General features: G+C 71.3%; 215 protein-coding genes, 3 tRNA genes, 1 other RNA gene and 2 pseudogenes (2 of these 221 only partly in view). 100 read left to right on the top strand and 121 right to left on the bottom strand.

All coding sequences use genetic code 11. The features are described 5' to 3' along the window. Positions 1-358 carry the 5' portion of a cell division protein ZapE gene (gene zapE, locus BR70_RS0107005; RefSeq protein ID WP_035808265.1) on the bottom strand. It extends 665 nt beyond the left edge of the window, so 358 of the gene's 1023 nt are visible here — the first part of the coding sequence; the start codon lies at positions 356-358; the stop codon falls past the left edge of the window. Between the two features lie 140 nt (positions 359-498). On the opposite strand from zapE, the gene BR70_RS0107000 reads away from it, so the two are divergent. From BR70_RS0107000 to BR70_RS0106965, 8 genes are all read left to right on the top strand, one after another. Further along, on the top strand, positions 499-1410 hold the full coding sequence (locus tag BR70_RS0107000; protein ID WP_027465484.1) for a sulfurtransferase: 912 nt from the start codon (positions 499-501) through the stop codon (positions 1408-1410). Next, positions 1407-1865: a SufE family protein gene (locus BR70_RS0106995; RefSeq protein WP_027465483.1), complete on the top strand. Its 459-nt coding sequence runs from the start codon at positions 1407-1409 to the stop codon at positions 1863-1865. Before BR70_RS0107000 ends, BR70_RS0106995 begins: the two co-directional genes overlap by 4 nt. Before the next feature lie 147 nt (positions 1866-2012). Continuing rightward, positions 2013-7418, top strand: coding sequence for a DUF6531 domain-containing protein (locus BR70_RS0106990; protein ID WP_027465482.1), 5406 nt, complete (start codon positions 2013-2015; stop codon positions 7416-7418). Next, the gene (locus tag BR70_RS23180) at positions 7415-8119 is read left to right on the top strand and encodes a hypothetical protein (RefSeq protein ID WP_155896809.1); all 705 of its coding nucleotides are present in this window, start codon (positions 7415-7417) and stop codon (positions 8117-8119) included. Before BR70_RS0106990 ends, BR70_RS23180 begins: the two co-directional genes overlap by 4 nt. A gap of 236 nt (positions 8120-8355) precedes the next feature. Continuing rightward, on the top strand, positions 8356-8757 hold the full coding sequence (locus BR70_RS0106980; RefSeq protein WP_027465481.1) for a DUF6188 family protein: 402 nt from the start codon (positions 8356-8358) through the stop codon (positions 8755-8757). Between the two features lie 99 nt (positions 8758-8856). Next, positions 8857-9135 carry a hypothetical protein gene (locus BR70_RS23175; RefSeq protein ID WP_155896808.1) on the top strand — a complete coding sequence of 93 codons (279 nt, stop codon included), beginning with the start codon at positions 8857-8859 and terminating at the stop codon, positions 9133-9135. A gap of 86 nt (positions 9136-9221) precedes the next feature. Then, positions 9222-9968 carry a hypothetical protein gene (locus BR70_RS0106970; RefSeq protein WP_027465480.1) on the top strand — a complete coding sequence of 249 codons (747 nt, stop codon included), beginning with the start codon at positions 9222-9224 and terminating at the stop codon, positions 9966-9968. Next, on the top strand, positions 9958-10743 hold the full coding sequence (locus tag BR70_RS0106965) for a hypothetical protein (RefSeq protein WP_027465479.1): 786 nt from the start codon (positions 9958-9960) through the stop codon (positions 10741-10743). Before BR70_RS0106970 ends, BR70_RS0106965 begins: the two co-directional genes overlap by 11 nt. 198 nt (positions 10744-10941) lie before the next feature. Here the strand turns inward: BR70_RS0106965 and BR70_RS0106960 are convergent, their stop codons facing one another. After that, positions 10942-12165 carry an alpha/beta fold hydrolase gene (locus BR70_RS0106960; RefSeq protein WP_027465478.1) on the bottom strand — a complete coding sequence of 408 codons (1224 nt, stop codon included), beginning with the start codon at positions 12163-12165 and terminating at the stop codon, positions 10942-10944. Positions 12166-12188: 23 nt separating this feature from the next. On the opposite strand from BR70_RS0106960, the gene BR70_RS0106955 reads away from it, so the two are divergent. The 4 genes from BR70_RS0106955 to BR70_RS0106940 all read left to right on the top strand — a co-directional run bounded on the left by BR70_RS0106955 (position 12189) and on the right by BR70_RS0106940 (position 17597). Beyond that, a complete protein-coding gene (locus tag BR70_RS0106955; protein WP_027465477.1) occupies positions 12189-12770 on the top strand; it encodes a DUF3000 domain-containing protein in 582 nt (193 codons plus the stop codon). Next, complete coding sequence (locus BR70_RS0106950) at positions 12767-14110, top strand: HRDC domain-containing protein (RefSeq protein ID WP_442854632.1); 1344 nt, start codon at positions 12767-12769, stop codon at positions 14108-14110. The genes BR70_RS0106955 and BR70_RS0106950 overlap by 4 nt, the downstream gene beginning before the upstream one ends. A 128-nt stretch (positions 14111-14238) precedes the next feature. Further along, a complete protein-coding gene (locus tag BR70_RS0106945; protein ID WP_027465475.1) occupies positions 14239-15456 on the top strand; it encodes a thiolase family protein in 1218 nt (405 codons plus the stop codon). A 2-nt stretch (positions 15457-15458) separates the two neighbouring features. Further along, on the top strand, positions 15459-17597 hold the full coding sequence (locus tag BR70_RS0106940) for a 3-hydroxyacyl-CoA dehydrogenase NAD-binding domain-containing protein (RefSeq protein WP_027465474.1): 2139 nt from the start codon (positions 15459-15461) through the stop codon (positions 17595-17597). Between the two features lie 112 nt (positions 17598-17709). On the opposite strand, the gene dxs is transcribed toward BR70_RS0106940, so the two are convergent. The 5 genes from dxs to dut form a co-directional block, all read right to left on the bottom strand. Beyond that, on the bottom strand, positions 17710-19647 hold the full coding sequence (gene dxs, locus BR70_RS0106935) for a 1-deoxy-D-xylulose-5-phosphate synthase (RefSeq protein WP_027465473.1): 1938 nt from the start codon (positions 19645-19647) through the stop codon (positions 17710-17712). 151 nt (positions 19648-19798) lie between these two features. Continuing rightward, entirely contained in the window at positions 19799-22615 is a 2817-nt protein-coding gene (gene acnA, locus BR70_RS0106930; RefSeq protein ID WP_027465472.1) for an aconitate hydratase AcnA, read from the bottom strand. Positions 22616-22743: 128 nt separating this feature from the next. Beyond that, positions 22744-23523: a DUF3159 domain-containing protein gene (locus BR70_RS0106925; RefSeq protein WP_027465471.1), complete on the bottom strand. Its 780-nt coding sequence runs from the start codon at positions 23521-23523 to the stop codon at positions 22744-22746. Between the two features lie 32 nt (positions 23524-23555). Then, positions 23556-24278 carry a DUF3710 domain-containing protein gene (locus tag BR70_RS0106920; RefSeq protein ID WP_027465470.1) on the bottom strand — a complete coding sequence of 241 codons (723 nt, stop codon included), beginning with the start codon at positions 24276-24278 and terminating at the stop codon, positions 23556-23558. Further along, complete coding sequence (gene dut / locus BR70_RS0106915) at positions 24275-24766, bottom strand: dUTP diphosphatase (protein WP_027465469.1); 492 nt, start codon at positions 24764-24766, stop codon at positions 24275-24277. Before dut ends, BR70_RS0106920 begins: the two co-directional genes overlap by 4 nt. Positions 24767-24829: 63 nt before the next feature. Between dut and BR70_RS0106910 the strand changes: the two genes are divergently transcribed. Next, the gene (locus BR70_RS0106910; protein ID WP_027465468.1) at positions 24830-25261 is read left to right on the top strand and encodes a DUF3093 domain-containing protein; all 432 of its coding nucleotides are present in this window, start codon (positions 24830-24832) and stop codon (positions 25259-25261) included. A gap of 128 nt (positions 25262-25389) precedes the next feature. Here BR70_RS0106910 and BR70_RS0106905 read toward each other — a convergent pair whose 3' ends face one another. Beyond that, positions 25390-25689, bottom strand: a complete 300-nt coding sequence (locus tag BR70_RS0106905) for a DUF4193 domain-containing protein (protein ID WP_017886098.1) — start codon at positions 25687-25689, stop codon at positions 25390-25392. A gap of 298 nt (positions 25690-25987) precedes the next feature. Between BR70_RS0106905 and sepH the strand changes: the two genes are divergently transcribed. Next, entirely contained in the window at positions 25988-27016 is a 1029-nt protein-coding gene (gene sepH / locus BR70_RS0106900; RefSeq protein WP_173033640.1) for a septation protein SepH, read from the top strand. A 33-nt stretch (positions 27017-27049) separates the two neighbouring features. Here sepH and BR70_RS19955 read toward each other — a convergent pair whose 3' ends face one another. Then, positions 27050-28216 carry an alkaline phosphatase family protein gene (locus BR70_RS19955; protein ID WP_051596713.1) on the bottom strand — a complete coding sequence of 389 codons (1167 nt, stop codon included), beginning with the start codon at positions 28214-28216 and terminating at the stop codon, positions 27050-27052. Positions 28217-28259: 43 nt separating this feature from the next. Here BR70_RS19955 and BR70_RS0106890 point away from each other — a divergent pair, with 43 nt between their 5' ends. After that, on the top strand, positions 28260-30746 hold the full coding sequence (locus BR70_RS0106890) for a DNA gyrase/topoisomerase IV subunit A (protein WP_027465466.1): 2487 nt from the start codon (positions 28260-28262) through the stop codon (positions 30744-30746). A gap of 267 nt (positions 30747-31013) precedes the next feature. Here BR70_RS0106890 and BR70_RS0106885 read toward each other — a convergent pair whose 3' ends face one another. Beyond that, positions 31014-33140, bottom strand: a complete 2127-nt coding sequence (locus BR70_RS0106885; protein WP_027465465.1) for a DNA gyrase/topoisomerase IV subunit B — start codon at positions 33138-33140, stop codon at positions 31014-31016. Between the two features lie 167 nt (positions 33141-33307). Between BR70_RS0106885 and BR70_RS0106880 the strand changes: the two genes are divergently transcribed. Then, complete coding sequence (locus BR70_RS0106880) at positions 33308-33532, top strand: DUF7455 domain-containing protein (protein ID WP_017886093.1); 225 nt, start codon at positions 33308-33310, stop codon at positions 33530-33532. A gap of 71 nt (positions 33533-33603) precedes the next feature. Here BR70_RS0106880 and BR70_RS19950 read toward each other — a convergent pair whose 3' ends face one another. The 6 genes from BR70_RS19950 to BR70_RS0106850 form a co-directional block, all read right to left on the bottom strand. Continuing rightward, positions 33604-34059 (bottom strand): hypothetical protein, encoded by a 456-nt coding sequence (locus BR70_RS19950; protein WP_027465464.1) that lies wholly within the window; start codon positions 34057-34059, stop codon positions 33604-33606. 126 nt (positions 34060-34185) lie between these two features. Further along, complete coding sequence (locus BR70_RS19945; protein ID WP_051596712.1) at positions 34186-34959, bottom strand: type 1 glutamine amidotransferase; 774 nt, start codon at positions 34957-34959, stop codon at positions 34186-34188. Further along, entirely contained in the window at positions 34956-36215 is a 1260-nt protein-coding gene (locus BR70_RS0106865; RefSeq protein ID WP_027465463.1) for a MurT ligase domain-containing protein, read from the bottom strand. Before BR70_RS0106865 ends, BR70_RS19945 begins: the two co-directional genes overlap by 4 nt. Positions 36216-36221: 6 nt before the next feature. Next, positions 36222-37481 (bottom strand): RNA polymerase sigma factor, encoded by a 1260-nt coding sequence (locus BR70_RS0106860; RefSeq protein ID WP_027465462.1) that lies wholly within the window; start codon positions 37479-37481, stop codon positions 36222-36224. Between the two features lie 193 nt (positions 37482-37674). Next, positions 37675-38994 carry an MFS transporter gene (locus BR70_RS0106855; protein ID WP_027465461.1) on the bottom strand — a complete coding sequence of 440 codons (1320 nt, stop codon included), beginning with the start codon at positions 38992-38994 and terminating at the stop codon, positions 37675-37677. A 157-nt stretch (positions 38995-39151) separates the two neighbouring features. Then, a complete protein-coding gene (locus BR70_RS0106850) occupies positions 39152-40081 on the bottom strand; it encodes a proteasome assembly chaperone family protein (protein ID WP_027465460.1) in 930 nt (309 codons plus the stop codon). Positions 40082-40157: 76 nt separating this feature from the next. On the opposite strand from BR70_RS0106850, the gene BR70_RS0106845 reads away from it, so the two are divergent. The 3 genes from BR70_RS0106845 to sucB all read left to right on the top strand — a co-directional run bounded on the left by BR70_RS0106845 (position 40158) and on the right by sucB (position 44766). Continuing rightward, the gene (locus BR70_RS0106845; protein ID WP_027465459.1) at positions 40158-41648 is read left to right on the top strand and encodes a leucyl aminopeptidase; all 1491 of its coding nucleotides are present in this window, start codon (positions 40158-40160) and stop codon (positions 41646-41648) included. A 156-nt stretch (positions 41649-41804) separates the two neighbouring features. Next, entirely contained in the window at positions 41805-43178 is a 1374-nt protein-coding gene (gene lpdA, locus BR70_RS0106840) for a dihydrolipoyl dehydrogenase (RefSeq protein WP_027465458.1), read from the top strand. 73 nt (positions 43179-43251) lie between these two features. Then, positions 43252-44766, top strand: a complete 1515-nt coding sequence (gene sucB / locus BR70_RS0106835; protein ID WP_027465457.1) for a 2-oxoglutarate dehydrogenase, E2 component, dihydrolipoamide succinyltransferase — start codon at positions 43252-43254, stop codon at positions 44764-44766. A 76-nt stretch (positions 44767-44842) separates the two neighbouring features. On the opposite strand, the gene BR70_RS0106830 is transcribed toward sucB, so the two are convergent. Beyond that, positions 44843-45751, bottom strand: coding sequence for a hypothetical protein (locus tag BR70_RS0106830; protein ID WP_155896807.1), 909 nt, complete (start codon positions 45749-45751; stop codon positions 44843-44845). A gap of 128 nt (positions 45752-45879) precedes the next feature. Between BR70_RS0106830 and BR70_RS0106825 the strand changes: the two genes are divergently transcribed. After that, a complete protein-coding gene (locus BR70_RS0106825; protein WP_027465455.1) occupies positions 45880-46596 on the top strand; it encodes a DUF4191 domain-containing protein in 717 nt (238 codons plus the stop codon). A 169-nt stretch (positions 46597-46765) separates the two neighbouring features. Here the strand turns inward: BR70_RS0106825 and BR70_RS0106820 are convergent, their stop codons facing one another. Further along, positions 46766-47221 carry an RDD family protein gene (locus BR70_RS0106820; RefSeq protein WP_027465454.1) on the bottom strand — a complete coding sequence of 152 codons (456 nt, stop codon included), beginning with the start codon at positions 47219-47221 and terminating at the stop codon, positions 46766-46768. A 141-nt stretch (positions 47222-47362) separates the two neighbouring features. Here BR70_RS0106820 and glnA (BR70_RS0106815) point away from each other — a divergent pair, with 141 nt between their 5' ends. Continuing rightward, positions 47363-48787, top strand: coding sequence for a type I glutamate--ammonia ligase (gene glnA, locus BR70_RS0106815; protein WP_027465453.1), 1425 nt, complete (start codon positions 47363-47365; stop codon positions 48785-48787). Between the two features lie 397 nt (positions 48788-49184). Here the strand turns inward: glnA (BR70_RS0106815) and BR70_RS19940 are convergent, their stop codons facing one another. The 6 genes from BR70_RS19940 to BR70_RS0106785 all read right to left on the bottom strand — a co-directional run bounded on the left by BR70_RS19940 (position 49185) and on the right by BR70_RS0106785 (position 58997). After that, entirely contained in the window at positions 49185-50612 is a 1428-nt protein-coding gene (locus BR70_RS19940; RefSeq protein WP_051596711.1) for a UDP-glucose dehydrogenase family protein, read from the bottom strand. Next, positions 50609-52165 (bottom strand): glycosyl hydrolase, encoded by a 1557-nt coding sequence (locus BR70_RS0106805; RefSeq protein WP_027465452.1) that lies wholly within the window; start codon positions 52163-52165, stop codon positions 50609-50611. The genes BR70_RS19940 and BR70_RS0106805 overlap by 4 nt, the downstream gene beginning before the upstream one ends. After that, entirely contained in the window at positions 52158-53798 is a 1641-nt protein-coding gene (locus BR70_RS0106800; protein ID WP_027465451.1) for a glycosyltransferase family 2 protein, read from the bottom strand. Before BR70_RS0106800 ends, BR70_RS0106805 begins: the two co-directional genes overlap by 8 nt. 568 nt (positions 53799-54366) lie before the next feature. Further along, complete coding sequence (locus BR70_RS0106795; protein WP_027465450.1) at positions 54367-57318, bottom strand: bifunctional [glutamine synthetase] adenylyltransferase/[glutamine synthetase]-adenylyl-L-tyrosine phosphorylase; 2952 nt, start codon at positions 57316-57318, stop codon at positions 54367-54369. A 36-nt stretch (positions 57319-57354) separates the two neighbouring features. Beyond that, positions 57355-58692: a type I glutamate--ammonia ligase gene (gene glnA, locus BR70_RS0106790; RefSeq protein WP_027465449.1), complete on the bottom strand. Its 1338-nt coding sequence runs from the start codon at positions 58690-58692 to the stop codon at positions 57355-57357. A 125-nt stretch (positions 58693-58817) separates the two neighbouring features. Then, the gene (locus BR70_RS0106785) at positions 58818-58997 is read right to left on the bottom strand and encodes an SPOR domain-containing protein (RefSeq protein WP_027465448.1); all 180 of its coding nucleotides are present in this window, start codon (positions 58995-58997) and stop codon (positions 58818-58820) included. Between the two features lie 149 nt (positions 58998-59146). On the opposite strand from BR70_RS0106785, the gene map reads away from it, so the two are divergent. From map to rnpB, 3 genes are all read left to right on the top strand, one after another. Next, on the top strand, positions 59147-60010 hold the full coding sequence (gene map, locus BR70_RS0106780; protein WP_027465447.1) for a type I methionyl aminopeptidase: 864 nt from the start codon (positions 59147-59149) through the stop codon (positions 60008-60010). A 41-nt stretch (positions 60011-60051) separates the two neighbouring features. Beyond that, a complete protein-coding gene (ppgK, locus tag BR70_RS0106775; RefSeq protein ID WP_027465446.1) occupies positions 60052-60801 on the top strand; it encodes a polyphosphate--glucose phosphotransferase in 750 nt (249 codons plus the stop codon). A gap of 192 nt (positions 60802-60993) precedes the next feature. Beyond that, positions 60994-61354, top strand: an RNA gene (gene rnpB / locus BR70_RS22315) — RNase P RNA component class A. Positions 61355-61960: 606 nt separating this feature from the next. On the opposite strand, the gene BR70_RS0106770 is transcribed toward rnpB, so the two are convergent. The 10 genes from BR70_RS0106770 to BR70_RS0106720 form a co-directional block, all read right to left on the bottom strand. Further along, positions 61961-62695, bottom strand: a complete 735-nt coding sequence (locus BR70_RS0106770) for a zinc ribbon domain-containing protein (protein ID WP_027465445.1) — start codon at positions 62693-62695, stop codon at positions 61961-61963. A 2-nt stretch (positions 62696-62697) separates the two neighbouring features. Continuing rightward, positions 62698-63543: a Nif3-like dinuclear metal center hexameric protein gene (locus BR70_RS0106765; protein WP_027465444.1), complete on the bottom strand. Its 846-nt coding sequence runs from the start codon at positions 63541-63543 to the stop codon at positions 62698-62700. 119 nt (positions 63544-63662) lie between these two features. Further along, positions 63663-64730, bottom strand: a complete 1068-nt coding sequence (locus BR70_RS0106760) for a hypothetical protein (RefSeq protein ID WP_027465443.1) — start codon at positions 64728-64730, stop codon at positions 63663-63665. Between the two features lie 107 nt (positions 64731-64837). After that, on the bottom strand, positions 64838-65461 hold the full coding sequence (locus BR70_RS0106755; protein WP_027465442.1) for an RBBP9/YdeN family alpha/beta hydrolase: 624 nt from the start codon (positions 65459-65461) through the stop codon (positions 64838-64840). Between the two features lie 50 nt (positions 65462-65511). Next, the gene (locus tag BR70_RS19935; protein WP_051596709.1) at positions 65512-66495 is read right to left on the bottom strand and encodes a helix-turn-helix transcriptional regulator; all 984 of its coding nucleotides are present in this window, start codon (positions 66493-66495) and stop codon (positions 65512-65514) included. Positions 66496-66625: 130 nt separating this feature from the next. Next, the gene (locus BR70_RS0106745) at positions 66626-67039 is read right to left on the bottom strand and encodes an ATP-binding protein (RefSeq protein ID WP_035808261.1); all 414 of its coding nucleotides are present in this window, start codon (positions 67037-67039) and stop codon (positions 66626-66628) included. Continuing rightward, positions 67039-67374, bottom strand: coding sequence for an STAS domain-containing protein (locus tag BR70_RS0106740; RefSeq protein WP_017886068.1), 336 nt, complete (start codon positions 67372-67374; stop codon positions 67039-67041). The genes BR70_RS0106745 and BR70_RS0106740 overlap by 1 nt, the downstream gene beginning before the upstream one ends. A gap of 59 nt (positions 67375-67433) precedes the next feature. Continuing rightward, positions 67434-68642 (bottom strand): multidrug effflux MFS transporter, encoded by a 1209-nt coding sequence (locus BR70_RS0106735; protein WP_231495660.1) that lies wholly within the window; start codon positions 68640-68642, stop codon positions 67434-67436. Positions 68643-69493: 851 nt separating this feature from the next. Continuing rightward, a complete protein-coding gene (locus BR70_RS0106725; protein WP_027465438.1) occupies positions 69494-72151 on the bottom strand; it encodes a phosphoenolpyruvate carboxylase in 2658 nt (885 codons plus the stop codon). A gap of 172 nt (positions 72152-72323) precedes the next feature. Further along, on the bottom strand, positions 72324-73007 hold the full coding sequence (locus BR70_RS0106720; RefSeq protein WP_027465437.1) for a biliverdin-producing heme oxygenase: 684 nt from the start codon (positions 73005-73007) through the stop codon (positions 72324-72326). A gap of 85 nt (positions 73008-73092) precedes the next feature. Between BR70_RS0106720 and BR70_RS0106715 the strand changes: the two genes are divergently transcribed. Then, a complete protein-coding gene (locus BR70_RS0106715) occupies positions 73093-73938 on the top strand; it encodes a siderophore-interacting protein (protein ID WP_027465436.1) in 846 nt (281 codons plus the stop codon). 364 nt (positions 73939-74302) lie between these two features. Then, entirely contained in the window at positions 74303-74869 is a 567-nt protein-coding gene (locus tag BR70_RS0106710; protein ID WP_027465435.1) for a GIY-YIG nuclease family protein, read from the top strand. Between the two features lie 48 nt (positions 74870-74917). On the opposite strand, the gene BR70_RS0106705 is transcribed toward BR70_RS0106710, so the two are convergent. The 4 genes from BR70_RS0106705 to BR70_RS0106690 form a co-directional block, all read right to left on the bottom strand. Next, positions 74918-76468 carry a GMC family oxidoreductase gene (locus BR70_RS0106705; protein ID WP_027465434.1) on the bottom strand — a complete coding sequence of 517 codons (1551 nt, stop codon included), beginning with the start codon at positions 76466-76468 and terminating at the stop codon, positions 74918-74920. Further along, the gene (locus tag BR70_RS19930; protein ID WP_051596708.1) at positions 76465-77856 is read right to left on the bottom strand and encodes an alpha/beta fold hydrolase; all 1392 of its coding nucleotides are present in this window, start codon (positions 77854-77856) and stop codon (positions 76465-76467) included. Before BR70_RS19930 ends, BR70_RS0106705 begins: the two co-directional genes overlap by 4 nt. A gap of 82 nt (positions 77857-77938) precedes the next feature. Further along, positions 77939-78937 carry a hypothetical protein gene (locus BR70_RS0106695; RefSeq protein WP_027465433.1) on the bottom strand — a complete coding sequence of 333 codons (999 nt, stop codon included), beginning with the start codon at positions 78935-78937 and terminating at the stop codon, positions 77939-77941. A gap of 51 nt (positions 78938-78988) precedes the next feature. Continuing rightward, entirely contained in the window at positions 78989-79240 is a 252-nt protein-coding gene (locus BR70_RS0106690; protein WP_027465432.1) for a DUF4287 domain-containing protein, read from the bottom strand. A 155-nt stretch (positions 79241-79395) separates the two neighbouring features. On the opposite strand from BR70_RS0106690, the gene BR70_RS0106685 reads away from it, so the two are divergent. Genes BR70_RS0106685 through BR70_RS0106675 form a run of 3 tightly spaced genes read left to right on the top strand, consistent with a single transcriptional unit; the run spans position 79396 to position 82350 of the window. After that, entirely contained in the window at positions 79396-80508 is a 1113-nt protein-coding gene (locus BR70_RS0106685) for an amino acid ABC transporter permease (protein ID WP_027465431.1), read from the top strand. Next, positions 80508-81281 (top strand): amino acid ABC transporter ATP-binding protein, encoded by a 774-nt coding sequence (locus tag BR70_RS0106680; protein WP_027465430.1) that lies wholly within the window; start codon positions 80508-80510, stop codon positions 81279-81281. The genes BR70_RS0106685 and BR70_RS0106680 overlap by 1 nt, the downstream gene beginning before the upstream one ends. 52 nt (positions 81282-81333) lie before the next feature. Further along, the gene (locus BR70_RS0106675; RefSeq protein ID WP_027465429.1) at positions 81334-82350 is read left to right on the top strand and encodes a transporter substrate-binding domain-containing protein; all 1017 of its coding nucleotides are present in this window, start codon (positions 81334-81336) and stop codon (positions 82348-82350) included. A 437-nt stretch (positions 82351-82787) separates the two neighbouring features. Here the strand turns inward: BR70_RS0106675 and BR70_RS19925 are convergent, their stop codons facing one another. From BR70_RS19925 to BR70_RS0106660, 3 genes are read right to left on the bottom strand one after another with little or no spacing between them, the layout of a single operon-like run. Further along, entirely contained in the window at positions 82788-83930 is a 1143-nt protein-coding gene (locus BR70_RS19925; protein ID WP_035808259.1) for an LLM class flavin-dependent oxidoreductase, read from the bottom strand. Continuing rightward, entirely contained in the window at positions 83927-85312 is a 1386-nt protein-coding gene (locus tag BR70_RS0106665) for an NtaA/DmoA family FMN-dependent monooxygenase (RefSeq protein WP_027465428.1), read from the bottom strand. The genes BR70_RS19925 and BR70_RS0106665 overlap by 4 nt, the downstream gene beginning before the upstream one ends. Continuing rightward, positions 85309-86508, bottom strand: a complete 1200-nt coding sequence (locus BR70_RS0106660) for an LLM class flavin-dependent oxidoreductase (protein ID WP_027465427.1) — start codon at positions 86506-86508, stop codon at positions 85309-85311. The genes BR70_RS0106665 and BR70_RS0106660 overlap by 4 nt, the downstream gene beginning before the upstream one ends. A gap of 273 nt (positions 86509-86781) precedes the next feature. On the opposite strand from BR70_RS0106660, the gene BR70_RS19920 reads away from it, so the two are divergent. After that, positions 86782-87342, top strand: a complete 561-nt coding sequence (locus BR70_RS19920; protein WP_035808258.1) for a histidine phosphatase family protein — start codon at positions 86782-86784, stop codon at positions 87340-87342. A 69-nt stretch (positions 87343-87411) separates the two neighbouring features. Here the strand turns inward: BR70_RS19920 and BR70_RS0106650 are convergent, their stop codons facing one another. Next, positions 87412-88434, bottom strand: a complete 1023-nt coding sequence (locus BR70_RS0106650; RefSeq protein WP_027465426.1) for an SLAC1 family transporter — start codon at positions 88432-88434, stop codon at positions 87412-87414. A gap of 68 nt (positions 88435-88502) precedes the next feature. Next, positions 88503-89342, bottom strand: coding sequence for a DUF1684 domain-containing protein (locus BR70_RS0106645; protein WP_027465425.1), 840 nt, complete (start codon positions 89340-89342; stop codon positions 88503-88505). Positions 89343-89723: 381 nt separating this feature from the next. Between BR70_RS0106645 and BR70_RS0106640 the strand changes: the two genes are divergently transcribed. Continuing rightward, the gene (locus tag BR70_RS0106640; RefSeq protein WP_027465424.1) at positions 89724-90950 is read left to right on the top strand and encodes a cobalamin-independent methionine synthase II family protein; all 1227 of its coding nucleotides are present in this window, start codon (positions 89724-89726) and stop codon (positions 90948-90950) included. Between the two features lie 240 nt (positions 90951-91190). On the opposite strand, the gene BR70_RS0106635 is transcribed toward BR70_RS0106640, so the two are convergent. Further along, positions 91191-92156 carry an SDR family NAD(P)-dependent oxidoreductase gene (locus tag BR70_RS0106635; protein ID WP_027465423.1) on the bottom strand — a complete coding sequence of 322 codons (966 nt, stop codon included), beginning with the start codon at positions 92154-92156 and terminating at the stop codon, positions 91191-91193. A 75-nt stretch (positions 92157-92231) separates the two neighbouring features. Between BR70_RS0106635 and BR70_RS0106630 the strand changes: the two genes are divergently transcribed. Then, positions 92232-92492 (top strand): hypothetical protein, encoded by a 261-nt coding sequence (locus BR70_RS0106630; protein WP_027465422.1) that lies wholly within the window; start codon positions 92232-92234, stop codon positions 92490-92492. Between the two features lie 125 nt (positions 92493-92617). Then, positions 92618-93466, top strand: coding sequence for a glycoside hydrolase family 16 protein (locus BR70_RS0106625; protein ID WP_027465421.1), 849 nt, complete (start codon positions 92618-92620; stop codon positions 93464-93466). Between the two features lie 74 nt (positions 93467-93540). Here the strand turns inward: BR70_RS0106625 and BR70_RS0106620 are convergent, their stop codons facing one another. Together BR70_RS0106620 and BR70_RS0106615 are read right to left on the bottom strand one after the other, a co-directional pair. After that, positions 93541-93756, bottom strand: coding sequence for a hypothetical protein (locus BR70_RS0106620; RefSeq protein WP_138803199.1), 216 nt, complete (start codon positions 93754-93756; stop codon positions 93541-93543). 23 nt (positions 93757-93779) lie between these two features. After that, on the bottom strand, positions 93780-94118 hold the full coding sequence (locus tag BR70_RS0106615) for a DUF3140 domain-containing protein (RefSeq protein ID WP_027465419.1): 339 nt from the start codon (positions 94116-94118) through the stop codon (positions 93780-93782). A 123-nt stretch (positions 94119-94241) separates the two neighbouring features. On the opposite strand from BR70_RS0106615, the gene BR70_RS0106610 reads away from it, so the two are divergent. From BR70_RS0106610 to BR70_RS0106600, 3 genes are all read left to right on the top strand, one after another. Continuing rightward, positions 94242-95462: an alcohol dehydrogenase catalytic domain-containing protein gene (locus BR70_RS0106610; protein WP_027465418.1), complete on the top strand. Its 1221-nt coding sequence runs from the start codon at positions 94242-94244 to the stop codon at positions 95460-95462. 140 nt (positions 95463-95602) lie between these two features. Further along, the gene (locus tag BR70_RS23170; RefSeq protein WP_155896806.1) at positions 95603-95749 is read left to right on the top strand and encodes a hypothetical protein; all 147 of its coding nucleotides are present in this window, start codon (positions 95603-95605) and stop codon (positions 95747-95749) included. Positions 95750-95813: 64 nt separating this feature from the next. Then, on the top strand, positions 95814-96761 hold the full coding sequence (locus tag BR70_RS0106600) for a methyltransferase family protein (RefSeq protein WP_027465417.1): 948 nt from the start codon (positions 95814-95816) through the stop codon (positions 96759-96761). Here BR70_RS0106600 and BR70_RS0106595 read toward each other — a convergent pair. The 3 genes from BR70_RS0106595 to BR70_RS22215 form a co-directional block, all read right to left on the bottom strand. After that, a complete protein-coding gene (locus tag BR70_RS0106595) occupies positions 96742-97158 on the bottom strand; it encodes a VOC family protein (RefSeq protein WP_027465416.1) in 417 nt (138 codons plus the stop codon). The two genes, BR70_RS0106600 and BR70_RS0106595, sit on opposite strands and share 20 nt — an antisense overlap. 242 nt (positions 97159-97400) lie before the next feature. Next, on the bottom strand, positions 97401-98015 hold the full coding sequence (locus BR70_RS0106590) for a DapH/DapD/GlmU-related protein (RefSeq protein ID WP_051596707.1): 615 nt from the start codon (positions 98013-98015) through the stop codon (positions 97401-97403). Positions 98016-98134: 119 nt separating this feature from the next. Beyond that, positions 98135-99091 carry an AraC family transcriptional regulator gene (locus tag BR70_RS22215; protein WP_027465414.1) on the bottom strand — a complete coding sequence of 319 codons (957 nt, stop codon included), beginning with the start codon at positions 99089-99091 and terminating at the stop codon, positions 98135-98137. A gap of 106 nt (positions 99092-99197) precedes the next feature. Between BR70_RS22215 and BR70_RS19910 the strand changes: the two genes are divergently transcribed. Next, positions 99198-99527: a hypothetical protein gene (locus BR70_RS19910; protein WP_051596706.1), complete on the top strand. Its 330-nt coding sequence runs from the start codon at positions 99198-99200 to the stop codon at positions 99525-99527. Positions 99528-99537: 10 nt separating this feature from the next. On the opposite strand, the gene BR70_RS19905 is transcribed toward BR70_RS19910, so the two are convergent. After that, positions 99538-99852, bottom strand: coding sequence for a hypothetical protein (locus tag BR70_RS19905; RefSeq protein WP_035808256.1), 315 nt, complete (start codon positions 99850-99852; stop codon positions 99538-99540). 189 nt (positions 99853-100041) lie between these two features. On the opposite strand from BR70_RS19905, the gene BR70_RS0106570 reads away from it, so the two are divergent. Continuing rightward, a complete protein-coding gene (locus BR70_RS0106570; RefSeq protein WP_027465413.1) occupies positions 100042-100875 on the top strand; it encodes an SDR family oxidoreductase in 834 nt (277 codons plus the stop codon). A 137-nt stretch (positions 100876-101012) separates the two neighbouring features. After that, a complete protein-coding gene (locus BR70_RS0106565; protein ID WP_027465412.1) occupies positions 101013-101510 on the top strand; it encodes a hypothetical protein in 498 nt (165 codons plus the stop codon). A 25-nt stretch (positions 101511-101535) separates the two neighbouring features. On the opposite strand, the gene BR70_RS0106560 is transcribed toward BR70_RS0106565, so the two are convergent. The 4 genes and pseudogenes from BR70_RS0106560 to BR70_RS0106540 form a co-directional block, all read right to left on the bottom strand. Continuing rightward, complete coding sequence (locus tag BR70_RS0106560; RefSeq protein WP_027465411.1) at positions 101536-101733, bottom strand: hypothetical protein; 198 nt, start codon at positions 101731-101733, stop codon at positions 101536-101538. 375 nt (positions 101734-102108) lie between these two features. Continuing rightward, a pseudogene (locus tag BR70_RS19900) lies at positions 102109-103111 on the bottom strand (permease). Positions 103112-103203: 92 nt separating this feature from the next. After that, complete coding sequence (locus tag BR70_RS0106545) at positions 103204-103803, bottom strand: DUF305 domain-containing protein (protein ID WP_027465408.1); 600 nt, start codon at positions 103801-103803, stop codon at positions 103204-103206. Between the two features lie 107 nt (positions 103804-103910). Continuing rightward, positions 103911-104411 (bottom strand): hypothetical protein, encoded by a 501-nt coding sequence (locus tag BR70_RS0106540; RefSeq protein WP_027465407.1) that lies wholly within the window; start codon positions 104409-104411, stop codon positions 103911-103913. Positions 104412-104673: 262 nt separating this feature from the next. Between BR70_RS0106540 and BR70_RS0106535 the strand changes: the two genes are divergently transcribed. The 6 genes from BR70_RS0106535 to eno all read left to right on the top strand — a co-directional run bounded on the left by BR70_RS0106535 (position 104674) and on the right by eno (position 108786). Beyond that, positions 104674-105186, top strand: a complete 513-nt coding sequence (locus tag BR70_RS0106535) for a universal stress protein (RefSeq protein WP_027465406.1) — start codon at positions 104674-104676, stop codon at positions 105184-105186. Further along, positions 105183-105929, top strand: coding sequence for a 2,3-bisphosphoglycerate-dependent phosphoglycerate mutase (locus BR70_RS0106530; RefSeq protein ID WP_027465405.1), 747 nt, complete (start codon positions 105183-105185; stop codon positions 105927-105929). Before BR70_RS0106535 ends, BR70_RS0106530 begins: the two co-directional genes overlap by 4 nt. After that, positions 105926-106429: a fluoride efflux transporter FluC gene (locus BR70_RS0106525; RefSeq protein ID WP_197019623.1), complete on the top strand. Its 504-nt coding sequence runs from the start codon at positions 105926-105928 to the stop codon at positions 106427-106429. Before BR70_RS0106530 ends, BR70_RS0106525 begins: the two co-directional genes overlap by 4 nt. Continuing rightward, positions 106426-106797, top strand: a complete 372-nt coding sequence (locus BR70_RS0106520) for a fluoride efflux transporter FluC (RefSeq protein WP_027465403.1) — start codon at positions 106426-106428, stop codon at positions 106795-106797. Before BR70_RS0106525 ends, BR70_RS0106520 begins: the two co-directional genes overlap by 4 nt. Before the next feature lie 32 nt (positions 106798-106829). After that, the gene (locus BR70_RS0106515) at positions 106830-107315 is read left to right on the top strand and encodes an inorganic diphosphatase (RefSeq protein WP_027465402.1); all 486 of its coding nucleotides are present in this window, start codon (positions 106830-106832) and stop codon (positions 107313-107315) included. Positions 107316-107451: 136 nt separating this feature from the next. After that, positions 107452-108786: a phosphopyruvate hydratase gene (eno, locus tag BR70_RS0106510; RefSeq protein ID WP_081827284.1), complete on the top strand. Its 1335-nt coding sequence runs from the start codon at positions 107452-107454 to the stop codon at positions 108784-108786. Here the strand turns inward: eno and BR70_RS0106505 are convergent. After that, entirely contained in the window at positions 108771-109697 is a 927-nt protein-coding gene (locus tag BR70_RS0106505) for a LysR family transcriptional regulator (RefSeq protein ID WP_027465400.1), read from the bottom strand. The two genes, eno and BR70_RS0106505, sit on opposite strands and share 16 nt — an antisense overlap. Positions 109698-109767: 70 nt before the next feature. Between BR70_RS0106505 and BR70_RS0106500 the strand changes: the two genes are divergently transcribed. The 3 genes from BR70_RS0106500 (at position 109768) to BR70_RS0106490 (ending at position 113073) form a co-directional block, all read left to right on the top strand. Continuing rightward, positions 109768-110931 (top strand): TDT family transporter, encoded by a 1164-nt coding sequence (locus BR70_RS0106500; RefSeq protein WP_027465399.1) that lies wholly within the window; start codon positions 109768-109770, stop codon positions 110929-110931. Beyond that, positions 110928-111512, top strand: a complete 585-nt coding sequence (locus BR70_RS0106495; protein ID WP_027465398.1) for a uracil-DNA glycosylase family protein — start codon at positions 110928-110930, stop codon at positions 111510-111512. The genes BR70_RS0106500 and BR70_RS0106495 overlap by 4 nt, the downstream gene beginning before the upstream one ends. 403 nt (positions 111513-111915) lie before the next feature. Next, on the top strand, positions 111916-113073 hold the full coding sequence (locus tag BR70_RS0106490) for a glycosyltransferase family 4 protein (RefSeq protein ID WP_155896805.1): 1158 nt from the start codon (positions 111916-111918) through the stop codon (positions 113071-113073). 166 nt (positions 113074-113239) lie between these two features. Here BR70_RS0106490 and BR70_RS0106485 read toward each other — a convergent pair whose 3' ends face one another. After that, positions 113240-113908: an arsenate reductase/protein-tyrosine-phosphatase family protein gene (locus BR70_RS0106485; protein WP_027465396.1), complete on the bottom strand. Its 669-nt coding sequence runs from the start codon at positions 113906-113908 to the stop codon at positions 113240-113242. A 45-nt stretch (positions 113909-113953) separates the two neighbouring features. Here BR70_RS0106485 and chrA point away from each other — a divergent pair, with 45 nt between their 5' ends. Beyond that, the gene (gene chrA, locus BR70_RS0106480; protein WP_027465395.1) at positions 113954-115159 is read left to right on the top strand and encodes a chromate efflux transporter; all 1206 of its coding nucleotides are present in this window, start codon (positions 113954-113956) and stop codon (positions 115157-115159) included. Between the two features lie 14 nt (positions 115160-115173). Then, on the top strand, positions 115174-115566 hold the full coding sequence (locus BR70_RS0106475; RefSeq protein WP_027465394.1) for an arsenate reductase ArsC: 393 nt from the start codon (positions 115174-115176) through the stop codon (positions 115564-115566). Here BR70_RS0106475 and BR70_RS0106470 read toward each other — a convergent pair. Both BR70_RS0106470 and BR70_RS0106465 read right to left on the bottom strand, forming a co-directional pair. Then, positions 115544-116362, bottom strand: coding sequence for an alpha/beta hydrolase (locus tag BR70_RS0106470; RefSeq protein WP_027465393.1), 819 nt, complete (start codon positions 116360-116362; stop codon positions 115544-115546). The genes BR70_RS0106475 and BR70_RS0106470 overlap by 23 nt on opposite strands. 2 nt (positions 116363-116364) lie before the next feature. Then, complete coding sequence (locus BR70_RS0106465) at positions 116365-116892, bottom strand: phenolic acid decarboxylase (protein WP_017885669.1); 528 nt, start codon at positions 116890-116892, stop codon at positions 116365-116367. 63 nt (positions 116893-116955) lie between these two features. On the opposite strand from BR70_RS0106465, the gene BR70_RS0106460 reads away from it, so the two are divergent. Continuing rightward, complete coding sequence (locus BR70_RS0106460) at positions 116956-117426, top strand: MarR family winged helix-turn-helix transcriptional regulator (RefSeq protein WP_017885670.1); 471 nt, start codon at positions 116956-116958, stop codon at positions 117424-117426. A 240-nt stretch (positions 117427-117666) separates the two neighbouring features. Then, positions 117667-118620: a nuclear transport factor 2 family protein gene (locus tag BR70_RS0106455; RefSeq protein ID WP_027465392.1), complete on the top strand. Its 954-nt coding sequence runs from the start codon at positions 117667-117669 to the stop codon at positions 118618-118620. Positions 118621-118645: 25 nt separating this feature from the next. Here BR70_RS0106455 and BR70_RS0106450 read toward each other — a convergent pair whose 3' ends face one another. Further along, positions 118646-119224 carry a GrpB family protein gene (locus tag BR70_RS0106450; protein ID WP_027465391.1) on the bottom strand — a complete coding sequence of 193 codons (579 nt, stop codon included), beginning with the start codon at positions 119222-119224 and terminating at the stop codon, positions 118646-118648. Positions 119225-119294: 70 nt separating this feature from the next. Continuing rightward, complete coding sequence (locus BR70_RS0106445) at positions 119295-120494, bottom strand: MFS transporter (RefSeq protein ID WP_027465390.1); 1200 nt, start codon at positions 120492-120494, stop codon at positions 119295-119297. Positions 120495-120620: 126 nt separating this feature from the next. Between BR70_RS0106445 and BR70_RS22210 the strand changes: the two genes are divergently transcribed. The 6 genes from BR70_RS22210 (at position 120621) to arr (ending at position 124399) form a co-directional block, all read left to right on the top strand. Next, positions 120621-121184 carry a cyclophilin-like fold protein gene (locus BR70_RS22210; RefSeq protein WP_051596704.1) on the top strand — a complete coding sequence of 188 codons (564 nt, stop codon included), beginning with the start codon at positions 120621-120623 and terminating at the stop codon, positions 121182-121184. A gap of 53 nt (positions 121185-121237) precedes the next feature. Then, entirely contained in the window at positions 121238-122080 is an 843-nt protein-coding gene (locus BR70_RS0106435) for an SDR family NAD(P)-dependent oxidoreductase (RefSeq protein ID WP_027465389.1), read from the top strand. Between the two features lie 73 nt (positions 122081-122153). Then, positions 122154-123002 (top strand): alpha/beta fold hydrolase, encoded by an 849-nt coding sequence (locus BR70_RS0106430; RefSeq protein ID WP_027465388.1) that lies wholly within the window; start codon positions 122154-122156, stop codon positions 123000-123002. Continuing rightward, positions 122995-123567, top strand: coding sequence for a TetR/AcrR family transcriptional regulator (locus BR70_RS0106425; protein WP_027465387.1), 573 nt, complete (start codon positions 122995-122997; stop codon positions 123565-123567). Before BR70_RS0106430 ends, BR70_RS0106425 begins: the two co-directional genes overlap by 8 nt. Continuing rightward, entirely contained in the window at positions 123564-123956 is a 393-nt protein-coding gene (locus BR70_RS0106420; protein ID WP_027465386.1) for a hypothetical protein, read from the top strand. Before BR70_RS0106425 ends, BR70_RS0106420 begins: the two co-directional genes overlap by 4 nt. A 20-nt stretch (positions 123957-123976) precedes the next feature. Further along, positions 123977-124399, top strand: coding sequence for an NAD(+)--rifampin ADP-ribosyltransferase (gene arr / locus BR70_RS0106415; RefSeq protein WP_027465385.1), 423 nt, complete (start codon positions 123977-123979; stop codon positions 124397-124399). Positions 124400-124405: 6 nt separating this feature from the next. Here the strand turns inward: arr and BR70_RS0106410 are convergent, their stop codons facing one another. Further along, positions 124406-125710 carry a glutathionylspermidine synthase family protein gene (locus tag BR70_RS0106410; protein WP_027465384.1) on the bottom strand — a complete coding sequence of 435 codons (1305 nt, stop codon included), beginning with the start codon at positions 125708-125710 and terminating at the stop codon, positions 124406-124408. Further along, positions 125710-126081: a tRNA-dihydrouridine synthase gene (locus BR70_RS0106405; protein WP_152377983.1), complete on the bottom strand. Its 372-nt coding sequence runs from the start codon at positions 126079-126081 to the stop codon at positions 125710-125712. Before BR70_RS0106405 ends, BR70_RS0106410 begins: the two co-directional genes overlap by 1 nt. A gap of 133 nt (positions 126082-126214) precedes the next feature. Between BR70_RS0106405 and BR70_RS0106400 the strand changes: the two genes are divergently transcribed. Together BR70_RS0106400 and BR70_RS0106395 are read left to right on the top strand one after the other, a co-directional pair. Then, a complete protein-coding gene (locus BR70_RS0106400; RefSeq protein WP_027465382.1) occupies positions 126215-126721 on the top strand; it encodes a hypothetical protein in 507 nt (168 codons plus the stop codon). Between the two features lie 131 nt (positions 126722-126852). Then, positions 126853-127380: a COG4315 family predicted lipoprotein gene (locus BR70_RS0106395; protein WP_027465381.1), complete on the top strand. Its 528-nt coding sequence runs from the start codon at positions 126853-126855 to the stop codon at positions 127378-127380. A gap of 58 nt (positions 127381-127438) precedes the next feature. Here BR70_RS0106395 and BR70_RS19890 read toward each other — a convergent pair whose 3' ends face one another. Then, positions 127439-128092 carry a TetR family transcriptional regulator gene (locus BR70_RS19890; RefSeq protein ID WP_051596703.1) on the bottom strand — a complete coding sequence of 218 codons (654 nt, stop codon included), beginning with the start codon at positions 128090-128092 and terminating at the stop codon, positions 127439-127441. Between the two features lie 185 nt (positions 128093-128277). On the opposite strand from BR70_RS19890, the gene BR70_RS0106385 reads away from it, so the two are divergent. The 6 genes from BR70_RS0106385 to BR70_RS0106360 all read left to right on the top strand — a co-directional run bounded on the left by BR70_RS0106385 (position 128278) and on the right by BR70_RS0106360 (position 133856). Further along, positions 128278-128775, top strand: a complete 498-nt coding sequence (locus BR70_RS0106385) for a hypothetical protein (protein ID WP_027465380.1) — start codon at positions 128278-128280, stop codon at positions 128773-128775. A 3-nt stretch (positions 128776-128778) separates the two neighbouring features. Then, on the top strand, positions 128779-129600 hold the full coding sequence (locus BR70_RS19885; RefSeq protein WP_051596702.1) for a trypsin-like serine protease: 822 nt from the start codon (positions 128779-128781) through the stop codon (positions 129598-129600). A 169-nt stretch (positions 129601-129769) separates the two neighbouring features. Further along, on the top strand, positions 129770-130864 hold the full coding sequence (locus BR70_RS0106375) for a tyrosine-protein phosphatase (RefSeq protein WP_051596701.1): 1095 nt from the start codon (positions 129770-129772) through the stop codon (positions 130862-130864). A gap of 132 nt (positions 130865-130996) precedes the next feature. After that, a complete protein-coding gene (locus tag BR70_RS0106370; protein ID WP_027465378.1) occupies positions 130997-132016 on the top strand; it encodes a LacI family DNA-binding transcriptional regulator in 1020 nt (339 codons plus the stop codon). Positions 132017-132183: 167 nt separating this feature from the next. Next, positions 132184-132834: a heme utilization protein gene (locus BR70_RS0106365; RefSeq protein ID WP_027465377.1), complete on the top strand. Its 651-nt coding sequence runs from the start codon at positions 132184-132186 to the stop codon at positions 132832-132834. Between the two features lie 2 nt (positions 132835-132836). Continuing rightward, positions 132837-133856, top strand: coding sequence for a LacI family DNA-binding transcriptional regulator (locus BR70_RS0106360; protein ID WP_035808252.1), 1020 nt, complete (start codon positions 132837-132839; stop codon positions 133854-133856). Between the two features lie 76 nt (positions 133857-133932). On the opposite strand, the gene BR70_RS19880 is transcribed toward BR70_RS0106360, so the two are convergent. Next, positions 133933-134787, bottom strand: coding sequence for an inositol monophosphatase family protein (locus BR70_RS19880; RefSeq protein WP_051596700.1), 855 nt, complete (start codon positions 134785-134787; stop codon positions 133933-133935). Between the two features lie 382 nt (positions 134788-135169). Here BR70_RS19880 and BR70_RS0106350 point away from each other — a divergent pair, with 382 nt between their 5' ends. The 4 genes from BR70_RS0106350 (at position 135170) to BR70_RS19875 (ending at position 139632) form a co-directional block, all read left to right on the top strand. After that, on the top strand, positions 135170-136015 hold the full coding sequence (locus BR70_RS0106350) for a carbohydrate ABC transporter permease (protein WP_231495659.1): 846 nt from the start codon (positions 135170-135172) through the stop codon (positions 136013-136015). Further along, positions 136015-136845: a carbohydrate ABC transporter permease gene (locus BR70_RS0106345; RefSeq protein ID WP_027465374.1), complete on the top strand. Its 831-nt coding sequence runs from the start codon at positions 136015-136017 to the stop codon at positions 136843-136845. The genes BR70_RS0106350 and BR70_RS0106345 overlap by 1 nt, the downstream gene beginning before the upstream one ends. 56 nt (positions 136846-136901) lie before the next feature. Then, positions 136902-138239 carry an ABC transporter substrate-binding protein gene (locus tag BR70_RS0106340; protein ID WP_051596699.1) on the top strand — a complete coding sequence of 446 codons (1338 nt, stop codon included), beginning with the start codon at positions 136902-136904 and terminating at the stop codon, positions 138237-138239. Positions 138240-138360: 121 nt separating this feature from the next. Then, positions 138361-139632 (top strand): glycosyltransferase, encoded by a 1272-nt coding sequence (locus tag BR70_RS19875; protein ID WP_231495658.1) that lies wholly within the window; start codon positions 138361-138363, stop codon positions 139630-139632. A gap of 88 nt (positions 139633-139720) precedes the next feature. Here the strand turns inward: BR70_RS19875 and BR70_RS0106330 are convergent, their stop codons facing one another. The 3 genes from BR70_RS0106330 to BR70_RS0106320 all read right to left on the bottom strand — a co-directional run bounded on the left by BR70_RS0106330 (position 139721) and on the right by BR70_RS0106320 (position 142659). Further along, the gene (locus tag BR70_RS0106330; RefSeq protein WP_027465372.1) at positions 139721-140689 is read right to left on the bottom strand and encodes an amidohydrolase family protein; all 969 of its coding nucleotides are present in this window, start codon (positions 140687-140689) and stop codon (positions 139721-139723) included. A gap of 177 nt (positions 140690-140866) precedes the next feature. Then, on the bottom strand, positions 140867-141559 hold the full coding sequence (locus BR70_RS23935) for a FadR/GntR family transcriptional regulator (RefSeq protein WP_081827282.1): 693 nt from the start codon (positions 141557-141559) through the stop codon (positions 140867-140869). A 257-nt stretch (positions 141560-141816) separates the two neighbouring features. Next, positions 141817-142659 carry a hypothetical protein gene (locus BR70_RS0106320; protein ID WP_027465370.1) on the bottom strand — a complete coding sequence of 281 codons (843 nt, stop codon included), beginning with the start codon at positions 142657-142659 and terminating at the stop codon, positions 141817-141819. 133 nt (positions 142660-142792) lie between these two features. Between BR70_RS0106320 and BR70_RS0106315 the strand changes: the two genes are divergently transcribed. Then, complete coding sequence (locus tag BR70_RS0106315) at positions 142793-143305, top strand: hypothetical protein (RefSeq protein WP_155896804.1); 513 nt, start codon at positions 142793-142795, stop codon at positions 143303-143305. 26 nt (positions 143306-143331) lie between these two features. Here BR70_RS0106315 and BR70_RS0106310 read toward each other — a convergent pair whose 3' ends face one another. From BR70_RS0106310 to BR70_RS22200, 4 genes are all read right to left on the bottom strand, one after another. Continuing rightward, positions 143332-144690: a cation:dicarboxylate symporter family transporter gene (locus BR70_RS0106310; protein ID WP_027465368.1), complete on the bottom strand. Its 1359-nt coding sequence runs from the start codon at positions 144688-144690 to the stop codon at positions 143332-143334. Between the two features lie 183 nt (positions 144691-144873). After that, on the bottom strand, positions 144874-145875 hold the full coding sequence (locus BR70_RS22205; RefSeq protein ID WP_027465367.1) for an endonuclease/exonuclease/phosphatase family protein: 1002 nt from the start codon (positions 145873-145875) through the stop codon (positions 144874-144876). A gap of 409 nt (positions 145876-146284) precedes the next feature. Then, positions 146285-146944: a response regulator transcription factor gene (locus BR70_RS0106295; protein WP_231495656.1), complete on the bottom strand. Its 660-nt coding sequence runs from the start codon at positions 146942-146944 to the stop codon at positions 146285-146287. 5 nt (positions 146945-146949) lie between these two features. Then, positions 146950-148032, bottom strand: coding sequence for a sensor histidine kinase (locus BR70_RS22200; protein ID WP_051596697.1), 1083 nt, complete (start codon positions 148030-148032; stop codon positions 146950-146952). Between the two features lie 135 nt (positions 148033-148167). On the opposite strand from BR70_RS22200, the gene BR70_RS19860 reads away from it, so the two are divergent. The 5 genes from BR70_RS19860 (at position 148168) to BR70_RS0106265 (ending at position 152804) form a co-directional block, all read left to right on the top strand. Then, positions 148168-148962 carry a COG4705 family protein gene (locus BR70_RS19860; protein ID WP_035808250.1) on the top strand — a complete coding sequence of 265 codons (795 nt, stop codon included), beginning with the start codon at positions 148168-148170 and terminating at the stop codon, positions 148960-148962. 56 nt (positions 148963-149018) lie between these two features. Then, complete coding sequence (locus BR70_RS0106280) at positions 149019-149690, top strand: DedA family protein (protein ID WP_027465365.1); 672 nt, start codon at positions 149019-149021, stop codon at positions 149688-149690. Further along, entirely contained in the window at positions 149687-150451 is a 765-nt protein-coding gene (locus tag BR70_RS19855) for a COG4705 family protein (protein WP_035808247.1), read from the top strand. The genes BR70_RS0106280 and BR70_RS19855 overlap by 4 nt, the downstream gene beginning before the upstream one ends. 44 nt (positions 150452-150495) lie before the next feature. Continuing rightward, on the top strand, positions 150496-151248 hold the full coding sequence (locus BR70_RS0106270) for an ABC transporter permease (RefSeq protein WP_027465364.1): 753 nt from the start codon (positions 150496-150498) through the stop codon (positions 151246-151248). Between the two features lie 221 nt (positions 151249-151469). Further along, the gene (locus tag BR70_RS0106265; protein WP_027465363.1) at positions 151470-152804 is read left to right on the top strand and encodes a nucleotide disphospho-sugar-binding domain-containing protein; all 1335 of its coding nucleotides are present in this window, start codon (positions 151470-151472) and stop codon (positions 152802-152804) included. An 84-nt stretch (positions 152805-152888) separates the two neighbouring features. Here BR70_RS0106265 and BR70_RS19850 read toward each other — a convergent pair whose 3' ends face one another. Continuing rightward, positions 152889-153650 (bottom strand): GntR family transcriptional regulator, encoded by a 762-nt coding sequence (locus tag BR70_RS19850; RefSeq protein WP_051596696.1) that lies wholly within the window; start codon positions 153648-153650, stop codon positions 152889-152891. A 239-nt stretch (positions 153651-153889) separates the two neighbouring features. On the opposite strand from BR70_RS19850, the gene BR70_RS0106255 reads away from it, so the two are divergent. Further along, the gene (locus BR70_RS0106255) at positions 153890-156061 is read left to right on the top strand and encodes a phosphocholine-specific phospholipase C (RefSeq protein WP_027465362.1); all 2172 of its coding nucleotides are present in this window, start codon (positions 153890-153892) and stop codon (positions 156059-156061) included. Between the two features lie 131 nt (positions 156062-156192). Here BR70_RS0106255 and BR70_RS0106250 read toward each other — a convergent pair whose 3' ends face one another. From BR70_RS0106250 to BR70_RS0106230, 5 genes are all read right to left on the bottom strand, one after another. Then, positions 156193-156627 carry a hypothetical protein gene (locus BR70_RS0106250; protein ID WP_027465361.1) on the bottom strand — a complete coding sequence of 145 codons (435 nt, stop codon included), beginning with the start codon at positions 156625-156627 and terminating at the stop codon, positions 156193-156195. Positions 156628-156725: 98 nt separating this feature from the next. Continuing rightward, on the bottom strand, positions 156726-157391 hold the full coding sequence (locus BR70_RS0106245) for a hypothetical protein (RefSeq protein ID WP_027465360.1): 666 nt from the start codon (positions 157389-157391) through the stop codon (positions 156726-156728). A 194-nt stretch (positions 157392-157585) separates the two neighbouring features. After that, positions 157586-157828 (bottom strand): hypothetical protein, encoded by a 243-nt coding sequence (locus BR70_RS0106240; RefSeq protein WP_027465359.1) that lies wholly within the window; start codon positions 157826-157828, stop codon positions 157586-157588. A 10-nt stretch (positions 157829-157838) separates the two neighbouring features. Next, positions 157839-159002 (bottom strand): sensor histidine kinase, encoded by a 1164-nt coding sequence (locus BR70_RS19845; protein ID WP_051596695.1) that lies wholly within the window; start codon positions 159000-159002, stop codon positions 157839-157841. After that, on the bottom strand, positions 158999-159685 hold the full coding sequence (locus tag BR70_RS0106230) for a response regulator transcription factor (protein ID WP_027465358.1): 687 nt from the start codon (positions 159683-159685) through the stop codon (positions 158999-159001). The genes BR70_RS19845 and BR70_RS0106230 overlap by 4 nt, the downstream gene beginning before the upstream one ends. A gap of 117 nt (positions 159686-159802) precedes the next feature. Between BR70_RS0106230 and BR70_RS19840 the strand changes: the two genes are divergently transcribed. Then, the gene (locus BR70_RS19840) at positions 159803-160957 is read left to right on the top strand and encodes an acyltransferase family protein (protein ID WP_081827281.1); all 1155 of its coding nucleotides are present in this window, start codon (positions 159803-159805) and stop codon (positions 160955-160957) included. Positions 160958-161110: 153 nt separating this feature from the next. Further along, positions 161111-161395 carry a hypothetical protein gene (locus BR70_RS0106220; RefSeq protein WP_155896802.1) on the top strand — a complete coding sequence of 95 codons (285 nt, stop codon included), beginning with the start codon at positions 161111-161113 and terminating at the stop codon, positions 161393-161395. An 87-nt stretch (positions 161396-161482) separates the two neighbouring features. On the opposite strand, the pseudogene BR70_RS19835 reads toward BR70_RS0106220, so the two are convergent. Continuing rightward, positions 161483-162453, bottom strand: a pseudogene (locus BR70_RS19835) (SDR family NAD(P)-dependent oxidoreductase). A 100-nt stretch (positions 162454-162553) separates the two neighbouring features. On the opposite strand from BR70_RS19835, the gene BR70_RS0106210 reads away from it, so the two are divergent. Beyond that, positions 162554-163405: a helix-turn-helix transcriptional regulator gene (locus BR70_RS0106210; protein ID WP_197019622.1), complete on the top strand. Its 852-nt coding sequence runs from the start codon at positions 162554-162556 to the stop codon at positions 163403-163405. An 8-nt stretch (positions 163406-163413) separates the two neighbouring features. Here BR70_RS0106210 and BR70_RS0106205 read toward each other — a convergent pair whose 3' ends face one another. Then, positions 163414-164346, bottom strand: coding sequence for an AraC family transcriptional regulator (locus BR70_RS0106205; protein ID WP_027465355.1), 933 nt, complete (start codon positions 164344-164346; stop codon positions 163414-163416). Between the two features lie 172 nt (positions 164347-164518). On the opposite strand from BR70_RS0106205, the gene BR70_RS0106200 reads away from it, so the two are divergent. Further along, positions 164519-164875, top strand: a complete 357-nt coding sequence (locus tag BR70_RS0106200) for a putative quinol monooxygenase (protein WP_051596779.1) — start codon at positions 164519-164521, stop codon at positions 164873-164875. A 47-nt stretch (positions 164876-164922) separates the two neighbouring features. Here BR70_RS0106200 and BR70_RS0106195 read toward each other — a convergent pair. Beyond that, positions 164923-164995, bottom strand: a tRNA-Val gene (locus tag BR70_RS0106195). Between the two features lie 54 nt (positions 164996-165049). Continuing rightward, positions 165050-167221 carry a hypothetical protein gene (locus BR70_RS0106190; protein WP_155896801.1) on the bottom strand — a complete coding sequence of 724 codons (2172 nt, stop codon included), beginning with the start codon at positions 167219-167221 and terminating at the stop codon, positions 165050-165052. 248 nt (positions 167222-167469) lie between these two features. Between BR70_RS0106190 and BR70_RS0106185 the strand changes: the two genes are divergently transcribed. From BR70_RS0106185 to BR70_RS19825, 5 genes are all read left to right on the top strand, one after another. Further along, positions 167470-168114, top strand: coding sequence for a SatD family protein (locus BR70_RS0106185; protein ID WP_027465352.1), 645 nt, complete (start codon positions 167470-167472; stop codon positions 168112-168114). After that, positions 168114-168986: a hypothetical protein gene (locus tag BR70_RS22195; RefSeq protein ID WP_051596693.1), complete on the top strand. Its 873-nt coding sequence runs from the start codon at positions 168114-168116 to the stop codon at positions 168984-168986. The genes BR70_RS0106185 and BR70_RS22195 overlap by 1 nt, the downstream gene beginning before the upstream one ends. A 42-nt stretch (positions 168987-169028) precedes the next feature. Then, positions 169029-169562, top strand: a complete 534-nt coding sequence (locus BR70_RS0106175; RefSeq protein ID WP_027465351.1) for a hypothetical protein — start codon at positions 169029-169031, stop codon at positions 169560-169562. 77 nt (positions 169563-169639) lie between these two features. After that, positions 169640-170620: an aldo/keto reductase gene (locus BR70_RS0106170; RefSeq protein WP_027465350.1), complete on the top strand. Its 981-nt coding sequence runs from the start codon at positions 169640-169642 to the stop codon at positions 170618-170620. Next, a complete protein-coding gene (locus tag BR70_RS19825; protein WP_051596692.1) occupies positions 170617-171168 on the top strand; it encodes a hypothetical protein in 552 nt (183 codons plus the stop codon). The genes BR70_RS0106170 and BR70_RS19825 overlap by 4 nt, the downstream gene beginning before the upstream one ends. Before the next feature lie 18 nt (positions 171169-171186). Here the strand turns inward: BR70_RS19825 and BR70_RS0106155 are convergent, their stop codons facing one another. Together BR70_RS0106155 and BR70_RS0106150 are read right to left on the bottom strand one after the other, a co-directional pair. Continuing rightward, positions 171187-172761, bottom strand: a complete 1575-nt coding sequence (locus BR70_RS0106155; RefSeq protein ID WP_027465349.1) for a phenylacetate--CoA ligase family protein — start codon at positions 172759-172761, stop codon at positions 171187-171189. Then, positions 172758-173795 (bottom strand): nitroreductase family protein, encoded by a 1038-nt coding sequence (locus BR70_RS0106150; RefSeq protein ID WP_027465348.1) that lies wholly within the window; start codon positions 173793-173795, stop codon positions 172758-172760. The genes BR70_RS0106155 and BR70_RS0106150 overlap by 4 nt, the downstream gene beginning before the upstream one ends. Positions 173796-173901: 106 nt before the next feature. Between BR70_RS0106150 and BR70_RS0106145 the strand changes: the two genes are divergently transcribed. The 5 genes from BR70_RS0106145 to BR70_RS0106125 all read left to right on the top strand — a co-directional run bounded on the left by BR70_RS0106145 (position 173902) and on the right by BR70_RS0106125 (position 178368). Next, a complete protein-coding gene (locus BR70_RS0106145) occupies positions 173902-174276 on the top strand; it encodes a holo-ACP synthase (RefSeq protein ID WP_035808449.1) in 375 nt (124 codons plus the stop codon). An 81-nt stretch (positions 174277-174357) separates the two neighbouring features. Beyond that, entirely contained in the window at positions 174358-174645 is a 288-nt protein-coding gene (locus tag BR70_RS0106140) for an acyl carrier protein (RefSeq protein ID WP_051596691.1), read from the top strand. Continuing rightward, positions 174642-175817: an acyl-CoA dehydrogenase family protein gene (locus BR70_RS0106135; RefSeq protein ID WP_027465345.1), complete on the top strand. Its 1176-nt coding sequence runs from the start codon at positions 174642-174644 to the stop codon at positions 175815-175817. The genes BR70_RS0106140 and BR70_RS0106135 overlap by 4 nt, the downstream gene beginning before the upstream one ends. Beyond that, positions 175814-176785 carry an amino acid--[acyl-carrier-protein] ligase gene (locus tag BR70_RS0106130; RefSeq protein WP_081827279.1) on the top strand — a complete coding sequence of 324 codons (972 nt, stop codon included), beginning with the start codon at positions 175814-175816 and terminating at the stop codon, positions 176783-176785. The genes BR70_RS0106135 and BR70_RS0106130 overlap by 4 nt, the downstream gene beginning before the upstream one ends. Next, positions 176782-178368: an alpha/beta fold hydrolase gene (locus tag BR70_RS0106125; RefSeq protein WP_027465343.1), complete on the top strand. Its 1587-nt coding sequence runs from the start codon at positions 176782-176784 to the stop codon at positions 178366-178368. Before BR70_RS0106130 ends, BR70_RS0106125 begins: the two co-directional genes overlap by 4 nt. A 15-nt stretch (positions 178369-178383) precedes the next feature. Here BR70_RS0106125 and BR70_RS19820 read toward each other — a convergent pair whose 3' ends face one another. Together BR70_RS19820 and BR70_RS0106115 are read right to left on the bottom strand one after the other, a co-directional pair. Continuing rightward, positions 178384-179310, bottom strand: a complete 927-nt coding sequence (locus BR70_RS19820; RefSeq protein WP_051596690.1) for an alpha/beta fold hydrolase — start codon at positions 179308-179310, stop codon at positions 178384-178386. Positions 179311-179366: 56 nt separating this feature from the next. Continuing rightward, positions 179367-179855: a peroxiredoxin gene (locus tag BR70_RS0106115; protein WP_017886715.1), complete on the bottom strand. Its 489-nt coding sequence runs from the start codon at positions 179853-179855 to the stop codon at positions 179367-179369. Positions 179856-180096: 241 nt separating this feature from the next. Between BR70_RS0106115 and aceE the strand changes: the two genes are divergently transcribed. The 6 genes from aceE (at position 180097) to BR70_RS0106085 (ending at position 187847) form a co-directional block, all read left to right on the top strand. Next, a complete protein-coding gene (aceE, locus tag BR70_RS0106110) occupies positions 180097-182841 on the top strand; it encodes a pyruvate dehydrogenase (acetyl-transferring), homodimeric type (RefSeq protein ID WP_027465342.1) in 2745 nt (914 codons plus the stop codon). Positions 182842-182848: 7 nt separating this feature from the next. After that, the gene (locus tag BR70_RS0106105; protein WP_027465341.1) at positions 182849-184075 is read left to right on the top strand and encodes a PucR family transcriptional regulator; all 1227 of its coding nucleotides are present in this window, start codon (positions 182849-182851) and stop codon (positions 184073-184075) included. Between the two features lie 78 nt (positions 184076-184153). Further along, the gene (locus BR70_RS0106100; protein WP_027465340.1) at positions 184154-185095 is read left to right on the top strand and encodes an ACP S-malonyltransferase; all 942 of its coding nucleotides are present in this window, start codon (positions 184154-184156) and stop codon (positions 185093-185095) included. Then, positions 185092-186144 carry a beta-ketoacyl-ACP synthase III gene (locus BR70_RS0106095; protein ID WP_051596689.1) on the top strand — a complete coding sequence of 351 codons (1053 nt, stop codon included), beginning with the start codon at positions 185092-185094 and terminating at the stop codon, positions 186142-186144. The genes BR70_RS0106100 and BR70_RS0106095 overlap by 4 nt, the downstream gene beginning before the upstream one ends. A 122-nt stretch (positions 186145-186266) precedes the next feature. Beyond that, positions 186267-186515, top strand: coding sequence for an acyl carrier protein (locus BR70_RS0106090; protein WP_017886710.1), 249 nt, complete (start codon positions 186267-186269; stop codon positions 186513-186515). A gap of 87 nt (positions 186516-186602) precedes the next feature. Further along, entirely contained in the window at positions 186603-187847 is a 1245-nt protein-coding gene (locus BR70_RS0106085) for a beta-ketoacyl-[acyl-carrier-protein] synthase family protein (RefSeq protein ID WP_027465338.1), read from the top strand. A gap of 243 nt (positions 187848-188090) precedes the next feature. Here BR70_RS0106085 and BR70_RS0106080 read toward each other — a convergent pair whose 3' ends face one another. The 6 genes from BR70_RS0106080 to BR70_RS0106055 all read right to left on the bottom strand — a co-directional run bounded on the left by BR70_RS0106080 (position 188091) and on the right by BR70_RS0106055 (position 193069). Beyond that, the gene (locus BR70_RS0106080; protein WP_027465337.1) at positions 188091-188591 is read right to left on the bottom strand and encodes a DUF3145 domain-containing protein; all 501 of its coding nucleotides are present in this window, start codon (positions 188589-188591) and stop codon (positions 188091-188093) included. Between the two features lie 176 nt (positions 188592-188767). Beyond that, complete coding sequence (locus tag BR70_RS19815; RefSeq protein WP_051596688.1) at positions 188768-189613, bottom strand: DUF1684 domain-containing protein; 846 nt, start codon at positions 189611-189613, stop codon at positions 188768-188770. Continuing rightward, positions 189610-190734: an AI-2E family transporter gene (locus tag BR70_RS0106070; RefSeq protein WP_081827323.1), complete on the bottom strand. Its 1125-nt coding sequence runs from the start codon at positions 190732-190734 to the stop codon at positions 189610-189612. Before BR70_RS0106070 ends, BR70_RS19815 begins: the two co-directional genes overlap by 4 nt. A 7-nt stretch (positions 190735-190741) precedes the next feature. Beyond that, positions 190742-190816, bottom strand: a tRNA-Ile gene (locus tag BR70_RS0106065). Between the two features lie 13 nt (positions 190817-190829). After that, entirely contained in the window at positions 190830-192041 is a 1212-nt protein-coding gene (locus BR70_RS0106060) for a glycosyltransferase (RefSeq protein WP_027465335.1), read from the bottom strand. 113 nt (positions 192042-192154) lie between these two features. Then, positions 192155-193069: a DMT family transporter gene (locus tag BR70_RS0106055; RefSeq protein ID WP_027465334.1), complete on the bottom strand. Its 915-nt coding sequence runs from the start codon at positions 193067-193069 to the stop codon at positions 192155-192157. A 39-nt stretch (positions 193070-193108) separates the two neighbouring features. Here BR70_RS0106055 and def point away from each other — a divergent pair, with 39 nt between their 5' ends. Further along, positions 193109-193684: a peptide deformylase gene (gene def / locus BR70_RS0106050; protein WP_027465333.1), complete on the top strand. Its 576-nt coding sequence runs from the start codon at positions 193109-193111 to the stop codon at positions 193682-193684. A 58-nt stretch (positions 193685-193742) separates the two neighbouring features. Here the strand turns inward: def and BR70_RS0106045 are convergent, their stop codons facing one another. From BR70_RS0106045 to dusB, 11 genes are all read right to left on the bottom strand, one after another. Next, the gene (locus tag BR70_RS0106045; RefSeq protein WP_155896800.1) at positions 193743-194231 is read right to left on the bottom strand and encodes a hypothetical protein; all 489 of its coding nucleotides are present in this window, start codon (positions 194229-194231) and stop codon (positions 193743-193745) included. A 129-nt stretch (positions 194232-194360) separates the two neighbouring features. Beyond that, positions 194361-194433: transfer RNA gene (locus BR70_RS0106040), tRNA-Asn, on the bottom strand. A 115-nt stretch (positions 194434-194548) separates the two neighbouring features. Beyond that, entirely contained in the window at positions 194549-195607 is a 1059-nt protein-coding gene (locus BR70_RS0106035; protein ID WP_027465331.1) for a D-isomer specific 2-hydroxyacid dehydrogenase family protein, read from the bottom strand. Continuing rightward, positions 195604-196533 carry an ATP-binding cassette domain-containing protein gene (locus BR70_RS19810; protein WP_081827275.1) on the bottom strand — a complete coding sequence of 310 codons (930 nt, stop codon included), beginning with the start codon at positions 196531-196533 and terminating at the stop codon, positions 195604-195606. Before BR70_RS19810 ends, BR70_RS0106035 begins: the two co-directional genes overlap by 4 nt. 148 nt (positions 196534-196681) lie before the next feature. Then, entirely contained in the window at positions 196682-198379 is a 1698-nt protein-coding gene (locus tag BR70_RS0106025; RefSeq protein ID WP_051596687.1) for an ABC transporter ATP-binding protein, read from the bottom strand. Next, positions 198376-199455: an ABC transporter permease gene (locus BR70_RS19805; protein WP_035808245.1), complete on the bottom strand. Its 1080-nt coding sequence runs from the start codon at positions 199453-199455 to the stop codon at positions 198376-198378. Before BR70_RS19805 ends, BR70_RS0106025 begins: the two co-directional genes overlap by 4 nt. Before the next feature lie 2 nt (positions 199456-199457). Next, entirely contained in the window at positions 199458-200534 is a 1077-nt protein-coding gene (locus tag BR70_RS0106015; RefSeq protein ID WP_027465329.1) for an ABC transporter permease, read from the bottom strand. Between the two features lie 117 nt (positions 200535-200651). Beyond that, the gene (locus BR70_RS0106010) at positions 200652-202268 is read right to left on the bottom strand and encodes an ABC transporter substrate-binding protein (RefSeq protein ID WP_027465328.1); all 1617 of its coding nucleotides are present in this window, start codon (positions 202266-202268) and stop codon (positions 200652-200654) included. 1234 nt (positions 202269-203502) lie between these two features. Further along, positions 203503-205422, bottom strand: coding sequence for a DNA primase (dnaG, locus tag BR70_RS0106005; RefSeq protein ID WP_027465327.1), 1920 nt, complete (start codon positions 205420-205422; stop codon positions 203503-203505). A 40-nt stretch (positions 205423-205462) separates the two neighbouring features. Continuing rightward, positions 205463-206758, bottom strand: coding sequence for a deoxyguanosinetriphosphate triphosphohydrolase (locus BR70_RS19795; RefSeq protein ID WP_035808239.1), 1296 nt, complete (start codon positions 206756-206758; stop codon positions 205463-205465). Beyond that, positions 206755-207927 carry a tRNA dihydrouridine synthase DusB gene (dusB, locus tag BR70_RS0105995; protein WP_027465326.1) on the bottom strand — a complete coding sequence of 391 codons (1173 nt, stop codon included), beginning with the start codon at positions 207925-207927 and terminating at the stop codon, positions 206755-206757. Before dusB ends, BR70_RS19795 begins: the two co-directional genes overlap by 4 nt. A gap of 47 nt (positions 207928-207974) precedes the next feature. On the opposite strand from dusB, the gene BR70_RS0105990 reads away from it, so the two are divergent. Next, the gene (locus BR70_RS0105990) at positions 207975-208460 is read left to right on the top strand and encodes an aminoacyl-tRNA deacylase (protein WP_027465325.1); all 486 of its coding nucleotides are present in this window, start codon (positions 207975-207977) and stop codon (positions 208458-208460) included. Positions 208461-208468: 8 nt separating this feature from the next. Here the strand turns inward: BR70_RS0105990 and BR70_RS0105985 are convergent, their stop codons facing one another. The 4 genes from BR70_RS0105985 to BR70_RS0105970 all read right to left on the bottom strand — a co-directional run bounded on the left by BR70_RS0105985 (position 208469) and on the right by BR70_RS0105970 (position 212160). Beyond that, the gene (locus BR70_RS0105985; RefSeq protein WP_146247980.1) at positions 208469-208714 is read right to left on the bottom strand and encodes a hypothetical protein; all 246 of its coding nucleotides are present in this window, start codon (positions 208712-208714) and stop codon (positions 208469-208471) included. Positions 208715-208719: 5 nt separating this feature from the next. Then, positions 208720-209454 (bottom strand): DsbA family oxidoreductase, encoded by a 735-nt coding sequence (locus BR70_RS0105980; RefSeq protein WP_027465323.1) that lies wholly within the window; start codon positions 209452-209454, stop codon positions 208720-208722. Positions 209455-209611: 157 nt separating this feature from the next. Further along, positions 209612-210997, bottom strand: a complete 1386-nt coding sequence (locus BR70_RS0105975; protein WP_027465322.1) for a glycine--tRNA ligase — start codon at positions 210995-210997, stop codon at positions 209612-209614. Positions 210998-211104: 107 nt separating this feature from the next. Continuing rightward, positions 211105-212160: an aminotransferase class V-fold PLP-dependent enzyme gene (locus tag BR70_RS0105970; RefSeq protein ID WP_027465321.1), complete on the bottom strand. Its 1056-nt coding sequence runs from the start codon at positions 212158-212160 to the stop codon at positions 211105-211107. Between the two features lie 70 nt (positions 212161-212230). Between BR70_RS0105970 and BR70_RS0105965 the strand changes: the two genes are divergently transcribed. Next, positions 212231-213178, top strand: coding sequence for a LysR family transcriptional regulator (locus BR70_RS0105965; protein ID WP_027465320.1), 948 nt, complete (start codon positions 212231-212233; stop codon positions 213176-213178). A gap of 53 nt (positions 213179-213231) precedes the next feature. On the opposite strand, the gene BR70_RS0105960 is transcribed toward BR70_RS0105965, so the two are convergent. From BR70_RS0105960 to hrcA, 15 genes are all read right to left on the bottom strand, one after another. Further along, positions 213232-214029, bottom strand: a complete 798-nt coding sequence (locus tag BR70_RS0105960; RefSeq protein WP_027465319.1) for an isoprenyl transferase — start codon at positions 214027-214029, stop codon at positions 213232-213234. Further along, positions 214026-214880 carry a DNA repair protein RecO gene (gene recO / locus BR70_RS0105955; RefSeq protein WP_027465318.1) on the bottom strand — a complete coding sequence of 285 codons (855 nt, stop codon included), beginning with the start codon at positions 214878-214880 and terminating at the stop codon, positions 214026-214028. Before recO ends, BR70_RS0105960 begins: the two co-directional genes overlap by 4 nt. A gap of 210 nt (positions 214881-215090) precedes the next feature. Further along, positions 215091-216860 (bottom strand): 2-isopropylmalate synthase, encoded by a 1770-nt coding sequence (gene leuA, locus BR70_RS0105950; RefSeq protein ID WP_027465317.1) that lies wholly within the window; start codon positions 216858-216860, stop codon positions 215091-215093. 457 nt (positions 216861-217317) lie between these two features. Further along, the gene (locus tag BR70_RS0105945) at positions 217318-218718 is read right to left on the bottom strand and encodes an ABC transporter permease (RefSeq protein WP_027465316.1); all 1401 of its coding nucleotides are present in this window, start codon (positions 218716-218718) and stop codon (positions 217318-217320) included. Further along, positions 218715-219467 carry an ABC transporter ATP-binding protein gene (locus tag BR70_RS0105940; protein ID WP_027465315.1) on the bottom strand — a complete coding sequence of 251 codons (753 nt, stop codon included), beginning with the start codon at positions 219465-219467 and terminating at the stop codon, positions 218715-218717. Before BR70_RS0105940 ends, BR70_RS0105945 begins: the two co-directional genes overlap by 4 nt. Before the next feature lie 112 nt (positions 219468-219579). Beyond that, positions 219580-220269, bottom strand: coding sequence for a response regulator (locus BR70_RS0105935; protein WP_035808237.1), 690 nt, complete (start codon positions 220267-220269; stop codon positions 219580-219582). Then, positions 220266-221504, bottom strand: coding sequence for a sensor histidine kinase (locus BR70_RS19790; RefSeq protein ID WP_051596686.1), 1239 nt, complete (start codon positions 221502-221504; stop codon positions 220266-220268). The genes BR70_RS0105935 and BR70_RS19790 overlap by 4 nt, the downstream gene beginning before the upstream one ends. A 73-nt stretch (positions 221505-221577) precedes the next feature. Continuing rightward, a complete protein-coding gene (era, locus tag BR70_RS0105925) occupies positions 221578-222516 on the bottom strand; it encodes a GTPase Era (RefSeq protein ID WP_027465313.1) in 939 nt (312 codons plus the stop codon). Further along, entirely contained in the window at positions 222513-223835 is a 1323-nt protein-coding gene (locus tag BR70_RS0105920; protein ID WP_027465312.1) for a hemolysin family protein, read from the bottom strand. Before BR70_RS0105920 ends, era begins: the two co-directional genes overlap by 4 nt. A gap of 3 nt (positions 223836-223838) precedes the next feature. Then, positions 223839-224300, bottom strand: a complete 462-nt coding sequence (ybeY, locus tag BR70_RS0105915) for an rRNA maturation RNase YbeY (protein WP_017886675.1) — start codon at positions 224298-224300, stop codon at positions 223839-223841. Continuing rightward, positions 224297-225439 (bottom strand): PhoH family protein, encoded by a 1143-nt coding sequence (locus BR70_RS0105910; RefSeq protein ID WP_027465311.1) that lies wholly within the window; start codon positions 225437-225439, stop codon positions 224297-224299. The genes ybeY and BR70_RS0105910 overlap by 4 nt, the downstream gene beginning before the upstream one ends. Next, positions 225429-225782 carry a histidine triad nucleotide-binding protein gene (locus BR70_RS0105905; RefSeq protein WP_027465310.1) on the bottom strand — a complete coding sequence of 118 codons (354 nt, stop codon included), beginning with the start codon at positions 225780-225782 and terminating at the stop codon, positions 225429-225431. Before BR70_RS0105905 ends, BR70_RS0105910 begins: the two co-directional genes overlap by 11 nt. Positions 225783-225820: 38 nt before the next feature. Then, entirely contained in the window at positions 225821-226558 is a 738-nt protein-coding gene (locus BR70_RS0105900; protein ID WP_027465309.1) for a 16S rRNA (uracil(1498)-N(3))-methyltransferase, read from the bottom strand. Further along, positions 226558-227670: a molecular chaperone DnaJ gene (gene dnaJ / locus BR70_RS0105895; RefSeq protein WP_017886671.1), complete on the bottom strand. Its 1113-nt coding sequence runs from the start codon at positions 227668-227670 to the stop codon at positions 226558-226560. The genes BR70_RS0105900 and dnaJ overlap by 1 nt, the downstream gene beginning before the upstream one ends. A gap of 33 nt (positions 227671-227703) precedes the next feature. Beyond that, a protein-coding gene (hrcA, locus tag BR70_RS0105890; RefSeq protein ID WP_027465308.1) for a heat-inducible transcriptional repressor HrcA crosses the window boundary here: on the bottom strand, positions 227704-228667 show its 3' portion. The gene runs 56 nt beyond the window's last position; the window shows 964 of its 1020 coding nt (coding positions 57-1020); its start codon lies off the right edge, out of view — the gene reads right to left on this strand; the stop codon is at positions 227704-227706.

Raw genomic sequence — 228667 nt, 5'->3', positions numbered from 1 at the left:
TGCCGAACGTCTTCCGCCCGGTGGCCGCGTGGTAGGCGGCTGCGAGCAGGTGGGTCTTGCCCACGCCGAACCCGCCGTCCAGGTACACGCCGGACTTCGCCGCGGGTTCCGCCGACTGCTTCCGGCGCCCGAACAGCCCGCGCCGCGGGGCGTCCGCGGGACCGGCGGCCACGAACGCGGCGACGGCATCGCGGACCGAGGCCTGCGAGTCGTAGTCCGGGTCCGGCCGGTACGAGTCGAACGACGCGTCCGTGAACTGGGGCGGGGGCACGAGCGCCGCGGCCATCTGCTGCGGGGTCACCCGGGGATCACGGTCGACGAGGTGAGCGGGCAATCGGGGAACCCTTCCGGGAAGCATGTCGTGGGGTGTCACGTTGCGTCAGGGGCACGGTACGTCCGCGTACCGTTGCCCACAGGCACCGACGCCCGATCCTAGTCCGGCGCCAGCAGCACGCTCCCCAGCACCACGCTCCCCCGCACCCCCTGGAGGTACCCCCGATGACCGCACCGGTCGACCCGTCCGAGAAGTTCGCCGCCTACGCGCACCCGGAGCGCCTCGTCTCCACCGAGTGGCTGCAGGAGCAACTCGACGCCGGGGCCGGCGCGCCCGACCTGGTGGTCGTCGAGTCCGACGAGGACGTCCTGCTCTACGAGACGGGGCACATCCCGGGCGCCGTGAAGATCGACTGGCACACCGACCTCAACGACCCGGTGCAGCGCGACTACATCGACGGTGCCGCCTTCGCCGAGCTCCTCGGCGGCAAGGGCATCGGCCGCGACACCACGGTCGTGATCTACGGCGACAAGAACAACTGGTGGGCGGCCTACGCCCTCTGGGTGTTCACCCTGTTCGGCCACGAGGACGTCCGCCTGCTCGACGGTGGTCGTGGCAAGTGGATCGCCGAGGACCGCGCCCTGACCACCGACGAGACCCCGGTCACGCCCGTCGAGTACCCCGTCGTCGAGCGCCACGACGAGTCCGTCCGCGCCTTCAAGGACGACGTCCTCGCGCACCTCGGCAAGCCGCTCATCGACGTCCGCAGCGCCCCGGAGTACAGCGGGGAGCGCACGACGGCGCCCGACTACCCGGAAGAGGGCGCGCTGCGCGGCGGCCACGTCCCCACCGCCGTGAACATCCCCTGGGCGACGGCCGCAGCCCCCGACGGCACCTTCAAGTCACGCGACGAGCTCGACGCCGTCTACCGCGACGGCGCCGGCATCGGTGACGCCGATGAGGTCATCGCCTACTGCCGCATCGGTGAGCGCTCGAGCCACACCTGGTTCGTCCTGCAGCACCTGCTCGGCTACGACAACGTCCGCAACTACGACGGCTCGTGGACCGAGTGGGGCAGCGCCGTCCGCGTCCCCATCGTGCAGGGATCCGAGCCGGGTACTGTTCCGAACCGATGAACGCCAGCACCGACGCACCACTCCCCGCCACCCTCGCCGAGATCCGCGACGACTTCCTCGCCCTGGGCCAGAAGGACCGCCTGCAGCTCCTGCTCGAGTTCTCGAACGAGCTGCCTGCGCTGCCCGAACGCCTGCAGGGGCACGAGGACGAGCTCGAACGCGTCGAGGAGTGCCAGTCCCCCGTCTTCATCACCGTGACGGTGGGCGAGGACGGCGATGCCCCGGACGTGGTCCGGATGCACGCCACCGCCCCGCGCGAGGCGCCGACCACCCGCGGCTTCGCCTCGATCCTGGCGCAGGGACTGTCCGGCCTGACCGTCGAGCAGGTGCTCGCGGTGCCGACGGACTACCCGCTGACCATCGGTCTGTCCGAGGCGGTCAGCCCGCTGCGGATCCGCGGCATGGTGGGCATGCTCGGACGCGTCCAGCGTCAGGTGCAGGCGGCGGTCGCGTAGACGCGACCCGTTGACGGACAGGAGGCGCGGTGCCAGCTGGCACCGCGCCTCCTGTCCGTTGCTCGTTTCGGATGCATGCGGTCCTCTGGCATTTCAGTCGCCGGCCGTGACAGGATGGGCCGGTCAGCACCATGGGGGGAATTGACGATGGCGAAGATCCACGGGAACGATCCGACCGGCTACTCGTACAGCGCGGCGGACACGCTCAAATCGGCTTCGACGGCACTCGCGTCGTCGATCGGCGGCCAGTCCGGATCGCGGTCGTCGTCGGTGACGGCCGCGACTGCGGAGTTCCGGGGGTACTTCTCCGAGGTCTTCGCGGACAACGCCGACATCGGCGCACGCAGCGCGACGAAGCTCGTCGAGTCGTTGCAGAGCCTGTCGGGGTTCGTGCAGGAACTCCGCGACGCCGCGAAGGACGAGGACGACCGGCGGAAGCAGGCGAAGGCGTGGGACGCCCGCAAGCGTGAACGCGAGGAGAACTTCTTCGTCGGCGCCGGACACGAGATCTCGACGTGGTTCGGCGGCGGTGACGACCCGAAGCCCCCGGAGCCGGAACCGGAGCCGCGGCTGCAGGCGGACGAGGTCAGCGTCAAGGGGCGCGAGATCCCCGCGGGTGGTGGGACCAGCGGTGGGACGTCGTCGGCCGTCCCCGAAGACCTCCGCTCCTTCGAGGCGAACACCCGCACGCTCGACTCCGACCTGTCGGGTGCCGTCTCCACGTTCCGCAACGCCCTGAGCGACTACGAGGCCGAGTGCAACCCCTGCTGGGGCACGCTGAACGCCCAGTCGCTGCTGACCGCCGTCAACGACTGGCTCACCGCGAACGGGCAGGACGCCGACTGGGCGGGCACCGTCGCCGCGCAGTTCGAGGCCGCCGGTGGTGGTGCCGGGCCCGCGACGCTGTCGGACGCGGCGATCGCGGCGGCCCTGTCCGCGGCGGGCATCGACGCCGGACGTGACGACTTCACCATCGGACCGTTCTCGGCGATGGGGACGCCCCCGACGAACGGGTTCGCCGACGATCCCGTCAACACCGCCACGGGCAACTTCCTGGAGCCCGAGACCGACCTGTCGTTTGCCGGGCAGGCGGCGTCGCTCCGGCTCACCCGGATGTACAACTCGCTCGACGGCCGTGCCGGGGTGTTCGGGCTCGGGTGGTCCTCGATCCTCGACACCCGGCTGGAGATCACCGACGACGCCGCGTCGGTCGTGCTCGACGACGGCCGGCAGGTCGACTTCCCGCGGCAGGGCGTCGGCTGGGACCGGGCGGTCGGCGAAGACCTGTGGCTCCGGGCCGAGGGGAACGCCCTCGTCGTCCAGGACAACGCCGGCGGTCACTGGGCGTTCACGCCGTCCGGACTGTGGTTGCGAAGCGGCCGTGGAGCCGGCACCACCGTGACCGTTCGGCGTGACGAGCAGGACCGCATCACCCGCCTGTCGCACGTGTTCGGACGGTTCATCGACGTCGAGTACGCGGGCGACCGGGTGGCGTCGACGACCGCCTCCGACGGACGCCGCGTGGACTACCACTACGACGATGCTCGTCGACTCGTCCGTGCGACGGACGCCGTCGGCAGCCGTCAGTACCGCTGGAACGACGACGGGCTGATCGACCGCGTGACCGCTGCCACGGGTGTGGTCGAGTGCGAGAACACCTACGACGCCCGTGGCCGTGTCGTCGAGCAGCGCACGCCGTTCGGACGGCGCGTGCGGTTCGCGTACCTGCCGGGCCGCGTCACCTCGGTCTCCGACGTCGACGGCGACCACACCAACACGTGGATCGCCGACCGCAAGGGCCGGGTCGTCGGGATCATCGACACCGACGGGCGGCGTCAGTCGATGTCGTACGACCCGCACGGCAACCTCGTCTCGGTGACCGAGCGCGACGGGCAGGTGACCGTCCACGGGTACGACGAGCGGGGACGGCGCGTCCGGACCGTGACACCGGAGGGCGCCGACCTGACCTTCGGGTACGACGAGCAGGACCGCATGACCACGGTGGTCACCGCGAACGGCGGGGTCGTCGAGTACGAGTACGCGGGCGACGACCGGAACCCGTCGACCATCGTCGACCCCGTCGGCGGTCGCACCGTGCTCGAGTGGCGGGACGGCCTGTTGGTCCGGACCACCGATCCGACGGGCGTCGTCGTCGTCTTCCACCACGACGCCTCCGGCGAGGTCGTCGGCGTCGAGAACGCCGTCGGTGACACCGCACGTCTGATCCGCGACCCCGGTGGCCGGATCATCGAGGCGGTCACACCGCTCGGCAACCGGACCCGGTACCGCTACGACGCCGCCGGCCTGCTCACCGCGCGTGAGGACCCGGACGGCGGGCTGTGGCGGTTCGAGCACGGCGACGGCGGTCGGGTCACGGCGACGATCGATCCGACCGGTGCCCGCACCGAGGTCGCCTACGGCCAGCACGGCGAGATCGTGTCCACCACGGATCCCCTCGGTCGCGTCGTGACGAAGGACTTCGACGCCATCGGCAACGTCTCGTCGATGACCCTGCCCGACGGTGCCGAGTGGGCGTTCGTGCACGACGCGCTCTCCCGACTCGAAGCCGTGGTCGACCCGGCCGGCGGCACCTGGACACGCGAGCACGACGCGGTCGGAGCCCTCGGCGCGACGGTCGACCCCACCGGTGTCCGCACCGAGGTGGGGCGCTCGCGCGCTGACGGCGTCTCCACGGTCCGGGATGCCTTCGATGCCGTGTCCGTCACGACCGACGAGTTCGGGCGCCCGACCCGGCTCGAGCACACAGACGCCTCCGCCGAACTCACCACGTACGACGCCTGCGGCCGACCGGTCGAACTCGTCGACGCGGACGGTGGACTCACCAGGATCGAGCGTGACCTGGCCGGACGAGTCGTCGGTGTGACCACTCCGGCGGGCCGCACCACCCGGTACGAGTACGACGCGTGCGGCCGCCCGGTCAGCGCGATCGACCCCGCCGGCGCACGCACCACGCTGACCTACGACGCCGATTCACGGGTCGTCGCGCGCACCCTGCCGACCGGCGAGGTCGCCCGGACCGAGTACGACCGCCAGGGTCGGGTCGTCCACGCCGACGTGCCCGGGGTCGGCACCGCCCGGTACCGGTACGACCGCGTGGGTCGGGTCGTGTCGGCGCGCGACACCCGTTTCGGCCAGCGGGCCTTCCGCTACGACGCCGCCGGGCAACTCGTCGCCGCGGTGAACGGGCTCGGCGGCACCACCCGGTACGAGTACGACCAGCGTGGGCGCCTCGTCCGCACCGTCGATCCGCTGGGTGGGGTGACTCTCCGCACGTACACGCAGCTCGACAAGGTGGCCTCGTCCACCGATCAGCTCGGTCGCACGACGACGGCGACCTACGATGCGGCCGGGCGCCAGCTCACCCAGACCGACCCGCACGGGAGCGTCCTTCGGTGGGAGTACGACGCGGCCGGTCGTGAATCCGCGCAGTACGCCGGTGACCGGTTGATCGGCCGCATCGACCGCGAGGCGCGTGCTCGCACGGTGACGATCACCGACGAGACCCGTCCCGACTCCCCCGCCACCCACGTCCTCGAGTTCAGCCGACTGGGCCAGCTCGTCCGCCGTGCCACCGGCGCGCGCGAGACCCGGTGGACCCACGATGCCGACGGACTCCGCACCTCGGTGCAGTCCCCTGACGGGTTCACGACCCGGTACGAGCACGACGACACCGGACGGGTCGTCCGCGTCGACCACTCCGCATTCGGCGAGGTCCGGTACGAGCACGACGCGGCGGGGCGGCTCCTGCAGGCCCGCGGCGGCGATCAGCTGCAGACCTGGGAGTACGCGAACGGACAGGTGGTCCGGCACACGCGCATCGACGCGGACGGCACGCACGCCAGCACGATCGAACGCGACGCCGACGGGCGCATCACCCGGGTCGACGGACCCGGTGGGAGCACCACCTACGAGCACGACGATGCCGCGCAGCTGGTGGCGTCCGTCCAGGAAGCCCGTCGCACCGACTGGGTCTACGACGTCGCTGGTCGTCTGGCCGAGGAACGGACGGACTCCGGGGCCCGACGGTTCCGGCACGACGCCGCCGGTCAGCTGATCGGCGTCGACGCCGTGGACGGGTCGCCCGAGGTGGAGTACGCCTACGACGGCGCTGGTCGTCGGGTGCAGGCGCTCCGAGCCGACGGCGTGACGACCACGTACGGCTGGACCCCGCAGGGTCACCTCACCGGGGTGGCGGAGACCACCGCGGCAGGCAGCACCACGACCGACCTGCACGTCGACGCCCTCGGTGAACTCGCCGATGTCGACGGCGTCCAGATCGACTGGGACACCGCCGCGTTCGCGCCGACGCTCCTCGCTGTCGGCGACACACCGGTCGTCCGTGCTCCCGGTGGTCTCACCGGCGTGGACGACGGGTGGGCCACCAGCGGTCGACGCACGACCAGAGCAGCCGACGACGCCGACCCGTGGCAGACGCTCGTGGACCTCGGCGGCTCCGGCCTGCCCGGCGGCATCGCACTCGGCGCCGACGGTTCGCTGCAGGTCGCCGGCCTGGAGTGGATGGGCGCCCGCGCCTACGACCCGTCGTCGCGCGGCTTCCTGTCCGTCGACCCGGTCACCGCGCCCGCGGGAGCAGCCTGGGCGGGCAACCCGTACTCGTTCGCCGGCAACGATCCGCTGCACGCCATCGACCCGCTCGGACTCGCGCCGGTCACCGACGCCGAGCTCGAGGCCTACGCGGCGGCGCAGCAGGGGCCGCTCGCACGTGCCGCAGCCGCGACCGGTGACTGGTTCGCGGACAACTGGGAGTACGTCGCCGGTGGCGCGATGGTCGTCGCCGGCGGTGTGCTCGTCGCCACCGGCGTCGGCGGTCCGGTCGGCATGATGCTCATCAGCGCCGGTGCCGACACCATCATCCAGAAGGCCACGACCGGCGAGGTGAACTGGGGCCAGGTCGCCGTCAGCGGGGCATTCGGTGCGGTCGGCGGTGGTGCCGGTGCCCTGATCGGGAAGCAACTGGTCAAGAACGCAGCAGAAGGTGCGGCCGAGAACGTCGCGAACTACGCGGTGAGCGGCCAGCCGGTGACCCCGGGTGGTCTGCTCCGGAACGCGGCCGAAGGTGCCGCGACGTCGGCGGCGACCGGCGGCACGATGTCGAAGGTGCACCTGCCGACAGCGGTCTCGAAACTCGACGACTTCGCGCCGACTCCGCCTGTTCCAACAACGATCTATCGCGGCATCAACGCCGCGCATCACCGGTTCGAGGCAGCAAAGAACGGGGAAGCATTGCCCGGAGACTTACAGGGGCACCAAGATGGCGCCATGCACAACGGAGGAAACAGCCGAGAAAGCAAGCTCACCAGCTGGACCACCGACCGAACCGTCGCCGAGCGATTCGCGTCCGACCCATATGGAGACGGCGAACTCACACCTGGAGGCCGCGGCGTGATCCTCAGCACAGATCTCGAGCCGTACCGGAGCAGGGTAGTTCTCGGGCCTGACGAGTTCGGTGAGTCGGAAGTCCTCATCCGCGGAGTCGTCCGTGGCGCAAAGGTGGAGAGGTACGAGAGTTGAGCGAAGTCATGACTGTCGAGGTGCTCGAAGGGATGATCGAGCGCTCGGGATTGAACGTTCCAGCAGATGCGCTGACCCTGTTGACAGAACTGCCACCTGAACAGGAATTGTTTGTAGACCAGTTCGAGGCAGCCGAATTCGAGAGAATGGTGCGGGACAATTACCTGGTTCGATCTCCGAACTTAGTTGAACTTCTAGCGCCACTGCATGATCTTGGCAATGGACCGATCCTGTTTTGCCAGGCCGAGGCGGGCGAGCGGATCGCGTCCTTCGTCGTAGACGCCGAACACCAAGTTCCGCTCGCAGCGACATACCTCGATCGCGCACCGACGCAAAAAACAATCTCCGCAGGAGCACTTCGTCATCTCTTGAAGGAATTGACAACCCCGGCCGCTTTGAAGGCGTCCGCGGCGCTTCTGCCTCAACCCTGTGAAGAAGATCTCCGACTCAGCGTACAGGACGCCTCAAGCATCGCGCGGACACTTTGGACGAAGTACAACTTGGCCAGGGAGAAAGGTGTCGTAGTGATTGGGTTGGAAGAATTCACGACGAATCTCGCTCTCCTCGGTTCTACCGAGGTTCGCCTGTGTTTCGTGTGGCTTGAGGACTCCCTCGTGACTGTCGCACTCGAAAAGGAAAGGGACCAGGTGATGGGCGCGCTGTTCGTCACCAACTTCATCGGGAAACCAGGCGAACGTTGAGAACCAGTCTGGTCGCGGCCGATGACGACACCGCGTATCACCCGCGACGGCGGATCCAGTTGTGCGCATCGATTCTGTCGACAGCATCACGGTGACAGTCGTCTTCGACGAGGCAGTAGTCAACCCGACGGTGAGATTGGACGACTTCCTGGGGCGGTGTTCCGCAACCTTGACGAATCGATGTACGCTTTCCGGAGCGGTAAGTACGTCGTTTGGCCAAAAGAAACGGAGATGACATGCGCCTGTCCGTTGTGAGAGAAACCGTCAATTTCATCGGGATCGACCACATGGTCACGTTGCGCTTCTCCAACGGTGCGAGCACGGCTTTCGAATCCACATTCACGGTGGGTGAGCCGAGCGGAGCCATTTCCCAAGTTGCCCCGGACGGCGACAAGTCTTCGCTCGTTCCAGCTTTGCGTCTGCACACCCAGACGGTAATCGAGGCCCGGATCGACGAAAGCTCTCTGGAGCTGACCTTCTCCAGCGGAGTCGTGCTGAGAGCCGATCCTGACGCGCAGTACGAGTCTTGGCACTACACCGGCCCGGAGAGACCGCCGGTGCGGGTGATCGCTCTCGGGGGCGGAGATCTGTTCACCTCGATCCCAGACGACGAAGATGACCGGGCTGAACAACGCTGAGGACTGACGATGACCAGAACACAGCCAGACCTCTCGATCGCACACCTTCGAGCGGTCACCTGCAGGACGACCATCGAACCACCCGGCGGTATCGTCTCGATGATCGCCGCGATCCCGGCCGACGCTGAGGTGCACTGCGACGCTGTCCCCTCGGACTTCACCGGTGCAGTCCGACGGCACTCCACGAAGAAGGAAGACCCTCTCCGACCGTTCATCGGTCCACTCGACGCCTTCGCGGACGCGCTCGGTGACTACGCACCCTCGTCTCGCTCGGTCAGACCCCGATCGTCAGCGGGATCAATTAAACGCCTCACGAGAAGGCTGCGGATCATCGTCATGCCGAGCGAGGGGCCCGCGATCTGGCTCACCAACACCTGATGACCGGCCGACGAGAGGCCGCTCAGCGGTTCTGGTTCTTCCGGAGGGGCCCCTCACACGAGGGGCCGCTGCCTGGCTTCCGGGACGTGTTCGAATCGTTGAACCTCACGCCCCTGCACTGGCTCGTCACGGAGCTCGACATGGTCATGCAACCGAGCTCGACTGTCGACGTGCACGAGTGGGACCGGCGACTCATGGCAGCGTCGGGACCCGGGCTGTGGTTCTCGCACGACGAGATGCTGACGCTCGTCCAGGAGAACCACCAGATGATCGACTGCGAGTTCTTCGGCGTTCCGGTCGCCGCCGGACCCGATCCGGCGCAGGCAGTGCTCCGCATCGACTTCTTCGACAGCACTGAAGTCACCGTGTGCATCGACGGATCAGTCATCGAGATCTCGAACGCGATCGAGCGGGCTCTCGGACCCGCGGTGGCTTCGCACGTGGTCGGCAGTCGGGAGGGCGACACCACGGCACACCACATCGCGGCGATCCTGCGGACGTGCTTTGACGCGTCGCAGGACCCCAGGTCCGCCTTGCTGCGCGACCAGGTCGAGGCAGTGCGGACCGTCGACGAGTCGGTCCCGCGGATCTTCGACATCGTGCTCGCCGAGGCACCTCGGTCCGACTACGCCGACGGTCCTCTCCGATGGGCCGTGTACTACTGCTCCGACGAGGCCCCCCTCGCGGGCGAGGTACTCGTCTGGATGCTCGAGGGTCGCATCAACTTCGTCGAGTTCCCGTGGTTCACCACCGACATGCCGGCCGAGCTGCCTCGACCGGACCAGCTCATCCTCACATCCACCGACGAAGACGGAGTCCGCGATGTTCGGTAGACGGAGCAAGCCCGATCGGTCGACGCAGCAGTTTCACCAGGCCGACAGCGGCGCACAACTGTTCGCGCAGCTCCTGACCGAGACGCGCGCTGACCCCGAAACGTTGTTCACAATCGAAGTCGTCGACCACGGATGGCCGGGTCGGGACCTCGACGAGCGCGCACGCCAGCTCCGGCGCACCAGGGTGCCACGGACACCACTCGCGGCACCGGATCCAAGGGGACCCAGCACCCCCTCCGGGACAGCCAGTGTGTTCTACCCATGCAGCCGTGCGCCGTTCGCGGCCGCCGCTGGCGACGTCTTCCTCATATCGGACGGAGCGGGCGGTGTTTTGCTCGGGCACGTGATATCGGAACATTTCGATGCCGTCTACGTCGCCGTCTTCCAACGTCCCGAAGAAGTACCGCCGCCGGCGGATCCGCTCGTGGTGCTCGCGACGCAGCCCGTCATCGCCGGATTGACCCTGCCGGCGCGGTTCCAGCCAGGCATGTGGGAGGTCGTCGGCACCACGACGCCCGACTCTGACCGGCTCCTCCCCGCGTACTCCTGGGGCACCGCCACCGACGTCGAACACGTCACGGATTTCTCCGGCAAGAGGTCGCGGCCGGCGAGCGAGGTCGAGGCAGAGACCGTCCCCCATCGGATGGTCGTATCCCCGTTCTTCGTCGACATCGCCGTCCGTGCGGTGGTGGGCCTGGTCGACTGGCACCCGGACTTCGAACACCTGCGATACCGGGCTACGCCACGGTCAGTCGATCTCTTCCCACGGACCTGACGTGCGGGCGTGCGGCGCAAGCATCGCCGTCCTCCCAGCCTTCTTCCCACACCGTGCCGAGTGCCGGCCCATGTCCTTTCACCGTTCTGCGCGCTCGGCGGACCAGGGGCCACCGAAGTGGCGACGACGTGAGCAGGTGACGGACGGGAGGCGCGGTGCCAGCTGACACCGCGCCTCCCGTCCGCCCTTCGGTCGCGTCTACCGCGCGCTGGTCGCCCCGCGCCGCTGGACCACCTCGGTGAGCCACGCGAGGATGCGGGCGTCGAACCAGTCGGCGTCGTGGTTCCAGAGCTTGGTGTGCCGGGCCTTGGTCTGGATCTCGAGCCGGACCAGGTCGGGCCGTGCGCGGGCCAGGTCGTGCGAGGCCGAGGACGGCACGAACCCGTCGTCGTCGCTGTGCAGCAGCAGGATCGGCACCGTGAGCTCGTCGGAGCGCGTGACCATGTCGAGCTCGCGCAGGTCCACAGGGGCCTGGAGCCCGGCGAGCCGGTGCAGCACCGGCGTCCGGAGCAGGCGCTGCGCGACCTTGCGGACCGGACGCGGCAGGCGCAGGAGCTGGCTCTGCGACTTCAGGACGGCGTGCCAGTCGACCACCGGGGACTCGAGCACCACCCCGTCGACCAGGCCGGCGAAGCGCGAGCGGAGCAGGGTCTGCAGCACGACGGCGCCGCCCATCGACCAGCCCATCAGGACGACGCTCTGGGCGTCCTGCGCGGTGAGCCAGCGGAGGACGGAGTCGACGTCCTCCCACTCGGTGCTGCCGAGGCCGTAGCGGCCGTCGACGCTCGGCGGGGCGACGCCGTCGTTCCGCCACGAGGCGAGCACCACCGAGTACCCGGCGGCGCGGAAGACGGGGACGGCGCGGATCGTCTCGGCACGCGTGACGCCACGGCCGTGCACCAGGACGGCCCACGGCGCTGCCGGGTCGTCGGCGCGGACGACCCAGGCGGGGGCGGGGCCGTTCGGGGTGGGGATGTCGACGTCCTCGACGGGCACGTCGAGTTCGCCGGGGGTCAGGTAGAACCAGCCGCCCCAGCGACCGCGACGTGCGGCGGTCGGATCGCCGGCGTCGATCGCGATGATGCGGCGCGTCACGGTGGTGTCGGTCGTGCCGAGGACCTCGCCGACGCGCATGTGGCCGGTGCCGCCGCCGAACCAGAGCGAGTAGCGGCCCTGCAGCTCGGTGTCGGCCGTGCGCTCGATCGTGACGGTCTTCCGGACGGGGTCGACGGCGTGGATCGGGACGCGCTCGTTGCGCTTGCGGTCGGGGGTGACCACGGCGCGGGCGACGGCGGCGACGAAGCCACCGATGACGGCCGTCCCCACCGCGGCAGCTGCCAGACCGGCGCCGAGTGCGATGAACCCGGCCGATCGAGCGGTCTCCTGGACGACGTCCTCGGCGGGTCGCGCGGATCGGGACATGGCCCGGAGCCTAGTCTGCATGTGTGTCCGAAACCCGAGAGCCCGACGCCTTCGCGCGGCTCCGCGCGTTCGTGTCCGGCGGCAGCGGCCGTGCCGAGACCACCGTCACCGAGATCCCCTCGCCGACCCGGATCGCACCGTTCTCGATCGCCCTGACGGCGGACGTGTCCGGCACTGCGCACGGGGTCGATTCGGACTTGGGCACCGGCAGGTTCATCGCCCTGTACGACCCGGAAGAACCCGAGGACTGGGGCGGCGCGTTCCGTGTCGTCTCGTTCGCCCAGGCGCCGCTCGAGCCGGAGATCGGCGTCGACGAATTCGTCGCCGACGTGACCTGGAGCTGGCTCGTCGACGCGCTCGAGTCGCACGGTGCGACGTACGACCACGCCTCGGGCACGGCCACCAAGATCATCTCGCGCGGGTACGGTGACCTCGCCGCACAGGGCGACGGCGCCCAGCTGGAACTCCGCGCGTCGTGGACACCACGCGGCGACGACCTCACCGCACACGTCCGGGCCTGGCAGGACATCGTCGCCATGCTCGCCGGTCTGCCGCCCGCATCGGACGGCGTGACCCTGCTGGCCCCGAGGAGGCTCGCCAAGTGACCGACCCCGCTCCCCAGGACGCCGCTGGATCGACCGGCCCGGCTGCGTCCGCAGCCACGGCTGCCGGCTCGACTGCTCCGGCTGCCGCTGCTGGATCGGCCACTCCGGCCGCCGCCGCCAGCCCCGCCTTCGAGGCATCGCACGACGCCGTCAAGGTGATCGACACGCGCGAGGACTACCTCGAGGCGGTCGCCGCCATCGCCGCCGGCCACGGCCCCGTCGCGGTCGACGCCGAGCGCGCCAGCGGCTACCGCTACTCGCAGCGCGCGTACCTGATCCAGGTGTTCCGCCGTGGTGCCGGTGCGTTCCTGTTCGACCCGATCCCGATCGGCGACTTCTCGGAGCTGCAGGCCGCCATCGTCGACGAGGAGTGGCTGTTCCACGCCGCCTCGCAGGACCTGCCGTGCCTGCAGGAGGTCGGCCTCGTCCCGACCCGCATCTTCGACACCGAACTGGGCGCCCGGATCGCCGGGTTCCCCCGTGTCGGCCTCGGCGCCGTCGTCGAGCAGCTGCTCGGCATCACCCTGGCGAAGGCGCACTCGGCCGCCGACTGGTCGACCCGTCCCCTGCCGCAGTCGTGGCTCGTCTACGCGTCGCTCGACGTCGAGCTGCTGCCCGACCTCCGCGACGCCCTCGCCGAGAAGCTCGACGAGGCCGGCAAGACCCGGATCGCCCAGGAGGAGTTCGACGCGGTCCTGCACCGCGCGCCGAAGCCCGCCCGTGCCGAGCCCTGGCGTCGGCTGTCCGGCATGCACGCGCTCCGTGGTGCTCGGGCACTGGCGATCGCCCGGTCGCTCTGGCTCGCCCGCGACGAGTACGCCCGACAGGCGGACATCGCCCCCGGACGCACGATCCCCGACTCGGCGATCGTCGCCGCCGCGGCCGCCGCACCCGAGTCCCGCGCCGAACTCGGTGCGCTGAAGACCTTCACGGGCCGCGCCAGCCGTTCCGAGCTCGACCGCTGGTGGGCCGCCGTCGAGGAAGGCCGCACCACCGAGGACCTCCCCCGTCTCCGCGGTGCCGGCGAGGCCACTCTTCCCCCGCCCCGCGCCTGGGCGGACCGCAACCCGGCGGCCGACCGCCGGTACAAGGCCGCGCGCGCCGCGGTCACGAAGCGTGCCGAGGAGCTCGACATCCCGCTCGAGAACCTGCTCACCCCGGAGACGCTCCGGCTCGTGTCGTGGGCCCCGCCGTCGCCGCCGTCGACCGAGCTGGTCGGCGCCGCCCTCGCCGAGCACGATGCCCGCCCGTGGCAGGTCGAGGAACTCGCGTCGATCATCGCGTCGGCCTTTGTCGCTGCTGCACAGCGGCCCGCGGCGACGGACGACGACGAGTCGTAGGAACTGCCCAACCGGCATGCGGCCGCCCAGGCTGGGGGCATAGCGTCGGGAGGGTCGCCGGGCGAGGCCCGGCCAGGCCGGAGCGACCTGCGTTCCGGCCCGATCGATGAGGATCTGGGAGGCCCGGATTGCCAAAGGCATCAGACGTCGTGTTCGTGGACGGCGTTCGCACACCGTTCGGACGAGCCGGCGAGAAGGGGGTGTTCTGGAAGACCCGGTCCGACGACCTGGCGGTGCACGCGATGCGCGGACTGCTCGACCGGAACGCCTTCGACACCGCAGCCGTGGACGACGTCGCCGTCGCGGCGACCACGCAGCAGGGTGACCAGGGGCTGACGCTCGGCCGCACGGTCGGCATGCTCGCGGGTCTGCCGAAGTCGGTGCCCGGCTACGCGATCGACCGCATGTGCGCCGGCGCCATGACGAGCGTCACGACGCTCGCGGGTGCCATCGCCTTCGGCGCCGCCGACATCGCGATCGCCGGTGGTGTCGAGCACATGGGCCGGCACCCGATGGGCTTCAACGCCGACCCGAACCCCCGCTTCGTCGCGGAGCGCATGGTCTCGAGCGACGCCCTCGTCATGGGCGCCACCGCCGAGCGCCTGCACGACCGCTTCCCCGCGATCACGAAGGACCGCACGGACGCCTACGCCGTCCAGTCCCAGCAGCGCTACGCCGCAGCCTGGGCGAACGGCAAGCTCCAGCCGGACGTGATCCCGGTCGAGGTCAACAAGGGCGACGGCTGGGACGTCGTCAGCACCGACGAGCCGCCGCGGCCGGGGACGACCCTGGAGGCGCTGGCCGCGTTGAAGACGCCGTTCCGGCCCCACGGACGGGTCACCGCCGGCAACGCAGCCGGTCTGAACGACGGCGCCACCATGAGCCTGCTGGCGTCCGAGGACGGCGCGAAGCAGCACGGACTGTCGACGAAGATGCGCATGGTCTCGTTCGCCTTCGCCGGCGTCGAGCCCGAGGTCATGGGCGTCGGCCCGGTCCCCGCGACCGACAAGGCCCTGTCGAAGGCCGGCCTGTCGATCGACGACATCGGCCTGTTCGAGATCAACGAGGCGTTCGCCGTCCAGGTGCTCGCGTTCCTCGACAACTACGGCATCGCCCAGGACTCCCCGAACGTGAACGCCTGGGGCGGCGCGATCGCCGTGGGCCACCCGCTCGCGTCGAGTGGCGTCCGGCTGATGAACCAGCTCGCCGCGCAGTTCGCCGAGCGACCGGACGTCAAGTACGGCATCACCACGATGTGCATCGGGCTCGGCCAGGGCGGCACCGTCATCTGGGAGAACCCGAACCACAGCAAGTCGGCCGAGCGTTCGGCTCGGAAGGGGGCGTGACCATGACCATCGTCGACAACGACCGACTGGCCGAACTCAGCGAGGACGAGGTCGTCACGCACTCGTTCGTCAAGCACGTCACGATGCCCTCGGGTGGCACGCTGGCGCTCATCACGCTCGACAACGGCAAGGACTACAAGCGGCCGAACACCCTCGGGCCCCGCACGCTCCGTGAGCTCGCCGGCGTGCTCGACACCCTGAAGACCGAGGCCGCCGCCGGCACGATCAAGGGCGTCGCGATCACCGGCAAGGAGTACTGCTTCGCCGCCGGGGCCGACCTGTCCCAGGCAGCGGCGGTCCCGTCGCGCGAGGCCGCCCACGACCTGGCCGCCCTCGGGCACGCCACGCTCAAGAAGTTCGCCGACCTCGGGGTGCCGTCGTTCGCGTTCGTGAACACGCTGGCGCTCGGCGGTGGGCTCGAGATCGCCCTGCACTGCACCTACCGGGCGTTCTCGTCCGCGGCGCAGGGCATCGGCCTGCCCGAGGTGTTCCTCGGCATCATCCCCGGCTGGGGCGGCGCGACGCTGCTCCCCCGCCTGATCGGCCCGGAGCGCGCGCTCCGCGTCATCGTCGAGAACCCGCTCAAGAACAACCGCCTGATGGACGGCCCGGCCGCGGTCGAGATCGGCATCGGTGACGTGCTCGTCCCGTCCGTCACGTTCCTGCCCTCCGCCGTGGCGTGGGCGGACGGCGTCATCACCGGAACGACCAAGGTCGTTCGGAAGAACGAGCCGGGCATGCTCGAGAAGGCCGCATGGGGCACCGTCGTCAAGGTCGCCCGCGGACAGGTCGCTTCGAAGATCGGCACCGTGCCGAAGTCGCCGTTCCGGGCGCTCGACCTCGTCGCCGCCGCCAAGTCGGGTTCGCTCGACGAACGCTTCGCCGACGAGGACGAGGCCCTCGCCGACCTCATCTCGGGCGACCAGTTCGCCGCGTCGATGTACGCCTTCGACCTCGTGCAGAAGCGTGCGAAGAAGCCCGTCGGCGCTCCCGAGGGCGTCGACGCGAAGAAGATCACGAAGGTCGGCGTCCTCGGCGCCGGGCTGATGGCGTCGCAGTTCGCGCTGCTGTTCGCCCGACGCCTGGGCGTCCCCGTCGTCATCACCGACGTCGACCAGTCCCGTGTGGACGCCGGCGTCGAGCGGATCCGCGGCGAGGTCGCGAAGCTGCTCGACAAGGGCCGGATCTCCCCCGACGACGCGAACCGCATCACGGCACTCGTCAGCGGGTCGGTGTCCTACGACGCCTTCGCCGACGCCGACTGGGTGATCGAGGCGGTCTTCGAGGAGATGACCGTCAAGCAGGAGGTCCTCCGGAAGATCGAGCAGGTCATCGCGCCGGACGCCATCCTCGCCACGAACACGTCGTCGCTCTCCGTCGACGAGATGGCGTCGGTGCTCACCAACCCGGAGCGACTCGTCGGCTTCCACTTCTTCAACCCGGTCGCGGTCATGCCGCTGCTCGAGGTGGTTCGCGCGGCGAAGACCTCGGACGAGGCCCTCGTCACCGCACTCGCCGTCGCGAAGACCCTGAAGAAGACCGCGATCATCACCGCGGACCAGCCGGGCTTCGTCGTCAACCGGGTGCTCGCCCGGGTGCTCGGCGAGGCGATGCGCGGCGTGGAAGAGGGCACCTCGTTCGACACCGTCGCCCAGGGTGCCGCCCCACTCGGCCTGCCGATGTCACCGTTCGAGCTGCTCGAGCTCGTCGGGCTGCCGGTCGGTGCGCACGTGCTCGACTCGCACCACGCGGCCTGGCCCGAGCGCTTCTACCCCGGCGACGGCCTGAAGAAGATCGCCGAGCACGGGACGATCCTGACCCGCGACAAGAAGGGCAACGCGACCGGGTACGACCCCGCCGCCGTGAAGCTCGTCGCGCCGTCCAAGAAGGACGCGAAGCCCGTCGACGCCGCCGAGATGCAGCGCCGGTTCGAGGACGCCCTGGCCGACGAGCTGCACCGCATGCTCGAGGACCGGGTCGTCGAGCACGTCGAGGAGATCGACCTCGGGCTCATCCTCGGTGCGGGGTACCCGTTCCAGGCCGGTGGGATCAGCCCGTACCTCGACCGCTCCGGCGCGTCCGAGCGAGTCTTCGGCGGCACGTTCCACGAGCCGCGGATCGTCGGCCCCGCTTCCCGTTAGAGCCGACTCGGTCTCGAAGGCCGCACCGCCGCACAACCAAAGTCACCCCGAACCGCGGATCGCCGTGGTTCGGAGTGGCTTTGGTTGTGCGAGACGATCGCGAACCGCGCGGTCAGCGGTCGGACGCCGCGGACTCGCGGGACCGCGCGGGCTTCGCCTGCGGCAGCTTCGTCCCGACGACCTGGTCGATGACGTCGCGGGCGATGGCCTGCGCCGTCAGCCCCGCGTCGGCGAGGATCTGCGACCGGGTCGCGTGGTCGATGAACGCGTCGGGCAGCCCGAGCTCGTTCACCCCGGTGTCGACCCCGGCAGCGCGCAGGTCCTGCCGCAGCCGGGTCCCGACGCCGCCGACCCGCACGCCGTCCTCGATGGTGATCACGAGCCGGTGCGTCCGCGACAGCTCGATCAGCGACGTCGGGATCGGCACCACCCAGCGCGGGTCCACGACGGTGACGCCGATGCCCTGCGCCTCGAGCAGCGCCGCGGCCTCGAGTGCCACCGGCACCATCGACCCGACGGCGACGAAGAGCACGTCCTCGACGTCGTCCGCGGCGGCGTGCAGGACGTCCACACCATCGGAGAGACGACGGATCGCGGGGATGTCCGGTCCGACCTGCCCCTTCGACCACCGCAGCACGGTGGGGGCGTCGTCGACGGCGATCGCCTCGCGGAACTCCTCGCGCAGCGTCGGGGCATCGCGGGGCGCGGCGATCCGGATCCCCGGCACGACCTGCAGCAGCGCGAGGTCCCACATGCCGTGGTGCGAGGGGCCGTCCGGGCCGGTGATCCCGGCACGGTCGAGCACGAACGTCACGCCGGCCCTGTGCAGGGCGACGTCCATCAGCACCTGGTCGAACGCGCGGTTCAGGAACGTCGCGTAGAGCGCCACGACCGGGTGGAGACCGCCGTAGGCGAGGCCCGCGGCGGTCGTCACGGCGTGCTGCTCGGCGATGCCGACGTCGTACACCCGGTCGGGGTGCTGCTCCTGGAACAGGTGGAGCCCGGTCGGCCGGAGCATCGCCGCCGTGATGGCGACGATCCGAGGATCCGAGGCGCCGGCATCGGCGAGGGAAGACGCGAACACCGAGGTCCAGGACGGGCCCGATGCGGCGTCGAGCGACTCCCCGGTCTCCGGGTCGATGTGCCCGACGGCGTGGAACTGGTCGGCCTGGTCGCGCAGGGCGGGCTCGAAGCCGTGGCCCTTCTCGGTGATCGCGTGCACGATGACGGGAGCGCCGTACTCCTTGGCCTGCCGGAGCGCTGCCTCCATCGCCTGCTGGTCGTGGCCGTTCACCGGGCCGATGTACTTGATGTCGAGGTTGGAGTACAGCGCCTCGTTGTTCGTCAGCCGCGAGAGGAAGCCGTGCAGGCCCCCGCGCATGCCTCGGTACACCGCACGACCCGGAGCGCCGAAGCGGGCCGCCACGGCCTGCGTGCCCTCGTACAGGGCGCGGTACTCGCGGCGGGTGCGCACGGAGCTCAGGAACCGCGCCATGCCACCGATCGTCGGGGCGTACGAGCGGCCGTTGTCGTTGACGACGATGACCAGTCGACGGTCGTTGTCGTCGGAGATGTTGTTGAGCGCCTCCCACGTCATGCCGCCGGTGAGCGCGCCGTCCCCGACCACCGCGACGACGGTGCGGTCGGTCTGCCCGGTCTGCCCGAACGCGCGGGAGATGCCGTCGGCCCACGACAGCGACGACGACGCGTGCGAGGACTCGACGATGTCGTGCTCGGACTCGCTGCGCTGCGGGTAGCCGGCGATGCCGCCGCGTTCGCGCAGCTTCGAGAAGTCCTGACGGCCGGTCACGAGCTTGTGCACGTACGACTGGTGCCCGGTGTCGAAGACGAACGGGTCGTTCGGCGAGTCGAACACGCGGTGCATCGCGAGCGTCAGCTCCACGACGCCCAGGTTCGGCCCGAGGTGCCCACCGGTCTTCGCGACCTCGGCGACCAGGAAGCGCCGGATCTCGGCGGCGAGGTCGGTCATCTGCGCGTCGGAGAGACGCTTCAGGTCGCGCGGCGACGTGATGCTGGCGAGCAGGCTCACGGGCGCTCCTTTCGTGGGTACCAAGCCATCACCCTATTCCCGCTACCAGGTGACGGACTGGAGGCCCGTGGCGGTGTCGCCACGGGCCTCCGGTCCGATCTGTGGTCGCGTCAGCGACCCGTGCGTACGACGCTCCTGTCGTTCAGCGGACTCAGACGAGCGAGCGGAGCACGTACTGCAGGATGCCGCCGTTGCGGTAGTAGTCGGCCTCGCCGGGGGTGTCGATGCGGACGACCGCGTCGAACTCGATCGGCTGCTTGCCGGCCGGCGAGTGCTCGCTCGGCGTCGCGGTGACGTGCACCGTCTTCGGGGTGCGGCCCTCGTTCAGCTCGGTCAGCCCGGAGATCGACACGACCTCGGTGCCGTCGAGCCCGAGGGACTCGACCGTCTCGCCCGCCGGGAACTGCAGCGGGACGACGCCCATGCCGATGAGGTTCGAGCGGTGGATCCGCTCGAAGCTCTCGGTGATGACCGCGCGGACCCCGAGCAGGTTCGTGCCCTTGGCCGCCCAGTCACGGGACGACCCGGAGCCGTACTCCTTGCCACCGAAGATGACGAGCGGGATGCCCTGCTCCTGGTAGTGCTGCGAGGCGTCGTAGATGAACGACTGCGCACCGTCGGGCGTCGTGAAGTCACGGGTGTAGCCGCCCTCCACGCCGTCGAGCAGCTGGTTGCGCAGACGGATGTTCGCGAACGTGCCGCGGATCATGACCTCGTGGTTGCCGCGACGCGAGCCGTAGGAGTTGAAGTCCTTGCGGTCGACGCCGTGCTCGGCGAGGTACTGGCCGGCGGGGCTGTCGGCCTTGATCGAACCGGCCGGCGAGATGTGGTCGGTCGTGACCGAGTCGCCGAGCTTCGCGAGCACCCGGGCGCCGGAGATGTCCGACACCGCGTCGGGCTGCATCGTCATGCCCTCGAAGTACGGGGGCTTCCGGACGTAGGTCGACTCCTGGTCCCACTCGAAGGTGTCGCCGGTCGGGGTCGGCAGGTTCTTCCAGCGGTCGTCGCCCTCGAACACGGAGCCGTACTCGTGGGTGAACATCTCGGTGTCGATCGACTCGTCGATGACCTGCTGCACCTCGGCCGCGTCGGGCCAGATGTCGGTCAGGTAGACGTCGTTGCCGTCCTGGTCGGTGCCGAGGGCGTCCTTGTCGAAGTCGAAGTGCATCGACCCGGCGAGGGCGTAGGCGATGACCAGCGGCGGGGACGCCAGGTAGTTCATCTTGACGTCGGGGTTGATCCGGCCCTCGAAGTTGCGGTTGCCCGAGAGCACCGCGGTGACGGCGAGGTCGTTGTCCTGCACGGCCTGCGAGATCTCCTCGGGCAGCGGGCCCGAGTTGCCGATGCAGGTGGTGCAGCCGTAGCCGACCGTGTAGAAGCCGAGCTGCTCGAGGTAGGTGGTGAGACCGGCCTTCTCGTAGTAGTCGGTGACGACCTTCGACCCGGGCGCGAGGGTGGTCTTCACCCAGGGCTTCGCGGTGAGGCCCTTCTTCGCGGCGTTCCGGGCGAGGATGCCGGCGGCCATCATGACCGACGGGTTCGACGTGTTCGTGCACGAGGTGATCGCGGCGATCGCGACGGCACCGTGGTCGATCGTGAACGGGTCGGCCCCGTCCATCGCGACCTTCGTCGGCGCCGAGGCGGTCGACGGTGCGCTCGACACGTGCACGTGCTCGTGCAGCGCGGTGTCCTCGTTGGTCGAACCGGCCGCGATCGGGTCGGAGGCCGGGAACGTCTCCTCGACCGCATCGTCGAGGTCGGTCTGCTCGGACGGCGTCGTGTAGTTGTTCAGGTCGAGCTCGAACTGGCTCTTCGCGTTCGTGAGCTCGATGCGGTCCTGCGGACGCTTCGGGCCCGAGATGGACGGTACGACCGTGGAGAGGTCGAGCTCCATGTACTCGGAGTAGTTCGGCTCGACCGAGGCGTCGTGCCACAGCCCCTGTGCCTTGGAGTACGCCTCGACCAGGGCGATCTGTGCCTCGTCGCGACCGGTCAGCCGCAGGTAGTCCAGCGTGACGTCGTCGACCGGGAAGATCGCCGCCGTCGAACCGAACTCGGGCGACATGTTGCCGATGGTGGCGCGGTTGGCGAGCGGGACGGCGCCGACGCCCTCGCCGTAGAACTCGACGAACTTGCCGACGACGCCGTGCTTGCGGAGCTCCTGCGTGATGGTGAGCACCACGTCGGTCGCGGTCACGCCGGCCGGGATCTCACCGGAGAGCTTGAAGCCGACGACCTTCGGGATGAGCATCGACACGGGCTGGCCGAGCATCGCGGCCTCGGCCTCGATGCCGCCGACGCCCCAGCCGAGCACGCCGAGGCCGTTCACCATCGTGGTGTGCGAGTCGGTGCCGACCAGGGTGTCTGGGTACGCGTAGGTCTCGCCGTCGAAGTCACGCGTGTAGGTGACCTTCGCCAGGTACTCGATGTTCACCTGGTGGACGATGCCGGTGCCCGGCGGGACGACCTTGAAGTCCTCGAACGCGGTCTGGCCCCAGCGGAGGAACTGGTAGCGCTCACCGTTCCGCTCGTACTCGAGGTCCGTGTTGCGCTGCAGGGCGTCCGTGCTGCCGAACAGGTCGGCGATGACGGAGTGGTCGATGACCATCTCGGCCGGGGACAGCGGGTTGATCTTGTTCGGGTCGCCGCCGATGTCCGCCATGGCCTCGCGCATGGTGGCGAGGTCGACGATGCACGGCACACCCGTGAAGTCCTGCATGACGACGCGCGCCGGCGAGAACTGGATCTCGGTGTCGGGCTCCGCGTCGGGCCGCCAGGAGCCGAGTGCCCGGATCTGTCCCTCGGTGACGTTCTTGCCGTCCTCGGTGCGGAGGAGGTTCTCGAGCAGCACCTTCAGGCTGTAGGGCAACTTCTCGTGCCCGGGAACCGAGTCGATCCGGTGGATCGCGTAGTCGACACCCCCAACCGACAGTGTGTCCTTCGAGCCGAAGCTATTGACTGCAGCCACCGTGCCGCCTCCCTACTGATCGGTTTGCCCTCATCCTCGCGGGCCGTGGACCGTCCCACCAGCAAGGCAAACCTAATCCCGAGGACGCGTGCGCGCCCTGCGAGAACTATCTTGATGTCGAGAGAACTCTACACCGGGGCGACGTCGTCGCGTCGGACGAACACGGTGCGGACCAGCAGCCACGTCACCCAGAGCACCGCCGCGTACAGCGGCACGCCGAGGATGAGCTTCAGCCCGGCGAGCAGTTCGACCTGCGCCGTCAGGTACAGCGGGACCTCCACCGCGAGACGGACCGCGAACAGCCCGACCCAGATCCAGGTGGCGACCGTCAGCACCCGGCGCTTCACCGGGTCGGCGCGCCAGTCGACGTGCGAGCCGTCCTCGTTCGCCGGCAGCAGGAAGCCGACGACGAGCCCGATGAGCGGCCAGCGGATCGCCAGCGTGATCAGCAGCCCGACGAGCCAGACGGCGTTGATGACGATCCCGGGGATGAAGTTGCTCTCCGCACGGCCGGTGATGAGCGCGAGGCCGGCCGAGACCGCGACGCCGAGGATGCCCGCGAACGACATCGTCACCGACTGCCGCTGCAGCAGCCGGAGCACCACGAAGACCAGGCCGACCGCCACCGGGATCACGACGCTCGGCACGAGCTCCTTCGTGATCGCGTAGACGACCAGGAACGCGAACCCGGGCAGCACCGACTCGGCGAGGCCGCGCACCCCGCCGACCGCGCCGAGCAGCGCCCGGCCGGACGGCGCCTCACCGGGCGCGACGCGGGCGATGCCGGCGTTCTGCACGGCGTCGCGGAACTGCGCGGAGAAGGACGGTGCGACCGACGGCTCGGCTGCCCGTGCTGCGGGGTCGGAGCCAGCCGTCTCGGGTCGTGGGGTGTCGTCGTGGTCCGGCACCGTGCCTCCAGGCGGGGTTGGTCGTCAGTCGGTCAGATCGCGGTCTGCGTCGACTTGGGCATGTGCAGCGGGATGAGGTCGCGCGGCGGCATCGGCGTCGTGCCGCGCACGACGACGACGCTGCGGAACAGCTCCTCGATCTCGCTGGCGTCGTCGGGCTGCTCGGCGGCCTTGCCGGCGATCACGCCGCGCAGGAACCAGCGCGGGCCGTCGACGCCGACGAAGCGGGCCGGACGGGAGCCGGCGGTGCCGCCGTCGCCGTCCACGGCGACCGGGACGGACGCGCGGAGCTCGGGGCCGAACGGGCCGTCGACCTCGGTCACGACTCCGCCCTGGCGCTCGATCTGCTCGGCGATCTGGGCGCGGATCTCGTGCCACAGGCCGGTGGACCGCGGCGCCGCGAACGGCTGGACCTGCAGCGTGGACTCGTCGTAGTCGAGCCCGACCGCGACGACGCGCTGCGAGCCCTCCTCGACCTCGAGGCGCAGGTGCAGGCCCTCGCGCGGGAGCACCTTCACCCCGCCCAGGTCGACGTAGGGGCGGACCAGGTTCGCCTCGGTCTCGTCGTGGGGGCCGTTCTCGGCCCGGTCCTCCGGAGCGGACTTGTCCGTCGGGGCGACCGCGTCGACCTCGTCGAGGTCCGCGTCGGCATCCGTCGCGATGTCGACCTCGGGGGACGTGTCCGCGACCTCGATGTCGTCGGCGACGGCGTCCGCCACCTCGACCTCGTCCCGCTTGCGTCGGCCGAACTTCATGCGCGCGTTCCTTCCTGAGCGTCTGCGGCGGCACCGGTCACGGCGTCGCTCCGGTCACCGTAGCCCGACGAGCCGAACCCGCCCTGTCCGCGGACGCTGTCCGGCAGGTCGTCGACCCGGGTGTAGGTCACCTGCGGCACCGGCATCACGATCAACTGGGCGATGCGGTCGCCGACGTGCGCCTCGTACGGTTCCGTCTGGTCGGTGTTGAGCAGGGCGACCTTGATCTCCCCGCGGTAGCCGGAGTCGACGGTGCCTGGGCTGTTCACGATCGTGATGCCGTGCTTCGCCGCCAGGCCGCTCCGCGGGACCACGAACGCGGCGTAGCCCTCGGGCAGCGCGATGCGCAGACCCGTGGCGGCCAGGTGTCGTTCCCCCGGCTGCAGCACGAAGGCCTCGGTGGAGACGAGATCGGCACCCGCGTCGCCGGGGTGGGCGTGGCCGGGAGCGTGCTCCCCGGTCCAGAGGACGTCGACTGGTTCGGTCACGTGACGAGGGTAGTGCAGCCGTGACCGTTCCGTGACTTCGCTCGCTCGTGATCGAATGGACCCGTGACCCTGTACCGCGAACGACTCTGGGCCCCGCCCGCCCTCTACCTGGCGACGGCGCTCGTCATCCCCGCCACCCTGCTCGTCTTCCTCCCCATCAGCGTCCTGGCCGGCGTCCTCGTGGCGATCGGGATGGAGCTCGGGGTCCTGGTCCTCCTGTGGGCACTCGCACCCACCATCGAGGTCACCGACACCGAGTTCCGCGCGGGCAAGGCACACCTGCCCCGCACGCTCGTCGGCACGACCGAGGCGTTCGAGGGCGCAGCGGCCACCGAGCAGCGCGGGCCGGCACTCGACGCCCGCGCGTGGACGCTCTTCCGCGGCTACGTGCGCGGGGTCGTCAAGGTCGAGGTGCGCGACGACGCGGACCCGACGCCCTACTGGCTGGTGAGCGTCCGGCACCCGCGCAAGGTCGTCGAGGCGCTGCGGTCCTGACGGACCACGGTCCACGGCCTGGAGGCGCGGCTCGGCCCCGCCTCGCAGCACACGACGAAGGCCCCGCATCCCTGGAGGATGCGGGGCCTTCGCTGATCGTTGCGTCGAGGACGACGCGGCTGTGTTCGCTAGAGCGACGCGCACTCCGCGCAGACCGGTCCGAGCTTCGACTCGTGGTCGAGCTGGGAGCGGTGCTTCACGAGGAAGCACTCGACGCAGGTGAACTCGTCGACCTGCGGGGGCAGCACCACGACGTCGAGGTCGACGTCGCTGAGGTCCTGCCCGGCGAGTTCGAAACTGCCGGGGTTGTCGGAATCATCGTCGACGACCCCCGACATCTTGTCGGGAACGCGCTCCTTGAGGGCCTCGATCGACTCCGAGTCGGAGTTGTCGTCGGTCTTCCGGGGGGCGTCGTAATCGGTGGCCATGCCCATCCATTTCTCGTATCGAGAGGTCGTCGCCGGGTGATCGGCGGCGACAGTTTGCACCACGCCCCGCCAGAGCGCAAACCGAGTGCTGCGGCGGGTCGTGCTGGCGGTGCAACCCACGACCGGAACCGGACATTCCCGACACCCGTTGCCGGAGTGCCGCGTGCCCGGGATCGGCCGCGCGGATGTCCGCGGCACGCCCGTGCGCCTCCCCGGAAACCGCCCGTCGTCCCGGCATACTCACGGGGTACGACAGCAGGACCGTACGCGACGCTGGGAAGGCGGAACCATGCAAGACGTGAGAGTCATCGGAGTCGAGTCCGGCGCACTCCTCCTGGCGACCGACGGCGGCACCGAGTTCCGGTTGCCCGTCACGTCGTCGCTGGCAGGCCAGGTGCGCCAGGCGAACCCCGACGCCGGTCCGCAGAAGCGGGTCTCCCCCAAGGACGTCCAGGCACGCATCCGTGGCGGCGCCGACGCCGCCGACGTGGCCGCCGCGCTCGACGTCGACGTCGAGTACGTCCGTCGCTTCGAGGGGCCGGTCCTCGCCGAGCGCGCCTTCATCCTCGACGCCTCGCACCGCGTGCCGGTCACCCCGGTCGACGACGAGTCCCCCGACACCTTCGGCCCCGCGATCACCGCGAAGCTCGAGGCCGGCGAGGCCACCGCGATCACCTGGGGCTCGTGGAAGCACCCGGAGAGCGGGTGGCAGGTCCGCGTCCGCTACACCGCGGGCGAGGTCGAGCACGACGCCCAGTGGCACTTCGACCCGAAGACCTCGACCCTCGCGCCGGACAACGGTGACGCCCACCGTCTCTCGCACACCGACGACGAGGGCATCGCCCCGCGCCTGCGTGCGGTCGAGTTCGAGCAGCAGGACGACGACGGCACCCGTTTCGACTCGGGCGCCTTCCGCGTCGACGAGCCGGAGCAGCCAGCCGCCGAGCCCGAGCCGTCCCAGCACGCGCCGCTCCGTGCACCACTGCCCCGCATCGGTCAGGCCGCCGTGGAAGAACGTGCTCCCGGCAACGAGACCGCGGACCTGCTCGAGGCGCTCCGCCGTCGCCGCGGGGAGCGCGAAGCAGCGTCCTTCGGCGAACAGCGCGACGAGCCCGCCCGCGGGACCTCGATCAGCGTCGTCGACATCCCGCTGCAGGGCTTCGAGGACGGCGGCGCACACGACACCGCACCGCAGTCCTCCGACGTCCGTCCGGCCTCGGCGCCGGAGTCCGAGAGCCGTGGCGAACGCAAGAAGCGCAACCGTCGCTCGATGCCGAGCTGGGACGAGATCGTCTTCGGCACCCGTCCGGACGACGACCCCGCCTGATCGGCACGTGCACCGACCGTCGGCGCCGACGTCCTAGTGGGCGAACGCGCCGGCGAGTCGGAGCGGCACGATCGTCTCCTCGTCGGTCATCGCGCCGTGCTGGCCGATCATGCGCTTCGGTGTCTCGTCCTCGCGCAGGGCACGGTCGTCGTTGAACGCCCACGAGCCGCGCGCCACGAGGAGCACGTCGCCGATGCGCGGCACCACCTGGTCGGACACGTGCCCGAACCACCCGGCCTCGATCGCCTCGGCACGGCTGGCGATGTACGCCTTCTTGCCGTAGCGGGCCCGGAACGCGCCGACGAGGGCGCGCACGTCGGTGCCCGGTGCGACGGTGAGCTGGCGGCAGCGCGGGTCACCCGCGACGCCGACGACGTCGGTGAGCAGCAGCGGGTCGATGGCGATGTTCGCGTGGTCCGGCACGTCGAGCACGCCGTGGTCCGCCGTCACCAGGACCCCCACGTCGTCGGCGCTCCGGGCGTCGAGGCGGGCGAGTTCGCCGTCGAGCAGCTCGAGGGCGGCCGTCCACCGGTCGGACTGCCAGCCGTACTTGTGCCCGATCGAGTCGAGCTCCGGCACGTACAGGTAGACGAGCGAGCGGCCGCCGGTGGTCTCGGCCAGTGCGGCGTCGACGCGCTGGGCAATCGTGTCCGCCGACACGTACCGGGCGCCTCCGAGCACGTTCGCGGTCATCCCGGACGAGCGGTACCGGTCCGGCCCGACGACGACGGGATCGAGTCCGAGCTCCGCGGCCCGGGTGAACAGGGTCCGGGTCAGGAACCAGTCCGCAGGGACCTCGGTGTCCCAGCCGCCCAGCAGGTTCATCACGGCACCGGTGTCCGGGTTCCAGCCGCTGTAGCCGACGACGCCGTGGGTGCCGGGCGAGCGGCCGGTGGTCAGGGTGCTCAGGGCGGCCGCGGTCGTCGTCGGGAAGCCGCTCCGCAGCTTCTTCGCGGTGCCGGTGCCCTTCGCGCCGGTCAACCAGCGGGCGTGCCCGGCGCGCGCCGCCAGCGCGGCGGAACCGAGGCCGTCGACCAGCACGACGATCGCCGAGCGGGCGGGGCGGAGGGTGATCCGGGCCTCCAGGCCGTCGTTCCGCAACCACGCCTCGTCCGCAGCGCCGAGCGCCACGAGGCAACTCGGGAAGACGTCGGCGAGGTTCGCGACGGCGTCGGGGGCCGTCGGTACGCTTGTTCCCATCCCACGAGTCTCCCAGACGACTCCGGTTCTCCAGAAAGGTGCCATGGCACGCACGGACGTAGTCGGCCTGCCCGACGGTGAGCGCATCGAGGACGTCGACGTCTCCGAGGAGATGCAGGGCTCCTTCCTCGAGTACGCGTACTCCGTCATCTACTCGCGGGCGCTGCCCGACGCCCGCGACGGCCTGAAGCCGGTGCAGCGTCGCATCCTGTACCAGATGGCCGAGATGGGGCTGCGACCCGACCGCGGACACGTCAAGAGCGCCCGCGTCACGGGCGAGGTGATGGGCAAGCTGCACCCGCACGGCGACGGCGCGATCTACGACGCGCTGGTCCGCATGGCCCAGCCGTTCACGATGCGCGTGCCGCTCGTCGACGGCCACGGCAACTTCGGCTCCCTCGACGACGGCCCCGCTGCCGCCCGGTACACCGAGGCACGGCTCGCCGAACCGTCGATGGCGATGACCGAGGGCCTGGGCGAGGACGTCGTCGACTTCGTCCCGAACTACGACAACCAGATCATGCAGCCGGGCGTGCTGCCGGCGGCGTTCCCGAACCTGCTCGTCAACGGCGCCTCCGGCATCGCGGTCGGCATGGCGACGAACATGGCACCGCACAACCTCGGCGAGGTCGTCGAGGCCGCGAAGCACCTGCTCATGAACCCGCAGGCCACCCTCGAAGAACTCATGGAGTTCGTGCCCGGCCCCGACCTGCCGTCCGGCGGCACGATCGTCGGGCTCTCCGGGGTCCGCGACGCCTACGCCACCGGCCGTGGTTCGTTCCGCACCCGCGCGAAGGTGAGCGTCGAGAACCTCACCCCGCGCAAGGTCGGGCTCGTCGTCACCGAGCTGCCCTACCTGGTCGGCCCCGAGCGTGTGATCGAGAAGATCAAGGACGGCGTCCAGTCCAAGAAGCTCGTCGGCATCTCCGACGTCAACGACCTGACCGACCGCAACCACGGGCTCCGGCTCGTCATCGGCATCAAGAGCGGTTTCAACCCCACCGCCGTGCTCGAGCAGCTCTACAAGCACACCCCGCTCGAGGACGGCTTCGGCATCAACAACGTCGCGCTGGTCGGCGGGTCACCGCGCACCCTCGGGCTCCGCGAGCTGCTCGACGTCTACGTGCAGCACCGCCTCGACGTCGTCACCCGCCGGTCGCAGTACCGGCTGGCACGACGCAAGGAACGGCTGCACCTGGTCGAGGGCCTGCTCATCGCGATCCTCGACATCGACGAGGTCATCCAGGTCATCCGCACCTCCGACGACTCCGAGGCAGCGCGCAACCGCCTCCGCGACGTCTTCGACCTGTCCGAGGTGCAGGCCGAGTACATCCTCGAGCTGCGCCTGCGCCGCCTGACGAAGTTCTCGCGGATGGAGCTCGAGGCCGAGCGCGACCAGCTGCTCGCCGACATCGCCGCCCTCGAGGAACTGCTGGCGTCCGACGAACGGCTCCGCGCGCAGGTCGCCCTCGAGCTGTCCGAGGTGTCCGACAAGTTCGCGACCCCGCGCCGCACGCTGCTCACCGAGGCCGACGCCCCGGTGAAGGGCGGTCGGAAGGCCGCGGTCGACCCGGAGTCCCTGCAGATCGCCGACTCCCCCTGCCGCGTGCTGCTCTCGACCACCGGACGGCTCATCCGCGTCGACATCCCGACGTCGGAGCTCGGCATCGTCCGCGTGCCGAAGCGCTCGAAGCACGACGCCGTCCGCTCCGCCGTGGTGAGCACGGTGCGGGGGCAGATCGGCGCGATCACCTCGACCGGGCGGGTCCTCCGGCTCTCCCCCGTCGACGTCCCCGCCGTGCCGCCAGCCGCGGTCCGGCTCGACGCCGGCGTCCGGGTCACCGACTTCCTGGCGCTCACCAAGGGCGAGACCGTCGTGGCGATCGTCGACCTGTCCGGTGCGTCGTCGGACTCGCTGGCGATCGGCACCGCGCAGGGCGTCGTGAAGCGCGTCGTGGCGGGTGCGTGGCCCGACAAGCCGGAGTTCGTCGCGATCGGCCTGAAGCCCGGCGACCACGTGGTCGGTGCCGCGCAGGCGCCCGAGTCCGACGACCTGGTGTTCATCAGCTCGAACGCGCAGCTGCTGCGGTTCCCGGCGTCCGTCGTCCGGGCGCAGGGGCTGCCCGCCGGTGGTGTGGCCGGCATGGCCCTCGCCGACGGCGCCTCGGTGATCTGGTTCGGCTCGGTCGCACGCTCCGACGACGCCGTGGTCGCCACGGTGTCCACCACCTCGACAGCACTGCCCGGCACCGACGCCGGTCGCGCCAAGGTCTCCGCGCTGTCGGAGTTCCCGGCGAAGGGCCGTGCCACCCAGGGTGTCCGGGCGCACGCGTTCCTGAAGGGCGAGGACGGGCTCACGGTGGGATGGGCGGGCATCGCGCCGCCACACGCCGTCGGCACGGACGGCGCCGCACGGACCCTGCCCGACTGGCTGTCGAAGCGTGACGGGTCCGGCGCCCCGCTCGAGGCGGTCATCGGCTCGATCGGTGGCAGCGCGGCGACGCTCGACGGCACCGCCGGCGAGGCGTAGGCGGGCGCTGGCGTGCGCCACGTTTCGCGCCTGGCGACATCTCACGCTCTTCGGGCCCCGTGAGGTGTCGCCCAGCGCGTGAGAACGCAGGGCGCACGGCCTGGAGGCGCGGGGCGGCGCCGCCACGGGCCTCCCGTCCGCCGTCACCGTGTCGCGGACGCGGCGCGGTTTCGCGCTGAGCGACAGCTCACGGGCCGCAGGCCGCGTGAGGTGTCGCTCAGCGCGTGAGCACGCCAGGCCGCTGCGCGGCCCGGGCGTGAAGGCGCGCTACGCGTCGATGCGGTCGCGGTCCAGGCCCTCGCCGGCCAGGATGAACTCCTTGCGCGGCGCGACGTCGTTGCCCATGAGCAGCTCGAACACCTTCGCGGCACCCTCGGCATGGGTCACGTTCACCCGGCGCAGGGTGCGGTGCGCGCGGTCCATCGTGGTCTCCGCCAGCTGGTCGGCGTCCATCTCACCGAGGCCCTTGTACCGCTGGATCGGCTCCTGGTACTTCTTGCCCGTCTTCTCGAGCTTCTTCAGCACCGTCTGCAGCTCCTGTTCGGAGTACGTGTACAGCGTGTCGTTCGGCTTGCCGCGGTTCACCACGACGACCCGGTGCAGCGGCGGCACGGCGGCGAAGACCCGGCCCTGCTCGATCATCGGCCGCATGTACCGGAAGAACAGCGTCAGCAGCAGCGTGCGGATGTGGGCGCCGTCGACGTCGGCGTCCGACATGATGATGATCTTGCCGTAGCGGGCCTGGTCGATGTCGAACGTACGGCCCGAACCAGCGCCGATGACCTGGATGATCGACGCGCACTCGACGTTCGAGAGCATGTCCGACACGGACGCCTTCTGCACGTTGAGGATCTTGCCGCGGATCGGCAGCAGTGCCTGGTACTCGCTGTTGCGGGCGAGCTTCGCGGTGCCCAGCGCCGAGTCACCCTCGACGATGAAGAGCTCCGTGCCCTCGGTCTCCTGCGAGCGGCAGTCGGCGAGCTTCGTCGGCAGCGAGGAGTTCTCGAGCGCGTTCTTGCGGCGCTGCGTCTCCTTGTGCGCCCGCGCCGAGATGCGGGTCTTCATCTCGGACACGACCTTCTCGAGCAGAGCGGCCGACTGTGCCTTCTCGGTGCGCTGCGTCGAGGTGAGGATCTCGGTGATGCGCTTCGACACGACCTGGTCGACGATCTTCCGGACCGCCGGGGTGCCGAGGATCTCCTTCGTCTGCCCCTCGAACTGCGGCTCGGGCAACCGCACGGTCAGCACGGCGGTCATGCCGGCGAGGACGTCGTCCTTGTCGAGCTTGTCCTGCCCGACCTTGAGCTTGCGCGCGTTCGCCTCGACCTGGGCACGGACGGCCTTGACGACGCCCGACTCGAACCCGGCCTGGTGGGTGCCGCCCTTCGGCGTCGCGATGATGTTGACGAAGCTGCGGAACACGGTCTCGTAGCCACTGCCCCAGCGGAGCACCAGGTCGACCTCGCACTCGCGCTCGACCGAGGTGGAGACCATGTGGCCCTTGTCGTCGAGCATCGGCACGGTCTCGGTGAAGGTGCCGGTCCCCTGCACGCGCCAGACGTCGGTGAGGGGGCTGTCGACGGCGAGGTGCTCGACGAACTCGCCGATCCCGCCCTCGTACCGGAAGCGCTCGACCACCGGCCCGGCGGCCACGGTGGTACCCGTCGCCTCGGCCCGGGCGGCAGCGGCGTCGATCGACGCCGCGCGCTCGTCGGTGATGGTGATGCCGAGCCCGGGCACGAGGAACGCGGTCTGCCGTGCACGGGTGACCAGGTCGTCGGTGCTGAACCGGGCGTCGGCGGTGAAGATCTGGCGGTCCGCCCAGTAGCGGATCCGGGAGCCGGTGACACCCTTCTTGACCTTGCCCACCACACGCAGCTCGCTGCCCGAGGTGAAGGGCGCGAACGGAGCGTCCGGGCCGATGCCCTTGCTGTCGTCGAAGATGCCCGGCTCGCCGCGGTGGAACGACATGGCGTAGGTCTTGCCGCCGCGGTCGACCTCGACGTCGAGGCGCTCCGACAGCGCGTTCACGACCGAGGCGCCGACGCCGTGCAGGCCACCCGAGGCCGCGTACGACCCCGAGCCGAACTTGCCGCCGGCGTGCAGCTTGGTGAACACGACCTCGACCCCGGTGAGGCCGGTCTTCGGTTCGACGTCGACGGGGATGCCCCGGGCGGTGTCCCGGACCTCGACCGAGCCGTCGGCGTGCAGCACGACACCGATCTCGTCACCGTGCCCCGCGAGGGCTTCGTCGACCGAGTTGTCGATGATCTCCCACAGGCAGTGCATGAGGCCCCGGGAGTCCGTCGAGCCGATGTACATGCCCGGCCGCTTCCGGACCGCCTCGAGCCCTTCGAGGACGGAGAGATGGCGTGCGGAGTAGTCGGAGCTCACCGTCGGAGTTTACCGAGCGGCACCGACAGCACCGTGTGGACACTCGCACTGGGGCCAAGCGATCCGCGCTGAGCGAAACAGGGCCCGACAATGCGTCGCTCTCAGGCATCACGTGTTGAAATGGTGCAACCACCCGGCACCACCTGCGATCCGTGAGGAGCACAGCAATGACCCAGACCGTGCAGGACCCCTCCATCGACGAAGTCAGCAACCACCAGCTGACCGCCGCCGACCGTTGCGACAGCTGCGGGGCGCAGGCCTACATCCGAGCCACCATGTCGAGCGGCGAGCTCTACTTCTGCGCCCACCACGGCGCCGAGTTCAAGGACAAGCTCGCAGCGACCGCCATCGAGTGGCACGACGAGAGCAGCCGACTCTACGAGTCGAAGTAGTCGCGACCGACACACGGACAGGAGGCGCGGTGCCAGCTGGCACCGCGCCTCCTGTCTGTCTGCAGCCCGGTTCAGAACGAGCGGTTGAGCATCCAAGCGACGCCGCGGTAACTGTTCGGCCCCCACACTCCGTCGATCGGACCGCTGTACCGGCCGTGAGCGGCCGCCCAGTGCTGGAGCGCTGCGACCGTGTCTGGGCTCTCCCAGTTGGGGATGCTGTTCCCGTAGAAGTGGCCGCGCACGATGAGCTGAATCGCCACACTCTGCCACGAGTTCGGCCCCATCACGCCGTCGATGGGCCCCGCGTACCCGGACCCGGCCATGCTGCCGAAGCACTGGAGTCGCTTGTAGAAGATCGTGCCGGGTACCCCGTCCGACTCGGTCGTGGTCGTCGGCACCGAACTGCACGCGGAGCTGATCCGCGTCGTCGCGGCCTCCGCCGGAGCCGTCTGGGCGACCGTGCCGGCAGTGGTCAGGGTCACGATGAGTCCACCGACCAGGGCGAGGACGAGTTTGTTGTGGTGCATGGAGCCTCCTTTGTCGCCCTCCAACATGTCAGATGTTGAATCCGAGTGGACGCTCTTGGCAACTGTTGCCATTCTGCGCATGCAGAAGGCCGGGCCCCCTCGGGACCCGGCCTTCTGCTTCGTGCGTCAGGCGATGCGCTTGAACGCCTTGTCGACGTAGCGGTCGACCGTGGCGCGCGCTTCACGTGCGTAGCGGTCGATGGTCGCCGTCTGCTCCGCGTCCGGCGCGTACGCCCGGCCCAGCCGTGCGGTGGCCGCGGCGAGGACGCCGTCGGTCAGCTGCGGGTTGAGCGGCAGGATCGGGCCCTGCGTGTGCGTGCCGAACGACGTCCCGACGATCGCACCCTCGACCGGGGCTCCCGCCTGGTTGCCACCACCGGACACGACGTCGGCGAACGGGCTGACCCCGGGCGCGAGCTCGATCGTGGTGGCGTGGTCCTCGAAGCCGGCGAGACGCTTCGGTGCTCCGGGGAGCAGCGGGTACCGGGTCTCGAGGACGAAGTAGTTCACGCGCCGCTCGGCACCGCGGACGGCACGGGCGTCGAACACACCGAACCCGGCGACCGGCGCACCCTCGGTCGGCACGACCTCGTTCGTCGCCAGGTCGAACCCACCGCCGACCGCGATGACCGGCACACCATCGGTCGCGAACGCACGGAGCGCGCCGCCGATGCGGGTGACGTCGTCGCCCAGGGAACGCATCGCGCTGAGCGGTCCGTTGCCGATCACGACGACGTCCGCCGCGCTCGGGAGCTCGTCACCGGGCGCGTACTCGACGACCTGTGTCTCGATGCCCGCAGTGGCCGCACGGCAGACCAGGGCCGCGACGTTGCCACGGTCGCCCGAGACGCCCATCTGCCGGGGGTAGACGTGCAGGATGGTCAGCCGGTCGGCCGTCATGCGGTCTTCTCCATGTCCGGGTGGCCCAGGGCCTTGCGGGCGATCATCATGATCTCGTAGTTGACGATGAAGTTCTTCGTCCCGCGGGTCGTCGAGCCGAGCTGCTCCATGTGCTTGATGGCTGCTTCGACGTCGGGCTCGACCCGGCCGATGCGGACACCGGCGTGCTCGAGCGCGATCGCGATCTGCCACGCCTTGTCACCGGAGACGACGTCCACGTGGTCGAGCTTCGAGAAGTCGATGTCGTAGATCCAGGAGATGTCGGGCGTGCCCTCGTCGATCGCCATGAGGACCTGCTCGGGCTGGTCCGGCAGGGCGTCGAGGTTCAGCTGCAGGCTCGCGGCGTTCTTGAACATCGTGAACTCGGCCGACTCACCCGCGATCGGCAGACGCTCGCCGCGGCCGTACGCCGGCTTCATCGTGCCGAAGGCCTTGGTCACGGCGTCGGCACGGAACTGCGCACCGAGGGCCGCACTCGCCGTCGCGGTGGCCGCAGCGGCGTCGACCGCGTAGTGCAGGCCGCGGGCGGGCAGCCGGACGGGGATCTCGGCACCGTCGAAGCGGATCGTCGCGCCGTCGCCCGTGTGGGCCACGACCTCGGCGTCGGCGGTCTGCTGGGCACGGTCACCGGCGTCGAACGAGTCGGCGTTCTGCAGGCCGTTCGGTGCCGCGGCGATGACCTCGTCGCTCGCGCCGAACCGCAGGACGCGCTGCCCGGGGGCGCCGGAGTAGCCGTCGAGGAACTGGTCGTCGTGGTTCGTGATGACGTTCGCCGTCGACAGCGCGGCGGTGTCGAGCATCATCGTCGCCACGCGCTCGGTCTCGAAGAACCGGTACAGCTGGTCGACCTGCACGTTGAGCATGGTCACCGTCGAGGGCGACAGGATGCCGGCGAGCTCGACCGCGAAGGCCTCGTCGACCTCGAGGATGCCGATGTCGGCCTTGAGCCGGCCGGTCAGCGAGACCTCGGACAGCAGGGCCGACGCGATGCCCTGCGGCAGGTTCGCGCCGGACGGGTTCGTGAAGACCCGCAGTCCGTGCGCCCGGACGATGTCGGAGATCATGTGCGTCGTCGTCGACTTGCCGTTCGACCCGAGCACGAAGACGACGCCGTTCGGGAACTGCTTCGTCACGTGCTGCAGGAAGTCCGGCACGAGCTTCAGGACGATGTACCCGGGGTAGGCGGACCCGCCGCCCCTCGCACGGGCGAGGGCACGGAGGATCCGCCCGATCAGGATCGGGATGAAGAAGCGCATGCCGGCTTACTCGAGGTAGTCGCGCAGCGACTGCGACCGCGACGGGTGGCGGAGCTTCGCCATCGTCTTGGACTCGATCTGACGGATGCGCTCGCGCGTCACGCCGAACGTGTCACCGATCTGGTCGAGGGTCTTCGGCTGGCCGTCACCGAGGCCGAAGCGCATGCGGATGACGCCCGCCTCGCGCTCGGACAGGGAGTCGAGCAGGCTCTCGAGCTGCTTCTGCAGCATCGTGAAGCCCACCGCGTCGGCCGGCACGACCGCCTCGGTGTCCTCGATGAGGTCACCGAACTCCGAGTCGCCGTCCTCGCCCAGGGGCGTGTGCAGCGAGATCGGCTCGCGGCCGTACTTCTGGACCTCGACGACCTTCTCCGGGGTCATGTCGAGCTCGCGGGCGAGCTCTTCCGGAGTGGGTTCGCGACCGAGGTCCTGCAGCATCTGCCGCTGCACGCGGGCGAGCTTGTTGATGACCTCGACCATGTGCACCGGGATGCGGATCGTGCGGGCCTGGTCGGCCATGGCACGGGTGATGGCCTGACGGATCCACCACGTCGCGTAGGTCGAGAACTTGAAGCCCTTGGTGTAGTCGAACTTCTCGACCGCACGGATCAGGCCCAGGTTGCCCTCCTGGATGAGGTCCAGGAACTGCATGCCGCGACCGGTGTAGCGCTTCGCGAGCGAGACGACCAGGCGGAGGTTCGCGCCGAGCAGGTGCGACTTCGCACGCTGACCGTCACGGGCGACCCAGCGCAGTTCGCGCTCGGCGGGCTTCGAGAGCCCCGTCGCGTGCTGCAGCTTGTCCTCGGCGAACAGGCCGGCCTCGATGCGCATCGCGAGCTCGACCTCCTGCTCGGCGTTGAGCAGGGCGACCTTGCCGATCTGCTTCAGGTAGTCCTTCACCGGGTCGGCGGTGGCACCCGTGATGGTCGTCGAGTAGACCGGCGCCTCGTCGTCGTCGGTCTGCGAGATGACGAGCGCACCGGCGGCGACCGCGGCAGCGGCGTCCGGCTTGGCCGTCTTGTCGTCGGTGTCGTCGGCCTCGTCGGTCGGCTCCTCGACGGGCTCGTCGGAGGCGATCGCCTCGTCGACGGCGTCGGTCTTCTTCGCCTTGGGCGCCGCCTTCTTGGCGGGCGCCTTCTTGGCGGGGGCCTTCGTGGCGCGCTTCTTCGGCGCTGCGGTGCCCTCGGTGTCCGTGGCGTCCTCTGCCACAGCGCCCTCGGGCTCGGTGTCCTTCGTGGGATCGATCGTCGTGCTCCGGGCAGCCATGCGATCACCTCTCTCGTCGTGCCACGTTCGTGGGGTCGTGGCCTCCCTCGCCGCCCAGGTCCCGCGCCGCAGTCCCCCGCGTCGTACGAGTCCTACCGTTCCGGGCAGCACTAGGACCCATGTCAAGTCCCCCGAGTTCACCGGCGCACCGAAGTGCTCCGACAGACAGGGGTCCCGAACGGGTCCGTGATCATTATTGCACGTGCCGCTTCCGCAGGCGTGCAACGAGTGCAACCCAGAGTGGCCCGACCCGTATTCCCTCTTCCGAGTGCAGCACGCGGCGAGTCCGACGGCGGGAGTGCAGGAGCATCCCGACGCCGAAACCGACCACGACGTACTGCACCGTGAGGGCGATCCGGAAGTTCTCCCAGGCGAACACCGTGGTGCCGGTGGCCCGCGCCGCCGCGTCGAGGACGACGCCGATCAGGTACATCATCACGAAGGCCGCCAGGAAGCCGCCGACGTTCACCACGCCGTTCGCCGAGCCGAGCGAGCCGACCGGGTTGAAGGTCCGGGCGAAGTCGAAGCCGATCAGGGAACCGGGCCCACCGATCCCCATCGCGACGACGAGCAGCACGAGCAACCACGTCGGCGGGTGCCCGGGCCAGAGCAGGATCGCCGTCCAGAGCACCGCGAGCAGGACGACCACGCCGAGCACCAGGTTGGACCGGCGCATCGGGAACCGCGCGCAGAGCACGCCGAGCACCGGGCCGGCGACGAACCCGACGACCACGATGATCGTGAGGAACCCCGCCGCCTCACCCGGGGAGTACCCGAGCCCCCGGAGCATCGGGACACCCCACAGCAGCGAGAACACCGTGCCCGACGACTGCGTGACGTAGTGCGACCAGAACCCGAGCTGCGTGCCCGGGCGCCGGAGCGCGTGCCCGAAGGTGCTGAACGCGGCACCCCACGAGTGCGGCAGCGGGATCGTGTCCGTCCGCACCGGCACGGGACCGTTCCGCACGAAGACCGCGGCGAGCACGAGACCGACGGCACTGGCCGCGGCCGCGACGCCGAACGCCGGGGTCCAGCCCACCGTGTGCAGGAGCACCGCGAACGGGAACGCCGACAGGATCTGGCCGATCTGCCCGAGGTTGCCGGTCCACTGCGAGATCTGCGGCAGGATCCGGCCGCTGAACCACATCGGCACCAGGCGGATCACCGAGATGAAGGTCATCGCGTCACCGGCGCCGACGAGCACCCGCCCCGCGATGGCCGGTCCGATCGACGGGGACACGGCAACGATCGCCTGTCCGACGACCAGCAGCGCGGCGCCGAGGAGCACCAGCCGGCGGGGGCCGACGCGGTCGAGGGCGATCCCCACCGGGATCTGCAGCCCCGCGTAGACGGCGATCTGCACGACGGCGAGGGTGGACAGGACGGCGGCGGAGACGGCGAACCGGTCCTGCGCATCGACACCGGAGACCCCGAGCGAGGACCGCTGCACCACGGCGAGGACGTACGCGAGGACCGCGACGCCCCAGATCAGGAAGGCACGACGGGAGTTCACCGGACCAGGCTACCGACGCGTCCCCGCGTCGATACGCGACGAGCGTCGTCGAGGTGCGTCACGTCGTGCGGGCGACCGGAGGACGGCCTGGAGGCGCGGTGCGGGGCCGCCACGTGCCTCCAGACCGTCCTGTCGGGACGTCCGGATCCCGCGACGGTCAGTCGGTCGCGTCGCCCTGGGTGCGCCGGTCGGCCAGGAAGCGCTCGAGCTCGGCCGCGATCGCGTCCGCGGTCGGCACCTCGCCGTCGACGCCGGTCAGCGGCGATGCAACGGGGTTGCCCTCCATGTACGTGTCGTGCCGCTCCTCGAGCACGGAGACCAGGCGCTGGAGCTCGGGGTTGCCGGCCACCTGCTCCTCGACGCGGGTCAGGAACTCGCGACCCGACTCGCGCAGGGCGTCGGTCGGGAAGATGAGCCCGGTCGCGGCGGCGATGCCGGACAGCGCCGCGACGGCGGCGTCGGGGAACTCGGTGTCGGACAGGTAGTGGGGCACGAGCAGCACGAGCCCCGTGACCTGCGCGCCCGTCTCGGCGAGGCGGTGCTCGACCAGGTGCAGGACGTTCGCCGGCGCCTGGGTCTCGGGCTTCCAGACGCTCATCTGCTCGACGAGGTCGGCCCGGGTGCCGGAGACGGTGAGGCTGATCGGACGGGTGTGCGGGACCGGCATCGGGATGGACTGCACCCACGTGGTGTCGGCCACCTGCAGGTCGGCGGCGAGCCCGGTGACGGCCCGGACGAAGCGGTTCCACTGGAAGTCCGGCTCGTAGCCCGACAGGAACAGGAACGGCTGGCCGATCTCGTCGCGCACCAGGTGCAGGGCCAGACGGGGCGGCTCGACGGCGCTGATGTGGTCGTGCTCGAAGGTGATGACCGGCCGACGGGCCCGCCAGTCGAGCAGCACGTCGGGGTCGAACTCGGCGACGAGCTCGGTGTCGAGGTCCTCGAGGATCGAGTTCGTCACCTGCGCGACGGCCGATCCGGCATCGGCGAACCCGGTCAGTCCGGCGATCAGGTGCAACCCTGCTGGCACGGTCGGGGCGTCCGCGTCGAACGTGTAGAGCTCCTCGGGGTGGTTCACCGTCCCCATGCTAGGCGGGGCCTCCGACGTCCCCGGTGCGCGACGACCACGCCGACAGCGAACAGGCCCTCGGTAGGGTTGGAGCATGGTCCGACCGACGCTCTCCACCACCAGTTCACCCCCCGAGACCACCACCGCCGACGTGCTCGTCGTCGGGGTCCGCCCGGGCTCGTCCGGCGAGGCCGACAGCACCGCCGTGCTCGCTCCCACCGCCCTGGGCACGCTCGACGCCCTCGCCGGCCTCGACCTCGCCGCGATCGGGGTGACCGGCGCGAAGGACCAGCTCGTCCGCCTGCCCGCCGCCGGCGTCGGTGCGAAGTCGGTCGCGCTGATCGGACTCGGCTCCGCCACGGGTGCCGCGGCGATCCGCGCAGCGGCCGGCAGCGCCGTGCGACAGCTCCCCCGCGTCGACTCGATCACGCTCGCCCTGCCCACCGACTCGGCCGAGCTCGTCGACGCCGCCCTCGAGGGCGCGGCGCTCGGCGCGTACGCCTTCACCCGGCACAAGGGCACCGGCACCAAGGCCCCGGCCCGCGGTGACCAGCGCATCGAGGTCGTCGCGCCCGCCGACGTCGCAGCCGACGCCGGCGTGCGCCCCGCGATCGTCGCCGACGCCGCGTCGCTCGTGCGCGACCTCGTGAACACCGCCGCGGGCGACCTCGGGCCGCAGGACGTCGCCGACGTCGCGACCGGGTTCGCCTCGGACCTGCCGCTCACCGTCGAGGTCCTCGACGAGCAGGCGCTCGAGGAGCAGGGCTTCGGCGGCATCCTCGGTGTCGGCCGCGGTTCGGCGCGTCCCCCGCGCCTGGTCGTCGTCCGGTACGCGCCGGAGTCCGCCACGAAGCACCTCGCCCTCGTGGGCAAGGGCATCACCTTCGACTCGGGCGGCCTCTCGCTCAAGCCCGCGGCGTCCATGCTCGGCATGAAGACCGACATGACCGGTGCCGCCACGGTGCTCGCCGCGACCGTCGCCGCCGCCCGCCTGGGGCTGAACGTGCGCGTGACCGCGTGGCTCGCCCTCGCCGAGAACATGCCCTCCGGCACCGCGACCCGCCCGGGCGACGTCCTGACGCTGAAGAACGGCACCACGGTCGAGGTCACGAACACCGACGCCGAGGGCCGCCTGGTGCTGGGCGACGGGATGGCCGCCGCGTCGCTCGAACAGCCCGACGCGCTCGTCGACGTCGCCACGCTGACCGGCGCCCAGGTCGTCGCGCTCGGTGACCGCACCACCGGCCTGATGGGCAGCGACGACCTCGTCGCGAAGGTCCGTGCCGTCGCCGAGGGCGTCTCGGAGCCGATCTGGCCGATGCCGCTGCCCGAGGAGCTCGAGGCCCGGCTGTCCAGCGACGTCGCCGACATCGTCAACGCCACGGTCGGCAACCCGGCCGGCGGCATGCTGCTCGCGGGCAAGTTCCTCGAGCGCTTCGCCGGCGAGGGTGTCCCCTGGGCGCACCTCGACATCGCGGGTCCGTCGGAGAACAAGGGCGGCGGGTACGCCTGGTTGGGCAAGGGTGCGACGGGCGTGATGGTCCGGACGCTCATCGCTCTCGCAGAAGACCTCCAGTCCGAGTAGTAGGTTTGGTACCGGTGGGAACGGCGCACCGACGCGCCTCCCACCGGTACTGCACGGGACGGGACCGGAACCACGCGGTCCGACCGTCGGACGCCGCCCTCCGCGGTGTCCACGTAGGGCCCGATCGGCCCGACACGCACGAGGGAGTTGCACCAGGTGACGGAACAGACTTACGACGTCGTTGTCCTCGGTGGCGGGAGTGGTGGGTACGCCGCTGCGCTCCGGGCCGCCGAACTCGGCATGAGCGTCGCGCTCATCGAGGGCGACAAGCTCGGAGGGACGTGCCTGCACCGCGGCTGCATCCCGACCAAGGCGCTGCTGCACGCCGCCGAGATCGCCGACGGCACGCGTGACGCCGAGAAGTACGGCGTGATCGCGGAGTTCGCCGGTGTCGACGTGCCCAAGGTGATCGACTACCAGCAGGGCGTCATCAACTCCAAGTACAAGGGCCTGCAGGGCCTGATCAAGGCCCGCGGCATCACCGTGGTCGAGGGCTGGGGACGTCTGACCTCGCAGAACACCGTGCAGGTCGGCGACCAGACCGTCACCGGCAAGAACATCGTGCTCGCGACCGGCTCCTACTCGAAGTCCCTGCCCGGGCTCGAGATCGGCGGCCGCGTGATCACCTCCGAGACCGCACTCCGCATGGACTACGTCCCGAACAAGGTCGTCATCCTGGGCGGCGGCGTCATCGGTGTCGAGTTCGCCAGTGTCTGGAAGTCCTTCGGCGCCGAGGTCACCATCGTCGAGGGGCTGCCGCACCTGGTCCCCGCCGAGGACGAGTCGATGTCGAAGCAGCTCGAGCGTGCGTTCCGCAAGCGCGGCATCGAGTTCTCGCTCGGTGTCCGGTTCCAGGGCGTCGAGCAGCACGAGAACGGGGTCGTCGTCACGCTGGAGGACGGCAAGACCTTCGACGGTGACGTCCTGCTCGTCGCTGTCGGCCGAGGCCCGGTCACGCAGAACGTCGGCTACGACGAGGTCGGCGTGGCGATGGACCGCGGGTTCGTCACCACGAACGAGCGTCTCGCCACGAACATCCCGAACGTCTACGCCGTCGGCGACATCGTCCCCGGCCTGCAGCTCGCGCACCGCGGCTTCCAGCAGGGCATCTTCGTCGCCGAGGAGATCGCCGGTCTCAACCCGGTGGTCATCGAGGACAAGAACATCCCGAAGATCACCTACTCCGACCCCGAGGTCGCGTCGGTCGGGCTCTCGCAGGCAAAGGCCGAGGAGCAGTACGGCGCCGACAAGGTCGACTCGTACGAGTACAACCTGGCCGGCAACGGCAAGAGCCACATCATCGGGACCTCCGGCTCCGTCAAGGTCGTGCGCGTCGTGGACGGCCCCGTCGTCGGGGTCAGCATGATCGGTGCCCGCGTCGGCGAGCTCATCGGCGAAGCCCAGCTCGCCGTGAACTGGGAGGCCTACCCGGAGGACATCGCTCCCCTGGTGCACGGCCACCCGACCCAGAACGAAGCCCTCGGCGAGGCGTTCCTGCACCTCGCGGGCAAGCCGCTGCACGCGCTGTGACCGGCACCGGTCACCGCACTGTGACAATGACACCAACAACCACTGCAATCCCCCGCGAAGAGGAGTCCACCCGATGAGCGAATCCGTCAACCTCCCGGCGCTCGGCGAGAGCGTCACCGAGGGCACGGTGACCCGATGGCTGAAGAACGTCGGTGACCGGGTCGAGGTCGACGAGCCGCTGCTCGAGGTCTCGACCGACAAGGTCGACACCGAGATCCCGTCGCCGATCGCCGGCGTCGTCGAGGAGATCCTGGTGCAGGAGGACGAGACCGTCGAGGTCGGCACCGCCCTCGTGAAGATCGGTGACGGCTCCGGCTCGTCCGACGGCGGTTCGGACTCGTCCGACTCCGGCGCCGACGACGCGAACGCCGCCGCTGCCGACGCCGAGGAGCCCGAGGCCGCTCCGAGCACGGAGCAGGAGGCCGAGACCCCCGCCCCCGAGCCCACCGAGCCCGAGCCCGCCCCCGCCGGTCAGACGCAGCCCGCCGCCCCGCAGGCACCGTCCGCCCCGCCCGCGGCAGCGCCGGTCCCGGCCGCCGCTCCGGTCCCGCCGCCCGCAGCCGCACCGCCGGCAGCCGTGCCGGCCCAGGCCGCTCCGGCAGCCGCACCGGCTCCGGCGTCCGCGCCGAGTGCCACGGCCGCCGCCGCGGTGCCGAACCCCACGCAGGACGGCGCAGCCTCCGGCTACGTCACTCCGCTGGTGCGCAAGCTCGCGAACGAGCAGGGCGTCGACCTGTCCACGGTCACGGGCTCCGGTGTCGGGGGGCGCATCCGCAAGGAGGACGTCCTCGCCGCCGCCGCGAAGGCCCCGGCCGCCTCGGCTGCAGCAGCACCCGCCGCCGCTTCCGGCCCGTTCGTCGCCGAGGTCTCGCCGCTGCGTGGAACCCGCGAGAAGATGACCCGCCTGCGCAAGGTCGTCGCCGAGCGTGCCGTGCAGTCGATGACCTCGACCGCACAGCTCACGAGCGTCGTCGAGGTCGACGTCACGAAGGTGGCGCAGTTCCGCGACGCCCACAAGGCGGAGTTCCTCGAGAAGACCGGCTCGAAGCTCTCCTTCATGCCGTTCTTCGCCCTCGCGGCGTCCGAGGCGCTGAAGGCCCACCCGAAGATCAACTCCACGGTCGAGGGTGACGAGATCGTCTACCCGGAGTCCGAGAACGTCTCCATCGCGGTGGACACCGAGCGCGGCCTGCTGACCCCGGTCATCAAGGACGCGGCCTCGCTGGACCTGGCGCAGTTCTCGAAGTCCATCGCGGACCTCGCCGAGCGCACCCGGAACAACCAGCTCAAGCCCGACGAGCTGGCCGGCGGCACGTTCACGCTGACCAACACCGGTTCGCGTGGCGCGCTGTTCGACACCCCCGTGGTGTTCCTGCCGCAGTCGGCGATCCTCGGCACCGGCATCGTCACGAAGCGCCCGGCGGTCGTGAAGGTCGACGGCCAGGAAGCCATCGCCATCCGCTCGTTCGTCTACCTGGCGCTGTCGTACGACCACCGGATCATCGACGGTGCGGACGCCTCGCGGTACCTCGTCGCGGTGAAGAACCGTCTCGAAGAGGGCAACTTCGCCCCGAACCTCGGGTACTGATCACCAGCAGCACGGCCGACGGCCCCGGTTCCCCTCGTGGGAGCCGGGGCCGTTCCCGTTCCCGGCGGGTTCGGCGTCACCCGCCGCCGAGCAGGGTCAGCGCGGCGACCACCGACCCGACGGTGACGACGAGCCCCACGAGGACACGGCGGAGCGGGAGTCGTCGTCCGGCTCCGAGTGGGACGCCGTGCTCGACCGCGTCTCGCAGGCGATCGAGCAGTCCGTCCTGCCCGTCCGGTGTCGGCGGTTCAGCGAACACGAGGTCGCTCGGCACGGGGGTCCACCGGAACGGGCGGGGCGCGGCGGCGGCACGGACGACGTCGAGTGCTGCTCGTGCGCTCGGCCCGTCACCGTCGAGGGCATCCTGCAGCGCTCCGAGCACCGGGGCCTGGGCCGGGTCGGCCGGGTCGACGCGGTCCCACACGCTCCGCGCTGCGAGCACGAGGGTCCGGGTCGCATCCCCCGGGTGCGCGGTGTGCGTCGGGGTCGCCGCGTTGGTCGGGTTGATCGGGTTCGTCTCGTTGAGTGAGTTGGTCGGGTTCGTCGCGTTCGTCGGGCGGTCGCAGAGCACGACGGCACCGGAGTCGTCCACCAGCACGTCGTCGATGCCGGCGGCACCGAGCAGGACCGCGCCGTCGTGCACCGCCACCAGGAGCTCCAGGAGCGGGACCGTCAGGGTCACCGCGACGCCGGTGGTCGGGGTGCCGAGCCGGTCGAGCGCCGGCACGAGCGGCGTGCCCGTGGGCCGGTCGAGGTCGACGACGAGACGCCCCGTCGGCGTCCGACCGACCGCGGCCACCGGGACGAGGTGGCGCTCGGCGGCCGCGGAGCGGTCGGCGACCCACACGAGCACGTCGCGCTCGTCGTGCCCGTCGTGCCCGGCGTGCCCGTCGTGCCCGGCGTGCCCGTCGTGCTCCTCGTGCTCGTCGCGCTCGTTGCCGGTCGCGATCCAGCGATCCGGGTGGTGGTCGGTGCTCGTCTCCATGGTGACCAGCGTGGCGGTGGCGCGGCGGGCCTCCAGGCTCTCCCGCACCATCTGTGGACAAGACGTGTTCGCGCACAGCCGGACACGCGACGGTCTCCCCCGGCGCACGGAGGCCGTATCCTGTTCGCATGGCACGCAGCTCTTCCACAGACAAGAAGGCGAAGGAGCCGGGGCGTCTCAAGCAGATGTTCCAGGTCTTCCAGATGACCCGAAAGGCCGACCCGTCGTCGGTCTGGTGGTTCGCCCTCGCCTTCGTCGGCCCGGTCGTCCTCGGTGTCCTGCTGGCGCTGCTCCTGCCGGGGCAGAACTGGCTCGCGATCGTCCTCTGGATCGTCGCCGGTGTGCTGCTCGGTGTGCTGCTCTTCCTCATCGTGCTCGGTCGTCTTGCCGAACGCGCCGCGTACTCGCAGATCGAAGGCCAGCCCGGCGCCGTCGGTGCGGTGCTGTCGAACTCGCTCCGTCGCCAGTGGCGCTCGAGCGAGATGCCGGTCGCGGTGCACGGTCGCTCGCAGGCAGCGGTCTACCGCGCCGTGGGTCGCCCGGGTGTCGTCCTGATCACCGAGGGCCAGCGTGGCAACCTCAACCGCCAGGTCGACGAGGAGCGCCGCAAGGTCCAGCGCATCGTCCCGAACGTCGCCGTGCACGTGCTGCACGTGGGTGACGGCACCGGTGAGAGCCTGACGCTGCACAAGCTGCCCCGTGCCATGAACAAGCTCAAGAAGTCGCTCAACCGCAACGAGGTCCTGGCGGTCGCGAACCGTCTCGACTCGCTGACGCAGAGCCCTGCGGCCTCGATCCCGAAGGGCATGGACCCGATGCGGGCCCGCGCCGGACGGCCGCGCTGACCGAACCCCCACACACGAGAACGCCCCCGACCAGATGGTCGGGGGCGTTCTCGTGTGTGGGGGGTGCGTACCTCGCTCGAAGCCGGTCCTGCACGGTGCGAGGTTCCGTACTCGGTGCGGGAAGCGCAGGCGGGCACCGAGTACGGAACCTCGCACCACGCAGCCCGGCTCAGCGCCGGACGAGCACCGTCCCGGCGATACGGTCGTGCGCGCCCCGGCTGTCGCGGTCGATGATGAGCGCCGGGACCACCAGGCAGAGCAGCACCGTCCGGAGGATCGGCCGCCACACCCCCACGTAGCCCCCGCGCATCGGGACGACCCGCAGTCCGACGCAGATGTGACCGAACGACCCGGACAACAGGCAGATGAACAGGATCTGCAGCACGGCGAAGATGGCGATCTGCACCCACGAGTGCGCGATGTCGCCCGAACCGTTCACCGGCGACCACACGCCGGTGACGTAGGCGACCAGGTCGGCCAGCGCGCCGTCGATCAGCAGCGCCACGACCCGCCGGCCGATCCGCCCGACACTCCGGGGTCCGGACTCCGGCAGACCGAGGTCCTTGCCCGGCCACCCGTCCGGGTGCTCGGAGGGCGCGGACGGACTGGGAGTGCTGCGGGCCATGGTCCCCAGCGTAGGCGACGGCCCGGGCGTAACACGCCCGAAACAAACCAGTCATGTCCGGGAAACCCCGTGTCAATAGCCTCGTCGGAGGTGCCTTGACCGGTGCCTCCGACATCACCCAACCCATTGGAGATCGGCCCCATGTTCAGCGATTCCTCCGAGGTCCTGGCCTTCATCAAGGACACCGACGTCAAGTTCCTCGACATCCGCTTCACGGACCTGCCCGGTGTGCAGCAGCACTTCAACATCCCGGCATCCACCGTCGACGAGGACTTCTTCTCGGTCGGCCAGCTGTTCGACGGCTCCTCGATCCGTGGGTTCGCGTCGATCCACGAGTCCGACATGCAGCTGATCCCCGATGTGACCACGGCGTACGTCGACCAGTTCCGCGCCGAGCGCACGCTCATCATGATCTTCGACATCTACAACCCGCGGAACGGCGAGATCTACGGCCGTGACCCGCGCCAGGTGGCGAAGAAGGCTGAGAAGTACCTCGCGTCGACGGGCATCGCGGACACCGCGTTCTTCGCCCCCGAGGCCGAGTTCTACATCTTCGACGACGTCCGCTACTCGGTCACGCAGAACGAGTCCTTCTACGCGGTCGACTCCGAAGAGGGCGCCTGGAACACCGGTCGCGACGAAGAGGGCGGCAACCTCGCCAACAAGACCCCGTACAAGGGCGGCTACTTCCCCGTGTCGCCGGTCGACAAGACCGCCGACCTGCGCGACGACATCACCCTCAAGCTGATCGACGCCGGCTTCGAGCTCGAGCGCTCGCACCACGAGGTGGGCACGGGCGGCCAGCAGGAGATCAACTACAAGTTCGACACGATGGTCCACGCCGCGGACGACATCCTGAAGTTCAAGTACATCGTCAAGAACACCGCTGACCAGTGGGGCAAGGTCGCCACGTTCATGCCGAAGCCGCTCTTCGGCGACAACGGCTCGGGCATGCACACCCACCAGTCGCTCTGGTCAGACGGCAAGCCGCTCTTCTACGACGAGAACGGCTACGGCGGGCTGTCGGACCTCGCCCGCTGGTACATCGGCGGCATCCTGAAGCACGCCTCGGCGCTGCTCGCCTTCACCAACCCGTCGATCAACTCGTACCACCGACTGGTCAAGGGCTTCGAGGCGCCGGTCAACCTGGTCTACTCGGCCGGCAACCGCTCGGCGGCGATCCGCATCCCGATCACGGGCACCAACCCGAAGGCCAAGCGCATCGAGTTCCGCGCGCCCGACGCCTCCGGCAACCCGTACCTGGCCTTCGCCGCGCAGCTGATGGCGGGCCTCGACGGCATCCAGAACCGCATCGAGCCGCACGAGCCGGTCGACAAGGACCTCTACGAGCTCCCGCCGGAAGAGGCGAAGGGCATCCCCCAGGTCCCCGGCTCCCTCGACGAGGCGCTCGACGCGCTCGAGGCGGACCACGAGTTCCTCACGAAGGGCAACGTCTTCACCGAGGACCTCATCCAGACCTGGATCGACTACAAGCGCGAGAACGAGATCCTCCCGCTGGCCCAGCGCCCGCACCCGTTCGAGTACGAGCTGTACTTCGGCGTCTGAGTTCCGCTGGCACCACACGAAGGGCCCCGCACCGTCAGGTGCGGGGCCCTTCGCCGTACCGGCCACGTTTCGGGGTGGGCGACACCTCAAGGGCTGCGCCGCCCGTGAGGTGTCGCCCAGCGCGAGAGGCCGCGGCCACCGTCAGCGCGGGGTGCTGACGCGACCGCCTGGAGGCCCGGTGCCGGTCCGGCGGGCGGGCGCCGGGCCTCCAGGCGGTCGCGACGCACGTTCCTTCCCATCGCAGCTGGACTGGAAAGCGGAATCGGGCGTACCTGGTCAGAGCTTCCGACCAGGTACGCCCGATTCGACCAGGTACGCCCGGAACAACCCGACGCCCCCGGGCGCACGGGAACGGGGCCCGCGCCGCCCGGCACGGACCCCGTCTCGCGAACGGTGACTAGCGGCTCGTGGCCAACGCGTCGTTCGTCCCCGCTGCGACGCTCACGGGTGCACCCGTGACCGGCGTGGGACGTCCCAGGGAACGGACGGTCCACCCCGCTTTCACCCAGTCGGAGACCGGGAGGCAGTTGCGCGCATCGATGACGACGCGGCGCCCGACGAGGTCACCGAGGGCGACCGGGTCGGCGGTGATGATGTCGTCCCACTCGGTGAGCACGAGGACGACGTCGGCGCCCTCGATCGCGTCCGTCATCGAGGCGGCGTAGCTCAGCGTCGGGAACGAGCGCTTCGCGGGCTCCATCGCCTCGGGGTCCCAGAGCGTCACCTGCGCGCCGCGGAGGTGCAGCGCAGCGGCGACGTTGAGCGCCGGGGAGTCCCGGACGTCGTCGGTCAGCGGCTTGAACGCGGCACCGATGACGGCCACGCGGCGGTTGAGCACCGATCCCCCGGCCGAGTCGATCGCCATGTCGATGACCCGCTGGCGCTGCCCCATGTTGATCTCGTCGACCTGCTGCATGAGGCCGACGACCTGGCCCGCGCCGATCTCGTTCGCGCGGTACATGAGCGCCCGGATGTCCTTCGGCAGGCAGCCGCCGCCGAAGCCGAGTCCGGCGTTCAGGAACTTCCGGCCGATGCGGGCGTCGTGGCCGAGGGCGTCGGCGAGCGTGGAGACGTCGGCACCGGTGATCGCGCACATCTCCGAGATCGCGTTGATGAACGAGATCTTCGTGGCGAGGAACGCGTTGGCGCTCACCTTGACGAGCTCCGCGGTGGCGAGGTCGGTGGTGATGACCGGGGTGCCCTCGCTGATCGGTGCGGCGTAGACCTCGCGGATCACGGCGTCGGCGGCCTCGGAGGCTCCGCCCCAGACCAGACGGTCCGGGTGCAGCGTGTCCTCGACGGCCTTGCCCTCGCGCAGGAACTCGGGGTTCCAGATGAGCTCCGCGTCGATGCCGGCGGGGGTGAACTCGCGGACGATGCCACGGAGACGCGATGCCGTGCCCACCGGGACCGTCGACTTGCCGACGATGAGGCCCGGGTGGGTGAGGTTCTCGGCGACACCACGGGTGGCGCTCTCCACGTAGGCAAGGTTCGCGGCGTGCGACCCGGCCTTCTGCGGTGTGCCGACGCAGACGAAGTGGACGTCCGCAGCGGCCACGGCCGAGGCGATGTCGGAGGTGAAGCGGAGCTTGCCGCTGGCGACGTGCTTCGTGATGAGCTCGGGCAGCCCGGGCTCGAAGAACGGGACCTCACCGGCGGACAGCGCGGCGAGCTTCGACGGGTCGATGTCGACGCCGATGGTCTCGAAGCCCATCTCGGCCATGGCGGCCGCGTGGGTGGCACCGAGGTAGCCGGTGCCGATGACGCTGATGACGGGTGCGGGACGGGTGTCGGCCGATGCGGTCGACTTCTTGGACTCGCTCATTGCGTGACCTCCTGCAGGTCGTAGTCGATGTCGTTGCGCTTGATGCCCTCGGCGAAGGCCTTGAGGGAATCGGCGCGGGAGTTGAGACGCCAGTCGTTCGTGGTGCGCTTGCCGTCGATGATGGTGGTCGCGGTCTCGCTGAAGTACGCGAAGCCGACGATGTCCTTGTTGGCGGGGTCCGCCAGCGCATCGAAGAGCGAGTCGATCCACTGCGTCTTCTGCGGGTTCGCGACACTCGTGCCGGTCTCGGTCGCCCCGATCTCGTTGAGCATGATGCCCTTGCCCGGCGCGATCTGCCGGAGCTGCGCGAGCGTCGCTCCGAAGGTCGTGGCGAACGTCGGCTGCTCGGTGGCGTCGCGGTAGTAGCCGCTCATGCCGACCCAGTCCACGTAGTCCGCACCCGGGTAGTACTGCTGCATGTACTCGAGCGTCTGGTACTTCGTGTTGCCGAGCTTGTCGATGCGGCTCGGGGACCAGTCCCAGATGACGTACTTGTTCGCGCCGTTCGCCTGGAAGACGTCGTGCACGTGCTTCCACATCTTCTTGTAGGAGCCGACGGGGTTCTTCTGGGCGTCACCCTCGGACCAGTTGTACCAGGAGCCGTTCATCTCGTGGTCGAGACGGATGACCAGCGGCTGCCCGTTGGCCGCAAGCGCCTTGGCGTACTTCGTCAGGTAGGCGTCGAACGACCCACCGGAGATGTCGTCGTTGGTGTACCCGGGGACGTACTTCTGGTCGTTGCCGGTCTGCGCCGGCACCGTCTCCCACGTCATGAGGGGGACCCGACCGTTGGCCCAGGAGCGCTGCACCGCGGTGGCGTTGAACTCCTGGTCGAAGCCCTGGAAGAAGCCGGTCATGTTCGACGCGGTGCCGACCTGACGGGAGACCTCGTCGTACTCGGCCCAGTTGAACGGGGACTGCGCGGTGTACAGGCCGTACCAGCGCGACTGCTGGCCGAGGATCTCGGCCTTCGTCGGTGTGACGACCGGGGTGGCACCCGGGTCGGTCGAGGGGCCGGGGTTCGGCTTCGACCCACCGCCGTTGCCCGAACCCGAACCCGGACCGCTGCCCGACCCGTTGTCCGACGAACCCGAACCGGACCCGCCGGCGGAACCGGCACCGGCCCCGCCGGAACCCGAGCCACCGCTGCCGGAGCCCGCGGCGTTGACGTTGGACGAGCCTCCCGAGCTCTTCGCGGCACCGAGCTGGGACTGCAGCGACGCGATCTGCGCCTTGAGTTCCGAGATCTGGTCGCCGCGCGACCCGGCCTGGGCCGTACGGGAGTCGAGCTTGCCCTCGAGCGACCAGATGCGCTCCTGGGCGGCGTCGAGCTGCGTCTGCAGCTCGGCGGCGGACACCTTCTTGGCCTTCGGCGCCTCGACGCCGAGCGCCTGGTGCACGGCGGTCGAGACGGGGCCGGTGGGCGAGATCCACACCGACCAGGTGATGAGGCCGAGCGCCAGCACGATGGCCGTCGTGCCGATGGCCGTCCGGCGGGCGTGCTTGCTGGACTGCGCCCACCAAGCACTCGAGGAACGGATGATGTCAGACAATGAGGAACGCCTCCAGGGCGAAGATCGCGATGCCGATCACGTACGGGATCGCTGCGTACGGGTTGTACCGGCGGGCTCGGGCGGGGGCCGGCGCGGCTGCTCGCTGGGCCTCCTGCTGCGCGACCGCGGCTGCGGCCTCGCGGCGGGTGGCGAGGACGGTGGTGGTGGAGTTGGTCGCCGCGTCGGCGCCGAAGAGTTCGTCGAACGCGCGGTCGACGGCCACCTGGTCGACGGTGTCGAGCGGAGCGGACGAGCCCGAATCCGAGCCCGCCGAGCCTGCGTCCGCACCGGCCATCCGAGCACGTTCGGCGTCGATCGGGCTGACCGGGATCTGCGCCGTGGCGGACAGCGGCTGGACGGCGTCCGCCGGGTCCTCCTGCATCGGACCACCGGCGTAGGCGCCTGCTCGGGTCCCCCAGCCGGACGCGTGCGCCAGGCGGAAGAAGCCGATGAGCCGGATCGGCATCAGGAAGAACGTCGACACGATGATGAACATCGGCAGGCGGAAGAAGTCGCTCGGCTTCTCGGACAGGTGCCGCATCTGGCGGATCGCCATGCTCAGCACGCTCGAGATCACCATGAGCGCCGCGACGTAGACGAAGCCGGTCGAGAAGCCGTACTGCGACAGGATGCCCTGGTACAGGTTCTCGCCCTGGCCGGTGAAGGCGCGGTAGATCCAGCCGGCGATCACGCCGAAGAGCATGAACGGCAGGATGATGTCGGTGATGAAGAACGCCGCCAGGATCGGGGCGTGGCCGAGCATCCACGGCAGCATCCGCAGCGTGTTGTACTGCGAGCCGCGGGCCCAGCGGAGCTGCTGCTTGAACAGCTTCTTCACCTGCAGCGGGGCGTCCGTGTAGACCAGCGACGTGTACTGGTAGACGGTCCGGTACCCCTCCTTGAGCGTGAGGTTCGTCAGCGTCCGGTCGTCGGAGACCTCGAGGAACACGCCCATGAACTTCTCGTGCATGAACCGGTCCATCACCCGCATGAGGATGCTCCGGCGGAATGCGATGGTGCGCCCGGGCAGGCAGCCGATCTGCCCGAGGACACTCTGTGCCGGCATCGAGTAGAGCGCCCGCGAGTTCTCGAGCCAGTCGGCCCAGCGGGTGATCCAGCTGCGCTCCGGCTCGAGGATGCGCTGCCGGGTCGTGACGCCACCGACGGACTCGTCGGCGAACGGCCGGAGGAGTTCCTCGAGCGCGCCGGGGGTCCAGACGGTGTCGGAGTCGACCAGCACGGTGATGTCGCCGTTGGACATCTCGGTGCCGACCTTGACGGCGTTGCGCTTGCCCGGGATGGGCGTGTGGGTCCAGCGGACGAGCGGGGCGAACTCGTCGCAGACCTCTTCGAGCGCCTCGTTGCGAGCACCGTTGATGACGACGATGATCTCGCCGGGCTGCTGCTCGACCATGCGGCCGATGACGTCGCGGAACAGGTCGAGCGGTTCGTCCACGACGGGGACGACGACGCTGGTGGTACCGACGAAGGTGCCGGTGAAGGGGCGGTAGCGGGCGGAGATGACGACCTTGAGCAACCAGAGCAACCAGATCACCGCGGAGTACACGGCGAACAGGTAGAACTCGGGGTGCCCTTCGACCATCTGCCTGATCTGCAGAATGAAGGTGAACACTGATCCCTGCTTCAACGTTCGAGGTGGAGATTCCGCTTCATCGGGGAATCAGGGCCGGTTCGGGTGATGCCATTGATGCAGAACCTGAACGCGCGCGCAACGCGGCCCCCGTCCGGGGGCGTTACGAGCGCGTTACGGGGTACACACTGGTCCCCCTCTCGGCCGGTCGGAGCGGTCCCCTGTCGTGCTGACAGCACTCCTGCGGACCACCGACCGCGGAGGCTCACTTCGATGGGCGACAGGTGCGGCCTGGAGGCACGGGTCGGGGCAGGCGGAAAGCCCTGGTCAGCAGGTGGTCACGTGGCGTGTCGGGGGGCACCGGAAATGGTCCCCTGGCCGTCCGGTGGGAGTTCGGTCACGGCGCGGTAACGAGATGGACTCTGTTTCGAACAGGGGTACGAACGGGGTGCCATCGGGGGACGCCCCTCGACACGGGGAATTAACCTTCGACGGCTGCTCAGGTCGGGCCCGTCCGGAGACGTCCGGGCGTGTCGCAGGCGACGCAGCGTCCTGCCGCGGGCGACGCAGCGTCCTGTCGCGGGCGACGCAGCGTCCCGTCGCGGGCGGGTCAGGCGCCGTAGAACTCGCGTTCGAACACCTGTCGGGCGCGCCGCGTGACGCCGAGGTAGTCGTCCTCGAGGCGGCTCGCGGAGCCCGGCGGGTACTCCATCAGGCGGGCGACACCCTCGAGCTGGACGCGGTCGACGGGCAGGACGTCGGTGGTCTTCCCCGACCACAGCACGAGGGCGCTCCGGGTGCGCGATGCGAAGCGCCAGGCGGCCCCGAGCCGCTCGCCGTCCTCGGCGCCGACGAGTCCGGCGTCGACCGCGGCGTCGAGCGCCTCGAGCGTCGACGTGGTGCGGAGCGACGGGATCTCGAGCGCGTGCTGCAGCTGCAGGAGCTGCACGAACCACTCGACGTCGCTGAGCGATCCCCGGCCGAGCTTGAGGTGCCGGGCGGGGTCGGCGCCGCGGGGCAGCCGTTCCGACTCCACGCGGGCCTTGATTCGGCGGACCTCGCGCACCTGGTGGTCGTCGATCCGCTCGGGGTACCGGGTGCGGTCGGCGAGGTGCTCGAAGTCGCGCAGGAGTTGCGCGTCGCCGACGGCCCCGCGGGCGCGGAGGAGCGCCTGCGCCTCCCACGTGAGGGACCAGCGGGCGTAGTAGGCGCCGTAGGACTCGAGTGTCCGCACGACGGGACCGTTCTTGCCCTCGGGGCGCAGGTCGATGTCGAGGTCGAGCGGGTGGATCGTGTCCTCGGTGAGCCGGTTGAGCTCGCGCACGATGGTCTGGGCGGTGCGGGACGCGACCTCCGGAGCCAGGTCGGGTGCGCGGTAGACGTACAGCACGTCGGCGTCCGAGCCGAAGCCGAGTTCCCGCCCGCCGTACCGGCCCATCGCGATGATCCCGAACTCGAAGCCCTCGGGGGCGTCACGGCGGGCGAGCGCGAGGGCTCCGGCCAGGGTGGCCTCGGTGACGTCGCTCAGGGCCGGGCCGAGGCCGTCGACGTCGAGCGAGCCGAGCACGGCGGCCATGCCGAGCCGCAGGGTCTCCCGACGTCGGGCCGACCGGAGCAGGGCCGCGGAGCCGTCGACGTCGTTGCCGTGCCGGGCGGTGGTCGCGGTCATCTCGGCGAGCAGGGCGTCGATGGGCCGCGGACGCAGCAGGGCCTCGGGTTCGTCGAGCCAGGCGACCGCCTCGGGGAACCGTTCGAGCAGCCCGGACAGGAACGCCGACTCGGACAGCACGGTGGTGAGCGAGTGCGCGGCACCGGACGAGTCGCGCAGCATGCGGAGGAACCAGCTCGACTCCCCCAGGCCGTCGCTCAGCCGCCGGAAGGCCAGCAGCGCGCGGTCCGGTGCCGGCCCCTCGGCCATCCAGCGCAGGAGCACCGGGAGCAGGTTCCGCTGGATCGCCGCACGCCGGCTCGTGCCCTGCGTCAGGGCGCGGATGTGGCCGACGGCTCCGGCGGGGTCGACGAACCCGACGCCCGCGAGCCGGTCGACGACCTGGTCGTTGGTCAGGACGATCTCGTCCTCGGTCGAGGCCACGGCGGACAGCAGCGGCCGGTAGAACAGGCGCTCGTGCAGCCCGCGGACCTCGAGCTTCACGGCACGCCAGCGGGCCTCGAGCGCCGAGGCCGACGCGGCGACACCGCTCGACCGGGCGAGCACCCGTAGTTCCTCTTCGTCGGAGGGCATCAGGTGCGTCCGCTGCAGGCGCCGGAGCTGGATGCGGTGCTCGAGCACCCGGAGCAGGGCGTAGTCCGGCCCGAACCGAGCGGCCTCGGCACGGCCGACGTACCCGGCGTCGGTCAGGGCGTCCATCGCCTCGAGCGTCGACCGCACCCGCACGGACGGGTCGTCGCGGCCGTGCACGAGCTGCAGGAGCTGCACGGTGAACTCGACGTCCCGCAGGCCGCCGGGGCCGAGCTTGAGCTGCCGGTCGACGTCGGCGTCGGGGATGTGCTCGGTCACCCGCTCGCGCATCCGCTGCACCGACTCGACGAAGCCCGGCCGGGTGGAGGAGTTCCACACGAACGACGCGACGGCCTCGGCGTACCGGGCACCGAGGTCGGCGGACCCGGCGATCGGCCGGGCCTTGAGCAGCGCCTGGAACTCCCACCCCTTCGCCCAGCGCTCGTAGTACGCCACGTGCGAGTAGAGGGTGCGCACGAGCGCGCCGTCCTTGCCCTCGGGCCGGAGGTTCGCGTCGACCTCCCACAGGGCGGGCTCGGCGGCGAGGTCGGTGATCGCGTGCATGGCGGCGATCGCGATGCGGGTGGAGACCAGCACGGCACGGTCGGTGGGGACGTCGTCGGTGGGCTCGGTGACGAAGATGACGTCGACGTCGCTGACGTAGTTGAGCTCGCGCGCACCGGCCTTGCCCATCGCGATCACGGCGAGCGGGGTGGCCGCGACGTCGGCTGCGGGGAACGGCACCTCGCGCCGCGCGATGTCCACCGCGGCGTCGAGGGTGGCTCCCGCAAGGTCGGCGAGTCCGGCAGCCACGGCCGGGAACGCGTCCGTCGGCACGGGGTGCAGCACGTCGAACAGGGCGATCTGGGCCAGGTGCCGGCGGTAGCGCACGCGCAGGCGCATCCGTGCGTCCTCACCCGTGGCGCCGTCGACGGCCTCGGTCAGCGACGCCGTGAACCGCTCCTGCGACCACGGTTCGCCGACCGGTTCGAGCAGCAGCGCGAGCTCCGCCGGACGTCGGTGCAGGAACTCCCCGAGACCGATCGAGGCGCCGAGCAGGCGGACCAGGCGCTCGGTCGCCGCGTCGTCCGTCAGGACGGGGCGGAGCTCGTCCGGCGCCCGCTCGAGCAGCCGTTCGAGCATCCGCAGGGCGCCGTCCGGATCAGCGGTGCCGCCCCAGAGCGCGGCAGACCCGGCGACCGGCAGCGGCACGTCGGGGCCGAACCGGGCCTCCAGGTCGGCAGCCCGCTCGAGGCTCTCCGACAGTTCCGCGAACCCCAGACGGGCCAGCTCCGAACGTGACGTCGTCGTCCGACCGGTCATGTGGAACGTGCTCCCGAGGGGTCAGGGCGCTCGGCTCTAGAGCGCGCCGAGGTTGGTGTCGAGCTCGAACGGGGTGACCTGGTCGCGGTAGCGCTTCCACTCCTGCCGCTTGTTGAGCAGCACGAAGTTGAACACCTGCTCGCCGAGGGTCTCGGCCACCAGCTCGGAGTCCTCCATGAGGCTCAGAGCGTGGTCGAGGCTCGCGGGCAACTGGCTGTAGCCCAGGGCCCGGCGTTCGGAGTCGCTGAGGCTCCAGACGTTGTCCTCGGCCTCGGCGGGGAGCTCGTACTCTTCCTCGATGCCCTTGAGACCGGCGGCGAGCAGCAGTGAGTACGCCAGGTACGGGTTCGCCGCCGAGTCGATGCCGCGGTACTCGATCCGCGAGGACTGGCCCTTGTTCGGCTTGTAGAGCGGCACGCGCACCAGGGCCGAGCGGTTGTTGTGGCCCCAGGTCACGAAGGACGGGGCCTCGTCGCCGCCCCAGAGCCGCTTGTACGAGTTGACGAACTGGTTCGTCACCGCGGTGATCTCCGGTGCGTGCTTGAGCACCCCGGCGATGAAGTGCTTGGCCGTCTGCGACAGCTGGTACTGGCCACCGGCCTCGTAGAAGGCGTTCTGGTCGCCCTCGAACAGCGACACGTGGGTGTGCATGCCGGAACCGGGCTGGCCGGAGATCGGCTTCGGCATGAACGTCGCGTAGACGCCCTGCTCGATCGCCACTTCCTTCACCACGGTGCGGAAGGTCATGATGTTGTCCGCCATCGTCAGCGCGTCGGCGTAGCGGAGGTCGATCTCGTTCTGCCCGGGGCCGGCCTCGTGGTGCGAGAACTCGACCGAGATGCCGAGGTCCTCGAGCATCCGGACCGACCGGCGACGGAAGTCGTGCGCGCTGCCGCCGGGGACGTTGTCGAAGTAGCCGGCCTGGTCGACGGGCTGCGGGCCGCCGTCCTTCCATTCGCGGCTCTTCAGCAGGTAGAACTCGATCTCGGGGTGCGTGTAGAACGTGAACCCGCGGTCGCTCGCCCGCGCCAGGGTGCGCTTCAGCACGTTGCGGGGGTCGGCCACGGCGGGCTGCCCGTCCGGCGTCGTGATGTCGCAGAACATCCGCGCGGTGGGGTCGATCTCGCCGCGCCACGGCAGGATCTGGAAGGTCGAGGGGTCCGGGTGCGCCAGGACGTCGGCCTCGTAGGAACGGGTGAGGCCCTCGATCGCGGAGCCGTCGAACCCGATGCCCTCGGCGAACGCGCCCTCGACCTCGGCCGGGGCGATCGCCACCGACTTCAGCGTCCCGATGACGTCCGTGAACCAGAGTCGGATGAACTTGATGCCGCGCTCCTCGATGGTGCGGAGCACGAAGTCCGTCTGCTTGTCCATGCACGACCTTTCCGTGTATCGGGTGGCCGCTGGCGGGCCTCGTCCCAGGCTAGTGGTCCGGCGGTGTGCGCGGGGCCGTGCGACGCGCCGTCACCAGGGCGCCGGCGGGGTGCCGGCCGCGGTGCTCAGCGGTCCTCGGCGTCCCACTTCTCGTTGTTCGCGGCGATGCGGTCGAGCGCGTGCTGCGCCTCTTCTCGCGTCGCGAACGGACCGATCCGGTCACGCTGCGGGGACTGCGGGCCCTGCTCGACCTGGCCGGTCTTGTCGTTGAACCACCACTGGGACTCGATGCGGTCTTCGCTCATGCCGCCCACCGTACCCACGCAACCGTCTGGAGGCCCGGTGCCGGTCCGGCGGACCGGCACCGGGCCTCCAGGCAGTCACGTTCACCCCGTCGGGCCGCACCTCGTGGCGGTTGCGTTCGGCGCGTCGCGCCGCGGCTAGAGTGGTCCGCATGCCCCGGGACGAACACGGACACCTGACCGCCGGCCGCATCTCCCCGCACCGCGCCGTCCCGAAGGACATCGAGCGTCCGGAGTACGTCGGGAAGGTCGAGCCCCACGAGCACGGTCTCGGTGACACCTACACACCGGACGAGGTCGAGCGCATCCGCGTCGCCGGACGCATCGCGTCGCAGGCCATCGACGCCGTCGGTGAGGCCATCCGCCCCGGTGTGACCACCGACGAGCTGGACCGGATCGGGCACGAGTTCGTCGTCGCACACGGCGCCTACCCCTCCACGCTCGGGTACCGCGGCTACCCGAAGTCGCTCTGCTCGAGCCTCAACGAGGTCATCTGCCACGGCATCCCCGACGACACCGTCCTGCAGGAGGGCGACCTCGTCAACATCGACATCACCGCCTACAAGGACGGCATGCACGGTGACACGAACCGCACGTTCGTCGTCGGACAGGCAGCGCCCGAGGTGTCGGACCTGGTCACCCGCACCGAAGAGGCACTGCGTCGCGGCATCAGGGCCGTCGCCCCGGGCCGGCAGGTCAACGTGATCGGTCGTGCCATCGAGGCATACGCGAAGCGCTTCGGCTACGGCGTCGTCCGCGACTACACCGGACACGGCGTCGGTCGGGCGTTCCACTCCGGCCTGATCATCCCCCACTACGACGCACCGCAGTACGACACGGTGATCGAACCCGGCATGGTGTTCACCATCGAACCCATGCTCACGCTCGGCGGCATCGAGGCCGACATCTGGTCCGACGACTGGACGGTCTCGACCCGTGACAAGTCGTGGACCGCGCAGTTCGAGCACACCCTCGTCGTCACCGAACGCGGCGCGGAGCTCCTCACCGTCTCCTGACCGGACACCTCCGGCAGGCAACCGAAAGGCACGACAACCTCATGACCTCCCTCGCAGTCGGCGTCGACATCGGTGGTACGGGCATCAAGGGCGCGATCGTCGACGTCGCGTCCGGCGCCCTCACCACGGACCGCATCAAGAAGGCCACGCCCGAGGGCGGGAAGCCCCAGGACATCACGGCGGTGGTCAAGGAGATCATCGGCGAGCTCGCCCCCGGTGACGACGTCCCCGTCGGTGTCTGCTTCCCGGCGATCGTGCGGGACGGCAAGACGATGTCCGCCGCGAACGTGTCGAAGAAGTGGATCGGCTTCGAAGCCGAGGCACTGTTCGAGAAGGAACTCGGCCGCTCCATCCACTTCGTCAACGACGCCGACGCCGCCGGGTTCGCCGAGCAGCAGTTCGGCGCGGCCAAGGGCAAGGACGGCCTGGTCATCGTGACGACGCTCGGCACCGGCATCGGCACCGCGCTCATCAACGACGGCGTGCTCATCGTCAACTCGGAGCTCGGGCACCTGGAGATCGAGGGGCACGACGCCGAGTCGCGCGCCTCGTTCGCCGCCAAGGAGCGCGACGACCTGTCGTGGAAGCACTGGGCGAAGCGCCTGCAGAAGTACTACTCGACCCTCGAGGCCCTGCTCTCCCCCGAGCTCTTCGTCGTCGGCGGCGGGGTCTCGAAGCAGTACGAGGAGTTCCTCCCGCTGCTCGACCTGCAGGCCGACATCATCCCCGCGACGCTCCGCAACAACGCCGGCATCATCGGCGCCGCGACCCTGGCGGCGCGCAGCGTCTAGTCCTCGTTGCGGGCGTGCCTGGTCGCGGCTGTCCCTGGTCGCGGGAGTACCTGGTCGCGGGAGTACCTGGTCGAATCGGGCGTACCTGGTCGGAACTCCCGACCAGGTACGCCCGTTCTCATCAGGTACGCGTGTGGGTGCGGCTCCCCTCGCATCGGGCACCGCGGAGCCGGGTAGACTCGCTCCAGCGAATGGGTCGGTGAGACGGTCGCGTCGCTCCCCCGGGAGCGCCGAGGAACGTCCGGGCTCCACAGAGCAGGGCGGTGGGTAACACCCACCCGGAGCAATCCGCGAGACAGTGCCACAGAAAGCAGACCGCCGGCGGAGACGTCGGTAAGGGTGAAACGGTGGTGTAAGAGACCACCAGGGGTCCGGGTGACCGGATCCGCTCGGTAAACCTCGCCCGGAGCAAGGTCAGACAGAGGACGTTGAGGCTGCTCGCCGAGTCCTCGGGTAGACCGCTGGAGGCCGACGGCAACGTCGGTCCGAGAGAGATGGCCGTCACCGCCGCGCAAGTGGCGGGACAGAACCCGGCGTACGGCCGGCCCATTCGCCCCCTTCTCCGTGCCGCGTTGGCCCGTGTTGGCCCGTGCGCGCGGCGCGCGGCGCGCGGCGCGCGGCGCGCGCGGTCACGACTCCCCGCTCGGGTCCGCCGAGTGGTCACCAACCGTCGGCCGGCACGGCCGCAGCCGACAGTTCGTGACCCCTCGGCGGCACGCACCCGACGCGTTGCGACCAGCCCACGACGGGCCGGAGGCGCAGTGCTGCGCCGCCACGGGCCTCCCGTCAGACGGCGCGCGCGCCGCGCGCGGTCACGACTCCCCGCTCAGGTCCGCCGAGCGGTCACCAACCGTCGGCCGGCGGGACCGCAGCCGACGGTTCGTGACCACTCGGCGGCACGCCCCGACGCGTTGCGACCAGCCCACGACGGACAGGAGGCGCGGTGCCGCGCCGTCACGGGCCTCCCGTCAGGTGGCGCGCGCGGTCACGACTCCCCGCCCAGGTCCGCCGAGTGGTCACCAACTGTCGGTTGGCGCGGCCGCAGCCGACGGTTCGTGACCTCTCGGCGGCACGCACCCGACGCGTTGCGACCAGCCCACGACGGACAGGAGGCGCGGTGCCAGCCGGCACCGCGCCTCCTGTCCGTCGTCGCTCGCGATTACAGCCCGGACTCGGCCGTCCGTACCAGGATCGCGTCGCTGTCGGGGCACAGCACCACGTCGTCGGGCGCTGCCCGGCGGATGGTCTGCAGGTCGGAGTTGTTGAGTGCCACGCCCGAAGCCGTCGACACGCCACCCTGCAGCAGCGAGGCGCCGAAGCCGTAGCGCGCACGCTGCCGGTCGTACAGGGCGAGCAGCTCGGCCGGCACCTTGGCAGCGACGTCGGCGCGGGCCTGCTCGGCGGACTCGCGGTCGGCCGTGAGCCGGGCGATCTCCGCGTCGCGCTCGGCGACCAGACCACCGCGGGCGGCCTCGACGTCGGCGAGCTTCGCCTCGATGTCGCCGACCCGGGCGCGGAGCCCGTCGAGGTTCTCCATGATCTCGAGCTCGGCGGTCTCGAGGCCGCCGATGCGCCGCTGCAGCGAGTCGAGCTCGCTCTGCAGTCCGGCGGCGTCCTTCGCGTTCGCGACGTTCTGCAGCATCGTGGTGTCGCGTTCGACACGGGCCTGTGCCACAGCGGTGTCGGACTCCAGGCGGGCGAGGTCGCGCTCGGCGTCCTCGACCTCGCCGGTGGCGGCGACGAGTTCGCTCCGGAGCGCCGCGGCCTGCTTGCTCAGCTCGGTCAGCTGGTCGCCCTTCTGCAACGACGTGATGCGGTGCGCGATGCGGGTGACGTCGTTGTCGAGACGCTGGACGTCGAGGAGGATGACCTGGTCCTCGGGTGCTGCCTTCATGGTCAGGCTCCTTCTGTGGGGGTGGTGGGTTCGGCGGCCGGCAGGACGGCGAAGTCCCACGGGTCGGTGCGGAGGTCGCTCACTGTGACGCGGACCCCGGCCCGGGTGCGCAGCTGCTCGGCGGCGACGTCGAGCCAGAGCCACTCGGTGGCCCAGTGCGAGGTGTCGATGAGCGCCGGCCCGCCGCCGAGCAGCGCCTGCTCGCGGAACTCCGAGGCCGGGTGGTGCCGCAGGTCGCTCGTGATGTAGACGTCGGCGTCGAGCACGGCGGGGTGGCCGAGCAGCGAGTCGCCCGCACCCGCGCAGAGCGCCACGGTGCGGACGGGCTGGTCGAAGTCACCGGAGACGCGGACCCCGGTGGCCGTGGGCGGCAGCAGGTCGACGAGCTTCCGGGCGAGGGCGCCGAGGGTCGTCCCCGCGGGCAGCACCCCGACTCGGCCGATGCCCGTGTCGGGGTCGGCGCCGGCGTCGAGCGGTCGCTGCTCGGTGAGACCGAGTCGGTCGGCGAGGACGGCCGAGGTGCCGGTCGTCACGACGTCGGCGTTGGTGTGCGCCGCGAGCAGGGCGCTGCCGCCACGCACGAGGGTCGCGAGGACGCTGCCCTTGTAGGTCGACTCGGCGATCGTCGTCACCCCGCGGAGCAGCAGCGGGTGGTGCGTGAGCAGGAGCCCGGCACCGAGTTCGACGGCTTCACGGGCGGTGGCCGGCACCGCGTCGACGGCGAGGTGCACGTGCTCGACGGTGGCGGCGGGATCTCCCGCGACGAGCCCGACGGAGTCCCACGACTCGGCACCGGCGGCGGGCCACAGGTCCTCGATCACGGCCTGGAGTTCGCGGAGCGTCGGCATCCCGTCAGTGTACCGAGGCGACCGCCCCGCACGGGGCAGCCGGTCCGTGTGGGGTGATCCGGGCCTCCAGGCAGTGCAGCCGACGGCAGTGCAGCCGACGGCGTCGTGGCTGCGAGCCGTCAGCGACGACCGAGCAGGCCGAGCAGCCGGTCAACGAGTCGCGACCACCAGCCGGCCGGGGCCGGCGCTGCCGCCGTGGCGGTGTCGGCTTCCGCCGCCTGCGCGACGGGGGCCGGGACCACGGGTGCGGCGACGGCGTCCGGCAGGACGACCGGCGTGCTGGCGGTGACGCCCTGGTGCGCGGTGAGCGCGGCGGCGAAGGCCGCACGGTCGATGACCGTCGGCCCGGTGGCGGGCAGGACGAGCGGGGTGGGTCGTGTGGCCGCAGACACCGGGGACACGGCCGGGAGGCCCAGCACCGGTCGGACGGGTTCGTCGCGTTCCGGGGTGACGAGTTCCACCACCGGTGCGGCTTCCGGTGCGGGTGCCTGCTCCGCTGCGGGGACGGTCCGTACTGCGCGGGTCGGCACGGGGGCCGCCCGGGTGACGGGCGCCACGGGAGCGGTCGCTGCGCGGCGGGCTGCGGCGCGGTCGCGGCGGTCCGCCTCGGCGGCGGCATCGGTCAGCAGGTCGGCGAAGACGGTGTGGGCGAAGGCGCGGGCGGCCGTCACCTCGGGGTCCTCCGAGCCGGCGACGGTGGCCTCCCACGCGGCGAGGCGAGCGAGGTCCTCGTCACGGCGGCGGACCTCGTCCTCGAGCAGGACGATGCGCTCGATGCTGCTGCGGCCGGTGGACGACGAGACCTTGACCGCGAGGTCCTCGATGCGCAGGGCCAGACGCTCCGGCGGCTCCGGGAACGACGGGGCGCAGACCGCGGCGTGGCGGGCGCGGTCGCGGCGGAACGCGGGAGGTGCCGACGGGGTGGTCTCGTCCGCCGGGGTCGTCTCGTCAGCCGGGGCCGGGGTGGCGACGTGCGCCGGGGCGGTCGTCGGGTCGACGGTCGCTTCGTCGGCGGTCGAGGTGCTGATCGCGGCGTGTCCGGGGCGCTGCACGGGGCCGGTGACGGGCGGGACGACGAGGTCCGGCACGTACGGCGCGCGGGTCGCCGGTGCGTCGCGGAGCCACTCCTCGAGCTCGCGGCCGAACGGGTCCACGAGCGGGGTGCGTGCGCCGGACTGGGTCTCCATGCTCGAAGGATAAATATCGCGCGGGCCGAAATGCGGGACATCCGCGGAGTGTCGCTGCACCGCCTGCCATATCGGAGCGGAATTGAGCGGCGTGTCGCGCCCGGTGGTCACCGGGGTGGGCGGAGGCCGTCCTCGAACGCCCGCAGCAGTTCCCGTCCAGCCGACCAGGCACCGACACCACTGGCGACGTTCACGTGCCCGAGGGGACCGACACGGACGACGTCCGCGCCCATGACGTCGGCGAACACGACGCCCCGGTCGGCGCTGCAGTACGGGTCGTCGTCGCTCACGACGAGGCGCGTCGGGACCTGCTGGGCCGCGGGCACCGGGCGCGGTGTCACGAAGCCCGAGGCCTCGGCCGGGAACGCGGCGCCGAGCGGGTCGGGCGGGGCGACGAGGAAGGCACCGGCGACGAGCGCGGGAGCGTCCCCCGTGGTGGCGAGCCAGTCGGCGACGGCCAGGACGCCGAGGCTGTGGGCGATGAGGACCGGGGGTTCCGTGCACGAGGCCACGGCCGCGGAGATCGCGTCGCGCCAGTCGTCGGGCTCCGGGTCGCTCCACGAGGTGGGGGCGATGCGGACGGCGGCGCGCTGGGAGTGGTGGTCGTGGTGGTCGTGCTGGTCGTGCTGGTCGTGCTCGTCCTGCTGCTCCCGCTCCCAGACGGACTGCCAGTGGTCCGGGCCAGAGTTCCAGATGCCGGGGACGATCACCCACGGTCGCGGTCTGCTCACCCGGGCAGCGTAGCGAACCGGCGAGGCCCCGATCCGGAGTGTGACGCGCGTCAGGGCTGCAGGACAGCGCCCCGGGGCTGCTGCAGCGTGTCGCGCGGGTACTGCCCGAAGCGCGACGCGTACGCCGCCGAGAACCGGCCGAGGTGCGCGAAGCCCCAGCGCAACGCCACGCTCGCCACCGTCAGGTCGCCCGCCGACGCACGCCGGAGTTCCTCGTGCACGCGGTCCAGGCGGATCCCCCGCAGCAACGCGTTCGGGGCCGTTCCGACCTGCCGCTGGAACGCCTGCTGCAGCCCCCGGACGCTCAGGCCGACGTGCTGGGCGACGTCGGTGGTGGTCACGGGTGTGTGGGCGAAGGCGTGCATGAACTCCACGGCCTCGCGGACGCGACCCGTGGCTCCCTGTGGCAGCGCGACATCCGGGGCGATGGACTCGTGCGGGAACGTGTCGAGGAACGCCAGCGCGGTCTCACGAACGGTCTCGGCGAGGGCCAGCGCGGTGAGTGGTGCCGGGCCGAGCACGATCGCTGCGGCTCGTTGCACCCGGGCGTTCCAGGCGCGGAGGTCCTCCGGCCGGGGCGCCGCGGTGTGGTCGAACACCAGGGGGCCGGGCCGGGTGCCGTGCACCTCGGCGGCGACGCCCTCCAGGTACGTGCGGTCGAACTGCACGAGGCTCTGGCGGACTTCCTGCAGGTCGAACACGAAGGGGCGCCGCGTCGGGAACACCCGTGGCGTCCCCGGTGCGAAGTCGACCTCCTGGCGACCGACGTCGACTCGGCCACCGCCGTCCGAGGTCCACATCACGACGTACTCGTCTGGGACCTCGACCTCGCCCTGCATCCGACCGTCGAACCGGGTGGAGCGGAACGTCATCGATCCGTCGCCCACGACCTGGAACCGGTACGCGAACGGACGATCGGTCCGGGACGCCGAGAACCCCGTGCTCTCGTAGGCCTCTTCGTACAGTTGCACGGCCGCGTCGAGTCCGGCGCCGGACGTCTCGAACCGGATCCGGGGATCAGGCTCGACAGTCATCGCGCGAATCGTGACACGGTGTCCGGGAAACGCGACAATCGGCGATCCGTCATTGCGGTTTACGGCCCACGGAGTGCGCTGGGCGGACGACCGGTGCGGCTCCGTCGATGCGTGACGGCCGTGCTCCCGCTCAGTGCCGGGAGCGCAGCACCGTCCAGCGGTTCCGATCGGCCACGCGTTCGTACCGCAGGTCGTCGACGACCATCCGGACGAGGGCGAGCCCGCGACCACCCTCGGCGAAGTCGTCGGGCAGCACGGCGGCGTCGGGATCCACCGTCGCTGCGACCCCGTCGTCGGACAGCAGCGCCTGGAAGCGCTCGTCGCCGATCTCGAGCCGGAGCTCGCACGAGACGCCGTCCGGCCGGGCGCCGTGCTCGATGACGTTCGAGGTAAGTTCGACCAGGGCGAGCTCGAGGGCCATCCGGTCTTCGGCGGCGACGGACGGCTCGTGCTGCCACACGCCCGCGAGGAAGTCGTGCACGGCGGACACGTCGTCCGGAGGGCACGCCAGTGCGAGCATGTGCTCGGCGACGGGGGCGGTCATCACCAGTCGGTCACCGCGGCGTCCCCGTCGGGGTACGTCCGCAGGATCTTGTCGATGTTCGAGAGCTTGAGCACCATCTGGACCTGTTCCGACGGTGCCGCGATGCGGAGGTCGCCGCCGGCCTGCCGCGCGGTCTTGAGGCTGCCGACCAGGGCGCCGAGGCCGGAGGAGTCCATGAACTCGACCCCGGAGAGCTCGACCACGAGCCGCGAACGCCCGTTGCCGACGATCTGGGCGACGGTCTCGCGGAACGTGGGCGCGGAGACCATGTTGAGCCGGCCGCTGCACTCCAGGACGGCGGTGTCGGTCTCCGCCTCGTGTACGACGATGTCCATCTCGGTGGGTCTCCTCAGATCGGTGCGCCTTGCAACCAGCAACCTACCGGCTCAGACCGTCACTTGTGGGACCGGTTTCGCCGCGTCGCCGTCACCTGGACCACCACGGCCGCGGCCATCAGCGCTGCCATCACCCCGCCCATCGCCAGTGCCGTGCCGCCGAGCGCGCCGGCGAGCGGGGTGCCGAGACCGCCGATGCCGAAGGTCAGCCCGCCCTGCAGGGCGGCCGCGGTGCCCGGGTGTGCCGCGCCGACGTGCTGGGTGCGGGTCATCGCCGCCGGCAGGACGAACCCCCACGCGGCCGTCACGACCGCGAGGGCGCACCACACCGGCACGGGTCCGAGTCCGAGGAGCGCCGACACGAGCACGGCCGTGGCCCCGACCGTCCCGACGACCAGGCCCAGGGTCAGCAGGGCGTCTTCGGTGAACCGTCCGACGAGCCGACCGAACAGCAGCGTCGTGACGATCATCATCGACGCGTTCGTGGCGAAGACGAGCGTGTACAGCCCCTCGGAGAACCCGAACTCCGACTGGAACACGAACGAGCTCGTCGCGATGTACGCGAAGAACCCCACCGTCGACAGCACCCCGCTCAGCACGTAGGCCCGGAACCGCGGGATCGCCAGGAGCTCGCGGATGCGACGTCCGTTGGCCGCGAACCCGACGCCACCGCGACGCTCCGGCGGCAGGGTCTCGCGGAACCGCAGCACCACGGCCACGAAGAACACGGCACCGAGCACGGCCAGCACGACGAACATGAGCCGCCACGTGCCGACCGTGAGCACCGCTCCCCCGGCCAGCGGGGCCACCACGGGGCCGATCGCATTGATGGCCGCGAGTGTGCCGAAGACCTTCGCCATCCGGGTGCCGCTCGTCACGTCGGACACCATCGCCCGACCGGCCACGGCGCCCGCGGCACCGGCGAGTCCCTGGGCGACGCGGGCCACCACCAGCGTCACGACGTCGGGCGCGAGCGCGCAGCCGACCGACGCCAGGGCGAACAGGGCGGTCCCGACGACGAGCATCGGCCGACGACCGATCCCGTCACTCACCGGTCCGACGAGCAGCTGGCCGACCGCGAAGGCCACGAGGAACGCCGTGAGCGACAGCTGCACGGCGCCCGGCGTGGTGTCGAGGTCACGCGCGATGGCCGGGAGTGCGGGGATGTACATGTCCGTCGCGAACGGCGAGACCCCGACGATGAGCGCCAGCGGCACGATCGGGGGCAGCACGGTCGTCGTCGGTCCCAGGCTGCGCTCCGTCGTCACCTCGGACACGCTACGCGTCCCCGAATCGATTCGACAGGCACTTCGTGAGCAGCAACGGTCGGGTCGAGGTGCCGGACGCGACCGTTGCTGCTCACGAAGCGCCGGGCCTGCGACGTGCGTGCGGACGGACGGGAGGCCCGGTGCGGGCCGCCACGGGCCTCCCGTCCGGTGCCGCGAGCGGTCAGGACACCCCGCTCACGTCCGCCGAGTGGTCGCGTTCCGTCGCCCGGCGATGACGCAGCCGACGCTTCGTGACCACTCGGCCGGTGCCACCCGACGTGTCCTGACCACTCGGGCGGAGCGGCGGCGCGAAGCGCGCGCGGTCACGACACCCCGCTCACGTCCGCCGAGTGGTCGCGTTCGGTCGCCCGGCGATGGCGCAGCCGACGCTTCGTGACCGCTCGGCGGGCGCCACCCGACGTGTCCTGACCACTCGGGCGGAGCGGCGGCGCGAAGCGCGCGCGGTCACGACACCCCGCTCAGCTCCGCCGAGCGGTCGCGTTCCGTCGCCCGGCGACGGCGCAGCCGACGCTTCGTGACCACTCGGCCGGGGCAACCCGACGTGTCCTGACCTCTCGGGCCGACCGACCGCGCGAAGCGCGAGCGGTCACGACACCCCGCTCACGTCCGCCGAGCGGTCGCGTTCAGTCGCCCGGCGACGGCGCAGCCGACGCTTCGTGACCACTCGGCCGGGGCCACCCGACGAGTCCTGACCACTCGGGCCGACCGACGGCGCGAGGCGCAACCGACGCTTCGTGACCACTGGGCGGAGCGGCTCGGGACGTGCGCGCGGACGGACGGGAGGCCCGGTGCCAGCTGGCACCGGGCCTCCCGTCCGTCGGTCGGGGGCGTCAGCCCGTGTTCTGCAGGCCGGCCGCGATCCCGTTGACGGTGAGCAGCAGGAGCCGGTGGTCGGCGTCCGTCGGGTCCGTGCTGCCGGACGTGCGGATGGCGCGCAGCGCACGGAGCTGCAGGTGCGACAGCGCGTCGACGTACGGGCTGCGGAGGCGCACGGCGCGGGCCAGGACGGGCCGGTCCTCGAGCACGTCGCTGCCGCCGGAGACGCGGAGCACCCAGTCGCGGGTGCGGACCATCTCGTCGAGCACCTTCGCGGCGAGGTCGTCGCGGTCGGCGAGCTCGAGGTACCGGCGGGCGATGTGCTCGTCGGTCTTCGCGAGCGACATCTCGACGTTCTTGATCATCGCGGCGAAGAGCGGCCACTCGGCGTACGCGGCGCGGAGCACGTCGACGTCGCCGACGGCCTCGAGCGCGGAGCCGAGCCCGTACCAGCCGGCGAGGTTGATGCGCGCCTGCGTCCACGAGAACACCCACGGGATGGCGCGGAGGTCCTCCAGCGACTCCACCGACAGGCCACGACGGGCCGGGCGGGAGCCGAGGGGCAGCAGGCCGATCTCCTCCATCGGAGTGACCCGGGCGAACCAGGGCGCGAAGCCGTCGGCCTTGACCAGGTCGTAGAAGGCCACGCGCGAGACGTCGTCGAGCTGCTGGGCAAGGTCGGCGAACCGGGCGGCCGCGGCCGCGGTGCGCGCCTCGTTCGACGGCGACGACGCGAACAGCGTCGCCGAGGCCATCTGCTCGAGGTGGCGGGCGGCGATGTCCTGGTCGCCGTACTGGGCGAAGATGACCTCACCCTGCTCGGTGAGCTTCAGGCGACCGTCGATCGACCCCGGCGGCTGCGCGAGGACGGCCTCGTTGGCGGGACCGCCACCGCGGCCGAGCGAACCGCCCCGGCCGTGGAACAGGGTCAGCTCGATGTCGTTGTCGCGGGCCCAGTCGGCGATGCGGGCCTGGGCGTCGTACAGCGCCAGGTTCGCGGACACCGGGCCGACGTCCTTCGACGAGTCCGAGTAGCCGAGCATGACCTCGAGCCGACGGCCGGTCGCGGCGAGGCGTCGCTGGAACGCCTCGGTGCGGACGGCCTCGTCGAGGATGTCGACGCTGGCGTGCAGGTCGGCGAAGGTCTCGAACAGCGGGATGACGTCGATCACCGGCGCGGCCTCGGCGGACCCGAGCGCGGCGACCGCGAGTTCGTGCACGTTCGCCAGGTCCGCCGGGGACTGCGTGAAGGACACGATGTACCGGTTCGCCGCGCGGACGCCGTAGCGGGACTGCAGCCCGGCGATCGTGCGGAACACGGCGAGGACCTCTTCGGTGGTCTCGCTCAGTTCGCCACCGGCGCGGATCTCGGCCAGGGCGGTGCGGTGCACCTGCGAGTGCTGGCGGACCTCGAGCTCGGCCAGGTGGAACCCGAAGGTCTCGACCTGCCAGATCAGGTTCTGCAGCTCGCCGTTCGCCGGGCGGATCGCACCGGCGGCGACGAGCGACGCCTGGATGGTGCGGAGGTCCGCCAGCAGCGCCTCGGGGCCGTCGTAGGCCAGCGGCGTGGTGCCGGTCCGGGTGGCGTCGATGCGCGCGGCGACGAACAGGAGCGCACGACGGTGGGTCTCGTTCGGTGCGCGGACGCCGATGCGCTCGGCGATGCCCGGGTCGAGGGACTCCTGCGCGGCGACGAGGGCGGTGAGGCCGGCGTCGGCGGGGGTGTCGCTCGCGTCGAGGGTCAGGGCGCTGCCGATGCGGGTGGTCGCGCGGGCGAGGCCGAGCAGGATGTGCTCCGCCGCGATCTCGGCGGCCTGGCGGGTGACGTCGGCCGTCACGTGCGGGTTGCCGTCGCGGTCGCCGCCGATCCAGGTGCCGAACCGCACGAACGCGGGCGCGATCACGGGAGCGCGGCCGGCGTCGTCGCCCTGCAGCCGGTCGTCGAGCAGGCGGTAGACCTGCGGGACGATCTCGAACAAGGTCTGGTCGAACACGCTCATCGCGGTGCGGACCTCGTCGAGCGGGGTCGGCCGGGTGGTGCGGAGCGGGGAGGTGCGCAGGAGGGTCGTGATCTCCTCGAGCAGGCGGCGCTCGTTCTCGGCGCGAGCCGTCGCGTTGCGGGCGCGGTCGCGCTCGTCGATGAGGTCCGTGATGCGGCGGACACCCGTGGTGACCGCGCGGCGGCGGGCCTCGGTCGGGTGGGCCGTCAGCACCGGGTGGAACCGCAGGGTGCGGAGGCGCTCGGCGGCCTCGGCCTCGCCGACCTCGGCGACGAGCTCGGCGTAGGTGGCGGGGAACGAGTCGCCGGCCACGCCGCCGTCGTCACCACGCTGCCGGAGGACCCGCACGCGGTGGTGCTCCTCGGCCAGGTTGGTGAGGTGGAAGTAGGTGGTGAACGCCTGTGCCACGGCCTCGGCGCGTTCGGCCGACATGCCGGAGACGATCGCCTGGGCACGCGCTGCACCCTCGGCGTGGTCGCCCTCGTAGGCGTCGATCACGGCGGCGCGCAACGACTCCACGTCGTGGAGCAGTTCGTCGCCCCCGTTCTCCCGCAGCACCCGGCCGAGGAGGTTGCCGAGGTACCGCACGTCGGCGCGCAGGTCACTGTCGACCGCACCGCTGACGTCGTCCCGCGCGCGCTCGTGGCGTGCAGATCCGTCGATCGCCGTCATGGAGTCCTTTCCGGGTCGTCCGGGAGGCTGGTCCCGGGTCCCAGCAGCGTATCGGCACCCGGGGACGCATGACGTCGACCGTCCGGACGGACGCGGGGCCGGGCGGGAGTGCGAAGCCGCTGCGCGGGCAGGCGGGTTCGGGCGGGCTGGGCCTGGGTACTGCCGCCGCGGGTCAGGCGGGCACGGAGGCGCTACCCGGCTCCTGACGGAACGGCGCACGGCGGGCATCGAGGCCGGCGAGCAGCCCACGGTTCAGCTCGTAGGCGAGCTCGACCTCGGCGATCACCCGCTCCTGCTCGTCGGCCGTCCAGGGCGCGGCGTCGAGCTGGGCCCGGTAGGTGTGCTCGAAGTCGCTCGGGTCGGCGACCTGGTCGAAGATGTAGAAGAGGACACCGTTCGTGTCGAACCCGAACCGCTCGGCCAGCACCTGTCCGATCACGTGCCCGCCGGACACGTCGCCGAGGTACCGCGTGTAGTGGTGTGCCACGAAGCCGCCGGGCCACTCGGCCGCGACCTCGTTGAGGCGTCGCACGTACGCGGTCGTCGCGGGCAGCGGGCACACCAGCTCGGTCCAGTCCGGGCCGATCAGGTACTCGAGGTCGGCACGGATCGCCGGCATCCGGGTGAGCTGCGCGGTGACGAACGGCGCCGCCACGGGGTGGTCGGCCATGCGTTCCGCCGCCCGCTCGAGCGCGTCGTACACGAAGGCGTACTGTCCGAGCAGGTCCGCGTAGTCGGCGACGTCGCAGTCGCCGCCGAGCAGGTCCTGCATGAAGCCGCTCGTGGCCGAGGCACCGTGCGAGCGCCGCGTGCGACGCCGCAGCAGCTCGGAGAACGGGATTACGGTCGAGTCCATGAGGTAAGGCTAACCTTAGTGATGCGCGCGTCAAGCGGGGATCACCCAGGTGGCGCCGAACCCGCGAGAGGAAGCTCCCCCCACGATGAGCTCGAAACCCAAACGCCCCCAGCACGTCTTCGTCGTCGACCGCACCGAACGGCTCTCGCCCCACATGGTGCGCGTGCACCTGGGCGGCTCGGCCTTCGAGGACTTCGTCGCCCAGGCCGACCCCGACCGACTCGGCTCGACCGACAAGTACGTCAAGCTCCTGCTCGCCAAGCCGTCGCTCGGACTCGTGCCGCCGTACGACCTCGAGGCCCTGCGCGAGAACCTGCCGAAGCACGACCGCCCCGCCCGCCGCACGTACACGGTGCGTGCGGTCGACCACACCACGCGGACCATCGCGATCGACTTCGTCGTGCACGGCGACGAGGGCCTCGCCGGTCCCTGGGCAGCGTCCGCGCAGCCGGGCGATCGGCTCGCCCTGTCCGGGCCCGGTGGTGGCTACGCGCCCACCACGGACCCGGCGGTCACGCACGTGCTGCTCGGTGACGACAGCGCCCTGCCCGCGATCGGCGCAGCACTCGAGTCGATGCCCGACTCCGCCACCGGGGTCGCCTTGGTCGAGGTGGCCGGGCCCGCTGACGAGCAGGACCTCCGGCACCCGGCGGGGGTCGACCTGCGGTGGCTGCACCGGGACGCCACCGGCGCCCAGCCGGGCACGCTCCTGCTGGAGACGGCCCGCGGGCTGCCGCGTGCCTCCCGGCCGGTCCAGGTCTTCGCGCACGGCGAGCGGACCGCGATGAAGGCGATCCGTCGCTTGCTGCAGGACGACTGGGGGCTGGAGAAGCGCGAGATGTCGTTGTCGGCGTACTGGGCGCTCGGTCGCGGTGAGGACGAGTTCCAGGAGGAGAAGCGCGAGCCCGTCGGGGTGATCTTCACCGACTGACGGCGGCCTGCGTGCCCGTTCCTTCCCATGGCGGGCGCGATGGCTGGTGGGAACGGGCGTACCTGGTCGGAAGAACGGACCAGGTACGCCCGTTCTCGGGCGGCACGCTCGTTCTTGGGCGGTACGCCCGTTCTCGGTCGGTACGCCCGGCGGCCGGGGCGCGCGGTTCCCGCAGGTACGCCCGATCCTTCCCAGAACGGGCGCGATGGCTGGTGGGATCGGCCGTACCTGGTCCGAAGAACGCACCAGGTACGCCCGGTTCGACCGGGTACGCCCGGTTCGACCAGGTACGCCAGGCACGCCCAGTGCGCGCAGCGGCCGGGAGGCCCGGGGCGCGTCGGTGGGTCGGGCTAGCGTTCCGCGCATGGTCACCTCGTCGTGCTGCGTGCCGGGTTGCGCGGGCGTACTCACGGACGGTCTCGCGGGCGTCCCCCTGTGCGGTGCGCACGTCGCGTTCGTCGCCGACCTCGCGGCCGAACACCCCGGCATCGAGGACACGCTGCCCGGCCCGTGCCCGGCGTGCGGTTCGCGGATCGGGGTGCGCTACCCCTCGGGGATGGTGTGCGCCCGGTGCGAGTGGCGCTGGGGCGAGGTGCCGGACGGCGACCTCGCTCCCCCTCGGGTCGACGTCGTCTACTACCTGCGGATGCGCGACGACTTCGGCGACCGCATCAAGATCGGCACGACGATGAACCCCCGGCAACGGCTCGCGGCGATCCCGCACCAGGACCTGCTCGCGTTCGAGCGCGGTGACCGGACCCTCGAACGCCGACGGCACGCCACGTTCGCCGCCAGCCGGTACCCGGGTACCGAGTGGTTCCGGGTGACGCCGGAACTCCTGGCCCACGTGGACACCGTCGCCGCCGGGGTCGACGACCCGTGGGACCTGCACGCCCGGTGGACGAGCGAGGCGCTCGCGCTGCGGGGCTGACGCACGACCGAGCAGGCAGGGCGCCTGCTCAGCCGCCGGGGCGCCTGCTCAGGCGGCCTGCAGCATGCGGTCGGCTGTGCGGAGCGAGAGCGCCATGATCGTCAGCGCCGGGTTCGCGATGACCGCGCTCGGGAACACCGAGTTGTCGGCGATCCACAGGTTCGGGACGTCCCACGAGCGGCCGTCCTGGTCGACGACGGAGGTCTCGCGGTCCGTGCCCATCCGCGCGGTGCCGATGGTGTGCGCCGTGCGTTCGAGTACCCGGACGTCCTGGCCACCGGCTGCCTCGACGATGGTCGTCATCGTGCGGACCGCGTGGCGGCGGATCGCCTCTTCGTTCGAGCCCGGGGTGAAGGAGACCCGGGCACGCGGGACACCGTGCTCGTCGAGTTCGTCGGTCAGCTCGAGCCGGTTGTCGTCGTACGGCAGGCACTCGGCGTTGATGCCGACGCCGGCCGAGAACGGGTAGTCCTGCAGCGCCCGGACGAGCTCGGCACCGCGGAGTCCGCCACCCCGGACCAGCGAGGTCGCGAAGGTCTGCGGCTGCACGCCCAGGCTCTGGATGAGGTAGCCGCCCGCGAAGTCGGCGTCCGCCGGTCGGACGAAGTCCTCGGTGATGATCGACGACGGGTACCCGCGGTACGAGCGCATCGACTCGTCGAACCGCGCCCACACCTGGGTGGCTCCGTGCGCGGTGAAGTTCCGGCCGACCTGTCCGCTGCCGTTCGCGACACCGGTGTGCAGCAGCAGCCGCGGCGTCTCGACACCGCCCGCGGCGAGGACGAGGGTCCGGCAGCGCTGGCGGTGCTCACGCCCGTCGGCGGTGTACAGGACGGCCTCGACCCGTCCCGCCGCGTCGAGCTCGATGCCGTGCACGAAGGACTCCGGACGGATCTCGGCACCGAACGCCACGGCGGCCGGCAGGTAGGTGGTGTCCATCGAGACCTTCGAGCCGTTGCGGCAGCCCTGGTGGCAGGAGCCGCAGGACACGCAGGCCTGGCGCAGCCCGTGGTGCTCCTGGTGCCGGTCCTCGGTGGTCAGGCCTACCGGGGCATCGGTGGCGGTGATCCCGACCGCCGCGGTGCCGCGCATCATCATGTCCGACGAGGCGTTTCGGGCCGGCGGGCGCATCCGGTAGCGACGGGACGGGTCCCACGGGTAGTGCTCGGGGCCGGCGACACCGACGTCGTGCTCGACCTGCTCGATCCAGCCGGTGAGCTCGGCGTGGCTGATCGGCCAGTCCTGTCCCGCGCCGCTCTCGGTCCGCAGCCGCAGGTCGTGCTCGCTCGGCCGCGGGGTGAACGCGCCCCAGTGCAGCGTCGAGCCACCGACGCCCGTGCCGCTGTTGTTGGGGCCGAAGGCGGTGGGGGCTCCGCCGCCGCTCAGCCGCTCGTCCATCCAGTTGATGTCACCGGGGGCGGCGACCTCGTCCGGCACGTGGTCGCCCGGCTCGGTGTTGCGGCCGGCTTCGAGCGCGACGACCGTCAGGCCACGGCGGGCCAGCGAGGCGAGGAGCGGTGCTCCCCCGGCCCCGGTGCCGACCACGACAACGTCGACGACGTCGTCCGTGCCGTACGTGCGTTGTCCGTCGAGTCTCATCGTGCAGCTCCGGTCGTCGGTGCGGTGTCCATCGCGGTGGCGGTGGCGATTCCGGGGTCGGCGGGGGCCTCGGGTTCCCAGGCCTCGCGCTGGCCCGCCGCGAGCAGCTGGAAGCCCTGCTTGCGGACGCCGTCGCCACCGTTCGCGTAGCCGTCGAAGTCGATGGCGGCCATGGTGGCGGGGTGTGCGAGCCAGTGCTTCACGAGGTCGACGCTGGCGTCCTCGAACCACGCGCGCAGCTGCTCGGCGTCGAGATCGCCGTCGGCGCGGTACCGCCCGGCAGCCACGGACTCGAGGGCCTGGTCGAGCACACCGTCGCGGGCGGGCGCGGCGAGGACGTCGAGCGCTGCGCGGTAGGCCTCGGCGTCCACCGGCAGGCCGTCCGGCCGCCAGCCGTCGCCGAGCCCCGCGGCCAGCTGCGCGTCGACCCGCAGTGCCAGGTCGACCTGGTCGGTGCCGGGCTGCGGGACGACGATCCGCGCGACGGCACGCAGCGTGCCCAACTGCGTCGGCGTCAGCGCGTGGGGCGCGGCCGCCGGGTCGTCAGGCAGGGCGCGCTCGGCCAGCAGGCCTCGGGTCCGGGCGCTGACCCGCGGCGAGGCGATCACGCGGGCGTGCTCCACGGGGACGACCGGCGACCCCGCGACCCGGCGCTGCCAGAAGTCGCGGATGCGCTCGGCCACGGCCTCGGGCTGTTCCCAGGGCAGCAGGTGGGCGGCGCCGTCGACGACGTGGAGCTCGCTGTTCGGCCAGTGCGGCAGGGTCAGGCGACGCTGGGCGTCGGCATCCAGGTCGCCGTCCTCGGCACCGGCGAGCACCAGGGCGGGCACCGGGTTCGGTGCGGCGTCCGACCAGTCCTCGCGGCTGCCGCGGGACAGCCAGTCCATCCAGGCCGCGGGGTCGGTCCGCTCGACGTCCTGCACCGCCGCACTGTGCCGCGCGGGCGCCAGGGGTGCTGCGGTGTTGGCGGCGACGAACTCCTCGGCGTCCTCGGTGCCGATCGGGCCACCGGCAGCCCACGAGAGCATCGTCCAACGGCGGTCGTCGTCCATCGGCTCGGGAGCGAGGGGGGACGCGGCGAGGAGCACCACGGCCCGCAGCCCGAACAGGCCGTTCGCGCCGGAGATCGTGCGGTCGGCCACCACCGTGGCGACCTTGCCGCCCATCGAGTGCCCGAGGAGCATCCACTCCGTCGAGCCGCTCGCCCCGATCGCGCGCTCCACCAGGACGGCCATCTCCTCGACGGTGGTGCCGGACGACGCCGGGCTGCGACCGAAGCCGGGCAGGTCGATGCCGATCAGGTCGAGGTCGCCGAGGAGCTCGGCGCGCAGCAGCGCGAACTCCTCGGAACTCGCGCCGAGGGCGTGGAGACAGAAGACGGTGGTCACCCTGTATACCTACCCGTCGCTCGCGACCGCTCCCAGCCGGGCCGTACCCCGTGCCGCCGCGCCTGTACCCCGATCGGCGTCGTCACCGGGCGTACGCGTCGACGAACAGCGCGCCCCGGAGCTCGCGCAGGGTGTCCGCCAGCCGCTCGACGGTCCGGCCGGAGATGCCCGAGACCTGCAGGTCGTACGGGCCGAGCGCCGGCAGCCGACCGGTGCGGATGCGGACGACCTCCCACCCCACGGCACGGACGGCTCGGTCCTTCCTGCGGTCGGTGTCCTGCCGGGGTCCGACGTGCTCGAGCCCGTGCCGACCGGTGGAGTCGTACTCGATGGCGACGCGCAGCTCGGGCAGGATGATGTCCGGCCAGGCCTCGACGTGGTCGAAGAACGGGCGGTCGAGTCGGATGGCGGAGTGGTCGTAGGTGAACGCGAACCGCTCGGACAGCATGCCCCGGAGTTCGGCTTCGACCGCCGAGGCCGTCGCCGGGGCGCAGACGCTCGTGAACGACTCACCCGACGGCAGCCGCGGGGTCTTCGGGCAGATCGTGCGGGGAACGGACTGGGTGGTCCGACGGGGTGCACCACCGGCCGACCCGACCGACCCGACCGACCCGGCGACCGGCCGACGAGAGCGGGCACGGCTCGACGCGACGGCTCCAGCCGGGACCCCGCGCACCGGAGCCGCCGGCAGGGTCGGTCGTCCGGCGCTCCGGACGACCCGCTGCGGCACGGGCACCGTCTGGGGCCACTCCGACGGCAGCACCGGCCACCGCTGGGGCTGGGCCTGCACCGCGCACTCGGGGCACCACACGGAGCGGCGGCGCTCACGGCCCGGACGGGACCGCTGTTCGGACGGGGTCGCGACGAAGACGTGCCCGACGTCGCACTCCCAGGTGAGCAGGACCTCGGCCGCCGGGGGGACCTGGGTCAGGACGACGCCGTGGTTCCAGTCGGGGTGGTACTGCCGGATGAGCACCGGGTACGGCGCCCAGTCGGCGCGGAACTGTCCGACGGCGTACGGAACAGCTTCGCCGCGCGACCACTGTCGGCGGCGCCACCACGCATCGACGGGTTCGGCCACCCCACCACGCTAGGAACGACCACCGACACCCGCCGCACCAAGCACGTCGGCTCAGGAGGCCAGCGCGTGCTTCACGTAGGCGACCAGGGCGTTCGCGTGCCCGTGCCCGAGGCCGTGCTCGGACTTGAGCCACCCGACGACCTCCATGTGCTGGTGGCCGTCGAGCCGGTCCGCGACCAGGTCGAGCCACTCCTGCACCGGGTGCCCGTACGTCGTCTCGATGCTCGGGAAGTACGACGCCGGACCCTTCACCTTGGTGCCGTGCGCCGGGGGCACCGGGGCGGTCACACGATGCGCTGTCATGGCGCAACGGTAGCGCTCCGTCGGCCGTCACGGAACGTCACGCGGGGCAGGCGTTCTGTGACGCCGCGTTGCGCCGGATGGCCGGGTGTTGCGTCGCGTGGCGGGGTGTTGCGCGAGGCGTTGTCGGCGCCGCCCGGGCCTCCTACGGTCGCGACATGACCGACACCACCAGGGCCCCGCAGCGGGAGGCGACCAGCGTCGACGACGCGGGCCGGACGCCCGAGCCGAGCCGCGCCTCCAGGCCGGAGACCGCGACCATCGACGCGGCCGGACACGCCGCACTCGACCGCCCCGTCGTGCCGCTGCGCCACCCGCTGCGGTGGATCGCCGCGGCCCTCGTGCTCGTGGTGCTGCTGAACTTCGTCGAGACGCTGTTCACCAACGAGCAGTGGGGCTGGCCCGCCGTCGGCAAGTGGCTGTTCAGCCCCGCCGTCCTGACCGGACTGCAGCTCACGCTGACGGCGACGGCGCTGAGCGCGGTGATCAGCTTCGCCGGCGGTGTGGTCGTCGCGATCGCACGGCTGTCGCAGAACCCGGTGCTGTCCGGGCTCGCATGGGGGTACGTCTGGCTGTTCCGGTCGGTGCCGCTCATCCTGGTGCTCGTCTTCCTGTACAACCTCGGGTCGCTGTACCCGACCATCGGCATCGGGATCCCCTTCGGACCGCAGTTCCAGGTGCCGACCGCCAACGTCCTCGGAGACCTGGCGATCGGCGTGATCGGGCTGAGCCTCAGCGAGATCGCCTACGCGTCGGAGATCGTCCGGGCCGGCGTGCTCGCCGTCGACCACGGCCAGCACGAGGCCGCGCAGGCGCTCGGGCTCCCCCGTCGCCGGCAGTTCGTGCGGGTGATCCTGCCGCAGGCGCTGCGGTCGATCGTGCCGGCGTTCGTCAACCAGGTCGTCGGACTGCTGAAGGCCTCGTCGCTGCTGTTCTACGTCTCGCTGCTCGACCTGTTCGGCGTCGTGCAGAACCTGTCGAGCACCTACCCGACGGACATCATCCCGCTGCTCGTCGTCGCCACGATCTGGTACCTCGTGCTCACCAGCGCGGTGTCGATCGTGCAGTACTACGTCGAGCGGTGGACGGCCCGCGGTTCCGTCCGGGCGTTGCCGCCCACGCCGTTCCAGCGGGTGCGGGCCGCCGTGCGTCGCGGTTCCGGACATGGGTCGGGACGGCCTGGAGGCGCGGGTCGCCGCACACAGGCAGCCGCAGCCGAGCGCGCGGTCGCGTCCGGGGCTGCTTCCACCACCGACGAGAGGAGCATCTGATGAGCGCCGCCATCGCGATCCACGGGGCCGTCAAGGCGTTCGGCGACACGGTCGTCGTCGACGGCGTCGACCTGTCGCTGCCGTCCGGCAGCGTGACCGTCATCCTCGGCCCCTCCGGTTCCGGCAAGTCCACGCTGCTCCGGGCGATCAACCACCTCGAACCGCTCGACCGTGGGGTCGTCACCGTCGGCGGCGAGACGATCGGCGTCCGCCTGCGCACCGGGCGCGACGGGGTCCCCCGCTGGAAGGAGCTGCCCGAGCGGCACATCCTGCGGCAGCGGTCGCGGATCGGCTTCGTGTTCCAGCACTTCAACCTGTTCCCGCACCTGACCGCGCTCGAGAACGTCGCCGAGGGGCCGATCGCCGCCGGAGTCCCCCGTGCCGTGGCGCGCGACCGCGCGGCGGCCCTGCTCGAGCGTGTCGGACTCGGCGACCGTGGCGACACCCGGCCGCGGCAGCTCTCCGGCGGGCAGCAGCAGCGCGTGGCCATCGCGCGGGCGCTGGCGCTCGAGCCGTCGGTGGTCCTGCTCGACGAGCCGACCTCGGCGCTCGACCCGGAGCTCGTCGGCGAGGTGCTCGGGGTCATCCGGGGGTTGGCGGACACGGGCACCACGCTCGTCATCGTCACGCACGAGATCGCCTTCGCCCGCGAGGTCGCCGACCACGTCGTGTTCCTCGACCACGGGCGGGTCGTCGAGCAGGGGCCGCCGGCCCAGGTGCTCGACGACCCGCAGCACACCCGCACGCGCGACTTCCTGTCCCGCGTCCGCTGACCCCTGACCCCTGACCCGATCCCTGATCCCCGCACGCACCCCAAGGAGAACCATGTCCACGATCACCCCCGCCCGCTGGCGCAACCGCGCCGGCTTCCTCGTCCTCGCAGCCGGCGTCGTCGTCGCCCTCGCCGGGTGCTCGGCGGGCGCTTCCGCCGACACGAGCGGCGCACCCGACGGCTCCGTCACCATCGGCGCCGCCTCGAACGGTGCGGCGAAGGAGACGACCCTCGAGGTCACCGAGGACCCGAAGCTGCACGACGCGCTCCCCTCCGCCGTCCGGAAGTCCGGCAAGCTGACGATCGGCGTGGGTGCCCTGCCCGCCGGGTTCCCGCCGCTCGCCTTCACCGGTGACGACCAGAAGACGATCACCGGCTCGGAGCCCGACCTCGGACGGCTCGTCGCCGCGAAGCTCGGGCTGCGCGCTGACGTGCAGAACGCCACGTGGGACAACCTGTTCGTCGGCATCGACAGCGGCAAGTACGACGCCGGCTTCTCGAACGTCACGGTCACCGAGCAGCGCAAGGAGAAGTACGACTTCGCCGCGTACCGGCAGGACAACCTGGCGTTCCAGGTGCTGGCGTCGAGCTCGCTGCGCTTCGACGGCGACCCGTCCGTGCTCGCCGGGAAGACCCTGTCCGTCAGTTCCGGCACGAACCAGGAGAACATCCTGCTCGAGTGGCAGAAGGAGCTCCGGTCCGAGGGCAAGGACTTCACGATCAAGTACTACCCGGACGGCAACGCGGTGAGGCTCGCGCTCGACTCGGGCAAGATCGACGCCTACTTCGGTCCGAACCCGACGATCGCCTACCAGAACACGCAGAGCAAGAGCACCGCGAAGCCGACGAAGACCGCGGGCACGTACTCCGGCGCCGGCTCCTCGTTGCAGGGGCTCATCGCCGCGACGACGAAGCGGGACAGCGGCATCGCGAAGCCCGTCGCGGCGGCGATCAACGAGCTCATCGAGGACGGCACCTACGCGAAGTGGCTCGCGGCCTACAACCTGTCGAACGAGGCTGTGAAGACGTCCGAGGTGAACCCCGAGGGTCTGCCGCTCGACAACAGCTGAGCCCGCGCGCGCCCGGTTCGGCGCATCGGGGCCTAGTGCTGATGCCTGGTGCTCGTGCTTGGTGCTGATGCAGAGCGACACCGTCGAGGTCGTACGACCTCGGTGGTGTCGCTCGTTGCGTGCGCGGGCTTTCGCGGACGAGCAGGAACGACGATGTCGACGTCGTACGACTGCGACGATGTCGCTCGGGACGCACCACTCGAGCTGTGCTCGCCCCGGAACACGGGACGGGTCCGCGACGCCACCACGGTGCGGACGGGAGGCCCGTGGCGGCCTGGCACCGTGCCTCCAGGCCGTACCGTGCCCGGTTCCGCACCCCGTGCCCGGCCCGCACCCCGTGCCCGGTTCCGCACCCCGTGCCCGGCCCGCACCGTGCGCTGCGCGCACGAACGACTCCGTCGCTGTCGGACGACAGCGACGGAGTCGTTCCGCGTCGGTCAGCGCGCGGCGGCCGCCGGCTCCCGCAGGTCGGCGCGCGCCGCCCACTCCGCGGCGAGCAGCTCGTAGGAGCGCACCCGGGCGTCGTGGTCGTGCGCGATCGTCGTGACGAGCAACTCGTCCGCTCCCGTGACCCGTCGGAGCGTCTCGAGCCGTTCCGCGACGTGTGCCGGGTCGCCGACGAACCGGGTCGCGAGCCGGTCCGCCACCGACGCTGCGGCCTCGTCCGGCAGCCGCGCCGCTCGAGCCTGGTCCGGGGTGGGGTACTCGATCGCCCCGACGCCGGAGCGGATCGAGTGCACCCACTGGGCGTACCCGGTCCCGAGCTGGTCCGCCTCGGCCGCGGTCGGCGCCACGAGCACGTCGGCCGACACGATGACGTGCTGCGTGTCGAGCACGCCCGGGCAGAACGCGTCGCGGTAGGCCTGCACCGACGCCAGGACCGTGCCGGGCGACGTGTGGTAGTTCGCGCCGTACGGCAGGCCGAGCGCGCCGGCGATCCGGGCACTCTCGCCGCCGGTGGAGCCGTGGATCCACAGCTCGACGGCGGCACCCCCGGCCGGCGGGGCCTCGATCACCGCACCGTCCCGTGACCACGTTCGGGCGAACAGGCCGCGGATCAGGTCGAGTTCGCCCGCGAACCGGTCGACGTCGCCCGGCACCCGGCCGAGCAGCTCCCCCTGCAGGGCGAACCGGCTGCCCGGCGCGATGCGGAACTCGAACGGCGCGGGGACGAGCAGGCCGTCGACGACCTGGTCGGTCCGCGGGGCGAGCGACGGCGGCTTCGGGGCGCCGGGAGCCGGGGCGCCGGACCGGCCGAGCCCGAGGTCGATGCGCAGCCCGTACAGCGCGGCGAGCGTGCCGAAGGTCTCGGCGATCTGCAGCCCGCGGACGTTGCCGACCAGGGTCGCGGCGCTGCCGACCCGGATGGTCGAGGTGGCGGCGGCGACCGCACCGATCACGATCGTCGGTGCGCTGCCGGCGACCCCGGGGTTGAGGTGGTGCTCGGCCAACCAGTACCGGGCGTACCCGGCACGTTCGGCACGCTGCGCGAGGTCGACCGTGTTCGCCAGGGCCTCGGCGGGGGTCGACCCGCTGCTCACCGGCACGAGGTCCAGGACGGAGAGCGGGACCCGGCTCATGCGAGCACCCGCTGCCGGTCGAGGACCCGTCCGGGCAGGTCGAGCGTCTGCCGGAGCGTCGCGCCATCGTCGTACGACTGCCGGTACACGCCGCGCTCCTGCAGCAGCGGGACGACCCGGTCGACGAACTCGTCGAGTCCGTACGGGTTGGTGTGCGGCACGACGACGAACCCGTCGGTGGCGCGCTCCTGCACGTACCGGTCGATCTCGGCGGCGATGTGAGCGGGCGTGCCGACGAAGCCGCCACGGGTGGAGGCGCGGATGACCAGGTCACGGATCGACAGGTGTTCGGCCGCGGCCAGGTCACGCCAGGACTGCACCAGGGCGGGGACGTCGCGGGTGTGGCGGACGCGGCCACGGGTGATGTCGGCGCCCTCCAGGTCCGGCTCGATCGAGGGCAACGGCCCGTCGACGTCGTACGACGACAGGTCACGGTTCCACACCTGTTCGAGGAACGCGATCGCCGTCGCCGGGCTGACCTGGGCGCGGCGGATCGCCCGGGAACGTTCCTCGGCCTCGTCTGCCGTGTCGCCGAGCACGAAGGTCGCGCCGGGCAGGATCTGCAGCTCGTCCTTCGACCGTCCGACCCGTTCGAGTCGCTCGGTCACGTCGCGGTAGAACGACTGCGCGTCGTCGAACTCGGTGTGCAGCGAGAAGATCACCTCGGCGTGGGCGGCGGCGAGGTCGCGGCCTTCGTCCGAGTCACCCGCCTGCACGATCACCGGGTGCCGCTGCGGGCTGCGCGGGACCGGGAAGGTGCCGGACACCTCGAACTGCGGGCCGTGGTGGTCGACGTCGTGGATCCGGGACCGGTCGGCGAAGGCCCCGGCGGCCAGGGTCCCGGCGGCGCCCGACCCGTTCGCCACGATCGCGTCCGACTCCCACGAGTCCCAGAGCTCGCGCGACAGCTCCACGAACTCGGCGGCTCGCGTGTACCGGTCGGCGTGGTCGAGGAATCCCCCACGGCGGAAGTTCGCACCGTGGAACGCGTCCGAGCTCGTCACGACGTTCCAGCCGGCGCGGCCGTCGGTCAGGTGGTCGAGCGTGGCGAGCTGCTTCGCGAGTTCGACGGGCTCGTTGAAGGTCGTCTGCAGGGTGCCGACGAGCCCGATGTGGTCGGTGACCCCGGCCAGCGCGGCCAGGACCGCGAGCGTGTTCGGGCGCCCGACGACGTCGAGGTCGTGGATGCGTCCCTTCTGCTCGCGGAGCCGCAGGCCCTCGGCGAGGAACAGGAAGTCGAAGAACCCCCGCTCGGCGTTCCGGGCGAAGTGCTCGAACGACGAGAACGCGATCTGGCTCTCGGCTCGGTCGTCGCTCCAGACGGTGGTGTTGTTGACGCCCGGGAAGTGGGCGGCGAGGTGGACCTGACGCTTGGTGCTCATGCTGAGACCCCCAGGGAAGACGGACGGGCGTACCGGCTGACCGCCGGGGCGATGCCGAGCCGCGTGCGCAGGTCGGCGGTGGGACGGGACGCCACGTCGGCACGGAGCCCGGCGGTGACGAGGGCGGGGACGAGCTGCCGGGCGATCGCGGTCGAGTCGATCGGGATCCGCAGCGGGCGGAGGCGGACACCGGCGAAACCGAGGTCACGGAGCGCGCCGATCCGGTCGACCAGGTCGGCGACCGTGGTGGCGAGGACGGTCGTGTCCGAGCCGGAACCGAGCGCGTACGGCGCACCGGCCGCGGCGTCGAGCGCCGCGAGCTCGTCCGCGGCGGCAGCCGCGGAGGACCCGATGAGCACCGCGAGGTCCGCGAGGACCGGACGGCGGAGGTCGGACCCGGCCGCCTGCTCGGCGTCACGGACGAGTGCCAACGCGTCCTGCGCCTCCAGGCCGTCGAACCCGGGCGTGACCAGCGCGACGTCCGCGGCGTCGACGGCGAACGCCGCCGCGTCGGAGCGGTGCGCGAGCGAGAAGACCGGCGGCCGCCCCTGCGGCGACCGCGGCACGATCGACGCGCCGTGCACCGAGACGAACGAGCCGGAGAACGCCGCGTTGTGGATGCGGTCGCGGTCGATGAAGCGGCCGGTCGTGACGTCGCGGATGATCGCGTCGTCGTCCCAGCTGTCCCAGAGGCGGGAGACGACTTCGGCGACCTCGCGGGCCTCGTCGAACAGCGTGGCCGCGTCGTCGCCGCCGGGTCGGCGGCCGAACAGCGCGGCCTCGCGGGTCGTCGGGCTCACCTGGATCCGCCACCCGGCTCGCCCCAGTGAGACGTGGTCGAGGGTCTGGAGGCCCGTGGCGACGTGGAACGGTTCGGTGTGCGTCACCGAGACGGTCGGCACCAGACCGATCGCGCGGGTCGCGGGGGCGACCGCGTTCGCGACGAGGAGCGCGTCGAGGCGGCCGACGACGGTCGACGTGTCGAGGTCGCCGTCGGGGTCGGTGGGGCCGGCGGTGAAGGAGTCCTCGAGGGTGACGGCGTCGACTCCGAGCCGGTCCTGCTCGACGACGACGTCGCGCCAGTGCCGGAGGCTCGTGAGCCGGTGCGCTGCCGAGCCGGCGGCGCGCCAGGCGGCGGGATGCCAGCCGGCGCCCTGCAGCGCGGTGACGAGGGTGATGCGGTCGGGCACGGTCATGGGGCGACGCTAGGACGGTTCAGCCGGGTGGCGCAGCGGTGTTGCGGAACGTGACCGACGGTGTCGCCGTGTGACGCGCGGCGGGCGGGCGGCAGGGGCGTCGCTCGGTGCGAGGCGTCGCGGGCGGCGGCGCGTCGCGAGGCGTCGCGGGCGGCGGGGCGTCGCTCGGTGCGAGGTTGTCCACTCGGTGCGTCGGAACAGACCGGCCACGGAGTGGGCAACCTCGCACCAGACGGGGCCGGGGCGCACCTCGCACCGTGCGAGGATCGCCGGATGGTCTCGTCGTTCCTGACCCACGCTGAAGTGGTGGTCGACCCCGCGGTCCCGATCGAGTCGTGGGGGCTGTCGCCCGAGGGACGCGTCCGGGCCGCCGCCGCACACCGGCTCGCGTGGACACCGGGCTCCCGGCGGATCGTCTCGAGCACCGAGCGCAAGGCCGTCGAGACCGCCGACCTGCTCGCCAGCGCCGTCGGACTGCCGGTCGAGCACGACCCACTGCTGGGCGAGATCGACCGGAGCGCGACCGGCTACCTGCCGCCGTCCGAGTTCGAGGGCGTCGTCGACTCGTTCTTCGCCCGACCCGAGCAGTCAGTCCGCGGCTGGGAGCGGGCGATCGACGCCCAGGAGCGCATCGTCGCAGCCGTCCGCCGGCACTGCGCCACCGGCGACCTCACGATCGTGTCGCACGGTGCGGTCGGCGCGCTGCTCCTGGCCGACCTGCGCGGCGTCCCGATCACGCGCGCCCTCGACCAGCCCGGCATGGGCAGCGTCTTCCGCTTCGACGCGCCCGCCTGGCGGGCGACCAGCGGCTGGAGACGCGTCCCCGCGACCTGACGGGAGGCGCGGGGCGGGGCCGCCACGGGCCTCCCGTCCGCCGCCTGTGCAGCCCGACCGCCCCGCTCGTCAGACCACGCGGGTCGCGCCCGTCACCGGGCCGGGGGCGGCGTCCTCGTCGTCGGCGTCGTGCAGGGTCCGCTCGGCCTGCCCGAGCAGGTGGTGCACGGCGAGACCGATCGAGCGGGCACCGACGACCGCGACGAGCACGCTCAGCAGCGCCAGCAACGCGGCGGTGGGGATCCAGGCGGACGGCAGCGCGAGTGCCCGGAACCACTCCACTGCGGCGGTGGCGACCGCGGCGGCCGGGAACACGAAGGACCAGAACCCGAGCGAGAACGCCAGGCGGACGTACCGCGGCAGCAGGGCCAGCTGCACCAGGACCATCAGGACGCCGAGCCCCGCGATGGCCTGCACGGGCAGGGTGACCGCTCCGTCGGTGAGGGCGAACACCGACAGGGTTGCGACCGCCGGCGGCGCGACCAGGATCGCCATCGTCGGCACGAGCGGCCCCGGCAGCGCCGGTCGGAACGCCAGCCGGATGAGCAGCAGGCCGGTCATGACGCCCCAGAAGAACACGCCGACGCCGAGGGCCGGCCAGGAGAGCCAGCCGACGCCGACCTCGTGTGTGGCGACCGAGGCGACCAGCGCCGCGGCGACGGTCGGCAGCAGGTAGCCGCCGTGCACGGACTCCAGGGCGAGTCGGCCCTCGAACCAGGTGCTCAGCAGCCAGGCGGCGAAGCCGGCCGCGGTGGCCACGGCGGCGAGCACCACGACCTGCCCGGCGACGGGGGCGAACCGCGCGAGGTCGACGCCGAGCAGCATCGCGGTCGCGGGCACGAGCGCGGCGATCGGCCCCTGCGCCGGGTGGCGGAGCTGGTCGACGAGCCGTTCGCTGACGCGTGCGCCCCGGACGGCGTGCGCACCGAGCAGCCACACCCACGCGACGGCGGCGATCGCCCAGAACACCTGCGGCACCACGGTGGGCAGGTGCAGCACGGGGGCGGCGTACGACCACGTCTCGGCGAAGCCGGCGAGGCCGAACGGGACGGCGAGGGTGTTGAGCGGGATGCGGGAAGTGGGTCGTGGCATGGCTCCCCCATTCTCGTGGACGGGTCGGCTGCGTTGGTGCGCGCCCGGGGGCCGCGCGTGCTCCGCGGTCAGGCTGCGGGCAGCTGCTCGCCCGCCTCGATCGCCACGTCGAGCCGGTTCTCGGCGGGCGGCAGCGGACAGGTCGCGTGCGGGGTGTACGCGCACGGCAGGTTCGTCGACCGGTTGAAGTCGATGCGGGTTCCACCGTCGGCATCCGGTGCGGCGATGTCGAGACTCCGGTTCGCCGCGTACGTCGTGACCCCGCTCGTGCGGTCGGTGAACAGCACGTGCAGGCCGCCGGCGTGCCCGTTGAACGCCAGGAGCGACCGCGGCCCGTCGAGGTCGAACGTCAGGACGCCGGGGGCCTCGTACACGTGCAGCAGGCCGTCGACGACGCTGCCCACGGTGACCTCGCGCGGGGTGTCGAACGGCTCGAAGTGCGCGTCCACGACGAAGTGCTCAGCGGGGGCGTACGCCGGGGTGCCGTGGTAGCCGACGCGGGTGGGGTTCGACGGGTGCCGCGGGCGCAGCAGGTCGCTGCCGCCTCGCCGGGCGACCTCGATCACCACGGTCTCGTCGCCGTCGCGCCACACCACGTTCGTGCTCGAGCGCTCGGGCAGCGGGCCGAACCGGTGCGTCCCGGTGACCTGCTGCCCGTCGACCTCGATCGTCTCGTCCTCGGCCAGTGCGACCACCGGGCCGTCCTCGTCCGTCGACCAGCTGCCCGGTGCGTCCTCGAAGCGTTCCGGCGTGGCGGTGAGCCAACGGATGCTGGTGATCGCGAGGAACCCGTGCTCGCTCGCCCGGGCCTGCTCGTGGTCGTCGTGCCACGTCGTCCACGACTCGGCGAAGGTCGGTGCGGTCGTGGTGGTCGGGGTCGTGGCGTTCGCCGGGGTCGTCGTGCTCATGGGTCGACCGTACGACGCGTGGCCCGGCTACGCGACGATCGTGTCGCCGTGCGTCGGCGGGGGTCGCGCGCGTGCGGGCGGGCGGTGGCCGTTGGCTGCGCGGGGCGGGCGGTGGGCTGGTCGACGAGGAACGACACCGTCGACGTCGTACGACATCGATCCTGTCGATCGGACGCGCCTGCAACTGGCCGCGCACGCAACAGGCGACTGAGTCGGTGTCGTACGACAACGACCCTGTCGTTCGGCGTCCGCACGAAGCCGTGGTCGCGCAACGTAACGGGCCCGGCCCCTCGTGGCAGAGTGGCACTGCAGCGCACCGCGAAGCCTCGCGCGCGGCCCCCGACTCCCGACAGTCCGCACCCATCGAGAGGAAGGCAGCGCATGCCCTTCGAGAACACCGACCGCATCCAGGCCACCACCGCCGGATCGCTCCCCCGCACCCCGGAGCTCATCGCTGCGAACGCCGCACGGCCCGTGGCCGCCGACGGCTTCACACTCGAGACCACCGACGAGGTCCGGGCCCTGACGAGCTCGGCCGTCGACGACGTCGTCGCCCGGCAGACCGCGCTCGGCATCACGCAGCCCGGCGACGGCGAGTTCGGCAAGGCGATGTCGAACAGCGTCGACTACGGCGCCTGGTGGGGCTACTCGTTCCAGCGCGTCAGCGGCCTGAGCCTGACCGACGAGAACATCTTCTCGCAACAGCCGGTCCGGTCCACGCCGGGGAACATCCGGCTCACGAGCTTCCCGGACCGCCGCGACTGGACGATCTTCCACGACGCCTACACCGACCCCGAGTCGGGTATCGGCACCGGCAAGAACGCCACCGCGTTCCCGACCACCACCGGCCCGATCACCTACACCGGCCACGAGGCCGCGGCCACCGACGCCGCGAACCTCAAGCACGCAGTCGAGGCCGCCGGCGCGGACAACGGCTTCATCACGGCGCTCTCCCCCGGCTCCGCCGCCCGCATCGCGAACGAGTACTACGCGACGGAGGAAGAACACATCTGGGCGTGGGCCGACGCCCTGCGCGAGGAGTACACGACGATCCTCGACGCCGGCCTGGTGCTGCAGATCGACGACCCCTCGATCGCCGAGAACTGGGACCAGATCAACCCCGAGCCGAGCATCGAGGACTACCGCGCCTTCACCCGCATCCGTGTCGAGGCGCTCAACCACGCGCTGCGGGGCCTCGACACCAGCCGCGTGCGCTTCCACCTGTGCTGGGGTTCCTGGCACGGCCCGCACACCACCGACATCGAGCTCCGCCACATCGTCGACCTGATGCTCGACATCGACGCCGGCGCGTACTCGTTCGAGGCCGCGAACGCCCGCCACGAGCACGAGTGGACCGTCTGGCAGGACGTCACCCTGCCCGAGGGCAAGGTCATCGTCCCCGGTGTCGTCGGCCACGCCACGAACGTCGTCGAGCACCCCGACCTCGTCGCGCAGCGCATCGAGCGGTTCGCGTCGGTGGTCGGGCGTGAGCGCGTCATCGCCGGCACGGACTGCGGCCTCGGCGGCCGCGTGCACCCGCAGATCGCCGCGGCGAAGCTCGAGTCCCTCGGCGAGGGTGCCCGGCGCGCGAGCGCGAAGCTCTTCTAGCCGTCCGTTCCTTCCCAGAACGGCTGCGATACCTGGCGAGATCGGGCGTGCCTGCCACGAAGAACACGGCAGGTACGCCCGGTTCCGCTGGGCACGCCCGGTCCCGCCAGGTACGCCCGGTTCCGGCAGGTACGCCCGGTTCCGCAAGGTACGCCCGGTTCGGGGAGGTGCGCCCGGCTGTACACGCACGCACGGGCGGACGGGAGGCGCGGTGCGGGCTGGCACCGTGCCTCCAGGCCGTCAGCGGCGTCGGCGCAGGGCGACGGCCGCGACCGCGACCGCGACGAGCGCTCCGGCCCACAGCACGGGGCGCGTGACGCGCCGTCGCTTCGCGACCCAGCCGCCGTTCGTCGCGTTCGCGGCGTCGGCGGGGGCGTAGAGGTTCCCGTCGGTCGGGGCGCCCTTGCCACGGAGCGCGAACGTCTCCACCATCGGCTTCGTGATCTTGTGGAACAGGCCCGGGAACACGTACTGCAGCGGCACGAGCGAGGCCTGGATCCGTCCGACGAAGCGGTAGCGCTTGGGGTGCGTGGCTGCCTGCACGACGGCACGGCCGGCCCGCTCGACCGAGACGGTGGGCGGCAGCGGGTGCGAGGTCTTGCCGGTGTAGTTGGCACCGTTCTGGTAGATCGGGGTGTCGATCGTGGACGGCAGCAGTGCGGTGAACTCGATGCCGGTGCCCGCGAACTCGTCGCCGAGCACGTCGACCAGGCCGAGCGCAGCGTGCTTGCTCGTGACGTACGCCGACTGGTACGGCGCCGAGAGCAGCGACTGGATCGAGCCGACGAGCACGTAGGTGCCCTTCCCGCGCTGCTTCCAGTGCGGGAGCAGGTGCGTGACGGCGTTGAGGTGCCCGTACAGGTTCGTGTCGACGACGCGCTTGAACGCCTCGGTGGGGGTCTGCTCGAACAGGCCGTAGACGAACAGGGCCGCGTTGCCGACGAAGACGTCGATGCGACCGAAGCGGGTCGTCACCGTGCCGATGAGGTCCTTGACCTGGTGCTCGTCGGCGACGTCCGTCGGGATCGCGATCGCCTCGGCGCCGAGCTTCCGGCACTCGGCGGCTGCGGCCTCGAGCGAGTCGTGCCCGCGTGCGGCGAGCACGAGCGTGGCGCCCTGCCGGGCGAACTCGTGTGCGGCGGCCCTCCCGATGCCGCTCGATGCTCCGGTGATGACGACGATCTTCCCGCGGTACCGATGTCCCATGTGTCCTTGGTACCCGGCCGTGGTCCGTTCCCGCACAGCCGGGTCGTACCCCTGCACGCGGTGCGAAGATGGAGCATGCGCAAGGACGACCTGACCGTCGACGAAGCCGCGGTCATCGCCGAGCACGCCCGCTCCGGTGTCCTCGACGTCGACGACCCCGAGGTGCGGAAGGTCGTCGAGCAGGCGAACCGGGTGCTGGTCCGTGCACAGATGTGGGGCGAGGAGCGGAGCCCGAAGCTGCGGCGTCGCCGACGGCTCATCGCGGTCGGCGCCCTCGTGATGGTGCTCGTCTGGGTCGCGGGCCTGCTCGTGCCGCTGGCGATGCGCTTCGGCTGACGGGTCCGTCGGCGCCGGCTGCGGTGTGCGCGGGGCGGATCAACCACGGTGCGGCCCTGGCCTGACTCGTCCGGATGGTGCATGATCCGACGACCACACCACCATCGCGCTGCAGGGAGCACGACATGGACCAGCACATCGATCGACGGCGCTTCATGACGCTCGGACTCGCCGGAGCCGCGACGACGGCCCTCGGCGCGACGGCGATCGGCGCGGACGGGTCGGCGCAGGCAGCGACCACGTCGGCTGCCGCCCCTGTGCTGCTCGCCGCCGACGAGTTCGACGGCCCGGCCGGCAGCGCGCCGAACCCGGGGATCTGGCGGTACGACCTGGGTGCCGGCGGCTGGGGCAACGCCGAGCTGCAGACCTACACGGACTCGCGGCGGAACGCGGCGCTCGACGGTGCCGGCAACCTCGTGATCACCGCACACCGCGAGGCCGACGGCTCGTACTCGTCGGCCCGACTGAAGTCCGAGAGCACCTACACCGCGCAGTACGGCCGCATCGAGGCGCGGATCCGGATCCCCCGCGGTCAGGGCATCTGGCCGGCGTTCTGGATGCTCGGCGCCGACATCGGGCAGGTCGGGTGGCCGGCGTGCGGGGAGATCGACGTCATGGAGAACGTCGGGTACGAGCCGGGGATCGTGCACGGCACGGTGCACGGGCCCGGGTACTCCGGCGCTCAGGGCATCTCGGCGGCGTACACGGCTCCGTCCGGAGCAGCGTTCGCCGACGACTTCCACGTGTACGGGGTCGACTGGCGCCCCGGCTCGATCACCTGGACGGTCGACGGTGTCGCGTACCGGACGGTCACGCGGGCCGACGTCGGCTCGGCCCCGTGGGTGTTCGACAAGCCGTTCTTCGTGATCCTCAACGTCGCGGTCGGCGGGAACTGGCCGGGTTCACCGGACGCCTCGACGCGGTTCCCGCAGCAGATGACGATCGACTGGCTGCGGGTCCACCAGAACGCTTAGCCGGGTTGCCCGCGCCGGGAACGGGTTGCCGCGCCGTGACCGGGCTCCTCGCCGTCGGGCCGCGCTCAGCCGGGTCAGGGACGGCGGTTCGCCCGGGCGACGAGCCACAGGTAGGTGCTGTGCCCGACCAGGGCGAGTCCGAAGAAGACCGCGGCGACCGCGTACACCCGGTCGAGCTTGCCCTGCCCGATCACGAGCATCACGACGCAGAACGCGACGGCGATCGCGAGGACACCGACCTGCACGGTCGACCAGATCCGTCGGAAGCGCGGCATGCCCGTCTCGTTCACGCCACCCATTCTGCCCGATGCCGTCAGCGCTTCTCCGGGTCGTGGCCCCAGTTCATGAGCGAGTACCGCCAGGGGGTGTCGTGCACGTCGCCGTCGGGACGCTGTTCCGAGTGCCGGGCGACGTAGCCGACGACCTTCCGCATGTGCGCCAGGTCGTCGTCGGTGCGGTCGGCCTTGTGCTTCTCGAGGATGCGGATGATGTGCCGACCGCTCTCGTGGCCGGTCGACTCGCCGCCGCCGGACGGCTTCTGCCCGACGGACTTCGACTCGTCGGTGTCGAGCCACTTCCGCAGCTCGGTGGCGGTCATGTTCACCGCGTCGTCGAAGTCGGCTCGGGTCTGCTCGTCGTCGTGCTCGCTCATGCCGTCGAGACAACCCGACGGTGCTGGACGACTGCGCAGGGCGGATGCGCCTCCGACCGCGCCCAGCCCCTCGCGCGTTTCCTGACCCTGCGAACCCCGCACCCGAACAGGAAGAGGCATCACATGCGCGCAGTCGTGTGGCACGGCATCGGCGACATCCGGCTCGACGAGGTCCCGGAGCCGACGATCCAGGACCCGGAGGACGCGATCGTCCGGATCACCCGCAGTGCGATCTGCGGCACCGACCTGCACTTCGTCCGCGGCACGATGGCGCCGATGGTCGAGGGCACCATCCTCGGTCACGAGGCCGTCGGCGTCGTCACCGAGGTCGGGGACGCGGTGCGCGGCTTCAGCCCCGGCGACCGCGTCGTCATCAACTCCACGGTGTCCTGCGGTGCCTGCCGGTACTGCCGGATGGGCAAGACCGCCCAGTGCGACCGCTCGAACAGCAACGGACCGCAGGCGGGCACCGCGTTCTTCGGCGGCCCGGCCTCGACCGGACCGGTGGACGGCATGCAGGCCGAGTACGTCCGCGTCCCGTGGGCCCGCAACACCATGCACCCGCTCCCGGACACCGTCTCCGACGAGCAGGCGATCCTGCTGTCCGACATCTTCCCCACGGGGTGGTTCGGCGCGGAGCTCGCGGGCGTCACGCGCGGTGACGTCGTGGTGGTGTTCGGCGCCGGGATCGTCGGTCAGTTCGCGGCGGCCTCGGCGTACAAGCAGGGTGCGGCCCGCGTCATCGTCGTCGACGGCGAGGAGACCCGGCTCGCTGCCGCGCTCGCCCAGCACTGCGAGGTCGTCGACTACAACGCCGAGGACCCGGTCGAGACGATCATGTCGCTGACCGACGGCATCGGCGCGGACTGCGTGATCGACGCAGTCGGCGTGGACGCCGAACGCCCGAAGCGCGGCCCGGCGGCGGTCGACCAGGAACAGGCGGCGGCGTTCGACGCCGAGGTCGCCGCGGTCGCACCCGATGCCGCGACAGACGGCTTCGGCGCGCAGCAGCAGTGGAAGCCCGGTGACGGCCCCTCGCAGGTGGCTCGCTGGGCGGTGGCGAGCGTGGCAAAGTACGGCCGCATCGGGATCATCGGGGTGTACGGACCGACGGCCGAGCACTACCCGATCGGCGAGGCGATGCTCAAGAACCTGACCGTGCGGATGGGGAACTGCGACCACCACTCCGTCACCCCACCGCTGATCGACATGGTGGCCGCCGGACAGTTCGACCCGACGGCCCTGATCACCGAGCACGAGCCGATCACCGACGCGATCGCTGCCTACCAGGCGTTCGACCGACGCGAACCCGGCTGGATCAAGGTCGAGCTCGGCACCTCCTGAACCGAACGCGACGCACCGGAACGCGCTGCGCCGGACCGCGCTGCGCCGGAACGCGCTGCACCGGACCGCGACGACACCGGGTGGGAATGGAACGGCCCCGCCCGGTGTCGAACTCTCCACCGACCACGAAGGAGCCCACCATGAGCCTCGACCTCCACAAGAGCACCGGCACCGGAACCGTCACCGACGAGCGCACCTGCCTGCCGAAGCCCGTCCTGCCCAGCCTGCACGACGAGCGCACCCCGTCCTTCGGCCGCTGGCTCGGACAGATCAACCACACCGACTGACCCACCAGCGGGATCGAGGGCGCCCTCGGCCCGGGCCCTCGCCGCGCACTGCTACCGTGCACCCATGTCCTGGGGCCGGCGGTACTACGCGCTGCAAGCCGTCGGCGGAGCGGCCTGGTGGATCGCCGTCGCGACGCTGCCGTGGATCCGCACGGCGACGCTCGGCTCGCTCGACCCGGTGCTCGTCGCCGTGTTCGACGTCCCGCTGTTCGTCGTCGGCTCGGCGCTCGCCGCCGCCGGGGTCCGAGCCGCCGCGGTGGTCACGACGGTGTGGACCGCCCTGGTGCTCGTCGCCCTGAGCGTCTGGGCCACCGTGGCCGGCGAGGCCGGCTGGGGCGTGCTCGTCATGCTGGCCGCCACGGTCGGTTCGACGGTCGCCCTCGCCCTCGTCCTGCTCGGACGGGTCCCGACGGAGTGGGTGACGAGCGGTCCGCTGCGGATCCGGACCGCTGATGCCGCGGCCCCGCGCTCCCGGCACGTCACCGCGACCGTGCTGCAGATCGTCGTCTTCTGGGGCCTGTTCCTCGGGGTGTTCCCCCTGGCCATCGCGTTCGCCGAGCACCGCTGGGGCCTGCACCCGCAGCTGCCGACACCCTTCGTCACCGCCCTCACCGTCGTCGGTGTGGTCGTGCTCCTGCTGGCCAGCGCGCTCGGCATCGCGTCGGCGGCGGCGATGTCGACGAAGGGCGAGGGCACGCCGCTCCCCTCGGCCACCGCGAACCGCCTGGTGGTCGCCGGGCCGTACCGGTCGGTGCGCAACCCGATGGCACTGGCCGGCATCACCCAGGGCGTCGCCGTCGGCCTGCTGCTGTCGTCGTGGCTGGTCGTCGTCTACGCGATCGCCGGTTCCGTGGTCTGGAACTGCATCGTCCGCCCGCTCGAGGAATCGGACCTGGCGGAACGGTTCGGCGACGACTTCCGTCGCTACGCCGAGCAGGTCCGGTGCTGGGTGCCGCGGTGGCCGGTGCCGGCACGCGTGGGTTCGGTGCCGCTCAGCTCGTCGCGCCGCTGATGTTGACCAGCCACGACACCCCGTGGCGATCGGTCAGCATGCCGAATGTGTCGCCCCAGGGCGCGGTGGTGAGTGGTTCGACGATCGTGGCGCCCTGGGCGAGGCCGTTCCACCACCGTGTCAGCAGTTCGTGGTCGTCGCCGCTGAGCGAGAGCGAGATGCTGCTCTCCGCCGGTGTCGGCATGCCGGACGGCGCGTCCGAGGCCATCAGGAGCAGGCCCTGGTCGCCGTCGAGCTGCCCGTGCATCACCTTGTCGGCGTCGGCGGGGTCCTGGCTCATGCCGGCTTCACCGAACGTGCCGATGGTGAGCGTGCCACCGAAGACCGAGTGGTAGAACTCGAGCGCCTCGCGGGCGCCGCTCCGGAACCCGAGGTAGGGGTTGAGGCGAACGGTCATGACGGTCTCCCTCGTCCTGCGCGGGCGCCGTCGCCCGCGTCGTGATCATGCTGGCAGAGTGCGCGTCCCCGCGGAAGGAGACGCCGTCGTCTTCGTCCGGCGCCGCCAGGTCGTCGACACGCCTCCACATCCGGCGGCGTCTCGACGGCGGGGCGGCGTCACAGCAGCACGCCGGCGTCTTCGAAGCAGCACCAACGCCGGACGGGAGGCACGTGGCGGCGCCGCCACGCGCCTCCAGGCCGTCAGGCGGTGGGGTCCACAACCGGCGGCCGCGCGGACGGGGCGAGCTCACGGATCCGCTTGGCGGGGACGCCGGCGTAGACGCCGTGCGCCGCCAGGCGGCCGACGACCACGGCACCGGCGGCGACCACGACGTCGTGCTCGATGTGGGCGCCGGGCAGGATCGTGGCGCGGCCACCGATCCAGACGTGCTCCTCGACGACCACCGGGCGGCCGGTCGCGACGTCGCTCCAGCGGCCCTCGGCGTCGATCTCGTGGTGGCTCGTCATGATGAGCACCTGCATCCCGATCGCGGTGTTCGCGCCGATCGTCACGGGGGCCACGGCCTCGACCGTCACGTTCCGGTTGCAGAAGACGCCCCGGCCGATCGTGAGGTGCTTCGGGTCGCCCGTCAGCGAGAACCCGGTGCCCACACCGGACTCGGCGTGTGCACCGGCGGCACGGAGCAGCAGCCGACGGACGATCCGGGGCAGCAGCGGGGATCCGAGCAGTGCGGTGAAGACGAAGTGCTCACCGGCGTAGGAGGCGTCCTCGACGAGCCGGCGGCCGAACGTCGACGGATCGGTCGTCGGCGGGACGACCGCGGTCGGGACGGGTGGTGCTGCTGAGCCGGCCATGGGGTCTCCAGTCGTCGTGGCTGCGTGTCCGTGCAGCGCAAACGTAGGGCGACGATCGTCGGCGATCGGCCGGACCGCGGGCGGTTGCGGGATTCTTGCGGGCCCGCGCGGCAGCTCGTCTACGCGCGAGCGCCGTCGCGCGCGGTGGACGCCGTCTGCCGGGGCAGCTCGCCGAACTCCTCGCGGTAGCTCCCCGCGAACCGGCCGAGGTGGGCGAACCCGGTGGCCCGGGCGATCTCGGCGATGCTCCGCCCGTCGCCCGACTCGAGCTGTTCGCGGGCGAGCAGCAGCCGGATGCGTCGCAGGTACATGGTCGGGGTGATGCCGTGGTGCCGCTGGAACGCCGCCTGCACGCCGCGCACGCTCAGGCCGGCGGCCTCGGCGACGTCGTCGACGGTGATCGGCTCGGTGGCGTGCTCGAGCAGGAAGGTCTCGGCACGGGCGAACCGGGCGGTGGAGGCCATCGCCGGCTCGTGCTGCCCGACCGGCCAGTGCGGGATCGCGGTGAGCAGACCACCGGCGGCGAACCGGGCGAGCTCCCGCTCGCGTTCGATCGGGACGGCGTCCGGTCCGGCCAGCACCTCTTGTGCGACGGACCGCACCATGAGCCACCAGGCAGCGAGCGGGGCGCCCTCGGGGACGTGCCGCGGACGGAACTCGATCGGACCGGGTGCCCAGTCGCCGCGCTCGGCGGCGACCTGCTCGACGATCGAGCGGTCGATGCGCAGGACGTCCTTGTTGCAGGCGATCCAGCGGAAGCGCTGGGGACCCTGACGGAAGAGCGTCGGGCGGCCGGTCTTCACGGTGTTCTCGTCGAGCTGGGCGACCCCGGACTTCATCCAGAAGATCATCATCGCGTCGCCCGGCTCGATCGTGCCGCTCAGGACCCCGGTGCAGCGGGTCGACTCGAGCGACAGCAGTGCCGTCCCGCGCACGCGCTCCTCGAACACGAACTCGGCGTCCGTCGGTTCGACCGACAGCCCGTGGGTGATGTGTGTCCGGGCCATCGCCTCGGCCGCGACCGACGGCTCGGCGGTCTGGATCTCCCGCAGCAGGCGGTGCATGGTCTCGGGCACGTGATGATCCTGACGACAAGTCGGCGTCGGCGCAACGAGCGACGCGCCGTGTTCCTGTACGACGGCCAGCCGACGGCCTGTTGGCTGTGCAGATGGAGGCCCGGACATGAAGCAGATCCAGTACGACCGCTCGACGATCCTGACGAGCGACGACGTGGCCGACGCCGTGATCGAGTACGCCGCAGCCCTGGCAGGCGGCAACCGGGCGGACACCGTCGCGATCCCCGCTGTGGCCGCCGACGGCACCATGACGACGACCAAGGTGCTGATCGGTCCGTCGAGCCAGCTCGTCGTCGAGGATGCCGAAGAGGACGAGCTCGAGCGCGAGGACGCGGGTTTCGTGGAACGGCTGCGGGCAGCCGCGCTGACCTTCGAGCACGACGAGGTGATCCACGCGGACACCCGGTCGGACCTGACCGACGGGCCGGTGGCGTAGGGGCGCCCGCTCAGCGCCCGAAGTCCGGCGGCGACGCGTTGGTGTCGACGGCGAGCGCGGCCTCGGTGCGCCGGCCGAGCTCGAGCAGGAACGCCTCGCCCTCGGGTTCGAGGTCGTCGTCCGGAGCCGGCTCGAGGGCGACCGGGATCGCCGGGGCCAGGAGCACCTCGATCGTGCTCGCCACCCCGAAGTCGTCCGCCGTCGGGATCGACACGACGTCGCTCAACCGACTCTGGTGCAGGGCGGCGGCGTACCGGATCACCGCGTCGGCGATCGTGTCGCTCGTCAGGACACGGACGGTACCCGCGTAGTTCACGTACTTCAACGTTGCTCCCTGGTGAAGAGGAGCATCCGTCGCGGTGACGGTTCCCTGATCCGCTGCCACGGTAGGCCGCCGTCGTGCCGGGTACACATCTTCGAGCGCGGAACGGGGTACGCCGTGACCCTGGACGGGCGTTCAGTGGCGCCCGCCCAGCATCGGGGACGTCCAGGGAAACCGACCACAGGGAGAGACATGACCGAGCAGCAGCAGCCCCCGGGGAGCGACCAGGAACTCACGCCGAAGGCCGACCACGGCGAGGAGTCCTACCGCGGCTCCGGCAAGCTCACCGGTAAGCGTGCCGTCATCACCGGCGGGGACAGCGGCATCGGGAAGGCCGTCGCGATCGCGTTCGCGCGCGAGGGTGCTGACGTCCTGATCAGCTACCTGCCGGAGGAAGAGGACGACGCCCGGGACACGAAGCGCTGGATCGAGGAAGCCGGTCGGAAGGCCGTGCTGTTCCCGGGCGACGTGAGCGACCCCGCGTACTGCCGATCGGTCATCGACCAGGCGGTATCGGAGCTCGGCGGGCTCGACGTCCTCGTGAACAACGCCGCTTACCAGATGACCTACGAGACGATCGAGGAGATCAGCGACGAGGAGTGGGACCACACCCTCGCGACGAACCTCAGCGCCTACTTCCACCTCGTCAAGGCGGCCCTGCCGCACCTCGGCCCGGGATCGTCGATCATCGGCTCGAGCTCGGTGAACTCCGACAACCCGAAGCCGAACCTGGCGCCCTACGACGTCACCAAGGCCGGCGTCGCGAACCTGTCCGCCGCGCTCGCGCAGCTGCTCGGCGATCGCGGCATCCGCGTGAACAGCGTCGCACCCGGTCCGATCTGGACGCCGCTGATCCCGTCGACGATGCCGCCGGAGCAGGTCGAGCAGTTCGGCAAGCAGTCGCCGCTCGGCCGTCCCGGCCAGCCGGCCGAGCTCGCACCCGTCTACGTGCTGCTCGCCAGTGACGACGGCAGCTACGTCTCCGGCGCACGGGTCGCCGTCACCGGCGGCACCCCGATCCTGTGACGGGACGCCGGTCCGGCAACGGGACCGGGTGACGGACGGGAGGCCCGGGGCACGACGTGCGCCGGGCCTCCCGTCCGTCGTCGGGGGACGTTCCTGGCTGAATCGCCGCCCACCGGGGCCGGCCTACGTTCAGGGCCATGTCCACGCGAGCGAAGACCGTCACGGCGCTGTTCGGCGCCGCCACCGTAGCCCTCCTGCTCACCGCCTGCGACCCCGGCGGAGCCCAGAACATCAACCCCGTCGGCAAGGTCCCCGGCTCCGAGGAGAAGTCCCAGTCGGCCCAGTGCGACGTGGCCGCCAGCGCCGCCGTCGACATGATCGACAAGGCGGTCGGGTCGCACGACACCACCGAGTTCGCGAACATCCAGAAGGGGGACGGCGGCTGGTACCTCGGTGCCGCGATCGTCCCCGCGGACAGCAACGACTCGAACGACGACGAGGTCACCATCTGGGCGACCACCGCCGACCCGACGGCCGACGACTTCGACGGCCCGCTGTACGCCGTGAACGACGTCGCCAAGCAGGCGGTCGCCGACGAGACCACCACGACCTCGGACGCGCCGACGCCGTTCGCCGACGACTCGAAGGCCGCCCAGCAGGTCGAGAGCTGTGTCGTCGAGGCGTCCGACCGCTAGTCGTCGGACACCGTGTCGTGGCCGATCAGCTCTTGGGCTGGTCGGCCACTTCAACGTCCACGTGGTAGTCGTCGCCGCCGTCGGTGCTGATCGTCGACACCGAGTCGTAGACCACGTCGTAGCCCGCCGTGTTCACGTCGCAGTGCACCTCGGCGCCGTCCTCGATCGCGATGACGTCCGCACCGCAGTCGACCTCGGGCGTCGCATCCGAGACGTCGGCCAACGCGTCGACGACGACGCGTTCGAAGGCGTCCGGTGTGACGGTCCGTGACGCCGCTCGCCCCGAGATCGGGGACCGGCGGTTCCTCGACGATAGCGGGAAGGTGCGAGGACGTCTGCCACGAGTTCGGGTCAGGAGCAGACGTCCTCGCGCTACGACGCCGTCGGGTTCGACGCGGTGGTCATGACGAGGCCAGCCCGGGAACAGGGTGTCGGGCACCCGCCGGTAGGGTCCGGCGAGGTAGCTTCCCGAGACTGTACGACGACCACGGCTCAGACGTGTACAGAATCCGCCGGAACCGGTGTGGCTGGAACGCTTCGTGGCGTGGTTCCGAGAATGCTGCGTGGCCCAGCCGCCCTGTCGGCGTGGCCGGTCGGGTCAGGGCTGGCTGTGCTCGGCGTTTGCCTGGTCGTGGGTATCGGGGTGGTCACTCATCATGCGGAGCACGGGCCATGAGCCGCTGCGGGCGAAGACGACGAGCAGGAACGCCGCGACGAGCAGGAACACGATGTTGAGCCAGGTGGTGGGGTTCCAGCAGATCGAGGTCGTCACGATGGTGAGGTGCCGGTTCGTGGGGATGAGGTGCAGCGGGGTGAGGAGCAGTTCGACGGCGTAGCCGGCGAGGACCATGGCGCCGGAGAAGATCCCGGTGATGCGGAGGGCTGCTTTCCAGCCGTGGTACTTCCGGTAGATGATGATGATCAGGTCGGCGAAGATGAAGCTGATCACACCGCCGAAGCTGATCCCACCGTTCCAGAGGACCGCTGCGAGGGGGACGTTGCCGACGGAGCAGGGCGCCGGCGATGAGGAGGCCGATGACGATGTCGCGGATGACGGATGCCCAGTCCATGACGAAGTCCTGCGACACGCTCGTGAGCCCGGGCCTCGAGAACAGTCGCCGCCAGAAGCCTTGGTCGCCCTGCACGGACATGTCCATGGCTGCGTGGCCCTCCATCGCGCCGGCGAGGCCCTTGTCGGCCTGTTCGCGTGCGGCGTCGACGATCTTCCCGCGCACCCAGAGCCGGAACCCGAGGGCGATGAGGATGATCATCAGCGGTCCGCCGACGAACTCGGCTGCGGTGAACTGCCAGCCCATGACGAACGCGAGGATCAGGCCGAGCTCGACGACGAGGTTCGTGGAGGCGACCTCGAACGCCATGGCCGACGACAGGCTCGCGCCCTTGCGGAAGAGCGCCCGTGCGAGGGCGACGGCGGCGTAGGAGCAGGAGGAGGACAGTGCGCCCAGGCCCCTTGCGACGCTGATCGCTCGGGAGGAGTCGTCGCGCATGAGCTTGGTGATCTGGTCGGTGCGGACGACGGCTTGGATGATGCCGGAGAGGGTGAAGCCGAGGATGAGGGGCCAGACGATCTCCCACCCCATCGAGCCGGCTGCTACCAGGGTGGTCACGAACGGGGAAGAACCGGTCTCGGGCCGAGGCGGACTACGTTGCCCGCCTCGACCCACGACTGGTGTCACTTGGACGCGAGCATGTCCTGCATCTGCGTGATCTGCTCGGTCTGGCTCGACACGATTGACTTCGCCATCGCGACCGCGTCGGTGTTCTTGCCCTTGTCGACTTCGCTCCTGGCCATGTCGACGGCGCCCTCGTGGTGCTGGACCATCTGCTGCAGGAACACCTTCCCGGCGTTCTTCGCGGATGCCTGGTCGAGGTCGGTCATGTCGGAATCGGACATCATCCCGGACATGGAGTGCCCCGACCCAGGGTGCTCCGACTCCGTGGGCTCGCCCCAGCCCTGCAGCCAGCTGGTGAGCTGAGTGATCTCCGGACCCTGCTCGGCCTTGATCTGCTTCGCCAGGGTGACGACGTCGGGGTCGACACCGTCGCCCTTCGCGAGGAGCACGTCGCTCATCTCGACGGCCTGCTCGTGGTGCGGCAGCATCATCTGCGCGAACATCACGTCCTGGTCGTTGTGCGCCGACGCGGCCGAGCTCGACGAGGCGGACGAGCCCGCGTCGGAGCTGCTGTTGTTGGTGGAGCAGCTCGCGAGGGTCAGGCCGAGGATGAGCGAGGCGGCGATCGCGAGGGTGCGCGTGGTCGTGGTGGTGTGCATGGAAGGTCCGTTCCCGTGGATGCGTCAGTTGGTCCGGGCAGGCGGGTGCCTCCCGGTTCTGGGCAGCGGGAGCCGCCCTGCGGCGGTGTGGTCCCGCAGGGGGCGGATCAGATGCGGATGATCTGCAGTGCCGTCAGTGACGGTCGTTTCGGTGCTGCGATGTGGCGCGGCAACCGGTCAGCCAGCGCAAGCAGTCGCGACAGCAGTGCGAGGACGCCGCCGGGCCGTGCGCGCAGTAGCGCCCATGCGAACAGGGCGATCGTCAGCGCGCACGCCATCCCCATCAGCGAGCACATCAGCGCGCACAGGCCGCTGTCGCAGCCGGCGTCGGTGAGGACCGTCAGCACCGCGGCCGCGGGAGCGGCATGCTCCCCGTGGCGGTTTCCGACGGCCTGGACGTGCTCAGTGGTGGCGGCGGGAGCTGCCATCGGGTGCTCGTGGCCGGCGGTGTGGCCGGCCATCGTGTGCATCAGGACCGTGAACCCGACCAGCAGCAGCAACGCCAGCGTCGCCGTGACCTGCAACAGCAGCCGGCGACGCGGGGAGGCGGTGGCGGTGAGCATCGATTCTTCGATCAGGACGAGGGGTGGCGGATCGTCGGGCTGCATCGGAAGCACGTTCCGTTGCGAGGTCGACCGAATGGAACTGTACCCCCTGGGGGTATGCGCTGTCTCTGCCGGCTGGCCGATCGATCAGCACAGGGGCCGAGGATTCTTCTGGCGTGGTGCGTGGTGGTGGTGGTGGCGGGTGCATACTGGTGGTGTCTTCGGACCCGGTAGTGGGGCTTGCCGGACCCAACCTCGACATCTGTCGACAACAGTCCCTATCTCAGCATGGTGCGCGTCAGCGTGCCCGAGATAGGGAGATGACATGGGTGAGGCAGAATCCGCCCGCACGATTGTTGCCGGTGTGCAGTCCGGGCAGGTAGAGGGCGTTGTCGGCGTTGCCACGCTGATCGCGAAGCATTTCGGTGCGTCGGTGGTGTGTGTTGCGGTGGATCCGGCGCTGCTGAGTGCGGGAGCTCGTCGGGACGGTTCGGAGATCATCGAACCGATCGATCCGGACACGGCGGACACCGAACCGCAGCAGCTGCCCGACCGCGACGTCGCCGTCGCCGTCATCCACGATCTCGCTGCAGCGCGGTCTGTTCGAGTGGAGATCCTCATCCGGGTCGGGGATCCGAGCCGGGCGTTGGCTGCGGTGGCGGAGCAGCGTGACGCGGTGATGATCGTCGTCGGGTCGCAGACGGGCCGACGGCGGGTTGCGGAGTTCTTCAACGCATCCGTCGCCGCCCGCTTGACGCACCAGCAGCACCGTCCCGTCGTGGTCGTTCCACACGCTCCGGTCGGGTTCGAGAGCGCCCTGCCGTGGGATGCGTCGTGACGGGCCGGCTGGTGCTGCTGCGCCACGGGGAGAGCACCGCGAACCGGGCCGGCACCTTCACCGGCCTCCGCGACGAACCACTGACCGTCGAGGGTGAACGGCAGGCCGTGACCGCGGGGCGGCTCCTGAAGGCGGCAGGCATCTTGCCGGACCGGGTGCTCACGTCGACGTTGCAGCGCACCGTGCGCACCGCGGAAGTGGTCCTCGACACCCTCGGCATCGTCATCCCGATGGAGACGGTCTGGCAGCTCAACGAACGCAACTACGGCGCACTCACCGGGATGACGAAGACCGATGCCCGCCGAACGCTCGGCGACGACGAGTACACCCGGCTCCGCAGGTCCCGGAACGGCGCACCACCGGCAATGAGCCTGCATGCGTGGACGGCGCTGCGGTCGAGTTCCGCGCTGCGCGACCTGCCAGAAGCTGCCCTCCGGCGCACCGAGGCCCTCTCCGATGTCATCGAACGGGTCCGACCCGTGCTGCAGAACCGGCTCGTACCGATGGTGCGGACCGGTCGGAGCGTCCTCGTCGTCGCGCACGGCAACTCGCTCCGCGCCGTGTGCGCGTGCATCGACGACCTCACAGACCTGGAACTGCACGCACTGAACCTGCCCACCGGTCAGCCGCTGCAGTACCAGCTCACGCCGACGGGTGCCCTCGCCCCACGGGGTGGGACGTACCTGGATCCGGCAGCAGCGCAGCACGCCGCGGCGCTGGTCGCAGCAGAAGGCGGAACATGAACACCCGAACGGACATCCCAATGCTCGACGCTCAGCGCCCCTCCGACCCGGATGTGGACGTCTCCGATCCCGCAGCGAGCATGCGGCCCGTGCACCTGCGGTGGCGGTACGTCGGCCTCGTCGCGGCCGGTGGCACGGTCGGCACACTCCTGCGCGACGTGATCAGTGCGCTGCTCCCAGCAGACGGCGGGGTGAGCTGGTCGATCTTCTGGATCAACATCAGCGGAGCGGTGCTGCTCGGGGTGCTCCTGGAAGCGTTGGCGCATCGCGGTCCCGACGCGGGCCGCCGCCGTGTCCTGCGTCTGCTGCTCGGCACGGGAGTACTCGGCGGCTTCACCACCTACAGCACCCTCGCAGAGTCCACCGCCGCACTGTTCATCACCGGCCACGGTCTCGCCGGCACCGGGTACGCGCTCCTGACCGTCATGGCCGGTGCGATCGCGACCGCGGTCGGACTGGTGGTCGCCGGCTGGTTCCGCCCCCGGACAGTGTCCGCATGAACGCCGTCATCCTCCTCGCAGTCGCCGCCGGTGGCGGCGTCGGCGCTGCCGGCCGGTTCCTCCTCGACGGGCTGATCAACACCGGCCGGCAGTTCCGGCTCCCCGTCGGCACGTTGACGATCAACATCACCGGGTCCCTGCTGCTCGGGCTCATCGTCGGCGCAGCCAGTCACCTCGGCGCAGCCCCCGTGGCGGTGCTCGGCACCGGGGTGATGGGCGGCTACACCACGTTCAGTACCGCCAGCTTCGAAACGGTCCGCCTCGCCCGCAGCGGCCGGATCACCGCCGCAGCCGCCAACGGTCTCGGGATGCTCGTCCTCTCGGTCGCGGCAGCCATCGCCGGCATCCTCCTCGGCGGTCTGCTGTGACCGCCACCCCACATCCTGGAACGGGCCTTCCCATGCTGTTCGACGTCACGATCGAGGTTCCCCGCGGCAGCGGCAACAAGTACGAAGTCGATCACACCACCGGCCGGATCCGGCTCGACCGGGCCGTGTTCACCAGCATGGTGTTCCCCCAGGACTACGGCTCCATCGATGACACGCTCGGCGATGACGGCGACCCCCTCGACGCGCTCGTGCTGCTGCCCCGACCGACGTTCCCGGGCGTCGTCATCACGGTCCGGCCGGTCGGGATGCTCCGCATGGTCGACGAGAACGGTGGCGACGACAAGATCCTCGCCGTCCCCGCCGGCGACGACCGGTTCGAAGACCTGCAGGACATCAGCGACGTCCCGGAGCACACCCTCATCGAGATCGAGCACTTCTTCTCCCACTACAAGGAGATCGAACACGGCAAGCACGTCACCACCAACGGGTGGGCCAACCGTCCTGCTGCCGAAGCCGTCGTCCGCACCGCACAGGAAGCCCACACCCGACACCCGTGACCCACGGGCCCCTCGACCGCCGCGGGGAGGCACTGGCGCTGAGTGATCGCCAGCAGGTCGTCCCCTCCGCCTCCCCGCGGCTTTCCCTTCCATCCGCACGATAACGACGCATGACCCCACCAGAAGGAGCGTCACCATGAACGACTACATCAGCGGCATCCACCACCACGGAGCCCACCAGGGCGAGTACGTCACCCACCACGACCACCCCGTCACCATCGACGCCGTCCACGGCACCCGCATCCTCGACTCCCGCGGCTACCCGACTGTCCGCGTCCTGCTCGAACTCGACGACGGCCGCACCGTCACCGGCGACGCCCCCGCGGGCGCTTCCACCGGCGCCCATGAAGCGATCGAGCTCCGCGACGGCGGAACAGCGTTCGGCGGCCGCGACATCACCGAGGCGCTCCACCTGATCAACACCGACATTGCGGGCCTCCTCACCGGGCGATCGTGGTCCGCAATCGGACAGGTCGACGCCGCCCTCGCCGAACTCGACGGCACCACCGGGTACCGCCGACTCGGCGCGAACAGCGTCGTCGCAACCTCCATCGCCGCATCCCGGGCGCTCGCACACGCCGCGAGCCTCCCGCTCTGGCAGTGGATCGCCGAGATCACCGGCTCGACGCCGCGGATGCCGGTCCCGCACTTCAACGTTCTCAACGGAGGCGCGCACGCAGCGAACAAGCTCGACTTCCAGGAGTTCATGATCGCCCCCGTCAACGCCTCGTCGATGGCCGACGCTGTCCGCATCGGCGCGGACGTGTACCACGCCCTCGCGGGCCTGGTGCGGGACCGGTTCGGTAGCCTCGGCCTCGGCGACGAGGGCGGCTTCGCACCATCGATCGCTGCACCCGAGGAAGCGCTCGACCTGCTGGTCACCGCGATCCGCGCCGCAGGCTACGAGCCGGGCGTCGACCAGGTGGCGATCGCCCTCGATCCGGCCGCGAACGAGTTCTCCCTCGGAGACGGCTCGTACCGGATGCTCGACGACAGCCTCGAACGGGACGGGCTGGTCGACTACTACCGGCAGCTCATCGACACGTACCCGATCCGCAGCATCGAAGACGGGTGCGCTGAGGATGACCATGACGGGTTCCGCCGCATGCAGGCGGCGCTCGGTGACCGGATCCAGATCGTCGGCGACGACCTCTACGTCACCGACCCCCAACGCATCCGCGACGGCGGCGAGCAACACCTGACGAACGCGGCACTGATCAAGCCGAACCAGATCGGCACCGTCTCCCAGACCCTGGGCGCGATCGCCACCGCCACCAGCATCGGGATGGCCAGCATGGTGTCGCACCGTTCCGGGGAGACCACGGACACGTTCATCGCCGACCTCGTCGTCGGGACCGGCACTGGGCAGATCAAGTCCGGCGCACCCGCCCGCGGCGAACGGGTCGCGAAGTACAACCGGCTCACCGAGATCGCCGAGCAGCACCCGGATCTGCCCTACGGACTGATCTGACCACCGGCACTCGAGCTGCGAGCGGTGTCCAAGAACGCCGTGACAGCAGGCCCGGGGTGGCCCGACCAGATCGCACGCAGCGACCGGATCAGCGGCGGGCCGAGCAGCGGCACGCGGACGAGGGCACCGTCGGCGAGGTCCCTGCCGACGGTGCGGAGACTCATCACCGCCGGAGCGATGCCCGCTCGAGCGTTGGCGCGGATGATGCCCGTCGTCTCCAGTACCGCCGCTGGCGGAACGAGGGTGCGGCCCGCATCGTCGAGCCACGCCTCGACCGTGGCGCGGGTGCCGGACCCTTCCTCACGGAGCAGGAGCGGCGTCTCCGCGAGGTCATCCGCGGTGATGCTCGAAGCCCGCGCCCACGGATGGTGCGGAGCGACGACAACCACGAGTTCGTCCTCGTCGACCACCAGAGAGGAGAGCTCAGGTGGCGCAGCAGGGGTCTCCGTGAATCCGACGTCGGCAGCGCCGGAGCGAACAAGTTCGATCACAGTGGTGGAGTTGCCCGCGATCAACCGGACCGACGCATCGGGCGCGGCAGCACGGTGGGTGAGCAACCATCCAGGCAGCAAGAGTTCGGCGATCGTCTGCGACGCTGCGACCACGAGGGATCCCGCCGGTTCTCGAAGCGCGACAAGTCCTGCTTCGAGCCGCTGCGACGCCTCCAACACCGGAACGGCCAGACCGAGCACCACCCGGCCGGCGTCGGTCAAGGCTGTCCCGGATGCTCTCCGGTGCGCCAGCGGCTGACCGATCGCCTGCTCCGCGGCACGCAGTCGCGCAGACACCGCCTGCTGTGTCACCCCCAACACTTCGGCCGCGCGGGTCAACGAACCGGTCTCCGCGACGCGGACGAGGACCTCGAGAGTGTCGAGGTCCAGGGTTCGGTCGGTCAGCCGTCGCAGTGCCACAAGCGAACATTGTGCCCCGCCAACGAGTTCGCCGTTCCCGAACCACGGGAAACACGCGCACGCTGGGTGCATGTCCGCGCACCTCGTCCATGCACCCGCACCCGCACGTTCCGAGCACGGTGTGCAAGAACGGCGGTTGTTCCGGGAGCTGGAGCGGCCCGGGCTGATCGTGTCGAACCTGACCCCGAACTGGTTCGCATCGATCATGGGGACCGGGATCGTCGCCGTCGCGGCTGCGTCGTTGCCGCTGCAGTTCCCAGGTCTGCGCACTGCGGCGACGGTCGTCTGGGCGATTGCCGCGGTCCTGCTCGTCGCCCTCACCGTCGCGACGGTGCTGCACTGGGTGCGCTACCGGAGCACCGCAGCGAAGCACCACCTGCACCCGGTCATCTCCCACTTCTACGGGGCACCGCCGATGGCGTTCCTCACCGTTGGTGCCGGAACGATCCTGCTCGGCAAGGACTGGATCGGCCTCCCGGCTGCCGTCACCGTCGACTGGGTCCTCTGGAGCATCGGCACCATCGGAGGACTGCTCACGGCAGTGCTCGTGCCGTACCTGGCGTTCACCCGCCACGAGAACGCGCCCGACTCCGCGTTCGGCGGTTGGCTGATGCCGATCGTCCCGCCGATGGTGTCCGCCTCCACCGGTGCGCTCCTGCTGCCGTACGCCGCCGCCGGGCAGGCGCGGGAGACGCTGCTGTGGTCCTGCTACGGCTTCTTCGGCCTCAGCCTCATCACGTCGCTGGTCGTGATCACGCTGATCTGGAACCGTCTCGCGCAGCACAAGGTCGGCGCCGCGGGCATGGTCCCGACGCTGTGGATCGTCCTCGGGCCGGTCGGACAGTCGATCACCGCCGTGAACCTCCTCGCATCGAACGCCCCCACCGTTGTCGATGCGAGTACCGCGCATGCCCTGCTGGTCGTGGCGCTGGTGTACGGGTTCGCGATGCTCGGCTTCGCGCTGCTGTGGACGGTCATCGCCCTCGCGATCACCATCCGCACTGCCCGAGAGCACTTGCCGTTCAGTCTGACCTGGTGGTCCTTCACCTTCCCCGTCGGGACCTGCGTCACCGGCCTGAACGGCCTGGCCCTGCACTCCGGACTCACCGTCGTCGCCGTCCTCGCAGTTGTGTACTACGTCGGCCTCGTCGCCGCGTGGATCACCGTTGCCGTCCGCACCTTCCACGGCTCCGTCATCCGAGGCACCCTCCTGGCACCACCACAGCCGGCGTGAACACCGCCGAGGAGCTCGCGGATGAGCTCGCGGACGTTCGGTCGCTGAACGCCCTCGCCGAGACATGGCGCACCGCACCGGACGGCTCGCGACGGTTCGTCCCGAGCTTCGACCCACGATCCGGCGGCACATCGAGCCGCGTGCTGGTCCTCATGCAGTCGCCCGGCCCGCAGACCATTGCCGCCGGGCACGCGGCGGTCTGCAGCGAGGACAACCCGGGCCCGACCGCGGCCGCGTTCCGCGCAGCCCGCATCGAGTCCGGACTCCCACGCAACGAGTACCTCCGCTGGAACCTCATCCCCTGGGAAGCCCCCGGCCGCGTACGACCTGCGGACATCGACGAGGGGCGACGCGCCCTCGGAGCGTTGCTCGAGGTGCTCCCCGTGCTCGACGCCATCGTCACGTACGGGACCGTTGCCCTCGACGGAGTCATGCGGCATCTCACCCTGGACGAGCACCCCAGACTCGTACCCGTCATCGCGGCGCCACACCCCTCTCCCGCCAACGGCCGCCACCGCGCGGAACAACATCGACGTTCCGTGCAAGCACTCCGGCTTGCCGCACTGGAGCGACCGGTGTAGCGAAGACGAACGATTCCGCTACAACTGTCCGAACCGACGCTCCTCGACCCTGATGACTTCACCGACGACGTCATCGAAGCCGCCCGCAGCACTCTTGTCATCGGAGTCAGCCAACAAGCCGAGGAACGATGCCAGAACCGGACCATGAGGCGCTGCCACTCACAGGAACCGGACGTGTTTCGTCTGTCCGCCACCGTCGCCCGACTGAGCTTGCGCTCGACGATTCGTGAGGGCCCCCTCAGCAGCACGTCGTTTCACTAGACGATCGTCTTCTGAACGCCTACGGTTCCCAGCACCCCGTCCCGCTCCCGAACCGTGAGAGACCGCATGCGCAGCCCCCGCCAGACCACCGTGCTCGAGACCGGCCGCTGACGTGGCGGCGGCGAAGGCGACCGTCCTGCTCGTGAGCGACTTCCCACTGTCGGCGATGCGGGGTGAACGCGCCGCGCTGGTCGAGCAGGCGAAGGCCTTCGCCGAGTCCGGTCACGTCGTCTGGGTGGCGACTCCGCGGTCGAGCGAGACCGCGGAGCTGCGGAGGCACGGCGTCCGCCTGTTCGAGGTCGAACCGTCGATCAGCGCCCCGGAGAGCGACCTGCCGGTGGTCCGCAACTCGGTCCGTGTCCGCCGGTGCCTCGGCACGCTGATGCTCGAGGAACGGATCGACCTCGTCGTCACCCACTCGGACTTCGGCCTCGCCGCGGCGGCGCTGACCACGGCGCGCTCCCTCGAGCTGCCGACGATCCACACCGTGCACGGTTCGGCGCCGGTCCGGGGCCGGACCGCGGCGGCGATGGCGCCCCTCGCACGGCACGCGCACCGTGTGGTGACCGGCATCCGGCCCACACGGCACCACTTCACGGGGCACCCCATGGACGACGCGCGCCGCAACATGGCCGTGGCCGTCTGCGGGGCGGCCGACGTCGTCGTCACCCCGACGACACGGCAGGCACGTGCGCTGCGCGAGGCCGGCGTCGGCCCGGTCCACGTCGTGCCCAACGCCCTCGGCCGCCGGCCGGTCGAACCGCCGCCGGCGCCGGAACTCGGCCCGCTCCGGCTCGTCTGGGCGTCGCGGTTCACCCCGGACAAGCGTCTCGACGTCCTCCTCAACGCGATCCGGCTGGTGGAGATCCGACTCGGTGCACACGCGGTGCGGGTCGACGTCGCCGGCGGGACCGTCCCCCCGACCCGCACGCCGGTGTCGGTCCGCGTCCACGGCCGCCTGTCGTCGCAGGCTGTCCACGACCTGCTGCTGTGCGGGCACGCGGCGGTGGTCTGCTCGCTCGAGCACGACGGCCAGCCGATGGCCGCGCTCGAGGCGTTCCGGGACCACCGTCCCGTCATCGTGTCCGACATCCGCCTGGCGAGCGAGTTCGGCTCCGCCGCCGTCCTGACCGACGACGAGACCGCGTTCGGGCTCGCCACGACGATCATCGAGCTGGCCTCGGACCGGACGCTGCTGCGGCCGCACACCGCCGCCGCCATCGAGCACGCCCGGCTCGCGACGGCGGAACGGCACACCGATCAGGTCCTCCGGCTGGTCGCCGGCAGCCGCCGGTCCTGAGTGACGGGCTCCCCGGGGAGCGCACGCCGCCCTGGGCGCACCACGCGACGGACGGGAGGCTCGGTGCGGGCCCGCCCCGTGCCTCCAGTCCGCAGGCGGTCGAGCAAGGAGAACGCCCCGATGAGGAGGGGGGATCTCATCGGGACGTTCCGTTCGTGGGGCCGCGTCAGGCGGCGAGGCGCGCAGCGAGCGCGGTGGCGCGGGACCGGAGGTCCGCAAAGGTGGCCTCGTACGCGTCCGGCGTGCCGACGCGCGACGGGTTCGGCAGCGACCAGTGCAGGCTGTCGCCGTCGTCGATCGACTCGTGCGCGCGGTCGCAGACCGTGACGACCAGGTCGCCGTCGGCGACGAGATCGTGGAAGGCACGCGGGACGTGGCCGCCGAGGTCCAGGCCGTGGCGCTCCCCGACGGCGACCGCCCCGGGGGCGATGGCGGCTGCGGGACGCGTCCCGCCCGACAGCGAGCCGATCTCGCTGACCTGCGCCCAGACACCCGCGGCCAGCGGAGAGCGCGCGGAGTTGCCGGTGCAGACGAACAGCACGCGGGACACCGGCCCCGGCACCGCTGCCGAACCGTGCGGGACACCGCTCGGTTCGAGGTGCAGGTAGCTGCGGCGACCGTCGCCGTCGGAGCGGCGTCGCGTGACCAGACCGGCCTGCTCGAGGATGCGCAGGTGGTGCGCCAGGAGCGGCCCGGAGATCCCGAGGGCGGCCCGCACCTCGCTCGGGCTGGCGTCGGACGCGGCGAGCAGGTCGACGATCGCCAGGCGGGCGACGTCGCCGAGGGCCGCGTGCTGCGCCGCACGCTGCTCGAGGCCCTGCCGCCGGGTGTTCATCGGTTCAATGTTGACTGAACCATCTGCCGTCGTCAAGATGAGCGGGTGACGACGAGCCCCGAGCCCCTGCGGTCGTCCGCGGGATCGGTGTTCCTGGTGTTCCTGCGGCTCGGGCTGACCTCGTTCGGCGGGCCGGTCGCACACCTCGGGTACTTCCGCGAGGCCTTCGTGGTGCGTCGCCGCTGGCTGCGGGAAGACGCCTACGCCGACCTCGTCGCGCTGTGCCAGTTCCTGCCCGGACCGGCGTCGAGCCAGGTCGGGATGGCACTCGGGCTGCAGCGCGCCGGACTGCTCGGACTCCTCGCCGCGTGGTGCGGGTTCACCCTGCCGTCCGCGGTGCTGCTCGTCGCGTTCGCCCTGCTCGTGTCCGGCACGCCCGACCTGGCCGGCGCCGGGTGGCTGCTCGGGCTGCAGGCGGCCGCCGCCGCGGTGGTGGCGCAGGCGGTGCTCGGCATGGCGCGCACACTCACACCGGACCGCCGTCGGGCGACCATCGCGGCCGCCGCCACGATCGTGGTGCTGCTCGTCCCCGGACCGGGGCCGCAGGTGGCGGTCATGGCGGCCTGCGGCGTGGTCGGCGTGCTGTGGCTCGGCCGGGTGGTCGGACCGGTCGAGGAGGTCGCAGGCACCGAGGTCGCCGTGCGGCTCCCCCGCTGGGTCGCCGTGTCGGCGCTCGTCGCGTTCGCCGCCCTGCTCGTCGCGGCACCCGTCGCTGCGAGCGGCACCGGGGCCGTGCGCCTGTTTGGGGTCTTCGCGCAGGCGGGCTCGCTCGTCTTCGGCGGCGGCCACGTCGTCCTGCCGCTGCTCGAGTCGCAGACCGTGGCCACTCACCTGGTCGACCACGCGGACTTCCTGGCCGGGTACGGCGCCGCACAGGCCGTGCCCGGGCCCCTGTTCACCTTCGCCGCCTACCTCGGCGCCGTCGCCCACGGCAGTCCGAGCGGGCTCGTCGGCGCCGCGGTGGCACTCGTCGCGATCTTCCTGCCGGCGGCACTCCTGGTGGTCGGCGCGCTGCCGTTCTGGCACGTGCTCCGCGCCCTGCCGTGGGCCCGGCGCGTGCTGGCCGGTGTGAACGCGGGGGTCGTCGGGCTCCTCGCCGCGGCGCTCTGGGACCCGGTCATCACCGAGGGGGTTCGCTCGGCACCCGCACTGGCGCTCGCCGTGGCTGCCTTCACCGCCCTCACCCGCTGGTCCGCTCCCCCGTGGGCGGTCGTCATCGGAGCCGGCCTGCTCGGCGCCGTCGTCCTCTGATCGGAGCACCCCGCATGCCCACCGTCCTGTTCGTCTGCGTCCACAACGCCGGCCGTTCCCAGATGGCCGCCGGCTTCCTGCAGCACCTGGCCGGTGGCCGCGTCGACGTCCGGAGCGCCGGCTCCGAACCGGCCGACCAGCTCAACCCCGTGGTCGTCGCGGCGATGCTCGAGGAGGGCATCGACATCCGGAGCGAGCAGCCGGCCCTGCTCAGCACCGATGCCGTCCGCGCGGCCGACGTCGTCATCACGATGGGGTGCGGGGACGCCTGCCCGGTGTTCCCGGGCAAACGCTACGAGGACTGGGAGCTCCCCGACCCCGCGGGGCTCGACCTCGACGCCGTCCGGCCGATCCGCGACGACGTGCGCGCACGGGTGCAGGACCTCATCGCCCGGACCGCTCCCTGACGCGGTCGAGCAGGCGGGCGACGAGCTGCTCGCGCCACGGGACCGACGACCAGACGTGGTCCGCACCCTCGACCGCGGTGAACGTCGCCCCGCTGAGCAGTTCGCCGTAGCGCCGGCCGTACTCGACCGGGACGATCTCGTCGGCGGTGCCGTGCAGCACGTCGACCGGCCCGTCGTACCCGCGGGCCTGGGCGTAGACGTCGAGTCCGTCCCGGACCTCGTCGACGAACCCGCGCCCGAGGGCGGTCCCACCGAAGTCGAACCAGCCGCGGTCACGGACGGGTGCGAGCGGCTGCCCCTGGATGGCGTCGTGCACGGCGATGTCGTCGACCACGACCCCGGCCGGTGACCACAGGGTCAGGCTCCGCACCAGGTCGGGGACCCGGGCCGCCGCCATCGCCGACTCGACGGCGCCCAGGCTGTGGGCGACGACGTCGATCGGTGCCCCCTGGTCGGCCGAGAACGCCCGGATCATCGTGACGACCTGCTCGACCTCGTCGCCGATCGAGATGTCCGCGAACCGTCCGTCGCTCGTGCCGTGCCCGAGACGGTCGTAGGAGCGGACCGTCAGACCGGTGTCGGTCAGGACGGTCGCGGCCTGCACGAAGAGCTGGCGCGGGCCGATCGACGAGTCACCGAACCCGTGCACGAACAGCACCGCGCCGCCGGCAGCCGCGGGCGCCGACGCCGACGCCGACGCCGACGCCGGGTGGTACTCCCACCCCCGGAGCGCCGCGCCCCGGTGCTCGAGCCGGATGCTCGTCAGGGCACGCTCCAGCGGACGTTCCGCGGTCATGCTCAGTTGCTCCGGTCGGCGAACCCGGCCGGCAGGTCGGCGGGCGCAGTGTCGACGACGGTCTCGTCGTCCTGGCCGACGAACTCGAACAGGGTGATGTGGGCGAACTCGGGGACGACGTAGATCGGGTAGGTGGGGCCGGCGTCGCGGTACTCGCGCATCCGGTCCAGGTGGTCGTTCTGGAACAGCACGGTCTTGCTGCCGTCCTCCTCGACCCAGTGCGGGAAGAAGATCGTGCCGTGCAGCACGCGCTCCCCCGGCACCACGGTCACGACGACGCTCGTGCCGGTCGGCTCGTTCCACGACACCTTGTAGACGCCGGCGGTGAGCACAACGAGGTCGACCTGCTGGTCCTTGACCCAGCGCCCGCCGACCATGCCGGAGTGGATGCGGTAATCGATGGTGGTGGCGTTCTTGACGTACATCTCGTACTGCCAGCCATTGGCGTACGTGTAGATGAACCGGTGTCCGACGATGCCGGAGAGGTCCTGCGACGGGACGGGCTGTGCAACTGAGGTGGTGATCGTCATGCACTCATCCTGCGCCAAACATAGTTTTGTTGCAAACCTTTTTCGAGGACCTAAGCTGAGGACATGGGCAGCGAGCACGACACGGCAGGACTCCGGGACATCGCCCGGCGGCTCAGCGACCAGGTCGGCCCGTTCCGCCGCACCCTGCTGAACGCATCACGCCGTGACGGTGCACTGCCGGAGCTGCCCGATGCCCAGATCGAGGTCCTGCGACGACTCGACGAGGCCGGATGGCTCACGCCGACGGCGCTCGGCCGGTCCCTCGGCCTCGCCCGCTCCACGGTCAGCAACCTCGTGACCGCGATGGAACGCGGCGGGCTCGTCCACCGGCGGCTCGCCACCGGCGACGGCCGCAGCACCGAGATCGCCCTGACCGAGCTCGCGTCCGAGCGGCTCCGGGTCTACGACGCCTCGGCCGAGCACGTCCTGGTCGGCGCGCTCGAACGCCTGGGCCCGGACGGGGTCGACGCGCTGCGCGCCGCGCTGCCCGTACTCGCCGAGCTCCGTCTGGCCATCGACGAGCCCGGAGCGTAGGGATCGGCTGACAGTGCGCGTGAGCCGTCGCACAGGTCCGGCTCGTCGATCACCAGCGGGAGCGGGTCACCCTGGCAGCGCGTGCACAGGCCACCCTGGAGGCGCGCACCGCGACTGAGAAGCCGGTCACGGTCGCAGCGCGTGGCGGCTCCACCGCGCGCGCCGGCCCCCAGGGTCCGGTTCCATCGTTCTGCCGTGCAGACGACATCACTTCTCCCCATCATCGCCAAGGCGTGTGCGGTGGCAGCTCCGGTCGCCATCGCCGTGTCGCTCGTGGCCGGTCCGGCCGTGGCGGCCCCCCTCCACACCTCCACCTCCGACACCACCGCAACCGCCGCGCACCAGACGGTGACCCGTGCGGCGCGGACGACCTCGGGCGGCACGGCCGTGTCTCGGCTCGACCGTCGCGCCGAGCAGCGCAACGAGGCCACGGTCCGGCACCTGTTCCGGTGCGCGTTCCGGTCCCCCGGGTCCGCGCAGGCCCGTGCGGCTGCCCGGACCGCCGTCGCGACCGGTGCCGTCGCCCACGGTGCGACGAGCGCCTCGGGTCCGTCCGCGTTGCTCGCCGAGTTCACCGCGGACCGCTCCCGGGTGCCCGGCGCCCACGCCGTGATCAAGCACGTCGCCGGGGACGCGGACCTGGTGGCGGTGCACTGGCAGATCACCGCGAAGCCGACGGATGAACGCACGGGTGACGCCGCCGTCGACCTGTTCCGCATGCGCGACGGGCGCATCAGCGAGTGGTGGGCACTCCGTCAGACGGTGCCGACGGGGACCCCGGCCAGCGGCAACACGAACAGCATGTTCAGCGACCTGTACCCGGCCGCGAAGCGTGACCGTCACCTGACCGAACAGCAGGAGGAGCACAACCGGGTGCTCGCCGTGACCGCGTACGACCGACTGTTCCGCGACCACGACGTGTCCGTGCTGGACGAGGAGTTCGACCCGGCGTACCTCCAGCACAACTCGGTCGCGGCGAACGGCACGGCCGCTCTCAAGCAGTTCTTCGCCGGCAGCGCCGCGCAGAGCCTCCCGAAGCAGGAGTCCGTCATCTCGCTCGCCGACGGCGACCTGGTGTGGACGTTCTCGAAGCCGGTCGGGGCGAAGGCCGACGCACCGTTCGGTGCGGCCGACCTGTTCCGGGTCGACGGCAACCTGATCCGCGAGCACTGGGACGTCGTCCCGACGAGCTGAGACTCGGCCGGAGGAGCCGCGCGTCTCAGGACGCGCGGCTCCGTCGCGCCCGCTCCTTGATCGCGGTGATGACGGCCGTCTTCGCGTCGGCGTAGGCGTTCATGTCGTCCCAGCTCTGGTCGAGCAGCTCCCGCTTCGTCCGTTCGTACAGCGCCCGGTCACCGGCATCGGCGCGCAGGTGGTCACGGAGGAGCAGGTACTCGTCGACCGCCGCCGCGCCCCGCTCGTAGACGTGCACGTGGACGTCACGGGTCGGCGTCCGGACCAGGCGGTGCCCCGGCTCCCGGACACGGAGCTCGTACCCGGCGGCCAGGAGCTGGTCGAGGTAGGTGGCCTCGGCGGTGATGTCCGCGACGGCGACCACGATGTCGACGATGGGTTTCGCGGCCAGGCCGGGGACGGCCGTGGAGCCGATGTGCTCGACGACCGGGGCGTCCGTGCCGGAGCCGAGGAGGGCCTCCAGGATGCGTCGCCGGTGGTCCGCGAAGACCGCAGCCCACCCGCTGTCGGCGGGGTGCAGGGTCACGGTGACCGGTTCCGGGCCGCCGATGATCTCGACGGTCGTGACGTCCGGGCGGGTGTGGTCCTCGTCGTGGTGCTGCACCCGGCCATGATCGCAGCCGGCGGTCGCGGTCGCGGTGGCTTTCGCGGTCGCGGTCGCGGTCGCGGTCGCGTCAGAGCTTCGCGGGGAACGCCGATCCCCGACCGATGACGGTGAGGAGCGCCGCGACCGCCCCGAACACGATCATCACCACGGCGAGCACGAGCCCGTCGAAGGCAGTCAGCAGGGCTGCGCCGAACAGGCCGGCCGCGAAGATCGCGATGTTGAACGCGACCGGCAGGAACGCGCTCGCGACGTCGGCGTCCTCGCCGCCGGCGGTCGTCAGGGCGGCCTGCAGCTGCGTCGACGAACCGCCGAAGCCGATCCCCCACAGGCCCGCGGCCACCAGGACCGCGACCGGTGACGTGTGGCCGACGAGCAGCACCACGCCGGCCAGGACGAACAGGCCGACGCTGCCGTGCAGCAGGGGTCGGGGGTGCCGGTCGAGCAGGGCACCGGTCACGACGACGCCGAGGATCGCGGCGATCCCGTAGACCAGCAGCACCAGCCCGGCGCTCAGTTCGGTGCCGGTCGCCCGCAGGTACGGCGAGATGTACGTGTAGATCGTGTTGTGTGCCACCATCCACGTCGCGATCACGGCGAGGATGACCGCGATGCCGCGGATCCGGAAAACCCTCACGACGGACAGCTTCGCGGCGCTCGTCTGCCCCGGGGCATCCGGCACGAACAGCGCGATCAGCGCCAGGACCACCACGCCGACCAGGCTCAGCCCGATGAACGACGACCGCCAGCCCAGGGCGTCGCCGATGAAGGACCCGAGCGGGGTGCCCAGCGCGAACCCCACCGGCGCGCCCGTCGAGACGATCGCGAGCGACACCCCGGCGGAGCGGGCCGGGCTGATCCGCCGGGCGTAGGTGGCGAACATGCCCCAGATCGTCCCCGACATCGCGCCGGCGACGAACCGGGTGACCAGCGCGACTGCGACGTTCGGCGCGAACGCGGTCAGGGTGTTCGCGACGAGCAGCACGGCGATGGCGGCCACGATGAGCGGCTTGCGACGGAACCCGCGGGTCAGGGCGATCGCCGGGACCGTGGCGATGACCGTGCCCATCGCGTACGCGCTGACGAACAGGCCGACCGTGCCCTCGCTCGTGCCCATCCCGTCGGCGATCGCGGGCAACAGCCCGGCCGGCATCGTCTCCATGGCGACGAGGAGGAACCCGATCGCGGCGAGCAGGGCGAGCGGGAACCAGGGCAGTCGGCCGTCGGTCGCCCGGTCGGTCGTGGGGTGGTCGGAGGTCGTCGTGGTCACGGACCGACGGTAGGGGCATCGTCCGGCGGACAGGGAGGTTCTGCAGGACCCCGTTTCGCCAGAGCCTCACTGGGCGGGTGGTGGTGGGGCTTCGATGGTCGGTGTCCACCAACTCAGGGAGCTCCGATGCACATCCGCACCAGACGCCGTACCGCCGAGGGTCCGCTCGTCGGGCTGGGTCCGCTCGCGTCGGCTCCGGTCGTCGCGCTCGTGGTGGGGGCGCTCGCCGGGTGCAGCGGCGTCGAGCGCGCGGAGTCGCCTGCGCCGTCAGCTGCGACGTCGACGGTGTCTGCGTCTCCTTCAGCAGCTCCCACGATCACCACCCCGACGGAGGCCGACCTCGTGCACATCACCATCGAGCTCGACGGCGAGACCCTGACCGGCCGGTTGACCGACAACGCGACGGCGCGCGCGCTGGCCGCTCAGCTGCCGGCGACGCTGACGTTCGGCGACTACGGCGGCCAGGAGCAGATCGCCCGGCTCCCCACGCCGCTCGACACCACCGGCGCCCCGAGCACGAGCGATGCGCCGGCAGGCACCATCGCGTACTACGCGCCGGACCAGTCGATCGTCCTGTACTACACGGACGTCGGCAGCTTCTCGGGGATCGTGCCGATCGGCACAGTCGACGACGTCGGAGCGGTGCGCGACCTGCCGTCCGGCGCCGCCACCGTCCGAGTGCGCGGCTGACGGGCATCCGTCCCCTTCTTCGCGTCCCTTCCATCGAACAGGAACCACACACCATGACCGGAACCAGCACCTTCCTCATCACCGGCACGAGCCGCGGGATGGGCACCGACTTCGCCCGGGCGGCCCTCGACGCCGGGCACCGGGTCGTGGCGACCGGACGCGACCCCGAGCGGGTCCGCGCCGTCCTCGGCGACCACGAGCACCTGCTCGCCGTCGCGCTCGACGTGACCGACCCGGAATCGGTCCGGGCCGCCGTCGACACCGCGACCGACCGGTTCGGCGGCGTCGACGTCCTGGTGAACAACGCCGGGAGCTTCCAGGCCGGGTACTTCGAGGAGATCTCGGCCGAGCAGTTCCGTGCGCAGATGGAGACGAACTTCTTCGGAGCGCTCGCCGTGACGCGCGCCGTGCTCCCGGTCATGCGACGGCAGCGCTCCGGGCACGTCATCAGCATCAGCTCCACCGCGGGCATCGTCGCCGGCGCCGGTGGGAGCGCCTACTCGGCGTCGAAGTTCGCGCTCGAGGGCTGGATGGAGGCCCTGCACGACGAGGTGGCACCCTTCGGCATCTACACCACCGTGGTCGAGCCCGGCTTCTTCCGCACCGACCTGCTGGCCGAGGGCGACTCGACCTTCTGGGGCGACGTCGCGATCGACGACTACGCCCCGCTCTCGGCCGGGTCGAAGGAGTTCTTCCGCGGCATGCGGGGCAACCAGTCCGGCGACCCCGCGAAGCTCGCGCAGGTGCTGCTGACGCTGATCGCGATGCCCGAGCCGCCGCTGCGGTTCGCCGCCGGCGCGGACAGCGTGGCGGGGATCGTGCAGAAGGGACAGCAGCTCGTCGAGCAGGCGCAGGCGTTCCCCGAGCTGTCGACGACGCTCGACCTGGACGCGTGACGGCCGCCCCTTGCCAATGTCGGCTACGGGTATTAGCCTTTCAGTTACTACCCGTAGCCGAAGGAGCCACGACATGCTCGAACACCTGGACACCGAAGGCGGCACGATCGCCTACGACCTCTCCGGAACAGGGCCGCTCGTGGTCCTCGCCCACGGCATGGGCGACAGCCGGCACGCCTACCGCTTCGTCGTGCCGGAGCTCGTCGCGGCCGGCTACCGCGTGGCGAACGTCGACCTCCGCGGCTGCGGCGACTCGAGCACCGGGTGGGCCGGCTACGAGCGCGCCGACATCGCACGCGACCTCGTCGCCGTGGCCCGCCACCTCGGTGGCCCGGCCGTGGTCGTCGGGCAGTCCATCAGCGGCGGTGCGGCGACGATCGCCGCGGCGACCGCCCCGGACCTGGTCGCGGGCATCGTCGAACTGGCGCCGTTCACGCGCAAGCAGTCCGTCGACCTGGGCGGACTCCTGCGCAACCGCCGGCACCGCGCCGGCACCGTCCAGCTCGCGCGGGTCATGACGAGCGGCAGCCTGCCCGGCTGGCTCGCGTACCTCGACATCGCGGTGCCCACCAAGCCCGCCGACTGGGCGACCGAACGCAGCCGCATCGAGACGACCCTGCGGCAACCGGAGCGGATGGCGGTCCTCCGCGCCATGACCCGCACGTCACCCGCCGACGCCGGCGAGCAGCTGGGTGCCGTCCGCTGCCCCGTGCTGGTCGTCGAGGGCAGTGCCGATCCGGACTGGGCCGAGCCCCGCGCCGAGGGCGAGCGGATCCTCGCCGACCTGCCGGACGGCCTCGGCGAACTCGCCGTGATCGACGGTGCCGGTCACTACCCCCACACCGAGACGCCGGCGGCGCTCCTCGCCCTGCTGCTGCCGTTCCTCGCCCGCACGCTGCCCGTCGCAGGTCCCGTTGCCTAGGGCGGGGCTCGACCCGGCGACCGTCACCGAGGCCGCGGCGACGTTGGCCGACGAGATCGGCCTCGCCCAGCTGAGCATGAGCGTCGTCGCCGATCGCCTCGGGGTGAAGGCACCGTCGCTGTACAAGCACGTCGACGGACTCGGCGACCTCACCCGCAGGATCGCGATCCTCGGCGCGAACGAGCTCGGTGACGCGCTCCGCGACGCCATGCAGGGGCGCAGCGGTCGGAGTGCGCTCGAGGCGGCGGTGCAGACCGTGCGCCGGAGCGTCCAGGAGCACCCGGCGCGGTACCAGGCGGCCGTCAGCGTCCGGCCGACCGGTGCTGATGACCCCCTGGCGGTCGCTCTCGGTCGCACCCTGGCGTCCTTCGCCGCGGCGCTCCGCGACTACCCGCTCGACCCGGCTGACGAGATCCACGCGCTCCGGGTGCTCCGCAGCGTCCTGCACGGGTTCGCGACGATCGAGGCGTCCGGTGGGTTCCAGATGGACACGGACGTGGATGCGAGTGCCGCGTGGATGGTCGACTTCCTGGATCGTGGCTTCCGTGCCGCGACGACACGGTGACCGCATCCACGGCGGCGCGCCCGTCGAGGCCCGTCGGGCACGACCCGCTCCGTGGCGGCCTGCGGTTCCTGGCGGAGTTCGTCGCGTGGGTGGCCGTTCCCTGGGCACTGTGGTCCCACTCGCCGGTGCTCGCGATCGCCGCCGTCCTGGTCCTCGTCGTGCCGCCGGCGGTGTTCGGGACCCCTGGTGACCGACCTGGCGGTGACCCGCCGGTCGCGGCGCCGGGAGCGGTCACGATCGCGTCGGTCCTCGCGCACCTCGTGGGGGCGGTCGCTGCGGCCTGGATCCTGTGGCCGACGGCGGTCGCGATCGTCGTCACCGTCCTGTGCGTCGCCGTCGTCGTCTCGGAACAGCCGAGGTGGCGCGCGCTGGTCGGACACGGGCACTGAGTCGTTCGTAGGCTGACGCCATGGCAGCAGCAGACGAGACCGGTCCGTTCTGGCACGGCACCGTGGCGGTCCTGCGACCCGGGGAGTTCCTCTCCCCCGGTTTCCGCTCGAACTACCGCCCCGACGTCGTGATGAACCACGTGTACTTCACGGCGACCCGCGACGGAGCCGGGCTCGCGGCCGAACTCGCGGCCGAGCTCGTGCCCGGCGACCGTGAGCCGCGCGTGTACCGTGTCGAGCCGACCGGTCCCTTCGAGGACGACCCGAACGTGACCGACAAGAAGTTCCCCGGCAACCCGACCCGGTCGTACCGCAGTGCCCTCCCGCTCCGCGTGGTCGGCGAGGAGACCGGGTGGACACGGCTCACCCCGGAGGCGTTGCGCCAGTGGCGGGAACGGCTCGTCGCGCTCCCGCCCGAGGAACGCGGCGAGATCGTCAACTGACCGGCGTCAGGCCGCGATGAGGTTCGGGGCGAACCGGCACCAGTAGTCCGTGATCGGCCCGTCGGACTCGCGGATGCCGACCCCGAAGGACTCGCCGCCCACGACCCACGACCCGAGCACCGGGTGGTTGTGCCCGTTCGACCCCGGGAAGTCCGGTAGCTCGTGGTACTGCTGCCACACCCGTTCGGCCCCGGTACCGGGGCGCCGGTACTCGCGACCGTTCGTCGTGACCGAACCGTCGGCTCGGTGCACCGCGATGCCGTCGCCCTCGCGCCCGAACACGGGCTTCACGACGAAGTCGCGCATGCCGTTCGGACCGTCCGCGAAGGCCGGCAGCAGGTTCGGGTGGCCCGGGAACAAGCGCCAGAGCGCGACGAGCAGCAGCTTGTTCGACAGGAACATCTTCCACGCCGGCTCGTACCAGCGGCCGAGCCGCCCGCGGTCGCTGACCAGGAAGGCGCCGAACTCCTCGTCGCCCTGCGCCCGGTCGTCTCCGGAGACGAGGTCCTCCCACGGGTACAGCTTGAAGAGGTTGCGGATCACCGGGTACTGGGTCCCCGGCTCGCCCCCGGGCAGCGTGAACACGCTCCGCGACGAACCGGCCGGCTCCTGGTCGCCGACGAACTGGCGGGCCGTCGCGTGCCAGCCGATGTCCTTCATCTCGATGCCGGTGTGCTCCCACCCGGCCTCCCCCGCCAGGTCGCGCATGTAGGCCACGGTGTCCCAGTCCTCGCCCGCCGTGTCGAGGTCGGAGTGCGCCACGAACAGTCGCCCACCGTCCTCGGCGCGCAGGGACTCGTGCAGCAGTGTCCGCCAGCGCGCCACCATCGCCTCGTGGATGCCGTTCCACTGGTCGGTCTCGGCGGAGAGTTCGCCGGTGGCGAGCCGGTCCTGCATCCAGTGCCACTGCGTGACCGATGCCTCGATCAACCCGGTCGGGGTGTCCCCGTTGTACTCGAGCATCTTGGCGGGTGAACCGTCTCCGGCGTAGGCCAGGTCGAACCGCGCGTACAGGTCGGGCTCACCGTGCTCGAGCGACCAGGCGGCGAGGTCGAACCCTGCTCGCGTCAGGCCCAGCGTGCCGAGGGCACCGGTGGCGAGGTACCGCGCGGCTTCGAGGCACATCCGGTGCAGTTCCTCGGTCTCCCGCTCGAGCGCCTCGACCTCCGGGAGCGTGAAGACGTACGCGGCGGTGTCGTTCCAGTACTCGACGGGCGTGCCGTCGTCGCGGACCGACCGCGAGTAGATCAACCCGGTCTGCTGGATCCGGCGCCGCCAGTCCGGACGCTCGGGGAACTCGATGCGCTCCATCAGCCGCCGAACCCACCGTGTCCGCCGGCTCCGCCGAAGCCGCCCTTGGTGACGGAGCTCCCACGGGACGAGACGCCGGCCTTCGCGGTCTTCCCGGCGGGCAGGGCGCTCGTGCCGCCGGAGACCGCGTCCCCCACGCCGGGGACCCTCGTGGCACGGTTGGCGAAGAGCGGCAGGAAGTACCAGCCGGCGTGCCCGCCGTGGTTGTTGCAGTCGTCGTCCGGCAGACGCTTCTCGGTCGCGTTGTCGCGGCAGATCTTCGCGTAGTCGCTGTCGACGCCGGCTCCCTCGCCGCACCCGGTCAACGACGCTGCCAGGGCTGCGACCACCCCGATGGAGACGACACGGGAAGCACGGCGACGAACACTCACGAAGGGGAACAGTACCGCTCACCACGGACCGGTGTCCGCGTCGGCACGTCGGCCAGCGCAGACGATCGTCTGGCGAACCGGTAGCGTGTGCGGTGGCGGCACCCGCCGCACACCGTCCACGAGAGGGTCGACCATGTCGCGGAGCACCGATCGGGTCCGGGTGGCACCGATCGCCCTCGCGGTCGGGGTCGCGGCGCTCGCGGTCACCCTCGCGCTGCCCGCGCCGGCCGCGCCGGGACCCGAGGCGCTCGGGGTGGGGGCATCCGGCGCGCTCGGCACCGCGCTCGGCGCGCCGCCAGCGGCGAACAGCACGCACCGGTTCGCGGTCAGGTCTCCACGGACGGTCGGCACGGAGCGGGTGGTGCGCGTCCGGTTCGCCGGCTCGGGGAGGCCCGGCGCCGTCGTGGTCGTCCACTACGCCGCCCCGGAGAGCCAGGTCGCGGCCGTCCACGTCGCGGAGGTCGAGCCTGGCAGCAGCGCCGTCGGCCCGACCGGCCGATTCGCCTTCACCGCGGCCTTGCCCGAGCTGCCCCGCGACGCCGACCGAGCGTCCTGGAGCGCCCTGCTGATCGACCCCGCGTCACTGGCCGTCATCGGCCGCGTCGAGGGCGTCCACCTCGTCGAGCAGACTGACCGCTGACGCCCTGCTCCGTGGCCCCGCTCGATGAGAGGGCGCGCAGGGTGCTGGCCGCCGCACCATCCTGCGGTTACGTTCGCTAGACGAACGTCTGGCCAGCAGTCAGCGGCGAGACCTGACCACGAGGAGCCCCCGTGTCGGCACCCCACCGCACCCCGTCATCCCGACCCGTGTCCATCGCACTCGGGGCCGCGCTGCTCCTGGCCCTCGGCCTCGCAGGCTGTTCCACGGCCGGGTCCGCGACACCCTCGCCCTCCCCGTCCCCCGCCGCGCAGGGCGACGCACCCGCGACGACCGACTCGTCACCCTCGGTCGACGTGACCGTCGCCGCGACGTCGCTCGGCAAGGTCGTCGTGGACGGCAAGGGCATGACCGCCTACTACTTCGACGCCGACGTCAAGGACTCCGGCACGAGCACCTGCACCGGTGGATGCGCGACCGCGTGGCCCGCGATCGAGGCGACCACCACGACGCCGAAGGTGTCCGGCATCACCGGCACGGTCGGCACCATCAAGGGCGTCGACGGCGGACGGCAGATCACCATCGACGGTCGGCCGATCTACACCTTCGTCGGGGACGAGAAGGCCGGCGACGTGACGGGTCAGGGCGACAAGGGCGTCTGGTACGTCGTGAACCCGGACGGGACCGAGCAGAAGAAGTAGGCCGGAGGCCCCGGCGGGAGGCCCCGGCGGGACGGCAGACATGCCGGGACCGCCGGGGTCAGTTCTCGGCCAGGCCCGGGTCCCCGCCCACGCGCACGGGCTCCACCCGCTCGAGCAGCGCTTGCACGCCGGGCAGTCCGAGCCCGGTGAACAGCGCCGCCCACAGGTCACGGAGCTGCCCCTCGGTGTCCCGGGTCAGCCGCACGCTCGTCCGGGCCCACATCACCCCGAAGGTGGACGTCAGCACCAGGTCCGCCGCACGTGCCCACTCGGGATCGGAGTCCGGGCCGACACCTCCGCTCGAAGCCGACAGGTGCCGACGGACGTAGTCATCCCAGGTGAAGACCCGCGGGATCACCTCCCCCGCACCACGGAGTTCGTGACTCAGCCGGATGGCCCCGGCCGCCACCGAACACCGCATCGCGTCCGAACAGGCGGACGTCAGCATGACGAGCAGGTGCTCGAGCCCCGCGGGCTGCCTGATCCGCGAGTCGATCGCCGCCCAACGCACCTGCTGCCGCTCGATGACCGCGAAGGCGAGCTCGTGCTTGGACGAGAACACGTGGTAGCCGATCGCCGACTTCGGCCGGTCCATGGCGGCGGCCACCCGCGCGAACGAGGTCCCCGCGTAGCCGTGGCTCGCGAACTCGGACGCCGCGGCCTCGATGATCTGCTCGCGGGTCTTGGTCTTCGCCTGCTGCCGCTGGTTCATCGCACTCCTCGGTCGGGCCTTGGTTCATCATACGAACGTCTGACCAGGCATGGGCAGTGGTCACGCCGGGGGCGATGCCTCTGATCTCCTCAGGTTCACTATTTCGCTAGACGATCGTCTGACGCGTTGTTAGCGTTCACGCACACCGAGCCGCCCGGCCGCACCGCCACGAACCGAGGAGTCCCATGCGTTCCACCCCGTCCACCCACCGCACCCCGTCGGTCCGCCGACTGACCGTGCTCGCGACCTGCATCACCCTCGGCGGTGCGCTCGCCGCAGGCGTCCTGGTCCCCGCGCAGGCCGGAGCCGCCACGATCTCCCACACGACGCACACCGCGCACACCTCGGCCCAGCCTGCGGCCGTGGCATTCACCGCCAAGACCTACGGCGGACCCGACCGGAAGAGCTTCACCGGCATCACCTTCGCCGGGACCGGCAAGCCCGACACCCTGGTCATCGTCTACTACGACGCTCCGGGCAAGCCCCGCGGCCTGTTCGACAAGCACATCGCCGAGGTCACGTCGGGGGACGACTTCGTCAGCGCCAGCGGCCACTACCGCTTCACCGCGGCGTTCCCGGACCTGCCGCGCGGGACGACGACGCTGCACTGGCGCGCCCGGCTCGCCGACCCGGACACCCTGTCGGTGATCGGACGCGTCAACGGCACCCGCACGCTCGGCTGACCCGTGACCAGCCACGCGCACCCGGCGCTCGTCCGCGCCCTGGCCGTCGCCGTGTCCCTGGCGGCCGTCGTCGGGGCCACCCTCACCTGGGCTCCTTCGGCCTCGGCCACCACGAGCGACCCCGACCGGGTCGCAGCACCGATCATCGCCGGCACCGAGGTCGGGGTCCCCGGCGGCACCTGCACGGTCGGTGCCGTGCTGGCCGCGAAGGGGTTCCGCAGCCAGTTCACGCAGTACCAGCGGGCGACCCGGTGGGTCGTGCTCGCGAAGCACTGCGCGCCGCTGCAGGCACCCGTGCAGCTCGACGGTGCGACCGTCGGCAGCGTGGTCTGGCAGTCCGCGGAGTCGGACCTCGAACTCGCGGTCGTCCCGCCCCTGCCGTGCACCCGGGCCCGGGCGGCGACCGGGTCGTGCGACCCGTCCGTCGCGACCTGGACGCCCCGGGCATCGGGTCGCGTGTTCAACCGGGTCGGCGGGGTCCTGGCACGTCCCGCCGTGACCGGCATCGGCCAACCGGATGCCGCTCCCTTCTGCACCAGCGGGGCGTCGAGCGGGCTGCTGTGTTCCTGGACCTCCACGCGTGTGCCGGCAGCAAGCCGTCCCGGCGCGCAGCACCTCGACGCCGCGCGCGCCGAGGCCGGTGTCGGCGCCGGCATCGAGCCGGGCGACGCCGGCGGACCGGTGATCAGCACCACGAACCGGCTGTACGGGATCATCTCGGGCAGCACGACGACGAGTACGACGAACTCGACGGTGCTGCTCTACACGCCCGTCCAGCAGGTGCTGACCGAGCTGTTCCGGTACCGGCTGGCCCCGGCGTCCTGAGGCGCGGGCCGCCGGGTGGGCGACTGAGCGCTGCCTCATGACCCGGACACGCCCCGGCCACCTCGCCGCCACACCGCCGACGACCCTCGCCGCGATCCTGCGGGGAGCCGGACGCCACCACGTCCGGCTCCCCACGACCCCCGGGTCCTGATCAGATCGAGGTTGCCCCGTGTCTCCGCTCCGCCACTCCCCACGCATCCACTCCCCACGCATCCACTCCCCGCGCACCACCCGCGTCGCCGCGACCGCCCTCGCCGGCCTGGCCGTCGTCGCCTCCGCCGCGTTCTCCGTCACCGCCGCCCACGCCGACAGCACCCTCCAGCCGGCTTTCACCGCCGCCGACCACCCGATCACCGACGTCCCCGGGCTGGTCAACGGCCGTGAGCTCGCCGCGGTCCACGGCCGGTCCGGTCAGACCGTGAACGCCCCGCGGCTGATCCGCTCCGAGTCACTCGACAAGATCACCGCGGCCGGGGCCACGACCCTGGCCGACGAGTACCACGTCGACCTCGTCGTCGACCTGCGCACGCCGTCCCAGATCGCCGCGAAGCCGGACGTCGCGATCCCGGGTGCACGACACGTCGACATCTCGATGTTCGGCGCGGACGGCGACTACAGCGATGACACCGCGATGTACCACGACCTGGTCGACAAGGGCCGGGTCGACCAGGCGACACCCGGGTCGATGATCACCGCGTACCGCCGGGTGCTCCGGATCCTCGCCACGCACACCAGCGGCACGGTCCTGATCCACTGCTCCCACGGCATGGACCGCACCGGCACCGTCGTGGACCTGCTCGACCGGGTCCTCGGCGTCGACAGCGCAGACATCCTGCACGACTACCTGCTCTCGAACACGCAGCTCGGGGTGACCTGGGCCACACCGCAGCTGCTGCAGGGCACCTTCGAACAGGACATCGCCACCGAGTACGGCGGCATGGGCTCGTACCTGAGCGACACGATCGGCGTGACGAAGCACGAGGCCGCCGCCCTGCGCGAGCGCTTCCTCGTGTCGAACGACCCCACCGCGTCCTCGATCACGGTCGCGGGCGTGCGCGTCCACCTGTCCGCCGCTGCCTCGTCGCACGGCGCGACGGTCACGGTCCCGGTCCGGACGCTGCGCGCTGTGGACGTCCACGTGCACACCACGAACCCGAACGCGGGCACGAGCGTGCACGTCTCCGGGCGGACCGCGCACATCACCGTGACGGCCCAGGACGGCACCACGACCAAGGGGTACCGCCTGACGGTGCGGCACCGCTAGCCCGACGCCGACCGCCCGCGGCCCGCGCCGGGCGGTCGGCGTGACCAACTGTTCACCACCGCCGTCGCCCGGTCCGGGCATCCGTCCGGCTACCGTGACACTCGTGCAGTCCTCCAGACAACGGCGCCCGCGGTGACCGGACACCCCGCCGTCCCGACCATCCACGACGTCGCCGCCCTGGCCGGAGTGTCGAAGTCGGTCGTCTCCCGAGCCCTCGCCGGTGCGTACGGCGTCGCTCCGTCGACGACCGAGCGGGTCAAGCGCGCCGCCATCGACCTCGGCTACGTGGCGAACGCGAACGCCCGCGGCATGTCGGCACACCGCACGCACACGCTCGGGGTGTTCGTCCGCGATGCCTCCACCCCCTTCTACGGGCACCTGCTGACCGCGTTCCAGCTGCAGGCCGCGGCGCGCGGGTACCGCGTCGTCACCGCCACCGGTGCGGGGTCGTTCCCGGTCAGCGAGGAACGCCGAGCGCTCGAGACCCTGGTCTCCCTGCGCGTCGAGGGGCTCATCGTCTGCAGCGGCGCCCTGCCGATCGCCGACGTCCTGCCGTTCGCCCGGCGCATCCCGACCGTGGTCTCCGGGCGCCCCGAGACGAACGATGCGGTGAGCAGCGCGTACTGCGACGAGCGCGGCGGCGGACGCGGGCTCGCCGACCACGTCGCCGATCTCGGACACCGCCGCGTCGCCGTGCTGACGGTCACACCGGCCGGGTCGCTGACGCAGTCGGCACGCACCGACGCGATGGTGCGCCGACTCCGTGCGCGCGGCGCCGAGGTGCTCCGGATCCGCTCCGAGGACCACGGAGCGGATCCCGAGGACCTCGACTCGTTCCTCGAGCAGGTCCTGCGGGCCGGTGGCGTGACGGCGATCATGGCACCGAGCGACCGCTGGGCCGTCGGTGTGCTCGAGTCGATGCGCCGCCGCGGCCTCCGTGCGCCGGACGACCTGTCGGTCACGGGCTACGACGGGGTCGCCCCACTCGCCACCGAGCTGCTCGGCATCACCTCGTGGCGACAGCCACTCGGCCTGATCGGCCGCCTGTCCGTCGACGACGTGGTCGACCAGATCGACGGCCGGTCGACGGGCGTGACCCACAACGCGGTCGACGGCACCCTTGTACCGGGCCGGACCGCCGCCCGGGTCTGAGCGCCGAGCGGAGCGGAGCGACGAGCACGACCGACACGGCGCCGCCGACATCCATCGTTCACCGTCCCGTCACGGACCGACGGGTGAGATCCGGACCCGTCCGGTCGATCATGGGGAACGTTCCCGATCATCGGGAACGTTCCCCATCCCCGACCACGGACGGACCCATGCCCCAGAACGTCACCGCCAAGCTGCCGCGCGACCCGAGCGACCCGTACCGCCACGGCATCTACCTGCGCCCGGACGCCCGCACCTGCCGAGCCGTCACGGTCGTCACCGATCAGCTCCGCGCGCAGTACGGCCTGCTGTCGGCCGGCGCCTTCCCGCCGCACGCCACACTCGTCGGCAGCCAGCCGTTCGGCAGCCACGAGGACCAGGTCATCGCGGCCGTCTCGGCGCTGCTCGACGGCCGACCGGGGTTCGACGTCCACAACGCCGGCATCCGAGAACAGGGCATCGGGTTCGTCTACGACGTCGCGACCCGACCGGACGGCTCGCACAACGACGACTTCGTCCGGCTCGCCGCCGACATCGAGGCCGTGGTCGCCCCGTTCCGGCAGCCGATGCAGGTCCCGCTGGCGAACGACTACGACCCGGAGCAGTACCGCGCGCACCTCTCGCTCGCCTCGCACGACCTGTACGGCCGACCGGACCTGCACGACGAGGTCGGCGCGTTCATCCGCGAGCTCGACGTCGACGTCCCGACCGGGTTCCGCGGCGACACCGTCGTGCTCTACCACACCGCGAGCCCGGACTGGTCCGGTCGCTGGTGGCAGACGATGACCTGGGAGCACGTCCACACCTGGAAGCTCGCCTGACCGTGGCCGCGACCCTCCGCGACGTCGCCGAGCGGTGTGCCATCTCGCGATCGCTCGTGTCACTCGCCCTGCGGGGCGACGACGGCGTGTCCCGGCCACGTCGGGAACTCGCGGTGCGGACGGCGGACGAGCTGGGCCTCCCGGTCGGTTCGCTCGCCAGGCGGCGCGCGCAGGGCGCGCCGCTCGTCCTCGGGGTGGTCGTCACCGAAGCCGCGAACCCGTTCCACGACGAAGCACTCCGGAGCGCACGCGCGACCGCGCAGACCCTCGGGTTCGCGCTCCGGGTCGTGGACGGGTTCCGTGACCCTGCCCGGTTGGCCGACGGCCTGGAGGCCCTGCACGCCTCCCGCGGATCGGCCGACGGTGTGCTCGGGGTCGCGGTCCTGAGCAGTCGGCTCGCCCCGGCACGGCTCGCGGCGGTCGCGCGCGACCTGCCGGTCGCGGTCCTCGGATCGAGCGGGTCGGCGCTCGCCGGTCTCGGACTCGACACCGTGCGCGCCGACGAGGAGTCGGGCATGCGGGCACTGGTGCTCCACCTCGCCGCACTCGGGCACCGACGCACGTGCTTCGTGGCGGAGTCCGGCCACCCGTCGACGACCCGTCGTGCCGTCGCGCACGCCGCGGTCACCGGGCAGCTCGGCGCACCGGGCGAGCACCGCGTCGACGACGTCGAGGCCCTGGCGGCGGACCCGGCACGGATCGCGCGGCACCTCGGTGACGGGGTCACGGCGTTCGTCGCGACGAACGACGCGACCGCGGCGCGGCTCGTGGCGATCGCCGACGGCGCGGGGCTCGCGCTCCCCCGGGTGGCGGCGGTGACCGGGTTCGACGGCACCGGTCTCGGCGAACGGCTCGACGTGACGAGTGTCGACCAGCCGCGCGTCCGGATGGGCGCGCGGGCGGTCGAGCTCGTGGTCGAGCGGCTCCGGGGTCGCCGCGGCGACCGGCATGAGGTGCTCCCGACACGTCTGCTGCCGCGTGGGTCCACCGCGCGGGCGGTCGCCAGGCACCCGCTCGGCTGACCGCTCGCGACACCCGCGCCGGGTCGGTCCGCGGCCGGCGGTCGGGCCGGCGGGCCGACTGGCGGCGGTCGGCGGCTCAGTCGGCGACGGTCGTGGCCGACAGCTCTTGCACCCGGCGCACCAGCTCGGCGTGCGATCCCCCGGCGCCGGCGGCGACGTAGTCGTCGGCCAGGTGTGCACGGTCGACGACGTCGCCCCCACGGAAGCCCCGGAACCACCCGCCGGCGCGCTCGAGCACCAGCGCTCCGGCGGCGACGTCCCACGGGTGCGTGGCGAAGCCCATCGTCACGTCCGACCACCCGGCGGCGACGTGCACCAGGTTGAGGGCACCGCTGCCGAGGCTGTGGTGGTGGCGGTACCGGAGCGTCAGGTCCCGGAGCAGGTCGAACGCCGCGGCCTCGCCGAGCAGGTCGAGGTCCTGCTGCACCGGGAAGCTCGTCAGGACCGTCGCTGCGTCATCCGGCCCCGACGACGAGTGCATCGGCGCACCGTCGAGCCAGGCGCCGGCGTCGTCCGCCGCGAACACGTGGTCCGCGACCGGGTCGAAGACCACCCCGGCGACGACCTCGCCGTCGACCTCGGCCGCGATCGAGATGCACCAGTACGCGAGTCCGCGGGCGAAGTTCGCGGTGCCGTCGATCGGGTCCACGATCCACCGGACCACGGGGTCCGCGGTGCTGCCGGTGGTGCCGGTGTCGCCGGTGGTGCCGCCTTCCTCGCCGAGCACGACGGAGCCCGGCACGGCCGCGGTGAGCACCGCCGTGATCGCCTCCTCCGCCGCGCGGTCGTGCAGGGTCACCACGTCGTGCGCATCGCGCTTCGTGCTGATCGTCATCGGGGCGCGGAACACGGCGAGCAGGTCGGGCGCGACGGTGCGCGCGGCCTCCTCGGCGATCGCCCGGAGTGTCTGGGGAGCAGGAACGGTTCGCATGGTCCCCGGTTCTACGACGTCGAGGCCCCTGGACGGCGAACCACGCCGGTCGACGGGCCGAACCCGAGGTGAACGCGCGGCGTGCGGCGGTGAACGTCGGCACCCGATCGTCGGAGGGGTTGAACGCGGCGTGAACGGGTGACGGCGGGTGGTCGACGTGCCTTGACCGGTCTCCGACCCCCGCCGCACAGTGGAGTCGTTCCCGGTTAGGGAACGTTCCCTACTCGGAGGAGTCCGCCCCATGACGGTCCCCGTCAGGTCCGGCCTGGTCGCCGGTCCCCCGCGTGCCGCAGGGTCGCCGCGGTCGCCGCAAGCGCGGCGTCCACCCCGGGCGCCCCGGACGACGCGGTCCTCGTTGCGCTCGGACCGACGGCTCGGTCTGGTGCTCCTCGCACCGGCGCTGCTCGCGTTCGCGGTCTTCGTCTTCTACCCGCTCGGCCGCGTCCTCGTCCTCAGCACCCAGGGCACCGACATCTTCGGTCAGCCGGCGGGCTCGGTGGGGCTGCAGAACTACGTCCGCACGTTCACCGACCCCGCGTTCGGGCGGACGATGCTGACCACCGCGGTCTTCTGCGTCGGCGTGGTCGTCGGCCGGATCGTGTTCGGTCTGCTCGTCGTGATCCCCCTGACCGTGAAGCTCCGCGGCCTGCCGGTCTTCCGCGCACTCCTGACGGCACCCATGGTCGTGTCCGTGTCAGCGGGGTCCGTCGCGTTCGCGGCGATGCTCGCACCCGGCAACGGGCTGCTGAACACGGTGATCACCCAGTTCGGCGGCGCGCCCGTGCCGTTCCTCACGAGCACCCAGTGGGCCCTGGCGAGCGTCATCGTCGTGACGATCTGGGGGTCGCTCGGGTTCACCGTGCTGCTCCTGCTCGGAGCGTTCGGCGCCATCGACCAGGACGTCATCGAGGCGGCGCACCTGGACGGCGCCGGGCCCGTGCGGACGCTCTGGTCGATCTCCCTGCCGCTCGTCACGCCGACGCTCTTCTTCGTCGTCGTGACCGGAACCGTCGAGGCACTCACGACCTTCGGGCAGATCCAGATCCTCACGGGCGGCGGTCCGGCCGACTCGTCGAAGACCCTCGTCTACGCGATCTACCAGCAGGCGTTCGGGTCCGGCAGCGCGAACTTCGGCCTCGCCGCCGCGCTCGGGGTCGTCCTGTTCCTGCTGGTCCTCGGGCTGTCGCTGGTGCAGTTCGGCGTGCTCGAGAAGCGGGTGAACTACTGATGCGCCCCGTCACCGCACGCCGGCTCCGGAGCCTCTTCGTCTACGCCTGGCTCGTCATCGCGGTCGTCGTCGTCTGCTTCCCGCTCTACTACGTGTTCGAGGGCGCGCTCACCCCGACCCGGTACCTGGACCAGGGCCTCGCCGGTCTCGTGCCGATCCACCTGACACTCGACAACATCGTCCGAGCCACGCAGGTCGTCCCGCTCGGGCAGCAGTTCCTGAACAGCGTCGTCGTCACCCTCGCCCAGACGGTGCTGCAGGTCGTCATCGGCATCATCACCGCCTACGCCCTGGTGTTCTGTCGGCTCCGGGGCACCCGCGCCCTGTTCCTCGTCCTGCTCGCCAGCATGATGATCCCCGGCGAGACAACGCTGATCGCGAACTACCTGACCGTCGCGTCGTGGCACCTCATCGACACGCTCCTGGTCGTCTTCCTGCCGTTCGTGGCCTCGGCGCTGACGATCTTCCTGTTCCGCCAGGCGTTCCTGAGCTTCCCCGACGAGCTGCGCGAAGCCGCGGTGCTCGACGGTGCCGGACACTTCCGGTTCATCCGGTCCATGCTCCTGCCGCTCACCCGCCCGACGCTCGTCTCGGTCACCCTGGTGAGTGCGACGGCCGCCTGGAACGGGTTCTTCTGGCCGCTCCTCGTCACGAACTCGCCGGAGCACCGCACCGTGCAGGTCGGCATCGCCCAACTGTCCGACGCCGAGGCCGCCGACATCGGCGTGGTCCTCGCCGGTGCAGCCATGGTGACCCTCCCCGTCCTGGTCCTGGTCCTCGTCGCCCAGCGGTTCCTCGCCGGCGGCCTGACCGCCGGAGCGCTCAAGTGACGACACGTTCGCTCCCCTCCCCGATCCCCGCCCGCCCCACACCCGAAGGACGCACCATGCCCGCACGTCGCTCCATCACCCTCACCACACTCGCCACCGGTGCCGTCGCGGTCCTCGCCCTGACCGGGTGCTCCACGTCGAGCTCCGCATCGGACAGCTCCGGCCCCGTCACCGTCGACTTCTGGCACGCCATGTCCGGGCCGCCCGCAACCGAGCTCGACGCGCTCGTCGCCCGCTTCAACAAGGAGAACGACCAGCACATCACCGTCAAGTCGTCGTTCCAGGGGGACTACGCGGCCGTCCAGACGAAGTACACGGCGGCGGTGCAGTCCGGCTCGACGCCGGACCTGCTCATGATGAACGACGTGTCGACCGGCTTCATGATCGACTCCGGCCAGACGGTGTCCCCCGCGACGATCCGCGGCTCGAAGTCAGGCACCGACACGATCGCGCCGGCCGCCGCGACCTACTACAGCGACGGCAAGCAACTCGCGGCGATGCCGTTCTCCGTCTCGATGCCCGTGCTCTACCTGAACAAGGCGCTCGTCGCGAAGGCCGGCCTCGACGCCACGAAACCGCCGAAGACGCTGGCGCAGGTCGCGACCTGGGCCGAGAAGATCCACGCCGCGACCGGTGGCTACGGCATGAGCATGAACATGGGCGACTCGTGGATGCTCGAGGAGCTCACCGCCTCGGGCGGTCAGGCGTTCTGCACGCCGGAGAACGGGCGGAAGGGCAAGCCGGTCACCGGCGTCTCGCTCACCTCGGACAGCCAGGTGCAGTTCATGACCACGCTGCAGAAGCTCTACCAGGACGGCGCCGCCCTGAACCCCGGCACGGACTCGACCGTGCAGAACTCGGCGTTCTCGAGCGACAAGGTCGGGATGCTGCTGACCTCCTCCGGTGCCTACACGACGGTCGACCCGGACGGCTCGAAGTCCGTCGTCGCTCGGTTCCCCACCACGTCGGCCTCCGACGACGCCGGGCAGGTCATCGGCGGCAACGCGCTGTGGATCTCCGGCAAGGGCCACTCGTCCGGCGAGCAGCAGGCGTCGTACACGTTCGCCAAGTGGCTCCAGACGCCGGACGTGCAGGCCGAGTGGGCGAAGGCGACCGGCTACGTCGCGATGAACACCGACGCCCAGGACACCACCGTGGGCAAGCGCTCCCTGTCCGACCCGAACATCGCCACGATGTACCAGCAGCTCGCCGACGACCCCACGAGCGTCGCCGCGGCCGGCTGCATCACCGGCGCGTTCCCGACCGTACGCGCCACCGTCATCGGCGCCTTCAACCGGATCGTCGAGGGTGCCGACGTCGAATCGACCATGAAGGACGCCGAACAGCAGGCCGGCAAGCAGATCGAGTCCTACAACGAGGCCGCTGGCAAGTGACCGACTCCGGGTGCACGCCCCGTCGAGGCTGACCAAGGGTTCATGGAGCGCGACCGCCGTTCGCCATACGGTTGTCTGATGAAGCGGGCAGGCGGCCCGCGCGGACGATCGGAGCCCTGTGGTGTCTGCTGCGAACGGCCGGCCCGGCTACGGGGCTCCGGAGTCCCTGCGCATCGTGTTCTCGTTCCCACGGGGGCGGGGACACCTGGCGCCGATGCTGCCACTCGCCCGCGCGGCCAGCGCAGCCGGACACCGGACCGCACTGAGCGGCGCACGCGAGGCCGTCCTCGAACAGACCGGGTTCTCGCACCGGCAGCCGCGGGACGTGGAGCTGCCGGCGAGCAGGCCGGGCACCGGCACCCTGACACCGATCGATCCGAGTGCGGTGCTCACCCGCGTCCCCCAGGTCTTCCTGGGGGACGCGGCCGCCGGGGCCGTCGTCGACGTCGGACGGCTGGTCACTCGGTGGTCGGCTGACCTCGTGGTCTGCGGGGAGTTCGACTTCGGCGCGATGACCGCCGCCGAACGAGCCGGGGTGCCGTGCGTGGTGGTCCTGGCCTTCGCCTCGGCCGGCGGGACCTGGCGCGACTCGGTGCGGGAGCCGCTCGAAGCGCTCCGCCGACGCGCGGGACTCGGGCCCGACCCGCAGCAGCAGATGCTCGGCGGCGCACTCACCGTCGTCCCGTTCCCGGCGTCGATGCGATCCGGGCACGAGCTGCGTGGTCCGGTGATCCGGATGCGACCGGACACCTGGTCGTCACACTCGTCGGATGCCGCGGCGTGGCTGGCCGCCGGCGACGGACCCCGCGTCTACGTCACGCTCGGCACCGAGTTCAACACGAAGTCCGGCGACCTGTTCGCCCGGCTCATCGACGCGCTCGCGGCCCTGCCGGCGCGGATCCTCCTGACGACCGGAGCCTGGGTCGACCCGACGACCTTCCCGGTGCCGGAGGGCCCGGGAGCGATCCGGATCGAGCAGTACGTCCCGCAGGACTCGGTGCTCGGGCTCGTGGACCTCGTGGTGAACCACGGCGGGTCCGGATCGGTGACCGGGGCGCTCGCGCACGGCGTGCCTCTGCTGGTCCTGCCGCTCGGTGCGGACCAGCTGCCGAACGGCAGCTGCGTCGAGACCCTGGGCGCCGGACTCGTCCTCGACGCCGCCACGGCGACCGCGGAGGACATCCGCACCACCGCGTCGCGACTCCTGACCGAGCCCGAGTTCCGCTCCGCGGCCGGACGGATCCGGTCCGAGATCGCGACAGGCGAACCCCCGGCCGTCGTCCTGGCCGCCATCGAGCGCCTGGTCGGCTGGACACCGGCCCGCGGTGACGAGCATGCTCGAACATCGTCCGCCACACCCGATTCTGCACGGCGACGTCCGCCGACGAGCTGATCCCAAGCGGCCCGTCAGGGGCAGGACGAGCCGCGAGGGAGCCCACCCCCTCGCGGCTGCCACTCGGTCCAGCTGCCGACGGGTCGGTTCAGAGTCGCGTCAACAGGGCTTCAGCGTTGCCGTGCGCGATCTTCCGCTTGTCGGCCGGGCTGAGGGGTGCGTTCTCGATGAAGCTCGTGTGAGTTGCGGAGTCGCCGAACGGGTAGTCGACAGCGAACAGGATCCGGTCGATGCCGAACACCTCGAGCGCGCACAGGAGCGGCGGAACCGTCGTGTAGGCGGAGATGGTGATGTGGAGGTGATCGCGTACCTGTTCCGCGACGGTCCCGGTCAGTCCCTTGATACGCGGGGTGAGCCACTCGTCCGCGCGCGCGAGGGAGAACGGCAGGTTCTCGCCCATGTGGCCCACGACCATCTGCAGGTCCGGGAACCGCTCGAAGACCAGGTTCGAGACCATCCGGAGGATGTGCATACCGTTCTCCGCGTGCCATCCCCATCCACCCGTGGAGAGCATGGTCGCGACGTACGGGTCGAGGCCCGAATAGTAGGCCTTGAAGACCTCGATGGGCGGGAAGCCGGGGTGGAGGTAGATCGGGACGCCGAGACGTTCGACTTCGGCGAGGATCGGCCGCATGGAGGGGTCGTCGAGGAAGACGCCGTTGGTCTGCCCGTGGATCATCGTGCCGACGGCGCCCTGCTCCTCGACGGCGCGACGGAGCTCTGCGACGGCAGCCTTCGGGTCGGAGATCGGGAGGGTGGCGAAGAACTTGAACCGGTCAGGGTGGTTGTCGACCACCGTCGCCATGGTGTTGTTGAGGCGCCGGGAGAGCTCGGCGGACTGGTGTGGGGGCAGGACCTGCACGAACTGTGCGACGGAGGAGAGCACCTGGACGTCGATGCCGGCGGTGTCCATCCGCTGGATGCGGGCTACGCCGCCGTCGGTCAGGTCGTTGAGGCCGTCGAGGTACGGCTGATCCATCATTGCGTGACCGTCGGCGCCGGCGGCGTCGAAGATCTCAGCGGGCATCATGTGTTCTTCGAGTCCGATGAACTTCATGGTCGGGTTCCTTCGTGGTGCGGTGGTGCAGTTGCGCCCGTTCTGGGCGCGGAGAGGACCGGGCTCGGTGGCCCGGTACGGCGGTCCGTGAAGCAGTGACCGGTCATTGTCGACGCAAGAGCGTCGAGTCAGGGGTGGTTCATCGGCGGATCGTGACCCGGTGAGGCACCAGCGTCATCAATCGATGTTCGAGGGTCCGCCGACTCGGCGGACCACGGCGACGATCTCGACGGCCGCCAGGCGCGCTCCGGCTTCGTCGTGCGCTTCGATGCTGTCGACGAGCCGATCATGGAGCGCAGCATGCTCATCAGCGATTCGATCGTCGGCCTCGAGCCCCCCGACGACCTCACTGACGGCTGCTCCGAGATGTTCATGGAGATCTGCGAGAAGTCCATTACCGCTGATCCGGGCAACCTCTCGGTGGAATCGTCTGTCCGCAGCGGCGATGCGTTCCATGTCAACCCGCTCACCAGTCGCTACGGCCAGGAGTGCGCGAAGCGTGGCGATGTCCTCCGGGACAGCACGTCGGGCGGCGAGGGCCGCAGCGTGTTCCTCGAGGACCGCGCGGAGTTCCATCACCTCGTCCGGCGTTGACGTCGCAGAACGCCGGGAGATGGCCGACCGCAGCTCGCTGGTCGCGATCACGTAGGTTCCATCCCCCACCCTCGCCTCGAGGAGACCGGTGTGGACGAGTCCACGAAGCGCCTCGCGTACGGTGTTCCGGCTCACACCGAGCTGCTCGACGAGGTCGTGCTCCGCAGGGACGCGTGTCCCAACCGGCCACACACCATCGGTGATGGATGCACGGAGTCGATCAGCGGCCTGTTCCGCAAGCGTTCCGGATCGTGGGAGCCGGCTGAGTGGCGACATGAGTCCTCCAAATGTCCAACAATTGGTAGTTTACGCCCCGTCGCTTGCCCAGCAAGGTTGCTGAACGGACCCGAAGTGCGGAGTCAGATCGCGGTCAGGACCGCCACGGACGCGGACCGAGACCGCCGCAGGGCCCCGGTCGCCGTCCTCACCACCGTCGAGTATCTGGCGGGCCATGCGTCGAGCATGCCCAGACGGGCGGAGGTCAAAGGACCCAACGGCCCACCTGCCAGGCGACCCCACCACGGCGCGTACCTTCAGCGCACCAGGCAGATCGTGCGGAAGTCGACGTCCGGACCGGGCCGTGTGTACGACGAGCCGCTCTCGAGCCAGTCGGCGGTCGGCGCGATCTGGTCGAGGACCATGTCCTCTTCCGACCGCGCGTCGATGCCCTCGGACGCCCAGTACTCCCGGACTCCGTCCACGTCGCGGTTCGCACCCTCGATCACGGTGTGGTCCTCGGGCAGGAGCTCGTTGCCCTGGTCGTCGGTGTACTCCCCCGGGTCGTACCAGTACATCCACCGCACGCCCTGGTGGGCGTTCGACAACTGGCAGTCCTCGCTGTACGCACCACCGGCTCGCTCGCCATCGCGGTAGGCGGACTTCCGGTCGCCGCCGAGGATCCGCACCGTGCGGTCCCCGATCCGCTCGAGCGTGGCCCGGGCGTCACCGTCGGCGAAGTGCCGCTCGGCGGCGGTCGGCGGCTGCGCCCACTGCTGGGCGTCGGCGGCCATGCTCCGCACCTGTGACGTCAGGACCAGGCCGTTCCACGGCACGGCGATGACCAGCACGACGATCGCCGCGACGACGGCGACCAGTGAGTGGCGCGGTTCACGCCGGCGAGCCCGGACCTGCACGACGAGCACCACCACGGGGATCCCCACGGCGAGCACGGCGCCGATGACCAGCCGCGTCAGCACGCCCCCTGCTCCCAGCCGGTCGTCCATCGACCCGAAGTCGCGCGCCAGGTACGCCCCGATCTGGACCACCCAGCTCACGACGAGCAGCACCGGCAGCACGAGCGCGATGGCGATCGCGTTCCCTCGCCCCGTCGTCGGGCCCGTCCCCTGGTCACGCCAGTCCTGCTGTTCCGTGCCCATGCCGGCCCCCGCCCCCGTGGTGTCGGGACCATCCTGCCAGCAGAACGCGCCCCGGGCCCCGCGGGCGACGCCGCCGCCCCACCCCCGAAGCGGTGGTGCCCCAGCGGCCCCTGTTCCTGCCATGATGACCGACGTGACCACGACCACGCCCCGCGCCGATCCCGACGCCGCTGCCGACGGCTTCCAAGGCGGCTGGTTCCGCATCGACGGCGACCTGGAGCACCTGGACGACGTGGTGTGGCGACCCGCCACGGACGCGGACGACACAGCGACCACCCCCGGCCCTGCCGCCGTCATCGTCGGTGGCGAGCCGCGCGAGCACGTCGGTTCGACGCTGCCGTTGGCGCAGCTGGCGGAGATCGACGTGGCACGTCAACGCACCGTGCGGAAGCTCTGGCTCAGCCCGATCACCATCGTGGTGTGCCTGCTCGTCGTGACCGCGCTCGAGGTCTCGAGGCTGCCGTGGCGCACGGACCTCGGTCGGCAGCTCCTGGTCGGACTCGGCACGGCCCTGCCGGTCGACGCGCTCTGCACCGCGATCTGGTGGCGGATCACGCGTGACCCTTCGGGCGCCGTCGTCCGCAAGATGGGCGGACACCGGACCCGCCAGCAGTACGACCAGCAGCGCGCCGTCCTCGAACGCTGACCGCGCCGCGAGCGTGCCCCGACCCCTCAGCGAACCGGCGCCGACACCGCGGCTGCACCCGCAGCACCCGCAGCAGGCTCCGCCTCCGACGACGGCCGCACCCCTCGACCAGGCCGCAGCACCGCGTCCACCCGCTCACGGTCGAGCTCGCCCTGCCACCGCGCCACCACGAGCGTCGCGACGCAGTTGCCGAGTAGGTTCACGCTCACCCGCATCGCGTCCATGATCCGGTCGGCACCGAGCAGCAGCGCGACGCCAGCGACCGGGAACAGCCCGAGGCTCGTCGCCGTCGCGGACAGCGCCAGGAACGACGAGCCCGGCACCCCGGCCATGCCCTTCGACGTCAGCAGCAGCACCCCGAGTGCGGCGACCTGCTGCTCGAGCGTCAGCGGCACCCCGAACGCCTGGGTCAGGAACAGCAGCGAGATCGACAGGTAGATCGCCGCCCCGTCGAGGTTGAACGAGTAGCCCGTCGGCACGACGAGCCCGGCGACGCTCCGTGAGACGCCGACCTCGGTGAGCCGGGTGATCATCCGCGGCAGCACCGCCTCGGTCGACGCCGTGCCCAGAGCCAGCCCGAACTCCGCGCGGGTGTGCCAGACGAACCGCCAGATCGGCACGCCGGACAGCAGCCGCCCGCCCACGAGCAGCGCCACGATGAACACCGCCGCTGCGCCGTAGCAGGCAGCGATCAGCAGCCCGTACGACCCCAGGGTGTCGATGCCGTACTGCCCGACCACGTACGCCATCGCCCCGAACGCACCGAGCGGCGACAGACGCATCACCCAGCCCAGGATCCGGTAGACGACCTCGAGGCACAGGTCGAGGCCCCGCACGAGCGGCCGCGCACGGTCTCTGCCGATCGCGGCGATCGCCGCGCCGACGAACACCGCGAACACGAGCACCTGCAGGATGTCGTTCGTCGCGAACGCGTTCACGACGCTCGACGGGATGAGGTCGAGGATGAAGGTCCCCGCGTCCGGAGCCGTGCCACCGGCGGTCTTCGCCGCCACGGCGGAGGCGTCGAGCGACGACGGGTCGATCCGCAGGCCGGCCCCGGGGCGCACGAGGTTGCCGACCAGCAGGCCGAACACGAGCGCGCACGACGACGCGAGCAGGAAGTAGACCATCGCCTTGCCGGCGATCCGTCCCACGGAGCGCAGGTCGCCGACGTGCACGATGCCCGTCACCACGACGATGAACACGAGCGGCGCGATCACCATCTCGATCAGCCGGATGAACCCCTGTCCGACGACGTTCAGCACCGGCGCCGCCGCGGGGAAGCAGACCCCGACGGCGATGCCGAGGGCCACCCCGATCGCGATCTGCACGAACAGCGAGTGGTACCAGCGGGCGGGAGCACGATCCGTGGTGGTGACGTCCATGCATCCACCCCACCGCGCGCGTGTTTCGACGACGTTGCGAGTCTGTTCCCACCTGCCGCGCCGCACGCCCACCGAAACAGGGCCGCACGCCCACCGAAACAGGGCCGCACGCCCACCGGAACAGGGCCGCACGCCCACCGGAACAGGGCCGCTCGCCCACCGGAACAGGGGCCGCCGTCCGGATCAGCTGCCGCCGACGACCGTCAGGGTCGGGCGGTGCCGAGCACCGGACTCGTCCTGGCTCGTCAGCACGCTCCACGACCGGACGACTCCGGCCGCCGGACCGACCAGGGTGTGGTCGATGGGCATCGCCAGCCGCGGATCGAGCCACGTCGGCCACGTACCGAGCGCCGCGGCGTGCACGGTCGACGCGGCGTCCCGGCACGAACCGAGACCCCCACCGTCGAAGCTGTCGACCGATCCGTTGAAGTCCCCCGACACGACCACGTCAGCGCCGCGGCCACACTGTTCGCCGACCCACCGCAGATCGGTCCGCCAGCCCGCCAGGCCCCGCCCGATCGGTTGCGGCGCGTGCACGGCGACGATCGTCGGGATCGACGGCCCGGACACCGTCATCGTCTTCACCGGATCGACGCCGGGCGACATCGAGGCGCCGGACGCGCGGTCGGCCCCGACGAGCACCGCCACCTGCGTGCCGGCACCACCCATGAACACCCGCACCGGCCGACCCTGCTGCCCCATCGACCGCGCCACCGCGGTGGCGGACCGTCGGTCGCCCGCGTCGGGGAGCACGACGACGTCCGCCCGTGCGGTCAGTGCCGCGCGGGCGATGCCCTGCGGGCCGACGAGTCCTCCGTTGGTGTTCCACTCGAACACCCGGAGTGCACCCCGGGCACCGTCGACCGGCCGCTCGTCCCATCCCCGCACGCCGAGCACCGCCGTGTTCGCCACGGCGACGACGAGCAGGACCGCCCCGAGCGACGCAGCGACCAGCCGCACGGCTCGCGTACGTCGCAGGACGATGGCGACGAGCACCAGGGCGAGACCGGTACCGACCAGTCCCGCGGTCACGAGGGACCGGGCCGGCAGCACGGCGGCGAGCACCGGAGCCCGCCCGACACCGAGCCAGGGAGCGGCGACGAAGACGGCGCCGAGAACGGCACCGACCAGCAGCACGATCACGACCACCACGGCGGTCCGGACGGCAGCACGACGACGAGGCACCCTCGGATCATCGTGGACGGCAGCCTGCAGCCGCCGGTGAACGGCGACCTCCCGCTGAGGATCCTGCTGGATCTAGCACCCGCCGCACCCGCAGCGGCGCTGGGGACCAGCCCACGCCGTGGGGCGTCACGACACCGGACTGGAGGCCCGGTGCCAGCTGGCACCGACCCTCCAGTCCGTCACCCGCCCACGTCGCGGGCCGCACCCGCGACCGCGGGCAGCTAGCTGCCGTTCGCCTCGACCACGCGCCACACGAGCATGCCGACCGTCACGAGGGTGCCGAGCACCGAGACGATCGCCGCGACGACGCCGAGCCGGCGTCCGCGACCGGGCCGCACGATCGCGACAACCGCGAGCAGATCGTTCGTCGACTCGCTCGTGCCCCCCGCTGGGAGCGGAGGCGGGAGGATCAGGTCGGAGTGCCGAGCTGGTAGCCGGTGCCGCGGATCGTCGTGATGAGGTCCCGGTCGGTCTTCCGCCGGATGTAGTGCACGTATGTGTCGACGGTGTTCTCCTGCTCGCCGTTCTCGAACACGGCGGAGAGCAGGTGCTTCCGCGAGAACGCGCGCGCTGGCTCCGCCGCGAGGAACCGGAGGAGGGCGCTCTCCTTCTCGGTGAGCAGGATCCGCCCGGAGTACGGCGAGTGGATGCTGTGGTCGTCGGGGTAGAAGGTCCAGCCTCCGATCTCCACCCCCGTCCCGGTGCCGGTGTAGTCCCGGGTGAGGGCTCGGAGTCTGGCGGCGAGTTCGTCGAACTCGAACGGCTTCACGAGGTAGTCGTTCGCTCCGGCGTCCAGACCGGAAACGCGGTCGCGGAGTTCGCCGAGTGCGGTGAGCATGAGGACCGGGGTACTGATCCGTCGGCTCCGGATCGCGCCGACGAACTCGGTGCCGTCCATGCCGGGGAGCCGGCGATCGACGACCATGACGTCGAAGTACTGCTCCACCGCCGCGACGAGCGCCTGCTCACCGTCCGGCGCGAGGACCACGTCCCAGTCGTCGCGGAGCACCTCGGCGACGAGCGGCCCGAGCCTGGGGTCGTCCTCGACGAGGAGCAGCCGCTGTCCCATGGCGTTCATCCTTCCCCGATCTTCCGTGTCGTGGTCGGGATGTCCGTCGGTGCGTGGTGTGTCGGGATCCGGAGGGCGAAGACCGTTCCCTGATCGCCGGTGGACTCGACGGTGACGGCTCCTCCGGCGCGGACCGCGATCTCCCGGACCAGCGCGAGCCCGATGCCGTACCCGGTGCGCGTCGCGGCGTGTTCCGGGCCGGGCCGGGTGCCGTGCGCGAAACGTTCGAACACCCGCGCCGGGGCGATCCCGGTGATGCCCGTGCCGTCGTCCTGCACGCGGACGCACACTCGGTCGGGCTCCGATGTGGTGGTCACGGTCACGGTGCCGCCCGGTGGGGTGTGCCCGATGGCGTTGTCGGTGAGGGCGACGAGACACCGGTGCAGCTGTGTCGGCGTCAGGGCCAGGGTGGCGCTGTGGTCGGCCACGCGGAGGCGTACCTGCCGTTCGGCGGCCAGCACGCTCATGTCGCGGCGGAGCACCGCCAACCCGTCCTCCAGACGTGTGACGCCCGGTTCGGTGGGTGTCCCGGCAGCGGCTCCGAGGAGGTCGTCGACGATGTCGATCAGGATCCGCGTGTCGCCGGTGACCTCGTCCACGATGCCGCGGCGCGGATCGTCGGCGGGTGTCTGCATGCGGAGTCGTTGCACGCGGGCATGGAGGACGGCGAGCGGTGTGCGCAGTTCGTGACTGGCGTCCGCGACGAAGGTCCGCTGCACACGCAGCGCCTCGGTCAGCGGGCGGACCGCGCGGCGCGCGATCAACCAGGACGCGACTCCCGCGAAGACGATCGCGAGCCCGCCGACCCCTGCGATCGCGACCGTGAGATCGACGGTGTCCAGGGTGATGTGCACGTCGAACGGGCCGGCCTGCTCCCGCTGCTGGCCGGGGGTGAGCTGCCAGACCACGTACGCGACGACCAGGGCGATGATCCCGACGACCAACGCGGCTGACACTGCCGCGACGCGCACGGCGATCCCGATGACCGAGCGTCGAGACGCGAGGCGATCCGCGTCCTGGTCCGGCTCGCGACGGAGCGACCAACGTGCAACGGCATCGACGAGTCGATGCCATGTGGTGCCGATCATGCGGTCGCTCCGTTCCTTCCCGCGAAGCCGACCAGATCGGTCCACCGGGATTTCTTGGTGAAGTCTTGCAGGCCCCTTCGTACCGTCGTCAAACCGAACCGGGCAGCAGGCCCACGGCACGACGAGGAGCACGCCATGACCCATCTGACCGACAGGCCCCGCCCGCTGCGCAACAAGGTCCCCGACCCGACCCCGTCGTTCTGGATCATCAAGGTCCTCGCCACGACCGTCGGTGAAACCGCAGCCGATCTGCTCAGCGACACCCTCGGGTTCGGTCTCCCGCTGACGACGGCCGTGATGGCCGCAGTGCTCGTCGTGTTCCTGGTGCTGCAGTTCCGGACGCGGGCCTACCGGCCGGTCACCTACTGGGTCACGGTCGTGCTGATCAGCATCCTCGGGACCTGCATCACCGACAACCTCACCGACGGGCTCGGCGTTCCGCTGGGTGTGAGCACGACCGTGTTCGCGGTCGCTCTCGCCGTGGTGTTCATCGCCTGGTACCGGACCGAGCGCACGCTCTCGATCCACGAGATCGACACCACCAGGCGGGAAGCGTTCTACTGGCTGGCGATTCTGTTCACCTTCGCGCTCGGCACCGCGGCCGGTGACCTCATCGCCGAGCAGACCGGCCTCGGCTACCTGCCGTCCCTGCTGTTGTTCGCCGCAGCGATCGCCGCAGTCACTGCCGTCTGGTTCATCGGCCGTCGCGGTGCCGTCACCTGCTTCTGGATCGCGTACATCCTCACCCGTCCGCTCGGTGCGTCGACCGGGGACCTGCTCTCCCAGCCGACACACGACGGCGGGCTCGGCATCGGGACCATCACCACGAGCATCGTCTTCCTCGCCGTCATCGCAGCGCTCATCGCATGGATCTCCGTCGGTCGCCACGAACGCGTGCAGACCGGCGCCCACGAGCAGCTGTCGTCGTGATCGCCCGGTCCCACTGACCGAGTCCCCTTCGCCCGCACCCAGCCGGAAAGGCCACGATGCTCACCGTCCCGCTCGCCGTCCACCTGTTCGACGCCGGATCCGTCCTGCACGCGTTCGGCCCCGCCGTCCTTGCGGGGATCGCAGTCCTCATCTTCATCGAGTCCGGGGTGCTGTTCCCGTTCCTGCCCGGTGATTCGCTCCTGGTCACCGCAGCGATCACGAGCGCTGCACTGGGCATCGCGCCATGGCAGGTCGCGGTCGTCGCGTCGATCGCTGCCGTCGCCGGGGACCAGGTCGGCTACTGGATCGGTCGACGCTTCGGCCGCCGGCTCTTCCGTGCGGGTGCACGGGTACTCACGACCGCTCGGTTGGACGAGGCCGAAGCGTTCTTCACCCGGTGGGGCGGGCTCTCCCTGGTCCTCGGTCGGTTCGTTCCGGTGGTCCGGACCTACGTCCCGCTCGCGGCGGGAACAGCGGACATGCACTACCGCAGGTTCATCCTGTGGAACGTCGTCGGTGCGGTGGGCTGGGCCTGCGGACTCACGGTGGTCGGGGTGCTGCTCGGCGGGATCCCGTTCGTGGCGCACAACATCGACGTCCTCATGATCGTCGTCGTCATCGTCTCGATCCTGCCCATCCTGATCGGGGTGGTCCGAAAGCGAGCGAGCAGCCGGACCGACCGGAGCCGCCCGGACGAGCAGCCCGTGGCGAGCGACCGACGAGCGTGACCGGCACCCGGACACTCCCGACCCGGGTCGCCGAACCGTCCGGGTCGTTCTGGGTGATCAAGATCCTCACCACGGGGATGGGTGAGGCGCTGTCGGATCGGCTCGTGACCCGCTTCGCCCCGGCCCCCACGGTCCTGATCACCGGGGTCGTGTTCGTCGTGGTGCTCGCTGTCCAGTTCCGGTCTCGCCGGTTCTCGCCGTGGAAGTACTGGTCGGCGGTGGCGATGGTCGCAGTCTTCGGCACGATGATCGCCGATGTCGCGCACGTGGTGGCAGGGATTCCCTACCTCGTCTCCACACCGGTGTTCCTCGCAGTCCTCGTCATCGTGTTCGCCGCGTGGCGACGAACCGAGGGGACCCTCGACGTGCACACCGTCACCACCACCCGACGTCAGGGGTTCTACTGGGCAACCGTGATCGTGACGTTCGCCATGGGCACTGCGGCGGGTGACCTCATCGCCTCGACGCTGCACCTCGGGTACCTGCTCGGTGCCGGCGTCTTCCTGGGCGGGATGGCGGTGGTCGTCGCGCTGCGGCGGACGAGGACCCTCGGCCCGGTCGCGGCGTTCTGGACCGCGTACGTCCTGACCAGACCGCTCGGCGCATCGGTCGCGGACTGGCTGGCCGTCTCCCCGCTCCGAGGTGGACTCGGCTACGGCACCGGCATGGTCAGCGTGATCGCGATGCTCGCGATCCTCGTCGTCATCGCGATCACGAGCGACCGCCGACGTTCTGGTCCACGCACGGCAACTGACGGCTGACACCGTTCCGGCCGTACAGTGCACCAGATGAGCGAGCAGCTGACATGACCGAAGACGTCCTGGTGCGCACGGTGCTCGGCGTCCTTGCGCTCGTCGCGACGGCGACCGTCGTCCTGCTCGCTGCTCGCGCATCGGCACCCTGGGCTCCGGCAGCGGCGATCGCGCGAGGTGTCCTGCAGCTCGCTGCCGTCAGCCTCGTGCTCACCGGTGTCATCCGATCGCCCGTCCTGATCGGTCTTGCGCTCGGGGTGATGTTCATCGTGGCGACGTGCACGTCGGCCCGTCGGCTCGGGGACCTCCGGACGATGGTGCTGCCGGTCGCCGGAGCGATGGCGTCCGGCATCCTGGTCAGCGCGGTCGTCGTCTTCGGGAGCGGAGCCATCGCGCTCTCGCCCCGCTACGCACTTGCGCTCGGCGGCATCGTCATCGGCAACGCGATGTCGATCGCGACCATCGCCGGTCGTCGCTTCCGCGAACTCGTCGACGATCGGTGGGACGAGGTCGAGGGGTGGCTCGCGCTCGGAGCGACACCCGGCCGCGCCACCGCGGACCTGGTCCGACGCGCCGTGAGTGCCGCCCTGGTGCCGACGGTCGACCAGACGAGGACGACCGGGCTCGTCACCCTGCCCGGCGCATTCGTGGGGGCCGTGTTCGGTGGCGTGTCCCCGCTCGAGGCCGGGCGCTTCCAGATCGTGGTGCTCGCCGCGATCATGGCGACCGGCAGCATCACCGCCGTGCTGCTGACCCGTTGGCTCGCCCCGGTACGGACCAGGCCGGCCGTCGAGACGACCCGCTGACCGCTTCGCGAGGCCGGCAGCGTGCGCCGGTCCGGAGCGCGAGCGGTACTGCAGCGGGAGCGCCCCGACTACTGCAGACGCAGTACGTCAGCCATGCGCCGACGTGTGTGCCGTCGTGTGCTCGAGGACTCTCACCCACTCCCAGTCCGTGCCGCGCCACGCGCCTGCTCGCCGCGCCTACGCTCCGAGCGTCCGGCCATCCCCCGACGGAAGCGGCCCCCGTGTCCTCGTACCTGCTCTGCGCCCCGCCCGTCTACGGCCACCTCGCGCCCCTCGTCGACGTGGGGCGCGACCTCGCCGAGCGCGGCCACGAGATCACCGTGCTGACGGGGTCCAAGTACCGCGACCTCGTCGTCGGCGCCGGGCTCGGCTTCGTGGCCCTGCCGGCCGACGCCGACTTCGACGACGCCGAGCTGCAGGACCGGCTCGCCGACGCCACGGCGGCCCGCGGGGTGGCCGTCGTCCGCGAGGGCATCATCGCGATGTTCGTCCGGCCGATCCCCTCCCAGTACCGCGCGCTGACGGCCCTGCTGGCAACGAGTCGGTTCGACGCGGTGCTCGGCGAGGCGACGTTCACCGGGCTCGCCCCGTACCTCGCGCTGCCGCCGGGCGACCGCCTGCCCGTGCTCGGGATCGCGACCACCCCGGTGACGCTCACCAGCGTCGACGCCGCACCCTTCGGCACCGCGCTCTCGCCGGGTCGCGGGCCGCTGGCGCGCGCACGCAACCGACTGCTCACGGCGGCGATCCACCCCGTCCTCACCCGGCCGCTGCAGCAGGCCGTCGACGTCGTGCTCGCCGAGGTGGGGGCGCCGCCGTCGCAGACCGGGACCTTCGACTTCGCCTACCGCTGCTTCGACACCCTGTTCCAGCTGAGCGTCGCGGAGCTCGAGTACCCGCGCCGCGAGCTCCCCGACTCGGTCCGGTTCGTCGGGCCGGTCGTGGCCCGCGCGGCACCGACACCCGAGGCCGACCTGCCCGCGTGGTGGGACGACCTGGACACCGACACCCCGGTGGTGCTCGTGACCCAGGGCACGATCGACACCGTCGACCTCGGCCGGCTCATCGCGCCGACGCTCCGCGCGCTGGTGGACGAGGACGTCCTCGTCGTCGCCACCACCGGTGGCCGCCCGGTCGACCAGGTCGAACGCGCGCTCGGCACGGGGCTGCCCGGGAACGCCCGGGTGGCGACCTTCCTGCCCTACGACCAGCTCCTACCGCGGTGCAGCGTCGTCGTCACGAACGGCGGGTTCGGCGGGGTGCAGCGTGCCCTCGCGCACGGCGTGCCGCTCGTGGTCGCCGGGTCGACCGAGGACAAGCCGGAGGTCGCCGCCCGGGTCGCGTGGGCCGGGTGCGGGCGGAACCTGCGCTCCGGGACGCCGCGGCCGGCGGCGATCCGTCGGGCGGTCCGCGAGGTCCTCGCCTCGCCGACCCACCGCGCCCGCAGCCGTCAGGTCGCGGCGTCGATCGCAACCCTGCCCGACCCCGTGGACGTCATCGAGGCCGGGCTGGCGGCGGCCGTCGCCGCCGCCGCGGACGGCTCACAGCGACGCTGATCCCGCCTGCCGGCCCACGCCGTGCGGTCGAGTGGAGACGGACGGGAGGCACGGTGCCAGCTGACCCCGGGCCTCCCGTCCGGCTCATCCCACGTCGTCGTGCCCGGTGCCGGTCAGCGGTGTCGGTGTCGGTGCTGTTGCGGACGCCGTCCGGATCCGGAGCGGCACGGTCCCGGCGACGTACCGGTCGTCGCCCGCCTCGAGCGGGCGGCCGTCCTCGGCGGTGCTGGACCGGCGCACCTGCAGGAGCGCCGCGCCGGGCCGGACGCCGAGGAGCGCGGCGTCGGCGTCGTCCGCGAGCAGCGCGTCCACGGTGGTGACGGCGGAGCCCACCCGGATGCCGAACCGGTCCTCCAGGGTCGCCGACACCGACGTCTGCCCGCCCGGGATCGTCCGGATGACGGCGGCGACCCACGGCGCGTAGGCGGTGCGCTCGAGCATGACGTCGACACCGTCGAGGGAGCGCACCCGCACGACGTGCAGGACGGGCTCGTCGTGCGCAGCGCGGAAGAGGCGCCGCTCACGCACGGTGGCCGGCCGTTCCTCGGTCGCCACCACCCGTCCGCCCGGTTCGTGCCCCCTCGCCCTGGCCAGCTGACCGAACGACTCGAGCCCGCCCGCCTCGTGGCCCAGCGTTGCCGTCCGGACGCGCCAGCGGGAACCCGAGCGCGCGGCGAGGACCTGCCGATCTCGGAGCAGGCCGAGCGCGTTCCGCACGGTGCCGCGCGCGACGCCGTAGTCGGCGGCGAGGTCGTGCTCGGACGGCAGCACCCCGGTGGCGTCGAACTCACCGCGGAGCACCCGGTCGGCGAGGTCCTCGGCGAGGTCCCGGAACAGTCGTCGCACCCGCTGATCCTCCTCTGCCCCGCGACGAGCTGTCCACGTGCGAGGCAGCGTCGGTGCTGAAGATCCCGGAAGGACGGCCCCGAACAGTCGGGCACCCGGACACCTCCGTCCCGTTTCCACCGGACGCGTTCACCCGCCTGCCACGACCAGGCCAGACCCGGTTCAGCGCACCTGGTTGTCATGCTGACGGGCGTTCTCCCACCGGGCGCCCGCACTCCCCACGATCAGGAAGGCCCCCGATGAGCACGAGGAAGCCCGAACACGGCGCACCCGACGTCGACCTGGACGCCGCACCACCGCTGACCCCGGACGCCGCGTACACCGCCGCGGTCCGCCCCGGCCTGAGCCGCCGGACGGTCCTGATCGGCGGCGCGGCCGCGATCATGGCCGGCGTCGCCGCCGGCTCCGCCTTCGGTCCGGGCGCGGCCGACCGCGCCAGCGCCGCGACCGCCCGTGCCGTCCCCACCGGCACGATCGCCGATGTCGAGCACGTCGTCGTGCTCATGCAGGAGAACCGGTCGTTCGACCACTACTACGGCACGATGCCCGGGGTCCGCGGGTTCTCGGACAAGCAGGCGCTCGAGCTGCCGACCGGACACGACGTCTTCCACCAGCCGTCGGCTGCCCGCACCGACGGTGGCGCGATGCTGCCGTTCCGGCTCGACACCACCCGGTTCAACGCGCAGAACGCCGACGGCCTCGACCACTCCTGGGGCGGTGGGCACACCGCGTGGAACGGCGGTGCCTGGAACCGGTGGGTCGACGCGAAGAGCGCCCAGACGATGGGCTACTTCACGAGCGAGGACATCCCCTACCAGCGCGCACTCGCCGGTGCGTTCACGGTCTGCGACGACTACCACTGCTCGCTCAACGGTCCGACCACGCCGAACCGCCTGTACCAGTGGTCCGGCACCATCGACCCCCGCGGTGCCCAGGGCGGACCGGCGACCGACAACCCGGCCGATTACGAACCGGTGTTCGCCTGGACCACCTACGCCGAACGACTGCAGGCGGCCGGGGTCACCTGGAAGACCTACGCCAACGACGAGGTCGGTGACAGCTCCGCCGACCCGTACGTCGGCGACTACGGCGACAACCCGCTCTGGCTGTTCGAGCAGTACCACCGTGCGCTCGCGTCCTCCGACCTCGCCCAGCAGGAGCTCGCCGCGCGTGCCGGGCTGCACGACGGGTGGAAGCCGAACTCGGGCAAGGGCCTCGACGTCACCCACCTGCTCAGCCAGTTCGGGCAGGACTGCGCGACCAACAGCCTGCCGACCGTGTCGTACGTCATCGCCCCCTACGGCTGGAGCGAGCACCCGGCCGCCAGCCCGGACTACGGCGCCCACTACACGAACGCCGTCGTGCAGGCCCTCTTCAGCAACCCGGACACCTGGGCCTCGACCGTCCTGCTCGTCAACTACGACGAGAACGACGGGTACTTCGACCACGTCGTCCCCCCGTTCGCCGAACCCGGCACCCCCGACGAGTACGTCGACGGACTGCCCATCGGCATGGGTGCCCGCGTGCCGATGACCGTGGTCTCGCCGTGGAGCCGTGGCGGGTGGGTCAACTCGCAGGTGGCGGACCACACGTCCGTGATCCAGTTCCTCGAACACGTCACGGGCGTCCGCGAGCCGAACATCTCCGACTGGCGACGGACCGTCTCCGGAGACCTGACGAGCTGCTTCGACTTCACCGCGCCGGACCCGAGCATCCCCGGCCCAGACGTCGTCCCCGGCATCGAGCAGACCCGTGCGCTGGTGGCGGCCGCCGACGCCGACCAGGCGAAGCCGCCGATCGAGGAACCGGCGATCGGTGCGCAGACCCTGCCCGTCCAGGAGCCCGGCACCGTCCGCCGCCGGAGCCTGCCCTACCGGCAGCACGCCGACGCGACCGTCGACCACCGCACCGGCCGGGTCACCGTGACGCTCGCGAACGACGGCCGTCAGGGCGTCAACTTCCTGGTCTACCCGAACACCGCGATGCCGTTCGCCGCCCACCCGAAGACCGTCCCCGTCGGCGCCACCGCCGACTGGGCCTGGGACACCACGACGACCGCCGGTGCCTACGACGTCAGCGTCTACGGACCCGACCGGTTCCTCCGTCGCTTCGCCGGCACCGTCGCTGTCGGTGGTCGGGCGATCGGCGGCGTGCCGCACGTCTCGGTCGTCCGGGACACCCGCGGCCGGCGCACCCTGCAGCTCCTGCTCGAGAACACCGGCGGGGCCGAGCTCCGCTTCGTGCTCGTGGCCAACGACTTCGTCGAGCACCGCGAGACCGCACACGTCCGCGGCTCCGGGCACAAGACGATGCACTGGCCGCTCGACGAGTGGGGGTACTACGACGTGGTCGTCACCGCGGACGGTGTGCCCGGGTTCCGGTACCGCTTCGCCGGACGCGCGGAGCGCTGACCGGGGCCGACCCGCGTGGGTCGGCAGGGGCGGTCAGGCCGCGTCCACGACGAACGGGAGGCCCGGTGCCAGCTGGCACCGGGCCTCCCGTCCCGTCTCGTGACCGTCTCACGTCCGTCCCGCGTGCCGTCTCACGCGTCGGCGTCGGCGTCGGCTCGCGCAGCCTGCCGGGCCAGCGCCGTGTCCAGGAAGCGTTCGACGAACGGCAACGCCACCACGATCGCACTGACGACGGCCGCGACGGGGACGATCACCGTCCAGCCGCGCAGGATCGAGTAGATGGTGGCACCGAGGACGACCCACACCACGACCGTGAGCGGGCGCACCGGACCGGCGCTGGCGGGCAGGTTGAGCGCCTCGACGGCCGCGGGCATCGCTCGCCGTCCGAGCAGTGTCAGCATGACCCCGATGACGATGAACCCCGTCGCCCGGACGGTGCCGACCCACGCGACGTCGCTCGCCGGATCCGCCAGCACACGCTGGATGAACACCACCGCCGACAGGACCCCGACGGCGAACAGGGTGACGATCACGAGGACGGTCAGGAGACGGACGGAGCGGCGCACGAGGACTCAGCCTAGGGAACCGTCGCAGCGCCCCGACGCGGCGGCCCGACGCGACGCTCCGTCTCACCGGCTCGACGGCTCGACGGCTCGACGGCTCGCTAGGCGACGACCACCTGCGCGTTGACCAGGATGTCGTGCAGGTCGGGACGGAGCGCATCCTGCGAGGTCGTCCGGACCTTCACGATGAGCGCCGCTCCGGGCTTCGCGAAGGCACGCGCGACCGTCGCCGACCAGGACCCGTCCGTGTTGTGCCCGGCGATCGACAGGAACTGCGCGGTGCCGCCGGTGATCGTCGGCAGGAGCTGCTCCTCGAGCCGGTCGGCCGGCAGCCCCGCGGCCGTGAACAGCTGCTCGGTGGCGGCGCGGTCCCCGATCGTCGGGTCGAGGTCGGTGAGCCGCTGCTGCGTGATCGTCGCCACGGAGCCGTCGGCGTTCGTGTACTCCCGCGACCCGGTGGTCGGGTCCTCGCCGGTCTGCTCCCAGCCGTCGAGCGCCGAGACCTGGAGCCCGAACGCGGGCAGCGTGCTCGCCGAGAGCGCGGCGCCGTCCTCGAACGTGAGGTCCTTCGTGGCGGAGTCGGCGGTGGCCGGCGCGGTCGGCGTCTCCGTCGGTGCCTGGGTCGGCGCTTGTGTCGATGCCGACGACCGCGGTGTGGCCCGCTCCACTCCCGGTGCCGTGGTGCCGGTCCCGGCGCAGCCGGAGAGTGCGAGCACGACGATCACGGTCGCCGTCCCCGCGGTGGTGATCCTGGATGTGATGGCCATGTGGTTCCCCCTCGGATCCCGCCGTGCGCCCCGTGCACCGGTGGGTCCGCCTGGAGCCTACGGGTCCCGGCGGCGGACCGCCGCTCGGGTCACACGTCCGGGTTCTGTCCAGACGCGCCGAGCGATCTCCGGAGCACGACGAAGTGCAGCCCCGCGACGCGAGCGACGTGTGCCGGGCGCGGGCGCTCGGCCGACTACGAGTCGTCGCCTGCGTTCCGAGCACGCTTCCGCGCCTGAGCCCGGGCGTAGGACACCGAGCCGATCTGCACGGCGGCGAGGATGATCCAGAGGACCGCCATCTGCGTGTGGAACCGTGACGGTTCGACGACGGCCAGGACGAGCCAGACCAGCGCGATGACCGCCCACACCCAGACGAGCCACGGCAGGGGCTTGCCGATCAGCCGTTCGAGCAGACTGCGTCGCTGCATCTCGGTCATGGCGCTGACGCTACCGGACGCCAGGGTGATCGCCGAGGACCCGGGGCGACGATCGGTTGGATCCTTCCGGATCTGGTGGCTGCCGTTCCGGGAAGCGGGTCGAAGCGGTCAACCCGCCGGCAGCTCGCGGCGTCAGGGTCAGCTCTGCACCGTGTACGGTCGCGATCATCGCCACGAGCGGCAGGCCGAGTCCGTGCCCGCTCCCGTTCGTCCGCGTGCGGTGGCGGCGGCGGAACGGCTCCGTCAGCTCGTGCGCCTCGACGGTCGGGATCACCTCGCCGTCGTTCTCGACCCGGAGCTCGGACGACCGATCGTCGAGGACCACCCGCAGGCTCCCGCCGGAGACGTTGTGGACCACGGCGTTGCGGATCAGGTTGCCGACGAGTTGCCCGAGCAGCGGTCGGTTGCCCAGCACGACGACGTCGTCGAGCTGGACCGACACGACGATCCGCCGGGCGAGGCGTTCCGCGTCCACTGCCAGCAGCGCGGCCGCGACCTCGTCGCGGAGCGACACCGGGCGCGCGTCGATGGGTTCGTCCCCCCGTGCCAGGTCGAGCAGCGCCGTCGTCATCCGGATCATCTGGTCCGTGGTGACGAGCAGTCGTTCGAGGGTCTGCGTCCGGTCCGGACCGTCGGGTGTGCGGAGGGCGACCTGGAGCATCGTCTTCATCGTGGCGAGCGGGGTCCGGAGCTCGTGCGAGGCGTTCGCCGCGAACCGCGACCGACTGACGGAGGCGGTCTCCAGGCGGTCGAGCATCCGGTTCAGCGTCGCACCGACGTCGCGGATCTCGTCCGGTGGCCCGGAGACGTCCACGCGGGCGTCCAGCGTCCCGGCACCGAGCCGGTCGGCGGTCGTGATGATGTCGCGCAGCGGGCGGAGGAGTCTGCCCGCGACGAGCCAGCTGACGACACCACCGATGCCCCCGACCACGAGCAGCGCCGGGACCGAGACGATGACGAAGAGGCGGAGGACGTCGTCGCGGCCGGTGATCTCGTACACGTCGTGCGTCGACCCGGAGGGGAACGGGCCTGCCGTGAACGCGTAGCCGGGCACGATGGCGAGGACCGCGAAGACGACCGCGAGCATGACGGCGCCGGTGAGCAGGATCAGGGCCGTGTAGGTCAGGGTGAGCCGCGCCCGGATCGACAGACGGTGCAGCGCGGGGATCCTCATGCTTCGTGACCCTCGCGTGCAGGACCCTGTGCGATCGCGTACCCGACACCGGGCAGCGTGCGAATGGCGTCGGGACTGCCGAGCTTCTTGCGCAGCGTGGAGATGGTCAGCCTGACCGCGTTGGTGAACGGGTCAGCGTGCTCGTCCCACACCTGCTCGAGCAGCTGCTCGGCACTCACGACCCCGCCGTCCGCACGCAGCAGGACCTCGAGGACCGCGAACTCCTTCCGCCTCAGACGCAGGTAGCGTCCGTCGCGGTAGGCCTCACGTCGGAAGGGGTCGAGCCGGAGGCCAGCCGTCTCGAGGACCGGCGCGACCGCGCGACGTGCTCGCCGGTTGAGCGCGCGGAGCCGTGCCACGAGCTCCTCGAAGTCGAAGGGCTTGCCCAGGTAGTCGTCGGCCCCGAGCTGGAGGCCGTGGACCCGCTCCGCGAGTGTCGTCGACGCCGTCAACATGAGGACGCTCGGCGCTTCCGGGTCAGCGACGATCCGGGCACAGACCTCGTCGCCGTGCAGACCGGGGATGTCCCGGTCGAGCACGACCACGTCGTACGCATGGACGGCCAGCTGATCGAGCGCGGTGAAGCCGTCGCCCACCGTGTCGGCGGCGATCGCTTCGAGCCGCAGGCCAGCGCGGATCGCCTCCGCCAGGAACGGCTCGTCCTCCACCACCAGTACCCGCACGTCGCTCTTCGCTGCTCCGGCCGATCCTGACCCGGTCAGCACAGCAGATCGGATGTATGCGGAGCGTATGCGCTCGACCAGACGCTCGGCTGACGTGCCGACTGTTCCGATGAGGGCATGTCCAGAAACGACCCCGCGCTCGAGACCCCTGTCCTGCCGTCGTTGACCGGCCTGCGATGGGTCGCTGCGTTCGGGGTCTTCGCCTACCACGTGCGGAACCTCGGGTACTTCGACGGGAACGCGCAGACGACCCTGAGCGCTGTGGTCGGCAGCGGGGACACCGGCGTCTCGCTGTTCTTCATGCTCTCCGGCTTCGTGCTGGCCTGGTCGGACCGCACGGACGGGGACCGCGCAGGACCGCTGCGAGCAGCACTGCACTTCTGGTACCGCCGTGCCGCGCGGATCTGGCCGCTGCACCTGGTCGCCGTCCTCGCCGCGATCGTCGTGGGAGCGACACTGATGCCGAGCATCCGGACGACGTCGCCGGCAGCCCTCGTGGCGAACGTCCTGCTCGTCAACGCCTGGCACGCCCCGTGGTGGCAAGCCGGGAACCCGGTGTCGTGGTCCCTGGCCTGCGAAGCGTTCTTCTACCTGACGTTCCCGTTCCTCATCCGGCTGCTCCGACGCGCTCACCCTGCCGTGCTCGCGGCCCTCGCCGTGCTCGCAGCCGTCCTCGTCCTGGTCGCACCGGTGCTCGTGCCGCACCTCCCGGGTTCTCCCGTCCCGGCGAGCTGGCCCCCGGCTCGGTTCCCCGAGTTCCTGCTCGGCGTCCTGACCGCTGCCCTGGTGCGCTCGGGGGCCTGGCGTGGACCACGACTCACGGTCCCCGTCCTGCTGACGGTCGCAGGACTCCTCGCCGCAGACCTGCATCCCACCTCGGGCTTCGCGCTGACCGGCTGCACGGTCGTGGGGTTCTCCCTGCTCCTGCCCGCGCTCGCCAGGGCGGACGCCGAAGGACGTTCCACCGGCCTGTCGTCTCCGCTGCTGGTGCGCCTGGGGACCAGGTCGTTCGCGTTCCACCTCGTCCATCTCCTGACGATCGACGCCGTGCTGCGCTTCCGACCCCAGGATGCCGCCGGAGGCGTGACCAGCGCCCTCCTGACCCTGCTCGCGTTGGTGGTCGCGCTGGCCGTCGCGACCGTGCTGCACGACGCGGTCGAGGTGCCGGCGCGCCGACTCCTGCTGCACGGCCTCAGGAACGGCGCGGCACGCGCTGGCCTCAGCTCCCCACGCGTCCCCACCAGCATCGCCACGACCCCGTCGAGACCGTGACCGCTCGTGCCTGGATCAGGTCCGGGTGCTGTCGGAACGGACGAGCGAACATGCTGCACGCTGGACGATCGCCGAGGTCTTGCTCGGGACTGTTGGCTCGGACGACGACGCTGGCGAGCTGGGGCCCCGGCGATGCACCGCTACCGTGATCCCATGACGCGTCGAACAGCTTCACTCCGATGGGCGATTGCCCTCATCGCACTGAGCGTTGTTGCACTCGTGATCTGCGTCGGAGCGACCGTCGAGGCCGGCCAGGTTGCGCCGGTCTTCTCCTGGCCGACCGCCGAGGGCTCCGATGTCGTCCTGACGAAACGGCAGTACGAGTCGGCGCTCGCTGCGCAGCAGGTGGGCAGGCTTGCCGCAGCCGCAGCGGTCGTCCTCGCTCTCGCCGCGGTCACCCTTACCCACCGGGCACGCCGAGCCTCTCGCGTTCGATGAGGATCGCCGATCGAGACATGGCTCTCCCGTGGTGACGGCCACGCGTCGGGCCGCGCCCGGCGGCTCGCTGCGACACTGCGGAGCAATTCAACGCTGGGCCGCAGGCCGCACGACGATCTCGTTCACGTCGACGTCGGGTCGCTCGGCCACCGCGTAGGAGACGGCGCGGGCGATCGCGTCGGCGGAGATCGACTCGGCACGGTAGACGACCATCGCGGCGGCGGCGGAGGCGTCGGTGATCGTTGCGGCGAGCTCGGACTCGGTCACTCCTGGCGACACGGTGGTCACACGGATCCCGCGCGGTGACTCCTGACGCAGCCCCTCGGTGATCGCCCGTGCTGCGAACTTCGTGCCGCAGTAGACGGCAGCCGAGGGCGAGACGTCGTAGGCGCCGACGGATGCGATCGTCACGACGTGGCCGGTGCCCTGCGCGAGCATGGTGGGCAGGGTCGCCGTGATGCTGTGGAGAGGCCGCGGACGTTGACGTCGATCATCCTGTCCCACTCGTCGACGAGACCTGCGGCAAGGGGCGACAGCGGCATCACGCCGGCGTTCGCGACGAGCACGTCGATCCGGCCGAAGCGTGCCCGGGCGGCAGCCGCGAAATCCTGCACCGAGACGAGGGCGGTGACGTCGAGCGGCACTGTCATCGCCGTGCCACCCGCCGCCTCGATCTCGCTGACGAGCTCGTCGAGCCGGTCGGTGCGCCGGGCCCCGAGCACGACGGGGTGGCCGGCCGCGGCGAGACGGATGGCCGTCGCGCGCCCGATGCCGCTCGAGGCGCCCGTCACCAGGACGACCTTCCGTCGGTGCAGCACCATGCCCGCGTGGTGCAGGACGTCGTCCCTGAAGTCGCCGTCCGCGGTGAAGCCGGTGTCGTCTCGGTAGTCGATGTGGTCGCCGTCGACCTCGTAGGCGCCTACGTAGGCCGCCTCATGGTCACCTCGGGCCTCCACGTAGCGGCCGTCGGGCCGCAGCTCGTGGCGGATGCGGCCATCGGCGGTGACCCAGAGGCCGAGGTAGGGGTGAACGGGCTGGGATGCGCTGCTGGTGTCCATGCTCCCAGCCTCGACGCCGCGCAGTCCCGGACCATCGCCCTGTCCTGCCGGGGTGCGGCAGGACCAGGGAGACGGAACTCCTGCCACCTACCCTGGTCCCGTGCCCGTGCCCGTGCCCGCCGACGACCTCACCCTCGCCGGGTACCTGCGCGCCGTCCGCGGGCGCCTCGCCCCGGAGTCGCTCGGACTGCCAGGCGGAGGTGTCCGCCGGGTTCCCGGGCTCCGCCGCGAGGAACTCGCGGTGCTGGGCGGCCTCAGCGTCGACTACTACACGCGCCTCGAGCAAGGGCGGGAGGTGAGTCCCGGCGCCGCCGTGCTCGAGGGCATCGCCGACGGGCTCGAGCTCGAGGGCGACGAGCGCGCCCACCTGTTCGCGTTGGCAGGACTGGTTGCTTCCCCGCGAGTCCCCCGCGTGGCGACGTCGGTGACGCCGGCTCTCGGGCAGCTGCTGGACTCGTGGTCGACACACCCCGCCTTCGTGATCGACCCCGCGCACGAGGTCCTCGCCGCGAACGCCCTGGCCCGTGCGGTGTACGCACCCTTCGGACGGTTCGACAACCTCGTGCGGATGACCTTCCTCGACCCGACGGCGCGGCACTTCCACGCCGACTGGGCCCGCGCCGCCGACGCAACCGTCGCGAGCCTGCGGGCGGCGACCGCGGAGTTCGGGAGCGACCCGCGCCTCCTCCGTCTCATCGAGGAAGTGAACGACGCCAGCCCGGAGTTCGCCGAACGGTGGAGCACGCAACGGGTACGGCGCAAGACGACCACCGCGAAGCAGTTCGAGCACGGGGAGGTCGGGCGGCTGGAGTTCGACGCCCACCCCTTCGCCGTCGAAGGGTCACCCGGCCTGCAGCTCGTCGTCTACGGCTGCGAGGCCGGCTCTGCAACGGCGCGCGCGCTGATCCTGCTCTCCATGGGCGCGGCGAGCGAATCGACGATCAGCGAGTAGTGCTCCCGTCAATCGGGGCGCTCACCTGCGCGGGCGACCGTTCGGTACCGCCCGGGCGGGAGCGACCGTTCACGGCTGAACGCTCGGCTGAACGCGTAGACGGAGGTGTACCCGACGTCGGCGGCGATCTTCTGGAGGCCGTCGTCGGTGTCACGGAGTCGACGCGCTGCGAGGTCCATCCTCCAGCGGGTGAGGTACTCCCCCGGCGTGGTGCCTGCGAACGTCCGGAAGCGGCGCACCAGCGTCTGCTTCGACGTCGCGATGTCACGTGCGAGCGCCTCGGTCGTCCAGGGGTGACCGGGAGCCTCGTGGATCCTCGTGACAGCCCGCACCAGGAGCGGGTCGCGGAGGACTCCCCACCACGAGGCGCCGGGTTCTGGCGAGGAGGCGAGCCAGGTCCGCAGGATCGCGACGAGGAGGACGTCGACGAGACGATCGAGGACGAGGTGGGTCGCGAGGCCGGGACGAGCGAGTTCGTGCCCGATGAGTCGGACGATGTCCGCGAGGCTCGCGTCGAGCTGCTGTGCTCGGAGGTGGATCACCGGAGGAAGCAGGGCGAAGACCGGTGTGGATCCAGCGGGGTCGTGCGAGTACGAAGCGCCCAGGATCTGCGTCTGCTCGTCCCCGTCACCCAGACGCAGGAGGCCACCGCCCCGGCGTGCCTCGTCGGCGGCCGCGACGTCGCAGGAGTGGATGCCGACGCCGGGCGCACTGGAGAGCGCATGGGCGGCGCCGGTGGTGAGGACGACGACGTCGCCCGTCGTCAGGAGCCTCGGGGCCCCGCCCTCGACCGTCAGGTAGGCGACACCGGCAGTGACCGCGTAGACGACGGCGTCGCGATCCCGGACCCACTCCACGCCCCAGTCCCCGGCGGCCGCGATCCGGGCGCCGGCACTCCCCCGGACTCCGGAGACGTCGAGCACTTCGGAGAGGACGTCCACGTCGACGAAGGTACGCCGGACTTCCCGGACGGACCAGGGAACGATTCCGGATGGTCCTGGCGGACATGACCCTGGTCCTCAGGGTCATTGAACGTCCCACCGGCCGCTCCTAGCGTTGGCGACGTCCGGAGCACTCGTTCGGGACGGCAACGACACGAAGGAAGCAGTCACCATGAGCACGACCGAAGACACCGTCCCCGATGGCCTGATGCCCCCCGACGTCCTGGCCTCGACGACCCCGGTGGCCGTCTACGGGTTCGCCCGCGCCCGGGCCGGCAAGGAGCAGGAACTCGAAGACGCGATCCGCGCGATCATCCCCGCGGTGCGATCCGAGCACGGCTACGAGCAGTACTCGGTGCACACCACGAAGGAGCAGCCCGGGGCGTTCGCGTTCTACGAGCGGTGGTCCTCCGGGGCGGACATCGCGCGCCACGTGCAGCAGCCGCACATGCAGGACTACTTCGGCAAGCTCGCGGACCTCGTCGAAGGCGACCTCGAAGCCGAATGGCTGTCGCCCCTCAGCGACTGACTGATCGCTGGCCGGTCCTGGTGGGAGACCGGCCAGCGGTGGCTCGGTGGGCCCTGCCGGGATCGAACCGACGACATCCACGGTGTAAACGTGGCGCTCTACCAGCTGAGCTAAAGGCCCTCACGACGATCCTAGGGCGTCGGCGCTCCATCGTCGTCGAACCAAGTGGGCACGTCACGACACCCCGCACCGGGGTCGGTCGCAGCGGATCACGAGTCCTTGCACGTCCTCGTCCCGGTCCTCCGACACGCCCCCCGACAGCACGATGGGGGTGTCGTCGGCGCTGAGGCTGATCGCCAGCGTGCTGGTGCCCGACCGTTCGTCCTGCACCGGCGGGAACCGGGCGATCGTCGTCTGCTCGGAGTTGGTGCACCGCGCGTCACGGCACGAGAGCAGTCCCAGAGTGCCGCGTTCCTCGTCACGGACCGCGACGAGTGGCCGCCCCGATCGGTCGATGACGAACGCCGGAAGGAGGCTCGTCGGCCCCTTCGGCGTGATGTCCGTGTGCGACGAAGACGAGCACGACGCATCCGCGCAGAACGTCAGCCGTTGGGTCGAGACACCGTTCGACCGCGCGAGCACGACCGGGTTCCCGTCGCCGCCGATCGCCACCCGCGCGTCGTACGCCTCGTCCCACTCCCGGACCGGCTCCCCCGGCGGGATCGCGTGCGACAGGTCGCGGACGACGGGCTGACCACCGTCCGGGCTGAACGACACCAGCCGAAGGGCGGTGAAGGTCGGCGAACGAGCGTCGGTCTCCGACACCAGCGAGACCACCGCGGTGCCGTCCGGCGCGACGGCGACGTCCACGCCCTGGTGGTCGAGCGGCGGGATCCACGGCAGCGCCACCTGCCGAACCGTGTGTTCGACGCAGGACACGTCCTCGCAGAACACGGCGACCAGGTGCGAGCGTCCTTCCGGTTCACCGCCGCGGGCGATCCCGACCACGACCGGTCGGTCGCCGGAACCCGCGATGGCGACGTCCGTCATCCAGTAGCTGACGTGATCCCGGTCTCCGTCGACGATGTCGACGGCAGTGACCGTGGTGCGGCGCCCTTCGGGGCGATCCACGGCCGGTGCCTCGTCGGCGGAGTCGCGCTTCTCCGCCCGTCTCCCCGCGGGCCAGGCGGCACCGTCCGACTTCGGCGCCGCATCGAGTTGGTCCGGCCGGGAGTGCACGACTTCGAGCTCGTACTGCTGCGCTTCCTCGCCGTCGAACCGCACCTTCCACTGGGCGGTGAGCAGCCCGCCGTCACCCGCGCTGCCGACCGCGGAGCCGAGCGTCCGGCCGGGCATCTCCATGGCCCCGTCACAGGACACCTGTCGACACATCCGAAGGCTGCTCGGAGGCCTGTACGGCGCACTCACGACAGCGGTCTGCCCCGTGACGTCGGCGACGTCTCCACCGGAGACGGCGCGCGCATCGACCGATGCGGCGTCGTACTGCACGGCGCCGAGCGGGTTGCTCGAGACGACCACCGCGAACACCACCGCCGGGACGAGCAACGCCGCTGCTCCAATGAGGCCGGGCCTCGCCCGTCGTCCCCCGGCCACCGAGTCCGCCGCCAGCGGTGACCGAAGCCGACCGCCTTCGTTCCGTGTTGCGGCCCCACGCACCGCGATCGCGACGATGACCAGCACCAGACCGGTCACGGCGACGCAGCACCAGGCCACGACCACGCTGCTCCGGAGCGCGGACGGCGGCAACAGGCGCAGCAGCACCAGGACGCCGACCCCGAGCACCGTCATCAGAGTCACTCCCCCGACGAGCGCACGACGCGGCGTCGCCGTCGCCTCGTGTCCACCACGGACGACGACCCGACCAGATCCCCAGGCACGACGGAAGGCCGATCGACGGGGCACACCGGCCACGAGCAACGCCCAGCCGAGCAGCAGGGGCGCCACGATGACGGCACCGAGCACCAGCAGCACGACGATCACGACGGCACCCCATCCACCTGCCCGCCACGACACAGCGGTGGCTGTCCCCGCCGCCAACGCCACCAACGCGACGAGAGCGGCCTCGACGACGAGCCACCGGTGGTGGACCGACCACCGCCAGGCGTCGCGCGGCCCCGCCACCGCGTCGTCTGCGGCCGCGAGCATGACCACGGTGGTTGCGGTCACCCCGAAACCGAGCCCGAGCGCCGCGATGACCGTGCCCACGGCGAGCAGGGCCACGGGTACCCCGGCCCCGTCGAGCGCCACGAACGCACCGTTCACCAGGGCGACTCGACCACCAGGGACGCCGAGCAGCAGCACCACCCCGGCCAGCAGCAGCCCGGCAGCGAACGGCACGACGAAGGCGAGCACCGCGCGGCCCCCGCTCCACGCGATCAACGGCACGGGTGGCGGACCGTACTGCCGCCGCACCGCGGTCTCGGTCCGTCCCGCGCTGGCGACACCCGTCCCCGGTCGTGCACCATCCATCTGCTCGTCCCCCTCCGACAGCGTCCGCCCATGCTGTCAGGTTCAACGCCGGACGTCCAGAAGGTGACATTTCAGCCGCATGCCCGCGCAGTGACGGGAGTGGCCGACGCGAATGGTTTAGCCCGAGGCTTACTTTCGACGATATGAAGCTCTACGCTTAACCCATGCAGTCCGAGCCCGTGATCGCCGTGATCGTCGACCTGGTCGACTCCCGCACGCTCGAGGACCGCTCCGCAGCCCAGCAGGACGTCGAGCACGCCTTCGACAGTACCGCGGACGTCACCGCGCTCGACCCCCTCCGCGCCACGGTCGGCGACGAGTTCCAGGTCATCTACGGCACGCTCACCGACGCCCTCGTGGCGACGACGGCCGCGACCCTCGCACTCCCCCAGACCGTGCAGATCCGCCTCGGCATCGGCCGAGGGCAGGTCCGGACGATCGGCACCGTCGGCACCGGCCCGCTGCAGGACGGCCCGGGCTGGTGGTCGGCACGGGACGCCATCAACGAGACCCACCGGCGCGAGGACGGCCGGACCGCGTTCCTGCGGTCCTGGTACCACGACGCCGACGACCGCCACGGAACGACGGAACGACTCGTGAACGCCTACTTCCTCAGCCGCGACCACGTCGTCTCGCGACTCGCACCCCGCGCCCGCCGGATCGCACTCGGTCTGGTGCAGGGCCGGACGCAGGCACAGATCGCCGCGGACGAGGGGATCACCCCGTCGGCGGTGTCCCAGTCCGTGCAGAAGTCGGGCGTCGCCGCCCTGGTCGAGGGCCTGCGTGTCCTCGGGGACGGGGGCCGCTGATGCTCGCCGGAGTCCTCCTGACCCTCGTCGGGCTCGCCGACGTCGTCCGCGCACGGACCGGGACCGACGCGGCACCACGGCGCGTGCTGACCACCACGGTGATCGTCCTGCTCTGGGCCGCCGTGGCGACTGTGGCGGTGCTCGGCCTCGGCCTCGCGGTCTGGTCGGTGCTGGTCACGGTCGTCCTCGCGGCCCTGTGGGTCGCGACGACGATCCCGGTGCGGTCCGGCGGTGCACCCGGCGGTCGCGATCGGGCACTCCCCTGGCTCCGACGCTCCGGGTCCTGGCCGGCCGTCCTGCTCGCGGTCGCCGTCGCCGTGCTGCTGCTCTGGGCACCGGCTGTCGACCCCTCGGGCTTCCTGGTCGACTGGCACCGTGACGCCGGCCCGGCGTTCGTCGGAGCGGTGCCGCTCGCGGCGCTCGTCGCCGGCATCGGGTCCGCACTGTTCCTGGTCGACTCGGCCAACGTGGTCGTCGCCCAGGCGCTGCCGCCGGGGCTGTCGCCCGACGCACGGCTCGGTGCAGTGGCGGCCGAACCGACCCGCCGGAAGCGCTTCGACCGGCGCCGCACCACCCGGGCGCGCGGAGCCGACGGGACCGCAGACGCCGACGCCGACACGGACGGCACGGTCACCCTCAAGGGCGGACGCATGATCGGCCCGATCGAGCGTCTGCTCTTGGCCGGGTTCTCGGTGGCCGGCGCCTTCCCCGTCGTGGCGGCGCTGATCGCCGCGAAGGGGATCGTCCGCTTCCCCGAGATCCGCCGCGAGACGACCGGGTACCAGGCCGAGTACTTCCTGATCGGCAGCCTGGTGAGCTGGGCGATGGCGTTCGCCGCCGCCGGCATGTGCTGGTTGCTGGCACTGGGCTGACGAACAGCCCCGCCCCCGATCACCGCAGGTACGCTCTCCTGCGTGAACGGTGTCGGAGTCGGTGTCCTCGACGAAGCCGGGCGGCTCCGCCTGCTCGGTGCGGGTGTGACGGGCGCGGCCTTCGCCGTCGTCCTGGTCATGCTGGTCCTGTCGTCGTGGACCGAAGCGACCACCGCCGTCCTGGTCTCGGTCGGCATCCCGACCGCGGTGGCGGGTGCGGCGATCGCCGTCGTCCTGCAGCGCCGCGCCTGGCGCGCCGAGGGCGGCTACGAGCGGTCGATCGTCGTGCGCGAATGGATCGCCGACGGCCAGGTGCCCGACGGTGTGCCGGCGGACCAGTGGATCCCGCTCGTGCAGGCCCAGGCCGACCGCGAAGGCGCCGGCTGGGGCAAGGTCGTCCTCGGCGTCCTGTGGATCGCGATGACCTGGTCGATGCGCGACCAGCACGGCACGCTCATCACGACGATGCTCATCCTGCTGTGGAGCGCGATGGCCCTGTGGGCAGCCGTCTGGGTCATCCCCCGCGCCCGGGCGGCGCGAGCGCTCCTGCGCCGCGGCGTCACCACGATCGGCTGAACCCCGCGCGGCTGAACCCCGCTCGGCTGAACGCTCGGCTGAACCCTGCCCGTGCCCCTCTGACTACGCTCGGATCCATGCAGAGTCGCACCCTCGGCCGCACCGGCCGCTCCGTCTCCCCCATCGGCCTCGGCACCTGGCAGTTCGGCGGTGACTGGGGTCCCGTCTCCGAAGCCGACGCGAACGCCGTCATGGACGCCTCCGTCGAGTCGGGCGTCACCCTGTTCGACACCGCCGACGTCTACGGCGATGGTCGGAGCGAGCAGCTCATCGGCGCGTGGCGTGCCGCGAACCCCGACGTGCCGCTGACGATCACCACGAAGATGGGTCGTCGCGCCGACCAGGTCCCCGAGAACTACGTCGCCGCGAACTTCCGCGAGTGGGTGGACCGCTCGCGGAAGAACCTCGGGCAGGACACCCTCGACCTCGTGCAGCTGCACTGCCCGCCGACCCCGGTCTACGAGGACGACGCCGTCTACGACGCCCTCGACGCGCTGGTCGCCGACGGCTCGGTCGCCGCCTACGGCGTCAGCGTCGAGACCGCCGACCAGGCCCTCACCGCGATCGCCCGGCCCGGCGTCGCGAGCGTCCAGATCATCCTCAACGCGTTCCGCCTCAAGCCGCTCGACCGCGTGCTGCCGACCGCCCTGGAGGCAGGGGTCGGCATCCTGGCGCGCGTCCCGTTGGCCTCGGGGCTGCTCTCGGGCAAGTACACGACCGACACGTCGTTCGCCGAGGGCGACCACCGCAACTACAACCGCCACGGCGAGGCCTTCGACCAGGGCGAGACCTTCAGCGGCGTCGACTACGACGACGGCGTGCGCGCCGCGCAGACCTTCGCGGCGTCCCTGCCGGACGCCGTCTCGGTCCCGCAGGCTGCGCTGGCGTGGATCATCGCGCAGGACGGCGTCACCGCGGCGATCCCCGGCGCACGCAACCCGGAGCAGGCGCGCTCGAACGCCGCCGCCGGCGACCTGCCGCCGATCGAGGGGCTGGACGCCACCGTGCACGACCTGTACGACACGTGGTTCCGCGCGAGCGTCCACGACCGCTGGTGAGACGCCGGAGCGTCGCGGTCGCGGTGGCCGCACTCCTGCTGCTGTCCGGGTGCGCCGCATCCGGACCGGCCACCGCCGGCGACGCTCCGCCCTGGCCACGGCCGACCGACCTGACGGCCCGCGCCGAGTCCGCCGGGCTCCGGAACGTCTGGGGCGAACGGCTGGCCGAGCACGTGCACACGCACCTGACGATCCTGGACGGCGACGAACCGGTGACCGTCCCGGCGAACGTCGGGCACTCGGACAGCCGGAAGTTCGCCGCCGAGATCCACACGCACGACACCTCGGGCATCGTGCACGTCGAGTCCCCGACGGAGCAGACGTTCACGCTCGGGCAGTTCTTCGACGAGTGGGGCGTCTCGCTCGGTCCGGAGCACGTCGGTGGCCTGCGCGGCGAACTGACGGTGTGGGTGGACGGGCACCGGAGGATCGGCAACCCGCGCTCGATCGAGCTCACGGACCTGCGCCAGATCGTCCTCGTCGTCACGACCGTCGGCGAGGTCCCGCACCTGCCGGCGCCCTTCGACTGGCCGCCGCAGTACGACTAGCGCCGGAACCGGCTCGGCTCAGGCCTCCTTCGCCGCGACCCACGACAGGTCGAGGTCCCACTGCGCGACCGACCCGGCCGGCAGCTGCCACACGTACTCGTTCTTGAGCTTCTTGCCGTCCTCGCGGAACGGCCCCGTCCGGTACAGGTAGAACGCCACCGTCGGCAGCGTGCCGGGGGGCGCCGTGCGGATCGCGTTCGAGAAGTCCTTGTTCAGCCGGCGCAGCTCGGCGATCACGTCACCCCGGGCGGCATCCGCGTCGAACCCGCCAGCACCCGAGGCGAGCTGGAACGCGATGTGCAGCTGCCGGTCACCGCGGTCGTCCTCGTAGCTGATCAGCCGGTGGTTCTCGACGGCCTCGAGCAGCTCCGGGTCGCCGTAAACGACGTCCCGCACCACGTCGGGTGCGACGACAGCGCCGTTGTAGTCGACGGACAGGTCGGACCGGCCGTAGTGGAACAGCAGCGGTAGGTCGAGCTCGGCCTCGGCGGCGAGCGCCGCGTGTCCGGTCGCCCGCAGCACGGACCGCAGCTCCTTCATCCGCACCACGTGTCCGCGGTCGTGGATGTTGTAGCGGATGCGTGGGCTGATGTTCTCGGAGCGGGCGATGGTGACGATGAGTTCGCCGAGGTCGTTCGTCTCGATCAGGTAGCCGAACGGGTTGAACTGGAACACCATCGGCAGCACCCCGTACTCGCCCTGCTTGGTGAGGGCGGCGGAGAGTTCCGGTGAGGCGGCGATCGCCCGGCGCAGCTGCACGCTGAACGGGGTCTCGATGCCGAGGTTGATCTCGAGGTCGCTCGCCCCGTAGGAGCCGAGCACGGCCTGCGCGTACTGCTCGATGTGGGCGCGCATGTTCTCGCTGATGCCCTCGCCCCCGAACGCGGCGACGATCGTGTACTGGCTCCAGTCGAGCCGGTCGTCCTCGAACAGGGCCTTCAGGAACGGTGGGTAGCTGCAGATGATGTAGGTGAAGTCGGTGCCGAACTCGCGCATCGTCTGCACGATCTTGTCGCGGTCCGGGCCGATCGACTTGATCATGGAGGACTCGGTGAGCGAGGCGGTCACGTTCATCCCGGTGGCCCAGGCCCCGAGCGAGAAGGCGTTGAGCACGAACGGCTGCTTCGACAGGTCCTTGGCGGTGCGGGAGAACCCGAGCTGCAGCAGCTGTCGGGTGGCCTGGCGTTCGTCGGGGCCGCGCACCCAGCTGGTCGGGGTGCCGCTCGACCCGCTGGACTCGTCGACGACGACGCCGCGTCGGGGCAGGCGTCCGTCGATGCAGCGCTCGGGGATGCTCCAGCGCTTGACGTAGGAGTCCTTGTCCATCTCGGGCAGTCCCGAGATCGCCGCGGCGATCCCGCCACGGGTGTCGAGCCTGGAGGCCCGTCCGGACTCCGCCAGGAACGCCCGGTACGCGGGGACCCGCTTCGCAGCCCGTTCCGCGGTCCGCCAGGCGCGCCAGCGTCCGAGGGTCCAGCGGAGCGGCTCGATGCCCGGCGTGAGCAGGAGCTTGTGGGTGCCGACGCGGGGCATGAACAGTGCGACGAAGGTCTCGACCACCCACACCACCGAGAACACCGCTGCGCGCTTCACCGGGTCCCCCCGACGGTCATTGCTGCGGCGGGTCGGCGGTGTGCCAGGGGTGGTGGGTCGCTGTGTCCGAAGCGGAACAGCATCCAGGCCATCCGCCCGTCGGACTCGTCGACGCCCGCGCGTTCGACGAACGCGGCGTGTGACCGCGGGTTGGTGATCACGGTGCCGAAGGGGTGCATGGCGATGCCGCGCGCGGAGAACTCGAGCCAGATGCGCATGAAGACCCGTCCGGCCTCGACGTACTCGGCCGGGGTGCTGAACGGTCCCTCGAGCCAGGCGAGCTGTCGGACGCCCCGCATGGTGGACAGGTACACCCTGCGGAAGACCGCGCCGATGCCCGGGGCCTGCCAGAGTCCGCGGTGCTCCATGGCGAACCGGAGCACCGGGCCGGGCATGAGCATCGTCTCGGCGGACAGCCCGTCGCCGGTGGCCGCTGCCTGTCGCTTCGAGAACCGCAGCCAGTGCAGGATCTCGTCGTGCACGGCGTCGTGCTGCAGGTCGTCGAACAGGGTCTCCTGGTTGACGCGCACGATCTCGTCGACGGTGGCCCGGTCGTCGGTGGTGCGGAAGCGTTGCCCGGCCGCCGACGCGATGGCGGACGCGGCCTCTATCGCGGTGGCGTCGACGAGCGTTGCGTCGTAGGGCCTGCGTGAGGTTCGCCGTGCGAGGAAGCCGGCCAGGGCCTCCCGGTCGTCCGTGGTGACCACGTGCGGACGCAACGTCACCGTGCCCAGCCGGTGCAGGTGGTCGTCCGCACCGGCGTCGAGCCGACCGAAGTCCATCTCGGCGTGGTCGAGCCGTTCCTGCACGGTGAACCCGTGCGCTCGTGTCACCACGTCGAGCCCTGCGAGGAACACCCCGGCGCAGACGTGCCCGAACGGGATGCCGAACGACTCCGCCGGCAACCCCCGTCGCAGGTCGTAGAACACGGTCGCGGTGCGGTCGTCCTCGACGCGCACGACGATCGGTTGCGAGTTGTGCGGCGACGGGTAGTGCCGCGCGTCCTCGATGATGCCCGTCCACGGTGATGCCATCGTTCCCCCTCGGTGGTCCCTGGCGACGATCATACGAACCCCCTCGGCGCCCCATGCCCCTCGGGGAATGCGCTGTGGAGAACTCGTGCGTAGCCTGCTCCTCGTGATGACCATCCGGACCGGCACCGACCTCGCCGCGGTCGAGGACGTCGTCGACGCCGTGACGGCGCACGGCGAGCGGTACCTGGACCGGGTGTTCACCCTGCGGGAACGCACCGACACCGGCGACGACCCGGAGCGCCTCGCTGCCCGGTTCGCGGGCAAGGAGGCCGTCGTGAAGCTGCTCCGGCCGGCTCCGGACCAGGCGATCCCGCTGCGGGACGTCGCCGTCGTGCTCGATGCCGACGGGGCCCCCACGGTCGAGCTGTCCGGGGCGGCCGCGGCCCTGGCGGAGTCGATCGGGTGCGGCCCGATCGCGGTCTCGTTGGCACACGAACGGGGGCTCGCGGTGGCGACGGCGGTGGCCCTCTCGGAGCGCTGACCCGGCGCTCCGGACAGGGGTGCGGTTTCCCGCACCGGCACGGCGGTTTCCCGAGGGCCGTTCCTCTTTACGGTTGCAGTCATGGAACAGGACCCGAACCCCTCCAGCACCACCGCGACGATCGCCGACCCGGCCACCGACCGGGCCGTCCGTCGCGCCCTCGCCGAGCACGGCCGGCTGACGGTCGACGCGTGGGACGTCGCGTCGATCGCCGACCTCTACGCCCTCGGCCTGACCTCGCACGCCACCGTCAACGTGATGCTCGCGGTGGAGTCGGACCTCGACGTCGAGTTCCCGGACTCCGTGCTGAACCGGTCCACCTTCGCGAGCGTCGAGTCGATCACCGCGGCCGCGGAGCTCGCGTCGTGACCCTGGTCCTGCCCGCTCCGTCGGTCATCGACCGCTTCGCCGAGCGTGCGAGCGCGGTGGCCGAGGTCGCCGCGCAGTTCGCCGACGAGGTCGACCGCGACGCCCGCCCTCCGCGCGAGGCCATCGCCGCGATGCGGGAGTACGGCCTGCTCGCGGCAGCGGTGCCGACCGAGCACGGTGGCGAGGGTGCCTCCGTGGCCGAGCTCTCCGCGATCGCGACCGAACTCGGCCGGGCCTGTGCCGCGACCGGCATGGTGTTCGCGATGCACCAGGGCCAGGTCATGGCGCTCTGGCGGCACGGCGGCGACGGTGCCGGCGTGCTCGAGACCATCGAGGCCGTCCGTGGCGGTGCGCTCGTGGCGTCGGCCACCACCGAGCGCGGCGTCGGCGGTGATGCGCGGCGGTCCACGTGTTCCATCGAGCCGACCGACGACGCCCGGATCCGCCTGCGCAAGGACGCGCCGGTGATCTCGTACGCCACCGAGGCCGACGCGGTGTTCGTCACCGCCCGACGCGACCCGGACGCCCCGGCGTCGGACCAGCGACTGCTCATCTGCCGCACCGACACGATGGTCCTGTCGCAGACGTCCACCTGGGACACCATGGGGCTCCGCGGTACGTGCAGCAACGGGTGGATCCTCGACACCGAGACGACGATCGACCGCGTGTTCCGCGACGACTACGCCACGATCTCCGCCCAGACCGTCCTGCCGGTGTCGCACGTGCTCTGGGCCTCGGTCTGGCTCGGCATCGCGGTCTCGTCCGCCGAACGTGCCCGCAGCGCCGTCCGCAAGCAGGCCCGCGCCGCGGTCGGGACGACCCCGCCCGGTGCGCTGCGGCTGGCCGAGCTCCTGGTCGACCTGCAGGCCCTGGCCGACTCGGTGCGCCGCGCCGCCGAACGGTTCGACGCCGCCGCCGACGACCCGGACGTGCTGGCCTCGAGCGCGTACGCCCTCGCCGCGAACGCCCTGAAGATCGGTGCGTCCGAGCGCGTCACCGACATCGTCACGAAGGCGCTGCGCATCGTCGGGATCGCGGGCTACGCCGCCTCGGGTCCGATGAGCATCGCCCGACACCTCCGAGACGCCCACGGGGCCGCCGTCATGGTGAGCAACGACCGTCTCCTCAAGAACGACGCCGACCTGGCCATCATGACGGGAGTGATCCTGTGACCATCACGGACACCACCACGCACACCACCGACACCAGCACCGCGGACACCGCCGCCGCGCTCGACGCCGCCCGCGCCGCCCTCCGCGCCCGCCTGCTCACCGACGGCGTCCTCCTCGACCTCGGCACGCCCGGCCTCTACGGCCGCACCGGGGTCTTCGAGCGCGTGTACGCCGCGGTCGACGCCGCAGCGGTGCGCAGCCAGCAGCACCTCGGCGCCGAGGTCCTGCGCTTCCCGCCGGTCGAGCCACTCGCGTCGTTCGAGCGCACCGACTACATCGCGTCGTTCCCGGACCTCGCCGCGTCGATCTCCGGGTTCACCGGCGACGACCGCACCCACCGCGCGCTGCTCGCCGCCCGCGAGCGCGGTGAGCGCTGGGAGGGGTTCCTCGAGCCGGCCGACCTCATGCTCACCCCCGCGGTCTGCCACCCGGTCTACGGCCTGATCGGCGACACCGTGCCCCGGCAGGGTCGGTTCTTCGACGTCCTCGGCGACTCCTTCCGCCGGGAGCCCTCGCTCGACCCGATGCGCCTGCAGGCCTTCCACATGCACGAGTTCGTGCACGTCGGCACGCCCGCGTCCGCGGCGGCCCACCGGGACGGCAGCATCCCGGTGATGCGCGCGCTGCTCGAGTCGTTCGGGCTCGAGATCGACGTCGTCCCCGCGAACGACCCCTTCTTCGGCCGCGTCGGGCAGATGCTCGCCCGCAACCAGGTCGAGCAGGCGCTCAAGTTCGAGTTCGTGACGAAGGTCTACGGTCCCGACCACGACGCGACCGCGATCAGCTCCGCGAACCTGCACGAGGACCACTTCGGCACCTCGTTCGGCCTCCGCACCGAGGACGGACAGGTCGCGCACAGCGCCTGCATCGCGTTCGGCCTGGAGCGCATCACCATCGCCCTGTTCGCCGCCCACGGCACGGACCTCGACGCCTGGCCGGCGTCCGCCCGCGCGGCCCTCGCCCTGTGACCACGCTCCACGGCTGGTCCGGATCGCCGGCGATCCGCGCCGCGGTCCAGCTCCCCGCCGCCGCGCGCGCCGGCGTCGTCATCTGCCCGCCGCTCGGGCAGGAGGGCGTCATCGCGTACCGCACGCTCCGTCTGCTGGCCGACCGCCTGGAGGCCCGTGGCATCGCCTCGGTGCGCTACGACCCGTCCGGACGTGGTGACGGCGCCCCCGACACCACGCCGGACGCGCAGGTCCGGTCCGCACGCCACGCCGCCGCCGTGCTCCGCACGACGGGGGTGCAGCACGTCGCCTTCGTCGGGTTGGCCTCGGCGGCCCTCGTCGCGGCGAACGCGGCCGCGGACACCGACGGCCTCGTCGTCTGGGACGCCCCGGCATCGGGCAAGGGCTGGCTCCGTCGGCAGCGCGCCCTCGCGACCATCACCATCGGTGCCGACCGCGTGGTCGACGGCGTCGAGAGCCTCATCGGGTTCGACGTCGAGCCGGACGAGGCCGCCGCACTCTCGGACCTCGCCTTCGCCCCGCGCACCGGGCCCACCGTCGCGCTCGTCCGCCCGGGTGCCCGGCCACCGAAGCCCCTCGGCGGTGTCGACGTGACCGAGGTCACCGGCAGCGCCGAGCTCCTCGACGGCACGAGCATCCACGCCCGCATCCCCGGAGCCGCCGTCGACACCGTCGTCGCCTGGCTCGACACGTGGGCACCCGAGACGGCGGTGCCCGTCCGCGCGCCCGTCCTCGACGAGGTGCTCGACGTCGACGGCCGCGTGTCGGAGCGGATCGTCCACCTCGGCGATCAGGGGCTGTTCGGGATCGAGACCGTCTCGTCCGCCCAGCACCACGACGCCCCCGTCGTCGTGCTCCACAGCGGCGGCGCCGAGCACCGCGTGGGCGCCACCGACTACCAGGTCGAACTCGCCCGCGCCCTCGCCCGCGACGGCGCCCGGGTCGTCCGGGTCGACCGCCGTGCCACCGGCGAGAGCACCGGCGTGCACGAGGACGAGCGGAGCTTCCTGTTCGCGCAGGAGTGGGTCGAGGACCAGTCCGCCGTCGTCACCGCACTCGCCACACCCTCGGACCGGCTCGTGCTCGTCGGCATGTGCGCCGGCGCCTGGGTCGCGGGCCGCGCCGTCGAGGAGGCCCCGCGCCTGGTCGTCGAGATCAGCCCGAACGACTACCGTCGCGTCCCGGCCGAGCCCGGCTCGTACGCCGACGGGGTCCGGGCGATCGACGCCCCGTCGCCCGCCCGGATGTGGGTGCGCGAGCGGTACAACCGGTTCGTGCCGAAGGCCGTCCGCGACCGGATCGCCCGTCGCGACCGGATGGGCGGGGTCGTCGGCCACGTCCGCCCGCTCGTCGAGCACGGCACCGACGTCGTCGTGATCGTCGCTCCCGAGGACGCAGCCCTGTTCGACCGGCTCGGTGGGCAGAAGGCCGTCCGGCGCTGGCCCGGTGACGACCGTCGCGGCTCGGTGTCCGTCGTCCGCGTCGAGGACGGCGACCACGCGCTGTTCTCCCCGGCGATGCGCGAGGCCGTCGTCACCGAGGTGCGCTCCCGCGTCGCGGCGACGTTCCCCGTCCACACCTGACGCGGCCCGACCGGCTCAGCGGAGGCCGAGCTCCCGCGCGACGGCGTCCGGACGCTCGACGTGGGCGAAGTGCCCGCAGTCGTCGAGCAGCACCGTCCGGACCTGTGGCACGAGCACCCGCAGCGCCTCGAGGTCCGAGACGCGGGCGAACACGTCGTCGCGCCCGGCGATCGCCGTCACCGGGCAGGTGACGGCGCGCCACCGGTCGACGTCGTACGCAGCCGCCGACCGTGCCGCCTCGGTGAACTGCTCCGGCCGGAGCTCCTCGACGAAGGCCTCGAGCACGCTCGGGTCCAGGCGTCGCACGTGCGTGAACACCGGCGCCGCGACGAGCGGCAACAGACCGACCCGTGCGATCCCCCGGAGCAGCGGACGAGCGACGCCCCCGGTCACCGTGAGGCCCGCACGCAGCAGGGTGAACGCCGGCAGGGTGCCGAGCGCCCGCACCGGGTGCCGAGCCGCACCGGCCGTCGCGACCGTGGTGCCGGACACCAGGGCGAGCGACCGCACCCGCTCGGGCGCCACCACCGCCAGGTGCAACCCGACGAACGCGCCCATGGAGTGCCCGACCACGTCGACCGCACCGAGCCCCAGCGTGCCGAGGACCGCCGACACGGCACCCGTGACGGCGTCGAGCCCGAGCGGACCGTCCGGAGCCGGCGAGGACCCCCAGCCGGGCAGGTCGACGAGCACCAGGCCGCGGTCGCCGACGCCCTGTGCGGCGTGCAGCAAGGGTGTCCACGTCGACCAGGAGCCGGCGACGCCGTGCAGCAGCAGGAGCGGGTCCGGACCGGCGCGGTGGTGCACCACGACGGGGCCGGTCGGGGCCTCCACGACCGTGCGGGTCAGCCCCCAGGTGCCGGGCGTGACGCGCACCGGGTACGGAGCGTACGCATCAGCGGTGACCCCGTGACCACGTGGGTCGGCGTCGATGGCGTGCACCGGGCCTCCTGTCCGACCGTCGACGCGGACGCGTCCGTCAGGAGGGATTCGGAACGCTAGCCGACGGGGACGGGTGCCGAGCAGGCGGCGAGCCGGTCGAGGGCAGCCTTGTACTCGGCGACGTCACGCTGCAGGCCGGGCTCGGTGATGATCGAGGCCTTGATCCGACCCTGCACGTCGATGACGAAGGTCGCGCGGGTGGCGAAGCCCTTGTGCTCGAGGAACACGCCGTACTCCTTCGAGACCGCGCCGTGCGGCCAGAAGTCGGCGAGCAGCTCGAAGTCGTAGCCGTTCGTCTCGGCGAACGACCGCAGGGTCGCCTTCGAGTCGACCGAGATGCCGAGGAGCTCGATGCGCTGGTCCTGGAACATCGTGATGTTGTCCTGCAGGGTGCAGAGCTCGTTCGTGCACCCGGACGAGAACGCCAGCGGGAAGAAGACGAGTGCGACCGGGCGGTTGCCGCGGAAGTCGCTGAGTCGGACGTGCTCACCGAACTGGTTCGGGAGCTCGAAGTCCGGCGCGAGTGAGCCGATCTCCAGTGCCATCGCTACGTGTGCTTCTTCCTCGGGCGAGGGGTGTGCCCGTCGGGTCCGTGCGCCGCAGATCGCGTGTGCACGATCGGCCATGCTACGCCGACGACACGCGAATGCAAGCACCCGTCCACCTGCACGTCACCATCAGCATCAGCGTCGGTCCTGGGGCCTAGAGTGGACGGGGCCCCAGCCGGTCGCGACCCGACCACCGGAGCCACCATGTCCACCACCACGAGAACGAACGAGGTCAAGGGTGACGGTGAACGACCAGGACCCGTACAGCGCCGGGGCGAACGACCAGGATCCGCAGGAGACCGCCGAATGGCGTGAGTCCCTCGACGGGCTGGTCCAGACCCACGGACACCAGCGCGGTCGCGAGATCATGCTGAGCCTGCTCAAGCGGTCCAAGGAACTGCACCTCGGTGTGCCGATGGTCCCGACGACGGACTACGTGAACACCATCGCGCCGGAGAACGAGCCGGAGTTCCCCGGCGACGAAGAGCTGGAGCGCCGGTACCGCCGCTGGATCCGCTGGAACGCGGCCATCACGGTGCACCGCGCACAGCGTCCCGGCATCGGGGTCGGCGGGCACATCTCGACGTACGCGTCCAGCGCTGCGATGTACGAGGTCGGCTACAACCACTTCTTCCGCGCGCAGGACCACCCCTCCGGTGGCGACCAGGTCTTCTTCCAGGGCCACGCCTCCCCCGGCATGTACGCCCGCGCGTACATGGAAGGGCGCCTCTCCGAGGACCAGCTCGACGGGTTCCGGCAGGAGAAGTCGCACGCCGGCGGCGGCCTGTCGTCGTACCCGCATCCGCGCCTCATGCCGCACTTCTGGCAGTTCCCGACCGTGTCGATGGGCATCGGCCCGATCAACGCGATCTACCAGGCGCAGCAGGCCAAGTACCTGTCGAACCGCGGCATCAAGGACGCCATGGACCAGCAGGTCTGGGCGTTCCTGGGTGACGGTGAGATGGACGAGGTCGAGTCCCGCGGGCAGCTCCAGGTCGCCGCGAACGACGGCCTCGACAACCTGAACTTCGTCATCAACTGCAACCTGCAGCGGCTCGACGGTCCGGTCCGTGGCAACGGCAAGATCATCCAGGAGCTCGAAGCGTTCTTCCGCGGTGCGGGCTGGAACGTCATCAAGGTCGTCTGGGGCCGCGAGTGGGACGACCTGCTCGCCCGTGACACCGAGGGCGCGCTCCTCAACCTGATGAACCAGACGCCGGACGGCGACTACCAGACGTACAAGGCCGAGAACGGTGCCTACGTGCGCGAGAACTTCTTCGGGCGCGACCCGAAGGCGCTCGAGCTCGTCAAGGACTACACCGACGACCAGATCTGGAACCTCAAGCGCGGTGGCCACGACTACCGCAAGGTCTACGCCGCGTTCAAGGCCGCGACCGAGCACAAGGGCCAGCCGACCGTCATCCTGGCGAAGACGGTCAAGGGCTACGGCCTCGGCCCGAGCTTCGAGGGCCGCAACGCGACCCACCAGATGAAGAAGCTCACGCTCGACAACCTCAAGCAGTTCCGCGACGAGATGCGCATCCCGATCTCCGACGCGCAGCTCGAGGAGAACCCCTACACGCCGCCGTACTACCACCCGGGCAACGACGACGAGGCGATCCAGTACATGCACGAGCGTCGTCGCGCGCTCGGTGGCTACGTGCCGGAACGTCGCACGAAGTACACGCAGTTCACGCTGCCGGACGACTCGAAGTACCAGGTCGTCAAGAAGGGCTCCGGCAAGCAGGAGGTCGCCACCACCATGGCGTTCGCGCGCCTGCTGAAGGACCTGCTGCGCTCGCCCGACTTCGGCGACCGCGTGGTCCCGATCATCCCGGACGAAGCACGCACCTTCGGCATGGACGCCTACTTCCCGTCGGCGAAGATCTACAACCCGAACGGCCAGCACTACACGTCGGTCGACCGCGAGCTCCTGTTGGCCTACAAGGAGAGCCCGCAGGGCCAGATCATCCACGTCGGCATCAACGAGGCGGGCGCCCTCGCGGCGTTCACCGCGGTCGGCACCTCGTACTCGACGCAGGGCGAGCCGCTCATCCCGGTCTACGTCTTCTACTCGATGTTCGGGTTCCAGCGCACCGGCGACGCCATCTGGGCCGCCGGCGACCAGATGACCCGTGGCTTCATGATCGGCGCCACCGCCGGCCGCACCACGCTGACGGGCGAAGGCCTGCAGCACGCGGACGGCCACTCGCCGCTCCTCGCCACGACGAACCCGGCCGTCGTCTCGTACGACCCGGCGTTCGGCTACGAGATCGGCCACATCGTCAAGGCCGGCCTCGACCGCATGTACGGCACGAACGAGGACGGCTCGCCGAAGCACGCCGACCCGAACGTCATGTACTACCTGACGGTCTACAACGAGCCGCTGGTGCAGCCGGCCGAGCCCGAGGGCGTCGACGTCGAGGGCATCCTCAAGGGGATGTACCTGCTCAAGGCGAGCGAGCACGACGGCCCGAAGGCCCAGCTGCTCGCGTCCGGTGTCGCCGTGCCGTGGATCCTCGAGGCGCAGCAGCTCCTCGCCGAGGACTGGGGCGTGTCGGCCGACGTCTGGAGCGTCACGAGCTGGGGTGAGCTGTACCGCGACGGTGTGGCCGCCGAGCAGCAGGCGTTCCTCAACCCGAACGAGCCGGCCCGCACGCCGTTCGTCACCGAGCGTCTGCTCGGCACCGAGGGCCCGGTCGTCGCCGTGAGCGACTTCATGCACCTGGTGCAGGAGCAGATCCGCCCGTTCGTGCCGACCGACTACGCCACGCTCGGCGCCGACGGCTTCGGCTTCTCGGACACCCGTCCGGCCGCTCGCCGCTTCTTCCACATCGACGGCCCCTCGGTCGTCGTGCGGACGCTGCAGCAGCTCGCCCGCCAGGGCAAGGTCGACGGCGCGCTCGTCCAGCAGGCGATCGACAAGTACCGCCTGCACGACGTGACCGCCGGCACCACCGGCAGCGCGGGCGGCGAGAGCTGATCAACCCGTGACGACGGTCCGCCCGGACCACGAGAGCCAGGAGAGCGCGCGCGAGCGTGCGCTCTCCTGGCTCCGTCAGGTGTCCGGAGAACTCTCCACCGCCACGATCAAGCGACTCGAGGACACGCTCCCCTGGTACAGCGAGATGCCGCCGGGGCGCCGCTCCGCCGTGGGCCTCGTCGCCCAGGCCGGCATCACCTCGTTCATCAGCTGGCTCGAGGGCACCGCGTCGACGCCGTGGATCGCCGCGGCCGACGTCTTCGGGTCCGCCCCGCGGGAACTCCTGCGCTCGGTGAGCCTGCAGCAGACCCTGCAGCTCATCCGCGTCGTGGTGACCGTGGTCGAGGAACGCGCCGCCGACGACGAGATGCTGCAGGAGGCGATCCTCAAGTACTCCCGCGACATCGCGTTCGCCGCCGCCGACGTCTACGCCCGCGCGGCCGAGGCCCGTGGCCTGTGGGACGCCCGGCTCGAAGCGCTCGTGGTCGACTCGATCCTCTCCGGCGAGTACGACGACGAACTGCCCTCCCGCATCGCCGCCCTCGGGTGGCACGGCCACGGCGAGGTCGCGGTGCTCGTCGGCACCGCACCGAAGCAGCTCGAGGTCGACCAGGTCCGGCGCACCGCACGGCACATGGACGCCGACGTGCTCGTCGGGGTCCAGGGATCGCGGCTCGTCGTGGTGATCGGCCGCGCCACCCCGCGCGACGACGTCCCCGAGGGCGAGGAGCCCGTCTCCTTCACGACCATCGCGCAGGCCCTCGAACCGCTGTTCGGCGAGGGCCACCTGGTGCTCGGCAACGAGGTCCCCGGGGTCGTCGACGCCTCGACGAGCGCGAAGGCCGCCCTCGCCGGGTTCGCCGTCGCGCGTGCCTGGCGTGGCGTGCCCCGCCCAGCCCTGGCCGACGACCTGCTGCCCGAGCGGGCCCTGGCCGGCGACCCCCTCGCCCGGTCGGCCCTGGTGCAGCGCATCTACGTCCCGCTCAAGGACCAGTCCACCGAGCTCCTGCAGACGCTCTGGTGCTACCTGGACACCGGGCGTTCGCTCGAAGCCACGGCGCGCGAGCTCTTCGTGCACCCGAACACCGTGCGCTACCGCCTGCGCCGGGTCGCCGACATCATCGGCTGGGACGCCACGCACGCCCGTGACGCCCTGATCGTGCAGTCGGCGCTCATCCTCGGCGCGATGTCCGAGTCCGCGACCGGACGCCGCCGCATCACCCCACGGCGGTAGAGAACCAACAATGTCCCGCGGGGATTCGTGTGGGAAGTCCACACGGGCCCCGCGGGACGAGAACGCGAGGATTGTCCGGTGATCGTCGTCGTCGCGCCCGGACAGGGCTCCCAGACCCCCGGCTTCCTCGCCCCCTGGCTCGAGGACGCCACCGTTCGTGAACGAGTCGGGCAGTGGTCGGAGTCGATCGGCGTCGACCTCGCCGAGCACGGCACGAACTCCGACGCGGACACCATCAAGGACACCGCGCTCGCACAGCCCCTCATCGTCGCCGCCGGCCTGGTGACCGCCGACGCACTGCTCGCCGAGGGCCGTCGTGCCCTGGTGGGCGGGGTCGCCGGACACTCGGTGGGCGAGTTCACCGCCGCCGCGGTCGCCGGGATCCTCGAGCCGACCGACGCCGTCGCCCTGGTCGCCGAACGCGGCCGCGCCATGGCCGACGCCGCAGCGCTCGAGCCGACCTCGATGGCCGCCGTCCTCGGTGGCGACGCCGACGCAGTGGCCGCAGCCCTCGCCGAACACGGTCTGGTGCCCGCGAACCACAACGGTGGCGGCCAGACCGTCGTCGCCGGTGCGGCCGACGCGATCGCGGCCCTCGCCGCCGACCCGCCCGCCAAGGCCCGCGTGATCCCGCTCGCCGTGGCCGGTGCGTTCCACACCCGGTACATGGCCCCCGCCGTCGAGCGGGTCGCCCCGGTCGCGGCCGCCGCCACGGTGCAGGACCCGACCCTGCCGATCTGGACCAACGCCGACGGCTCCCGGATCGACGACGGGCGCCGCTTCGTCGACCTCATGGTCCAGCAGATCGCGAACCCCGTGCACTGGGACGCGGTCATGGAGTCCTTCTCCACCGCCGGCGTGACCGGCATCATCGAGCTCGCACCCGCCGGTGCCCTCGTCGGCCTGGCGAAGCGCGGCCTCCGCGGCACGCCGACCGTCGCCATCAAGACCCCCGACGACCTGCCTGCAGCGATCGACCTGCTGCAGCGCGCGGGCCAGGAAGCAGACACAACCGCATGACCGACCCGACCACCCCGACGGACGCCCCCACGGGCCTCCCGACCGGATCCGCGCGCCCGCTGCTCCAGCAGCGCCGCGGCCACGAGTTCACCCGGATCCTGGCGTTCGGCGCCGCCCGCGGCGAGAACGTCGTGCCGAACGACGACCTCGTCGGCCCGATCGACTCGTCCGACGAGTGGATCCGCCAGCGCACCGGCATCATCACCCGCAAGCGCGCCGGCAACGACGTCGAGGCCGTCGACCTCGCCGAGGCCGCCGCGCGCGAGGCCATCGAGAAGGCCGGCATCGAGCCGTCCCAGATCGGCGTCGTGCTCGTGAGCACCGTCACGCACACCGTCGCGACCCCGTCGATGGCGTCGCTGCTCGCCGAGCGCATCGGGGCCACCCCGGCGGCCGCGTACGACATCAGCGCCGCCTGCGCCGGGTACGCCTACGGCATCGCCCAGGCCGACTCGTTCATCAAGTCGGGGCTCGCCGACCACGTGCTGGTCGTCGGGGCCGAGAAGCTCAGCGACGTCGTCGACCCGACCGACCGCTCGATCTCGTTCCTGCTCGGGGACGGTGCCGGCGCCGCCGTGATCGGCCCGAGCGACTTCCCGGGCATCGCCCCCACCATCTGGGGCTCCGACGGCTCGAAGTGGGACGCCATCGGCATGACCGCGACCTACAACGAGTGGGAGGCCGGCGCACCGCGCCCGACCATGCGCCAGGCCGGGCAGACGGTGTTCCGCTGGGCCGTCTGGGAGATGGTCAAGGTCGCCCGCCAGGCACTCGAGACCGCCGGGGTCCGCCCCGAGGACCTCGCCGCCTTCGTGCCGCACCAGGCGAACATCCGCATCATCGACGAGTTCGCCAAGCAGCTCGGCCTGCCCGAGACGGTGACGATCGCCCGCGACATCACCACCACCGGCAACACCTCCGCCGCGAGCATCCCGCTCGCCACGCACCGCCTGCTCGAGGAGCACCCGGACCTGTCGGGCGGCCTCGCCCTGCAGATCGGCTTCGGCGCCGGACTCGTCTTCGGCGCGCAGGTGGTCGTCCTCCCCTGATCCCCGCCCGGTCGCGCAGCCGCGCGCCCGGTCCCCATCCCGACGAGCCTCCGCGCACCCGGACCCCGCGTGCCCTAGGCTGGTCAACGGTCAAACGACACCCCCCTTCAAGGAGAACACTCATGGCCCTGTCCAACGAAGAAGTCCTCGCCGGCCTGGCCGAGCTGATCAACGACGAGACCGGTATCGCCACCGACACCGTCGCCGCCGACAAGTCCTTCACGGACGACCTCGACATCGACTCCATCTCGATGATGACCATCGTGGTCAACGCCGAGGAGAAGTTCGACGTGAAGATCCCGGACGAAGAGGTCAAGAACCTCAAGACCGTGGGCAACGCGGTCGACTACATCGTCAAGGCCCAGGCCTGACACGAGCTTCCTGAGCGCCGCGGCCCGCGGACCCCTGCGGGCCACGGCGCTCATCTTGTTCACCCCAACGAAAGAGCACGTCGTCCCATGACCAAGAAGACCGTCGTCGTCACCGGGATCGGTGCGATCTCACCCCTCGCCGCGACCGCCCCGGACACCTGGGACGCGCTGCTCGCCGGCAAGTCCGGCATCACCCGCATCGAGGACCCCCGCTACGCCGAGCTCGAACTCCCCGTGGAGTTCGCCGGCCAGGCGCGCCGGTTCCTCACCGACCAGCTCACCCGCCCCGAGTCGAAGCGCCTCGACCCCTCGTCGCAGCTGTCGCTCGTCGCGGCGCGTGAGGCCTGGGCCGACGCCGGCATCGACGACGAGTCGGTTGTTCCCGAGCGCCTGATCGTCGACTGGGCGACCGGCATCGGTGGCGTCAACACGCTGCTCGACGCCTGGGACACCCTGCGCGAGAAGGGCCCGCGTCGCGTCCTGCCGATGACGGTCCCGATGCTCATGGCGAACGGCCCCGCCGCCGCCATCGAGATGGAGTTCGGCGCCCGTGGCGGCGCCCGCACCTACCTGTCGGCCTGCGCGTCCTCGACCGAGTCGCTGGCCGAGGCGTACCGGCACATCGCCGACGGCGATGCCGACATCGTCATCACCGGTGGTGCCGAGGCCGCGCTGCACCCGCTCCCGCTGGCCGCGTTCGCCGCGATGCAGGCCCTGTCGCGCCGCAACGACTCCCCCGAGACCGCCTCGCGTCCGTACGACGTCACGCGTGACGGCTTCGTGCTCGGTGACGGCGCAGCAGCGCTCATCCTCGAGTCGAAGGAGCACGCGGAAGCCCGCGGTGCGACGATCTACGCCGAGGTCGCCGGCTCCGGCATCACCTCCGATGCCTTCCACATCACCGCGCCGGACCCCGAGGGCAGCGCCGCCGCCCGTGCGGTCCTGCAGGCCCTCGAGCACGCCGACGCGAGCATCGAGGACGTCGTGCACGTCAACGCGCACGCCACCTCGACCCCCGTCGGTGACGTCGCCGAGTACCACGCGATGCGTCGGGTCTTCGGCGACCACCTGGACGACGTCGTGGTGTCCGCCACCAAGGCGTCCACGGGCCACCTGCTCGGTGGTGCCGGTGCGATCGAGGCGGTCTTCACCGTCCTCGCGCTGCACAACCGCGTCGCCCCGCCGACGATCAACCTGCACGACCAGGACCCGGAGATCGTCATGGACGTCGCCCGCGAGCCGCGTGCGCTGCCCGAGGGCGACCTGCTCGCGGTCAGCAACTCGTTCGGCTTCGGCGGCCACAACGCCGTGGTCGCGTTCCGCAGCGTCTGATCCGTCGCACCCTCTGCCAGGAGGCCCGTCCCGCGTCGTCGGGGCGGGCTTCCTTCGTTCCGCTCGTCGGTTCGGAGTTCCGCCAACACGCCGTCGTGTCGCTGAGGCGCCCCTGGAACGACGAGACGCCGCCGTGTTCGGCGGCGTCTCGAGTCTTCGGCGGTGTCAGGACAACACGCCGGCGTGTTGCGCACCCGACGCCGGCGTCCGCGCACCCGAGACGCCGGCGTGTTGCGAGTCGGGTCAGCCGACGCGGTGCAGCCAGACGACCGGGTTGCCCTCGGCCGCGTGGCGGAAGGGCTCGAGCTCGTCGTCCCAGGCCTGCCCGAGGGCGAGTCGGAGCTCACGGTGCAGTTCGAGGGCGTTGCTGCCCGCGACCTCCATCGCGTAGCGCACCCGGTCCTCGGGGATGACCATGTTGCCCGTGACGTCGGTCTGGGCGTAGAACACACCGAGGTCGGGCGTGTGCATCCAGCGGCCGCCGTCCGAGGCGCTCGTCGGCTCCTCGGTGACCTCGTACCGCAGGTGCTCCCACCCGCGCAGTGCCGACGCGATCGCGGCACCGGCACCCACCGCACCGGTCCACGTGTACTCGGTCCGGCGCGCACCGTCCTGTGCGGGCTGGTCGAGCCACGAGAAGTTCACGGCGCGGTTCATCGCGCGACCTGCTGCCCATTCGACGTGCGGGCAGAGCGCGCGGGGTGAGGAGTGCACGTAGAGCACTCCTGTCGTCGTTCCGTTCACGGTTCCTCCGATACGTCAGGTGCGACTTCCCCATCGACCTGGTGCGGAGGATCCTGACCCGAGGGGCCACGGAACCATCGGTATGCGATTGTGATGTCCCGACGGGACACGCCCATTATGCAGCGCCACGCCTGGGAACGGCAAGGACCCGACCGGATCAGTGCCACCGCAACCCGTCAGTGCAGGACGGCACCGTTCGCGTCGACCGGGTGCCGCTCCCCCGCCGTGATCGGCACCGGGACGCGGTTGTCCTCCGGTGGGATCGGGCAGGCGTACTGGTACGAGAACGCGCACGGCGGGAGCACCAGCCGGTTCCAGTCGAGCTCGACCGTGGCCTCGGCGCCGGGGTCGTCGAGGTACAGGAACCGACCCATCGAGTAGGTGCTGCCCGGGTCGTCCTCGGGCAGGGCACTCGTGGCGTCCTGCACGATGAGCTGCAGCCGGGCGGCTCCGCGGTGGGCAGCCGACCGGACGGCGACGAAGCGCACCGCGGCACCACCCACGACGGTCTCGACGTGTCCAGCGACCGGCAGGGCGTCGCCGGCGGCGTCACGGACGCTGCCACGGGCCTCCAGGGCGTCCCCGACCAGCGGGACGTACGTGCCGGACGTCACCCAGTCGCCGGACCACGCGAAGCGGGCGATCTGCGCGAAGCGGGCGATCGCCTCGGACGACGGGTCCCAGACGCGAAGGGTGTCGCCGCTGACGGTGCCGGCGAAGCCGTCCGGCAACGCGACGCTCGACGGCACGACGGCGGTGTCCCCGGCCACCAGGACCGTGCCGTCGACCGGGACGCCGTCGACGACGACGCCGTCGGATGCCTCGGCCGTCACGGTGAGTCCGCCGACGGCCGGGGCCCACGTCCCGGGGACCGGCCAGACCGGCTGCGGGTGGTCGACGTGCTGGGCGTTCACCAGGGCGAGCGGCCCACGGGCACTGCGCGCCCAGCGGTCACGGTCGTGGACGTGCTCGGCGAAGGCGGCGACGACCGCGTCGTCGGGTGCGCCGGTGCCGCTCGTCACGCCTGCTCCTGGCGGGGGTAGATGACCTTCTGCACGATGATGATGACCGACGCCGCGACGGGCAGCGCCACGAGCGCACCGAGCACGCCGCCGATCGTGCCGCCCGCGACCGCCGCGATGACCACGAGGGCGCCGGGCACCTGGACCGCCCGCGACATGATGCGCGGGGAGATCAGGTAGGCCTCGACCTGCATGTAGACCAGGTAGTAGATGCCCGAGAACAGGGCGGTGGCCGGCGACGCGAAGAAGCAGAGCAGCGAGATCACGATCGCGGCGGCCAGCGTGCCGACCAGCGGGATCAGCGAGCCGAGGAACGCGATGAACGCGAGCAGCACGGGCAGCGGTGCACCGATGATGAGCAGGAAGACGAAGCTCAGGATGCCGTTGATGAGCGCCTGCGACACCTGCCCGACGACGTACCGGCCGACCGCCTGCGTGATCTGCTCGCTCACGTCGATGAAGTTCTGGCGACGCGACGCCGGGACGAACCGGTAGGCCGCGCGCTTCATGCCCCGCATCGACGCGAGGAAGTAGAGCATCAGGATGATGACGATGAGCGCCCCGGTGACCCCGGACAGGATCCCGCTGCCGACCGCCAGGATCCCGCCGCCGACGCTGAGCAGGTTGCCCGGCTTCTCGACGAAGGACTGCAGCGACTGCAGCGCGTGGTCGATGTCGAACGACCCCGCGAACTGCTTCGACAGGTCCTGCACCCACGGCTGCTGCGAGATGTCCTGCACGATCTCGGGGAAGTTCTGGACCAGGTTCGAGGTCTGCTCCACCAGGATCGGGACGACGGCGAAGACGATGCCGGCGAAGGCCCCGAGGACGACCACCACGACGATCGTGATCGCGGACCAGCGCGGGATGATCCGCTCGAGGAACGACACGAGGGGGTCGATACCGAGCGCCAGGAACAGCGCGACCCCGATGTAGACCAGGACCGTGCTCAGCTCGTTGATGATCGACCCGGCGAGCAGCGCGACGAGCACCCCGATGGCGCCCATGAACCCGATGCGGAAGGCGTTCACGCGCACGCCGGTACCGCCACGGGTCACCTCGAAGGTGACGTTCGGTGTCGGTGCGTGGTCGTCCTGCGACGTGTCGCGCTTCCTTGGCATGTGCACGTAGGGCGGGCGGGACTCGAACCCGCGGATCGTTCGGTTATGAGCCGACTGCCTTGACCAGCTTGGCTACCGCCCCTCGCCGGAGACCCTCAGGCCACCGGCTCACCACGATACAGCGACTCGAACGTCGACAGCGTGCGGTTGATGTCGTGTGCCTCGATCATGGCCAGGCTGCGTTCCCGCATCGCCACGTACTCCGACTCGGGCGCGGTGAGCACCGTCGTGAGCTTCGCCGCCAGGTCGTCCACGTCGCCCGGGGTGAACAGGTACCCGTTGCCGTCGATCAGGTGCGGCAGCGCCATCGAGTCGGCAGCGACGACGGGCAGCCCCGAGGCCATCCCCTCGAGCGACGAGATGCTCTGCAGTTCCGCCGTGGACGGCATCGCGAACACCGTCGCGTTGGTCAGGGCCTCCTGCTTGCGCTCGTCGGAGACGAAGCCCAGGAACCGCACGCGGTCCTCGAGCCCGAGCTCCTTCGCCAACGCGGTGAGCTTCGGGATCATCTCGCCGTCGCCGACGATCGTCAGCGTCGCGGACAGCTCGGCGGGCAGCAGCGCCACCGCGCGGACGAGCACGTCGAGGTTCTTCTCGGGCGCCACACGTCCGACGAACACGATGTCGTTGTTGACCGGGCGTCCCTCGCGCGCCACGTACCGGGACGCGTCGATGCCGCACGAGATCGCGAGGACCTGCTGTCCGGCGATGGCCTTCCGCAGGTAGTCGGCGGCCAGGTTCGTCGGCGTCGTGATGGTATCGGCCAGCCGGTAGGTCTTGGCGGCGTCGCTCCACGCGATCTTCAGCGCGAGGGGCAGCGTCCACTTGCCGAACGGCGTGTACTCGAGCAGGTTCTCGGGCATGAAGTGGTTCGTCGCGATGACCCGGATGCCGCGGTCGTTCGCCTCGTGCACGATGCCGCGACCGATGACCACGTGCGACTGGATGTGCAGCACGTCGGGCTTGACCGCGTCGAGGATCGGACCGGTCCACTTCCGGACGCTCCACGGCCACACGAAGCGCAGCCACGGGTGCAGCGGCCACTTGTACGACTTCAGCCGGTGCACGACGAGCGTGACGCCGTGGTGCTCCTCGTCGAAGGTGCCGTACTGGCGGCTCGAGGCCGGGGCCACGACGTGCACCTCGTGCCCGCGCTCGGCGAGACCGACGGCGAGCTGCTCGGCGAAGGTGGCGGCGCCGTTGACGTCGGGGGCGAAGGTGTCCGCTGCGATCAGCACGCGCAACGGTCGGTGACCGCCCGTCGCACCCGTCGGTCCGGCGGTGGCGGTGGTGGCGTCTCCTGACACGGCTGAGTTCGTCCTCTCGTGGGCGATGGCTGGTCGGCAGTGACGCTATCGCACCAGGATCGACGGTCGCGTCAGCCGCGCGGATGAGGGCGGCGACCACCGGGCGCGCGGCGTCAGGCCCGGGTCTGCGGGTGGTGCTTGGCGAGCAGGAACACCCCGGTGATGGCGATGCCCGCGGCGACCACGAACCCAGCCACCGCGAACAACGGCGCCCCCGAGGCCTCGCCGAGCACGATGACGCCGATGCCGACCGCGACGATCGGGTCGATCACCGTCAGCCCCGCGATCACGAGGTCCGCCGACCCGCTCGAGTACGCGTTCTGCACGAAGTACCCGCCGAGCGACGCCGCCACGACCACGCCGGCGATGGCGAGCACGGTCAGCCAGTCGAAGGTGCCGTTCACGAACCGGTTGAGCACGACCTTGGCCAGTGTCGCCACGAACCCGTAGAGCACCCCCGCCCCGACGATGTAGTAGAGCGCACTGCGGTGCTTGGCCACCAGGCGGAACGACACCAGCACGAGGACCAGCACGACGGCCAGGATCACCAGCACGGTGACGAGCTGCTGGCGGGTGATCGCGCTCTCGTGGCCGACGAACGCCGCGATCCCGACGAAGATGCCGACACCGATGATGCACGTCCACACGGCCCGCCGCGCACGACGACCGAGCGGCACACCCGACGACCGCGACGAGAACCACGTCGTGATGACCAGCGCCACGGCACCCAGCGGCTGCACGACGATCAGGGGGGCGAACGTGATGCTGATGAGCTGGAGCACCACCGCGATGCCGAGCATGAGCGTGCCGAGCACCCAGTAACCGCTCGAGACGAGCCCGACCACGTGCCGGACGCTCAGCCCCTTCGACTGCCGACCGAGACGCGCCTCGACCCGCTGCACCCCGCGGCTCTGGAACTGCGCCCCGAGCGACAGGAACACCGCACCGATCAGGGCCACCGGGATCATCAGCGCCTGGAACGGCGTGAGGTTGCTCACGGCGTCCGGCAGCTGGAGGTCCGTCGTCACGCGTCGAGGCTACCGTCCCCCGCCGGATAACCTGGGTGAATGGCCGTTCTCCCGATCCGCATCACCGGCGAACCCGTCCTGCACGAGCGTGCAGCCGAGGTCACCGCGTTCGATGACGACCTCCGCACCCTCGTCGCCGACATGCTCGAGACCATGGACCTGGCCCCCGGCGTCGGCCTGGCCGGACCGCAGGTGGGCGTCGGCAAGCGCCTGTTCGTGTACTCCTACACCGATGACGACGACGTCCTGCACCGGGGCGCCGCCGTCAACCCGGTCCTGTGGATCACGCCCCCGGTCCCCGAGTCCGTCCAGGAGCTCGACGAGGACGAGGAGTCCGAGGGCTGCCTCTCGATCCCGGGCGAGCGGTTCCCACTCCGCCGCTCGGAGAGCGCCCTGCTGCGGGCCTTCGACGAGCACGGCACCCCGTTCGAGGTCGAGGCGCACGGCTGGCTGGCCCGGATCTTCCAGCACGAGTACGACCACCTGGACGGCTGGCTCTACGCCGACCGCCTGGTGCACCCCTACGGCAAGCAGGTCGCCAAGGCGATCCGCAAGAGCAGCTGGGGCGGACCCGGCCAGTCCTGGTTGCCGGGTCGCGACCACCCCGAGGGCTGACGCCCGTCCTGCCGCCGTCGGCCCGTCGCGGGTGCGGCGGTCGGTCTGGAGGCCCGGCTCAGCCCCGGTAGGCAGCCAGTGCGTCCCGCAGGTGGTCGGTCTCCGGGTGTCCGGGGCAGTACCGCAGGAGGCCTGCGGCCACGTGCGCACCGCGCTCGTCGGCGACCGCCGACGTCCACGGGTCCGAGCCGCGCACCGCGCAGGCGCTCGCGAGCTCGACCAGGGTCGCGTCGCCACGCGCCGCCGTCACCGCGGCCTGCTGCTGGCTCGACGGCACCGAGCCGGTGAGGCGCTTCGCCGAGCAGTCGGCACGCTCGGCATCCCACACCGCCGAGTAGGTCGTGTAGGTCTCGCTGTCCGATCCGCCGCGGTCGCAGACGAACGCGAAGACCACCGGCGACGCGCCCGAGCCCAGCCCGGTGTCCGAGCTCGTCGGGTCCTCGGAGGCATCGGTGTCCGGGCCGACGCTGCTGCAGCCGGTGAGCACCGCCGTCGCGGCGACGACCACGCCCACGAGCGCGAGTCGAGGCGAACGGGAACGGTGCACCTGTGAACGCTAACAGCATCGACCGGGCAGGAGCCGCGCGAACGCTGCGGATCCGGTGCGCAGCTGCGCTGGTGCAGTTCGGCAGCGGGAACGCAAAAGGTCCCCACCCCGAAGGATGAGGACCTGTCGCTCCCCGAGTTGGACTCGAACCAACAACCTGCCGGTTAACAGCCGGCTGCTCTGCCAATTGAGCTATCGAGGATCACTGTTCGCTGGCGAATGACGTGCGAACAACGGGTAACAGCATAGCAGGACCCTGCGGCCCTCCACCGCATCGGACACGCCGCCCGGGCGCGCCGCGCGGTGGAGCCCCCGGGTCAGTACCCGGCGACCGGGTCGACGACGCCGACGAAGCCCTCGCCGTCGCCCCCGAGGAACGCCGTGGCGTTCAACCGGACGCGCTCGGCCAGCAGGGGCGCGACCATGTCCGGGGTGTCGGCCTGGTGCGGGGTGATGACCGCGCCGGGCTCCGACCAGAGCGGGTGCCCGTCGGGCAGCGGCTCGGGGTCGGTGACGTCGAGGCCCGCCGCGGCGATCTCCCCGGTGCGCAGGGCGTCGACCAGGGCGTCGGTGTCGACGAGTCCGCCGCGCGCGATGTTCACCAGCCTGACGGAGGGCTTCATGATCCGGAACTGCCGCTCACCGAAGAGCTTCGCGGTGCCCGAGGTCATCGCCGCCGCGATCATCACGACGTCGGCGTTGGGCAGGACCCGGTCGAGCTCGTCGGTGGTGACGGTCCGCGCGGCTCCCGGCACGGGCTCGGGCGAGCGGCGCACGACGGTGGCGTCGACGTCGAACGGCGCGAGCAGCCGGAGGTACTCGAGCGCGATCCCGCCGGCACCGATCACGACGACGTTCCGCCCGTACAGCGAGACCCCCTCGGGCTCGGTCGCCCACGACGACGCACGAGCGCGCTTCTGCAGGACCCGGAGCGTGCCGAGGGTCAACGCCAGCGCGTGTTCGGCGACCGGCTCCGCGTAGGCACCCTTGGCCGACGTGAACAGCACGCGGTCGCCGTGCTCAGCGATGAGGTGCGCGAAGGCGTCCACGCCGGCGAACGGCAGCTGCACCCACCCGACGGCGGGGTGCCGGCGCAGGGTTTCGTCCAGGCCGGCGGGATCGCGGTTGTCGAGCCAGACGATGCCGCGGGTGTCCGGGCCGAGCGGCCCGACCGTCCCGCCGGCCTCGGTCACGACCCGCGCGTGCAGGTCGCTCGGTCCGACGGTCCCGCTGGCCTCGGGGGCCGCGCTCACGGGCTGGTCGGCCGGCGCGGGCAGCACCGCGACGGGGCCGGACTCCGGGGCCCGGATCGGCAGGGGCGTGCGGGCGGTGGGGACGACTGCCCGGTGTCCGCGGGCCGGCCTCGCGGCGCTCACAGGCCCTCGGGCCGATCCGTGCGGGGACCGCTACCGGCGGCCACCGGACGGCGCGGCGCCGACGAACGGCGGGACGTGCTCGGCGCCGGACGACGCTTCACCCCGCGGGCCGCGGTCGAGGCGAGGGTCTTCACGTAGGGGTCGACGGGGTTGTCGAGGACCTCGTCGAAGGTGCCGAGCCCGACGAGCCGGGCATCGGCCATCACGGCGACACGGTCGGCGAGGGCGCGTGCCTCGCGCAGGTCGCTGGACACGACGACGGCCGAGAACTGCCGGCCGCGCTGCAGCGTCGCCAGGGCCTCGAGCACGGACTGCCGCACGAGCACGTCGACGCCGCGTGCCGGTTCGTCCGCGACCAGCAGCTGGGGTTCGAGCACGAGCGCCTTCGCCAGGGCGACACGCTGGCGCTGCCCGCTCGAGAGCTCCCACGTGTTCAGGCGCATCGCCCCGAGCGGCAGGTGCACCGCGTCGAGCAGACGGGCCACGATGAGCCCGGCCTCGCGCCGGTCGAACCGGCGGTCGCGTGCGTAGATCGGTTCGGCGACGGCTTCGCCCACGGTCAGGTCCGGGCTGAGCCGGTCGGCACCGTCCTGCGGCAGGTAGCCGATCCGGCCGCTCAGCCGTTCGAGCTTGCGCGACGAGGGACGGAGGCCCCGGGTCTTCTGGCCGAGCACGGTCAGCTCGCCGCCGACGATGTGCCGACGGAGGGCCCCCTCGCCCTCGCCGTGGGACCCGAGCTGGCCGGCGATGGCGGCGGCGAACGTCGACTTGCCCGAGCCCGACTCACCGAGCAGGGCGAGGATCTCCCCCTGCCGGACCGTCAGGCTCACGCCGTCGACGGCACGGATGGACTCGCCCCCGCGTCCGCCCCGGTACTCGATCGACACGTCGTCCGCGACGACCGCCGGTCCGTTGACCGCGATCATGGGTCCCCTTCCACGCCGCCCCCTGGCGGCGGTTCGCGACGGACCGCCCTGGCAGGTCCGTCGTGCGTACAGCAGTGGAGCCGACCACCCTGGAGGCCCGGCGTGCGTCGACGACGCTGGCCGGGCCTCCAGGGTGGGTCACGTCGGGTCAGGACCCGGCGTGCTCCAGTCGCTCCAGCGTACGCCGTCGCTCCGCCTGCTCCGCTGGGTCCGGCACCGGCAACGACGCGAGGAGCCGCTGCGTGTAGGGGTGCTGCGGCGCGCCGAGGACCTGCGCCGTCGTGCCCGTCTCGACCAGGTCACCGCGGTACAGCACCGCGATCCGGTCGGACAGCGCGCCGACGACCGCGAGGTCGTGGCTGATGAACAGCGATGCGAAGCCGAGGTCCTGCTGGAGCTCGAGGAAGAGCTCGAGCACGCGCGCCTGCACGGACACGTCGAGCGCGCTCGTCGGCTCGTCGGCGATGAGCAGCTTCGGCCGGAGCGCGAGCGACCGGGCGAGCGACGCGCGCTGGCGCTGCCCACCGGAGAGCTCGTGCGGGTAGCGGTCGCCGTACGCGGCCGGCAGCTGCACGGCCTCGAGCAGCTCGTCCACCCGCTTGCGCGCAGCACGCGGGCTCGAGACCTCCTTGTGCACGACCAGCGGCTCGGCGACGCACTCGGCGATCGTCAGCAGCGGGTTGAACGAGGTCGCCGGGTCTTGGAAGACGAACCCGATGTCCTTCCGCAGGTGCTTGAAGTCACGTTCGCGGTACCCGAGCATCTCGGCGCCGAGGACCTTGAGCGAGCCGCCGGTGACCTTCGTCAGGCCCGCCATGGCCCGGCCGATGGTGGTCTTGCCGGAGCCGGACTCCCCCACCAGGCCGAGGACCTCACCCGGACGGATCGCCAGGCCGACGCCCTTGACCGCCTTGAACGCCGGCGAGCCGAGCCGCCCGGGGTACTCGATCTCGAGCCCCTTCGCCTCGACCAGCGGGGTGACGTCCTCGGCGATCGCGGCGCGCCGGGCCACCCCGGTGGACGCCTCGAGCCGGGGCACCGCCGCGAGCAGCCGCTTGGTGTAGTCGGCCTGCGGCGTCGCGAACAGCGCCGACGCCGTGGCCTCTTCGACGATCTCGCCCTGGTACATCACGGCGACGCGGTCGGCCAGGTCGGCGACCACGCCCATGTTGTGCGTGATGACGACGATCGCGGTGCCGAACTCGTCACGGCAGCGGCGCAGCAGGTCGAGGATCTCGGCCTGCACCGTCACGTCGAGCGCCGTCGTGGGCTCGTCCGCGATGATGACGCTCGGCTCGAGGGCCAGTGCACTCGCGATGACCACGCGCTGCTTCTGCCCGCCGGAGAACTGGTGCGGGTAGTGGTCGACGCGGGTCTCGGGGTCGGGGATGCCGACGCGACCGAGGTAGTCGATGGCCTTCGCCCGTGCTTCCTTCTTGGACACGCCGCCGTGGGCGCGGAGTCCCTCGGCGATCTGCCACCCGACGGTGAAGACCGGGTTGAGGGCGGTCGACGGTTCCTGGAACACCATCGCCCCGGCCGTTCCGCGCAGGCTGCGGAGCTTCTGCGCGCCGACGCTCACCACGTCGGTGCCGTCGAGCAGCACCGCGCCGCCGAGCGTCGCCGTCTCCGGCATGAGCCGCAGCATGCTTCGCGCCGTGACGGACTTGCCGGAGCCGGACTCGCCGACCAGGGCGAGCACCTCGCCGGGGCGGACGTCGAGGCTGACGCCCTTGACCGCGTCGACGGCACCGCCGTCGGTCGCGAACGTGACGGTCAGGTCGTCCACGACGACGACGGGTTCGGTGGTGGTGTCGCCCGGTTGCAGGCGGGTGGTCGGGGTCATGCGCCCGTCCCTTCCGTGTCGTTCCCGGCGGTGCTCGGTGCCTCGGGGTCGCGTGTGTCGCGGGGTGCCTCGGGGTCGCGCGTTTCGCGCGTCTCGCGTGTTTCGCGCGTTTCGCGCGTGGACACGAGCTGCTTCAGGCGTCGGCGTGCACGCAGGCGGGGGTCGGAGATGTCGTTCAGGCTCTCGCCGATGAAGGTCACGCCGAGCACGAGCACCACGATCGCGACACCCGGGTAGACACCGGTCCACCAGACACCGCTCGCGACGTCCGAGAGAGCGCGGCTCAGGTCGTAGCCCCACTCGGCTCCGGACGTCGGGCCGATGCCGAACCCGAGGAAGCCGAGGCCGGCCAGGGTCAGGATCGCGTCGCTCGCGTTGAGCGTCAGGATGAGCGGCAGCGAACGCGTCGAGTTCCGCAGGACGTGCCGCGTCATGATGCGCCACGGGTTCGTGCCCATCACGCGCGCCGACTCGACGAACGCGTCGTTCTTCAGCCGGACGGCTTCGGCACGGACCACGCGGAAGTACTGCGGCACGTAGACGACGGTGATCGAGATCGCCGCCGCGATGATGCCGCCCGAGTAGCTCGAGTTGCCCCCGGAGATGACGATGGACACGATGATCGCGAGCAGCAGCGACGGGAACGCGTAGATGGCGTCGGCCACGACCACCAGGACGCGGTCGAGCCAGCCGCCCAGGTACCCGGAGACCATGCCGAGCAGGACGCCCACGATGATCGAGACGATCACGGCGACGATGACGACGAGCACGGCCGTGCGGGCGCCGTAGAGCACGCGGCTGAACACGTCGAAGCCGCCGACCGTGGTGCCCCAGATGTGCTCGGCACTCGGTTCGCCGGTGCGTGGGAAGCTCTGCCCGTCCGCGCCCTGCAGCTGACCGAAGCCGTACGGGGCGAGGAGCGGTGCGAAGACCGCGACGAGCAGGTAGAGGGCGCAGATGACCACGCCGACGATGAGCATGGCGCGCTGCCAGCCGGTGCTCCGGCGGAGCTGGACCACCACGGGGAGCCGCTTCCAGAGCGGCTCGTGGCGGTCGACGAGGGTGGTGTCGACCATCGTCAGAACCTCACTCTCGGGTCGATCAGGGCGGCGACCACGTCGACGACGAAGTTGGTCACCGCGACGATCACCGCCAGCATCGCGACGATGCCCTGCACCGCGACGAAGTCACGGGCCGACAGGTACTGGTTGAGCTCGAAGCCCAGGCCGCGCCACCCGAAGGTCGTCTCGGTGAGCACCGAGCCACCCAGGAGCATCGCGATCTGCAGCCCCATCACGGTGATGATCGGCACGAGGGCCGGACGGAACGCGTGGGTGCGGACGAGCCGCGACTCGCGCACGCCGCGGGACCGGGCGGCGTCGACGTACTCCGAGCCGAGCGACCCGATCATGTTCGCGCGCACCAGGCGCAGGAAGATGCCCGCCGTCAGCAGACCGAGCGTCAGCGCCGGCAGGACGGCGTGCTGCAGCACGTCGCCGATGACCGCGGCGTTGCCGGTGCGGAGCGCGTCGATGATGTAGATGCCGCTCGCGCCCGGGATGCCGTCGAGGATGAGCGACACCCGGGTCGAGGCACGGTCCCCGAGGGGCAGCCAGCCGAGCCACACCGAGAAGACGAGCTTGAGCAGCAGGCCACCGAAGAACACCGGCGTGGCGTAGGTCAGGATCGCGAGCGCGCGGAGCAGCACGTCCGGCCACTTGTCGCGCGTGTACGCGGCGAGCATGCCGAGCGGGATGCCGAGCACGAGCGCGACGATGAGCGCGTAGAACACGAGCTCCGCGGTCGCGCCGCCGTACGTGACGATGATGTCGGTGATCGGACGGTTGTCCGTCGACGAGGTGCCGAAGTCACCGCGCAGGATGTTGCCGAGGTACTCGAAGTACTGCACGAGCACCGGCCGGTCGTAGCCGGCGGCGTGCAGGCGTTCCTGCAGCTGGCTCGGCGTGAGACGACCGCCGACCGATGCGGTGATCGGGTTCCCGATGACGCGCATCAGGAAGAACACGAGCGTCACCAGGATGAAGACGGTCGGGATGATGAGGAGGAACCTGACGAGGATGTACCGGCCGAGTCCGCCACCACTGTTCTTGGCACTGCGTTGTGCCTGTGGCTTGGTGGGATCGGTGCCGTTCACGTCCTGCGTCGCCTCGGGAGTGCTGAGGGTCACGGGGTGTGTGCCTTTCGTCGCCGTTGCACAGGCACGCGGGCGTTCCTCGTGGGAACGCCCGCGGCCTGCACGTGGGGCTTGGTGCTACTTGCTCAGGGTGGCGTACCGGAACTTGAACGAGGCGTCGAGGGTCAGGCCCTTGACGTCCTTGCCGGCGACCGCGACGGACTTGCCCTGCAGCAGCGGCAGCGTCGAGATCTGGGTGGCTTCGCGCTCCTGGGCCTGCTCGATCAGGGCAGCACGCTTGTCCGTGTCGGACTCGGCCTGCTCCTTCGCGATGAGGTCCTGGATCTCCGGGTCGTCGTAGTGGTTCTGGACGAAGTTCTCCTTGGTGAAGAACGGCGACAGGTAGTTGTCGGCGTCGGAGAAGTCCGGGAACCAGCCGAGCTGGTACACGGGGTAGGCGTCCTTGGTGCGCTCCTGCGCGTAGGTCGTGTAGACCGTCGACTGGATGTTGACGGTGAACAGACCGGAGTCCTCGAGCTGCTGCTTGAGCAGCGCGTACTCGTCGTCCGAGGCCGAACCGTAGTGGTCGGGCGCGTACTGGATGTCGAGCTGCACCTTGCCCGTGACACCGGCGTCCGACAGCGTCTTCTTGGCCTTCGCCACGTCCGCGCCGCCGTCGCCGTCGCCGTACATCTCCTTGAACGGCTGGACCGCGCCGGTCAGGCCGTCCGGGACCATCGAGTAGAGCGGGGTGAAGGTGTCGTTGTAGACCTCCTTCGCGAGCTGGGCACGGTCGACCACGTCGGCGGCGGCCTGACGCACGGCCAGGGCCTTCGCCTCGTCGGCGTCGTCCTGCCCGGTGCCGAACGGCTGGGTCTTGAAGTTGAAGACCACGTAGCGGATCTCGCCGCCGGGGCCGTCGGTGACCTTCAGGGAGTCGTCCTTGCGCAGGTCCGAGATGTCGGTCGGCGTCAGGGAGCGGTACGCCACGTCGACGTCGCCCTTCTGCACGGCGAGCTTGAGGTCGGTCTCCTTGGTGTAGTAGCTGGCGGTGACCTCGTCGGTCTTCGCCTTGCCGAGCAGGCCGTCGTACTTCGGGTTGGTCTTGTACTGGATCGTGTCGTTCTCCTTGTAGGAGCTGATCTGGTACTGCCCGGCGAAGGCCTTGCCCTTGACGATGTCGTCGGCGCTGGTGAGCTTCGTCGCGCTGAAGACGTCCTCGTCGACGATCGGACCCGCGGGGCTCGAGAGCACCTGCGGCCAGGTCTGGTCGGCGTGGTCCAGGTTGAACACCACGGTGGTGTCGTCCGGGGTGTCGATGCTCTTGAGGTTGGCCAGCAGCGACTGCGGACCGTTCTCGTTGTTGATCTTCAGCTCGCGGTCGAACGAGAACTTCACGTCGCTGGACGTGAGCTTGTTGCCGTTCGCGAACTCGAGCCCGTCCTTGAGGGTGACCTTGTAGGTCGTCGGGTTCGTGAACTCCGCCTTCGTGGCGATGTCCGGCTCGACGTCCGGGCTCCCCACGGGCGTGTTCATCAGGAACGGGAACACCTGGTTCTGCACGGCGAAGGAGCCGTTGTCGTAGGAACCGGCCGGGTCGAGGGACGTGATCTTGTCCGTCGTCCCGATGCTCAGGCCGTTCAGTTCGGTGTCACTCACGCTGCTGCTCGCGCAGCCGGTCAGCACCAGCGCCGTCGCTGCTGCACCGGCGCCGAGCGCGATGCCGCGCTTGCCCCACTTGGTCACGGATGCCATGTCCGCTGCCTCTCTGGTCATGATTGCAAGAGTCCTGAGCCGGAGGGTGGAACGTCTGTGTGCCCGGCCAGGAACGCTCATTGGTATCACCCTGTCACGGAACGGAACGAACCGGGGGCGATTTGTTTACACCGCTGTAATGCACGGGCCCGCCGCGTGATGCATGATTCCGCCGGAGTCGAGCGGCGCGTCACGCACGAAAGTTGCGTGGTGCAACCTGGGGTGTCTGGCGCTGGTTCCCGGCCGTTCCTGCCCCTTCCCACCCCGAAAGTGCCCGTCCCACGGGACGCCCGGCGACGGTTCGCGCGACCTCGGGGGTGCGCCGGCGGCGCGTCGTGCGACTTCACCCCCGGCCGGGAGGCCCGCCCCGCGTCCGCCCCGCCCCTCGCCCCCGCCGACCGGTCACGACTCCCCGCCCGACCCACCCCGAGCGGTCACGTCCCGTCGTCCGAACCCCGGCCGGCCGCCGCTTCGCGACCACTCGACGCCCCACACGCGGCACGTCCTGACCATTCACGCCGGCGCCGGCACAACCAGCAGCCGCTCGCAGCCCCACCGTGCGACAGTTCGCGCGACCTCGGCGAGACGCACCCGGCGCGTCGTGCGACTTCACCCCCGGCCGGGAGGCCCGCCCCGCGTCCGCCCCGCCCCTCGCCCCCGCCGAGCGGTCACGACTCCCCGCCCGACCCACGTCCGCGCCGCCCCTCGCCCCCGCCGACCGGTCACGACTCCCCGCCCGTCCCGCCCCGAGCGGTCACGTCCCGTCGGCCGGACCCCGGCCAACCGACGCTTCGCGACCACTCGACGCCCCACACGCGGCACGTCCTGACCACTCACGCCGTCGCCGAGAGAACCAGCAGCCGCTCGCAGCCCCACCGCGCGACGGTTCGCGCGACCTCGGCGAAGCACACGTGGCGCGTCGTGCGACTCCGCACACCCCGGCCGGCAGGCCCGCCCCGCGTCCGCCCCGCGTCCCTCCCGCCCCTCGCCCCGCCGACTGGTCACGACTCCCCGCCGGACCCACCCCGAGCGGTCACGTTCCGTCGTCCGAACCCCGGCCGGCCGACGCTTCGCGACCACTCGACGCCCCACACGCGGCACGTCCTGACCACTCACGCACCCGAGGTCGCACCAACAGCCGCTCGCAGCCCCACCATGCGACGGTTCGTGCCACCTCGGCGAGACGCACGCGGCGCGCGGTGCGACCCCGCGCACACCAACAGCCCGAAGAGCCCTAGGACGCCTCGGCGTCGGCCCGCAACCGCATCCGCTGCCCGTCGATGTCGACGAGCTGCCGCTGGATCTCGGCGCGACGCTCCGCCTGCTCGTGCGGGTCGGCGCGCTGCAGCTGGCCGAGCAACGAGGCCTTGCGGGCGAGCAGGTCGCGCTCGACCAGGGCCACGACGATGCTCCGGCAGTAGGCCGCCAGGTCCTCGGCGTTGCGCGCGGGGATCGGTGCGAGGGCGAGTTCGTGCGTCAGGGTGCGGAGGGGTGCCGGCACGTCGGCGAGCAGCCGGTCGAGCCAGTCCCCCGCGCCGATGACGTCGACGTTGGCGACCACGGCGTCCCGCACGGCGGCGAGCATCGGCGTCGAGAACGTGGCCGACGCGGCGAGCCCGAGCATCGGTGCCCCGACGGACGTGGGCTGCTGCACCATCGCCATCACGGCGTCGCGCTCCATGCGGCTGATCGGGTCGTTCGGCAGCGAACGGATCCCGGCGACGGGCTCGTCGGGGGTGTCGGCCCCGTCGGTACCGGTTCCGGCACGGCCGTCGCGCCCCGAGCCCGCGGACCGGTCGTCCTGGGCAGCGGACCCCGCACGACGCCGGGCGGTCTCGACCGACCGACGGACCTCGGGGATCTCCATGCCCAGCCAGCCGGCGAGTTCGCGCACGTAGCCCTGCGTCAGTGAGCGATCGCGGATACCGGCGAGCACGGGCGCAGCAGCGCGCAGGGCACCGACGCGCCCCTCGACGGTCTCGAGGTCGTGGCCGTCCAGGGTGCGGCGGATCATGAACTCGAACATCGGGCGCTTGTTCGTGACCAGTCGGCGGATCGCGTCGTCACCGCGGGCGAGCCGGAGGTCGCACGGGTCGAGCCCACCGGGCGCCACGGCGACGTAGGTCTGCGCGGCGAAGCGCTGTTCTTCCGCGAAGGCACGCGAGGCTGCGCGCTGCCCGGCCTCGTCGGGGTCGAACGTGAACACGACCTCGCCGTTGGCGTTCGGGTCGGCGCCGGCCAAATCACCGAGCATCGGGCGCAGCACCTTGATGTGGTCGACCCCGAACGACGTGCCACAGGTGGCGACGGCGGTCGTGACGCCCGCGACGTGACACGCCATCACGTCGGTGTAGCCCTCGACGATGACGACCTGCTTCTGCTTCGAGATGTCGCGGCGTGCCAGGTCGAGCCCGTAGAGCACCTGGCTCTTGTGGTAGATCGGGGTCTCGGGCGTGTTGAGGTACTTGGGACCCTTGTCGTCCTCGAGTAGGCGGCGCGCCCCGAAGCCGATGGTCGCCCCGGTGACGTCGCGGATGGGCCACATCAGGCGCCCGCGGAACCGGTCGTACGGCGAGCGGTCACCCTGGCTGACGAGGCCGGCGGACACGAGCTCCTCCATCGTGAAGCCGCGCCCGCGCAGGTGGTCCTTGAGCATGTCGTAGGACTTCGGGGCGAACCCGACGCCGAAGTGCTGGGCGGCCGAGGGGTCGAACCCGCGCTCCCCCAGGAACCGGCGGGCGGGGTCGGCGGCAGCGGTGGTGAGCTGCCCCGTGAAGTACTCGAGCGCGGCTTCGTTCGCGGCGATCAGCCGGGCACGGGTGTTGTAGTCGGTGCGCGGCCCGTCGCCCTCTTCGTAGTGCAGGGTGAAGCCGATCTTCGCTGCCATGCGCTCGACGGCCTCGGCGAAGGTGGTGTGGTCCTGCGCCATGATGAAGCTGAAGACGTCGCCGTCCTCACCGCAGCCGAAGCAGTGGTAGCGGCCGACCTGGGGCCGGACGTGGAACGACGGGGAGCGTTCGTCGTGGAAGGGGCAGAGGCCCTTCATCGACCCGACGCCCGCGTGCTTCAGCGTGACGTAGTCGCCCACGACGTCGGCGATGTTGACACGCGAGCGGACCTCGTCGATGTCGTTCCGCGCGATCCTGCCAGCCACCCCTCGATCCTAGTTCGTGGGACCGACGTCGGCGGACCGGTCAGACGGCGATGTGGACCGGGTCACGGTCACCCACCACCAGACGTCGGTGCCACGCGAGTGCACCCTGGTCGGTCAGGCTCGCGACCTGGTCGACGACGGCGCGCAGTCGGCCGGCGTCGTCGCCCGCGGCGTGCCAGTCGGCGGCGAAGCCGGGCTCCAGGTCGGACGCCCCCGTCGCCGCCAGCGCGTCGAGCAGTTCGGTGAGCACGCGGCGCTGGTCTTCGTACACGGGCTGACGGTCGCCCTGGGTCATCACGAAGGCCGCGACGATGCCCTTGAGCACGGCGATCTCACCGATGATCTCGGGCGGGGTGACGACCGACGCGGCGAACCGCACGAGCGACCCCGAGGCGTAGGACTCACGGGTGGCCGTCGTGGCGGTGCGCGCGAAGCGTCCGATCAGCTGCGACGTCAGGTTCTTCAGGCGTGCGGCGTCACGGCGGGAGCCGTCGTACGCGGTCATCCAGAGCGGCAACTCGCGCAGGCGGTCGAACGCCTCGAGCAGCTCGTCGCGGCTCAGGTCGTCACCGACCCAGGCGTGCATGGCGCTGACGATGTCGTTCTCGCCGACACGGTCACCCAGGGCCGCGACGTCGATGAACCCGGCGACGACGGCGTCCTCGAAGTCGTGCACCGAGTACGCGATGTCGTCGGCGAGGTCCATGACCTGCGCCTCGATGCAGCGCTGACGACGCGGGGCGCCGGCGCGGAGCCACCCGAAGGCGTCGTGGTCGTCGTCGTAGAAGCCGAACTTGGTGCGCCCGGAGGACGACTCCGAGACCCCCTGCGCCGCCGGCCACGGGTACTTGCAGCTGGCGTCCAACGACGCGCGGGTCAGGTTGAGCCCGTACGGACGGTCGACGTCGGAACCCGGCCGGACGCCGTAGACCTTCGGCTCGAGCCGCGTCAGCAGCCGGAGGGTCTGCGCGTTGCCCTCGAAGCCGCCGATCCCGGTGGCCCAGGCGTTCACGGCGGTCTCGCCGTTGTGCCCGAACGGCGGGTGCCCGATGTCGTGCGCCAGGCACGCGGTGTCGACCACGTCGGGGTCGAGCCCGAGCGAATCGGCGAGCTCGCGGCCGACCTGCGCGACCTCGAGCGAGTGGGTCAGCCGGTTGCGGGCGAAGTCGAGCCCCGCCGTCGGGCTGAGCACCTGGGTCTTGGCGGCCAGACGCCGGAGGGCGCTGGAGTGGAGCAGTCGGGCGCGGTCACGGGCGAAGTCCGAGCGGCGGTTGCCGTGTTCTTCGGGGAGCCAGCGCTCCGCGTCGGCCGGGCCGTACGAGGCGGTGGCGCTCATCCGCCGCTGTGGTGCAGCTCGGCGGCGGCCAGGACTTTGCGGAACTCGGAGTCGACGTCGCGGCTCTCGAGCCAGCGGTCGGGCAGGGCGGTGCGCTTCGGGTGCCCGGCACGACCGCGCGGCCCCTCGGCGTCGGCACCCGGGTACGGCGCGTCGTGGTCGAGCTGGCCGAGGAAGTCGTCGATCTCCTGCAGGCTCGACGCCATCGCCAGGCCGGCCCGGACGTCGCTGCCGATCGGGTACCCCTTGAAGTACCAGGCCACGTGCTTGCGGATGTCGCGGCAGGCGTGCTCTTCGTCGGCGAAGAACTCGACGAGCAGCTCGGCGTGCCGGCGGAACCCGTCGGCAACCTCGCCCAGGGACGGCATGTACCGCAGCCCCTCGCCGCGGAACGCCGCGGCCAGGTCGCCGAACAGCCACGGGCGGCCGAGGCAGCCACGCCCGACGACCACGCCGTCGGCGCCGGTCTCGTCGATCATCCGGAGCGCGTCGGCGGCCGACCAGATGTCGCCGTTGCCGAGGATCGGGATGTCGGTGACGGTCTCCTTCAGCGTGGCGATCGCGGACCAGTCGGCGTGCCCGGAGTAGTGCTCGTTCGCGGTGCGGGCGTGCAGCGACACCGCGGCGACACCGGCGTCGCGCGCGATGCGTGCGGCGTCGAGGTAGGTCAGGTGGTCCTCGTCGATGCCCTTGCGCATCTTCACCGTGACGGGGACGTCGCCCGCGGCGCGCACGGTCTTGGTGACGAGCTCGCGGAACAGGTCGAGTTTCCAGGGCAGCGCCGCGCCGCCGCCCTTCCGCGTCACCTTGGGAACGGGGCAGCCGAAGTTGAGGTCGATGTGGTCGGCACGGTCCTCACCGACGAGGATCGTCGCCGCCTCGGCCACGGTGTTCGGCTCGACGCCGTACAGCTGGATCGACCGCGGGGTCTCGGACTCGTGGTGCTGGATGAGCTGCATCGACACGGGCGTCCGTTCGACGAGCGCGCGCGAGGTGATCATCTCGCACACGTACAGGCCGGCGCCGTACTCGCGGCAGAGCCGGCGGTAGGCCATGTTCGTGATGCCCGCCATCGGCGCGAGCACGACCGGCACGTCGACCTCGATGGGGCCGATGCGCAGGGGCTTCGCCGGACGGGTCGCCGTCCCGGGTGCGTCAGTGATCGTCATACGTCTCCCATTCTCCCACGTCGGTGCGCGCCGGTAGCGTTCTCCACATGACGACCGACGCCAGCACCCGGTTCGACGCCGACGCCCAGGCCCGTGGCCTGCCGGTCGAAGTGGTCGAGCGCCCGGCCGCGAACTCCCTGCACGAGGCCGCCGGACTGCTCGGCATCGAGCCCGGCGACATCGTCAAGACCCTGGTGGTGAAGCGCCACGACGGCGGGTTCCTGCTCGCCCTGGTGCCCGGCGGCCGCAGCATCGCCTGGAAGAAGCTCCGCACGGTCGTCGGCGTCAACAAGCTCTCGATGCCCGACGCCACCACGGCGCTCGAAGCGTCCGGCTACGAGCGCGGCACCATCACGCCGATCGGTGCCACGGGCGACCTGCCGGTGTACGCCGACGAACGCATCGTCGGCCGCAGGGTCGCCCTGGGCGCCGGCCGGCACGGTGCGAGCGCCTTCGTCGACGCCGACGCGCTCATCGCCGCCTACGGCGCGACCGTCGCCGACATCACCGACGAGGAACCGCAGCGCGACTGACGCAGCCGTCAGTCCGGCACCTCGGACCAGTCGCCCTCGGCCCCGGCGAACGAGCCGGCGTCGATCAGGCAGGCATCGCCCTCGCAGACCGGCGCACCGCCGGGCGTGACGAGCGTCAGCAACGCGGGACGGGCCTCCAGACCGGGGACGCCGGAACCACCGAACGCACCCGGCAGCCCCGTGAGCGCGTCCGGGACGGACGGCACCGACGTCACGGCCTGGAGGCGCACCGCGCCCTGGTCGCTGATGGTCATGTCCGTCATCGGGTCACCGCCACGTCCGCGCTCGCGTCGTCCGCAGCGCGCTCGGCCGCCGAGGCGACCTCCTCCGGCGTGGTCTCGCGGAGCGCGACCACCTGGCGGAGCACCTGCTCGAACGCCGTGGGGTCCTGGGCGCCGGAGACGCCGTACTTGCCGTCGATCACGAAGAAGGGCACGCCGTTGATCCCGTACGCCTGCGCCTGGGCCTGGTCGGCGCGGACCGCGGCGAGCTGGGCGTCGTCGCGCAGGGTGCTGAGGACCTCGTCGCGGTCGAGGCCGATCTCCGCAGCCAGATCGGCGAGGGAGGACTCCTGTCCGACGTGTTCGCCGCGCTCGAAGTAGGCGGTGAACAGACGCTCGACCATCTCGAGCTGCTTGCCGTGCTGCTTGGCGAGGTGGATGACCTGGTGGGCCTTCACGGTGTTGGTGTGGTGCATGGCCTCGAAGTCGTAGTCGAGACCGACGCCAGCGGCGATGGCGGTGACCTGGTCGAGCATCTGCTGCGCCTGGTCGACGGGCATGCCCTTGTGGCCCGAGAGGAACTCGGCCTCGGTGCCCTCGAAGTCGACGGGGGTGTCCGGGCTGAGCTCGAAGGAGTGGTACTCGACCTCGACGGGGCGGCCCTCGCTCGAGGCGCCGAACGCGGCGACGCCGGCCTCGAACTTGCGCTTGCCGATGTAGCACCAGGGGCAGGCGATGTCCGACCAGACATCGACCTTCACGGAGTCGTTCATGCTGACCCCAACGCGATCGTGCGGCGCGCATTCCCGCCGAACAACCAAAGTCACCTCGCGCCGCGCGATCACGCGGTTCGAGGTGACTTTGGTTGTGCGAAGGCGGCGCGGAGCCGGTGCGAAGGCGACGCGGGGGCGGTGCGGGGCCGCGGAACCCCTACGCGCCGAGCAACCGCTGCGCCAGGTACCCCTGCAGCTGGTCGAGCGAGACGCGCTCCTGGCCCATGGTGTCGCGCTCGCGCACCGTGACGGCCTTGTCCTCGAGCGTGTCGAAGTCGACCGTGATGCAGAACGGCGTGCCGATCTCGTCGTGGCGACGGTAGCGACGGCCGATGGCACCGGCGTCGTCGAAGTCCACGTTCCAGTTCTTGCGCAGGTCGTCGGCCAGGCCGCGGGCGACGGGCGAGAGCTGCTCGTTGCGCGACAGCGGCAGGACGGCGGCCTTCACCGGGGCCAGGCGCGGGTCGAGGCGCAGGACCGTGCGCTTGTCGACACCGCCCTTCGCGTTGGGGGCCTCGTCCTCGTGGTACGAGTCGAGCAGGAACGCCATGAGTGCACGGGTCAGCCCGAACGACGGCTCGATGACGTACGGCACGTACTTCTCGTTGGCGGCCTGGTCGAAGAACCGGAGGTCCTGGCCGGACGCCTCGATGTGGTTGTTCAGGTCGAAGTCGGTGCGGTTCGCGACCCCCATCAGCTCGCCCCACTCCGAGCCGGTGAAGCCGAAGCGGTACTCGATGTCGGCGGTGGCGTCGGAGTAGTGCGCCCGCTCGCCGTCCGGCACGTCGAAGCGACGCAGGTTCTCCGGGTCGATGCCGAGGTCGGTGTAGAACGCGACCGAGTCGGCGATCCACTGCTCGTAGTGCTCCTCGGCCGAGGCCGGCGGCACGAAGTACTCGATCTCCATCTGCTCGAACTCGCGCGTGCGGAAGATGAAGTTGCCGGGCGTGATCTCGTTGCGGAACGCCTTGCCGACCTGACCAATGCCGAACGGGGGCTTCATGCGGCTGGTCGTGACGACCTGCGCGAAGTCGACGAAGATGCCCTGCGCCGTCTCGGGGCGCAGGAAGTTCAGGCCCTCTTCCGACTCGACCGGGCCGAGGTAGGTCTTGAGCATCCCGGAGAACTCGCGGGGCTCGGTCCACTCGCCGCGGGTGCCGCAGTTCGGGCAGGCGATCTCGGCCATGCCACCCTCGGGGGCGCGGCCCTTCTTCGCCTCGAACGCCTCGAGCAGGTGGTCCTCGCGGAACCGGTGGTGGCAGTGCAGGCACTCCACCAGCGGATCGGTGAAGGTCGCGACGTGCCCGGAGGCCTCCCACACCTTGCGGGGCAGGATCACCGCGGAGTCGAGTCCGACCATGTCCCCGCGGCCCCGGACGAACCGCTGCCACCACTGGCGCTTGATGTTCTCCTTGAGCTCCACACCGAGGGGCCCGTAGTCCCATGCGGAGCGGGAGCCTCCGTAGATCTCACCCGACTGGAAGACGAAGCCGCGGCGCTTGGCCAGGGCGATGACGCTGTCGAGACGGGAGGGCTGTGCCAAAGGGTGCTCCAGAGGTCGCCGAGCTGGGTGCTCGGTGCGGAAACGGTCCGGGCAAGACTACCGGCGATCCTGGCCCGGGAGGCCCGCCACGGGTCCGCCCTCCACGCTCACCTCGCCGACGTGCCCGGCCCCACCCCGCCGAGCGCGGCCACGACGTCGGTCACGTCGGACTCGTCGTTCCACAGGTGGAACGCGATGCGCAGTCGCCCGGCACGCCCCGAGGCGGTGACGCCTGCGGCGGCGAGGGCCCGGAGGGCCGCCCCGTCGGCGTCCGCGAACGTCACGATCGCCTGCCCGTCGCCCTGCCGAGGCGACCCGAGGGCGTCGCACAGCCGATCCGCGAGACCGGTGGCGTGCCTCCAGACCGCCCGCTGGTCGAGCGCGACCGCGTGTTCGAGCGCGGCCACGGCACCGGGCCACGCCTGCCAGGCCGGCGAGACGTCGAAGCGACGCGCGTCGTCGGCCAGGTGCATGGCGGGGCCGTAGCAGGAGGACCAGACGTCCGCGCCCGCGTACCAGCCGGCCTGCACCGGGCGGAGCCGGCCGAGGGCGGTGTCGGAGAGCGTCATGAAGGCGACGCCGCGCGGAGCGCAGAGCCACTTGTAGGTGTGCGTGAGCGTCACGTCGAACGGTGCGGCGTCGACGGGCAGCACGCCGGCGGCCTGCGTGAGGTCGCAGAGGGTCAGGGCGCCGACGCGACGGGCGGCGGCCACGACCGGGTCGGGGTCGGTGACCACGCCGGTCGCGGACTGCACCGCGGACCACGCGACCAGGGCGGTGTCGGGCCCGACGGACGCCGCGAGCCGCTCGAGCGGGACGCTCCGGACCCGGACGCCGCGGTGCGCCTGGGCGAGGAACGGGAAGACGACCGAGCTGAAGTCGCCGTCGGGGACGACCACCTCGGCGCCGTCCGGCAGCGCGTCGGCGACGACCGCGGCCATCACCGAGGTCTGCGATCCCGTCGCCACGCGCTCCACCGGGACGCCGACCAGCGCGGCGAAGAGCGCACGTCCCTGCTCGACCAGCGCGCCGTACCGGGCGGGCGACGTCTCGGCCCGGGACCACGCGTCGAGGTCGGCGCGCTGGGCGGCCAGGGTGCCGCGGGTCGGCAGGCCCGCGGTGCACGCCGCCAGGTAGCCGCGGCCGGCGGGGAAGGAGTCCATGCGGACAGCGTCCTCGTTCCCGTCCCATCACACCAGAGCCGGTTCGTTGTGCCACCGATAACATCGGGTGATGGACGAGATCGATCCCCAGTTGCTCCGGGTCCTCCGCGCCGTGGCCGACGGCGGGTCGATCACCCGCGCTGCCGCCGCACTCGGGTCGAGCCAGCCGGCCGTCAGCCAGCTGCTGGCCCGGGCCGAGCAGCGCCTCGGCCACGCGCTGGTCCTGCGGGGCGGACGGGGCGCGACCCTCACGCATGCGGGGCAGGTGCTCGCCGACCACGCCCTGCACGTCCAGGCCGCGCTGACCGCGGCGCGCGAGGACCTCGACGCCGTCGGCGGACTCAGCCGTGGCCGGGTGCGGCTCGCCGGGTTCCCGAGCGCGTCCTCCGCCCTCGTGCCTGCGGTGCTCGCCCGGCTCGCCGCGACGGCGCCCGGCGTGACGACCTCGTACGTCGAGGTCGAGCCACCCGAGGCACTCGACCTGCTGCGCGGCGGCGAGGTCGACGTCGCCCTGACCTTCACCTACGTCGGTGACGAGGTCGGGACCACCCCGGACCCGGGCCTCGTGACCCGGGCACTCGGTCGCGACCCGCTCGCGCTGGTGACGCCGGTCGAGCCAGGAGGCTCCGAGCGACTCCGCCCCGCCGGCTCCACCGTCGTGGACCTCGCGTCCCACCACGACGCCCGGTGGATCGGGGGCTGCCCGCGTTGCCGTGGGCACCTGCTCGCGTCGTGCGCGAGCGCGGGGTTCACGCCGGACATCGTGCTGGAGACGGACAACGCGGCCGCGGTGGTGGGGCTCGTCGCCGCCGGGCTCGGGGTGGCGCTGCTCCCCCGGCTGGCACTCGCGACGACGGTCATCCCCGCCGGTGTCGCGATCGACCCCGTGGACGACGAGCTCGCCCGGCGTGTCGAGGTCGTCGTCGCGCGTGGTGCCGACCGTGTGCCGAGCGTCCGTGCGGCGCTCGACGCGGTGCGCTCCGCAGCCCACCTGCTCGAGGGGCCGCTGCCGGGCTGAGGGGCCGGGCTTCGGGGCTTGGGCTCGGGCTTGGGCTCGGGCTTGGAGTTGGGCTAAGCCGTCGGGGTGTCGACCGCGCCGCCGTAGCGTCGGTCGCGGCTGGCGTACTCCTCGATCGCACCCCACAGGTCGGTGCGACGGAAGTCCGGCCAGAGCCGGTCGAGGAACACCATCTCGGCGTAGGCGGACTGCCACAGCAGGAAGTTGCTGGTGCGCTGCTCCCCCGAGCTCCGGAGGAACAGGTCGACGTCGGGCATCTCGGGCACGTACAGGCGCTTGGCGAGAGCCTTCTCGGTGACCTGGCTCGGCTTCAGGCGTCCGGCGGCGACGTCCTCGGCCATGCCCCGCACGGCGTCGACGATCTCGTTCCGGCCGCCGTAGTTCACGCACATCGTCAGCGTGAGGACGTCGTTGCCCGCCGTCATCCGCTCGGCGGTCTCGAGCTCGTCGATGACGCTCCGCCACAGCCGCGGGCGCCGGCCGGCCCACCGCACCCTGACGCCCCACTGGTGCAGCTGGTCACGGCGACGGCGGATGACGTCACGGTTGAAGCCCATCAGGAACCGGACCTCTTCCGGGGAGCGCTTCCAGTTCTCCGTCGAGAACGCGTACGCCGACACGTGCCGGACGCCGATCTGGATCGCACCGGCGACGACGTCGAGCAGCGATGCCTCGCCCGCCTTGTGCCCCTCGATCCGCGTCAGGCCGCGGCCGTTCGCCCACCGGCCGTTGCCGTCCATGACGATGGCCACGTGCTCCGGCACGAACCGGGCCGGGATCGCCGGGGGCGTCTCGCCGGTCCAGTCGATCGGGCGGAACGGTTCGACGTCGTCGGGGCGGCGGGGGCTCATGCGGTGGGGGCTCCTTCGACAGCGGGATCAGGATCGGGCTCGGGTACGGCGGGCGCCGGGGTCGAGGCCACCGCGCGCGCCGTCGCCTCGGGTCCGCCGTGGGTCTGCGGCACCGGCATCGGGTGTTCGGAGCGGTCGACGTGCGGCAGGGACCGGAGCGATCGTTCCAGGTGCCACTGGGCGTAGGCCGCGACCACGCCGGAGGCCCGCGAACGCGTCCGCTCGTCGGTGGCGTCGACCGTCGCCCAGTCTCCGGCGAGCAGGGAACCGAGCACCCCGAGCGTCGCCGGGTCGAGCCGCGGGGTCCCCGGTGGTGCCGCACGGTCGGCGACGACACCCCCGAGCTGCACCACGAACGCCGAGTGCGGGCCGGGCTCCCCCGTCACCGCACAGTCGCTGAACGAGGGGGCCCACCCCGCGATGCTCATCGCACGGAGCAGGTACGAGTCGAGGGTCGCGCTGGACTGGTGCTCACCGCGCGACAACGACCGGAGCGCCCCGACGAGCAACAGGTACTGCTGCAGCCCGGCGTCGGCCTCGCTCAGTCGGTCGGCGGTCTCGACCATGGCGCTGGCCGCGGTGTACGCGCCGTAGTCGGCGACGATCTGGGCCCCGTACGCGCCGAGCGACTCCGCCTGGGTGACGATGTCGAGCGACCGGCCCTCGTAGAACTGGGCGTCGACGACCATGAACGGCTCGAGTCGGCTGCCGAACTTCGACGCCGTCCGCCGCACGCCCTTGGCCACGGCGCGGATCTTGCCGTGCTGCCGCGAGAGCATCGTGACGATGCGGTCGGCTTCACCGAGCTTGTGGGTGCGCAACACGACGCACTCGTCCCGGTACAGCGGCATGCCCCCAGTATCCCCCGCCCCGCCGACAGCCGCGTGCGCTGCGGGCCGGGGCCCGGGGGTACCGAGCGGAATCGGGCGCACCTGGTCGGAAGAATCGACCAGGTACGCCCGATTCGACCTGCCATCGCGCGTGACGGGGGAAAGACCGGGCACAGACGGGAGGCGCGCTGCGGGACGGACCCGCACCGCGCCTCCAGGGCTGGTCGCGTCTCAGGCGGAGACGAGCTCCGGCGCGCCGGCCGTGGCCCCCGCACGCACCGCGCGGTTCACCGCGGACACGATCGCCTTGAGCGACGCCGTCGAGATGTCGGCGTCGATGCCGACGCCCCACAGGCGCACGCCGTCGACGTCGAGCTCGACGTAGGACGCGGCCTTCGCGTCACCGGAGGCGCTCATCGTGTGCTCCGAGTAGTCGTACAGCGTGACCTGGACGCCCTGCTCGGCGAGCACCTTCAGGAACGCGTCGATGGGACCGGTGCCGACGGCCTCGGCCGTGACCGCGCCCTCGTCGACCCGGAGTGCCACGGACAGCGAGGTCGTGCCCTCGAAGTCGCTCGACGTGGCCGTCTTGGTGAGCTCGTACCGGCCCCACTTCTCGTCGTCGATCGACGCGGGCAGGTACTCGTCCTGGAACACGTCCCAGATGCGCTGCGACGAGAACTCGCCGCCCTCGGTGTCGGTGTGCCGCTGCACGACGCCGGAGAACTCGATCTGCAGCTTGCGGGGCAGGTCGAGGGCGTGGTCGGTCTTGAGCAGGTACGCCACACCGCCCTTGCCGGACTGCGAGTTGACGCGGATGACGGCCTCGTACGACCGGCCGATGTCCTTCGGGTCGACGGGCAGGTACGGCACCGCCCACTCGATCTCGTCGATGTCCTTGCCCGCGGCGGCGGCCTTGGCCTTCATCGCCTCGAAGCCCTTGTTGATGGCGTCCTGGTGCGAGCCGCTGAACGCCGTGTACACGAGGTCGCCCGCCCACGGCTGGCGCTCGGGCACCGGCAGCTGGTTGCAGTACTCGACCGTGCGCTTCACCTGGTCGATGTCGGCGAACGAGATCTCCGGGTCGATGCCCTGCGTGAACAGGTTCATCCCGAGGGCGACCAGGTCCACGTTGCCGGTGCGCTCACCGTTGCCGAACAGGCAGCCCTCGATGCGGTCGGCGCCGGCCATGTAGCCGAGCTCGGCGGCCGCGACCGCGGTGCCGCGGTCGTTGTGCGGGTGCAGCGACAGGATGACGTCCTCGCGGTGGGCGAGGCGGCGGGACATCCACTCGATCGAGTCGGCGTAGACGTTCGGCGTGGCCATCTCGACGGTGGCGGGCAGGTTGATGATGACCTTGCGCTCGGGCGTCGGCTCGAAGACCTCGAGGACGGCGTTGCAGATCTCCAGTGCGACCTCGAGTTCGGTGCCCGTGTAGGACTCCGGCGAGTACTCGTAGTAGATCGTCGTGTCGTGCTGCAGCGTCGCCTCGGCGGCCTTGCAGAGCTTCGCGCCGGTGACCGCGATGTCCACCACGCCATGCACGTCGGTGCGGAAGACGACCTCGCGCTGCACGATGCTCGTCGAGTTGTACAGGTGGACGATGGCCTGCTTCGCGCCGTCGATCGCCTCGTAGGTGCGCTGGATGAGGTGCTCGCGCGCTTGGGTCAGCACCTGGATCGTGACGTCGTCGGGGATCGCGCCCTCGTCGATCAGCGACCGGACGAAGTCGAAGTCGGTCTGCGAGGCGCTGGGGAACCCGACCTCGATCTCCTTGTAGCCCATCCGGACGAGGAGGTCGAACATCGCCCGCTTGCGCTCGGCGTCCATCGGGTCGATGAGGGCCTGGTTGCCGTCACGCAGGTCGACGGCGCACCAGCGCGGCGCCTTGTCGATGCGCTTCGTGGGCCAGGTGCGGTCCGGCAGGTCGACGCTGATCTGCTCGTGGAACGGGACGTACTTGTGGATCGGCATCCCGGAGGGCTGCTGGGTGTTCTGCATCGTTCTTCGCTTTCGTCGCGTGTTCGTGAGCTGTTGTGGTGCGGCCACGACGGACTCCGCGACGAGGTGGGCCGGAGTGTCAGGCCTCGTCGCGGCAGCGAAGGAGGAGGAGTGCCGAGTACATCGGGACCCACGGTAGCACCGGTGTACCAGGCTGGCGCAAGCGTGTGACGCGGGACCGCCCGGTGCCGCCGAACGGGGCGCCGAGTGGGTGCCGGGTGGGTGCCGGGTGGGGTGCCGGGGAGGTGCCGAGTGGTCGAGACCTGCCGCGCGCCGGTCGCCGAGCGGTCAGGATCTGTCGCCCGTCCGGACGACGGTTCGTGACACCTCGACGGACGTGAGCGGCGTGGCGGAGCCGGGCAGGGCACGTCGGCGCGACCACACGACGAACGGGAGGCCCGGTGCCAGCTGGCACCGGGCCTCCCGTGTCGTCGCGTGGTGCGACCAGGGCGACGGGTCAGTCGACTGCGAGCGCCTCGGTCGGCGGGACGCGCATCGCGCGCCGCACCGGGGCGATGGTGGCGACGACCGCCAGGACCAGCGCGCCGATCACCACGATGCCGATGGTCAGCGGCGGCAGCACCGGTGCCACGGGCGTCCCGAGCGAGCCGAGCAGCGTCTGCCCGCCGACCCAGCCGTACAGCGTGCCGAGTGCGAGCCCCGAGACGACGGCCGCGACGACCATCTGCACGGCCTCGGTCACGATCATCCGTCGGACCTGCGCGCCGGTCAGGCCGAGCACCCGCAGCAGCCCGAGTTCGCGCCGACGCTGGAGCACCCCGAGCGCCAGGGCGTTCACGACCCCGACGGCGGCGATCACGGCGGAGAAGCCGACGATCACGCTGACGACGGCGTTGATCTGCACGAAGAGGTCCCGCTGCGCCTCGATCATCTCGGGGGTGGCGCTCCCCGCGCTCATGGCGCGCATCTCGGTCTCGAGCACGTGCTGCATGATGCCGAGCGCCACCGCGAAGGTGACGAGCAGGGTGACGCCGATGACGAGCCCGATGGTCGCCCGCGAGGACCGCCCCGGCGCCCGCATCGCGTTCCGTCCGGCGAGCAGGACGACGGGGTCGTGCGAGCCGATGCGGCCGATGAGCTGCAGCACGGGCGGCATCACGATCGTCGCCCCCACGGCGACCCCCGCGAAGGACACGAACCCACCGAGCGCCGCCGGCAGGACCGCGACCGGGGACAGCGAGCTCACCGCGAGCCCGAGCAGCATCAGCACCGCGCCGCCGGCCATGAGCACGATCGCCCAGACCTTGCGGGCCGTACCGGACCGGACGTCGTCGTGGCTCGGCTCGACGGACGACGACAGGGCTTCGAGCGGTGTGACGGTGAGCACGCGGCGGGACCCGGCAGCAAAGGCACCCCAGGTGGCGAGGACGACGGCCACGACCGGCAGGACCAGCTCCCACGGGACGTACGTGTACTCGGCGTCGGGCAGGACCCCGTTGCCCCGCAGGACGACCACGAACAGGGCCGAGAGCGCGGTGCCCACGACGGCGCCGACGACCCCGCCGAGCACGCCGACGACCAGGCCGGTGCGGGTGATCCGCGCCCGGAGGGTCGCACCGGTCGCTCCGACGAGCCGCTGCAGCGCGATGATCCGGGTCTGTCCGGCGATCAGGGTGGCGCAGGTGTTCGCGGTGACGATCGCGCCGACGTAGAGCGCGATGCCGAGGAACAGCCACCCGACCACCGACAGGATCGCCTTGATCGGTCCGAGGTCGGCGACCCCGGCGGCTCGGAGCGCCTCGGTCACGATCCCCGGTGCGATGACCAGGGCGGAACCGAACGTGGTGCCGAGGGCGGCGACCAGGACGGTGGGGGCGAAGGATCGGATGCCGTTCACGCTGCTGCCTCCATCCCGAGCATCGTCGTGGAGATCGCGCCGGCGTCCATCGCGGGGCGGTCGGCGACGATCCGGCCGTCGGCCAGGAACAGGATCCGGTCGGCGTTCGCGGCCGCCACCGGGTCGTGCGTGACCATGACGACGCTCTGGCCCCATTCCTGGACGGCGCCGCGGAGGATCGCGAGCACGTCGCGCCCGGTGCGGGAGTCGAGCGCGCCGGTCGGTTCGTCGGCGACGACCACCGCCGGCCGCGAAGCGAGCGCCCGTGCGATGGCGACGCGCTGCTGTTGCCCGCCGGAGAGCTGGTGCGGCCGGTGCGTCAGCCGGTTGCCGAGCCCGAGCATCTCGACCAGCCGGCCGATCCAGGCGGTCTCCTCGTTCGAGGGCTTGTGCCCGCCGAGCAGGAACGGCAGTCGGATGTTCTCGCTGACGTCGAGCGTCGGGACGAGGTTGAACGACTGGAACACGAAGCCCAGCCGACGACGACGCAGCTCGGTGAGGTCCTTGTCGCCCAGGGCCGTGATGTCGACGCCGTCGATCTGGATCCGGCCGGCGGACACGGCATCGAGGCCGGCCGCGACGTGCATGAGCGTCGACTTGCCGGACCCGGACGGGCCCATCACCGCGGTGAACTCCCCCGCGCCGATGTCGACGCTGACGTCGTCGAGCGCGGTCACACGTCGGGCGTCGTCGCCGTAGTGCTTGGACACGTGGTCGAGGCGGATGATCGGGGCGTGGCTCGTGGTCATGCATCCACGATGGCGGTCAGCGGTCCGGTCCCGCGTCGCCCGCTCGGCTCCTGTGGATCGTCCGCTCGGCTCGGTTGCCTGTGGAGGGGTCATCCCCGCGGATGACCCGGCGTCAGTCGGCCTTGGTGACGAGCCCGTGTTCGTGGGCGAAGACGACGAGTCGCACCCGGTCCCGGAGCTCGAGCTTCGTCAGGACCCGCGAGATGTGCGTCTTCACGGTCGCCTCGCTGACGTACTCGTGCTGGGCGATCTCGCTGTTGCTGAACCCCCGGGCGGCCAGGTCGAAGATCTCGCGCTCACGCGGCGTGAGGTCGGCGAACGCCGCGGGGACGGCGGCAGCGCGTCCGACCGAGTCGTCGTACCGCCGCAGGAGCTCCCGCGTGGCCGACGCGGCGAACACCGCGGTGCCGGCGTGCACGGTCCGGACCGCCGCGAGCAGGAACTCGGGGTCGGCGTCCTTGAGCACGAAGCCGCTCGCACCGGCGCGGATGGCCTTGGCGGCGGCCTCGTCGAAGTCGAACGTGGTCAGCACGAGGACCTTCGCACCGTCGGTGCCGGACTGCTCGACGATGTGACCGGTCGCCGTGATGCCGTCCATCACGGGCATCCGGACGTCCATCAGCACCACGTCGGGACGGGTCCGTCGGACGAGTTCGACCCCCTCGGCACCGTCGCCCGCCTCGCCGACGAACCGCAGGTCGGGCTGTGAGTCGATGAGCATCCGGATGCCGGTGCGGAACAGCGCCTGGTCGTCGACGAGGGCGACACGGATCGAGTGCTCGTCGGTCGGGATCGTGGTCATCGGGCGGTGCGCTCCTGCTCGGTCGGGGTGATCCGGCCGCGGGGCATCTGCCCGCTGGCCGGGACGGTCGGCATCCGGACGGCGACCGCGAAGTCGTCCCCTCGGGCCCCGGCAGTCATGGTGCCGCCGGTCATGACGGCGCGCTCGCGCATGCCGACCAGGCCGTGGCCCGTGCCGGGGCCGCGGACCCCGTCGTCCGCGCGTCGGTTCACGACGGCGATCTCGACCGTGTCCGGCCGGTAGGTCAGGGCGGCACGCACCGGGCTGCCGGGCTCACCGTGCTTGTACGCGTTCGTCAGGCTCTCCTGCACGATCCGGTAGACGGCGAGCTGCGTGGTGGTGGGCAGCCCGGCGGGGTCGCCCTCGCGTTCCACCCGTACGTCGAGCCCGAGCTGCCGCATCTCGTCGACGAGCCGGTCGATGTCGTCGATCTCGGGCGTCGGTGCGGTCCCCTGCTCGTGCCGGAGCGCGCCGAGGAGCTCGCGCACGTCGCCGAGGGCTCGGCGGGCCGTGGCCGAGATGGTGCTGAGGGCCTGGTCGGCCACCGCGGGGTCGGCCTTCAGGGCGTACCGGGCACCGTCGGACTGCGCGATGACGACCGCGAGCGAGTGCGCGACGATGTCGTGCATGTCGCGGGCGATCCGCACGCGCTCCTGCTCGACCGCGACGGCCCGATCGGCCCGCGCGGCGTCACGCTCGGCAAGCAGCTGGGCCTCGCGACTCATGCTCGCCGAGCGACGGGTCCGGACGACGAGTCCGGCGAGCCACGGGAGCAGCAGCAGGAGCAGGACGACGGCGAAGAACGACAGGGTGACCTGCAGCGACTCCGGCACCGACGTCGAGGTGGTCTCGTAGGTGAGGCGGTTCTGGTAGTCGTCGAAGCCCATGTACGCCGCCGCCGCCACGGACCCGAGGATCGCCGACACGAGCCCGGCCAGCCGCACACGGCGGCTGCCGTAGGCACTCGTCGTGTACATGACGCCGGCGATGAAGGCGTTCGAGACGTCCGGCACCTGCAGGGTGGCCATCTCGAAGACCGCGAACACCCACGCCACGGCCAGGGCGAGCCCGGGTGACAGACGCCGGATGGCCAGGGCGCCGGTCATCCCGACGACGGTGACCACGGACAGCGGCCCGTCGAGCCCGCGCCCGCTGGCGACCAGCACGAGGCCGCCGAGCAGCACGGCGATCAGCAGGTCGGTGATGACCTGCGCGCGCAGCATGGGACGGAACACCCGTCCACGGTACGGCGGGTCGCTCGTCCCCGCGTCCCTCGCCCGGATGACCCGGGGTGCGAGCGGCCGACGGTCAGAAGCCGAGGCGTCCGAGCTGCTTCGGGTCACGCTGCCACTCCTTGGCCACCTTCACGCGGATGTTCAGGTAGACGTGCCGGCCGCCGAGCAGCGACTCGATCTCGACGCGGGCCCGGGAACCGACGTCCTTCAGGCGCTCGCCCTTGTGTCCGATGACGATCGCCTTCTGGCTGTCCCGCTCGACGAACAGGTTCGCGAAGATGCGCAGGGGGCCGTCGGCGTCGTCGTCCGCGTCGGGCTCGACGATGTCCTCGATGACCACGGCCAGCGAGTGCGGCAGTTCGTCACGGACACCCTCGAGCGCGGCCTCGCGGATGAGCTCGCCGATGCGCTCCTCGTCGGTCTCCTCGGTCACCGCGCTCGAGTCGTACAGCTGCGGCGACTCGGGGAGCAGGGCGGTGATCACGCCGAGCAGGTCTTCGAGCTGCATGCCCCTGGTGCCCGAGGTCGGCACCACGGCGTCCCAGTCGCGGAGCTTCGAGACGGCCAGCAGCTGCTCACCGACGCGGTCCTTCGAGGTGCTGTCGATCTTCGTGACGATCGCGATCTTCTTGGCGCGCGGGTACTGGTCGAGCGTGTCGTTGATGAACCGGTCGCCGGGACCGACGGGCTCGTTCGCCGGCACGCAGAACCCGATCACGTCGACGTCGCCGAGCGTGGACTGCACGAGGTCGTTGAGCCGTTCGCCGAGCAGGGTGCGCGGACGGTGCACGCCCGGGGTGTCGACGATGATCACCTGGCCGTCGGGCCGGTGCACGATCCCGCGGATGGCGCGCCTGGTGGTCTGCGGCTTCGACGAGGTGATGGCGACCTTCTCGCCCACCAGGGCGTTGGTCAGCGTCGACTTGCCGACGTTCGGACGGCCGACGAACGAGACGAAGCCCGCGCGGTAGGGCTTCTCCGAGCCGGCCTGGGTGGTGTCGGGGTCGGTCATGCGTGCGTGGTTCCCGTCGTGGTGGGTTCGGCGTCGTCGAAGGCGTCCTCGACGTCGGCCAGGGCGTGGGTGCGCTCGGCGAGCACGGTGATGAGGTGGCGGCGCTTGCCCTCCACCCGGTCGGCGGTCAGGACGACCCCGGACACGGTGACGGTGTCGCCGGAGACGGCGAGGTGTCCGAGCTCCTTGGTGAGCAGGCCACCGGCGGTGTCGACGTCGTCGTCGTCGAGCTCGATGCCGAACAGGTCGCCGAGCTCGTCGATCGGCAGTCGAGCGGAGATCCGCCAGATGCCCGGTTCGACCTCGGTCCGGTCGACGACGGCGCGGTCGTACTCGTCGGAGATGTCGCCGACGAGCTCTTCGATCAGGTCCTCCATGGTCACCAGCCCGGCGACACCGCCGTACTCGTCGACCACCAGCACCAGGTGGTTCTTGGCGACCTGCATGTGCCGCAGGGTGTCGTCGGCGTGCTTCGACTCCGGCACGAACTCGGCGGGCCGCAGCAGCCGGCTGACCCGCTCACTGCGGGACGCCGGCCGTTCGTACAGCCACCGCGCGACGTCGCGCAGGTAGAGCACCCCCCGCACGTCGTCGCTGTCCTTGCCCGTCACCGGCATCCGGGACACCCCGGCGGCCAGGAACTGCTCCATGGCCGCGGCCAGCGTCTCCGCACCGTCGACGGTGAGCATGTCCGTGCGGGGCACCATGACCTCGCGCACCAGGGTGTCGCTGAACTCGAATACCGAGTGGATGAGCTCGCGGTCCTCGTCCTCGAGCACGTTGCTCTCGGTGGCCTCGTCGACGAGCGAGAGCAGCTGCTCCTCGCTCGACACGGTGGAGGCGCTCCGGCCGCGGCCAGGGGTGACGCGGTCGCCGATCTGGACGAGCAGCCCGGCCAGCGGACCGAGCACGATGCGGACCCCACGGACGATGCCGCCGGTCGCACCGATCAGCCGCTCGGCGTGGGCGCGTCCGACGCTGCGCGGGCTCGACCCGACCAGCACGAACGACACCGCGGTCATGATCGCGGCGGAGACGACGAGGGCGATCCACCAGCTGTCGAAGGCGCGCACGAGGGCGATCGTCACGAGCACCGCAGCCGCGGTCTCGGCGAGGACCCGGAAGAAGTTCAGCGCGTTGACGTGCGCCCCGACGTCGTCGGCGATCGCCTCGATGGCGCGGCGGCGCTTGTTGCCCCTGGCGATCTCCTCGAGGTCGGCACGGGAGACCACCGAGAGCGCGGCGTCGCTCGCGGCGAGGAGCCCGCCGAGCACGACGAGCGCCAGCGCCACCGCGAGGAGTCCGGCGACGACGACCACCGGCTACCGCCCTCGGTGCTGGGCGGCGAAGGCGGTCAGGATCTCGCCCTGGATGCCGAACATCTCGGCCTTCTCGTCGGGCTCGGCGTGGTCGAAGCCGAGCAGGTGCAGGATGCCGTGGCAGGTGAGCAGCAGCATCTCGTCGGTGCTCGAGTGCCCGGCGGTCTTCGCCTGCTCCTCGGCCACCTGTGGGCAGAGCACGATGTCGCCCAGCAGCCCGGCCGGCGTGGGGTCGTCCTCGGTGCCGGGGCGCAGTTCGTCCATCGGGAAGCTCAGGACGTCCGTCGGTCCGGGCTCGTCCATCCACCGGACGTGCAGCTGCTCCATCGCGCCCTCGTCGACCAGCACGATCGCGAGCTCGGCATCGGCGTGGACGTGCATCGCGTCCAGGGCGAACGCGGCGAGCCGCTGGATCGCGGCCTCGTCCACCTCGACGCCGGACTCGTTGTTGAGCTCGATGCTCACCGGGTGCCTCCTCGGGCGTCGTTCTGGGGGTACGGGGGTCGTGCGCGGTCCTGCGGCGGTCGCCCACGGCGTTCGGCGCGGTTCGCTCCGGCGGGGTTGCCGACCGGGGCGGTGCCGCGGCCACCGGGGCGCTGCCCGGCCTGCTCGGCGAGGCGCTCCTCGTCGTAGACCGTGTACGCGTCGACGATCCGGCCGACGAGGGTGTGGCGGACCACGTCCTCGCTGCCGAGACGGGCGAAGTGGATGTCCTCGACCTGGTCGAGGATGCGCGTCACGAGCCGGAGACCGGAGACGTTGCCCGGCAGGTCGACCTGGGTGATGTCACCCGTGATGACCATCTTCGAACCGAACCCGAGCCGGGTCAGGAACATCTTCATCTGCTCGGGCGTGGTGTTCTGCGCCTCGTCGAGCACCACGAAGGAGTCGTTGAGGGTCCGGCCACGCATGTACGCCAGCGGGGCGACCTCGACGGTGCCGGCCGCCAGGAGCTTCGGGACCAGCTCCGGGTCCATCATCTCGTTGAGGGCGTCGTACAGCGGGCGCAGATACGGGTCGATCTTGTCGGTGAGCGTGCCCGGCAGGAAGCCGAGCCGCTCGCCGGCCTCGACCGCGGGACGGGTGAGGATGATCCGGTTGACCTCGCGCCGCTGCAGCGCCTGCACGGCCTTGGCCATCGCGAGGTACGTCTTGCCGGTACCGGCCGGACCGATGCCGAACGTGATGGTGTGCTCGTCGATGGCGTCGACGTAGGCGCGCTGCCCGTCCGTCTTCGGGCGGACGGACTTGCCGCGGCTCGACACGATCGGGGTGCCGAAGGTGTCGGACGGCTTGCGGTCGTCGTCGAGGATGCGTGCGGACATCGGGATGTCGGACGGGCCGATCTCCTGCCCGCGCCTGACCATGCCGACGAGCTCGTCGACGAGCGCCTTCGCGCGTGCGACGTCGCGCTCGGGCCCGGTCAGCGTGACCTCGTTGCCACGGACGACGACCCGGACGCCCGGGTACTGGCGCTCGACGGTCTTGAGGAGACGGTCCTGGGGACCGAGCAGCTGCACCATGGCGATGCCGTCGACCTGGAGCGAGACGGAGACGGGCTCGTCGTCGGCGGCGGTGGGCTGTACTGGTTCGTTAACCGGCAAGGGTGCCTTCCTGCAGTTCACCTGCGAGTACGTGCGCGTGCACGTGGAACACGGTCTGACCGGCGGCTTCGCCGGTGTTGAAGACGAGTCGGAACTGGCCGTCGGCGCGCTCGTCGGCGATGCGCTGCGCGGTGGCGACGACGTGGGCCAGCAGATCGGGGTCGCCCGCTGCGAGTTCGCCGACGTTCGCGTACTGCTCGGTCTTGGGGACGACGAGCACGTGGACGGGAGCCTTCGGGGCGATGTCCTCGATCGCGATCACACGGTCGTCCTCGGCGACGATGGTCGCCGGGATCTCGCGCGCGATGATCTTGGAGAAGACGCTGGGCGTGCTGCTGCTCATGGGTCCATCGTAGGACGCGCCCGACGGCGTGGTCCGGCTCACCAGCGACCCAGTCGCGCCTGCAGGACAGCGAGTGCCGCCGGTCCGGCGGTGGACGTGCGGAGCACGCTGTCGCCGAGTCGGACCCGCACGGCGCCCGCGGCCTCGAGCCGGTCGAGCTCCGCGCCGTCGATGCCTCCTTCGGGGCCGACGACGAGGGCGATGTCCTCGGCGTCCGTCGGGGGCTCCCAGGTGGCGAGCCGCACGGTCGCGGTCGGGTCGAGCAGGACGAGGGTGGTCCCGTCCCCGAGCGCGGACACGAGCTGTCCGGTCGTCACCAGCGGCGCGACGACGGGCACCCGCGGACGGATCGCCTGCTTCGCCGCCTCGTGCACGATCGCGGCCCATCGGGCACGGCCCTTCTCGACCTTCGCGCCGTCCCACCGGGAGACGCTGCGCGCGGCCGACCATGGCACCACCCGGTCGACGCCGATCTCGGTCGCCGCCTGCACGGCCATCTCGTCGCGACCGCCCTTGGCCAGGGCCTGCACGAGCGTCAGCGACGGGCGCGGTGCGTCCTGGTGCTCGACGGTCTCGACCGCGAGCTCCAGCGTGTCCTTGCCGAGTGCCGTCACCGGACCGGAGACCACGGTGCCCCGGCCGTCGGCGATCCGCAGGACCTCGCCGACCCGGACGCGCGCGACGGAGACCGCGTGCCGGCCCTCGGCGCCGTCGAGCGACACCGGGTCACCGACGGCGACGCCGTCCAGCGAGTCGACGAGGTACAGCGACGCCATCAGTGGTTGAAGAACCGGTCGCGGAGCTTGCCGAACATGCCCTGCTGGAACCGGGCGAGCTGCGGGGCGGTGGTCTTGTGCGACTTCGCGAGCTGCTCGACCAGCTGCCGTTCCTTGTGGGACAGCTTGGTCGGCGTGACGACCTGCACGCCGACCCGCAGGTCACCGCGGCCGTTCCCGCGCAGCTTCGTGATGCCGCGGTCCTTGATGACGAGGACGTCGGCACTCTGCACACCGGGACGGATCTCGAGCTCGACCGGACCGTCGAGGCCGTCGATCGTGGTGGTCGTGCCGAGGACGGCGTCGGTCATGCCGACCTCGAGCGTCGCGAGCAGGTCGTCGCCGTCGCGGCTGAAGACGTCGTCGTGGCGCACGCGGATCTCGAGGTACAGGTCGCCGGACGGGCCGCCGGCCGGACCGACCTCGCCCTGGCCGGGCATCTGCAGGCGGAGTCCGGAGTCGACGCCGGCGGGGACGTCCACCGGCACGGTGCGCCGCGCGCGGACGCGGCCCTGACCCTGGCAGGTCGGGCAGGGGCTCGGGATGACGGTGCCGTAGCCGCGGCACGTGCCGCACGGGGCGCTCGTCACCACGTTGCCCAGGAGCGAACGGACCTGGCGCTGGATGTGCCCGGAACCGCCGCAGATGTCGCACGTGCGTGGGCTGGTGCCCGGTGCGCAGCAGGAGCCGTGGCAGGTCTCGCACAGCACCGCCGTGTCGACCTCGACGTCCTTGTGGGTGCCGAAGACGACCTCGTCGAGGTCGACCTCGATGCGGAGCAGAGCGTCCTGGCCGCGCTCGGCACGGCTGCGCGGGCCCGATCCACGGCCGCCACCACCGCCGCCACCGAAGAAGGCGTCGAAGATGTCGCTGAAGCCACCGGCGCCACCACCGAAGGGGCTGTCGGCCTGCGGCCCGGCGTCGTACCGGCGCCGCTGCTCGGGGTCGCTCAGCACGTCGTACGCGTGCGTCACGTCCTTGAAGCGCTCGGCGGCGTCGGGTGCCGGGTTCACGTCCGGATGGAGCTCACGCGCCAGGCGGCGGTAGGCCTTCTTGATGTCGGCATCGGAGGCGTCTCGCTGGACGCCGAGGACGTCGTAGTGGTCTGCCACGTATCCCTCAGTCGGTTGGGTTCGGTCGGTTGGTCAGTGTTCGCCCAGGAGCTTGGACAGGTAGCGGGCGACGGCGCGGACGGCCGCCATGTTCGTGCCGTAGTCCATGCGGGTCGGTCCGAGGACGCCCAGGCGGGCCACCTCGCCACCGGCCAGGTAGCCGCCGGCGACGATGCTCGTGGCGTCGAGCCCGTACTCGGCGTTCTCGACGCCGATGCTGGCCGCCACCGCGATGTCGTCCACCTGCATCTCCCCGAACAACCGGAGCAGGGTGACTTGTTCCTCGATCGCTTCGAGCACCGGGAAGAGCCCGCCGGAGAAGTCCTGCTCGCTCTTCGCCAGGTTGGCCGCACCGGCCATCAGCAGGCGGTCCTGCCGGTTCGCCGCGACCTGCTCGATGAGCGTGGCGACGACGACCCCGCCGAGCGTCTGGGCGTCGGGGCGGAGCTGCTGCGGCACGGCTCGGAGCGCGGTCGGGACGTCCTGCAGCAGGAGCCCCACCGTCGCGCCGTTCACCACGGTGCGGAGTTCACCCAGCGAGTCTTCGTCGAGCGGGACGTCGGTCTCGACCACGCGCTGTTCGACGCGGGCGGTGTCGGTGATGAGCACCACCATCAACCGGGCGTCACCGAGCCGGACGAGCTCGACGTGCTGCACCCGGGCGCGCACCATCGAGGGGTACTGCACCAGGGCGACCTGGTTGGTGAGCTGGCTGAGCAGCCGGACGGTGCGCCCGAGGACCTCGTCGAGGTCGTTCGGGGCGCCGAGGAAGGTCTCGATGGCGTGGCGCTGGGCGCTGGAGAGCGGACGGGCACCCGCCAGGTGGTCCACGAAGACGCGGTACCCCTTGTCGGTCGGCACCCGGCCGGACGAGGTGTGCGGCGCGGCGATCAGCTGCTCGTCCTCGAGCAGGGCCATGTCGTTGCGGATCGTCGCGGCGCTGACCCCGAAGGCGTGCCGCTCGACGATGGTCTTCGAACCGACGGGTTCACGCGAC

The sequence above is a fragment of the Curtobacterium sp. UNCCL17 genome, assembly GCF_000686685.1.
Lineage (GTDB): Bacteria > Actinomycetota > Actinomycetes > Actinomycetales > Microbacteriaceae > Curtobacterium > Curtobacterium flaccumfaciens.
This window is presented reverse-complemented; position numbering and strand designations above follow the sequence as displayed.

What these genes read in the sequence shown, in the direction of transcription:
- map (WP_027465447.1), top strand. Translation starts at nt 59,147, where the DNA reads ATGCCCCGGGACGAACACGGACACCTGACCGCCGGCCGCATCTCCCCG.
- BR70_RS0106940 (WP_027465474.1), top strand. Translation starts at nt 15,459, where the DNA reads ATGACCATCGTCGACAACGACCGACTGGCCGAACTCAGCGAGGACGAG.
- BR70_RS19845 (WP_051596695.1), bottom strand. Translation starts at nt 159,002, where the DNA reads ATGAGGATCCCCGCGCTGCACCGTCTGTCGATCCGGGCGCGGCTCACC.
- BR70_RS0105905 (WP_027465310.1), bottom strand. Translation starts at nt 225,782, where the DNA reads ATGAGCAGCAGCACGCCCAGCGTCTTCTCCAAGATCATCGCGCGCGAG.
- BR70_RS0106025 (WP_051596687.1), bottom strand. Translation starts at nt 198,379, where the DNA reads ATGACCCCGACCACCCGCCTGCAACCGGGCGACACCACCACCGAACCC.
- BR70_RS0106965 (WP_027465479.1), top strand. Translation starts at nt 9,958, where the DNA reads ATGTTCGGTAGACGGAGCAAGCCCGATCGGTCGACGCAGCAGTTTCAC.
- BR70_RS0106070 (WP_081827323.1), bottom strand. Translation starts at nt 190,734, where the DNA reads ATGCCAAGGAAGCGCGACACGTCGCAGGACGACCACGCACCGACACCG.
- BR70_RS19955 (WP_051596713.1), bottom strand. Translation starts at nt 28,216, where the DNA reads ATGGGAACAAGCGTACCGACGGCCCCCGACGCCGTCGCGAACCTCGCC.
- BR70_RS0106705 (WP_027465434.1), bottom strand. Translation starts at nt 76,468, where the DNA reads ATGAGACTCGACGGACAACGCACGTACGGCACGGACGACGTCGTCGAC.
- BR70_RS0106980 (WP_027465481.1), top strand. Translation starts at nt 8,356, where the DNA reads ATGCGCCTGTCCGTTGTGAGAGAAACCGTCAATTTCATCGGGATCGAC.
- BR70_RS0106995 (WP_027465483.1), top strand. Translation starts at nt 1,407, where the DNA reads ATGAACGCCAGCACCGACGCACCACTCCCCGCCACCCTCGCCGAGATC.
- BR70_RS19840 (WP_081827281.1), top strand. Translation starts at nt 159,803, where the DNA reads ATGTCCAGAAACGACCCCGCGCTCGAGACCCCTGTCCTGCCGTCGTTG.
- BR70_RS0106860 (WP_027465462.1), bottom strand. Translation starts at nt 37,481, where the DNA reads ATGGCTGCCCGGAGCACGACGATCGATCCCACGAAGGACACCGAGCCC.
- BR70_RS0106345 (WP_027465374.1), top strand. Translation starts at nt 136,015, where the DNA reads ATGCGCCCCGTCACCGCACGCCGGCTCCGGAGCCTCTTCGTCTACGCC.
- BR70_RS0106310 (WP_027465368.1), bottom strand. Translation starts at nt 144,690, where the DNA reads ATGGACGTCACCACCACGGATCGTGCTCCCGCCCGCTGGTACCACTCG.
- BR70_RS19860 (WP_035808250.1), top strand. Translation starts at nt 148,168, where the DNA reads ATGACCCATCTGACCGACAGGCCCCGCCCGCTGCGCAACAAGGTCCCC.
- BR70_RS0106400 (WP_027465382.1), top strand. Translation starts at nt 126,215, where the DNA reads ATGTCGCGGAGCACCGATCGGGTCCGGGTGGCACCGATCGCCCTCGCG.
- BR70_RS0106615 (WP_027465419.1), bottom strand. Translation starts at nt 94,118, where the DNA reads ATGAGCGAGCACGACGACGAGCAGACCCGAGCCGACTTCGACGACGCG.
- BR70_RS0106475 (WP_027465394.1), top strand. Translation starts at nt 115,174, where the DNA reads ATGCCCACCGTCCTGTTCGTCTGCGTCCACAACGCCGGCCGTTCCCAG.
- BR70_RS0106825 (WP_027465455.1), top strand. Translation starts at nt 45,880, where the DNA reads ATGGCACGCAGCTCTTCCACAGACAAGAAGGCGAAGGAGCCGGGGCGT.
- BR70_RS0105980 (WP_027465323.1), bottom strand. Translation starts at nt 209,454, where the DNA reads ATGAACGACTCCGTGAAGGTCGATGTCTGGTCGGACATCGCCTGCCCC.
- BR70_RS0106515 (WP_027465402.1), top strand. Translation starts at nt 106,830, where the DNA reads ATGCTGTTCGACGTCACGATCGAGGTTCCCCGCGGCAGCGGCAACAAG.
- BR70_RS19810 (WP_081827275.1), bottom strand. Translation starts at nt 196,533, where the DNA reads ATGATCGCGGTCAACGGACCGGCGGTCGTCGCGGACGACGTGTCGATC.
- BR70_RS22195 (WP_051596693.1), top strand. Translation starts at nt 168,114, where the DNA reads ATGCTCGCCGGAGTCCTCCTGACCCTCGTCGGGCTCGCCGACGTCGTC.
- glnA (WP_027465453.1), top strand. Translation starts at nt 47,363, where the DNA reads ATGTTCAGCGATTCCTCCGAGGTCCTGGCCTTCATCAAGGACACCGAC.
- BR70_RS0105985 (WP_146247980.1), bottom strand. Translation starts at nt 208,714, where the DNA reads ATGACCATCAGCGACCAGGGCGCGGTGCGCCTCCAGGCCGTGACGTCG.
- BR70_RS0106665 (WP_027465428.1), bottom strand. Translation starts at nt 85,312, where the DNA reads ATGAGCACCAAGCGTCAGGTCCACCTCGCCGCCCACTTCCCGGGCGTC.
- BR70_RS0106010 (WP_027465328.1), bottom strand. Translation starts at nt 202,268, where the DNA reads ATGGCATCCGTGACCAAGTGGGGCAAGCGCGGCATCGCGCTCGGCGCC.
- BR70_RS0105965 (WP_027465320.1), top strand. Translation starts at nt 212,231, where the DNA reads ATGGACGAGATCGATCCCCAGTTGCTCCGGGTCCTCCGCGCCGTGGCC.
- BR70_RS0106795 (WP_027465450.1), bottom strand. Translation starts at nt 57,318, where the DNA reads ATGACCGGTCGGACGACGACGTCACGTTCGGAGCTGGCCCGTCTGGGG.
- BR70_RS19880 (WP_051596700.1), bottom strand. Translation starts at nt 134,787, where the DNA reads ATGCGAACCGTTCCTGCTCCCCAGACACTCCGGGCGATCGCCGAGGAG.
- BR70_RS19925 (WP_035808259.1), bottom strand. Translation starts at nt 83,930, where the DNA reads ATGAGCCGGGTCCCGCTCTCCGTCCTGGACCTCGTGCCGGTGAGCAGC.
- BR70_RS0106150 (WP_027465348.1), bottom strand. Translation starts at nt 173,795, where the DNA reads ATGGCATCACCGTGGACGGGCATCATCGAGGACGCGCGGCACTACCCG.
- BR70_RS0106760 (WP_027465443.1), bottom strand. Translation starts at nt 64,730, where the DNA reads ATGGAGACCCAGTCCGGCGCACGCACCCCGCTCGTGGACCCGTTCGGC.
- BR70_RS0106485 (WP_027465396.1), bottom strand. Translation starts at nt 113,908, where the DNA reads ATGAACACCCGGCGGCAGGGCCTCGAGCAGCGTGCGGCGCAGCACGCG.
- BR70_RS0106595 (WP_027465416.1), bottom strand. Translation starts at nt 97,158, where the DNA reads ATGACCGTTCGCCTCAACCCCTACCTCGGGTTCCGGAGCGGCGCCCGC.
- BR70_RS0106465 (WP_017885669.1), bottom strand. Translation starts at nt 116,892, where the DNA reads ATGACGATCACCACCTCAGTTGCACAGCCCGTCCCGTCGCAGGACCTC.
- BR70_RS19920 (WP_035808258.1), top strand. Translation starts at nt 86,782, where the DNA reads ATGGTCTCGTCGTTCCTGACCCACGCTGAAGTGGTGGTCGACCCCGCG.
- BR70_RS0106365 (WP_027465377.1), top strand. Translation starts at nt 132,184, where the DNA reads ATGCCCCAGAACGTCACCGCCAAGCTGCCGCGCGACCCGAGCGACCCG.
- BR70_RS22210 (WP_051596704.1), top strand. Translation starts at nt 120,621, where the DNA reads ATGCACATCCGCACCAGACGCCGTACCGCCGAGGGTCCGCTCGTCGGG.
- BR70_RS0106470 (WP_027465393.1), bottom strand. Translation starts at nt 116,362, where the DNA reads ATGACCGCGGAACGTCCGCTGGAGCGTGCCCTGACGAGCATCCGGCTC.
- BR70_RS0106145 (WP_035808449.1), top strand. Translation starts at nt 173,902, where the DNA reads ATGACCATCCGGACCGGCACCGACCTCGCCGCGGTCGAGGACGTCGTC.
- BR70_RS19950 (WP_027465464.1), bottom strand. Translation starts at nt 34,059, where the DNA reads ATGCACCACAACAAACTCGTCCTCGCCCTGGTCGGTGGACTCATCGTG.
- BR70_RS0106185 (WP_027465352.1), top strand. Translation starts at nt 167,470, where the DNA reads ATGCAGTCCGAGCCCGTGATCGCCGTGATCGTCGACCTGGTCGACTCC.
- BR70_RS0106960 (WP_027465478.1), bottom strand. Translation starts at nt 12,165, where the DNA reads ATGTCCCGATCCGCGCGACCCGCCGAGGACGTCGTCCAGGAGACCGCT.
- BR70_RS0106865 (WP_027465463.1), bottom strand. Translation starts at nt 36,215, where the DNA reads ATGCGCTTCTTCATCCCGATCCTGATCGGGCGGATCCTCCGTGCCCTC.
- BR70_RS0106280 (WP_027465365.1), top strand. Translation starts at nt 149,019, where the DNA reads ATGCTCACCGTCCCGCTCGCCGTCCACCTGTTCGACGCCGGATCCGTC.
- BR70_RS0106640 (WP_027465424.1), top strand. Translation starts at nt 89,724, where the DNA reads ATGCCCTTCGAGAACACCGACCGCATCCAGGCCACCACCGCCGGATCG.
- BR70_RS22200 (WP_051596697.1), bottom strand. Translation starts at nt 148,032, where the DNA reads ATGATCGGCACCACATGGCATCGACTCGTCGATGCCGTTGCACGTTGG.
- BR70_RS0106435 (WP_027465389.1), top strand. Translation starts at nt 121,238, where the DNA reads ATGACCGGAACCAGCACCTTCCTCATCACCGGCACGAGCCGCGGGATG.
- BR70_RS0106905 (WP_017886098.1), bottom strand. Translation starts at nt 25,689, where the DNA reads ATGGCCACCGATTACGACGCCCCCCGGAAGACCGACGACAACTCCGAC.
- BR70_RS19805 (WP_035808245.1), bottom strand. Translation starts at nt 199,455, where the DNA reads ATGGTCGACACCACCCTCGTCGACCGCCACGAGCCGCTCTGGAAGCGG.
- BR70_RS0106545 (WP_027465408.1), bottom strand. Translation starts at nt 103,803, where the DNA reads ATGCACACCACCACGACCACGCGCACCCTCGCGATCGCCGCCTCGCTC.
- BR70_RS19910 (WP_051596706.1), top strand. Translation starts at nt 99,198, where the DNA reads ATGAAGCAGATCCAGTACGACCGCTCGACGATCCTGACGAGCGACGAC.
- ppgK (WP_027465446.1), top strand. Translation starts at nt 60,052, where the DNA reads ATGACCTCCCTCGCAGTCGGCGTCGACATCGGTGGTACGGGCATCAAG.
- BR70_RS0106170 (WP_027465350.1), top strand. Translation starts at nt 169,640, where the DNA reads ATGCAGAGTCGCACCCTCGGCCGCACCGGCCGCTCCGTCTCCCCCATC.
- BR70_RS0106590 (WP_051596707.1), bottom strand. Translation starts at nt 98,015, where the DNA reads ATGGCCGGCTCAGCAGCACCACCCGTCCCGACCGCGGTCGTCCCGCCG.
- BR70_RS0106340 (WP_051596699.1), top strand. Translation starts at nt 136,902, where the DNA reads ATGCCCGCACGTCGCTCCATCACCCTCACCACACTCGCCACCGGTGCC.
- BR70_RS0106635 (WP_027465423.1), bottom strand. Translation starts at nt 92,156, where the DNA reads ATGGGACATCGGTACCGCGGGAAGATCGTCGTCATCACCGGAGCATCG.
- BR70_RS0106535 (WP_027465406.1), top strand. Translation starts at nt 104,674, where the DNA reads ATGGGTGAGGCAGAATCCGCCCGCACGATTGTTGCCGGTGTGCAGTCC.
- BR70_RS0105940 (WP_027465315.1), bottom strand. Translation starts at nt 219,467, where the DNA reads ATGACCACGAGCCACGCCCCGATCATCCGCCTCGACCACGTGTCCAAG.
- BR70_RS0106785 (WP_027465448.1), bottom strand. Translation starts at nt 58,997, where the DNA reads ATGAGCGAAGACCGCATCGAGTCCCAGTGGTGGTTCAACGACAAGACC.
- BR70_RS0106140 (WP_051596691.1), top strand. Translation starts at nt 174,358, where the DNA reads ATGGAACAGGACCCGAACCCCTCCAGCACCACCGCGACGATCGCCGAC.
- BR70_RS23175 (WP_155896808.1), top strand. Translation starts at nt 8,857, where the DNA reads ATGATCGCCGCGATCCCGGCCGACGCTGAGGTGCACTGCGACGCTGTC.
- BR70_RS0106740 (WP_017886068.1), bottom strand. Translation starts at nt 67,374, where the DNA reads ATGGACATCGTCGTACACGAGGCGGAGACCGACACCGCCGTCCTGGAG.
- BR70_RS0106270 (WP_027465364.1), top strand. Translation starts at nt 150,496, where the DNA reads ATGACCGAAGACGTCCTGGTGCGCACGGTGCTCGGCGTCCTTGCGCTC.
- BR70_RS0106095 (WP_051596689.1), top strand. Translation starts at nt 185,092, where the DNA reads ATGACCGACCCGACCACCCCGACGGACGCCCCCACGGGCCTCCCGACC.
- BR70_RS0105935 (WP_035808237.1), bottom strand. Translation starts at nt 220,269, where the DNA reads ATGACCACGATCCCGACCGACGAGCACTCGATCCGTGTCGCCCTCGTC.
- BR70_RS0106880 (WP_017886093.1), top strand. Translation starts at nt 33,308, where the DNA reads ATGACCCAGACCGTGCAGGACCCCTCCATCGACGAAGTCAGCAACCAC.
- BR70_RS0106525 (WP_197019623.1), top strand. Translation starts at nt 105,926, where the DNA reads ATGAACACCCGAACGGACATCCCAATGCTCGACGCTCAGCGCCCCTCC.
- BR70_RS0106085 (WP_027465338.1), top strand. Translation starts at nt 186,603, where the DNA reads ATGACCAAGAAGACCGTCGTCGTCACCGGGATCGGTGCGATCTCACCC.
- BR70_RS19940 (WP_051596711.1), bottom strand. Translation starts at nt 50,612, where the DNA reads ATGAGCGAGTCCAAGAAGTCGACCGCATCGGCCGACACCCGTCCCGCA.
- era (WP_027465313.1), bottom strand. Translation starts at nt 222,516, where the DNA reads ATGACCGACCCCGACACCACCCAGGCCGGCTCGGAGAAGCCCTACCGC.
- BR70_RS0106540 (WP_027465407.1), bottom strand. Translation starts at nt 104,411, where the DNA reads ATGCAGCCCGACGATCCGCCACCCCTCGTCCTGATCGAAGAATCGATG.
- BR70_RS0106610 (WP_027465418.1), top strand. Translation starts at nt 94,242, where the DNA reads ATGCGCGCAGTCGTGTGGCACGGCATCGGCGACATCCGGCTCGACGAG.
- BR70_RS0106850 (WP_027465460.1), bottom strand. Translation starts at nt 40,081, where the DNA reads ATGGGGACGGTGAACCACCCCGAGGAGCTCTACACGTTCGACGCGGAC.
- BR70_RS0106710 (WP_027465435.1), top strand. Translation starts at nt 74,303, where the DNA reads ATGGTCACCTCGTCGTGCTGCGTGCCGGGTTGCGCGGGCGTACTCACG.
- BR70_RS0106520 (WP_027465403.1), top strand. Translation starts at nt 106,426, where the DNA reads ATGAACGCCGTCATCCTCCTCGCAGTCGCCGCCGGTGGCGGCGTCGGC.
- sucB (WP_027465457.1), top strand. Translation starts at nt 43,252, where the DNA reads ATGAGCGAATCCGTCAACCTCCCGGCGCTCGGCGAGAGCGTCACCGAG.
- BR70_RS0106720 (WP_027465437.1), bottom strand. Translation starts at nt 73,007, where the DNA reads ATGGACTCGACCGTAATCCCGTTCTCCGAGCTGCTGCGGCGTCGCACG.
- BR70_RS0106090 (WP_017886710.1), top strand. Translation starts at nt 186,267, where the DNA reads ATGGCCCTGTCCAACGAAGAAGTCCTCGCCGGCCTGGCCGAGCTGATC.
- BR70_RS19795 (WP_035808239.1), bottom strand. Translation starts at nt 206,758, where the DNA reads ATGAGCGCCACCGCCTCGTACGGCCCGGCCGACGCGGAGCGCTGGCTC.
- BR70_RS0106820 (WP_027465454.1), bottom strand. Translation starts at nt 47,221, where the DNA reads ATGGCCCGCAGCACTCCCAGTCCGTCCGCGCCCTCCGAGCACCCGGAC.
- recO (WP_027465318.1), bottom strand. Translation starts at nt 214,880, where the DNA reads ATGCCGCTGTACCGGGACGAGTGCGTCGTGTTGCGCACCCACAAGCTC.
- BR70_RS0106115 (WP_017886715.1), bottom strand. Translation starts at nt 179,855, where the DNA reads ATGGCACTGGAGATCGGCTCACTCGCGCCGGACTTCGAGCTCCCGAAC.
- BR70_RS0106295 (WP_231495656.1), bottom strand. Translation starts at nt 146,944, where the DNA reads ATGGGACAGCGGCTGCTCCTCGTCGAGGACGACCCCAGGCTCGGGCCG.
- BR70_RS0106410 (WP_027465384.1), bottom strand. Translation starts at nt 125,710, where the DNA reads ATGGAGCGCATCGAGTTCCCCGAGCGTCCGGACTGGCGGCGCCGGATC.
- BR70_RS0106830 (WP_155896807.1), bottom strand. Translation starts at nt 45,751, where the DNA reads ATGGAGACGAGCACCGACCACCACCCGGATCGCTGGATCGCGACCGGC.
- BR70_RS19945 (WP_051596712.1), bottom strand. Translation starts at nt 34,959, where the DNA reads ATGACGGCCGACCGGCTGACCATCCTGCACGTCTACCCCCGGCAGATG.
- BR70_RS23170 (WP_155896806.1), top strand. Translation starts at nt 95,603, where the DNA reads ATGAGCCTCGACCTCCACAAGAGCACCGGCACCGGAACCGTCACCGAC.
- BR70_RS0106430 (WP_027465388.1), top strand. Translation starts at nt 122,154, where the DNA reads ATGCTCGAACACCTGGACACCGAAGGCGGCACGATCGCCTACGACCTC.
- BR70_RS0106715 (WP_027465436.1), top strand. Translation starts at nt 73,093, where the DNA reads ATGAGCTCGAAACCCAAACGCCCCCAGCACGTCTTCGTCGTCGACCGC.
- BR70_RS0106675 (WP_027465429.1), top strand. Translation starts at nt 81,334, where the DNA reads ATGTCCACGATCACCCCCGCCCGCTGGCGCAACCGCGCCGGCTTCCTC.
- BR70_RS0107000 (WP_027465484.1), top strand. Translation starts at nt 499, where the DNA reads ATGACCGCACCGGTCGACCCGTCCGAGAAGTTCGCCGCCTACGCGCAC.
- BR70_RS0106680 (WP_027465430.1), top strand. Translation starts at nt 80,508, where the DNA reads ATGAGCGCCGCCATCGCGATCCACGGGGCCGTCAAGGCGTTCGGCGAC.
- BR70_RS0106565 (WP_027465412.1), top strand. Translation starts at nt 101,013, where the DNA reads ATGTCCACGCGAGCGAAGACCGTCACGGCGCTGTTCGGCGCCGCCACC.
- BR70_RS0105970 (WP_027465321.1), bottom strand. Translation starts at nt 212,160, where the DNA reads ATGGACTCCTTCCCCGCCGGCCGCGGCTACCTGGCGGCGTGCACCGCG.
- BR70_RS0106745 (WP_035808261.1), bottom strand. Translation starts at nt 67,039, where the DNA reads ATGACCGCCCCCGTCGCCGAGCACATGCTCGCACTGGCGTGCCCTCCG.
- BR70_RS0106385 (WP_027465380.1), top strand. Translation starts at nt 128,278, where the DNA reads ATGCGTTCCACCCCGTCCACCCACCGCACCCCGTCGGTCCGCCGACTG.
- BR70_RS0106690 (WP_027465432.1), bottom strand. Translation starts at nt 79,240, where the DNA reads ATGACAGCGCATCGTGTGACCGCCCCGGTGCCCCCGGCGCACGGCACC.
- BR70_RS0106725 (WP_027465438.1), bottom strand. Translation starts at nt 72,151, where the DNA reads ATGACGGCGATCGACGGATCTGCACGCCACGAGCGCGCGCGGGACGAC.
- BR70_RS0105990 (WP_027465325.1), top strand. Translation starts at nt 207,975, where the DNA reads ATGACGACCGACGCCAGCACCCGGTTCGACGCCGACGCCCAGGCCCGT.
- BR70_RS0106845 (WP_027465459.1), top strand. Translation starts at nt 40,158, where the DNA reads ATGGTCCGACCGACGCTCTCCACCACCAGTTCACCCCCCGAGACCACC.
- BR70_RS0106220 (WP_155896802.1), top strand. Translation starts at nt 161,111, where the DNA reads ATGACGCGTCGAACAGCTTCACTCCGATGGGCGATTGCCCTCATCGCA.
- BR70_RS0106460 (WP_017885670.1), top strand. Translation starts at nt 116,956, where the DNA reads ATGGGCAGCGAGCACGACACGGCAGGACTCCGGGACATCGCCCGGCGG.
- BR70_RS0106245 (WP_027465360.1), bottom strand. Translation starts at nt 157,391, where the DNA reads ATGGCCATCACATCCAGGATCACCACCGCGGGGACGGCGACCGTGATC.
- BR70_RS0106890 (WP_027465466.1), top strand. Translation starts at nt 28,260, where the DNA reads ATGGCACGCACGGACGTAGTCGGCCTGCCCGACGGTGAGCGCATCGAG.
- dusB (WP_027465326.1), bottom strand. Translation starts at nt 207,927, where the DNA reads ATGACGATCACTGACGCACCCGGGACGGCGACCCGTCCGGCGAAGCCC.
- leuA (WP_027465317.1), bottom strand. Translation starts at nt 216,860, where the DNA reads ATGCAGAACACCCAGCAGCCCTCCGGGATGCCGATCCACAAGTACGTC.
- BR70_RS0106765 (WP_027465444.1), bottom strand. Translation starts at nt 63,543, where the DNA reads ATGCCGACGCTCCGCGAACTCCAGGCCGTGATCGAGGACCTGTGGCCC.
- glnA (WP_027465449.1), bottom strand. Translation starts at nt 58,692, where the DNA reads ATGGACAAGCAGACGGACTTCGTGCTCCGCACCATCGAGGAGCGCGGC.
- BR70_RS0106625 (WP_027465421.1), top strand. Translation starts at nt 92,618, where the DNA reads ATGGACCAGCACATCGATCGACGGCGCTTCATGACGCTCGGACTCGCC.
- BR70_RS0106770 (WP_027465445.1), bottom strand. Translation starts at nt 62,695, where the DNA reads ATGAAGGCAGCACCCGAGGACCAGGTCATCCTCCTCGACGTCCAGCGT.
- def (WP_027465333.1), top strand. Translation starts at nt 193,109, where the DNA reads ATGGCCGTTCTCCCGATCCGCATCACCGGCGAACCCGTCCTGCACGAG.
- BR70_RS0106920 (WP_027465470.1), bottom strand. Translation starts at nt 24,278, where the DNA reads ATGAAGTTCGGCCGACGCAAGCGGGACGAGGTCGAGGTGGCGGACGCC.
- BR70_RS0106570 (WP_027465413.1), top strand. Translation starts at nt 100,042, where the DNA reads ATGACCGAGCAGCAGCAGCCCCCGGGGAGCGACCAGGAACTCACGCCG.
- BR70_RS19935 (WP_051596709.1), bottom strand. Translation starts at nt 66,495, where the DNA reads ATGACTGTCGAGCCTGATCCCCGGATCCGGTTCGAGACGTCCGGCGCC.
- BR70_RS0106320 (WP_027465370.1), bottom strand. Translation starts at nt 142,659, where the DNA reads ATGGGCACGGAACAGCAGGACTGGCGTGACCAGGGGACGGGCCCGACG.
- BR70_RS0106330 (WP_027465372.1), bottom strand. Translation starts at nt 140,689, where the DNA reads ATGAAGTTCATCGGACTCGAAGAACACATGATGCCCGCTGAGATCTTC.
- BR70_RS0106600 (WP_027465417.1), top strand. Translation starts at nt 95,814, where the DNA reads ATGTCCTGGGGCCGGCGGTACTACGCGCTGCAAGCCGTCGGCGGAGCG.
- BR70_RS0106240 (WP_027465359.1), bottom strand. Translation starts at nt 157,828, where the DNA reads ATGACCGAGATGCAGCGACGCAGTCTGCTCGAACGGCTGATCGGCAAG.
- BR70_RS0106645 (WP_027465425.1), bottom strand. Translation starts at nt 89,342, where the DNA reads ATGAGCACGACGACCCCGGCGAACGCCACGACCCCGACCACCACGACC.
- BR70_RS0106685 (WP_027465431.1), top strand. Translation starts at nt 79,396, where the DNA reads ATGACCGACACCACCAGGGCCCCGCAGCGGGAGGCGACCAGCGTCGAC.
- BR70_RS0106500 (WP_027465399.1), top strand. Translation starts at nt 109,768, where the DNA reads ATGTCCGCGCACCTCGTCCATGCACCCGCACCCGCACGTTCCGAGCAC.
- BR70_RS19890 (WP_051596703.1), bottom strand. Translation starts at nt 128,092, where the DNA reads ATGAACCAGCGGCAGCAGGCGAAGACCAAGACCCGCGAGCAGATCATC.
- BR70_RS23935 (WP_081827282.1), bottom strand. Translation starts at nt 141,559, where the DNA reads ATGTCGCCACTCAGCCGGCTCCCACGATCCGGAACGCTTGCGGAACAG.
- BR70_RS0105960 (WP_027465319.1), bottom strand. Translation starts at nt 214,029, where the DNA reads ATGAGCCCCCGCCGCCCCGACGACGTCGAACCGTTCCGCCCGATCGAC.
- BR70_RS0105900 (WP_027465309.1), bottom strand. Translation starts at nt 226,558, where the DNA reads ATGGCGTCGCTGTACCTCGTCGACTCGCTGGACGGCGTCGCCGTCGGT.
- arr (WP_027465385.1), top strand. Translation starts at nt 123,977, where the DNA reads ATGGCAGCAGCAGACGAGACCGGTCCGTTCTGGCACGGCACCGTGGCG.
- BR70_RS0106660 (WP_027465427.1), bottom strand. Translation starts at nt 86,508, where the DNA reads ATGACCGTGCCCGACCGCATCACCCTCGTCACCGCGCTGCAGGGCGCC.
- eno (WP_081827284.1), top strand. Translation starts at nt 107,452, where the DNA reads ATGAACGACTACATCAGCGGCATCCACCACCACGGAGCCCACCAGGGC.
- BR70_RS0106200 (WP_051596779.1), top strand. Translation starts at nt 164,519, where the DNA reads ATGAGCACGACCGAAGACACCGTCCCCGATGGCCTGATGCCCCCCGAC.
- BR70_RS0106630 (WP_027465422.1), top strand. Translation starts at nt 92,232, where the DNA reads ATGCGCAAGGACGACCTGACCGTCGACGAAGCCGCGGTCATCGCCGAG.
- BR70_RS0106990 (WP_027465482.1), top strand. Translation starts at nt 2,013, where the DNA reads ATGGCGAAGATCCACGGGAACGATCCGACCGGCTACTCGTACAGCGCG.
- BR70_RS0106650 (WP_027465426.1), bottom strand. Translation starts at nt 88,434, where the DNA reads ATGCCACGACCCACTTCCCGCATCCCGCTCAACACCCTCGCCGTCCCG.
- BR70_RS0106255 (WP_027465362.1), top strand. Translation starts at nt 153,890, where the DNA reads ATGAGCACGAGGAAGCCCGAACACGGCGCACCCGACGTCGACCTGGAC.